Origin of the sequence: Nonomuraea sp. NPDC050556 (assembly GCF_044457355.1) — a bacterium.
GTDB lineage: Bacteria > Actinomycetota > Actinomycetes > Streptosporangiales > Streptosporangiaceae > Nonomuraea.
Genome location: NZ_JBITGU010000002.1, coordinates 1533154 through 1757992 on the forward strand (window position 1 = coordinate 1533154; position 224839 = coordinate 1757992).

Annotated in this window: 214 protein-coding genes, 2 tRNA genes and 1 pseudogene (2 of these 217 running past the window's edge); 102 read left to right on the forward strand and 115 right to left on the reverse strand. The window is 69.9% G+C overall.

What is annotated here, in order from left to right; translation table 11 throughout:
* The 3 genes from ACIBG8_RS25285 to ACIBG8_RS25295 all read right to left on the reverse strand — a co-directional run.
* Positions 1-181 carry the 5' portion of a hypothetical protein gene (locus tag ACIBG8_RS25285; protein ID WP_397345387.1) on the reverse strand. Its footprint begins 1106 nt before the window's first position, so 181 of the gene's 1287 nt are visible here — the first part of the coding sequence; it begins with the start codon at positions 179-181; the stop codon falls past the left edge of the window.
* A 149-nt stretch (positions 182-330) separates the two neighbouring features.
* A complete protein-coding gene (locus tag ACIBG8_RS25290; RefSeq protein WP_397345388.1) occupies positions 331-1110 on the reverse strand; it encodes a class F sortase in 780 nt (259 codons plus the stop codon).
* Positions 1107-2522 (reverse strand): hypothetical protein, encoded by a 1416-nt coding sequence (locus ACIBG8_RS25295; protein ID WP_397345389.1) that lies wholly within the window; start codon positions 2520-2522, stop codon positions 1107-1109. Before ACIBG8_RS25295 ends, ACIBG8_RS25290 begins: the two co-directional genes overlap by 4 nt.
* A 182-nt stretch (positions 2523-2704) precedes the next feature.
* Here ACIBG8_RS25295 and ACIBG8_RS25300 point away from each other — a divergent pair, with 182 nt between their 5' ends.
* Both ACIBG8_RS25300 and ACIBG8_RS25305 read left to right on the forward strand, forming a co-directional pair.
* Positions 2705-3850, forward strand: coding sequence for an acyl-CoA dehydrogenase family protein (locus tag ACIBG8_RS25300; RefSeq protein WP_397345390.1), 1146 nt, complete (start codon positions 2705-2707; stop codon positions 3848-3850).
* Positions 3851-3865: 15 nt separating this feature from the next.
* Positions 3866-4027, forward strand: a complete 162-nt coding sequence (locus ACIBG8_RS25305; protein WP_397345391.1) for a hypothetical protein — start codon at positions 3866-3868, stop codon at positions 4025-4027.
* Here ACIBG8_RS25305 and ACIBG8_RS25310 read toward each other — a convergent pair.
* The 7 genes from ACIBG8_RS25310 to pdxH form a co-directional block, all read right to left on the reverse strand.
* Positions 4002-5408 (reverse strand): hypothetical protein, encoded by a 1407-nt coding sequence (locus tag ACIBG8_RS25310; protein ID WP_397345392.1) that lies wholly within the window; start codon positions 5406-5408, stop codon positions 4002-4004. The two genes, ACIBG8_RS25305 and ACIBG8_RS25310, sit on opposite strands and share 26 nt — an antisense overlap.
* Positions 5395-7056 (reverse strand): hypothetical protein, encoded by a 1662-nt coding sequence (locus tag ACIBG8_RS25315; RefSeq protein WP_397345393.1) that lies wholly within the window; start codon positions 7054-7056, stop codon positions 5395-5397. Before ACIBG8_RS25315 ends, ACIBG8_RS25310 begins: the two co-directional genes overlap by 14 nt.
* A gap of 157 nt (positions 7057-7213) precedes the next feature.
* On the reverse strand, positions 7214-7990 hold the full coding sequence (locus ACIBG8_RS25320; RefSeq protein WP_397345394.1) for an alpha/beta fold hydrolase: 777 nt from the start codon (positions 7988-7990) through the stop codon (positions 7214-7216).
* 17 nt (positions 7991-8007) lie between these two features.
* Positions 8008-10236 (reverse strand): SpoIIE family protein phosphatase, encoded by a 2229-nt coding sequence (locus tag ACIBG8_RS25325; protein WP_397345395.1) that lies wholly within the window; start codon positions 10234-10236, stop codon positions 8008-8010.
* 123 nt (positions 10237-10359) lie between these two features.
* A complete protein-coding gene (locus tag ACIBG8_RS25330) occupies positions 10360-11061 on the reverse strand; it encodes a metal-dependent transcriptional regulator (RefSeq protein WP_397345396.1) in 702 nt (233 codons plus the stop codon).
* A gap of 69 nt (positions 11062-11130) precedes the next feature.
* Positions 11131-12363, reverse strand: coding sequence for an MFS transporter (locus tag ACIBG8_RS25335; RefSeq protein ID WP_397345397.1), 1233 nt, complete (start codon positions 12361-12363; stop codon positions 11131-11133).
* 28 nt (positions 12364-12391) lie between these two features.
* Positions 12392-13033, reverse strand: a complete 642-nt coding sequence (gene pdxH / locus ACIBG8_RS25340; protein WP_397345398.1) for a pyridoxamine 5'-phosphate oxidase — start codon at positions 13031-13033, stop codon at positions 12392-12394.
* A 203-nt stretch (positions 13034-13236) separates the two neighbouring features.
* On the opposite strand from pdxH, the gene ACIBG8_RS25345 reads away from it, so the two are divergent.
* Both ACIBG8_RS25345 and serC read left to right on the forward strand, forming a co-directional pair.
* Positions 13237-14343: a citrate synthase 2 gene (locus tag ACIBG8_RS25345; protein ID WP_397345399.1), complete on the forward strand. Its 1107-nt coding sequence runs from the start codon at positions 13237-13239 to the stop codon at positions 14341-14343.
* Positions 14344-14656: 313 nt separating this feature from the next.
* Entirely contained in the window at positions 14657-15766 is a 1110-nt protein-coding gene (gene serC, locus ACIBG8_RS25350; RefSeq protein ID WP_397345400.1) for a phosphoserine transaminase, read from the forward strand.
* On the opposite strand, the gene ACIBG8_RS25355 is transcribed toward serC, so the two are convergent.
* Positions 15729-16124: a BlaI/MecI/CopY family transcriptional regulator gene (locus ACIBG8_RS25355; RefSeq protein ID WP_397345401.1), complete on the reverse strand. Its 396-nt coding sequence runs from the start codon at positions 16122-16124 to the stop codon at positions 15729-15731. The genes serC and ACIBG8_RS25355 overlap by 38 nt on opposite strands.
* A 94-nt stretch (positions 16125-16218) precedes the next feature.
* On the opposite strand from ACIBG8_RS25355, the gene ACIBG8_RS25360 reads away from it, so the two are divergent.
* Positions 16219-16767 (forward strand): TIGR00645 family protein, encoded by a 549-nt coding sequence (locus ACIBG8_RS25360; RefSeq protein ID WP_397345402.1) that lies wholly within the window; start codon positions 16219-16221, stop codon positions 16765-16767.
* Here the strand turns inward: ACIBG8_RS25360 and ACIBG8_RS25365 are convergent.
* From ACIBG8_RS25365 to ACIBG8_RS25380, 4 genes are all read right to left on the reverse strand, one after another.
* A complete protein-coding gene (locus tag ACIBG8_RS25365) occupies positions 16732-17361 on the reverse strand; it encodes a rhomboid family intramembrane serine protease (RefSeq protein WP_397345403.1) in 630 nt (209 codons plus the stop codon). The two genes, ACIBG8_RS25360 and ACIBG8_RS25365, sit on opposite strands and share 36 nt — an antisense overlap.
* Positions 17362-17667: 306 nt before the next feature.
* Complete coding sequence (locus ACIBG8_RS25370; protein ID WP_397345404.1) at positions 17668-18432, reverse strand: crotonase/enoyl-CoA hydratase family protein; 765 nt, start codon at positions 18430-18432, stop codon at positions 17668-17670.
* Positions 18433-18757: 325 nt separating this feature from the next.
* On the reverse strand, positions 18758-19531 hold the full coding sequence (locus ACIBG8_RS25375; protein WP_397345405.1) for an SDR family NAD(P)-dependent oxidoreductase: 774 nt from the start codon (positions 19529-19531) through the stop codon (positions 18758-18760).
* A gap of 49 nt (positions 19532-19580) precedes the next feature.
* Positions 19581-19919 carry an anti-sigma factor antagonist gene (locus tag ACIBG8_RS25380; protein WP_397345406.1) on the reverse strand — a complete coding sequence of 113 codons (339 nt, stop codon included), beginning with the start codon at positions 19917-19919 and terminating at the stop codon, positions 19581-19583.
* A gap of 78 nt (positions 19920-19997) precedes the next feature.
* Between ACIBG8_RS25380 and ACIBG8_RS25385 the strand changes: the two genes are divergently transcribed.
* Positions 19998-20999: a potassium channel family protein gene (locus ACIBG8_RS25385; protein WP_397345407.1), complete on the forward strand. Its 1002-nt coding sequence runs from the start codon at positions 19998-20000 to the stop codon at positions 20997-20999.
* On the opposite strand, the gene ACIBG8_RS25390 is transcribed toward ACIBG8_RS25385, so the two are convergent.
* From ACIBG8_RS25390 to ACIBG8_RS25405, 4 genes are read right to left on the reverse strand one after another with little or no spacing between them, the layout of a single operon-like run.
* Positions 20947-21720 (reverse strand): energy-coupling factor ABC transporter ATP-binding protein, encoded by a 774-nt coding sequence (locus ACIBG8_RS25390; protein ID WP_397346185.1) that lies wholly within the window; start codon positions 21718-21720, stop codon positions 20947-20949. The two genes, ACIBG8_RS25385 and ACIBG8_RS25390, sit on opposite strands and share 53 nt — an antisense overlap.
* Complete coding sequence (gene cbiQ, locus ACIBG8_RS25395) at positions 21714-22469, reverse strand: cobalt ECF transporter T component CbiQ (protein ID WP_397345408.1); 756 nt, start codon at positions 22467-22469, stop codon at positions 21714-21716. Before cbiQ ends, ACIBG8_RS25390 begins: the two co-directional genes overlap by 7 nt.
* On the reverse strand, positions 22466-23494 hold the full coding sequence (locus ACIBG8_RS25400) for an energy-coupling factor ABC transporter permease (protein WP_397345409.1): 1029 nt from the start codon (positions 23492-23494) through the stop codon (positions 22466-22468). Before ACIBG8_RS25400 ends, cbiQ begins: the two co-directional genes overlap by 4 nt.
* Before the next feature lie 45 nt (positions 23495-23539).
* Positions 23540-25360, reverse strand: coding sequence for a glycosyltransferase family 2 protein (locus tag ACIBG8_RS25405; RefSeq protein WP_397345410.1), 1821 nt, complete (start codon positions 25358-25360; stop codon positions 23540-23542).
* A gap of 651 nt (positions 25361-26011) precedes the next feature.
* Here ACIBG8_RS25405 and ACIBG8_RS25410 point away from each other — a divergent pair.
* Positions 26012-26146, forward strand: a pseudogene (locus ACIBG8_RS25410) (ClpX C4-type zinc finger protein); the annotation flags it as partial.
* Positions 26147-26569: 423 nt separating this feature from the next.
* Here ACIBG8_RS25410 and ACIBG8_RS25415 read toward each other — a convergent pair.
* Complete coding sequence (locus ACIBG8_RS25415; RefSeq protein ID WP_397345411.1) at positions 26570-27115, reverse strand: CHRD domain-containing protein; 546 nt, start codon at positions 27113-27115, stop codon at positions 26570-26572.
* A 104-nt stretch (positions 27116-27219) separates the two neighbouring features.
* Positions 27220-32625 carry a carboxyl transferase domain-containing protein gene (locus tag ACIBG8_RS25420; protein ID WP_397345412.1) on the reverse strand — a complete coding sequence of 1802 codons (5406 nt, stop codon included), beginning with the start codon at positions 32623-32625 and terminating at the stop codon, positions 27220-27222.
* 183 nt (positions 32626-32808) lie between these two features.
* Between ACIBG8_RS25420 and ACIBG8_RS25425 the strand changes: the two genes are divergently transcribed.
* From ACIBG8_RS25425 to ACIBG8_RS25435, 3 genes are all read left to right on the forward strand, one after another.
* Positions 32809-33165: a hypothetical protein gene (locus ACIBG8_RS25425; protein ID WP_397345413.1), complete on the forward strand. Its 357-nt coding sequence runs from the start codon at positions 32809-32811 to the stop codon at positions 33163-33165.
* Positions 33166-33571: 406 nt separating this feature from the next.
* Positions 33572-34981 (forward strand): WGR domain-containing protein, encoded by a 1410-nt coding sequence (locus ACIBG8_RS25430; RefSeq protein ID WP_397345414.1) that lies wholly within the window; start codon positions 33572-33574, stop codon positions 34979-34981.
* A 49-nt stretch (positions 34982-35030) separates the two neighbouring features.
* Positions 35031-35795, forward strand: coding sequence for a hypothetical protein (locus ACIBG8_RS25435; RefSeq protein ID WP_397345415.1), 765 nt, complete (start codon positions 35031-35033; stop codon positions 35793-35795).
* 147 nt (positions 35796-35942) lie between these two features.
* Here the strand turns inward: ACIBG8_RS25435 and ACIBG8_RS25440 are convergent, their stop codons facing one another.
* From ACIBG8_RS25440 to ACIBG8_RS25460, 5 genes are all read right to left on the reverse strand, one after another.
* Complete coding sequence (locus tag ACIBG8_RS25440) at positions 35943-36521, reverse strand: hypothetical protein (protein WP_397345416.1); 579 nt, start codon at positions 36519-36521, stop codon at positions 35943-35945.
* 102 nt (positions 36522-36623) lie between these two features.
* Positions 36624-36696: transfer RNA gene (locus ACIBG8_RS25445), tRNA-Thr, on the reverse strand.
* 21 nt (positions 36697-36717) lie between these two features.
* On the reverse strand, positions 36718-37683 hold the full coding sequence (gene rlmB, locus ACIBG8_RS25450) for a 23S rRNA (guanosine(2251)-2'-O)-methyltransferase RlmB (protein ID WP_397345417.1): 966 nt from the start codon (positions 37681-37683) through the stop codon (positions 36718-36720).
* Between the two features lie 120 nt (positions 37684-37803).
* Positions 37804-39195, reverse strand: coding sequence for a cysteine--tRNA ligase (gene cysS / locus ACIBG8_RS25455; protein WP_397345418.1), 1392 nt, complete (start codon positions 39193-39195; stop codon positions 37804-37806).
* A gap of 18 nt (positions 39196-39213) precedes the next feature.
* Positions 39214-39600, reverse strand: a complete 387-nt coding sequence (locus ACIBG8_RS25460; protein WP_397345419.1) for a PPOX class F420-dependent oxidoreductase — start codon at positions 39598-39600, stop codon at positions 39214-39216.
* Between the two features lie 54 nt (positions 39601-39654).
* On the opposite strand from ACIBG8_RS25460, the gene ACIBG8_RS25465 reads away from it, so the two are divergent.
* Together ACIBG8_RS25465 and ACIBG8_RS25470 are read left to right on the forward strand one after the other, a co-directional pair.
* A complete protein-coding gene (locus ACIBG8_RS25465) occupies positions 39655-40548 on the forward strand; it encodes a DUF2637 domain-containing protein (RefSeq protein WP_397345420.1) in 894 nt (297 codons plus the stop codon).
* A gap of 54 nt (positions 40549-40602) precedes the next feature.
* The gene (locus ACIBG8_RS25470) at positions 40603-41781 is read left to right on the forward strand and encodes a fumarylacetoacetate hydrolase family protein (protein WP_397345421.1); all 1179 of its coding nucleotides are present in this window, start codon (positions 40603-40605) and stop codon (positions 41779-41781) included.
* On the opposite strand, the gene ACIBG8_RS25475 is transcribed toward ACIBG8_RS25470, so the two are convergent.
* From ACIBG8_RS25475 to ACIBG8_RS25490, 4 genes are all read right to left on the reverse strand, one after another.
* Complete coding sequence (locus tag ACIBG8_RS25475; protein ID WP_397345422.1) at positions 41778-42053, reverse strand: GlsB/YeaQ/YmgE family stress response membrane protein; 276 nt, start codon at positions 42051-42053, stop codon at positions 41778-41780. The genes ACIBG8_RS25470 and ACIBG8_RS25475 overlap by 4 nt on opposite strands.
* A 92-nt stretch (positions 42054-42145) precedes the next feature.
* Complete coding sequence (locus tag ACIBG8_RS25480; RefSeq protein ID WP_397345423.1) at positions 42146-42415, reverse strand: GlsB/YeaQ/YmgE family stress response membrane protein; 270 nt, start codon at positions 42413-42415, stop codon at positions 42146-42148.
* A gap of 171 nt (positions 42416-42586) precedes the next feature.
* Positions 42587-43048 (reverse strand): 2-C-methyl-D-erythritol 2,4-cyclodiphosphate synthase, encoded by a 462-nt coding sequence (ispF, locus tag ACIBG8_RS25485; protein ID WP_397345424.1) that lies wholly within the window; start codon positions 43046-43048, stop codon positions 42587-42589.
* A gap of 17 nt (positions 43049-43065) precedes the next feature.
* Entirely contained in the window at positions 43066-43548 is a 483-nt protein-coding gene (locus ACIBG8_RS25490) for a CarD family transcriptional regulator (protein WP_181615762.1), read from the reverse strand.
* 241 nt (positions 43549-43789) lie between these two features.
* Between ACIBG8_RS25490 and ACIBG8_RS25495 the strand changes: the two genes are divergently transcribed.
* Entirely contained in the window at positions 43790-44365 is a 576-nt protein-coding gene (locus ACIBG8_RS25495) for a copper chaperone PCu(A)C (protein WP_397345425.1), read from the forward strand.
* A 191-nt stretch (positions 44366-44556) separates the two neighbouring features.
* On the opposite strand, the gene ACIBG8_RS25500 is transcribed toward ACIBG8_RS25495, so the two are convergent.
* Both ACIBG8_RS25500 and ACIBG8_RS25505 read right to left on the reverse strand, forming a co-directional pair.
* A complete protein-coding gene (locus ACIBG8_RS25500) occupies positions 44557-45246 on the reverse strand; it encodes a winged helix-turn-helix domain-containing protein (RefSeq protein WP_397345426.1) in 690 nt (229 codons plus the stop codon).
* Positions 45243-46412 carry a sensor histidine kinase gene (locus tag ACIBG8_RS25505; RefSeq protein WP_397346186.1) on the reverse strand — a complete coding sequence of 390 codons (1170 nt, stop codon included), beginning with the start codon at positions 46410-46412 and terminating at the stop codon, positions 45243-45245. The genes ACIBG8_RS25500 and ACIBG8_RS25505 overlap by 4 nt, the downstream gene beginning before the upstream one ends.
* A gap of 165 nt (positions 46413-46577) precedes the next feature.
* On the opposite strand from ACIBG8_RS25505, the gene phoU reads away from it, so the two are divergent.
* Positions 46578-47231 (forward strand): phosphate signaling complex protein PhoU, encoded by a 654-nt coding sequence (phoU, locus tag ACIBG8_RS25510; protein WP_397345427.1) that lies wholly within the window; start codon positions 46578-46580, stop codon positions 47229-47231.
* Here the strand turns inward: phoU and ACIBG8_RS25515 are convergent.
* Positions 47228-47965: a phosphoglyceromutase gene (locus ACIBG8_RS25515; RefSeq protein ID WP_397345428.1), complete on the reverse strand. Its 738-nt coding sequence runs from the start codon at positions 47963-47965 to the stop codon at positions 47228-47230. The two genes, phoU and ACIBG8_RS25515, sit on opposite strands and share 4 nt — an antisense overlap.
* A gap of 52 nt (positions 47966-48017) precedes the next feature.
* Here ACIBG8_RS25515 and ACIBG8_RS25520 point away from each other — a divergent pair, with 52 nt between their 5' ends.
* Complete coding sequence (locus tag ACIBG8_RS25520; RefSeq protein WP_397345429.1) at positions 48018-49331, forward strand: MFS transporter; 1314 nt, start codon at positions 48018-48020, stop codon at positions 49329-49331.
* On the opposite strand, the gene ACIBG8_RS25525 is transcribed toward ACIBG8_RS25520, so the two are convergent.
* Positions 49258-49746, reverse strand: coding sequence for a YbjN domain-containing protein (locus tag ACIBG8_RS25525; RefSeq protein WP_397345430.1), 489 nt, complete (start codon positions 49744-49746; stop codon positions 49258-49260). The two genes, ACIBG8_RS25520 and ACIBG8_RS25525, sit on opposite strands and share 74 nt — an antisense overlap.
* A gap of 10 nt (positions 49747-49756) precedes the next feature.
* Entirely contained in the window at positions 49757-50995 is a 1239-nt protein-coding gene (gene mshA / locus ACIBG8_RS25530) for a D-inositol-3-phosphate glycosyltransferase (protein ID WP_397346187.1), read from the reverse strand.
* A gap of 131 nt (positions 50996-51126) precedes the next feature.
* Here mshA and ACIBG8_RS25535 point away from each other — a divergent pair, with 131 nt between their 5' ends.
* Together ACIBG8_RS25535 and ACIBG8_RS25540 are read left to right on the forward strand one after the other, a co-directional pair.
* The gene (locus ACIBG8_RS25535) at positions 51127-51870 is read left to right on the forward strand and encodes an SDR family NAD(P)-dependent oxidoreductase (RefSeq protein ID WP_397345431.1); all 744 of its coding nucleotides are present in this window, start codon (positions 51127-51129) and stop codon (positions 51868-51870) included.
* Positions 51871-51918: 48 nt separating this feature from the next.
* Positions 51919-52704, forward strand: a complete 786-nt coding sequence (locus ACIBG8_RS25540) for a class I SAM-dependent methyltransferase (RefSeq protein ID WP_397345432.1) — start codon at positions 51919-51921, stop codon at positions 52702-52704.
* Here the strand turns inward: ACIBG8_RS25540 and ACIBG8_RS25545 are convergent.
* Entirely contained in the window at positions 52670-53194 is a 525-nt protein-coding gene (locus tag ACIBG8_RS25545) for an O-acetyl-ADP-ribose deacetylase (RefSeq protein WP_397345433.1), read from the reverse strand. The two genes, ACIBG8_RS25540 and ACIBG8_RS25545, sit on opposite strands and share 35 nt — an antisense overlap.
* Complete coding sequence (locus tag ACIBG8_RS25550) at positions 53194-54300, reverse strand: MFS transporter (protein ID WP_397345434.1); 1107 nt, start codon at positions 54298-54300, stop codon at positions 53194-53196. Before ACIBG8_RS25550 ends, ACIBG8_RS25545 begins: the two co-directional genes overlap by 1 nt.
* Positions 54301-54351: 51 nt before the next feature.
* Between ACIBG8_RS25550 and ACIBG8_RS25555 the strand changes: the two genes are divergently transcribed.
* The 6 genes from ACIBG8_RS25555 to ACIBG8_RS25580 all read left to right on the forward strand — a co-directional run bounded on the left by ACIBG8_RS25555 (position 54352) and on the right by ACIBG8_RS25580 (position 58144).
* Positions 54352-55110 (forward strand): AraC family transcriptional regulator, encoded by a 759-nt coding sequence (locus tag ACIBG8_RS25555; protein ID WP_397345435.1) that lies wholly within the window; start codon positions 54352-54354, stop codon positions 55108-55110.
* Between the two features lie 5 nt (positions 55111-55115).
* Positions 55116-55472 (forward strand): BlaI/MecI/CopY family transcriptional regulator, encoded by a 357-nt coding sequence (locus ACIBG8_RS25560; RefSeq protein ID WP_397345436.1) that lies wholly within the window; start codon positions 55116-55118, stop codon positions 55470-55472.
* Positions 55469-56371 (forward strand): M56 family metallopeptidase, encoded by a 903-nt coding sequence (locus ACIBG8_RS25565; protein WP_397345437.1) that lies wholly within the window; start codon positions 55469-55471, stop codon positions 56369-56371. Before ACIBG8_RS25560 ends, ACIBG8_RS25565 begins: the two co-directional genes overlap by 4 nt.
* A gap of 62 nt (positions 56372-56433) precedes the next feature.
* Complete coding sequence (locus tag ACIBG8_RS25570; RefSeq protein ID WP_397345438.1) at positions 56434-56892, forward strand: helix-turn-helix domain-containing protein; 459 nt, start codon at positions 56434-56436, stop codon at positions 56890-56892.
* Positions 56893-56895: 3 nt separating this feature from the next.
* Positions 56896-57312, forward strand: coding sequence for a hypothetical protein (locus ACIBG8_RS25575; RefSeq protein WP_397345439.1), 417 nt, complete (start codon positions 56896-56898; stop codon positions 57310-57312).
* Positions 57313-57748: 436 nt separating this feature from the next.
* The gene (locus tag ACIBG8_RS25580) at positions 57749-58144 is read left to right on the forward strand and encodes a DUF2516 family protein (RefSeq protein ID WP_397345440.1); all 396 of its coding nucleotides are present in this window, start codon (positions 57749-57751) and stop codon (positions 58142-58144) included.
* Here ACIBG8_RS25580 and ACIBG8_RS25585 read toward each other — a convergent pair whose 3' ends face one another.
* The gene (locus ACIBG8_RS25585; protein ID WP_397345441.1) at positions 58145-58576 is read right to left on the reverse strand and encodes a hypothetical protein; all 432 of its coding nucleotides are present in this window, start codon (positions 58574-58576) and stop codon (positions 58145-58147) included.
* A 69-nt stretch (positions 58577-58645) separates the two neighbouring features.
* Here ACIBG8_RS25585 and ACIBG8_RS25590 point away from each other — a divergent pair, with 69 nt between their 5' ends.
* The gene (locus tag ACIBG8_RS25590; protein ID WP_397345442.1) at positions 58646-59131 is read left to right on the forward strand and encodes a MarR family winged helix-turn-helix transcriptional regulator; all 486 of its coding nucleotides are present in this window, start codon (positions 58646-58648) and stop codon (positions 59129-59131) included.
* Positions 59132-59246: 115 nt separating this feature from the next.
* Here the strand turns inward: ACIBG8_RS25590 and ACIBG8_RS25595 are convergent, their stop codons facing one another.
* On the reverse strand, positions 59247-59825 hold the full coding sequence (locus ACIBG8_RS25595; RefSeq protein ID WP_397345443.1) for an SGNH/GDSL hydrolase family protein: 579 nt from the start codon (positions 59823-59825) through the stop codon (positions 59247-59249).
* 140 nt (positions 59826-59965) lie between these two features.
* Here ACIBG8_RS25595 and ACIBG8_RS25600 point away from each other — a divergent pair, with 140 nt between their 5' ends.
* Both ACIBG8_RS25600 and ACIBG8_RS25605 read left to right on the forward strand, forming a co-directional pair.
* On the forward strand, positions 59966-60697 hold the full coding sequence (locus tag ACIBG8_RS25600) for an alanyl-tRNA editing protein (protein ID WP_397345444.1): 732 nt from the start codon (positions 59966-59968) through the stop codon (positions 60695-60697).
* A gap of 200 nt (positions 60698-60897) precedes the next feature.
* Positions 60898-62295: an MFS transporter gene (locus ACIBG8_RS25605; RefSeq protein WP_397345445.1), complete on the forward strand. Its 1398-nt coding sequence runs from the start codon at positions 60898-60900 to the stop codon at positions 62293-62295.
* Here ACIBG8_RS25605 and ACIBG8_RS25610 read toward each other — a convergent pair.
* The 3 genes from ACIBG8_RS25610 to ACIBG8_RS25620 are packed head-to-tail and all read right to left on the reverse strand — an operon-like array spanning position 62267 to position 64735.
* Positions 62267-63487 carry an RNA polymerase sigma factor gene (locus ACIBG8_RS25610; protein ID WP_397345446.1) on the reverse strand — a complete coding sequence of 407 codons (1221 nt, stop codon included), beginning with the start codon at positions 63485-63487 and terminating at the stop codon, positions 62267-62269. The two genes, ACIBG8_RS25605 and ACIBG8_RS25610, sit on opposite strands and share 29 nt — an antisense overlap.
* A gap of 10 nt (positions 63488-63497) precedes the next feature.
* Positions 63498-63839, reverse strand: a complete 342-nt coding sequence (locus ACIBG8_RS25615; protein WP_397345447.1) for a YciI family protein — start codon at positions 63837-63839, stop codon at positions 63498-63500.
* 56 nt (positions 63840-63895) lie between these two features.
* Positions 63896-64735, reverse strand: a complete 840-nt coding sequence (locus tag ACIBG8_RS25620) for a neutral zinc metallopeptidase (RefSeq protein WP_397345448.1) — start codon at positions 64733-64735, stop codon at positions 63896-63898.
* Between the two features lie 68 nt (positions 64736-64803).
* Here ACIBG8_RS25620 and ACIBG8_RS25625 point away from each other — a divergent pair, with 68 nt between their 5' ends.
* The 3 genes from ACIBG8_RS25625 to ACIBG8_RS25635 are packed head-to-tail and all read left to right on the forward strand — an operon-like array spanning position 64804 to position 68413.
* Positions 64804-66399, forward strand: a complete 1596-nt coding sequence (locus tag ACIBG8_RS25625; protein ID WP_397345449.1) for a DUF2207 domain-containing protein — start codon at positions 64804-64806, stop codon at positions 66397-66399.
* A complete protein-coding gene (locus ACIBG8_RS25630) occupies positions 66396-67328 on the forward strand; it encodes an RNA polymerase subunit sigma-70 (protein ID WP_397345450.1) in 933 nt (310 codons plus the stop codon). The genes ACIBG8_RS25625 and ACIBG8_RS25630 overlap by 4 nt, the downstream gene beginning before the upstream one ends.
* A 5-nt stretch (positions 67329-67333) precedes the next feature.
* Positions 67334-68413, forward strand: coding sequence for a serine hydrolase domain-containing protein (locus ACIBG8_RS25635; RefSeq protein ID WP_397345451.1), 1080 nt, complete (start codon positions 67334-67336; stop codon positions 68411-68413).
* Here the strand turns inward: ACIBG8_RS25635 and ACIBG8_RS25640 are convergent.
* Both ACIBG8_RS25640 and ACIBG8_RS25645 read right to left on the reverse strand, forming a co-directional pair.
* A complete protein-coding gene (locus ACIBG8_RS25640) occupies positions 68410-69033 on the reverse strand; it encodes a response regulator (RefSeq protein ID WP_397345452.1) in 624 nt (207 codons plus the stop codon). The two genes, ACIBG8_RS25635 and ACIBG8_RS25640, sit on opposite strands and share 4 nt — an antisense overlap.
* The gene (locus ACIBG8_RS25645) at positions 69030-70064 is read right to left on the reverse strand and encodes a sensor histidine kinase (protein ID WP_397345453.1); all 1035 of its coding nucleotides are present in this window, start codon (positions 70062-70064) and stop codon (positions 69030-69032) included. Before ACIBG8_RS25645 ends, ACIBG8_RS25640 begins: the two co-directional genes overlap by 4 nt.
* Positions 70065-70195: 131 nt before the next feature.
* On the opposite strand from ACIBG8_RS25645, the gene ACIBG8_RS25650 reads away from it, so the two are divergent.
* The 5 genes from ACIBG8_RS25650 (at position 70196) to ACIBG8_RS25670 (ending at position 74066) form a co-directional block, all read left to right on the forward strand.
* Positions 70196-70678: a heme-binding protein gene (locus ACIBG8_RS25650; RefSeq protein ID WP_397345454.1), complete on the forward strand. Its 483-nt coding sequence runs from the start codon at positions 70196-70198 to the stop codon at positions 70676-70678.
* A gap of 113 nt (positions 70679-70791) precedes the next feature.
* Positions 70792-71391: an ankyrin repeat domain-containing protein gene (locus ACIBG8_RS25655; RefSeq protein ID WP_397345455.1), complete on the forward strand. Its 600-nt coding sequence runs from the start codon at positions 70792-70794 to the stop codon at positions 71389-71391.
* 46 nt (positions 71392-71437) lie between these two features.
* Positions 71438-72484 (forward strand): sensor histidine kinase, encoded by a 1047-nt coding sequence (locus ACIBG8_RS25660; RefSeq protein ID WP_397345457.1) that lies wholly within the window; start codon positions 71438-71440, stop codon positions 72482-72484.
* The gene (locus ACIBG8_RS25665; RefSeq protein WP_397345458.1) at positions 72481-73074 is read left to right on the forward strand and encodes a response regulator transcription factor; all 594 of its coding nucleotides are present in this window, start codon (positions 72481-72483) and stop codon (positions 73072-73074) included. The genes ACIBG8_RS25660 and ACIBG8_RS25665 overlap by 4 nt, the downstream gene beginning before the upstream one ends.
* 47 nt (positions 73075-73121) lie before the next feature.
* The gene (locus ACIBG8_RS25670; protein WP_397345459.1) at positions 73122-74066 is read left to right on the forward strand and encodes a hypothetical protein; all 945 of its coding nucleotides are present in this window, start codon (positions 73122-73124) and stop codon (positions 74064-74066) included.
* Here ACIBG8_RS25670 and ACIBG8_RS25675 read toward each other — a convergent pair.
* Positions 74050-74952, reverse strand: a complete 903-nt coding sequence (locus tag ACIBG8_RS25675; protein ID WP_397345460.1) for an asparaginase — start codon at positions 74950-74952, stop codon at positions 74050-74052. The genes ACIBG8_RS25670 and ACIBG8_RS25675 overlap by 17 nt on opposite strands.
* A gap of 45 nt (positions 74953-74997) precedes the next feature.
* Here ACIBG8_RS25675 and dtd point away from each other — a divergent pair, with 45 nt between their 5' ends.
* From dtd to ACIBG8_RS25695, 4 genes are all read left to right on the forward strand, one after another.
* Positions 74998-75423: a D-aminoacyl-tRNA deacylase gene (gene dtd, locus ACIBG8_RS25680; RefSeq protein ID WP_397345461.1), complete on the forward strand. Its 426-nt coding sequence runs from the start codon at positions 74998-75000 to the stop codon at positions 75421-75423.
* A 79-nt stretch (positions 75424-75502) separates the two neighbouring features.
* The gene (locus ACIBG8_RS25685; RefSeq protein WP_397345463.1) at positions 75503-76366 is read left to right on the forward strand and encodes a DUF6923 family protein; all 864 of its coding nucleotides are present in this window, start codon (positions 75503-75505) and stop codon (positions 76364-76366) included.
* A gap of 104 nt (positions 76367-76470) precedes the next feature.
* Complete coding sequence (locus tag ACIBG8_RS25690) at positions 76471-76887, forward strand: MarR family winged helix-turn-helix transcriptional regulator (RefSeq protein ID WP_397345465.1); 417 nt, start codon at positions 76471-76473, stop codon at positions 76885-76887.
* Positions 76884-77705: a DNA-3-methyladenine glycosylase family protein gene (locus ACIBG8_RS25695; RefSeq protein WP_397345466.1), complete on the forward strand. Its 822-nt coding sequence runs from the start codon at positions 76884-76886 to the stop codon at positions 77703-77705. Before ACIBG8_RS25690 ends, ACIBG8_RS25695 begins: the two co-directional genes overlap by 4 nt.
* A 388-nt stretch (positions 77706-78093) precedes the next feature.
* Here the strand turns inward: ACIBG8_RS25695 and ACIBG8_RS25700 are convergent, their stop codons facing one another.
* Positions 78094-79023, reverse strand: coding sequence for a YgfZ/GcvT domain-containing protein (locus tag ACIBG8_RS25700; protein WP_397345467.1), 930 nt, complete (start codon positions 79021-79023; stop codon positions 78094-78096).
* Between the two features lie 41 nt (positions 79024-79064).
* Positions 79065-79478, reverse strand: coding sequence for a Fur family transcriptional regulator (locus ACIBG8_RS25705; RefSeq protein WP_397345468.1), 414 nt, complete (start codon positions 79476-79478; stop codon positions 79065-79067).
* Positions 79479-79858: 380 nt separating this feature from the next.
* On the opposite strand from ACIBG8_RS25705, the gene ACIBG8_RS25710 reads away from it, so the two are divergent.
* Positions 79859-81751 (forward strand): potassium transporter TrkA, encoded by a 1893-nt coding sequence (locus ACIBG8_RS25710; RefSeq protein ID WP_397345469.1) that lies wholly within the window; start codon positions 79859-79861, stop codon positions 81749-81751.
* On the opposite strand, the gene ACIBG8_RS25715 is transcribed toward ACIBG8_RS25710, so the two are convergent.
* Together ACIBG8_RS25715 and ACIBG8_RS25720 are read right to left on the reverse strand one after the other, a co-directional pair.
* Positions 81752-82048, reverse strand: a complete 297-nt coding sequence (locus ACIBG8_RS25715; RefSeq protein ID WP_397345470.1) for a DUF2470 domain-containing protein — start codon at positions 82046-82048, stop codon at positions 81752-81754. It abuts the gene before it with no gap.
* 6 nt (positions 82049-82054) lie between these two features.
* Complete coding sequence (locus tag ACIBG8_RS25720) at positions 82055-82543, reverse strand: FABP family protein (RefSeq protein ID WP_397345471.1); 489 nt, start codon at positions 82541-82543, stop codon at positions 82055-82057.
* A gap of 146 nt (positions 82544-82689) precedes the next feature.
* Here ACIBG8_RS25720 and ACIBG8_RS25725 point away from each other — a divergent pair, with 146 nt between their 5' ends.
* Positions 82690-83052, forward strand: a complete 363-nt coding sequence (locus ACIBG8_RS25725) for a DsrE family protein (protein ID WP_397345472.1) — start codon at positions 82690-82692, stop codon at positions 83050-83052.
* 334 nt (positions 83053-83386) lie between these two features.
* Here ACIBG8_RS25725 and ACIBG8_RS25730 read toward each other — a convergent pair whose 3' ends face one another.
* From ACIBG8_RS25730 to ACIBG8_RS25755, 6 genes are all read right to left on the reverse strand, one after another.
* A complete protein-coding gene (locus tag ACIBG8_RS25730; protein ID WP_397345473.1) occupies positions 83387-83890 on the reverse strand; it encodes a hypothetical protein in 504 nt (167 codons plus the stop codon).
* Between the two features lie 135 nt (positions 83891-84025).
* Complete coding sequence (locus ACIBG8_RS25735) at positions 84026-84742, reverse strand: type 1 glutamine amidotransferase (RefSeq protein ID WP_397345474.1); 717 nt, start codon at positions 84740-84742, stop codon at positions 84026-84028.
* Positions 84732-85961: a MurT ligase domain-containing protein gene (locus ACIBG8_RS25740; RefSeq protein WP_397345475.1), complete on the reverse strand. Its 1230-nt coding sequence runs from the start codon at positions 85959-85961 to the stop codon at positions 84732-84734. Before ACIBG8_RS25740 ends, ACIBG8_RS25735 begins: the two co-directional genes overlap by 11 nt.
* 162 nt (positions 85962-86123) lie before the next feature.
* Entirely contained in the window at positions 86124-86765 is a 642-nt protein-coding gene (locus ACIBG8_RS25745) for a thermonuclease family protein (protein ID WP_397345476.1), read from the reverse strand.
* 10 nt (positions 86766-86775) lie between these two features.
* Positions 86776-89688, reverse strand: a complete 2913-nt coding sequence (locus tag ACIBG8_RS25750; protein ID WP_397345477.1) for an ATP-binding protein — start codon at positions 89686-89688, stop codon at positions 86776-86778.
* Positions 89689-89767: 79 nt separating this feature from the next.
* Positions 89768-91684 (reverse strand): hypothetical protein, encoded by a 1917-nt coding sequence (locus ACIBG8_RS25755; RefSeq protein ID WP_397345478.1) that lies wholly within the window; start codon positions 91682-91684, stop codon positions 89768-89770.
* Positions 91685-91829: 145 nt separating this feature from the next.
* Here ACIBG8_RS25755 and ACIBG8_RS25760 point away from each other — a divergent pair, with 145 nt between their 5' ends.
* The 3 genes from ACIBG8_RS25760 to ACIBG8_RS25770 all read left to right on the forward strand — a co-directional run bounded on the left by ACIBG8_RS25760 (position 91830) and on the right by ACIBG8_RS25770 (position 94863).
* Entirely contained in the window at positions 91830-92549 is a 720-nt protein-coding gene (locus ACIBG8_RS25760) for a hypothetical protein (RefSeq protein WP_397345479.1), read from the forward strand.
* On the forward strand, positions 92546-93190 hold the full coding sequence (locus ACIBG8_RS25765; protein ID WP_397345480.1) for a hypothetical protein: 645 nt from the start codon (positions 92546-92548) through the stop codon (positions 93188-93190). The genes ACIBG8_RS25760 and ACIBG8_RS25765 overlap by 4 nt, the downstream gene beginning before the upstream one ends.
* A gap of 962 nt (positions 93191-94152) precedes the next feature.
* A complete protein-coding gene (locus ACIBG8_RS25770; protein ID WP_397345481.1) occupies positions 94153-94863 on the forward strand; it encodes a hypothetical protein in 711 nt (236 codons plus the stop codon).
* On the opposite strand, the gene ACIBG8_RS25775 is transcribed toward ACIBG8_RS25770, so the two are convergent.
* Positions 94853-96166 (reverse strand): hypothetical protein, encoded by a 1314-nt coding sequence (locus tag ACIBG8_RS25775; RefSeq protein ID WP_397345482.1) that lies wholly within the window; start codon positions 96164-96166, stop codon positions 94853-94855. The two genes, ACIBG8_RS25770 and ACIBG8_RS25775, sit on opposite strands and share 11 nt — an antisense overlap.
* 68 nt (positions 96167-96234) lie before the next feature.
* Between ACIBG8_RS25775 and ACIBG8_RS25780 the strand changes: the two genes are divergently transcribed.
* Entirely contained in the window at positions 96235-96594 is a 360-nt protein-coding gene (locus ACIBG8_RS25780; protein WP_397345483.1) for a tetratricopeptide repeat protein, read from the forward strand.
* Positions 96595-96754: 160 nt separating this feature from the next.
* Here the strand turns inward: ACIBG8_RS25780 and ACIBG8_RS25785 are convergent, their stop codons facing one another.
* The 3 genes from ACIBG8_RS25785 to ACIBG8_RS25795 are packed head-to-tail and all read right to left on the reverse strand — an operon-like array spanning position 96755 to position 99277.
* The gene (locus ACIBG8_RS25785; RefSeq protein ID WP_397345484.1) at positions 96755-97558 is read right to left on the reverse strand and encodes an MBL fold metallo-hydrolase; all 804 of its coding nucleotides are present in this window, start codon (positions 97556-97558) and stop codon (positions 96755-96757) included.
* Positions 97555-98112, reverse strand: coding sequence for a TetR/AcrR family transcriptional regulator (locus ACIBG8_RS25790; RefSeq protein WP_397345485.1), 558 nt, complete (start codon positions 98110-98112; stop codon positions 97555-97557). The genes ACIBG8_RS25785 and ACIBG8_RS25790 overlap by 4 nt, the downstream gene beginning before the upstream one ends.
* On the reverse strand, positions 98087-99277 hold the full coding sequence (locus ACIBG8_RS25795) for a benzoate/H(+) symporter BenE family transporter (RefSeq protein WP_397345486.1): 1191 nt from the start codon (positions 99275-99277) through the stop codon (positions 98087-98089). Before ACIBG8_RS25795 ends, ACIBG8_RS25790 begins: the two co-directional genes overlap by 26 nt.
* A 23-nt stretch (positions 99278-99300) precedes the next feature.
* Between ACIBG8_RS25795 and ACIBG8_RS25800 the strand changes: the two genes are divergently transcribed.
* Positions 99301-99861, forward strand: a complete 561-nt coding sequence (locus ACIBG8_RS25800; protein ID WP_397345487.1) for a helix-turn-helix domain-containing protein — start codon at positions 99301-99303, stop codon at positions 99859-99861.
* A gap of 28 nt (positions 99862-99889) precedes the next feature.
* On the opposite strand, the gene ACIBG8_RS25805 is transcribed toward ACIBG8_RS25800, so the two are convergent.
* The 9 genes from ACIBG8_RS25805 to ACIBG8_RS25845 form a co-directional block, all read right to left on the reverse strand.
* Complete coding sequence (locus tag ACIBG8_RS25805) at positions 99890-100195, reverse strand: DUF1416 domain-containing protein (RefSeq protein WP_397345488.1); 306 nt, start codon at positions 100193-100195, stop codon at positions 99890-99892.
* A complete protein-coding gene (locus ACIBG8_RS25810; protein WP_397345489.1) occupies positions 100195-101034 on the reverse strand; it encodes a sulfurtransferase in 840 nt (279 codons plus the stop codon). The genes ACIBG8_RS25805 and ACIBG8_RS25810 overlap by 1 nt, the downstream gene beginning before the upstream one ends.
* Positions 101031-101432 (reverse strand): DUF4395 domain-containing protein, encoded by a 402-nt coding sequence (locus tag ACIBG8_RS25815; protein WP_397345490.1) that lies wholly within the window; start codon positions 101430-101432, stop codon positions 101031-101033. Before ACIBG8_RS25815 ends, ACIBG8_RS25810 begins: the two co-directional genes overlap by 4 nt.
* 58 nt (positions 101433-101490) lie before the next feature.
* Entirely contained in the window at positions 101491-101574 is an 84-nt protein-coding gene (locus ACIBG8_RS25820) for a putative leader peptide (RefSeq protein WP_357918323.1), read from the reverse strand.
* Between the two features lie 32 nt (positions 101575-101606).
* Entirely contained in the window at positions 101607-101966 is a 360-nt protein-coding gene (locus ACIBG8_RS25825; RefSeq protein WP_397346188.1) for a TlpA family protein disulfide reductase, read from the reverse strand.
* A 90-nt stretch (positions 101967-102056) separates the two neighbouring features.
* Entirely contained in the window at positions 102057-102851 is a 795-nt protein-coding gene (locus tag ACIBG8_RS25830; protein WP_397345491.1) for an anti-sigma factor family protein, read from the reverse strand.
* Complete coding sequence (locus ACIBG8_RS25835) at positions 102848-103360, reverse strand: sigma-70 family RNA polymerase sigma factor (protein ID WP_397345492.1); 513 nt, start codon at positions 103358-103360, stop codon at positions 102848-102850. Before ACIBG8_RS25835 ends, ACIBG8_RS25830 begins: the two co-directional genes overlap by 4 nt.
* Positions 103361-103391: 31 nt before the next feature.
* A complete protein-coding gene (locus ACIBG8_RS25840; protein WP_397345493.1) occupies positions 103392-104063 on the reverse strand; it encodes a DUF2993 domain-containing protein in 672 nt (223 codons plus the stop codon).
* A 61-nt stretch (positions 104064-104124) separates the two neighbouring features.
* A complete protein-coding gene (locus ACIBG8_RS25845; RefSeq protein WP_397345494.1) occupies positions 104125-104376 on the reverse strand; it encodes a MoaD/ThiS family protein in 252 nt (83 codons plus the stop codon).
* Positions 104377-104519: 143 nt separating this feature from the next.
* On the opposite strand from ACIBG8_RS25845, the gene ACIBG8_RS25850 reads away from it, so the two are divergent.
* The 3 genes from ACIBG8_RS25850 to ACIBG8_RS25860 all read left to right on the forward strand — a co-directional run bounded on the left by ACIBG8_RS25850 (position 104520) and on the right by ACIBG8_RS25860 (position 109081).
* Positions 104520-105230, forward strand: a complete 711-nt coding sequence (locus ACIBG8_RS25850) for a winged-helix domain-containing protein (protein WP_397345495.1) — start codon at positions 104520-104522, stop codon at positions 105228-105230.
* Positions 105231-105239: 9 nt separating this feature from the next.
* On the forward strand, positions 105240-108644 hold the full coding sequence (locus ACIBG8_RS25855; protein WP_397345496.1) for a tetratricopeptide repeat protein: 3405 nt from the start codon (positions 105240-105242) through the stop codon (positions 108642-108644).
* An 80-nt stretch (positions 108645-108724) separates the two neighbouring features.
* The gene (locus ACIBG8_RS25860; RefSeq protein ID WP_397345497.1) at positions 108725-109081 is read left to right on the forward strand and encodes a hypothetical protein; all 357 of its coding nucleotides are present in this window, start codon (positions 108725-108727) and stop codon (positions 109079-109081) included.
* Between the two features lie 158 nt (positions 109082-109239).
* Here the strand turns inward: ACIBG8_RS25860 and ACIBG8_RS25865 are convergent, their stop codons facing one another.
* Positions 109240-111027, reverse strand: a complete 1788-nt coding sequence (locus ACIBG8_RS25865; protein ID WP_397345498.1) for a bifunctional metallophosphatase/5'-nucleotidase — start codon at positions 111025-111027, stop codon at positions 109240-109242.
* A gap of 107 nt (positions 111028-111134) precedes the next feature.
* Here ACIBG8_RS25865 and mshD point away from each other — a divergent pair, with 107 nt between their 5' ends.
* Entirely contained in the window at positions 111135-112055 is a 921-nt protein-coding gene (mshD, locus tag ACIBG8_RS25870; RefSeq protein ID WP_397345499.1) for a mycothiol synthase, read from the forward strand.
* Here mshD and ACIBG8_RS25875 read toward each other — a convergent pair.
* The 3 genes from ACIBG8_RS25875 to dcd all read right to left on the reverse strand — a co-directional run bounded on the left by ACIBG8_RS25875 (position 112033) and on the right by dcd (position 114390).
* The gene (locus ACIBG8_RS25875) at positions 112033-113031 is read right to left on the reverse strand and encodes an anion permease (RefSeq protein WP_397345500.1); all 999 of its coding nucleotides are present in this window, start codon (positions 113029-113031) and stop codon (positions 112033-112035) included. The genes mshD and ACIBG8_RS25875 overlap by 23 nt on opposite strands.
* Positions 113032-113649: a DUF47 domain-containing protein gene (locus ACIBG8_RS25880; RefSeq protein ID WP_397345501.1), complete on the reverse strand. Its 618-nt coding sequence runs from the start codon at positions 113647-113649 to the stop codon at positions 113032-113034.
* Between the two features lie 165 nt (positions 113650-113814).
* Positions 113815-114390 (reverse strand): dCTP deaminase, encoded by a 576-nt coding sequence (dcd, locus tag ACIBG8_RS25885; protein ID WP_397345502.1) that lies wholly within the window; start codon positions 114388-114390, stop codon positions 113815-113817.
* A gap of 87 nt (positions 114391-114477) precedes the next feature.
* On the opposite strand from dcd, the gene ACIBG8_RS25890 reads away from it, so the two are divergent.
* From ACIBG8_RS25890 to ACIBG8_RS25900, 3 genes are all read left to right on the forward strand, one after another.
* A tRNA-Gly gene (locus ACIBG8_RS25890) sits at positions 114478-114551 on the forward strand.
* A 133-nt stretch (positions 114552-114684) separates the two neighbouring features.
* Positions 114685-115932: a tyrosine-type recombinase/integrase gene (locus ACIBG8_RS25895; RefSeq protein ID WP_397345503.1), complete on the forward strand. Its 1248-nt coding sequence runs from the start codon at positions 114685-114687 to the stop codon at positions 115930-115932.
* A gap of 23 nt (positions 115933-115955) precedes the next feature.
* Positions 115956-116618 carry a hypothetical protein gene (locus ACIBG8_RS25900; RefSeq protein ID WP_397345504.1) on the forward strand — a complete coding sequence of 221 codons (663 nt, stop codon included), beginning with the start codon at positions 115956-115958 and terminating at the stop codon, positions 116616-116618.
* 115 nt (positions 116619-116733) lie between these two features.
* Here the strand turns inward: ACIBG8_RS25900 and ACIBG8_RS25905 are convergent, their stop codons facing one another.
* Both ACIBG8_RS25905 and ACIBG8_RS25910 read right to left on the reverse strand, forming a co-directional pair.
* Positions 116734-116931, reverse strand: coding sequence for a helix-turn-helix domain-containing protein (locus tag ACIBG8_RS25905; RefSeq protein ID WP_397345505.1), 198 nt, complete (start codon positions 116929-116931; stop codon positions 116734-116736).
* Positions 116928-117149 (reverse strand): WhiB family transcriptional regulator, encoded by a 222-nt coding sequence (locus tag ACIBG8_RS25910; protein ID WP_397345506.1) that lies wholly within the window; start codon positions 117147-117149, stop codon positions 116928-116930. Before ACIBG8_RS25910 ends, ACIBG8_RS25905 begins: the two co-directional genes overlap by 4 nt.
* Before the next feature lie 297 nt (positions 117150-117446).
* Between ACIBG8_RS25910 and ACIBG8_RS25915 the strand changes: the two genes are divergently transcribed.
* Together ACIBG8_RS25915 and ACIBG8_RS25920 are read left to right on the forward strand one after the other, a co-directional pair.
* Complete coding sequence (locus ACIBG8_RS25915; RefSeq protein WP_397345507.1) at positions 117447-118280, forward strand: replication-relaxation family protein; 834 nt, start codon at positions 117447-117449, stop codon at positions 118278-118280.
* A 552-nt stretch (positions 118281-118832) separates the two neighbouring features.
* Positions 118833-119063: a GntR family transcriptional regulator gene (locus ACIBG8_RS25920; RefSeq protein WP_397345508.1), complete on the forward strand. Its 231-nt coding sequence runs from the start codon at positions 118833-118835 to the stop codon at positions 119061-119063.
* Positions 119064-119131: 68 nt separating this feature from the next.
* Here the strand turns inward: ACIBG8_RS25920 and ACIBG8_RS25925 are convergent, their stop codons facing one another.
* Positions 119132-119962, reverse strand: coding sequence for an enoyl-CoA hydratase-related protein (locus tag ACIBG8_RS25925; RefSeq protein ID WP_397345509.1), 831 nt, complete (start codon positions 119960-119962; stop codon positions 119132-119134).
* 72 nt (positions 119963-120034) lie between these two features.
* Here ACIBG8_RS25925 and ACIBG8_RS25930 point away from each other — a divergent pair, with 72 nt between their 5' ends.
* Genes ACIBG8_RS25930 through ACIBG8_RS25950 form a run of 5 tightly spaced genes read left to right on the forward strand, consistent with a single transcriptional unit; the run spans position 120035 to position 125158 of the window.
* Positions 120035-120805: a crotonase/enoyl-CoA hydratase family protein gene (locus tag ACIBG8_RS25930; protein ID WP_397345511.1), complete on the forward strand. Its 771-nt coding sequence runs from the start codon at positions 120035-120037 to the stop codon at positions 120803-120805.
* A gap of 4 nt (positions 120806-120809) precedes the next feature.
* Positions 120810-121961, forward strand: coding sequence for a thiolase family protein (locus ACIBG8_RS25935; protein ID WP_397345512.1), 1152 nt, complete (start codon positions 120810-120812; stop codon positions 121959-121961).
* Entirely contained in the window at positions 121958-122350 is a 393-nt protein-coding gene (locus ACIBG8_RS25940; RefSeq protein ID WP_397345513.1) for a Zn-ribbon domain-containing OB-fold protein, read from the forward strand. The genes ACIBG8_RS25935 and ACIBG8_RS25940 overlap by 4 nt, the downstream gene beginning before the upstream one ends.
* Before the next feature lie 16 nt (positions 122351-122366).
* Positions 122367-123944, forward strand: a complete 1578-nt coding sequence (locus tag ACIBG8_RS25945; protein ID WP_397345514.1) for an AMP-binding protein — start codon at positions 122367-122369, stop codon at positions 123942-123944.
* Positions 123941-125158: a cytochrome P450 gene (locus tag ACIBG8_RS25950; RefSeq protein WP_397345515.1), complete on the forward strand. Its 1218-nt coding sequence runs from the start codon at positions 123941-123943 to the stop codon at positions 125156-125158. The genes ACIBG8_RS25945 and ACIBG8_RS25950 overlap by 4 nt, the downstream gene beginning before the upstream one ends.
* Here ACIBG8_RS25950 and ACIBG8_RS25955 read toward each other — a convergent pair.
* Positions 125144-125884, reverse strand: a complete 741-nt coding sequence (locus tag ACIBG8_RS25955) for an SDR family NAD(P)-dependent oxidoreductase (protein WP_397345516.1) — start codon at positions 125882-125884, stop codon at positions 125144-125146. The genes ACIBG8_RS25950 and ACIBG8_RS25955 overlap by 15 nt on opposite strands.
* The gene (locus ACIBG8_RS25960; protein WP_397345517.1) at positions 125881-126891 is read right to left on the reverse strand and encodes a phosphotransferase family protein; all 1011 of its coding nucleotides are present in this window, start codon (positions 126889-126891) and stop codon (positions 125881-125883) included. Before ACIBG8_RS25960 ends, ACIBG8_RS25955 begins: the two co-directional genes overlap by 4 nt.
* 105 nt (positions 126892-126996) lie before the next feature.
* Between ACIBG8_RS25960 and ACIBG8_RS25965 the strand changes: the two genes are divergently transcribed.
* Together ACIBG8_RS25965 and ACIBG8_RS25970 are read left to right on the forward strand one after the other, a co-directional pair.
* The gene (locus ACIBG8_RS25965; RefSeq protein ID WP_397345518.1) at positions 126997-128190 is read left to right on the forward strand and encodes a thiolase family protein; all 1194 of its coding nucleotides are present in this window, start codon (positions 126997-126999) and stop codon (positions 128188-128190) included.
* Positions 128191-128219: 29 nt separating this feature from the next.
* Complete coding sequence (locus tag ACIBG8_RS25970; protein ID WP_397345519.1) at positions 128220-128870, forward strand: TetR/AcrR family transcriptional regulator; 651 nt, start codon at positions 128220-128222, stop codon at positions 128868-128870.
* A 2-nt stretch (positions 128871-128872) separates the two neighbouring features.
* Here the strand turns inward: ACIBG8_RS25970 and ACIBG8_RS25975 are convergent, their stop codons facing one another.
* Complete coding sequence (locus tag ACIBG8_RS25975) at positions 128873-129838, reverse strand: esterase/lipase family protein (protein ID WP_397345520.1); 966 nt, start codon at positions 129836-129838, stop codon at positions 128873-128875.
* A gap of 105 nt (positions 129839-129943) precedes the next feature.
* Between ACIBG8_RS25975 and ACIBG8_RS25980 the strand changes: the two genes are divergently transcribed.
* Genes ACIBG8_RS25980 through ACIBG8_RS26000 form a run of 5 tightly spaced genes read left to right on the forward strand, consistent with a single transcriptional unit; the run spans position 129944 to position 134587 of the window.
* Complete coding sequence (locus tag ACIBG8_RS25980) at positions 129944-131032, forward strand: NAD(P)-dependent alcohol dehydrogenase (protein ID WP_397345521.1); 1089 nt, start codon at positions 129944-129946, stop codon at positions 131030-131032.
* Position 131033: 1 nt separating this feature from the next.
* Positions 131034-132467: an aldehyde dehydrogenase gene (locus tag ACIBG8_RS25985; RefSeq protein ID WP_397345522.1), complete on the forward strand. Its 1434-nt coding sequence runs from the start codon at positions 131034-131036 to the stop codon at positions 132465-132467.
* Between the two features lie 4 nt (positions 132468-132471).
* Positions 132472-132663, forward strand: coding sequence for a ferredoxin (locus ACIBG8_RS25990; protein WP_397345523.1), 192 nt, complete (start codon positions 132472-132474; stop codon positions 132661-132663).
* A complete protein-coding gene (locus ACIBG8_RS25995) occupies positions 132660-133871 on the forward strand; it encodes an NAD(P)/FAD-dependent oxidoreductase (RefSeq protein ID WP_397345524.1) in 1212 nt (403 codons plus the stop codon). Before ACIBG8_RS25990 ends, ACIBG8_RS25995 begins: the two co-directional genes overlap by 4 nt.
* 47 nt (positions 133872-133918) lie before the next feature.
* Positions 133919-134587: a TetR/AcrR family transcriptional regulator gene (locus ACIBG8_RS26000; RefSeq protein WP_397345525.1), complete on the forward strand. Its 669-nt coding sequence runs from the start codon at positions 133919-133921 to the stop codon at positions 134585-134587.
* Here the strand turns inward: ACIBG8_RS26000 and ACIBG8_RS26005 are convergent.
* The 4 genes from ACIBG8_RS26005 to ACIBG8_RS26020 are packed head-to-tail and all read right to left on the reverse strand — an operon-like array spanning position 134584 to position 138498.
* On the reverse strand, positions 134584-135753 hold the full coding sequence (locus ACIBG8_RS26005; protein WP_397345526.1) for an acyl-CoA dehydrogenase family protein: 1170 nt from the start codon (positions 135751-135753) through the stop codon (positions 134584-134586). The two genes, ACIBG8_RS26000 and ACIBG8_RS26005, sit on opposite strands and share 4 nt — an antisense overlap.
* On the reverse strand, positions 135750-137396 hold the full coding sequence (locus tag ACIBG8_RS26010) for an AMP-binding protein (protein WP_397345528.1): 1647 nt from the start codon (positions 137394-137396) through the stop codon (positions 135750-135752). Before ACIBG8_RS26010 ends, ACIBG8_RS26005 begins: the two co-directional genes overlap by 4 nt.
* A gap of 16 nt (positions 137397-137412) precedes the next feature.
* Positions 137413-137829 carry an aldehyde dehydrogenase family protein gene (locus ACIBG8_RS26015; protein WP_397345529.1) on the reverse strand — a complete coding sequence of 139 codons (417 nt, stop codon included), beginning with the start codon at positions 137827-137829 and terminating at the stop codon, positions 137413-137415.
* A 6-nt stretch (positions 137830-137835) separates the two neighbouring features.
* Entirely contained in the window at positions 137836-138498 is a 663-nt protein-coding gene (locus tag ACIBG8_RS26020; RefSeq protein WP_397345530.1) for a TetR/AcrR family transcriptional regulator, read from the reverse strand.
* Positions 138499-138656: 158 nt separating this feature from the next.
* On the opposite strand from ACIBG8_RS26020, the gene ACIBG8_RS26025 reads away from it, so the two are divergent.
* Entirely contained in the window at positions 138657-141047 is a 2391-nt protein-coding gene (locus ACIBG8_RS26025) for an ATP-binding protein (protein WP_397345531.1), read from the forward strand.
* Between the two features lie 63 nt (positions 141048-141110).
* Entirely contained in the window at positions 141111-141776 is a 666-nt protein-coding gene (locus tag ACIBG8_RS26030) for an AMP-binding protein (RefSeq protein WP_397345532.1), read from the forward strand.
* Positions 141777-142496: 720 nt separating this feature from the next.
* On the opposite strand, the gene proS is transcribed toward ACIBG8_RS26030, so the two are convergent.
* From proS to ACIBG8_RS26050, 4 genes are all read right to left on the reverse strand, one after another.
* Positions 142497-143906, reverse strand: coding sequence for a proline--tRNA ligase (proS, locus tag ACIBG8_RS26035; RefSeq protein WP_397345533.1), 1410 nt, complete (start codon positions 143904-143906; stop codon positions 142497-142499).
* Positions 143907-144279: 373 nt separating this feature from the next.
* Positions 144280-145002, reverse strand: a complete 723-nt coding sequence (locus ACIBG8_RS26040; RefSeq protein ID WP_397345534.1) for a hypothetical protein — start codon at positions 145000-145002, stop codon at positions 144280-144282.
* Positions 145003-145156: 154 nt separating this feature from the next.
* Positions 145157-146086 (reverse strand): DUF2199 domain-containing protein, encoded by a 930-nt coding sequence (locus ACIBG8_RS26045; protein ID WP_397345535.1) that lies wholly within the window; start codon positions 146084-146086, stop codon positions 145157-145159.
* Between the two features lie 386 nt (positions 146087-146472).
* Positions 146473-146781, reverse strand: coding sequence for a hypothetical protein (locus tag ACIBG8_RS26050; protein ID WP_397345536.1), 309 nt, complete (start codon positions 146779-146781; stop codon positions 146473-146475).
* A gap of 123 nt (positions 146782-146904) precedes the next feature.
* On the opposite strand from ACIBG8_RS26050, the gene ACIBG8_RS26055 reads away from it, so the two are divergent.
* Entirely contained in the window at positions 146905-147168 is a 264-nt protein-coding gene (locus tag ACIBG8_RS26055; RefSeq protein ID WP_397345537.1) for a hypothetical protein, read from the forward strand.
* Here the strand turns inward: ACIBG8_RS26055 and ACIBG8_RS26060 are convergent.
* The 6 genes from ACIBG8_RS26060 to ACIBG8_RS26085 are packed head-to-tail and all read right to left on the reverse strand — an operon-like array spanning position 147159 to position 153696.
* Positions 147159-148079 (reverse strand): N-acetylglucosamine kinase, encoded by a 921-nt coding sequence (locus ACIBG8_RS26060; protein ID WP_397345538.1) that lies wholly within the window; start codon positions 148077-148079, stop codon positions 147159-147161. The genes ACIBG8_RS26055 and ACIBG8_RS26060 overlap by 10 nt on opposite strands.
* Positions 148076-149119 carry an SIS domain-containing protein gene (locus ACIBG8_RS26065; protein ID WP_397345539.1) on the reverse strand — a complete coding sequence of 348 codons (1044 nt, stop codon included), beginning with the start codon at positions 149117-149119 and terminating at the stop codon, positions 148076-148078. Before ACIBG8_RS26065 ends, ACIBG8_RS26060 begins: the two co-directional genes overlap by 4 nt.
* 14 nt (positions 149120-149133) lie before the next feature.
* Positions 149134-150747 carry a glycoside hydrolase family 9 protein gene (locus ACIBG8_RS26070; protein WP_397345540.1) on the reverse strand — a complete coding sequence of 538 codons (1614 nt, stop codon included), beginning with the start codon at positions 150745-150747 and terminating at the stop codon, positions 149134-149136.
* A 7-nt stretch (positions 150748-150754) separates the two neighbouring features.
* Complete coding sequence (locus ACIBG8_RS26075; RefSeq protein WP_397345541.1) at positions 150755-151591, reverse strand: carbohydrate ABC transporter permease; 837 nt, start codon at positions 151589-151591, stop codon at positions 150755-150757.
* 6 nt (positions 151592-151597) lie between these two features.
* Positions 151598-152443, reverse strand: a complete 846-nt coding sequence (locus ACIBG8_RS26080; RefSeq protein WP_397345542.1) for a carbohydrate ABC transporter permease — start codon at positions 152441-152443, stop codon at positions 151598-151600.
* The gene (locus tag ACIBG8_RS26085; RefSeq protein ID WP_397345543.1) at positions 152440-153696 is read right to left on the reverse strand and encodes an ABC transporter substrate-binding protein; all 1257 of its coding nucleotides are present in this window, start codon (positions 153694-153696) and stop codon (positions 152440-152442) included. The genes ACIBG8_RS26080 and ACIBG8_RS26085 overlap by 4 nt, the downstream gene beginning before the upstream one ends.
* A 120-nt stretch (positions 153697-153816) precedes the next feature.
* Between ACIBG8_RS26085 and ACIBG8_RS26090 the strand changes: the two genes are divergently transcribed.
* Positions 153817-154551 (forward strand): GntR family transcriptional regulator, encoded by a 735-nt coding sequence (locus tag ACIBG8_RS26090; protein WP_397345544.1) that lies wholly within the window; start codon positions 153817-153819, stop codon positions 154549-154551.
* Here the strand turns inward: ACIBG8_RS26090 and ACIBG8_RS26095 are convergent.
* The 4 genes from ACIBG8_RS26095 to ACIBG8_RS26110 form a co-directional block, all read right to left on the reverse strand.
* Positions 154548-155489: an FUSC family protein gene (locus ACIBG8_RS26095; protein WP_397345545.1), complete on the reverse strand. Its 942-nt coding sequence runs from the start codon at positions 155487-155489 to the stop codon at positions 154548-154550. The two genes, ACIBG8_RS26090 and ACIBG8_RS26095, sit on opposite strands and share 4 nt — an antisense overlap.
* Before the next feature lie 46 nt (positions 155490-155535).
* On the reverse strand, positions 155536-156156 hold the full coding sequence (locus ACIBG8_RS26100; RefSeq protein WP_397346189.1) for a GPP34 family phosphoprotein: 621 nt from the start codon (positions 156154-156156) through the stop codon (positions 155536-155538).
* Positions 156156-157541, reverse strand: coding sequence for an APC family permease (locus tag ACIBG8_RS26105; RefSeq protein ID WP_397345546.1), 1386 nt, complete (start codon positions 157539-157541; stop codon positions 156156-156158). Before ACIBG8_RS26105 ends, ACIBG8_RS26100 begins: the two co-directional genes overlap by 1 nt.
* An 83-nt stretch (positions 157542-157624) precedes the next feature.
* Positions 157625-158179, reverse strand: a complete 555-nt coding sequence (locus tag ACIBG8_RS26110) for a WHG domain-containing protein (RefSeq protein ID WP_397345547.1) — start codon at positions 158177-158179, stop codon at positions 157625-157627.
* 66 nt (positions 158180-158245) lie between these two features.
* Here ACIBG8_RS26110 and ACIBG8_RS26115 point away from each other — a divergent pair, with 66 nt between their 5' ends.
* The 12 genes from ACIBG8_RS26115 (at position 158246) to ACIBG8_RS26170 (ending at position 172641) form a co-directional block, all read left to right on the forward strand.
* On the forward strand, positions 158246-158746 hold the full coding sequence (locus tag ACIBG8_RS26115; protein WP_397345548.1) for an FBP domain-containing protein: 501 nt from the start codon (positions 158246-158248) through the stop codon (positions 158744-158746).
* Between the two features lie 4 nt (positions 158747-158750).
* A complete protein-coding gene (locus ACIBG8_RS26120) occupies positions 158751-158999 on the forward strand; it encodes a hypothetical protein (protein WP_397345549.1) in 249 nt (82 codons plus the stop codon).
* Between the two features lie 33 nt (positions 159000-159032).
* Entirely contained in the window at positions 159033-160529 is a 1497-nt protein-coding gene (locus ACIBG8_RS26125) for an alpha/beta fold hydrolase (protein WP_397345550.1), read from the forward strand.
* A 174-nt stretch (positions 160530-160703) separates the two neighbouring features.
* Positions 160704-161426, forward strand: coding sequence for a hypothetical protein (locus tag ACIBG8_RS26130; RefSeq protein WP_397345551.1), 723 nt, complete (start codon positions 160704-160706; stop codon positions 161424-161426).
* The gene (locus ACIBG8_RS26135; RefSeq protein WP_397345552.1) at positions 161423-161905 is read left to right on the forward strand and encodes a hypothetical protein; all 483 of its coding nucleotides are present in this window, start codon (positions 161423-161425) and stop codon (positions 161903-161905) included. Before ACIBG8_RS26130 ends, ACIBG8_RS26135 begins: the two co-directional genes overlap by 4 nt.
* Positions 161895-162416, forward strand: a complete 522-nt coding sequence (locus tag ACIBG8_RS26140) for a hypothetical protein (protein ID WP_397345553.1) — start codon at positions 161895-161897, stop codon at positions 162414-162416. The genes ACIBG8_RS26135 and ACIBG8_RS26140 overlap by 11 nt, the downstream gene beginning before the upstream one ends.
* Positions 162416-162562: a hypothetical protein gene (locus tag ACIBG8_RS26145; RefSeq protein WP_397345554.1), complete on the forward strand. Its 147-nt coding sequence runs from the start codon at positions 162416-162418 to the stop codon at positions 162560-162562. The genes ACIBG8_RS26140 and ACIBG8_RS26145 overlap by 1 nt, the downstream gene beginning before the upstream one ends.
* Before the next feature lie 138 nt (positions 162563-162700).
* Positions 162701-163126 (forward strand): hypothetical protein, encoded by a 426-nt coding sequence (locus tag ACIBG8_RS26150; protein ID WP_397345555.1) that lies wholly within the window; start codon positions 162701-162703, stop codon positions 163124-163126.
* A gap of 128 nt (positions 163127-163254) precedes the next feature.
* A complete protein-coding gene (locus ACIBG8_RS26155; RefSeq protein ID WP_397345556.1) occupies positions 163255-169113 on the forward strand; it encodes an amino acid adenylation domain-containing protein in 5859 nt (1952 codons plus the stop codon).
* Entirely contained in the window at positions 169110-169346 is a 237-nt protein-coding gene (locus tag ACIBG8_RS26160; RefSeq protein WP_397345557.1) for an acyl carrier protein, read from the forward strand. Before ACIBG8_RS26155 ends, ACIBG8_RS26160 begins: the two co-directional genes overlap by 4 nt.
* Entirely contained in the window at positions 169343-170602 is a 1260-nt protein-coding gene (locus ACIBG8_RS26165; RefSeq protein WP_397345558.1) for a condensation domain-containing protein, read from the forward strand. Before ACIBG8_RS26160 ends, ACIBG8_RS26165 begins: the two co-directional genes overlap by 4 nt.
* Positions 170599-172641, forward strand: a complete 2043-nt coding sequence (locus tag ACIBG8_RS26170; protein WP_397345559.1) for a N,N-dimethylformamidase beta subunit family domain-containing protein — start codon at positions 170599-170601, stop codon at positions 172639-172641. The genes ACIBG8_RS26165 and ACIBG8_RS26170 overlap by 4 nt, the downstream gene beginning before the upstream one ends.
* Here the strand turns inward: ACIBG8_RS26170 and ACIBG8_RS26175 are convergent.
* From ACIBG8_RS26175 to ACIBG8_RS26200, 6 genes are read right to left on the reverse strand one after another with little or no spacing between them, the layout of a single operon-like run.
* Positions 172571-177868, reverse strand: coding sequence for an amino acid adenylation domain-containing protein (locus tag ACIBG8_RS26175; protein ID WP_397345560.1), 5298 nt, complete (start codon positions 177866-177868; stop codon positions 172571-172573). The genes ACIBG8_RS26170 and ACIBG8_RS26175 overlap by 71 nt on opposite strands.
* Positions 177865-178914: a 2-oxo acid dehydrogenase subunit E2 gene (locus ACIBG8_RS26180; protein ID WP_397345561.1), complete on the reverse strand. Its 1050-nt coding sequence runs from the start codon at positions 178912-178914 to the stop codon at positions 177865-177867. Before ACIBG8_RS26180 ends, ACIBG8_RS26175 begins: the two co-directional genes overlap by 4 nt.
* The gene (locus ACIBG8_RS26185) at positions 178907-179881 is read right to left on the reverse strand and encodes an alpha-ketoacid dehydrogenase subunit beta (protein ID WP_397345562.1); all 975 of its coding nucleotides are present in this window, start codon (positions 179879-179881) and stop codon (positions 178907-178909) included. The genes ACIBG8_RS26180 and ACIBG8_RS26185 overlap by 8 nt, the downstream gene beginning before the upstream one ends.
* Positions 179872-180777: a thiamine pyrophosphate-dependent dehydrogenase E1 component subunit alpha gene (locus tag ACIBG8_RS26190; RefSeq protein WP_397345563.1), complete on the reverse strand. Its 906-nt coding sequence runs from the start codon at positions 180775-180777 to the stop codon at positions 179872-179874. The genes ACIBG8_RS26185 and ACIBG8_RS26190 overlap by 10 nt, the downstream gene beginning before the upstream one ends.
* Complete coding sequence (locus ACIBG8_RS26195) at positions 180770-182155, reverse strand: condensation domain-containing protein (RefSeq protein WP_397345564.1); 1386 nt, start codon at positions 182153-182155, stop codon at positions 180770-180772. Before ACIBG8_RS26195 ends, ACIBG8_RS26190 begins: the two co-directional genes overlap by 8 nt.
* Positions 182155-183576: a class I adenylate-forming enzyme family protein gene (locus ACIBG8_RS26200; protein ID WP_397345565.1), complete on the reverse strand. Its 1422-nt coding sequence runs from the start codon at positions 183574-183576 to the stop codon at positions 182155-182157. The genes ACIBG8_RS26195 and ACIBG8_RS26200 overlap by 1 nt, the downstream gene beginning before the upstream one ends.
* A gap of 537 nt (positions 183577-184113) precedes the next feature.
* On the opposite strand from ACIBG8_RS26200, the gene ACIBG8_RS26205 reads away from it, so the two are divergent.
* From ACIBG8_RS26205 to ACIBG8_RS26235, 7 genes are all read left to right on the forward strand, one after another.
* Complete coding sequence (locus ACIBG8_RS26205; protein WP_397345566.1) at positions 184114-187410, forward strand: S8 family serine peptidase; 3297 nt, start codon at positions 184114-184116, stop codon at positions 187408-187410.
* Between the two features lie 111 nt (positions 187411-187521).
* Positions 187522-188436, forward strand: a complete 915-nt coding sequence (locus ACIBG8_RS26210) for a glutaminase (protein WP_397345567.1) — start codon at positions 187522-187524, stop codon at positions 188434-188436.
* Entirely contained in the window at positions 188421-191084 is a 2664-nt protein-coding gene (locus ACIBG8_RS26215) for a LuxR C-terminal-related transcriptional regulator (protein ID WP_397345568.1), read from the forward strand. The genes ACIBG8_RS26210 and ACIBG8_RS26215 overlap by 16 nt, the downstream gene beginning before the upstream one ends.
* 49 nt (positions 191085-191133) lie before the next feature.
* Positions 191134-192774 (forward strand): putative Ig domain-containing protein, encoded by a 1641-nt coding sequence (locus ACIBG8_RS26220; protein WP_397345569.1) that lies wholly within the window; start codon positions 191134-191136, stop codon positions 192772-192774.
* 80 nt (positions 192775-192854) lie between these two features.
* A complete protein-coding gene (locus ACIBG8_RS26225; RefSeq protein WP_397345570.1) occupies positions 192855-195623 on the forward strand; it encodes a hypothetical protein in 2769 nt (922 codons plus the stop codon).
* Between the two features lie 22 nt (positions 195624-195645).
* On the forward strand, positions 195646-196392 hold the full coding sequence (locus tag ACIBG8_RS26230; protein ID WP_397345571.1) for a LuxR C-terminal-related transcriptional regulator: 747 nt from the start codon (positions 195646-195648) through the stop codon (positions 196390-196392).
* A gap of 70 nt (positions 196393-196462) precedes the next feature.
* Positions 196463-197005 carry a hypothetical protein gene (locus ACIBG8_RS26235; RefSeq protein ID WP_397345572.1) on the forward strand — a complete coding sequence of 181 codons (543 nt, stop codon included), beginning with the start codon at positions 196463-196465 and terminating at the stop codon, positions 197003-197005.
* Here the strand turns inward: ACIBG8_RS26235 and ACIBG8_RS26240 are convergent.
* The gene (locus ACIBG8_RS26240) at positions 196995-197699 is read right to left on the reverse strand and encodes a phytanoyl-CoA dioxygenase family protein (RefSeq protein WP_397345573.1); all 705 of its coding nucleotides are present in this window, start codon (positions 197697-197699) and stop codon (positions 196995-196997) included. The two genes, ACIBG8_RS26235 and ACIBG8_RS26240, sit on opposite strands and share 11 nt — an antisense overlap.
* A 10-nt stretch (positions 197700-197709) precedes the next feature.
* Positions 197710-198429 carry a helix-turn-helix domain-containing protein gene (locus tag ACIBG8_RS26245; protein ID WP_397345574.1) on the reverse strand — a complete coding sequence of 240 codons (720 nt, stop codon included), beginning with the start codon at positions 198427-198429 and terminating at the stop codon, positions 197710-197712.
* Positions 198430-198511: 82 nt separating this feature from the next.
* On the opposite strand from ACIBG8_RS26245, the gene ACIBG8_RS26250 reads away from it, so the two are divergent.
* A complete protein-coding gene (locus ACIBG8_RS26250) occupies positions 198512-199657 on the forward strand; it encodes a cytochrome P450 (RefSeq protein WP_397345575.1) in 1146 nt (381 codons plus the stop codon).
* A 3-nt stretch (positions 199658-199660) separates the two neighbouring features.
* Positions 199661-200470, forward strand: coding sequence for an oxidoreductase (locus ACIBG8_RS26255; RefSeq protein ID WP_397345576.1), 810 nt, complete (start codon positions 199661-199663; stop codon positions 200468-200470).
* Positions 200471-200557: 87 nt separating this feature from the next.
* Here the strand turns inward: ACIBG8_RS26255 and ACIBG8_RS26260 are convergent, their stop codons facing one another.
* Positions 200558-201355, reverse strand: coding sequence for an oxaloacetate decarboxylase (locus tag ACIBG8_RS26260; RefSeq protein ID WP_397345577.1), 798 nt, complete (start codon positions 201353-201355; stop codon positions 200558-200560).
* 70 nt (positions 201356-201425) lie between these two features.
* Between ACIBG8_RS26260 and ACIBG8_RS26265 the strand changes: the two genes are divergently transcribed.
* Both ACIBG8_RS26265 and ACIBG8_RS26270 read left to right on the forward strand, forming a co-directional pair.
* A complete protein-coding gene (locus tag ACIBG8_RS26265; RefSeq protein WP_397345578.1) occupies positions 201426-202316 on the forward strand; it encodes a LysR family transcriptional regulator in 891 nt (296 codons plus the stop codon).
* Positions 202316-205633 carry a protein kinase gene (locus ACIBG8_RS26270; RefSeq protein WP_397345580.1) on the forward strand — a complete coding sequence of 1106 codons (3318 nt, stop codon included), beginning with the start codon at positions 202316-202318 and terminating at the stop codon, positions 205631-205633. The genes ACIBG8_RS26265 and ACIBG8_RS26270 overlap by 1 nt, the downstream gene beginning before the upstream one ends.
* Here ACIBG8_RS26270 and ACIBG8_RS26275 read toward each other — a convergent pair.
* Positions 205630-206595, reverse strand: a complete 966-nt coding sequence (locus ACIBG8_RS26275; RefSeq protein WP_397345582.1) for an NAD(P)-dependent alcohol dehydrogenase — start codon at positions 206593-206595, stop codon at positions 205630-205632. The two genes, ACIBG8_RS26270 and ACIBG8_RS26275, sit on opposite strands and share 4 nt — an antisense overlap.
* A gap of 78 nt (positions 206596-206673) precedes the next feature.
* Between ACIBG8_RS26275 and ACIBG8_RS26280 the strand changes: the two genes are divergently transcribed.
* The 3 genes from ACIBG8_RS26280 to ACIBG8_RS26290 are packed head-to-tail and all read left to right on the forward strand — an operon-like array spanning position 206674 to position 208691.
* Positions 206674-207312 (forward strand): TetR/AcrR family transcriptional regulator C-terminal domain-containing protein, encoded by a 639-nt coding sequence (locus ACIBG8_RS26280; RefSeq protein WP_397345583.1) that lies wholly within the window; start codon positions 206674-206676, stop codon positions 207310-207312.
* On the forward strand, positions 207309-208079 hold the full coding sequence (locus ACIBG8_RS26285; protein WP_397345584.1) for a TIGR02452 family protein: 771 nt from the start codon (positions 207309-207311) through the stop codon (positions 208077-208079). Before ACIBG8_RS26280 ends, ACIBG8_RS26285 begins: the two co-directional genes overlap by 4 nt.
* A gap of 3 nt (positions 208080-208082) precedes the next feature.
* Positions 208083-208691, forward strand: a complete 609-nt coding sequence (locus ACIBG8_RS26290; protein WP_397345586.1) for an HNH endonuclease family protein — start codon at positions 208083-208085, stop codon at positions 208689-208691.
* Here the strand turns inward: ACIBG8_RS26290 and ACIBG8_RS26295 are convergent.
* Complete coding sequence (locus ACIBG8_RS26295; RefSeq protein ID WP_397345587.1) at positions 208688-211255, reverse strand: LuxR C-terminal-related transcriptional regulator; 2568 nt, start codon at positions 211253-211255, stop codon at positions 208688-208690. The genes ACIBG8_RS26290 and ACIBG8_RS26295 overlap by 4 nt on opposite strands.
* Before the next feature lie 68 nt (positions 211256-211323).
* Between ACIBG8_RS26295 and ACIBG8_RS26300 the strand changes: the two genes are divergently transcribed.
* The gene (locus tag ACIBG8_RS26300; protein ID WP_397345589.1) at positions 211324-212424 is read left to right on the forward strand and encodes an epoxide hydrolase family protein; all 1101 of its coding nucleotides are present in this window, start codon (positions 211324-211326) and stop codon (positions 212422-212424) included.
* On the opposite strand, the gene ACIBG8_RS26305 is transcribed toward ACIBG8_RS26300, so the two are convergent.
* Genes ACIBG8_RS26305 through ACIBG8_RS26315 form a run of 3 tightly spaced genes read right to left on the reverse strand, consistent with a single transcriptional unit; the run spans position 212396 to position 215469 of the window.
* Complete coding sequence (locus tag ACIBG8_RS26305) at positions 212396-213064, reverse strand: TetR/AcrR family transcriptional regulator (RefSeq protein ID WP_397345590.1); 669 nt, start codon at positions 213062-213064, stop codon at positions 212396-212398. The two genes, ACIBG8_RS26300 and ACIBG8_RS26305, sit on opposite strands and share 29 nt — an antisense overlap.
* A gap of 9 nt (positions 213065-213073) precedes the next feature.
* A complete protein-coding gene (locus ACIBG8_RS26310; RefSeq protein ID WP_397345591.1) occupies positions 213074-214669 on the reverse strand; it encodes a TIM barrel protein in 1596 nt (531 codons plus the stop codon).
* Positions 214639-215469, reverse strand: coding sequence for a shikimate dehydrogenase (locus ACIBG8_RS26315; protein WP_397345592.1), 831 nt, complete (start codon positions 215467-215469; stop codon positions 214639-214641). Before ACIBG8_RS26315 ends, ACIBG8_RS26310 begins: the two co-directional genes overlap by 31 nt.
* A 118-nt stretch (positions 215470-215587) precedes the next feature.
* On the opposite strand from ACIBG8_RS26315, the gene ACIBG8_RS26320 reads away from it, so the two are divergent.
* Positions 215588-216937: an MFS transporter gene (locus tag ACIBG8_RS26320; protein WP_397345593.1), complete on the forward strand. Its 1350-nt coding sequence runs from the start codon at positions 215588-215590 to the stop codon at positions 216935-216937.
* A gap of 5 nt (positions 216938-216942) precedes the next feature.
* Positions 216943-217836 (forward strand): SDR family oxidoreductase, encoded by an 894-nt coding sequence (locus tag ACIBG8_RS26325; protein WP_397345594.1) that lies wholly within the window; start codon positions 216943-216945, stop codon positions 217834-217836.
* On the opposite strand, the gene ACIBG8_RS26330 is transcribed toward ACIBG8_RS26325, so the two are convergent.
* On the reverse strand, positions 217827-218765 hold the full coding sequence (locus ACIBG8_RS26330) for a helix-turn-helix transcriptional regulator (RefSeq protein WP_397345595.1): 939 nt from the start codon (positions 218763-218765) through the stop codon (positions 217827-217829). The two genes, ACIBG8_RS26325 and ACIBG8_RS26330, sit on opposite strands and share 10 nt — an antisense overlap.
* 127 nt (positions 218766-218892) lie before the next feature.
* Here ACIBG8_RS26330 and ACIBG8_RS26335 point away from each other — a divergent pair, with 127 nt between their 5' ends.
* A complete protein-coding gene (locus ACIBG8_RS26335) occupies positions 218893-219474 on the forward strand; it encodes a class I SAM-dependent methyltransferase (RefSeq protein ID WP_397345596.1) in 582 nt (193 codons plus the stop codon).
* 405 nt (positions 219475-219879) lie between these two features.
* Positions 219880-220281: a hypothetical protein gene (locus ACIBG8_RS26340; protein ID WP_397345597.1), complete on the forward strand. Its 402-nt coding sequence runs from the start codon at positions 219880-219882 to the stop codon at positions 220279-220281.
* A gap of 13 nt (positions 220282-220294) precedes the next feature.
* Here the strand turns inward: ACIBG8_RS26340 and ACIBG8_RS26345 are convergent, their stop codons facing one another.
* Entirely contained in the window at positions 220295-220615 is a 321-nt protein-coding gene (locus ACIBG8_RS26345) for a chorismate mutase (protein WP_397345598.1), read from the reverse strand.
* A 122-nt stretch (positions 220616-220737) separates the two neighbouring features.
* Here ACIBG8_RS26345 and ACIBG8_RS26350 point away from each other — a divergent pair, with 122 nt between their 5' ends.
* Positions 220738-221898: a cytochrome bc complex cytochrome b subunit gene (locus ACIBG8_RS26350; RefSeq protein ID WP_397345599.1), complete on the forward strand. Its 1161-nt coding sequence runs from the start codon at positions 220738-220740 to the stop codon at positions 221896-221898.
* Here the strand turns inward: ACIBG8_RS26350 and ACIBG8_RS26355 are convergent.
* The 3 genes from ACIBG8_RS26355 to ACIBG8_RS26365 all read right to left on the reverse strand — a co-directional run.
* Positions 221895-223778 carry an amino acid transporter gene (locus tag ACIBG8_RS26355; RefSeq protein ID WP_397345600.1) on the reverse strand — a complete coding sequence of 628 codons (1884 nt, stop codon included), beginning with the start codon at positions 223776-223778 and terminating at the stop codon, positions 221895-221897. The two genes, ACIBG8_RS26350 and ACIBG8_RS26355, sit on opposite strands and share 4 nt — an antisense overlap.
* A gap of 47 nt (positions 223779-223825) precedes the next feature.
* Positions 223826-224236, reverse strand: a complete 411-nt coding sequence (locus ACIBG8_RS26360; protein WP_397345601.1) for a DoxX family protein — start codon at positions 224234-224236, stop codon at positions 223826-223828.
* A gap of 64 nt (positions 224237-224300) precedes the next feature.
* Positions 224301-224839 carry the 3' portion of a hypothetical protein gene (locus ACIBG8_RS26365; protein ID WP_397345602.1) on the reverse strand. 364 nt of this gene lie beyond the right edge of the window, so only the last 539 of its 903 coding nucleotides appear in the window; the start codon falls outside the window, past its right edge; its stop codon occupies positions 224301-224303.

Consider the following 224839-nt stretch of genomic DNA (forward strand, 5'->3'; position numbering starts at 1 on the left):
CCACCGAGATCGAGGTGTTCGTGAACGGCCCGCCGGAACACGTGTAGGCGAACTGCTTCGTAGCCGCGTGGGCGGGGGAAGTGGTCAGGGTGGCGCCGACGAAGAGGACAAGCGTGCTTGCGATGCCCAAGGCCGAGCTCTTCTTGGCGAGGCGTTGGCGCCACACCTTGGACGTCAGCACTGTCTATCTCCGTTTCAGCGCAGGTGACCAGTTCAACAGGCGACCAGACTTCCAGCCGTTGGTCTCAGTTAGGTTGCGATCATACGAACTGACCCTGAGAATCGCCTGCAAACCGCAAAAACTGTCACAAATTTCCCTGACCTAACCTCTCACACCTTCTTCTTCGACAGCGTCGCGTACACCACGATGTTGTCCGAGTACGAGTGGTCCGCCTTGTTGTAGACCCCACCACACGTGATCAGCCGCAACTGCGCGTCCGACGTGTTCCCATACACCCGGGACGTCGGGAACGCCGACTTGCTGACCTGCTCGATCCCGCTCACCGTGAATCGGGTGATCTTGCCGTCCGACCGGTAGACGTAGATCTTGTCGCCCTTGGAAAGCTCCGACAGCCGGTTGAATACGGCCGCGCCCTTACGCGTGTTCACGTGACCGTTGATCACCGCGGGACCGACCTCGCCGGGAACGGGGCTGAAGCGGTACCACCCGGTCAGGTTCGGCTTGGTCAGTGGCGGTGTGCCGAGCACGCCCTGCAGGTCGACGGAGACCGACCCGATGGGCGCGTTGACCTTGATGTCCGGGATCCGGATCCGCGTCGGCCGCGCCTTCGCGTCCTTCGCGGGCGGGATCGCCGGGATCACCGACTCGGCGGCCGGCGGCGGAGGCGCGTCCAGCACGGCGGGCGTCAGCGGCACACCCTGCCCACCAGGCCCGACGGTCGGCGGCAGGACGAACGCGCCGGCGGCGTTCTTGGCGTCCAGGACGACGCCCGGACGCGGCTCGCCTGCGGCGACCGTACCGCTCGACCCGTCGTCCACCTGCGGCGCCAGCGACAGCAGCCCCACCATGACCGCGCCGACCCCGGCCAGCGATCCGGCGATCAGCAGTCCGGGCAGCGCCCTGTTCAGCAGCGTCTTCTGCTCGCTCATGCGTCCGCCCCTCCGGCGTGCTGTGCCCTGCGTCGTCGTAGCAGCAACCCGCCACCGGCGGCGCTGCCGACGAGCAGCAGCGAGCCTCCGGCCATCAGCGCGTACGGCTCACGCCCGGGCTCGGGCGCCTCCCCGGTGTCGACGCCGCCCTTGGGCGTCTTGGCGACCTGCGCCTTGACGTACCGGGTGGCGGTGGGCCCGGCCGAGGTCGCGGTGGTCACGGGTACGGCGGTGCTGGGCGTGCCCTTGATGACCACGCTCACGTGCCGCGGATCGGTGCCCGGGGTGACCTGGCTGTGCGGCGGGGTGGTCGAGGTGCTGGTGGAGGTGGCCGTCGACGTCGCGGTCGAGGTCGAGGTCGCCGTGGTGGTCGTCGTCGGCGTGGCCGTGGGGGTGGTGCCCGGCTTCGGCTTGACGGTGACCTCGATGGAGACCGGGCCACCTTCCATCTGGCACTTGGCGCTGTGGTAGCCGGTGGGGACCTTGTTGGTGTTGGTGACCACGTTGAAGGCGTCGAGCCACATGGGCTTCGTCGAGGTGTTCTGCACCTTGATCGTGTGCTGGCCGTACTCCAGCTCGGGCGACTTCCACAGGGTGAAGCCGCCGTCGAGGTCGTCGTTCACGACCTGCCCGTCGTCGTTGCGTGACGGGTCGACGGTCGCGCGCTTGGTGCCGTCGATGTAGACGTCGACGGGGCCGGCGTCCTTGTCGTGCGGGCCGATGTACTCGATGCCCGTGCCGACGAAGGTCATCGACGCGCTCGCGTTCAGCGCCGAGGTCTCGTGGAGGTCGTTGTGGACGTGGTGCTCGGAGGCGGGCCGGTCGTCGAGCGAGGTCCACGCGCCGTTGTAGGCGACCTGGAGGTCGATGGGGTTGTCGGTCTCGTTGCCGTCGTTCGCCGCGACAGTTCCGTCCGGCGGGGTGAAGTCGACCTCGATGTCCTTCGGGGTGATCCTGATCGTGCCGACCTTGTCCATCAGGCCGGGGTCGGTCAGCGCGGTGGGCAGCGTGAGGTTGCTGTCCGGGCGCAGCTTCGTGGTCTGCGCCGCGAACCCCTTGGGCTGCAGGATGCCCTGCCAGCTGCTGACCATCTGCACGTTGCCGACCATGTGGACCTGGGCGTTGGCGCCGAAGTAGTTGGGCGACTGGAGCCGGCCGGAGTCGGCGTAGGCGAGCTTCCAGGTGAAGTTCAGCGGGTCGCCGACGAAGAGGTCGGTGGCGAAGTTCAGCCGCGTGGTCAGCTTGACCGGGCCGTGCCGGACGATGCTGTCCGGGCCGCTGGCCGTACAGATGTAGTTGACGACCAGGTCAGCCGGGGCCGCCGAGGCCGGTGTATGCGAAAGGGCCGTCAGTCCGACCGCCGACGCCAGACCGACGGTGGAGACGATCACCACCTTGCGCCATCGACTCACGGCACTCTCCGATCACACAGTAAACCGGAGGTAGATCCTAGAGTCGAAACAGCCGCAACAGTGGGGAAAAAGCGCCACTTGCGTCACTTGTGATGAACCCGTGTCGTTCCGCGAAAGCGGGTACACCGATCAGTAACAGAATCGTATTCTGTTGAGCAGCAACCCCATCATGGAGGCAACAGATGCAGCGAGACCTCTTCGAAGAAGAGCACCTGCTCTTCCGGGACACCGTGCGCGAGTTCATGGCCCGCGAGGTCGCCCCGCACCACGACCAGTGGGAGAAGGACGGCATCGTCCCCCGCGAGGTGTGGAAGAAGGCCGGCGAGGTCGGGATGTTCGGTTTCTCCGTCCCCGAGGAGTACGGCGGCGCGGGCATCAGCGACTTCCGCTACAACGCCGTCATCACCGAGGAGATCATCAGGACCGGCGCGAGCGGGCTCGGCTGGGGGCTGCACAACGACGTCTGCGCGCCGTACATGGTGGACCTGACCAACGACGAGCAGAAGCAGCGCTGGCTGCCCGGGTTCGTCACCGGCGAGCTGATCACGGCGATCGCGATGACCGAGCCGGGAGCGGGCAGCGACCTGCAGGGGATCAAGACGACGGCCATCAGGGACGGCGACCACTACGTCGTCAACGGGCAGAAGACGTTCATCACCAACGGCATCAACTCCGACCTCGTCGTCGTGGTGGCCAAGACCGACCCTGAGGCCGGGGCGCGGGGCACGACGCTGCTGGTGGTCGAGCGCGGCATGGACGGGTTCCAGCGCGGGCGCAACCTGGAGAAGATCGGGCTCAAGGCGCAGGACACGGCCGAGCTGTTCTTCGACAACGTGCGCGTCCCGGTGGCCAACCGGCTGGGGGCGAACGAGGGCGAGGGGTTCATCCAGCTGATGAACAACCTGCCGCAGGAGCGGTTGTCCATCGCGGTGGTGGCGGTGGCAGCGGCGGAAGCCGTCCTGGACATGACGATCGAGTACTGCAAGACCCGACAGGCTTTCGGCCGCAATATCGGGAAATTTCAGAACACGAGGTTCGTGCTCGCCGAGCTCGCCACCGAGGTCGAGATCGCCCGTCACTACGTCGACAAGTGCGTCGTCGCCCTCAACGCCAAACAGCTCACCGTCGTGGACGCCGCCAAGGCCAAGTGGTGGACCACCGAGCTCCAGACCAAGGTCATCGACCGCTGCCTCCAGCTCCACGGCGGCTACGGCTACATGATGGAGTACCCGGTCGCCAAGGCGTGGCTGGACAGCCGCGTCCAGACCATTTACGGCGGTACGACCGAGATCATGAAGGAGATCATCGGCCGCTCCTTCGACTTCTGAGCAATACTGGACAACATGGACAGCGGCCTGATCCTCCTGGTTTTCCTGGCGTTGCTGTTCGCCTGGGGACTCAACCGCGTGCGCCGGGCACTCAGGCTCAGCCCGGTCGGCTACGTCGGCATCGTGATCGTCTTCGTGCTGGTCATGCTGCTCATCTGGGGGCAGACACTTCGGTGAGCTTCGGCCACCCCGTCGAGGTGGCCTTGCCGTCCGGATGCAGCTCCAGCACAGGGATGCGCTTGTCGATCGGGTTGCCGTCGGCGTTGATGTTGATGTGCCCGCTGGCGCCGTCGAAGTCGGCGGTCCCGCTGCGCAGCATGGCTGCGACCTCGGCGGGTCCGGGCAGTCCCAGTTGACCCGCATATTTGTCGACCGCCCTGATCGCTGTGAGAAGCGCGTCGTGATGCATGATCGCCTGACCGTCGTCCAGCCGTTCGCGCGGGAAGAGACGCAGGAAGCCGTTCTGGTCGACATCACCGAACCGGTCCTTGAACGCCTTCACCGTGGCCGCCTGGTCCGCCGGGTGAGCGAGGGCGGTGTAGTAGAGCTGGATGCGACCGCCGCCGTCCTGCCATAAAGCGCTCGGCGACGCGCGGTTCAGCTCGCTGGCGTCGTCGCCGGTGATGACCGCGATCCCCCGCGCGACGCACCTGCTGAACCTGGCCAGCCCGCTGAGCAGCTCGGGCAGGTTGTCCCCGCGCCCGGTGTAGTAGACCGTCCTGGCGTCGGAGTTGCAGATCGACTCGGCCACGTTGCTGAGTACGGTGCCCGGATTCTTCGCCGCCGAGTCGAACGACAGCACGGTCACCGGGGCCAGCGCGCCGGTGAACGCCTCGGTGAGCGTCCTGGTGTAGCTGTCGTCGGCGTTGCTGTCCTTGACCACCACGCTCGGCAGCGGCCCGAGCCGCTCCCTGGCGAACCGCAGCGCCGCGGCCGCCTCCTCGCTGTTGAGCGGCGCGATCCTGACCAGGCCGGGCTTGCGCTGCAGGTCGTCGGAGGTGATCACCGCGCCGACCATGGCGAAGGAGTCCGTCCCGAGCTGGTCGATGGCGCTCGCTGTCGCGGCCGTGCTGGCGCCCATCCCGGCCGCGGCCACGATGTGCTCGCCCTGCTGCCGGTCCCTGATCGCCGCCACGGTGGCGTCCACGTCGGCCGGTCCCGTGCTCCCCACCAGCAACCTGACGTACGGCGGAGCCGCCCTGTCCTTGTTGCGCCACACCTGCGCCACGTGGGACCCCTCCAGCGCATGCCGTAAGGTCTCGCGGCTCATCGCGATCTCCGGCTGCGTGCCGGTCATGGGCAGCAGCACGACGATGGTCACGTAGTCGTCGGGGTGGTCGCGCAGGACCCGCTCGTTCTCCTTCCTGATGCGCTCCATCACCGGGTCGAGGTCGGCGCCGAACACGCCGGACGCGTCGGTGAGGGCCGGCGGCCTGGTCGCCGTGTAGAACACCGCGCCGCCCACGACCAGGACGAAGGCCGTCAGGACGCTCAGGACGATCCGCCACCGGCGCCGACGACGCTGACGTTCCGGATAAATCGGCCTATCGACGGGCATATCGCTTGGCCTCTTCCTTGAAGATCGACCGTTCGCTCCTGGCGTGCCTGGACAGCTCCCTGAGCCCGTCGGCGAGGTCGTCCGAGCGCACCCTCGACGGATCGAGCAGCGGATCGCACCAGAACCACCGGTCCACGGTCAGCGCCCTGATCGTGGCCAGCCGGTCGCCCCGCACCCCGACCAGCGCCTCGTGCAGCCGGTCCGGCCGCTGGTCGAGCGGCAACCGGTTGGGCGCCGAGGTCACCCGGTCGAACAGGTCGAGCCAGCCGCGCGAGTCGAGCACGTCGAACTGCTCGTCCAGGAATCCGGCCACTTCGTCCAGGTGCCCGGCCTCGTCGGGCACGACCACGCGGGCCAGCCGGTGGTAGGCGACCGCCCCGGGGTCGCGGGAAAGGTAGGAATACTGCAGCCGCTCGTGCACCTCGTCCCAGCGGCACTCCCCCGCCAGCCGCCAGAGCAGGAGCCTGCGCAGCCACGGGTGCAGCGCGTCGCCCACCAGCCACAGCTGCTCGGCCAGCTCCCCGCGCAGGTCGTCGGCCCTGGCCCTGGACATCTGCGGCGAGTCCTCGGCGTCCGTGACGCTCATGGAGGCCGACCACTCGACGAGCTGGTGCAGGTGCGGCAGCCCCTCGGGCAACTGGCCGTCCATGATCCCGCTGCGCAGGACGGCCAGCCGGAACTCCTGGTCGTTCATCGCCTCCCGCGTCGCCGCAGTGAGCAGCGCGGTCGGCCGGGGCAGCCCGCCGGTCATCCGGTGCACGGCAGCGCCGTACGGCCCGCCGTCGTCCTCGGGCGCCAGCACGGGCATGGCCACCGGGTAGCACCACGGCTCCTCGCTCTTCTCCCGTACGGCGAGCCAGCCGGCGTGGCTCGCCCGGTCGAGCGTCGTGACGGGCGGGCTGCGCCACGTCCGCGAGGTGGCCACCACCAGGAGCGGGTCCGGCCCGGACTTGGCCGCCGTGAGCGCTCCCACGAGCGCCTGGCCGGCCGGGGTGTCCACGTCGTCGAGCAGGAGCAGGCAGTTGCAGGCGAAGCGCCGGTCCGACCACTTGTCCGCCAGGTCGGCCAGCAGCGCCGAGCAGAGGATCTTCTCGACGCGTTCGCGGTGCCCGAGCTGGTAGCGCGTCAGGTCCATGATGTTGCGCGTCGGGATCCTGTCCTCCAGCCAGCCGCGCCCCTTGCCGGTCAGCAGCGCGGTGACGCTGCCGCTCCCGGCCAGTTGCTCGGCGGCCGACAGCGCGAACGAGGCCCAGGGGCCAACTTCGGGGACGGGCGCGAGAAGTTCGCGGAGTTTGGCCAGTCGCGCGGGAAGAATGCTTTTCCCTTTGACGAAATTGTCGAGTTGTTTCTCGAGTTCGCCGTCCGAGGGTTCTGCCGGGTCGAGTGCGAGCACGAGGAGCGCGAATACCACGCGCGGGGTCCTGACACGCCGAAATCTCATCAGGTCATGCGCAATGCGCTCAACCATCCGGACAACCGTGAGGTTCGGGTCGTCATGGAGGTCGAGGCGCGCCATGGGAGCGGCCGACTTCTTCTTGGTGACCGCGCTCATCACCCGGCCGAGCAGGCCGGGGTTGTCCTGCATGTCGGCGCCGAGCCGGTCGAGCAGCTCGGTCTTTCCCGTGCCCTGCTGACCCAGCAGGACCACGATCGGCAGTTCCTCGAGAATGAGACATTCCCGAAGAACGCGATACCAGGGACTATTTGTCGGAGCTCGCATTCCAGACCTACCGCGGGGGATGGTTAGTCAACCTTCGACCACTCTAATTCACGGTAAGTCAGAAAGAATGCTAAAAGGGCGTCATCTAGGAGACAGTGGCATCAAGGAGAACCTTCGCCACCAGTTCGGGATCGTCGCTCATCGGCACGTGCCCGCAGCCACGCAGCAGCTTCACCCGCCGCCCCGACCATTTCGCCGCGCGTACGGCCTGGCGGCGCAGCAGCAGGCGGTCGTGCTCGCCCCACGCGATCGTGATCGGCGCCTTCGGCGGCGCCGGCGGCATGACGCTGCCGAACGACTCCAGCGTTTCGTCGAACCCGGACGACATCGCCAGCGCCTGCGACCCGGCCAGCAGGGCCGTCGGCGACAGCCGCGACGGGTGCGCGACCAGCAGCCCGCACGACAACGCGTGCAGCACCGGGTTCTGCGCCATCAGCTCGGCCTGCGCCGGCGACATCGACTGGGCCGTGGCGCGCAGCGAACGCAGCACCGACTGCGCCCACACCAGCTCCGACCGCGACCAGAACCCGGCCGGGGACAGGGCGGTAGCCGTACGGACAACCCCTCGGGAAGCCAGCTCGAGAGCCAGGTAGCCACCGAGGGAGTTGCCCGCCACGTGCGGATCGCGCACTCCGAGCATCGCGCAGAACGACTCGACCGCGTCGGCCAGCGACTCGGCCGTGTACGGCACGCCGTCAGGCAACCCCGGCGACACCCCGAACCCCGGCAGGTCGATCGCGATCACGTCGTGCGCGGCCGCCAGGCGGTCCATCACCGGCAGCCACGCCTGCCAGTGATGGCCGATGCCGTGAATGAGGATCAGCGGTGTGCCCGCGCCGCGACGCTCGAAGGCCAGCTCCATGGGGATGAGTGAACCACTCACCTGCCGCGCGTGGGAATCTCGAACCAGACCGCTTTGCCTTCCCTGGTCGGACGCGAGCCCCAGCGCTTGGCCAACTGGTCGACGAGGTAAAGCCCGCGGCCGCCCTCGTCGTTCTCGCCCGCGCTCCTTATGCGCGGCAGCCGGAGGTCCTGGTCGAACACCTCGACCCAGACGGACTCGTCGCCCCTCCTGATCCGCAGGGTGAACTCCTTGTCCCCGGCGATGTCGTCCTCGAAGCCCGGAACGTCCCAGGACTCCTCGAACGGCAGCGGCGGCCCTTCGACGACCAGCTCCCTGCGCGGGATGCTGGCGCTCGCGGCGTGCAGCACCACGTTGGTGACGACCTCGGAGACCAGCAGGCAGGCCAGCTCGGCGCGCTCCTCGGGCACGTTCCAGCCGGTGAAGGCCTCCGCGGCCATGCGCCGCGCCTCCCCCACCATGATCGGCTGGGCCGGGAACGTGCGTTCCTCCACGTCGAGGTCGTGGTCGGTGCTGCGCACCACCAGGATGGCCATGTCGTCGTCGATCTCGCCGGGCACCGCGACGGTCGCCGCGTCGGCGATGCGCTCGACAGGCGCGTCGGCGATCTTCGCGAGCTTCTCGCACAGGACGCCGAGGGTCTCCTCGTCGCTCGGCATGAGCCCGCCTGACTCGCGGGTGGGGCGCCGGTCGACCAGGCCGTCGGTGTAGAGGAGCAGAGCGGCGCCCGGTGGGAGCGTGCGCGTTTCCTCCTTGTAGACCAGGTCGGCGTGCATGCCCTTGGCGCGCACCCCGAGCGGCTGGCCGACCTCCTCTATGTCGAGTTCCGTACACTGCCCGTCGACCAGCAGCAGCGGCGGCGCGTGGCCCGCGTTGGCGAAGGAGAGCTGCCGCGACCAGGCGTCGTAGACGAGGTACTGGCAGGTCACGATGGGCGGGACGCTGATCTCCTCGCCCGTCTCGTCCTGCTCGGGGGTGGCGATGATGCGCGTCCACTCGTCGAGCCTGGCCAGGATGTCGGCCGGTGGCTTGTCGTCCTGGGCGAAGGCGCGCAGCGCGGCGCGGAGCTGGCCCATGATGGCCGCCGCCTTGGCGCCGCGTCCCTCGACGTCGCCGATGACGATGCCGACCCGCCCTGCCGACAGCGGGATCACGTCGTACCAGTCGCCGCCGACCTGGGTCTGGATGCCCTGCCCGTGACTCGCCAGAGGCGCGGCCGGGTAGTAGCGGACCGCGATGTCGAGCCCGTCGAGCTGCGGCAGCGCGCGCGGCAGCAGGTGCTTCTGGAACGACTCCGCCGTGTGCCGCTCCTCCTCGAACAGCAGCGCGTTGTCCACAGCCAGCGCGACGCGGGTGGAGATCGCTCCCACGAAGTCGCGGTCGAAGGCGTCGTAGTGCGGATTGCGGCGGTCGGTGAGGTTGGACAGCCCGAGGTACATGAGCCCGAGCGTCTCTCCGCGCACGCACAGCGGCGCCACGATCGCGGAGGTCATGCCGATCTCGCCGCAGAGCCTGGCGCTGCCCTCGTGCGGGTTGGGGAAGCTGTTGGCGGCGAAGTCCTCCACCAGGATCGTCTCCTGGCGGCGCATCGCGGTCTCCGCGTAGTGACCGGCCGGGTAGCGGATCTCGGCGCCGATCGGCTTCCAGGTGCCGGGCGGCGGCGTCCAGCCCTGCACGTGCTGGGAGACCCGCCGGTAGAGCCGGTCGCCCTCCATGAGCTCGATGAAGCAGTGGTCGGCGAACTGCGGCACGAGCATCTCGGCGACGCGCTTGAGCGTTTCCTCGACGTACAGCGAGCCGGCGAGGCGCTCACCGATGCGCTCGAGCAGGCCGAAGCGGTCCTTCTCCCGCTCGTTGCTGCGCATGGCCTCGCGGGCCGTGATGACGATGCCCGTCACCGATCCGGACGAATGACGCAGAGGTACGGCTTGCGCACGGACGTAGATCATCGTGCCGTCGCCGCGCTTGACGTCGAAGGTGCCCTCCCAGACACCGCCCTTGAGCACGTGTTTGGCCAGCTCGACGGCCAGCGGATGGTCCTTCTCCATGATGCCGAGGGAGAGGACGGAGGCGTCACGCGACGCCGGCTTTCCCGGACGGCCGAACAGCTTCTCCGCGAAGGGGTTCCAGTAGAGCAGGTTGCTGAATCGGTCCGTCACGACGATGGCCATCTCGGCGTGATCGAGAACTGCGGCCGCCGACAGGTGGTCGGCGGAATCCTGGGAAACATCCCCCCATCGCTTCATAGGGAGACCACTCCTCGGGGAGAGATGCGCGAAAAGCGAACCACGGGCGCTCCTGCAACAGTCTTGACCGGAGGGGAGTGGAGGGTCTCCCGTGTGGGATTCAACCAAGCAGAAGCGCGGCGGTCATCGCCTGGAGACGAAAACGTGCGCGGCGACCTCACGCGGAAGCTCCGCGGGAGAATTCTTCGCCTCGTCGTCACCTGTCACCCGCACACCGTCGTCGCTCGCCGCGAGCGTCACCTCGCGTCCGGGTTGTATCCCAACTTGCTTGAGTTTAAGCATCACAGCGGGATCGCTTTGCACTTGTTCGCTAATTCGCCGGACGACAACGGGTATATCTCTGGGTCCCGCGACGTCCGACATGGACGGCAAAGGCTTGTCGTCGTCAACCGCGCCTGACGCGCCGAGCTCGGCGAGGCCCGGGATCGGGTTGCCGTGCGGGTCGTGCGTCGGGTTGTCGAGGAGCGTCACCAGGCGGGTTTCCACCGACTCCGACATGACGTGTTCCCACCGGCAGGCCTCGATGTGCACCTCCTCCCACGGCAGGCCGATCACCTGCGTGAGCAGGCACTCCGCGAGGCGGTGCTTGCGCATGACCCTGGTGGCCAGGGTGCGGCCCAGGTCCGTCATGGAAAGGTGCCTGTCGCCCTCCACCCTGACGAGGCCGTCACGTTCCATACGTGCGACGGTCTGGCTCACGGTCGGTCCACTCTGCTGGAGCCGCTCCGCGATGCGGGCGCGCAGGGGAACGATCCCCTCTTCCTCGAGCTCGTAGATCGTCCGGAGGTACATCTCCGTCGTGTCGATGAGGCCGTGTGCGGTCAAGGCGCCTCCCATCTGAATGCAGGGGTTTCACTAGAACCCTATGGCAAAGGTTCGCAACACCGGAGCCACTCAGTTCCTTCCCTGCGGCTCTGGCCGGTAGTTCCTGAATGCCGGGACGGCCAGCCCCACCAGGAGTACGGCCAGCGCACACGCCAACCCGCCGCCCACCCACGCCCCGGTGAGCCCGAACGCCGTCGCCGTCGCCCCGGCGCGCAGGTCCCCCAGCCTGGGCCCACCCGCGACGACGACCATGAACACGCCCTGCATGCGGCCGCGCATCTCGTCGGGCGCGTGGAGCTGCAGGATCGACTGCCGCCACACCGAGGAGATCACGTCGGCGGCCCCGCCCACGGCCATGAACGCCACGACGAGCCACAGCGCCTGCGACAGCCCGGCCGCGGCCACGGCCAGCCCCCAGACGGCGATGGTGAAGACCAGCGCGAGCCCCTGCTTCCTCACCCTGGTCACCCAGCCGGAGAACAGCGCGCCCAGGACGGATCCGATCGCCATCCCCGAGTTCAGCCAGCCGAGAGCGATCTCCGAGCCGCCGAACCGCACGTCGGCCAGCTCGGGGTACAGCGCGCGTGGCAGCGCGAAGACCATGGCGATGATGTCGACGACGAACGACATCAGCAGCACCTTGCTGGTGGCGATGTAGCGCAGCCCCTCCCACACCGCACGCGCGCCGGGCCTGGTCACCAGGCCTACCGGCGGCAGCGAGGGCAGGCGCCAGGCCGCGTAGAGACTGGCGGCGAAGAGCAGCGCGTCGAGGGCGTAGGCGGCGGTGAAGCCGCTGTATGCCAGCACCACGCCGCCGACCATGGGACCGCCGACGGCGCCGATGCTGTAGACGAGGGAGTTGAGCGCGTTCGCCGAGGGCACCAGTTCTGGCCCGACCAGCCTCGGGATGAGCGCGCCCCTGGTCGACGAGGTGACCGCGAAGCCCCCGCCGCTCACGGCGACGGCGAGGAGGACGATGGCGACGTTGTTCAGCCCGAGCAGCGCCTGGAGGAACAGCAGGACAGTGCCCAGCCAGGCCACCACCGAGCCGACCATCAGCAGCTTGCGCCGGTCGACCGCGTCGGCGACCGCCCCTCCCCACAGGCCGAAGACCACCAGGGGAATCAGGTTGGCCAGGCCCAGCATGCCCACCCAGAAGGAGGAGTGGGTCAGGTCCCAGACCTGCTTGCTCACGGCGACGACGGTGACGGCCAGGCCGACGTGAGAGACGGCCTGGCCGAACCAGAGTCTGCGGTAGGCGGGGATTCCCAGCGGTCGGGTGTCTACAAGATGCCGCCTCACAAAATCCCCGATTGCCACACAAAGCACCCTAGGGTGCGAGGCGTTCCAGGACCCATCCGGGGTGAACGCGCCGGTAACGCAGGCGGTCGTGCATCCGATCCGTCTGCCCCTGCCAGAACTCCACCTCCGACGGGACGACGCGGAAACCGCCCCAGAAGTCTGGAACCGGCGGATTCTCCGGCCATCGGGCGGCCAGCTCGGCATAACGCTCGTCCAGCTGCTCGCGCGAACGGACCACGGCGGACTGGCGCGAGGCCCAGGCGCCGATGCGGGAGCCGTACGGGCGGGAGTTGAAGTATTCGGCGGAGTCGTCGTGCGACAGCCGTACGACAGCGCCTTCTATCCGCACCTGGCGGCGTATGGGGTGCCAGGGGAACAGCAGCGAGGCCCTGGCGTTCTCCGACAGGTCGCGGCCTTTGCGCGACTCGTAGTTGGTGAAGAAGACGAACCCGCGCTCGTCGAAGCCCTTGAGCAGGACCGTGCGGGCACTGGGACGGCCGCCGGCCGAGGCGGTGGCGATGACCATGGCGTTCGGCTCGGGCAGGCCGGCTTCTACGGCCTCCTCGAACCAGAGCGTGAACTGGGAGATGGGGTCGGCGGCGACGGTGGTTTCGAGCAAGGGCTCGCCTTCGTACGAACGACGCAGCCCAGGGAGCGATGTGGCATCCACAAGAGGGTATTCTTGCGCGCTCGCCCACCGGTCCGGACCAGCGGCGATGGCGTTTCGGCGTGCCCGGAGGCAGAGCATCCGCCGGGAGGGGGTTAAATTGACCCGCCGGTATCTCGACATCAACATACGCGGAAGAGCTACGACGCCCGGCCGCGACCAGAGAGCAGCATTGCCCACAAGGCAAGAAAGGGAGGCGGCCGAGAATGTCCGACTTCAAACCCGGCCTCGAAGGCGTAGTAGCCTTCGAGACCGAGATCGCGGAACCGGACAAAGAGGGGGGCGCCCTCAGGTATCGGGGCGTCGACATCGAGGAGCTGGTCGGCCGCGTCCCGTTCGGGGCGGTTTGGGGCCTGCTGGTCGACAACACGTTCAGGCCGGGGCTTCCCCCCGCTGAGCCGTACCCCATCCCTGTCCACTCCGGGGACATCCGCGTAGACGTGCAGAGCGCGCTGGCCATGCTGGCTCCGGCCTACGGCTTCAAGCCCCTGCTCGACATCAGTGACGAGGAGGCCCGCGACCAGCTCGCGCGCGCCTCGGTGATGGCCCTGTCGTTCGTCGCGCAGTCCGCGCGCGGGCTCGGCCTGCCGATGGTGCCGCAGACGAAGGTCGATGAGGCGTCGTCGATCGTCGAACGGTTCATGGTCCGCTGGCGCGGCGAGCCCGACCCGCGCCACGTCAAGGCGATCGACGCCTACTGGACCTCCGCCGCAGAGCACGGCATGAACGCCTCCACGTTCACCGCCCGTGTCATCGCCTCCACCGGCGCCGACGTGGCAGCCGCGCTGTCCGGCGCGGTCGGCGCGATGTCCGGTCCGCTGCACGGCGGCGCTCCGGCGCGCGTGCTGCACATGATCGAGGGCGTCGAGCAGCTGGGCGACGCGAAGAAGTACGTCCAGCGCGAGCTCGACAGCGGGCAGCGCCTGATGGGCTTCGGCCACCGCGTCTACCGTGCCGAGGACCCGCGTGCGCGCGTGCTCCGCCGTACGGCCCGCGAGCTGAACGCGCCTCGGTACGAGGTCGCGGCGGCGCTGGAGCAGGCGGCGCTGGAGGAGCTGCACGCGCGCAAGCCCGACCGCGTGCTCGCCACCAACGTGGAGTACTGGGCGGCTGTGGTCCTCGACTTCGCCGAGGTTCCCTCGCACATGTTCACGTCGATGTTCACCTGTGCCCGTACGGCGGGCTGGGCGGCGCACATCCTGGAGCAGAAGCGCACGGGCAGGCTCGTCCGCCCCAGCGCGAACTACATCGGCCCCGCCTCGCGCCCCCTCAGCGACGTCCCCGGCGCCTCGGACGTCACCGGCACCATCTGAGGCAGCAGCACAGCGCATGGCAGCCCGGGTCCCTCGGACCCGGGCTTCCGTCATTCCAAAAGACCTTCATCCTTAAAGAGACCCTCGCCCCCTGGGGACCCTCATCCCTCACCCCACGAAGTCCCCGCGCCTAAGGGACCCTCACCCAAAGAAGCCCCGTAGAAGGGCGACCTCCAGAGGGGCGGGCCCTCGCCTCCTTGGCGTCCTCACCCGCCCTGGGGTTCTCAAGAGGGTGGTGATCCCCAAGGAACGTGGGGTCTCAAATGGCGGACCCGGGCTCAGTCATTTCCTCGGGCTCAGTACCCTTGGGCAGGTGGCTGACATCGTGATTCCCGCTGACATCAAGCCCGCCGACGGCCGTTTCGGCTGCGGGCCCTCGAAGGTTCGACCCGAGCAGCTGGCGGCGCTCGCCTCCTCCGGCGCCGCGGTCATGGGCACCTCCCACCGGCAGAAGCCCGTCAAGAACCTGGTCGGCCGCGTGCGCTCCGGCCTCGCCGACCTGTTCGACCTCCCCGAGGGCTACGAGGTCGTGCTCGGCAACGGCGGCACCACCGCGTTCTGGGACATCGCCGCCTTCGGCCTGGTCCGCCAGAAGTCGCAGCACCTCAACTTCGGCGAGTTCTCCTCGAAGTTCGGCGCCGTGGTGAAGAAGGCCCCGTGGCTCGGCGACCCGACGATCATCTCGTCCGAGGTCGGCACCCACCCGGTCGCGGTGGACGAGGACGGCGTCGACGTCTACGCGCTCACCCACAACGAGACCTCGACCGGCGTCGCCATGCCGATCTCCCGCGTCGGCGGCGACGACTCGCTGGTCCTGGTCGACGCGACCTCCGGCGCGGGCGGCCTGCCCGTCTCCATCGCCGAGACCGACGTCTACTACTTCGCGCCCCAGAAGAGCTTCGCCTCGGACGGCGGCCTGTGGATCGCCATTATGTCGCCCCGCGCCCTGGCCCGCGTCTCCGAGATCGCGGCATCCGGCCGCTACATCCCCGAGTTCTTCAGCCTGCCCATCGCGGTGGACAACTCCGCCAAGGACCAGACCTACAACACGCCGGCCGTGGCGACGCTGTTCCTGCTGGCCGAGCAGCTCGACTGGATGAACGCCGGCGGCGGCCTGTCCTTCACGACCGGCCGCACGGCCGACTCCGCCTCGCGCCTGTACGGCTGGGCCGAGAAGTCCGCCTACGCCACGCCGTTCGCGGCCCCCGAGTTCCGCTCGCAGGTCGTCGGCACCATCGACTTCGCCGACGAGGTCGACGCGGCCGAGGTGGCGAAGGTGCTGCGCGCCAACGGCATCGTGGACACCGAGCCCTACCGCAAGCTGGGACGCAACCAGCTGCGCATCGCGATGTTCCCGTCGATCGACCCGGCCGACATCTCCGCGCTCACCGAATGCGTCGACTACGTGGTGGAGCGTCTCTAGCCGTCCTGCGGTTCAGCTCGTCGAGCAGGGCGAGGGCGTCTTCAAGCGCCACGCTCTGCGCGAACCTCGCCAGCACCGGCGTCCTGTCGGTGCTGGCTTCGAGCGCTTCGAGCATGAGCTGGGAGACGTGCTCGTCGCGCGTGCGGGCGGCTGAGTAGCGGAAGGCGTTCCTGTACGGCTTGCGCGTGAGCAGGCCCTTCTTCAGCAGGCGCTCAGCGACCGTCTGGACGGTGGTGTAGGCGAGGGCCTTGTCCAGGTGCCCGTTGAGCTCCACGAGGAGCTCACGGACGAGCAGGGGGCCTTTGGCGTCCCATAACACGTCCATGATCGCGCGTTCCAGGGAGCCTAGATTGCCCATGTAAACATTCTTGCCTATAAGCCCCAGGGCGTCCAAGGCCGGCGACGGTCCGTAAAGTGGTGCACGGACGATCACTGGGACAGGAGTTACACGCGTGAGCACGACCTCGGGGGCGAGGCCGAAGGGCCTTGGGTATCTAATTTTCGCGAGCCGCTGGCTGCAGGTGCCGCTCTATCTAGGGCTCATCGTCGCTCAGGGCGTCTATGTGTGGCAGTTCATGGTCGAGCTGTGGCACCTCGTGGAGTCGTTGATCGCCGGTGGTGGGCCGTCGACGGAAGTCACCGTCATGCTGGGTGTCCTCGGCCTCATCGACGTGGTGATGATCTCCAACCTGCTCATCATGGTCATTGTTGGCGGCTACGAGACCTTCGTGTCGAGGATCAACCTCAACGACCATCCTGACGAGCCCGAGTGGCTGTCGCACGTCAACGCCAACGTGCTGAAGGTGAAGCTGGCGACCGCGATCATCGGTATCTCTTCGGTCCACCTGCTGCAGACCTTCATCAGAGCTTCAAGCGTGCCGAACGACAAGATGATGTGGCAGACGATCATCCACCTGGCGTTCGTCGTCTCCGCGATCGGCCTCGCGTGGATCGACCGGTTGCTGTCACACTCCCCCGCCGAGCGCACGACCGTCCACTGACGTCACGCGCTTACGGCGGAGCACCCACGCGGCCACCACCCCGCCCACGAGCCCGAACAGGTGCCCCTGCCAGGAGATCCCCTCCTGGTTGGGCAGCAGCCCCCACAGCAGCGAGTAGTACGCCACCGCGACCCCGATCCCGATGACGAGGTCCAGGACGCGCCGGTCGAAGATCCCGCGCGCCATGACGTACCCGAAGTAGCCGAACACCAGCCCGCTGGCCCCCAGCACCGTCACGCCTGGCGTCGTCGTCAGCCAGGCGCCTACGCCGCCGACCACGATGATGATCAGGCTCGCCCACAGGAACCGCCCGATCCCCCGCACGGCCGCCAGGAACCCCAGGATGATCAGCGGAACCGAGTTGGCCATCAGGTGCGCGAACCCGACGTGGAGGAACGGCGCGAAGAAGATGCCGATCAGCCCCTCGGGGTCCCACGCTCTGATCCCGAACTGGTCGAGCGCGCCGCCGAGCACGAAGTCGACGATCTCCAGCACCCACATGACGGCCAGGAGGCCGAGGATGACGAGTCCCGCGCCGATGGCGCCGGAGGCGAGGGCACGCCAGCCGGTCGGTTCCGGCCTGTGGTCGCTCATGGGCTTCTCCCGGTGGACGGCTCCCCTTTACGTTACGCAGAAACGGTTACGCTCGCGCTAAAGTGCCCCCACCGACCTGCGCGCCCCTCGTGAAGGCTCAGAAGTCTTTGGGGTACGCGCCCTTTGTGATCCGCAGCCACACAGCACTGCGCTGGCGAGGAGACCTCACGCGGTCGGGCCGCAAACCCATGGACCGCAAGCCCCGTGTGCCGTGCGGGCCGTAAAAGCCCGTGGACCGTGAGGGCCGAGCGGGCCGAAAGGACCCCGTGACCGGGTGGGTCGCGGGGTCCTGGTGGGGTGGAAAGGCTACTCGCCCTTCCACTGGGGGGCGCGCTTCTCGGCGAAGGCCGCCGCGCCCTCCATCGCGTCCTTCGACCCGAACACCGGGTTGATGATCGCGCCCTGCTTCTTCCACATCTCGTCGATCGTCCAGTCCTGCGACTCGACCACGATTCTCTTGGTCGCCGCCAGCGCCAGCGGCGCGTTGGCGGCAATCTTGCGGGCGAGCTCCAACGCCCCCGCCAATGCCTCCCCAGGCTCGGTGACCCGGTTGACCAGCCCGAGCTCGTAAAGCCGCGCAGCCGGGTAGTGGTCACCGGTCAGGGCGATCTCCATGGCGACGTGGTACGGGATCCTGCGCGGCAGCCGCATGATGCCGCCGGCCCCGGCGACGAGCCCGCGCTTGGGCTCGGGCAGCCCGAACTTCGACTCCGACGACGCCACCACGAGGTCGCACGACAGCGCCAGCTCGAACCCGCCCGCGAGCGCGTAACCCTCGACGGCGGCGATGAGCGGCTTGGCGGGCGGCTTCTCCGCGATGCCGCCGAACCCGCGCCCCTCGATGTGCGGGAAGTCGCCGGTCAGGAACCCCTTGAGGTCCATGCCGGCGCAGAACGTCCCGCCCGCGCCCGTCAGGACGTACGCCGAAATTTCGGGACGCGTCTCCAGCGAGTCGAGCGCCGCCGCGATCCCCCTGGCCACCGCGCCGTTGACCGCGTTGCGCGCCTGGGGCCTGTTGATGGTGATGACGGCGACCGCGCCGTCCTCCTCGACGAGAACTTCGTCAGACACGGGACTCCTCAAAGGACAGATGTCTACGACGTACGAACAGACGACCCTGACCCTCTCTTGAGGGTCAGAGCCCTTTCAGGCAGGTGACGGGCCACCACCCCACGGGCCGTCCTCCCCGGAAGGCAGGCCTCCCATGAGGGGTCACCCTCCCGAGGAGCCTGCAGCTCTCCCGATGGAGACCAAAGGCGGAGGGCCTGGGACAGTGGCCACTCGGAGAGGTCGCCCTCCCCAGGAGAGCCCGGCCCCTCTCATGAGGAGCGTGAGGCAGGGAGTGGCCCCGCCCTGACAGCGACTGCCCAAGGCGGAGCGACCCAGAAGAAGGGTGTTACTTGGGCTGGAAGCGGATGCCGCCGTCGAAGCGGATCGTCTCCGCGTTCATGTAGTCGTTCTCCACCAGCGACCGCACCAGGTGCGCGAACTCCGACGCCTGCCCCATCCGCTTCGGGAACACCACCGGCGCCACCAGCTTCGCCTTGAACTCCGCCGCGTTCTCGTTGAACCCGTAGATCGGCGTGTCGATGATCCCCGGGCAGATCGTGTTGACCCGTACCCCGATCGCCGCCAGGTCACGAGCCGCGGGAACGGTCATCCCCACGATGCCCCCCTTGGAGGCCGAGTAAGCGATCTGCCCCGTCTGCCCCTCAAGGGCAGCCACGGAGGCGGTGTTGATGACCACGCCCCGGTGACCGTCCTCGGAGACCGGGTCGGTCTTGGCGATCGCGGCGGCGGCCAGGCGCATCAGGTTGAAGGTCCCGATCAGGTTGACCTCGATGACCTTCTTGTAGCGCCCCAGGTCGTGCGGCGCGCCGTCGCGGTTGAGCGTGCGCTCGGCCCAGCCGATCCCGGCGCTGTTGACGACCACCCTGAGCGGCTTGCCGGTCGCGACGGCCGCGTCCACGGCCGCCTGCACCTGCTCCTCGTCCGACACGTCCGTCTTGACGAAGACGCCGCCGAGCTCGTCGGCCAGGGCCTTGCCCTTCTCCTCGTTCAGGTCGGCGATGACCACGGTCGCGCCGACCCTGGCCAGCTCGCGAGCCGTGGCCTCGCCGAGGCCGCTCGCACCGCCGGAGACAATCGCTGCTGCACCATTCACGTCCATGGACAGCGAGTCTATGGCGGGAACCGAATGAAGTTCTACTCGGGGTGGGTTAAATCTCACCCACGGCGCTGTCCACATCCGCATAGACCTTGATGCGCCGGTCGAGCCCCGTGGTGCGCAGGATCCTGGCCACCGGGGCCTGCGGCGCGGCGAGCGACACGCAGCCGCCCTCGCCGGTCGCCAGCCGCCACGCCTCGATGAGCACGGACAGCCCGCTGGAGTCCATGAACGACAGCGCCTGCAGGTCGAGCACCAGCCTGGCGCCGTCCTGCTTGATCGCGTCGCGGACCTCGTCGCGGAGGAAAGGTGCGGTGAACAGATCGAGTTCGCCCTCGACCGCCACGATCACGGCATCACCCATGGCATGCCGTGCAAGGCGCAGCTTCATTGTTCGGCCCCTCCTCCGATGAGCCACTGTACTTCGACATCCCCGAATACCGAGCACGCACAATCTACGATCAAGGACATGGAGGTACGGCTGCCGCACGCGAACGTGAGCCCGGTCAAGGCGGTGATGCGCCGGGTCGTGTGGGCGGGCGCGGCGTTGCTGGCGGTGTTTCTCCTGGTAGCGGTGGATCTGGGCGGGTATCGCGACAGCTATGACGGCTCGGTCAACCTGCTCGACGCCCTCTACTACGCCACGGTGACGGTCTCGACGACGGGGTACGGCGACATCACCCCGGTGTCGCCCCTCGCCAGGGCGGTCAACATCTTCGCCGTCACCCCGCTGCGCATCGTCTTCCTCGTCATTCTCGTCGGCACGACGCTCGAGGTGCTGACCCAGCGCACCCGCGACCACATCATGATCGGACGCTGGAGGTCCAGGTTGCACGACCACACGGTGATCGTCGGCTACGGCACCAAGGGCCGGGCGGCCACCCGCACGCTCCTGGAGAACGAGCGGTCCAAGGAGTCCATCGTGATCGTGGACCCGCGCCCCGAGGCGATCGAGGAGGCCAACGCGGACGGCTTCACCGGCGTCGTTGGCGACGCGACCCGCAGCGACGTGCTCCAGCGCGCCGGGCTCCGCACGGCCAAGGAGGTCATCATCGCCACCCAGCGCGACGACACGACCGCCCTGGTCACCCTGACCAGCCGCCAGCTCAACGCCACCGCCACCATCGTGGCCGCGGTCAGGGAGGCGGAGAACGACCCGCTGGTACGGCAGAGCGGCGCGAACGTCGTCATCACCTCCTCCGATGCGGCGGGCCGCATGCTCGGCGTGGCGACGCAGAGCCCGGCGGTCAGCGCCCTCATCGAGGACTTCCTGGTGTACGGCAGCGGCCTCGACCTCTACGAGCGCGACGTGGAGGCCGACGAGGTCGGCAGGGGCGTGCGCGAGTGCGGCGAGGTCGTGGTGGCCGTGGTGCGCGACGGTGAGGTCATGACGTACGCCGATCCCCGGATCACCAGCCTCAGGAGGGGAGACCGGGTGGTCGTGATCCACGTCCCCCAGCCTCAGGTATAGCGAAGCCGTACGGGAGCTCCAGCCTGTGCCTGGACAGCAGCTCAGGGTCGGCGAGAAGCGAGCGGGTCGGGCCGTCGGCCGCGATGACGCCGTCGGAGAGGATCAGCGACCGCTCGCACAGCTCCAGCGCGTAGGGCAGGTCGTGGGTGACCATCAGCACGGTCACGTCGAGCGAGCGCAGGATCTCGGCCAGCTCCCTGCGCGCCGCCGGGTCGAGGTTGGAGGAGGGCTCGTCGAGCACGAGGATCTCCGGCTCCATCACCAGCACGGTCGCGACGGCGACGCGCCTGCGCTGGCCGAACGACAGGTGGTGCGGCGGCCGGTCGGCGAACTCCAGCATGCCGACGCGGTCGAGCGCGTCCTTGACCCGGCGCTCCAGCTCCTCGCCCCTGACGCCGGAGTTGGCCGGGCCGAAGGCGACGTCGTCGCGCACGGTCGGCATGAACAGCTGGTCGTCCGGGTCCTGGAAGACGAGGCCGACGCGCTGCCTGATCTCCTTGAGCGTGTCCTTGCGCACGGGCGTCCCGGCGACGGACACCGTTCCGTGCCCGGCGGTGAGGATGCCGTTGAGGTGCATGACCAGGGTCGTCTTCCCGGCGCCGTTGGGGCCGAGCAACGCGACCCGCTCGCCCCTGCCGATCGACAGGTCCACGCCGAACAGCGCCTGCGTCCCGTCGGGGTAGGCGTAGGCGAGGTCGCTGACCTCGAGAGACTTCACCAGACCACTCCTAGTACGGCCAGCGCCAGGACGGGCAGCGCCCCGGCGGTCGCCCACTGCTTGGCGGACGCCGATATCTCTCCCATTATCGGCATCTGCCCGGAGTAGCCGCGGCTGAGCATCGCCAGATGCACCCGCTCGCCCCGCTCGTAGGAGCGGATGAACAGCGCGCCGGCCGACCGCGCGATGACCGGTGCCTGGCGCAGGTCGCGGGCGACGAAGCCGCGCGACTCCCTGGCCACCCGCATGCGGCGCATCTCGTCCACGATCACGTCCATGTAGCGCAGCATGAACGTGGCGATCTGCACCAGCAGCGCGGGCAGCCGCAGCCGCTGCGCGCCGAGCAGCATGGCCCTGGGCTCGGTCGTCGAGGCCAGCAGGATCGAGGCGATGACGCCCAGGGTGGCCTTGGCCAGGATGTTCCACCCGGCCCAGAGCCCGGCCACGCTGAGCGACACCCCGAGGAACTCCGTGCGCTCCCCCAGCCCGATGAACGGGATCACCAGCGCGAAGACCACGAACGGCAGCTCGATCACCATGCGCCGGAGGATCCCGGCGAGAGGCACCCGGGCCAGGATGGCAACACATCCAAGAATCGCCAGATACGCGCCGAACGCCCAGAACGCCGCGCGAGGCGTGGCCACCACCACGATGGCGAACGCGGCCACCGCCACCAGCTTGCACTGCGGCGGCAGCCGGTGGACGACGGTGTCGCCCGGCTGGAAGAGCCTGTGGTGGTGGCCCGCGCTCACGCCGTCACCCGGCTGTCGCCTTTGCGCCGCCGTACGAGAAGGAACAGGCCGCCGCCGACGCCCAGCGTCACGCCGACGCCGATGAGACCGGCCAGACCGCCGGACAGCCGCTCGTCGGACACGCCCTTGACGCCGTAGTCGGCCAGCGGCGAGTCGGCGGTGACCGAGTCCTGCGCCACGTGGCTGAAGCCGTGCGTCTCGGCGACCGCCTCCAGACCGTCGGGGTTGGACGAGGCGTAGAAGCTGACGAACCCGGCCAGCAGGGCGGCGACCACGATGCCGCCGAGCACGAACTTGCCGGGACGGGCGGGGGCAGGAGCCTCCTGCGACGGCTCGACCAGGCGCTCGCCGTCCGCGCCGCGGAGCACGAGCCGGCGCTTCAGCCCGCGCGCGCCGTACACGAGGTCGGGACGGACGGCCAGCACCGTGCTGACGGTCACGGCCGTGATGAGCGCCTCGCCGATGCCGATCAGCACGTGCACGCCGCCCATGGCGGCCGCGACGGTCGCCGGGTCGATGGGCGCGGTGCCGCCGGCCCAGAACAGCACCGAGAAGATGACCGCGCAGGCCGGGACCGACACGACCGCGCCGACGAAGGCCGAGGCGGCGATGCCGAAGCTGGTCTTGGGCAGCACCTTCGAGAGAGCCTTGAACAGCGCCCAGCCGACCACGACCGTGACGATGCCCATCAGCGAGATGTTGATGCCCAGCGCCGTGATGCCGCCGTCGGCGAAGAAGAACGCCTGGACGAGCAGCACCACGGCCATGCAGAGGATCGCCGTATAAGGCCCGACGAGGACCGCGGCGAGCGTGCCGCCGAGCAGGTGGCCGCTGGTCCCTGCGGCGACGGGGAAGTTGAGCATCTGGACCGCGAAGATGAACGCGGCGACGAGCCCGGCCATGGGAGCCGTGCGGTCGTCCAGTTCCCTGCGGGCGCCGCGGAGGGAGACGGCGACGCCTGCGGCTGCGACGACGCCCATGGAAGCGGATACGGCGACGTTGAAGAAGCCATCAGGTACATGCACACACATACCTTAGGACATGAGATTGCACCTGCAAATAGGTGGCAATTAGCGAAGGAGCCGTCGAAGCACCCCGCGCGGGGTCAGTCGCCGCACCACGGTACTCAACCGTCCCTTGCCCGCCGTCGCGTAGGGGCGCACGCTCCGCAGCATCGCGCCCTGCCACCACTTGCGCGGCGCGGCCACGGTGTCGGAGTCCGCCTCGACCCTGAAGCGCGCGGGCGGGCCGCCCAGCTCCAGCTCCAGGTAGGCGTCCCAGGTGCCGGGCGCGAAGCGGCCGACCGCTGGACGCGCGACGAAGACGCCGCCGGGCAGCGACACGACCCGCTCGGCGCGCTCGCTGCCGGAGTTGCGCTCCCGCCAGACCAGCCTGCGCACCGAAGCGGCCGCGGGAATCGCCCCGCCGACCGTGATCTCGCCGTCGATGACCAGGCGCTGCCCGATCGCCCACCGCGTCCTGGTCAGCCGTACGGTGCCCGGCACGCTCAGCACGTGCCCGCCCAGGTCGAGGCTGAGGTTGCCGCCCGACCTGGTGAAGTACGGCAGGGCCACCACGGTGCCGATGAGCCGCGGCGCCGGCCTGGTGATGCCGCCGTCGCGGTCGGCGCCGAGCCTGCCCAGCCGGGTGACGCCCTCGAAGTCGATCGACACGTGCATGTCCCACACGCCCGAGACCAGCTCGGGCACCTCGACGCGGGCGGTGAACCGCTCCCCCTGGCAGTCCGCCGGTACGACGTGCTCCAGGGCCGCGTCGTGCCTGGCCCGCAGGACGATGGAGACGCCCTGGTGGTCGTCCATGCCTTCGAGCGAGGCGACGCCGGTGACCAGCAGGTCGTCGCCGTCCCAGCGCAGGCCGGTCAGCCTGCGGTGCACGGTGGCCGCCTCGATGTCGGCCAGCCGTACGAGCCTCTCGACGTCGCCGAGGGCGGCCAGGCGCTGCCGGTCGGTCGTGGTGAGGCGCTCGCGCACGCCGGGGGTCAGCCACTCGTCGCACAGCGCGGCGACCTCGGCCGCGATGTCCTTGCGCTGGACCTCGTCGGCCTCCAGGAACGGCTGGCCGAGCTGGGCGAACGCGTCGAGCCTGAAATGGCGCCGGAGCAGGTGGTCGCGGAGCGGGCCAGGCTCGACGTGCTCGGCCATCAGCGCGATCGGCTCCCTGATCATGGTGAGCCAGGCGATGGGGTCGCGGCTGCCCTGCTGCTGCATGATGCTGCTGCCGTCCGGCCTGGCGACCAGGTGGTAGCAGTCGTAGTCGGCCATGACCGAGATCGTGCGCGCGTGGCAGTAGGCGTGCACGCTGAACAGGATGTCCTCGCCGATCGGGCGCTCGGTGCCGAACCTGATCGCGTGCCGTTCCAGCATCTCCCTGCGGTAGAGCTTGAAGCAGCTCAGGCTGTTGTAGACGGCGCTGTCGCCCAGGGAGACGCGGTCGGCGCTGCGCTGGAACATCGACAGCGGCGCCCGGCGCCCGTGCCCCACGATCTTGCCGAGCACGATGTCGGACTCGTTGCGGTCGGCCATGGCGACCATACGTTCGAGCGCTTCCGCCCCGAGGTAGTCGTCGGCGTCGCAGAAGAAGACGTAACGCCCCGTAGCGTGCTCCAGGCCGATGTTACGCGGAGTGCCCGCGCCGCCCGAGTGCTCGGTGTGGACGACCTTGACAACGCCCCTGTGGTAGTCGGCGTAGAGGTCGAGCAGCTCCGAGCTGCCGTCGGTCGAGCCGTCGTCGACGACGACGATCTCTTTTTTGACACGTTGGATGAGCCCTGATGTCAGGCTTCTGTCAAGATACGGCTTGCAGTTGTGGACAGGTATGACGACGCTGACGTCGACAGCGTCGTCGTCGCGCCCCGTTGTCGATCCAGCCACAGCCGCGCCCCTCAGCCGTCACGTTCCGCTTGCATTCCGTTTCAGTATGTGACGACCGCGCTCCGTAATGTGGCCGATCCGAAGTCTTGGTGTCAGCCTTTTCAACCAGACCGAGATAGCCCGAAATATCATCCTTCCTGGAGCAATGACCGAGTTGTCAGGCACCGAATCCCGTTCAGGGATCGTGTTTTCCCACCCGGGGGAGAAGAACCAACCCGCAGGGGACAGTGCCCTACCCCCGCGCCTCCTACGTGATCCGACCGAGAGGGCCACGCGTCTACACTCAGCAAACCTTGACCGGGGAGGTGGGCGGAAAATGGGTACTGATCTCCGTCGGCAGTGGGCCGTGCTCTCTGCCGAGTCCATCGTGACCTCAGCGCGCCTTCTGGAGCTCCGCGAGTGCTCCGCACTGCTCCGCCGTACGCGGATGAGAGCTGAGGAAATCGTGGCCGATGCCCGCGCCATGCTGGCCGAGGCGGAGAGGGACGGTGACGACGCCCGTGTGCTGGCGCTCAACACGCAACTCGGCGAGGCGACGTCCGCCTACAGGAAGATCCTTCTGGCGTACGTCACGATCGTCCGCAAAATCAACGAGGAGCGGCGGTCGATCCTCTCTTGTCAGGGTAAGCCTGACGGACCTATTGTCAGGTCATGCCTGACAACCTCCGCTGTTCCTTCTGCGCAAAGGCGAGCGACGACGTAGCCAAGCTCATCGCCGGGCCCGGCGTGTTCATCTGCAACGAATGCGTCGGCCTGTGCGCCGAGATCCTCGAGTCCCAGCTCGCGGCGCCGCGCGTGCCGATCCGCGACTCCATGACCGACGAGCAGATCCTCGAGCACCTGCCGCGGGTCACAGCCGTCCAGAAGCAGGTCGACGACGACCTCCACGAGTGGGTGGCCGCCCTGCGCACCCGCGACGTCAGCTGGGAGCGCATCGGCGCCGCCCTGGGGATGACCCGCCAGTCAGCCTGGGAAAGGTTCAAGTAGGGCGGCCCGCGGAGTAAACCAGTGTGACGGTTGAGGCGTCTCCTTCGGCAGGGAGGCCCACGATGACCGTCTTAGATGGGCTCACAGCGCCCGATCTCGTCGAGCTCCAGATGGAGCTCCTCCTGGTCGCCACGCTGCATGAGGAGGCGGAACGGCTAGCCGCCGAGTGAAGTCGGGCTCCAGCTCCCAGGCCGCACCTGGGAGCTGGAGCAGGGGGACGGCTCAGTAACCGCCGCCCGGGTCGTACGGGTCGCCGCCCGGGTTGTAGGGGTCAGTCGTCATGGAGTGGCTCCTGGCGAGCTGCCCGCGGATGGCGCCGTTGGGGTACTTGTCGTTGTGAACGTTCGCGTAGTACCGAGCGGGGTGCCGCGCGATGCCCCGCAGCTCCGCCCAGGTAAGCGTGGTCATGGCGTTGTCTGCCGTCTGGTGACGAACGGCCTTGATGCAGCCGCTGGCCCGCCCGTGCGTGGGCGCCTTCAACGCGATGACGATCGGACCGGCCACCCCGGCCGGCCCCTTGTGGATGTGCGCCGCCGTGGCGGGTTCGATGCGCTTGGCGGTGATGACGTAGCAGAGGTGCCACCTGCTGACCTTCCAGGTGAACCAGCCCCGCCCGTCAGGGTCGCCGGGGCCGGGCACTTCCTGCGCCCCGGTCATCTTGATGGTCCTGGCGTGAGGGTGGTTCGCCGTCGGGGCGGCCGAGGCCGCACCGGCGCCGAACACGACCGCCGCTGCCGCTACAGCCGCGACGGCCAGGGGTCTGCGCATGGGACTCTTTCCTTTCCCATCGACACTGTGCCTCCCCCACGCACGGATCCCGGCGCCCGGCTGGTTCACCCCGATAGGTGATCCGCACTCTCCGGTAAGCCGTCTTACCGGTCGAGCCCCTTCTCCACGGCGGCGATGATCTGGGGACGCAGCTCGGCGCAGCTGATGATCGCGTCCACCGAGCCGACGTCGACGGCGCGCTGGATGCTGTGCACCCGGTCGAACTCGGTGGCCACCTCGGTCAGCTTCTCCGCCCGTACGGACGACCGCAGCTCGGCCATCTCGGCGGCCAGCGCCCCGCGCCGGGCGGCGGGCGCCTCGGCGAGGCGCGCGGCGAGCTCGCGCACCCGCGGGTCGTTGCCTGTCCGCTTGTCGACGTCGCGGGCGAAGACAGCGGCGGCCGCAGGAGCCCCGCCGAGCACCGAGGCGAACGACCCCTCGACGGCGAGCACCGTCATGTTCGGGTTGAGCGCCTTGGAGAACACCACGAACGCGCCGCCGTGGTAGCGCGAGATCACGCAGAACACGATGGGCCCGTCGAAGTTCACCACGGCGCGCCCGATCTCCGCACCGTACTCCAGCTGCAGCTTGCGCATCGACTCCGGCGACCCGTCGAACCCCGACAGATTGGCCAGCACCACCAGCGGCCGGTTCCCGCTGGCCGCGTTGATCGCCCGCGCCGCCTTCTTCGACGACCGCGGGAACAGGGTGCCCGCGGTGTAGGTGTCCGGGCCGTCGGTGGGCGGGAACCCGCGCCGCGGCACGGATCGCGACTCGATGCCCAGCAGGCACACGGGCCGCCCGCCGAGGTGCACGTCCTGGACCACGGCGGTGTCCGCGTCGGCCATGGCCGCCCAGCGCTCCAGCACCGGGTGGTCCTGGTCGGACACGGCGCGCATGACCGTCCGGATGTCGAACGGCTTCTTGCGGTCCGGGTTGAACTCGGCGGAGAAGATCTGGCCGACGTTCGTGAAGTCGCTGTCCGGCGCCGAGTGCGGGAACACCGACACGTCCCGGTCCACGGGGTCGCCGGTGACCGACTTGCGCGGCCTGCTCTCCCCCGGCGCGATGTAGGTGTGGTCGTAGTGCGACATCAGGACTTCCCGCGCCCCGCGCAGGTCAGGCGCCCAGTACTGCGCCTGGCCGTTCGGTCCCATGATCCGGTCGTAGCCGCCGATGCCGTGGTTGTCCTCGGCCGACACGCCGCCGGAGAAGTCGAGCGCCTGCTTGCCGGTCAGCACCATCGCCGAGTCCGGCGTCATCACCAGGATGCCCTTGGTGTGCATGAGCATCGTGGCCTCGGCGTTCCAGTACGGCTGCGCGCCGACGTTGATGCCGGCCACCACGATGTTGATCTCGCCGCCGCCCTGGGTGAAGGTCACGATGCGCTTCAGCGCGGCGGCCACCCAGTCCATGTTCTCCGTACCGGACGACATGGACACGCGGGCGCCCGCCGAGATCGCGAACCACTCCAGCGGCACCCGCATCTCCTCGGCCAGGTCGAGCGCGGCGATCACCCGCGCGCACTCCGGCTCTGACAGCGCGCCCAGCGCCTTCGTCGGGTCGCCGAGCAGCACGACGCGCGTCATGCCGTCGGGGTGGCGCGGCGTGGGCGTGCTGACCACGCCGGCGACCAGCGCCGCGGTGTTGCGCCCCTTGGGCCGCTCCACCGGCGCCAGCTTGCCGCCCTCGTCCAGGTCGTACTCGGTGAACGAGCCGGACGGCCCGGCCAGCATGCCGGTCAGCTCGTACGGGTAGTGCGTGCCGCGGCTCTGCGCGCGCAGCACCTCCTGGCGGTAGTCGTCCAGCGGCTCGACGGGCTCGGTCGGCGGCGCCACGATGGACAGCTGCATCCCGGTGCCCGCGTCGTAGCCGATGCGGACGGCGATGTCCATGAGCTCGCCCGTGGCCGGGTCGCGCCGCCTGCCGAGGAAGAGCACCTCCTCCAGGCCCGCGCCCGCCGTCGTCGGCAGCACGCGCTTCACCACCGTGTTCAGGTCGGCCGACCCGAGGTCGGTCGGCGGCCACACGTAGATGACGATCCGGTTGGTGGCCGACGTCTTCGCGCCGGGCTGCTTGGCCCTGCGGATCGCGTCGAGGCAGGTGGACAGGATGTCCTCGGCGGCGGGCAGCGCCACGAGCCTGCCCTCGTCGTCGCGCAGTGGCGTCAGGTCGCGCACCTGGCCGAGCGCGACGAGCCGCTCGTCCGACGGGTTCTGCCTGGCCGTGGCGCGGAAGAGGTAGACCTCCTCGTCCGGCGCGGGCAGCCGGGTGAGGTCGAAGTCGCGCAGCCGTTCGAGCTGCATCCGCTCCGCGATGCGGGGGTGCAGGCCGCGCAGCAGGCGCTCCTCGGTGAAGCCGTCCGGCGTGTGGCGGAAGGTGAAGTGGTGGTGCATCACGGCGCCGCTCTTACCTGCGACGGTCGTGGTGATGCGGCTGATCCGGTGCGACGGCTGCTGCGCTGCCAGGACCTCGCGCAGGCTCGCGGCCATCTCGTCCGGGTCGCTCGGGGCGTCCGCCCAGGTCAGGTAGACGTCGGCGACCAGCTCGCCGTCGCCGGCGAACCCGTCGACGGCCTTGACGGCCCCGGCCAGCATGGGGAAGTCGAGCGTCGTGGCCACCACCCGGCCGGAACCGGACTCCGCCACGACGAACGTGCTGCCCTCCGACCTGATCACCCGGATGTCGCCCAGGGCGCGGTTGCCGTAGTAGCGGCGGCTGAGCACCTCCAGCAGCGGCGCGGGGTCCGCGCCTTCGAGGCCGACCCGCTGGCCGACCAGCCGCACGAGCGGCTCGGGGCTGGCGACCATGGCGGAGATCCGCTCGGCGCGGTCCGGCGCGTCCGGGTGCTGGTCGAGGTGGCGCAGGTGCTTGCGCACGGTCGCGTAGACGTTGGCCCGGGTACGGCGGAGCAACGGCTGGGCGAACCACGCGAAGACGACGCCGCGCGCCAGGTCGGCCACGGCGGGGAACCGTACCTGGGTGGCGGAGACCAGGTGCTCCAGCGCGAGGCCGACCGTCACGCGGTCCGCCTCGGCGGGCGGCGCCTCCTTGACCCACTGGCGCAGCAGCGTCGAGACCACGGTCACGTCGCTGGAGGCGCGCTGCTGGGCGAGGAAGATGCGGAAGACCGCGTCCTCCAGCTCCGCCGTACGGTCCAGGCTCTCCACTCCGTAGCGGGACAGCACGTGCTTGAGCCGCTGCTGGAAGCTCTCCGGCAGCCCGGCCCGCTCCGGGTCGAGGAACTGCAGGTAGGTGTGGAAATACTCGCGCGGGCTGCGCACCGAGGAGGTCTCCTCCTCGCCAGCCGGCCTGTTGCGGCTCAGCTCGCTCAGGTCGGCGAAGACCTGCAGCAGCTCGACCTCCTCGATGAGCGGGGCGCGATCCGCGAGGTAGGCCGCCAGCAGGCGCTTCTCGTCCTGCGCGTCGACGTCGAAGCCCAGGAGGAGGCTGCGCAGGTCCTGCAGACCCCGGACCGGAGGCTCGGGGCCCAGGTCGAGCTCGACTTCCTTCGCCTCGTCAGCGGGACCTGCCGCCTCGTCGCCGTCGCCCAGCGGCTCCAGGCGCAGCAGGCGGGCGCCCGCCTCGACCTGGCTGCCGACCGACACGGCCAGCTCCCGCACGCGGCCGCGGAACGGCGCGCGCAGCACGGTCTCCATCTTCATGCTCTCGACCACGAGCAGCGGCGCGCCCGCCTCGACCTCGTCGCCCACCTGCAGCGGCGTGGCCACCACGAGCGCGGGGACGGGTGAGCGCACGACGCCGCCCTCGTCGCGGCTGATGCGGTGGGTGATGCCGTCGACCTCGACCAGGTGGATCGGGCCGTGCGTGCTCGTGACGACCTTGAAGCGCACGCCGTTCACGGTGAGCTGGCCGCTGTGCTCGTCGAACTGCTCGATGTCGACGTCGGCGCTCTGCTCGCCGACGCTGATGCGGAAGCGGTGTCCCCCGGTGCGGGCGACCTGGACGCGGTAACCGACGTCGCGGAGCTTGAGCTCCAGCGCCCGTCCGCTCTCGTGCTGCGACTGCGGGCGGCCACCGTGCGCGGCGGTCAGGAACCGCTGGCGGGTCACGGCCTCCTCGTCCTCGTAGGCCTCGATGGCCGCGGCGATCAGCGCGATCGCGGAGTGCTGGTGCGAGGTGAGAGCGCCCTCGGCGCGCACCCGGTCGATCCAGCCGGTGTCGGCCGAACCGTCGATGACCGCCGGCTCGTCGAGCAGGAGGCGGATGAAGCTCTTGTTCGTCACGCCGCCCTCGATGATGACGGTCGTCTGCGCCATCGCGCGGCGCAGGCGGGCCAGCGCCTCCGCGCGGTCGCGGCCGTGCGCGATGATCTTGGCGATCATCGAGTCGAAGTCGGCGGGGATCGTGTCGCCCTCGCTGAACCCGGTGTCCACCCGGATGCCCGGCCCACTCGGCAGCGCCAGCCGCGCGATCCGGCCGGGCGAGGGGGCGAAGTCACGGTCGGGGTCCTCGGCGTTGAGCCGCGCCTCGACGGCGTGCCCCCACTCCTCCGGGGCCTCGCCGTCCAGCTTGCCGCCCGCCGCGACGTGCAGCTGGGCCTTCACCAGGTCGACGCCCGTGGTGATCTCGGTGATCGGGTGCTCGACCTGGAGGCGGGTGTTGACCTCCAGGAACGCGAACAGCCGCTCCTGCGGGTGGTAGAGGAACTCGACCGTGCCCGCGCCCTTGTAGTCGACGGCGAGCACGAGCCGCTCGGCGGCCGCCTTCAGCTCGGCAACCTGCTTGGGGTCGAGGACCGGGGAGGCGGACTCCTCGATGATCTTCTGGTTGCGCCGCTGGACGGAGCAGTCGCGCACGCCCAGCGCCCACGCGGTGCCCTGGCCGTCCGCGATGACCTGCACCTCGACGTGCCTGGCGCCGGTCACGAGGCGCTCCAGGAACACCACGCCGCTGCCGAACGCGCGCTGGGCCTCCCTGCGGGTCAGCTCGTACGCCTGGGCCAGCTCGTCGGCGTTGGAGATCATCCGGATGCCCCGGCCGCCGCCGCCCGCCGTCGCCTTCAGCATCAGCGGGTAGCCGATCCTTTCGGCCGCCGCCAGCGCCTCCTCCAGCGTCTCCACCGGGCCGCGGCTCCACGGCGCGACCGGGACGCCGACCTCCTCCGCGATCAGCTTCGAGCCGATCTTGTCGCCGAGCTTGCGCATCGCCTCGGAGCTGGGGCCGACGAACGTCACGCCGATCTCGGCGCACAGGTCGGCGAACGCCGGATCCTCGGCCACGAAGCCCCAGCCGACCCAGGCGGCGTCGGCTCCGGTCTCCAGCAGCGCCTTCCTGAGGACGGCGTGGTCAAGGTAGGGGCGGTCGGCGGCGAGCCCGAGATCGTAGGCGAGGTCCGCCTCGCGCACGAACGTGGCCGTGCGGTCGGAGTCCGTGTAGAGCGCCACGGTCTCGATCCGCGTTCCGGTCTCTGCGGCTAGATCCCGGACGGCGTTGATGAGCCGCATGGCGGCTTCGCCACGGTTGACGACGGCGACACGACTGAACACTTAGCGGGCCTCTCAGAAGACGGTGACACGGCGATCGTTCCCGATACTTCCGGCTGCGCGGCGGGTACCGTAATGGCGCTGACTCAGCGTGCTTCGCGGCCAAGGTTGTGGGGATCGCACAAAACACGGTACTCAACAGATCCTCAACACGGTCTCAGCAACCCTCTCCTTAGCGTCCATCGTATGAACGATGCTTTGGGGCGCCTGCTCTCCGAATGGTCCGCCGCGACCGGGACGACCGTGGAGACCTGGGCTCTGCCCCGCCATGACCTGGCGCCGGAGGCGGCAGAGACGATCATGGCTACGCTGCGCCAGGTGCTGGCGGACATTTCCTTGTACGGCGGGGCGGAGCGGGTGTCCGTGGCGATCACCTCTGATGTGCGGGGGGTGCATGTGACGTTGAGCACGCAGAGCGCGGGGGCGATCCGGCACGACACGGAGCGATTACGCGCCCGGTTCACCCGGTTGGGCGGCGCCATGTCGATGAACCACGTGAACGGCGAAGGCATCACCCTCTCCGCCACCCTCCCCGCCCACTGACCCCTCCACGGCTGGAGTGCCTGGGGAGACACCCGCTCGACCCGTAAGGCTTGTCCCCCGCGCGGCGATGATCCCGTCCGCAGACGCCACCGGAGTTCTGGGGCGAGGCTTGTCCCCCGCGCGGGGGTGATCCGGTCACCTCGCGCCAAACCTCGATGACCTCCCCAACGGGGTGACGTGCGCCCGGCCCGCCCGGCTCTCTGACCCGTCGCGCGGGGGGGTGATGTCCTCCCTCGTCGGGGGTCGCAGCACATCAGAGCGCCCACATCACCCCTCCGCGTGCTTGGAAGCCGGGCTCTCCGGAGAGCAGGGGCCTCCGGAGGGCCCGGTTCCCCGTTTCTGTCGCCGCAGTGCTCTAGTGTCCCGTGCAATTGATCAAGCCCGGCAAATCTGGAGATGCGCGGACATGACCTACCTCGAGCTGTCTGAGGACGGCGGCGGATCGCACAAGTTCTACGAGGTGACCGTAGCGGGCACGCAGGTCACGATCACCTACGGACGCATCGGCGAGACCGGCCAGACCAAGGTCACCGCCTTCCCCACCGAGGCGAAAGCCCAAGCAGCCGCCACCAAGAAGCTCGCCGAGAAAAGCCGCAAAGGCTACGCCCCCGCCGTACGAGGAGTGCGCGCCCGCAGGGCCGTCACCCACAGAACCATCGCCAGCACCCGCTCCACCGCACAACAGGCCCCCGTCCTGTGGCGCTTCGACAGCGGCGCCGCCGCGTTCGGCATCTTCGTGGACGGCGAGCGCTGCTGGGTCGGCAACCAGCGCGGCGACGTCTACACCGTCTCCCACTCAGGCACCGTGACCAGCCGCTTCCGCCTCCCCGACGGCGTCAAGTGCATCGTCGCCGACGACTTCTGGATCTACGCGGGCTGCGACGACGGCCGCGTGTACGACCTGAGCGGCAAGATCCCCAGGTCCGCCTACGAGATCGCCGCAGACGTGGACATCTACTGGCTCGACATCCACGACGGCGTCCTCGGCGTCTCCGACCGCGCGGGCCGGATCACCACGATCGACTACGAGGACGAGTTCCAGTGGGCTCGCACCGGCGCCGGGGACTCCGCCTGGATGGTCAGGTGCGACGAGGACGCGATCTACCACGGCCACTCCGGCGGCGTCGCCCGCTACTCCCTGGACGGCACGCCCGTCTGGGAGAACAAGGTCGCCGGCGACGTGCTGTTCGGGTGGCAGGAGGAGCATTCCGTCTATGCCGGTACGGCCCGCCGTACCGTGCACCGCCTCGCCAAGGGCGACGGCCGCGTGGAAGCGGTCTACCAGTGCGACGGCGCCGTCTACTCCTGCGCCACCTCGCCCGGCGGCCGCCACGTCTTCGCCGGCGACAACCACTCGTCCGTCTACTGCTTCGACGCCTCGGGCGAGCGGCTGTGGAAGTTGTCGACCGGTTGCGGCTCGGCGTTCTCCATGCAGTTCCTGGACGACCGCCTCTACATCGTCACCACGGACGGCTCGCTGGCCTGCATCGACGCCAGCGAGGCGGCCATCGCCGCAGCGCGCGCGGGCACCGTACCCCAGCGTATGGACGTCAAGGCAGCCGCCTCCCTGGAGGTGATCGAGCCGTCCACGACGCTGGAAACCGTGGTCGAGACGGGCGACGGCGTCGTGGTGGAGTGCGTGCGCGAGGGCGAACGGCTGCGCGTGCGCGTGGTGACGCCGGGCTACGAGTCCTGGAACGTCCAGTTCCCGAAGGGCGTGCGCGAGGCGGGCGCCCGCTACGTGGTCGAGGGCGTCCGCTCGGCGGGCCGCGGCGGCTTCTACCGCGCCTATGGCGAGATCCGACGCCTCCTCTAGGTATATCCACGCATAGCCGACATGGCGGTCATCAACGATCGTGAGCCCCATGAGACTGCTGATCGCCACCGTGCTCGGTCTTGCGTTCTTCCTGGTCGGTTTACCGGCCTCAGCCCAGGCGGCCGAGGCCTACGGCCCTTACCGATCGGAGGGCGCCCGTAATTACGCCGAGGTGTCCGGCGAGAGCGAAGCCAGCGGCAACCGCGTCATGGCCACCGCAGTAGCCGGCTATACCGGCGACAAGACGTACTGCGGCCTGGCCCGCCTCCGAGTGACGAACTGGTCGACCAAGAACCAGGACATCATGTACGCGACAACCTGCGACAGGATGCTGAACCCGGGCAGCGACAACTGGATGCCCGAAGTCACCTCGATCTCGATGATCGACGTCGGCCGGGTAGAGGTGAGCGCCTGCCTGGTCCCGGTGCGGCGCATCCTGACCGTCAAGGCGGCCACCAGCTGCGGCGCCTGGGAAGACATATACGTCAGAACCATGAGGCCCTGGGGCCCACTCCGCTCAGGCTCAGTAGACGACCAGTTCAGCACAGCCGAAGGCACAGTCCAGCTGGAAAACGGCCAACTCTCCCTGACCATCACCATGCACAGCCGAGTCCCCGAGAACTGCGTATCCGTCCAGATCCGCACAACAAACTCACGCGGCGTCCGAACCACCCAAACCGGAACCTGCTCCGACCCTCGTACCGACAAGCATTACGAGAACCAGGTCGAGGCGGTCTCCCTCCGCGTCTGCCTCTTCGACGGCCCCAGCACCTCACAACTCTTCCGCTGCGGCCCCTGGACCAAGATCGCCTAACCCCCCGTCGGCAGGGCTGACCAGCGAAGAGCTTGCACCCGTTGCGATTCGCATCCAAGGGCGGGGACGCCAACCGAGATATCCATCCGCAGCGACGTCCCCGCTGTCGCGCTCGCCAAGCGCCTTGATCAGGATGCCGAGACCGGTCTAATTCACACGACCAAGAATGACCGCCATCTGCTCACCCTCCAGCCATTCGAGATCCAAGTACGCTCCACTCTCCATTTCGATGATCGCCATAGCGGTCGCCTTGGAGAGCAGGGTGTACGCGTCCGGAAGGAGATGGAGCACATGGTCCAGTGCATGCGGGTCGATTCCATATGCCAAATCCCGGTCCAAGGCCGGTACTTCGGTGAGAACGCGGCCATCAACCGCATAGACCAGGCGACTGCCCCCGTTGACGTGCCAGCAGACATTCCACAGCCGAGCACCGACGCTCAGCCGATCCATGATTCCAGGCACCCACGAGACGACCTCTGCGATGTGGTCGAGCAACATGATCGACGGCCCGCAGTCAGCGATGTGCACCGCCGGGTCGACGAGCGGCCCCTCCGCCACGTCCAACAAGCGAACCTCCGCACCGGGACCGGCGACCCGCTCAGCGACGTCCGCGACGCTCATGGGCTCGCCAAGGGACTGGATGACGGTCCACGACATCCCGACCTCAAGCCACTGAGCTGTATCCAGTAGTCGCTGATAGTCCTGCACGAGTTCGTTGATGGACACAGCGCACATGATCGCACCACAGTTGGCAGGCTCGCGAGATTGTCCTGACAAAGGAAGAAGCCCCTGAAGGCGTAACGCCTTTTCAGGGGCTTCCCAGATGCGAGCCGACGAGGGGAATCGAACCCCTGACCTTCTGTTTACAAGACAGATGCTCTGCCGATTGAGCTACGTCGGCACCGACCCAACAGTCTAGATCCTACCGACTCCGGTGACGAGCGACTTCATACAGCGCCACCCCCGCCGCCACCCCAGCGTTCAGCGACTCCGCCGCCCCCCGCATCGGGATCCGGGCCACCGCGTCGCACTGTTCGCGGACCAACCGGGACAAACCCTTGCCCTCCGAGCCGATCACCACTACCAACGGGTCTTCCAGGAGTGAGACGTCGCCGATGTCCACCTGGCCCTCGCCGTCGAGGCCTACTACGAAAAGGCCTGCTTCGCGGTACTCGCGCAGTGCTGCCGTCAGGTTGGCGGCGCGGGCTACTCGCAGGGAGGCCAGCGTGCCTGCTGAGGTCTTCCAGGCGCCTCCCGTTACGCCGGCCGTACGGCGGGACGGGATCAGGAGGCCGTGGGCGCCGAAGGCCGTTGCCGAGCGGGCAATGGCGCCCAGGTTGCGTGGGTCCGTGACGCCGTCGAGGGCCACCACGAGCGGGACCTCGGCTCCGTCGCGGGCGATCTCGACGAGGTCGGACGGGTGCGCGTAGTCGTAGGCCGGGATCTGCAGCGCCACGCCCTGGTGCACGGCGCCCTCGGTGAGGCGGTCGAGCTTCTCCCTGCTGACCTCGAGCAACGCGATGCCGCGCTCGGCGGCCGCCTTCATGGAGGCGCGGACGCGGTCGTCGTTCTCCACGCGCTGCGCCACGTAGAGGGCGGTCGCGGGGACGCCTGCAAGGAGGGCTTCGAGGACGGGGTTGCGTCCGCCGATGTACTCGGGGGCGTCGTCCGACTTCTTGGTTCGTACGGGGGTCCGGCGCGGGGACGCTCCGCCGGACTCCTCCCTGGCGATGCGTTCCGTTCGCGCCTTGTCCTTGTACCAGTGACGCATGTGCGCAGGCGGAGTCGCGCCCTTGCCTTCAAGGGAACGGCGGACGTTTCCACCGGTCCCCTTGGCCGGCCCCTTCTTCTTGGAGGGCCTGCCCGACGCTCTTCCACCTGCTGCCATGTCACCAAGGGTACTAGCGGCCCAACTGCGACAGAGCCGCTCCCGGGAGAACCCGACCTCAGGCCCGGACTGAGCGGGCCTGAGGTGAGCGGGCCCGCTCAGCAAAGGGGCCGAGAGGGGTCAGCGGGTCAGTTCCCAGCGGGCGCCGTGCGGAGTGTCCTCGACGGTGATGCCCGCCGCCGTCAGCTGGTCGCGGATCGCGTCCGCCGCCGCGTAGTCCTTACGCGCCCGCGCCGCCTTCCGCTGCTCCAACGCCACAGCCACCAGCGCGTCCACCACGGGCCCCAGGTCGGACCCGGAGGAACGCCACTGCGCTGACCGCGGGTCGAGGCCCAGAACGTCGAGCATGTTCTGCGTCTCAGCCAGCAGCCGCGCCACCGCCTCCTTGTTGCCCTGGGACAGCGCCACGTTGCCCTCGCGCACCACCTCGTGCACGACGGCCAGCGCCTGCGGCGTCCCCAGGTCGTCGTTCAACGCGTCCACGAACGCCTGCGGCAGCGGCGCCACCGCGTCCACGTCGTGGATGACCTCGGCCGCCCGCGTGACGAACCCCTCAATACGCTGGTACGCAGTAGCCGCCTCCAGCAGCGACTCCTCCGAGTAGTCGATCGAGGAGCGGTAGTGCGCAGCCGCCAGGTAGTAGCGCAGCTCGACCGGACGGACCTTCTGCACCACGTCGGGGATCAGCAGCGAGTTGCCGAGCGACTTGGCCATCTTCTCCGCGCCGATCTTCACCAGACCGTTGTGCATCCAGTAGCGGGCGAAGCCGTCCCCGGCCGCCTGGGACTGGGCGATCTCGTTCTCGTGGTGCGGGAAGATCAGGTCCAGCCCGCCGCCGTGGATGTCGAACGTCGGCCCGAGGTACTTGGTCGCCATCGCCGAGCACTCCAGGTGCCAGCCAGGACGCCCGGGACCCCACGGAGTCGGCCAGGTGGGCTCGCCCGGCTTCTCGCCCTTCCACAGCGCGAAGTCGCGAGGGTCGCGCTTGAGCGACTCGTCGTCGCAGTCGGCGGCGGCCCGCATGTTCTCCACCTTCTGGTTGGAGAGCGAGCCGTAGCGATCCGCGTAGGACATGACGTCGAAGTAGACGTCGCCGCCCGCCGCATAGGCGTGTCCCAGGGAGATGAGACGCTCCATCAGCATGATCATCTCGGGCACGTGCCCGGTCGCCCGCGGCTCGACGGTCGGCGGGAGGCAGCCGAGCGTGTCGTACGCCCAGGTGAAGGCGCGCTGGTTGCGCTCGGCGACCTCGAACCACCGCGACCCCTCGGTCGCCGCCACTCGGATGATCTTGTCGTCGATGTCGGTGACGTTCCTGCAGAACGCGACTTCGTACCCGGTGCGGGTCATCCATCGCCTGAGCACGTCGAAGTTGACACCGGAGCGGATGTGACCGATGTGGGGCGGAGCCTGCACGGTAGCCCCACACAGGTAAATCGACGCCCGGCCGGCTTCGACCGGAACGAATTCTCGAATGGCGCGCGTGCTGGTGTCGTATAGGTGCAGGCTCACAAGGGAAAGGCTAACGCCTCACCCACGCAGCGTGACCTTGTCGGGCGAAATACGCACGATGAGCCGCTCCGCGCCCGGGTGCTCCTTCCAGGGGTCTCCGGTGTATTTGCGAGAAAGCTCCTGGATCAGGGAGCCGGACGGGTCGTCGACCATGGTCACCGTCCCGCGCACCTCCGCGTAGCGGAAGGGGTTCTCCGGGTCGATGACCAGGATGCTGGTACGGGGGTCGCGCGAGTAGTTGAGCGGCTTGCGCCTGCCCTTGACCGTGGAGAACAGCACGTCGTCGCCGTCGGTGCGCACCCACACGACGGTCGACTGCGGCGTGCCGTCCGGATTGATGCTCGTGACGGTCGCGTAGTTGGCAGCGTCGAACAGTTTGCGCACGCCATCTGACAGCTCGGCCATGAATCCTCCTTGATCGGTTTCCCTCCCCCATTCTTCGCTAGGCTCGAAACCGCCATGGACGTGACTCCCCCCTCCACGCTGCGCCGCCTGGGCATCGCCCTTGCCGGACTCGCCGTCGCCGCCCTGACCGGGGCTGCGTTCGCGCTCTCCTTCGACGACCTCAGGGAGCTGGCCGTGCGTGGCCAGGCCCGGGCCGACCTCGCCTTCCTCTATCCGGCCGGTTTCGACGCGCTGCTGCTCGTCGCGCTGGTCGGGGTGCTCCTGCTGAGCGCGGGCCGCGCGCTCGTGCGGGCGCAGGCCACCGTGGTGCTGGTGGTGCTGATCCTGGCCGCCGCCGCAGCCAACCTCGCCAAGCCGCTGCAGTTCCAGCCCGACGTACGGCAGGCCGCCCTGGGCGTGGCCGTCGCGCCGTGGGTGATGCTGGCGATCGGGCTGTGGCTGTGGCTCCTGATGATCAAGCACGTGCAGGCAGGGCGGCCGACAGGAGACGACGAGGGTACGGCGGAGCCGGACATCGTGCCCTTCACCGGCGACGCGACCCCTGACCGGGCGGTCGGACAGGAGGTCACCCGCTGGTCCGCGGAGCCGGAAGCCAAGCCCGACCCAGAACCCGACCCAGAGCCTGACCCAGAACCCGAGCCTGAGCCAGAGCCGGAAGAAGAGCCTGTGGAAGAGCCCGAGGAAGAGCCGGTGGCAAAGCCGCCCGTGCGGTGGGGAGACCGGGTCCAGCCGCCAAGCACCGACGTCCTGGTCCACCCCAAGCAGGTCTCGGACCGCGACGCGGACACCCAGCCGGTACGCGTCATCAAGGAGGAGCACGTGAACCCCGACCCAGGACACGGCCCCGAGGCAGCAGACGCCACGGAGCCGCTCCTCCACCCGGAAGAAGCCCCGTCGGGACGCAAGCGCAGCACCCCGCTGCCGCCCGACCCCGACTCGGAGGAATGAAAGCTTGACCGGCTCCCCATGGCGAGCTGACCCGATCAGGGGAATCAGCCGGTCATGTCCTGGGTCCCGGTGCCAGAGGGAAGCGATTTCCCGCTGAACAATCTCCCCTTCGGCGTGTTCTCCAGGAGGGGAGAGCTGCCACGCGTCGGCGTGGCCATCGGCGACCACGTCCTCGACCTGCACCTGCTGACGTCCGCAGGAGCGCTCCCCGAGGCGTACTGGTTCGCCTCAGGCAGCCTCAACTCCTTCCTGGCGGCGGGGCCACGCGCCTGGCACGGCGTCCGTGCGGATCTGACCCGGTTGCTCACTGACGAGGCGAACCGGCCGACCGTGCTGCCGTGCCTGCTCCCGCTGGCCGAGGTGCGGCTGCACCTGCCGTTCAACGTGGCCGACCTGGTGCTGTTCCAGACCTCGATCGAGCACGCCATGAACCAGGGCAAGATGTTCCTCCCGCCCGGCCGCGACCCGCTCCCGCCGACCTGGCGCCGCCTCCCGATCGGCCAGTACGGCAGGGCCGCCGCGGTCAGCGTGTCCGGCGCGCCGGTCGTCAGGCCGTCGGGACAGCACAGCGGGGGCACGGTGGCGCCGGCCACGAAGCTCGACCTGTCGGCGGAGCTGGGCTACGTGCTCGGCGTTCCCTCGGCTCCGCCGTACCCCCTGAGCACGCGCGACTTCCCCGACCACGTCTTCGGCGTCGTGCTGATGAACGTCTGGCGCGCCTGGGACCTGATGGCCTGGGAGTCGCGCCCGCTGGGCCCGTTCCTCGGCCAGGCGTTCGCGGTGAGCGTGTCCCCCTGGGTGGTCCCGCTGTCCGCGGTCAACCACGCGCGGGTGGCGCAGCCGGAGCAGGACCCCGCGCCCGACGGGTATCTCGCGGTCGCGGACGAGTCGGGGCTCGACATCACCCTGTCCGTGGAGCTGAACGGCACGCTGATCGCCGAACCGGGCTATGCCGGTCAGTACTGGACGGGGCCGCAGCTGCTGGCTCAGGCGGGCATTACGGGCGCGCCGCTGCGCACCGGCGATCTGCTGGCTTCCGGCCCCGTGGCGGGCGCGGCGACGCTGCTTGACCTCACCTGGGGCGGAAGAGACCCGCTCAGCCTGCCTGACGGCGCCGAGCGGGTCTTCCTGGAAGACGGCGACACCGTACGGATCACCGCCAGGGTCCCCGCGCCCGATGGCCTGCACCTGGGGTTCGGCGAGGTCACGGGGACCGTATATCCGGCTGTCTAGATGCGGGTACCCCGGCTGCGCTGGAGTCCGGCCACCAGGCCCACGCCAACGACCGCCAGGACGACCTGCAGGCCGATCTCGATCCAGTCGATGCCTCCCGTGTTCGCCACGCCGATGGCCTTGGCGATGGCAGAACCGATGAGAGCTGCCACGATCCCCACGACGATCGTGAGGATCCAGCCGATGGCCTGCTTGCCGGGAATGAGCAGCCGGCCGAGTGCGCCGACGACGGCGCCGATCACGATGGCGCCGAGTATGGACTCAATGGTCATGAGAACCTCCCCGTGAGGGTGAGACGTTCACTCTCACGGGGATGGGCTACCCGCCCACGCCGGACTAATCGCGGAACAACCGAACGGGCAGGTCAGGTCGTGGACTTGCCGCTCTGCACGCGGACCACGACGAGCACGCCGACGACGGCGAGCGCCAGTTGGATGATGTGCTCGAGCCAGTCGATGCCCTTGGTGTCCGCCCAGCCGAACATCTGGGCGATGAGCGTTCCGACGAGCGCCGCCACGATGCCGACGACCAGCGTCAGCCCCATGGACATGTTCTGCTTGCCAGGAACCAGCAGCCTGCCGAGTGCGCCGACGATGGCTCCGATGACGACAGCGGAAACAATCGCTCCGATCATGTGAATCCCCCCTTAACGGGAGGGTGTACCCGGCTTCACCAGGCACTAAGCGCACAAGGGCGGCGGCCCGTACCGCGCCAGTGACGGGCCGCCACCCCAGTGTGCTCGGCGGGCTTTGGCACCACCCGCCGGAGATACCCTCAACGCATCCCGATAGGAGACGCGGGGCGGTCAGGAATGGTTGACCACGAGCGCGGTCGCGATTGCGGCGATTCCCTCGCCCCGGCCAGTGAGGCCGAGCCCGTCCGTGGTGGTGGCGCTGACGCTCACGGGCGCGCCGACAGCCGCGCCGAGGGCTTTTTCCGCCTCCGCGCGGCGTGGGGCCAGTTTGGGCCGGTTGCCGATCACCTGGATGGCGACGTTGCCGATGTCGAAACCGGCCTCGCGCACCTTGCGCGCGGCCTCTTCGAGCAGCGTGACGCCTGAGGCCCCGGCCCAGCGCGGGTCCGAGGTGCCGAACAGGCCGCCGAGGTCTCCGAGACCGGCGGCGGACAGCAGGGCGTCGCAGGCCGCGTGCGCGGCGGCGTCGCCGTCGGAATGACCGTCGAGCCCGGTTTCACCCGGCCAGTGGAGGCCGGCGAGGTTGAGCTCGCGTCCCGATGCGAACGGGTGGACATCGACACCGACGCCCACCCGCGGAAAAATCGTGTTCAGGAGTTCAGAACCTCGTCGAGCAGGGCCTCGGCCTTGTCCTCATTGGTCTTCTCTGCGAGGGCCAGCTCGCTGACCAGTATTTGCCTGGCCTTGGCGAGCATGCGCTTCTCGCCCGCGGACAGACCGCGCTCACGGTCCCTCCGCCAAAGGTCCCGAACAACCTCGGCGACCTTGTTGACATCGCCGGACGCGAGCTTCTCAAGGTTGGCCTTGTACCGGCGAGACCAGTTGGTGGGCTCTTCGGTGTGTGGCATACGAAGGACATCGAATACGCGCTCAAGGCCTTCCTGGCCCACAACGTCGCGCACTCCGACGAGTTCAGCGTTTTCTGCTGGAACCTGGACGGTAAGGTCGCCCTTGTCGACCTTCAGCACCAGGTAGGTCTTCTCCACACCCTTGATGGTCCGGGTCGTGATTTCTTCGATCCTGGCAGCCCCATGGTGGGGGTAGACGACAGTGTCGCCGACCTGGAAAGTCATGTGACAAGTACCCCTTCCGCTGTACTCCAGGGTACCACGCGTCCACAGCCTCCCGGAACAGTGAAATCACCATAACTGCAGGTCAAAGCGGCATATTAGGGGTTGACATCCGTTCAACTCTATGAATCACAAATGCTGACATACCGAATGACCTGCGGGGGCGCGGATATGACCATGGAATCGTGTGGATATGGTAGGCGCTGCCCATCACACATGCGCAGCATCTAAGGAGAACCCGCTCGTGAACAGCCGTGTCTGGACATTCGCCGCCGCCGCGCTGATCGCCGCCCCGGTGCTGTCCGGCTGTGCCGTTGGCGCAGATGCGAACACCAACAAGCCTTATGCGCCCAATGAGGCCGCGGCACTGATTCACGATGGCGCGTACGGTACGCGCGGTATCAAGATCCCGCAGGCTTTCGTCCTCGGGCCTGACGCGGGCGCGCAGCTCGCCAAGGGCGGTTCCGCGCCCGTGTACATCCAGGTGATCAACACCAACGGCGCTCCTGACACGCTGCAGGCGGTCGTGGCCGAGGGGGCGGGGACGGCCAAGCTGGCCGCGCCGATCGCGCTGCCGCGGGACACGGCGGTCAACACGGGCAAGCCGTCGCCGCAGATCCTCATCGAGGGGCTGACGGCGCCGTTGAGCGGGGGCGAGAGCATCCGGCTCCACCTGCAGTTCCAGAACGCGGGCGCGGTCACCATCAACGCTCCGGTGATCACCCGCAGCCGCGAGTTCAAGGACCTCCCCGCCGCTCCCGGCGCCACCCCCGCGCCGATCGTCGCGACCCCGTCCCCGTCGGCGACCCCCACCCACTAAGGGGTACGGCGGAGCCAAGGGACGCCCACCCGCCGTACGGGGCTGAGGGCCTTCCAGGGAGACGGTCAGCGGCGGTGACACATCCCCGCCGCAACGCCGCCAGGAAGCCCCCTGGAGCCCTCAGAAACCCGAAAACGCCGCCCTGAGAGCCCCAGAGGCTCTACAGGACGGCGTTTCGCCGTACAGACGGGTTATTCGACCGGGTCGAACTTGTACCCCAGGCCTCGCACCGTGAGGATGCAGCGCGGATTGGACGGGTCGGCCTCGACCTTGGCGCGCAGGCGCTTCACGTGGACGTCCAGGGTCTTGGTGTCACCCACGTAGTCCGCCCCCCACACCCGGTCGATGAGCTGACCGCGGGTCAGCACCCGCCCAGCGTTGCGCAGCAGCACCTCGAGAAGCTCGAACTCCTTCAGCGGCAACTGCACCTGCTCCCCGCGCACCGCCACGATGTGCCGGTCCACGTCCATCCGCACCGGCCCGGCAGCCAGGACCGACGACTCCAGCTCCTCAGGCGCGTCCCCCTGCCGCCGCAGCACCGCGCGGATGCGCGCCACCAGCTCACGCGACGAGAACGGCTTCGTGACGTAGTCGTCAGCCCCGAGCTCCAGCCCCACGACCTTGTCGATCTCGCTGTCCTTGGCGGTCAGCATGATCACCGGCACCTTGGACCGCTGGCGCAAAGACCTGCACACCTCGGTGCCCGGCAGACCGGGCAGCATCAGGTCGAGCAGCACCAGGTCGGCGCCGCTGCGGTCGAACGTGTCCAGCGCCTCGGGCCCGGTCGCCGCGACGGAGACCTCGAACCCCTCCTTGCGCAACATGTAGGACAGAGCGTCGGAGAACGACTCCTCGTCCTCGACAACAAGTACTCGCGTCATGACGCAGTCTCCAGGGGAATCGAGTTCGGTACGGCCAGCGCGGTGCCCCCGAAGGCGGGCAGGCGCAGCGTGAAGGTCGAACCGGAGCCTTCCTTGCTCCAGACGGACACCTCGCCCGCGTGCGCGACGGCGACGTGCTTGACGATGGCCAGGCCGAGCCCCGTGCCGCCGGTGGCGCGGGATCGGGCGGCGTCGACGCGGAAGAACCGCTCGAAGATGCGCTCCAAGGACTCTTCCGGTATGCCGATGCCCTGGTCGCTGACGCTGATCTCGACGGACTCCCCCGCCGGTCTGGCGCTGACGACGACCCTGGTGTGCTCGGGGCTGTAGGCGACGGCGTTGTCGATGAGGTTGCGCAGCGCGGTGACGAGCAGCTCGTCGTCGCCCCAGATGCGCAGTCCCTCGGTGCCGCCGGCCACCAGCGTGATGTCCTTGGCCAGCGCCTTGGTGTTGCAGTGGTCGATGGCGTCGTGCACGGCCTCGTCGATCACGACCTGTCCCGGCGTGGGGATGGGCTCGGCGCCCTGGATGCGCGACAGGGTGATGAGGTCCTGCACGAGGTAGGTGAGCCTGGCCGCCTCGTGCTGCATGCGGCCGGCGAATCGGGTGACTGCCTCGGGGTCGTCCGCGGCGTCCTGGATGGTCTCGGCCAGCAGGCTGAGCGCGCCCACGGGCGTCTTCAGCTCGTGGCTGACGTTGGCGACGAAGTCGCGGCGCACGGCCTCGACCCTGCGGCGCTCCGTCTGGTCCTCGGCGAGCACCAGCACCTGGCCGTAGGAGCCGAGCGGCGCCACGCGGACGGCGAAGTTGGTGGTCTCCTGGCCGAACTTGTGACCGGCGACGTCGATCTCGCTCTCGCGGATCTCGCCGTCGCGCCTGACCTGCCTGGCCAGCGCCAGCAGCTCGGCCGCCATCAGCCGGTCGCCTTTGACGAGGCCGAAGGCGCGAGCGGCCGAGCTCGCCCTGAGCACGCGGTCGTGCCCGTCGAGCACCACGGCGGACGAGGGCAGGACAGCGAGGACGGAGGCCACGCCCTGCGGCAGCGCCGCGGTCTCGGTCTCCGCCGGGGTGTCGTCCTTGGGCCGCGTCTCTATCTGGTTGCGATAGAAGAGCACGGCGACGGCACCCACCACGAACCCAGCCAAAGCCGCGAAGCTCATGGCCATTTCCCCCATGCTTCCTCCCCGGCAAAGCACGCTGCTGTCACGCCTCGATGGTAGGTGGCCTTTTCGACGTTACAGACCCCTCACCAGGGCACGGACGCACCCTTTCCCGCAAAGTTCATCTACCGGTCGAAGTTCGTTCACAGATAGGGACGTACGGTTTGTGGCATGCGTGACGCCTACCATGAAGAACTCGACGCCCTGACGGAACGGCTGGTCGAAATGACCAGCCTGACCCGCTCGGCCATCTCGCGAGCCACCACCGCCCTGCTCGACGCCGACCTGCAGATGGCCGAGAGCGTCATTTCGCGCGACGCGGAGGTCAACGCGATCTTCGCGGAGATCGAGGCGTCCATTTTCGAGCTGATGGCCCGCCAGCAGCCCGTCGCCGTCGACCTCCGCATGGTCATCACCGCCCTTCGCATGGGCACCGACCTGGAGCGCATGGGCGACCTCGCCAAGCACGTCGCGAAGGTGGCGCGACTGCGCCACCCGGAGTCGGCCATTCCGAACGAGGTGCGCTCGACCATCCTGGAGATGGGCCAGATCGCCGAGAACCTGGTCACGAAGGCGGGCGCGGTCGTCGCCACCCGCGACGTGGACACCGCTCTCGAGCTCGGGGCCGACGACGACGCCATGAACAAGCTGCACAGGCGGCTGTTCAAGGTCATTCTGAGCAAGGACTGGGCACACGGTGTCGAGCCCGCCATCGACATCACGCTGATCGGCCGCTACTACGAGCGTTACGCCGACCACGCCGTGCGCGTCGCGCACGACGTGGTCTACCTGGTGACGGGGGCTCGCCCCGACAAGAAGGACTAACGACCCTGGTTGGCGACCGCCGCGATGGCGGCCTCAGCCGCGTCCGGGTCGAGGTACTGGCTCTTGATCGCCTTGCAGTCGTCGTCGAGCTCGTAGACCAGCGGGATGCCGGTCGGGATGTTGAGCTCGGCGATGTCGGCGTCCGAGATGCCGTCGAGGTGCTTGACCAGCGCGCGCAGCGAGTTGCCGTGCGCGGCCACCAGCACCGTGCGCCCGGCGGCGAGGTCGGGCACGATCTCGTCGTACCAGTAGGGCAGCATGCGCTCCACGACGTCCTTGAGGCACTCGGTGCGCGGCATCAGCTCACTCGGCAGTAGCGCGTAACGCGCGTCGCCCACCTGGGAGAACTCGTCGTCGTCGGCGATCGGCGGCGGCGGCACGTCGTAGGAGCGGCGCCACAGCATGAACTGCTCGTCGCCGAACTCCTCGCGCGTCTGCGCCTTGTTCTTGCCCTGCAGCGCGCCGTAGTGGCGCTCGTTGAGCCGCCACGACCGCTTCACCGGCAGCCACGCCAGGTCGGCGGCGCCGAGCGCCAGGTTCGCCGTCTGGATCGCCCGCGTCATCAGGCTCGTGTGCAGGACGTCCGGCCTGATGCCCGCCTCGGCCAGCAGCCTGCCGCCCCGCCTGGCCTCGTCCTCGCCCTTGGCCGAGAGGCTGACGTCCACCCACCCGGTGAACAGCCCCTTAGCGTTCCAGTCACTCTCGCCGTGCCGCAGCAGCACCAAAGTCGCCATGAGCCCAATCCTAGGGTTTCCCGGCGAACCCTCAGGTGTCATGATCACGCACATGCGCGTTCTCGGCGTCGACGTCGCCCCCGGGTTCACCAGAACGAACATGATCGCCTGCTGGGTCCTCGGCTTCGTGGCCACGATGGTCATCACCTTCATGCCCACGGCGCAGCCCCACCTCCTGTCCGGCGTGCTCGGCGTGGCGCCAGGCGCGCAGGGGCGGCTGGTCGGCCTGCTGGGGTTCGTCGCGGAGCTGACGATGATCGTCAGCCTCCTCTGGTACGGCGCGCTGGCCGACCGCGTCGGGCGGCGGCCGATCGTCGTGGCCGGGTTCGCGCTGTGCGCGCTGGGGACGGCGCTGGCGCCCTTCGCCGGGAGCGCGGCCGTCCTGGTGGCACTGCGGGTGGTGTTTTCTCTGGGTACGGCGGCGCTGGGCGGGATGTTCGCCACGCTCGCCATCGACTACGCGGCGGAGCGCTCGCGCGGCAAGTCCTACGGCGTGCTCGGCGTGACCAGCGGGCTGGGCGCGATGTTCGCGGTGTTCACCCTGGCCAGGCTGCCAGAACGGCTGGAGCGCGGCGGCATGGACGCGGCGGCTGCCACGCGGGTGTCGTTCCTGATCGTGGCCGCGGCGCTGCTGGTGGCCGGGGTGGTCATGCGGTTCACGCTGTCGGCGGGCAAACCGGCGGAGACCCACATCCCCCTTCCACGGCTCATCACGGAAGGGGTCAGGCTGGCCCGCGACCCTGGGGTCGCGCTGTCGTACGCGGCGGCGTTCGTGGCCCGCGCCGACCTAGCCGTCGTATCCGGATTTATGTCGTTATGGATAGTGAACTACGGCGTCGCCCACGGCATGTCCAGCGCTCAGGCGCTGGCCAGGGCCGGGATGGTGGTCGGCATCGCGCACGGCATGTCCCTGATCGCCTCTCCCCTGCTCGGCTGGCTGGGCGACCGGGTCAGGCGGCACAACCTGGTCATCGGCGCGCAACTGACGGCAGGGCTGGCCTACCTGTCCACGCTGCTGGTCGACGACCCGCTCGGGCCAGGGATGATCATCGTGGCGGTGTTCGTCGGCGTCGGGGAGATCGCCGGGATCAACACGGCGGGGCCGCTGCTCGGCACGCACGCGCCCGCCGCGATCCGCGGGTCGGCGTTCGGCGTGCAGGCCCTGTGCGGGGCGCTGGGCATCCTGCTGGTGTCGGCGATCGGCGGCGTTCTCTACGACGGGTGGCGTCCCGCCGCGCCGTTCGTGGTCTCCGGGCTGCTCGGGCTCGGGGTGGCCGCCTTCGGGCTGTCGGTCAGGCGGAGGATCGATCGGGATCGGCGAAGTGGGCGAACGCCTGAAGGTTCTTCAGCGACTCGCCCCGCTTGACCCGCCAGGCCCACTCCTTCTTGATCGTCGAGGAGAAGCCCAGCTCCAGCGCGCTGTTGAACCAGTCGTCCGAGTAGGTGAGCACACAGCCGAGCAGCCGGTCGACCTCGTCGGCCGAGATCGCCGACAGCGGGATCCTGCCGACGAGGTAGACGTCGCCGACCGGGTCGAGCGCGAAGTGCACGCCGTACATCGAGCCGTTCTTGCCCAGGAGGAAGCGGTAGAACTCGGCGTGGTTCTCGTCCGGCTGGCGGCAGAAGAACGCCTCGACGAGCAGTGCCTGGTCGCCGAGGATGAGCCAGGTCACCGTGGCCAGCTTGCGCTGGCCGGGCAGCGTGACGAGGAACGACCCCGGGTGCGGCTCCTCGAAGGGAACGTCCGCCGCCTTGAGTGCCGCCTCGATCACTTCGCGCATGCCGTACAGCCTACGAGTTCACCGCGACCGGCACCCGGTGCAGGTTCGACAGCGCCTGCGCGTAGACGTCCATGAGCCGCGCGGCGGTCGCCGACCAGCCGAAGGCCGCCGCGTGCGCGCGTGCGCCAGAGGACAGGCCGTCGCGCCAGCGCGGCATGGTGACGAACCTGGTGAGCACGCGCGCCCAGGTGTCCGGGTCGTGGTTGTCGACGAGCACCCCGGACACGCCGTCACGTACGGCGGTGCGCAGCCCGCCCACGGACGCGGCGGCGACGGGCGTGCCGCAGGCCTGCGACTCCAGGGCGACCAGGCCGAACGACTCGCTGTAGGACGGCACCACGGTCACGTCGGCCGCGCGGTACCAGTCGGCCAGCTCGTCCTGCGGAGCCGGCGGCACCAGCCGTACGACGTCGGAGATGCCCAGCTCGGCGGCGAGGTCGGTGAGGATGGACGGCCTGGCCAGGCCGTTCCCCGAAGGACCGCCCACGCAGGCCACGACGAGCCTGTCGCGCAGCGACGGGTCCTCGATGAGCATGCGGGCGGCGGCGCGCAGCAGCACGTCCGGCGCTTTGAGCGGCTGGATGCGGCCGACGAACAGCAGCACGTGGGCGTTCTGCGGCAGGCCGAGCCTGCGGCGCGCCGCGCCCTGGGAGGCGGGTTGGAAGACGGTGAGGTTCACACCGGGGTTGACGACGGCGACCCGGTCGGACGGCGCGCCGTACAGGTCGATGAGCTCGCGCGCCTCGGCGTCGGTGTTGGCCACGAGGCGGTCGGCGATCTCCACGACCTGCTCCTCACCGCACACGCGCGCCTGGGGCTCCGGCTTGTCGCCCTCGGCGAGCAGCAGGTTCTTGACCTTGGCCATGGTGTGCATGGTGTGCACGAGCGGGACGCCCCAGCGCTCCTTGGCCAGCCATCCGACCTGGCCGGACAGCCAGTAGTGGGAGTGGATGACGTCGTAGCGGCCCGGGTCGTACATGGCCTCGGTGCGCAGCACGCCGGACAGGAACGCGCACATCTGGCTGGGCAGGTCGGCGCGGTCGAGCTCCTCGTAGGGTCCCGCGCTGACGTGGCGGACGGTGATCCCCGGGGCGAGCTCGGCCACCGGGGGCAGGTCGCGTGACGTCTTCCTGGTGAAGATCTCCACCTCGACGCCCAGTTGGACAAGACGCTTCGCGGTTTCGACGATGTACACGTTCATCCCGCCCGCGTCACCGGTGCCCGGCTGGTCGAGCGGGGATGTGTGCATGCTGATCGTCGCGACCCGGTTGACCCGCCGTCGCCTCACCAGAGACCACCTCCGAACGAACTACAACTATTCGAGTCTTTCCGACATTCCCGACAGCAGGTCACGGCGGGGGTGTCATTAAGGTGTGGGCCATGAAGAAGACGGCGGTGGTGACCGGGGCAAGCAGCGGGATCGGCGAGGCGACCGCGCGGCGGCTCGCGGCGGAGGGGTACGACGTGGTCGCGGCCGCCAGGCGGCGTGAGCGGCTCGACAAGCTGGCGGCCGAGGTGCCGTCGATCACGCCGGTGACGCTCGACGTCACGTCCCAGGAGTCCGTCGACGCGCTGGCCGCTTCGCTCTCGCGGTGCGACGTGCTGGTGAACAACGCGGGCGGGGCGGTCGGGCTGGAGCCGGTGTCCGGGGCGCTGGTCGAGGACTGGCAGCGGATGTACGACATCAACGTGCTGGGGTCGCTGCGGATGACCCAGGCGCTCCTGCCGTCGCTGATCGCCTCGGGGGACGGGGTGCTGGTGATGCTGACCTCGACGGCCGGGCTGGTGTCTTACGAGGGTGGCGGGGGGTATTGCGCGGCCAAGCACGCGCAGACGGCGATGGTGGAGACGCTGCGGTTGGAGCTGGTGGGCGAACCGGTGCGGATCATCGAGATCGCTCCGGGGATGGTGCAGTCGGAGGGCTTCGCCGTCAACCGCTTCAGGGGCGACGCCGAGGCCGCTGCGAAGGTCTACGCAGGCGTACCCGGGCCGCTGACGGCTGACGATGTGGCCGATGCCATCGCCTGGACGGTCACCCGCCCCGCACACGTCAACGTCGACCGCCTCGTCCTGCGCCCCCGCGCCCAGGCCGCCCAGCACAAGGTGCACCGCGTCACCTCCTGACCAGGGGTTGAGGTCCCTTGAGGGGTTGAGGTGTTTAGGGGGTGGAGCGTGGCCAAGCCCGTCGGGGCGATCACCAGGGGGACCACTGGGTACAACCGGCTGCGCAGGGCCGACCGGTGGGTTGTCGGCGTGCATCGGCGGGTCCTGGATGGTGATCCGCTGGTGGTCGACCTTGGCTATGGGGCGTCGCACACGACGACGCTGGAGCTGTTCACCCGGCTGCGGGCGGTCAACCCGGCTGTCGAGGTGGTGGGGATCGAGATCGATCCGGCGCGGGTCGCCCTCGCGAAGCCGTACGAGAGAGACGGGTTGCGGTTCGCGCTCGGTGGGTTCGAGCTGCCCGTCCCTCGGCCGCCCGCGCTGGTGCGGGCGTTCAACGTGCTCAGGCAGTACGGCGAGGCCGAGGCGTGGCGGCACTGGGAGGCGCTGTGCGGCAGGCTCGCCCCCGGCGGCCTTCTGGTGGAGGGCACGTGCTCGGAGAATGGACGGCGAGCCGTCTGGGTGGGGCTCTCGCAGCAGGGGCCTGAGACGGTGACGTTCTCGGCGCGGTTCGACGCCTTCGACAAGCCGTCCGATCTGGCCGACCGGCTGCCCAAGACGCTGATCCACCGCAATGTGCCCGGCGAGCGCATCCATGCGTTCTTGCGGGACTTCGACCATGCCTGGGCGGTGGCCGCGCCGTACGGGGTGCACGGGCTGCGTCAGCGGTGGTTGCGCACGGTCGGGTCGCTGGCCGGGCAGTGGCCGATTCCCCAGCACCCGCCCTTCGGTGGGAAGGCGCGCTGGCGGCTCGGGGAGCTCACCCTTCCGTGGTCGGCGCTCGCCCCGCTCTGACCCACAGGGCGTACGCATCGGGCTCGAACAGCACGAAGCGCACCTCGGCCACCTGCGTGTCGGCCTGCCGTACGGCGTGCCAGGCGATGCGGGCGGCGTCGTCCATGTGCCAGCCGAAGATGCCGGTCGAGATCGCCGGGAAGGCGACCGTGGCCGCGCCCAGCGAGTCCGCGACCTTCAGCGACTCCCGGTAGCAGGAGGCGAGCAGCGCCGACCGGTCCTCGTCGCGCGAGTAGACCGGCCCGACCGTGTGGATCACCCAACGCGCCTTGAGCCGCCCTGCCGTCGTCGCCACCGCCTGGCCGGTCGCCAGCCCCTTGCCGTAGTGGGACGCCCGGAGCGCGCGGCAGGCCTCCAGGATCTCCGGCCCTCCGCGACGGTGGATCGCGCCGTCCACACCTCCGCCACCGAGCAGCGACGAGTTGGCCGCGTTCACGATCGCGTCGGCGTCCTGCTCCGTCAGATCGCCGAGAACCAGCGTGATGTCCATCAACGCAGCTTGGCAGACACCAGCAGAGCGAGCCCAGGCAGCACCGCCAGAACGGCGAGCGACCACACCGGCCCGCTCGTGTCCGCCAGCCACCCGAACAGCGGCGCGAACGCCCCTCCAGCAGACACCGCCAGCCCCAGCGTCACCCCAGAGGCCGTGCCGATCCTGTTGGGCAGGTAGTCCTGCCCCAGCGACGTCTGCACCGCGAACGGCAGGTAGACGCCGACCCCCGCCCCGACCATGGCCACCGCGACCAGCCACGGCGACGGCGCGGCCACCAGCAAAGCCAGCGCGGGCAACGCGACCGCATAGCCGAGGCGCACCGCGGTCAGCTTGCCCCAGCGGTCCGCGATCCACCCGCCGAGGATCGTGGCCGCGGCCCCCACCCCGAGGAAGGTGGTGAGCAGGAGCGAAGCCGTCCCAGGCGACAGCCCGAAGCGCGCGATCACGTAGAGGCCGAGCAGCGACGTCACCCCGAAATACACGATCGAACGGACCACGACCAGCCCGGTGAGCCACCAGAAGGACCGCCAGTCGTCCCTGCGCACCACCTCGCGCGTGCTCCTGGCCGCTGTCGTGCGACGTAGGCCCAGGAGCACGGCAGCCATCAACACCGCTGGTACGGCCAGCAGCGGCGTGCCGAGCAGCCCGTAGGCCAGCAGGACGGGCGTGGCCAGCACGGGACCGAGGGCGAGCCCCACGTTGCCGCCGACCGCGAACCAGCTCATCCCCTGCGCGGACGGCCCGGCGATCGCCCGCGTCGCGGAGGCGGCAGCCGGATGGTAGGCCGCGACGCCGAGCCCGGACAGCGCGACGGCGCACCACGTCCACGCGTACGACTCCCCCACGCCGGACAGGCCGATGCCGATCCCGGCCACGAGCAGGCCTACCGGGGTGAGCCAGAGCATCCTGCCCCGGTCGGCGAGCGCGCCGAACACCGGCTGCGCGACCGACGAGATCACGGTCGCGGCCAGGGTGATGCCGGTGGCCGCCGAGTAGCTGTAGCCGCGTTCGAGGGTGAGGAAGGGCAGGATCGCGGGCACCGCGCCCTGGTACATGTCGTCAACCAGATGGCTGAAGGAGAGGAGGCCGAGCGATTTCTTCACCCTGCCGATCCTCCGACATGGGGAAATTTCCTGCTTTCGATAAAGTGCCAGATGATGTCGGAAAGCCGCCACGAGAAGCGTCCGGCCACCGCGACGCGCATGCTCAGCGCCGGGGCGGGCGTCGACGCGCACTGGCACGACGAGCACCAGATCGTCTACGCGGGCCGCGGCGTGCTCGCCGTCACCACCGAGTCGGGCAGCTGGATCGCCCCGGCGACCAGGGCGATCTGGATCCCCGCCGGGACCGTGCACGAGCACCGCGCCTACGGGCGCACCGACCTGCACGCGCTGGGGCTGGCGGGCAACCCGCTGGGGCTGGAACGGCCCGCCGTACTGCTGGTCGAGCCTCTGCTGCGGGAGCTGATCATCGCCTGCACCTCCGTCTCCGATCCGCCGGAGGAGCGGGACAGGATGCTCGCCGTCCTCATGGACCGGCTCAGGCACTCGCCGCAGCAGCCCATGCACCTTCCGTCGGCGCGCGATCCCAGGCTTGCCGCGCTGTGCGTGCTGCTCGACCTCGACCCCGCCTCCGGCAGCACGCTGGAGGAGCTCGGGCGGCGGGTGGGAGCCAGCGGGCGCACGTTGTCGCGGTTGTTCCGCACCGAGTTCGGCATGACGTTCCCGCAGTGGCGCACGCAACTGCGGCTGCATCACGCGTTGCGGCTGCTGGCCGAGGACGTTCCGGTGACGGCAGTGGCGCACCGGTGCGGATGGGCGTCGGCCAGCGCGTTCATCGAGGTTTTCCGGCGTGCTTTCGGTCACACACCGGGAGCCCGGAAACATGCTCGACAACCTGTAGTACTACGCTAGAGCGTGTGAAGGGTCTTGGCGAGCTCGAACGCAGCATCATGGACATCCTCTGGGCGGAGAACAGCCCGCTGACGGCCCGCGAGGTCGGCAGGCTCATCGCGGAACGCGACCTGGCCCCGACGACGGTGATGACCGTCCTCGATCGACTCACCCGCAAGGGTTTCCTGCTCAGGACCCGTGACGGGCGCGCGTGGCGGTACGAACCGGCAGAAAGCCGTGACAGCTACGTCGCCGAGCTTATGCTTGAGGCTCTCGACATGACGGGTGACCGTTCGGCCGCCCTGACCCGCTTCGCCAAGACCGTGTCTGGCACCGAGGCGGAGATCCTGCTCAAGGCCCTCACGGAGCTGGAGGAAGAGTGATCACGGCGGCGGCGTTGGCGGCGCTCGCCACGGCGTGCGCGTTCGGCGCCTGGCGCTTCACGACCGCTCAGTGGACCTCCCGCGCCCCCAGGCTGGCCATCATCCTCTGGCAGGCGCTCGGCGTCGCCTGGGGCCTGGCCAGCAGCGGCGCGCTGCTCGCCTATGCCGTCATGCCGTACGACGCCGGTGTCCTGCACGGCCTGATCGCCTTCGCCAGCGCCCAGCCCGCTGCCGGCGAGTGGGACCTGCCGCACATCCTCGCCATGGTCGGCGGGCTGACGCTGCTCGCCGTACTCGTGGTCGTCACGATCACCGCGATGATCCAGACGCTGCGCGCGCGCAGCCGCCACCGGGTGCTGCTCTCGCTGGTCGCCCGCGAGGACCCGGTCGTGCCCGGCGTGCGCGTCGTCGACCACCCGGGCCCCGCCGCCTACTGCGTGCCCGGCTGGAACTCCCAGGTCGTGGTCAGCGCCGGCGCGATGGAGCTGCTGTCACAGGACGAGCTGACCGCCGTGCTCGCCCACGAGGCGGCGCACGTGCGCGAGCGGCACGACCTGGTGCTGCTGCCGTTCGCCGCGCTGCGCAGGGCGCTGCCCTGGGCCAAGGTCGTGCGCGACGCGCAGGCCCAGGTCGAGCTGCTCGTCGAGATGGCGGCCGACGACCGCGCCCGCCGCTACTGCTCCCCGCGCAGGCTCGCCACCGCCCTTCTCAGGTTCGGTACGGCGGGCAGCATGCCCACCCCGCACGGCATGCTCGGCCTCCACTCCCAGGTCATGGCCAGGGTCGACCGGCTGATCAAGCCCGCGCCCGAGCTGTCGAGGAGCTTCCGCTACAGCTTGCTGGTGCTTGCTGTGACGTTGACCACATCGGCGCCCCTTCTGTGGGTTATCCCTGCTTGAGCGCTTACAGGTGCTAGCTAGCCCGTTTGCAATTGCAAGCACTCGCGGTGCAGACTAGGGGCATGGCACTACCCAAGGTCGGCTCGATCGGCGAGTACATCCGCGAGCAGCGCACGCAGGCGAAGATCTCGCTGCGGCAGCTCGCGGCGCAGGCGGGGGTCTCCAACCCCTACCTCAGCCAGATCGAGCGTGGCCTGCGCAAGCCGAGCGCGGAGATTCTCAACCAGATCGCCAAGGGGTTGCACATCTCGGCGCAGGCGCTCTACGTGCAGGCCGGCCTCATCGAAGACCGCGAACCGCCCAGCGACGTGGAAACGGCGATCAGGGCGGACACGCACATCACCGAGCGGCAACGCCAGGTGCTGATCGATATCTACGAGTCGTTCCGCAAGGAAAACCGCGTTGAGGACGAGCAGACCTCCCAGAATGCCCGCCCTCAGGACGACCTGCCCGAGGACTTCCTAGCCGCCCTCGAGCCGTTCGCGGTGTCACCTGTCACCCAGGAAACCAAGGAAGGTTAACCCATGACGCTGGCCACCGAGGTCAAGAAGCTCACCGAGTCCAAGCCGTTCTACGCCGTCGCCGGTGCCGGTGACTTCGCCGTTGAGAAGCTGCGTGAGCTGCCCGAGCAGCTGCAGAAGCTGACGTCGCGGCGGTCCGAGATCGCCAAGGATCTGCCGGAGAAGGCGCGGGAGTACCGCACCAAGGCGGAGGCCGTGGCGAAGGACTTCCCGGAGAAGGCGCGCGAGTACGCCGACCAGCTGTCCCACAAGGCCACTGAGGTCTACGAGGAGTTCGCCAGCCGCGGGCGCAAGGTCGTCAGCCAGGCTAGCGGGCAGGCGGCGCTGGAGCTGGAGGAGGTCTCCGAGGCCGCCGAGCCGGCGGTCGCCACGCCGGTCAAGAAGACCACCACCCGCAAGACCCCCACGCCGAAGGCCTGACCTCCCCTCACGGGTGAGCTCACCTTCACGGGTGCGCTCACCTGATGGTGGCTTCATCTGACGGGTGGCTTCACCTCATGGGTGACTTCACCCCACCTCGCGGGTGACCTCAGCCTCATCGGACGGATGGCCCTCTGGGGGAGGATCTACATCTCCTCATGTGGCTGGCCTCCCTTAGGAGCAAGGGATCACCTGCGGTGATCATCCCGTGGGGGCCACTCCGTGCGGGTCACCCCGTGAGGTGGTCGCCCTCCCGGGCGGTCACCCCGTGAGATGGTCACCCCGAGAGTGGGCGCTCCGTGAGGTAGTCACCCTCTGAGGTGGTCAACCCCGTGAGGTGGTCACCCCCGTGAGGTGGTCAACCCTGTGGGGAAACACGAAGGCCCGTCCCCATGAGGACGGGCCTTTCTCGTTTGTCGGCGATTCCCATTAGGCTGTGGCCGACGACCTGGGCGGAGTGGATATGAACCTGATCAACGGCGGCCTCAACCTCCTGTTCCTCGCGCTCGCCGGCATCATCTTCGCGATGTCGGTATACGCGCTGGTCCACGCCCTACGGGTGCCCGCCAACGCGTTCGCCGCAGCGGGCAAGCTGCAGAAGAACCTCTGGCTGGTCATCCTCGTCCTCGCCACCCTGTTCTCAGCCGCAGGCGCCTGGTCCTACTTCCAGGCCTTCCTCTACATCGGCGGAGCGGCGTTCGCGGGGATCGGTCTGGGCTTCTTCTCGATCCTGTCCGTCATCGCCGCCGCCGTCTACATCGTGGACGTCAAGCCGGCCGTGAAGGGCATGGGCGGCAGGGGCGGCAACAACGGCCCCTACGGCCCCTGGTAGTCACACCGCCACGGGGTCGTGCACCGTGGGCGCGTCGCCGTCGCGGTGGGCGCGCCTGCAGTCCTCGACGAACTCCCTGGTGAGCATGGCGCTCAGTACGGCGACGCCGCCCCTGTTCACGCGCACCTCACCCTTCCTGACCTCGCCGACGAGCCTGATGCGCGGGCCGTCCTGCGTCTGCGGGCGCTCGTAGTCGGTGACCTTGCTGCGGCCGGTGAGCCGCAGGTCCCACTGGTCGACGGTCGCGTTGTCCGGCACGAGCAGCTTCAGCGAGCTGCGCTCGATGTCGACGCGGACCTCGACGTCGCCCTCGGGCAGGGCCCGCAGGTCGAGCACGATGCTCCCGCTGTGGCCGCGGACCTCGAAGTCGCGCGACTCGGTCCAGCGGCCGAGCTTCCTGGTGTTGGTGCGGAAACCTTCGATGCGCTCCATGACTTTCTCCTTGATGTTCGTGTATCTTGATGTTCGAGATACCTTTATCTTGAACTCCAAGAGGCTTGAATGTCAAGAGAAAAAATCGAAGAGGTCGTGTCGAACGAGATGCAGCTCATGCAGGCGGCCGTCAACGACTACGACGAGGCCGTAGCCAGGGCGCTCGGCATCAACCGCACCGACCTGCGCTGCCTGGAGATCCTCACCGGCAGGGAGTCTGCGACGCCGAGCGTGCTCGGTCCCGCGCTCGGGCTGACCACCGGGAGCGTGACCGCCATGCTCGACCGGCTGGAGAAGCTCGGCTACCTCACCCGCTCCCCCGACCCCGACGACCGGCGCAAGGTCGTGGTACGGATCACCGAGGAGGTGCGGGAGGACACGTGGGGGTTCTACAAGGCGTTCGCCGAGGAGGGCGCGGCGCTGATGGGAGGGCTGTCGGAGGCGGAGCTGGAGCTGGTGGGGCGTTTCCTGCGGGGGGCGCGCGAGATGTACGACAGGCAGCTCGACCACGTCCGCACCCTGCCCGCCGTACGCACCAGAAAAGCCCGCAAATAGCCCCACCTCTCACCCCGCGGATAACCCCACCGCATCCCTCTGGGTGGTCGGTCAGTGGTGGGGAGTGCCTGGTCCTTGGATGGTCCAGGGGGCAACGCGCGATCGGGGTTCGGCGTCAGGCGGCGGAGCGGAGGGCGCTGACCAGCCAGCGGGCTATGCGCAGATGTCCGGAGAAGGTGGGATGGATGCCGTCGGGCAGGACGGTCTCCGCGCGTTTGCCCGTCACCCACCGCTGCTCCATCGGGTCGATGAAGGTGATCTGCTCGCGTCCGGCCACGTCCTTCAGGGCGTCGCGGACCGCGTAGGCCTTGCGGGGAGCGCGGTCGAGCCAGAGCGGCCCCACCAGCACGATCTTGGTGGCGGGCCAGTAGCCGCGGGCCGTCCAGACGAGCCTCGCCGCCGCCTGCCGTACCCGCAGGGTCGTCCACCGGCGGTCGTTGTGACCCCCCGAGATGACCAGCACGTCAGGAGCGGGCCGCCAGGCCAGCTCCGCCTCGAACGACTCCTGGAAGTTGCGCCCCACGCGCCCCCTGTTGACGAACCCCGTGCCACCCGCCCCCGCGATCACCGGCTGCCACCGCAGCAACCGCGCCGTCTCCGTCGCGTAACTGCGCCACGTGGGCACCGGCCCCGACCCGACGGTGAAGCTGTCGCCGACGAACATCATGACCGGGGTGACCGCCTTCTGCGCCACCGGCCTTACGGGAGCCGCCGCCTCGGCGCCACTGCATCCCGAAATTGCCGAACATATCGCCAGAAGTGCGGCGGCCGGTGCGGTCGGCGGGCGATCCAGCAGGCCGCGCATTCTCACCTCGAGGGCTCTAGGCTGCCGACATGAGCATCGATCTCCACGGGCGTACGCTACGGCTCGAGCTGGCAGACCAGAACCTGCGCTCCTTCGAGGCCGTCGTCCTGGACTCGACGCCCGAGGGGATCGTCTTGAGCAGGTCGGCATTCTACCCAGGTGGCGGCGGCCAGCCGGCGGATCAGGGAACTCTGCTCTGGCAAGGGGTGGAAACCAGGATCGCCGGCGTACGCAAAGGCGACGATCTCTACCTGATCCCCTTGGAGGGCGACCCGGTGCCCCCGGTCGGCACGGTGGTCCAGGCGGCTGTGGCCGACGAGCGGCGCTCGGCTCTGATGCGTACCCACTCGGGGTTGCACGTGCTCTGCGGCGTCGTCTTCCGCGACTACGGCTCGCTCGTCACGGGCGGCAACATGGAGCCTGGAACCGCACGCATGGACTTCAACCTGCCCGAGGTGCCCCAGGGGTTCAAGGAGGCGGTGGAGGCGGCGTGCAACGCCGAGATCCTCGCCGACCGGCGCATCGACGTGCGGGTGCTGCCCAGGCAGGAGGCGTTCGCGATCCCGGACATCATCCGCACGGCCACCAACCTGGTGCCCGAGGAGGTCGAGGACGTGCGCATCGTCGACATCGTCGGCCTGGACACCCAGGCCGACGGCGGCACCCACGTGGCCTCGACCAAGCAGATCGGCGAGATCCGGGTCACCAAGATCGAGAGCAAGGGGCGCGGGTTCCGCCGCCTGCGCATCGCCATCGTCTGACGACCGCGGCTGTCTTAGGGCTCCTAACAGCATGACCCCTCGTCCCGAGAGCGCCCACGGCCCTCCGGAGGGGAGACCATTCGTGCGGGAGGCCCTTCTGTTGGAAGCTCTTAGGGCTGGGCTTCCCCGGGGGGCGGGGTATGCCGGGGTTTGTCTTGGGGTGGGGTTATCTGTGGTGGAACCCGGGGCACGGGCGGGACATGAAGGTGGAGACGGGGCAGCGGCGCTGGCAGGCGTTGTCGATCTGCCTGGTCGTGGCGTTCATGACCCTGCTCGACGTCAGCATCGTCAACGTGGCCCTGCCCTCCATCCAGGAAGGCCTGCACGCCTCGGAAGGCGCCCTGCAGTGGATCCTGTCGGGCTACGCGCTCACCTTCGGGCTGGCGCTCGTCCCGGCGGGCAGGCTGGGGGACGCGCGGAGTCGCCGGGCCGTGTTCATGTGGGGGCTCGCCGGGTTCACCCTGGCCAGTGCGGTCTGCGGTCTCGCGCCCTCCATCGAGTGGCTCATCGTCGCCAGGCTGCTCCAGGGCGTCGCGGGCGGGGTGCTGAACCCGCAGGTGGCCGGGCTGATCCAGCAGCAGTTCCAGGGGGCGGACAGAGGCAAGGCGTTCGGGGCGCTGGGGGCGACCATCGGGATCGCCACCGCCGTCGGGCCGCTCCTCGGTGGGGTGCTGATCGCGCTGGCGGGCAGTGAGGAGGGCTGGCGCTGGGTGTTCTATGTGAACGTCCCCGTCGGGGTCATCGCGTTGCCCCTGGCGTACAAACTGCTGCCTCCACCCATCTACGGCGAGCAGAAGGGGATGGACCCGCTCGGCGTCCTCCTGCTCGGGCTCGGCGTGGTCGCGATCATGCTGCCCTTCCTCGAGGCGCAGGAGTGGGAGGGCGCGGCCAAGTGGGCGCTCATCCCGGTGGGTGCGGTGCTGCTCGCGGTGTTCACCTGGTGGGAACGCCGGTGCAAGGGGCCGCTGGTCAACTTCAGCCTCTTCCGGCTGCGTTCCTACGCGCTCGGCTCCCTGCTGGGCCTGCTGTACTTCTCCGGCTTCACCGCGATCTTCTTCATCTTCACCGTCTACCTGCAGAACGGGCTCGGGTCCTCGGCGCTGGAGGCCGGGCTCGCGGTCACGCCGTTCGCCGTGGGCTCGGCGGTCGCCGCGTTCGTCGGCGGGCGGCTCGTGTCACGTTACGGCCGGGCGCTGATCGTGTTCGGGCTGGTCGTGGTGATCGTCGGGCTGCTCGGCGCGTGGCTGGCCGTGGAGTTGTGGCCGGGCAAGGGGGTCGGGTACGCCACGGCGCTCCCCCTGCTGGTCGCCGGGCTCGGCAGCGGCCTGGTGATCTCGCCCAACCAGACGATCGCGCTGTCCGAGGTGCCCTTCCAGGAGGGCGGGACCGCGGCCGGAGTGCTGCAGACCGGGCAGCGCATCGGCAACGCGGTCGGCATCGCCGCCGTCGGGTCGGCGTTCTTCGCCGCCGTCGCGGGCAACCACGGCGACTGGGGCGCGGCCTTCCGCCTGGGCCTGCTCGTCATCCTGGCCTTCGTCCTGGCCGCCCTGGCGGTGGGCTTCTACGACCTCAAGGCAGGCCATCAGCCCGCTCGATGAGCAGCCTGCGCTCGCGCTCGTTCCTTGTCAGCGCCGCCGCCTTGAGGAACTCCTCCCGAGCCTCCCGTGTACGGCCCAGCCGAGCGAGCAGGTCGCCGCGCACGCTCGGCAGCAGGTGGTAGTCGGGCAGCGCGTCACCGAGCTGGTCGAGCAGCTCCAGCCCGACGGCAGGGCCGTACGCCATCGAGAGCGCGACCGCCCGGTTGAGCTCCACCACCGGCGAAGGTGCCAGCGAGGCCAGCTCCTCGTAAAGGGCCGAGATGCGCACCCAGTCGGTCTCCGAAGGGGTGAGCGCGCGGGCGTGGCAGGCGGCGATCTCGGCCTGCAGCACGTAGGGGCCGACCGCCTCCGCGCGCTTCAGCGCGGTCAGGCCGCGGCCGATGAGCATCCGGTCCCAGCGCGTCCTGTCCTGGTCGAGCAGGAGGACGGGCTCGCCGTCCGGCCCGGTGCGCGCGGCCGTACGCGAGGCCTGGATCTCCATCAGCGCGACCAGGCCGTGCACCTCCGGCTCCTTGGGCATGAGCTCGGCCAGGATGCGGCCCAGGCGCAGCGCGTCCTGGCAGAGCGCGGGCCGCATCCAGTCGTCGCCCGCCGTGGCCGTGTAGCCCTCGTTGAAGACCAGGTAGATGACCTCGAGCACGGAGGCCAGCCGCTCGACGAGCTCGGCGCCCTGCGGCACCTCGAACGGCACCTGTTCCTTGGCCAGCGTCTTCTTCGCCCTGACGATGCGCTGGGCGACGGTCGGCTCGGGCACCAGGAAGGCGCGCGCGATCTCGTCGGTGGTCAGCCCGCCGAGCAGCCGCAGCGTGAGCGCCACCCTGGCCTGCGTGGACAGGACCGGGTGGCAGGCGACGAAGACCAGGCGGAGCAGGTCGTCCTCGATCTCCTCCAGGTCGAACTCGTCCTCGGCGACGTCGGTCTGGAGCCTGCCGACCTCCTCCAGCTTGCGGCCGTAGGTCTGCTCTCTGCGGATCAGGTCGATGGCCCGCCGCTTGGAGATCGCCATGAGCCACGCGCCGGGATTGCGCGGAACGCCCTCGCGCGGCCACTGTTCCAGTGCCGCGAGGAGGGCGTCCTGCGCGAGCTCTTCCGCGATGCCGACGTCGCGCACGATGCGGGCGAGTCCGGCGATGACCCGCGCCGACTCGATGCGCCACACCGCGTCGATCGCGCGATGGGTGTCAGAGACCACCCACCGGAGTCTAGACCTCGTACACCCGGCGAAGCTCTACCTCGGATCCCTCCTGTCCCGGCATGCGGGAGGCCCACTCCACGGCCTCCTCCTTCGACTTGACCTCGATGATCCAGAACCCGGCGATGAGCTCCTTGGACTCGGTGAACGGCCCGTCCACCACGGTCGACCTGCCGCCGGAGAACTTCAGCCGGACCCCTTCGGAGCTGGGGTAGAGGCCCTCACCGGCGAGCATCACGCCCGCCTTGACGAGCTCGGCGTTGTAGGTGCGCATCTGGGCGACGATGTCGCTGCTCGGCGTGAAGTCGGCGCCGCCCTCGGGGTCGCCCTTGACGATCATCATGTAGCGCATGATGTTCTCCCTTCTCTCAGCCACGCGTCGAACGGGGGACGCGGGAATCGACGTTCTCAGGAAACTTCCGCCGAGGAAACCGTCCACGTGTCACAGGCGGACGGCGTGCCCGTCGTGAAGCCGCGGTCCAGCCAGCCCGCGTAGCTCGCGCCGCTGCCGTGGTTGCGCTCCTCCTCGGGCTTGGCGTCCTCGCCCCTGGCCCTGGAGTCCTCCAGCGCCGACTCCCACAGCTCGGCGCTGAGCGGCGGGGCCAGCCGTACGGCGTGGAAGTAGACGCCGGCCAGGCACTGGGCCTGCAGTTCCGCGCGGCGGGTCAGTTCGTTGGCGCGCGCGGCGTCGGCACTGGCGCGCAGTTGCCAGGCGGCGGTCAGGATGCCCGCCGCGTTCTGCACGTGGTGGGCGTACTCGTGGGCCAGCACCCGGCCGTAGATCGAGAACTGCCAGACCGGCGCGTAGCCGGACGCCTTCACCACGTCGGCCGTGCCGATGTACATGCCCTGGTTGGTCGGGCAGTAGAACGCCGAGGCTCCGGAGGCGGGGAAGTCGCCGCACGGGCTCCTGCCAGGGCTGTCCCAGAACACCCGGTCCGGCCGCGTGAACGCGCCGCCGAGCGTGGCCCGCCACGTCGTGTCCAGGCAGTCGGTCAGCGTGCCCATGAAGGCGGCCATGGACGCCGGGTCGCCCTCCTCGATGGCCGGTACGGCACAGCCGTACCTGGGCAGCGAGGCGGGAAGGCTGACGAACCCCCGCACCTCGGTGTCAGCCAGCGATGGCGTGGACGTAGGCCCGGCGACCGTCGGGCGCGACCCGGCCAGCAGCGAGCAGACGACCACGGTCAGCACGATGGCCGCGGCGCACGCACCCAGCGGCGCGGCCCACGACGTAGACCGCCGCATGAACATATCCCCCCAGGTCAACAACGTACCCAGACCCAGCAGGGCGTATCCCGATAAGCTGCCCTGCCATGACGTTCTTGCGCATGGCTGTCGCGGCCCTCTTCGCGGCGGCGCTCCTCGGCGGCGGCACCGCGCACGCGGCGGCCGGCAAGGTGGCCGACGAGGCGGTCGATCTGGAGCTCAAGCCGGGTGGCGTCCTGCACGTCAAGGAAACGATCACTGTAGAGGGCGGGCCGGTCGCGCGCACGCTTCTCACCAGGGTCAGCGCGGGAGACGTCAACGACCGGCTCTTCCGGATCTCCGGGTTCAAGGGCGACGGCAAGCTGACCGGCGACACGATCACCGTCAATCCCGGCAAGGCCGTCTTCGAGTACGACGTGGCCGGCGCGGTCGCGCCGATCACCGGCGGCGAGGAGCTGAACTGGTTCGCGGCCGGCGGCTGGGACGGGCCGGTCGCCAAGGCCTCGGTCCACGTCAAGGGGCCTGGCGGGGTGCAGAGCCTGTCGTGCTTCGCCGGCGACCTGTCCTCGCGGATCGGCTGCACCGAGGCGTCGATGGACCACACCGGCGTCGACGCCGACTTCGGCCAGCAGGGCCTCGGCCCCGGCCAGGTGCTGACCGTGGTGGTGGGCTTCCCCGCCGGGGCCAGCGGTGGCAAGCCGATCCTGGAGAAGCGCTTCTCGCTGGCCGGCGCGTTCACCCTCGACACGGTCACCGGCGGCGCGCTGGCCGGGCTGCTGGTACTGCTGCTCGGCGGCATCGGGCTGCTCTACTGGACGCGCGGTCGCGACGCCCGCGTGTCGAGCAGCGCGGTCAACCCGGTGGAGAACGGCCATTTCTCCCCGCCGGACGGGGTGCGTCCCGGCCAGATCGGCACGCTGGTCGACGAGCAGGCCGACGTCGTCGACGTGACGGCCACGATCGTGGACCTGGCGGTGCGCGGCTACCTGCGGATCGACGAGCAGCCCAGGCAGGCCTACGACGCCCCCGACTGGATGCTGGTCAAGAACCTGAACGCGCCCGTGCGCTCGCTGCTCCCCTACGAGCTCGCCCTCTACGAGGCGATCTTCGAGGGGCGCGACCACGTGCTGCTGTCGCAGCTCACCGGGTCGTTCGCCAAGCACCTGGGCAAGGTGCGCGACGCCCTCTACGCCGACGTGGTCGAGCAGGGCTGGTTCGCCCGCCGTCCCGACACCGAGCGCACCCGCTGGACCACGATCGGCCTGATCCTGTGCGGGCTCGGCGTGGTGGCGACCGTGGCGCTGGCCTGGTTCACGACGTACGGCCTGCTGGGCCTCGCGCTGATCATCGCCGGGGCCGCGCTGACCGTGGGCGGGCAGTACATGCCGGCCAAGACCGCCAAGGGCGCGGCCGCGCTCGCGCACACGCTGGGCTTCCGCGACTACCTGTTCTCCGGCGACGTGAAGAACGGCGACGTGGAGCTGTTCTCCCGCTACCTGCCCTACGCGGTGATCTTCGACGGGGTGGACCACTGGTCGCGGGTGGTGGCCTCGGTGACCGGCAACGGGAGCCAGGCGGACAACCTGTACTGGTACCACGGCCCGGCCGAGTGGGACCTGTCGAAGTTCGCCGGTTCCATGCGGACCTTCACGACCACGACGTCAGGTGCGATCTCGGCGTCCCGGCAGCTCCGCTCCCTGTGACTCCGGAACAGCTCGAGGCGCATCGCCGCGAGCTGCACGTGCACTGCTACCGGATGCTCGGCTCCTACGACGAGGCTGAGGATCTGGTGCAGGAGACGTTCCTAAGGGCGTGGCGCAACCGCGGCACGCCGCCGGAGAACCTGCGCGCCTGGCTCTACAAGATCGCCACCAACGCCTGCCTGGACTTCCTCAAGGCGACTCCACGCACGCCGGTGCCCAGGGAAGCCCCCATCGTCGCCGACTCGTGGCTGGAGTGGCCGACGACGACGTCCGTGCCGTGGCTGCAGCCGTACCCGGACACCCTTCTCGACGCGGTGATCGAGCGGGAGACGATCGAGCTGGCCTTCCTGGCCGCCGTCCAGCACCTCCCGGCGCGGCAGCGCGCCGTGCTCATCCTGCGCGACGTGCTCGGCTGGTCGGCGCAGGAGACGGCCGAGGCGCTGGAGATGACCGTGGCGGCGATCAAGAGCGCGCTGCAGCGGGCCAGGCCGGTGATGCGCGAGCAGCTTCCAGCGCAGCGGATGAACACCGCTTCGGCCGAGGAGATGGCCGTCGTGCAGCGCTACATCATGGCGCTGGAGCAGGCCGACCCCTCGTTGCTGCCGTCGCTGCTGCGCGCCGACGTCTACCAGACCATGCCGCCCTCGCCGATGTGGATCCTGGGCCGCGAGGCGTTCGTGGGCGCCTGGGGCCCCCAGCTTGTCGGGCCGGACTCGTGGGGCGACTGGAAGGTCCTGCCCACCCGGGTCAACCGGCAGCCCGCGATCGCCGCCTACCTGCGCGCACCGGCCGACGACACGTACCGCGCCTACTGGCTGGGCGTCTTCCGCATGGAGGACGGTCTGATCTGCCAGATCAGCACCTTCGGCCATGCCCTTTTCCCGGAACTCGGTCTCCCCGATTCCTTTTCCGCCGCTCCCTCGTCATAGGGGGCATGACAACACTCCAGAAGAACGTCCAGGCCGCGATCGACGAGCTCGTCGGCTCAGGGGCGGAGCGCGGCGTGCAGGTGGCCGTGTGCAGGAACGGCGAGCTGCTCGTCGACGCGGTCGCCGGGGTGGCCGACCCGGCGACGGGCCGGGCGATGACCTCGGACACGCCTGTCTACGTCACCTCGACCGGCAAGGGCGTGATCGCCACCGTCGCCCACGTGCTGGCCGAGCGGGGCGCCCTCGCCTACGACGCGCCGATCGTGGAGTACTGGCCCGAGTTCGGCGCCCACGGCAAGGACAAGGCGACGGTACGGCAGGCGCTGTCGTTCTCCGTCGGCGTGCCTGGGGTGCCCGTCGACTCCACGCCTGAGAACCTCGCCGACTGGGACGGCATGTGCGCCACCATCGCGGCGGCCAAGCCGTGGTGGGAGCCGGGCACGCAGATCGGCTACCACCCGCAGACGTTCATGTTCATCGTGGGCGAGATCGTCCGCAGGGCCAGCGGGAAGCGCATCTCGCAGGTGCTGCTCGACGAGGTCGCCGGGCCGCTCGGCCTGGCCGACGAGCTGTACCTCGCGGTGCCTGAGGCGGAGCTGCCGCGGCTGGCGGTGATCGAGGACTCCGGCCCGGCGATGGAGCTGCCGCCGGAGATGCTGGAGTCGATGCCGTTCTTCCGCGTCGTCGACGGGTTCACCGCCGCGCCGCTGCGCGCCCTGCCGGACGCCGCCTACAGCAACAGGGCCGACATCCTGACCTCGGACTCCGGAGCCTCGATGAGCGCCAGGGCGATCGCCAGGACCTACGACGCGCTGCAGAACGGCCTCATCTCCCCCGAGCGCCTGGCCGAGGTCACGTCGGTCGCCGCGTCCGGGGACGACGTGGTGTCGGGGATGCCCGCCGCCTACGGGCTGGGGTTCGCGCTGCGGCTGCTGGACAGGGAGACGACCTTCGGGTGGTTCGGCAGCGGCGGCACGGCCGGGTTCGCCGACCTGGCGACCGGCACCTCCGTGGGCATCACCAAGAACGTGGCCGCAGCGGGCGAGTTCTCCACCGTGCAGCACATCGCGTCGATCGTGCTCTAGGTGCGGCGGATGTAGCCGCGTTCCACGGCCGTGCTGACCGCGGCGGTGCGGGTGTCCACGCCGAGCTTGCCGTACACGTGGTTGAGGTGGGTCTTGACGGTGGCCTCGGTGATGAACAGGGCCTTGGCGATCTCCCTGTTGCCCGCGCCCTTGGCCAGCAGTTCCAGGATCTCGATCTCCCTGGCGGTCAGGGCCGGGCCGGGGTCGCGCATGCGGCGCATCATGCGGGCGGCCACCTTGGGCGACAGCGCGCTCTCGCCCCTGGCCGCCGCCCTGATCGCCTGGAAGAGCTCGTCCGGCGGGCAGGCCTTGAGCACGTAGCCGGTGGCGCCCGCGTCGATGGCGCGCACGATGTCCGCGTCGGTCTCGTAGGTGGTGAGCACCAGCACCTGCGGGGCCACGGGCAGCGCCCGCACCTTCTTCGTCGTCTCCACCCCGTCGGGGCCGTCGCCGAGCTGCAGGTCCATGAGGACGACGTCGGGCTCGCGCAGCGCGATGCCCCTGACGGCGTCCTCGGCGTTCTCGGCCTCGCCGACGATCTCCATGTCGTCCTCGCCGCTGATCAGCGCGGCGATGCCCGCACGCACCACGGGATGGTCGTCGACCAGGAACAACTTCATACCGGCACCCTCGCAGCGATGGCGGTGCCCTCGCCGGGCACGCTCTCCACGACAAGGGTGCCACCCACCTGGGCCAATCTGTCGCTCATGGCGCGCAGGCCGTAGCCGCGTCCCGGTTCGCTCTCCGCCACGGCGAAGCCCTTGCCGTCGTCGAACACGTCCAGCGTCACCTCGCCGTCGAGGTACGCCAGGGTGACGACGGCGCGGGTGGCGCCGGCGTGCTCGCGGACGTTGGCCAGCGCGCCCTGGGCCACTCTCAGCAGGGCCGCCTGGACCTTGGCGTCGAGGGGATACTCCTCGCCTTCCAGGCGGAACTCGGCGTCGAGCGCCTTGAGTGCCTCAGGCAGCGTTCCCCTGTCGAGGTCCTTGGGGCCGAGGTCCCTGACGAACCTGCGTGCCTCTTCGAGGTTCTCGCCCGCTGCCTGGGCGGCCTGCCGTACGAGCTCGCGCGCCTTATCCGGATTTGTCGCCCACAGGCGGTCGGCGGCCTGGAGCAGCATGCGCTGGCTGGTCAGGCCCTGGGCCAGGGTGTCGTGGATCTCCCTGCTCAGCCGCTCGCGCTCCTGCAGCATGCCGGCCCTGCGCAGCTCCCAGAAGATCACCACGGTCATGGCGGCGACCGCGATGGGGGCCAGGACCAGGCTGGGGTCGAAGCGGTCGGACAGGTTGATCTGGGCGACGATCGTCGCCACGGTGAGGACGGCTGCCGCCACGATCGTCGTGCGCAGCGTCAGCAGGCGCAGGCAGACGAACAGCAGCGGGATCGCGCACCACGAGAACGACGGCGCCATCTCCACCAGCACCAGCCAGGCCGCCAGCACGACACCCAGCCACACGAGCCTGCCGCGGTGCCCGAGCCTGGCCCAGAGGGCGACGCCGAGCGCGTAGACGACGCCCAGCGCGAGCGCCACCGCCAGGGAGACGAGGGTCTGGGTGTCGAGCGAGTGCCTGACGACCAGGCGCGCGGCCGAAGCGGCGAGCAGCAGGAAGAAACCCGCGTGCATCGCCCTGTTCAGCCAGACGCTGTCCATTCCGCATCAACCAATCGATTGACTCCGCTCTCATCCGATTCTCCCCCAAGGGTCGATCCGGTGTCCGATGGCGCGGCGGCTTCCAGACGGCATTGTTGAGTCTGTTACCGCAACTGACCTGGAGGAACACCATGAAGCTTCGCCTTGCAGCCGCTGCCCTCGCCGGACTCGCCATCGTCGGCGGCGTCACCACGAGCGCCCAGGCCGCCGCGCCCAAGGACACCGTGCAGACCAACGTGCTCTCCACGGACGCGCTGCTGAAGGTCGCCGACGCCGCGCAGAAGGAGGCCACCAAGCAGAACCAGAAGGTCACCATCGCCATCGTGGACCGCTCGGGCGCCACGCGGCTGATCGTCAAGGGTGACGGCGCCGGGCCGCAGACGGAGGAGTCGGCCAAGCGCAAGGCGTTCACCGCCGTGTCCTTCGGCAAGGCCACGAGCGAGCTGGCCAAGAACCAGGCGCTGGCTGCCATCCCCGGCACCCTGCTGCTCGGCGGCGGCGTCCCGGTGGCGGCCGGCGGCGCCCCGATCGCGGGCATCGGCGTCGGCGGCGCCCCGGGCGGCGACATCGACGAGGCCATCGCCCAGGCCGGCCTCAAGGCCATCGGCGGCTGACCACGACCATGACGGCACTCACGAAGCTGGGCTGCGCCCCGAAGCGCAGCCCGCTCTGGGTCCTTCTGGTGGCCGTGCTTTTGCTGGGCGGTTGTGCCGCGCAAGGAGCCCCCGTGAAAGGATCTACCACCGTGCTCAACGAACAACTGCTCACGGCCGCGGCCTCTGGGGATGCCGCCGCCGTGCGTGAGGCGGTCACCGAAGGCGCCGACCTCGAGACGCGGGACGCCCAGCGGCGCACCGCGCTCCTCCTGGCCGCGGCGGCCGATCATGTCGAGGTGGCGCAGATCCTGGTGGCCGCAGGCGCCGATCCCGACGCGCTCGACTTCCAGCACGACACGCCCTGGCTGGTCACCGGCGTGACCGGCAGCGTCGCGATGCTCAAGGCGCTCCTGCCCGCCAACCCCGACCTCACGATCAGGAACCGCTACGGCGGCGTCTCGCTCATCCCCGCCTGCGAGCGCGGCCACGTCGCCTACGTGCGCGAGGTGCTCAAGACCGGCATCGACGTCAACCACGTCAACGACCTCGGCTGGACCGGCCTGCTGGAGGCGGTCATCCTGGGCAACGGCTCGAAGCCGTACCAGGAGATCGTGACGCTCCTGCTGGACGCCGGAGCCGACCGCGACCTGGCCGACCGCGACGGCGTCACGGCACTGCAGCACGCGGTCAAGAACGGCCAGCGCGAGATCGCGGCCCTCCTGCGAAAGTGACATCCGTCAGGTCCGCCGGAGCACCCTCAGGGGCGACAATGCGGATATGAGGGGGCGTTTCTGGACCAGCATCTACCTGGTCTTCCTGGGGTGGCCGATTCCGGTCTACCTGGAGGAGGGCGGGAATCCGGTACCGGTCCTGCTGGGGGTGGCGGTCTTCGCCGCCCTCTACCTCAGGGTCGTCTGGACCGCGATGTGCCGCCTGCGCGGCAACGCCACGCCCTGGTCGCTGGCCCTGCTGATCGTCACCGCCGCGCTGCTGGTGCCGCCCCTGGGCCAGCTGTGGATGTTCGTGTCGCTCTTCTTCGTCGTCACCGCCCTCGGGTGCTCGCTCCCGCGCAGATGGCTCCCCTTCGCGGTGGTCGCCGTGGTCGCGGCGGTCGTCCTCTCCCTGGGCAGCGACCTGGCCGCCTTCTGGTGGATCCCGGCCCAGGGGCTGCTCTTCACCGGCGCCATCGACGCCTTCGTCAGGGCCGGCGAGGCCAACACCGCGCTCGCCATAGAGCGGGCCCGCGCCGAACGCCTGGCCGTGGACAACGAGCGGCTGCGGTTCTCCAGGGACATGCACGACATCCTCGGGCACAGCCTGTCGGTGATGACGCTCAAGAGCCAGCTCGCCGGCCGCCTGGTCGAGTCCGACCCGCCGCGCGCCCGCGCCGAGATCGGCGAGGTGGAGGAGCTGTCCAGGCAGGCGCTCGCCGAGGTGCGCGAGGCCGTGTCCGGCTACCGGACGCTGTCCATGCCCGACGAGCTCGACAACGCCAGGCGCGTCCTGGCCGCGGCGGGCGTGGGGCTGGAGGTCTCCTCGGCGCCCATCCCGGCCGACGCGGAGTCGCTGCTGGCGTGGGTGGTCCGCGAGGGCACGACCAACGTCGTAAGGCACAGCCGGGCCGTACGCTGCGAGATCAGGCTCGGCGTCGAGGACTCCGAGGCCTACGTCGAGGTGGCGGACGACGGGCGCGGACCGGGCGCGCAGGAGCCGGGCACGGGCCTGCTCGGCCTGTCCGAGCGCCTGCAAGCCATGGGCGGCACCCTGCGCAGCGACCGCGCCCCAGCGGGCGGCTACCTGCTGAGCGCGCGGCTGCCCGTATGATCCGCGTCCTGCTGGCCGACGACCAGCACCTCGTACGGCAGGCCATGGCGGCGCTGCTCAGCTTCGAGCCGGACATCGAGGTCGTCGGCGAGGTCGGCAGGGGCGACGAGGTGCCGGAGGCGGTCGCCGAGCACCGGCCCGACATCGTGCTCCTCGACATCGAGATGCCCGGCCGCGACGGCCTGGACGTGGCAGCCGAGCTCACCGGCGTCGGCGTCATCATCCTGACCACGTTCGGCCGCCCCGGCTACCTGAGCAGGGCGATGAAGGCGGGCGCCGCCGGGTTCGTGGTCAAGGACGCGCGCGCCGAGGAGCTGGCCGACGCCATCCGCCGGGTGCACGCGGGCGAGCAGGTCGTGGACCGCAGGCTGGCGGCGGCCAGCAGGTCGCTCGGCGCCAGCCCGCTGACCGCGCGCGAGTGCGACGTGCTGCGCGCGGCCGCGCGGGGCGGGACGATCTCCGACATCGCGGCGAGCCTGTTCCTGTCGGACGGGACGGCGCGCAACTACCTGTCGAGCGCCATCGGCAAGACCGGCGCGCGCAACCGCGCCGAGGCGGCCCGCATCGCCGAGGCCAAGGGCTGGCTGTAGGACGTTCGTCACTACTCACGGCCTTTCCTACCGAGAATCCTCTTCGTATGGCCAAATACGCCTTCGGGCTGATGTTGCTGTCTCCCCTCGTCGCCGAGTTCCTGCTCGGCAACATCCCGATCACCATGCTGGTCGCCCTCGTCGCGCTGGTCCCCCTCTACGGCGGCGGCGCGCTGCTGATCAGGGAGGTCGCCAGGCGCAGGGGGCTGGGGTGGCCGGGGATCGTGCTGCTCGCCCTCGCCTACGCGGTGCTGGAGGAGGGGCTGGTCACGCAGTCGCTGTTCAACCCCTCGTGGGCGGGGCTGAGAATGCTCGACTACGGCTGGGTGCCCGCGCTGGGCATGGGCGCGTGGTGGACGGTGTTCGTGCTCGCCATCCACAGCGTGTGGAGCATCTGCGTGCCGATCGCACTCATGGAGTCGCTGGCGCGGTCGGACAGGCCTTGGCTGGGCAAGGTGGGGCTGACCGTGGTCTCGCTGGTCTTCGTGCTCGGCATCGCGCTGTCGGCGGTGTTCATGAACGCCACGCCGTACCTGCCGTCGGTTCCGCAGCTCGTCGGCACCGGGGTCGTCATCGTCGGGCTCGTCGCCGCGGCCCTGCTCTGGCGGCCTGCCGGGAGGCCGCTGGCCGCGCGGGCACCGTCCCCGTGGGTGGTCCTGGGGCTGACGCTGGTGGCCGGGGTGCTGTTCTGGGCGCCCGCACTGGTCTACGCGGGCGTGCCCGCCTGGGTGAGCGTGGCCTGGTACCTGGTGCTGTACGGCACGGCAGCCGTCCTCATCGCCCGGTGGTCGCGGAGCGCCGGGTGGGGCGGGCGGCACACGCTGGCCCTGGCGGGCGGCGGGCTGCTCACCTACGCGTGGCACGGCTTCGCGCAGCCGCCGGCGGTGCCCGCCCCCGCCGCCGTCGACCTGGCGGGCAACGCCTTCTTCGTCCTGGCGGCCGTGGCCCTGCTCCTCCTCGCCGCCAGGCGTACGGCTAGCGCCGTACTCTGATCTCGCCCACCGGGCGCCCGCCGCCGAGCAGCGGCGTGGCCGCCAGGGTGTCGAGCTCGGGGGCGTCCAGGCCCATCGCGCGCAGGGCGGCCACGGTGACCGGGGTGCGGGCGCGCTGGCCACCGTCCTCGATCTTCACCGTGCCGGCCCGGCCGTCGGAGAAGACGAACGCCTCGAACGCGTCGGCACCAGCCTTCAGCATCAGGCCGGGGAGGGCGCGCATGAGCTTGGCCTCGGGCCGGTGCGTCCCCGACGTCCATTCCGGATATTTCGTCATCGCCTGGAAGATGCCCTGACCCTCCTCGGTCAGCGGGAAGGCACGGAACGCGCGGGTGACGCCGACCATCGAGACGAAGAAGAGGGGCGCGCCGCAGCCGTCCACCCCGGTCGCGGCCACCCGCTCGCCGGTCAGCTCCTCGACCGTCGCCCTGATGGCGCGCTGGAGCGGGTGCGTCGGCTCCAGGTAGCTCTCCAGCGGCCAGCCATTGATCACGCAGGTGGCGAGCATGGCCGAGTGCTTGCCCGAGCAGTTCATGAAGACGCGGCCCTTGGTGGTGACCGTACGGTCCTCCGGGTAGTCCTCGGGGCACAGCAGCGCGGTCTCGTCGAGCCCGGCTCCGGCGAGGATCTTCCTGACCCCGTCGACGTGGAACGGCTCGCCCGCATGCGAGGCGCAGGCCAGCGCGAGCAGCTCGCCGTCGAGCTGGAGGCCGCTGCGCAGCATGCCGAGCGCCTGGAGGGGCTTCATCGACGAGCGCGGCGAGGCTATGGCGTCGACCGGGCCGTGCGTCTCGATGGGACGGCCGTCGGCGTCCACGACCAGCATCCTGGCGTGGTGGACGGACTCCACGAAACCAGAACGGACAACCTCTACCAGAAGCGACATGCCACGAGTCTACGGAGCCCTTTCCTTAGGCCAGAATGGGATCCCATGCGAGCTGTTGTGCAGCGGGTGAGCCACGCGTCCGTAGTGGTGGACGGCAGGACGGTCGGGGCGATCGACGAGCCCGGACTGATGGTGCTCGTGGGCGTCACGCACAGTGACACGGCCGCCGAGGCGCGCAAGCTGGCCGCGAAGTTGTGGGGGCTGCGCATCCTGCACGGCGAGAAGTCGTGCTCCGACGTCGGGGCGCCGCTGCTGGTGATCAGCCAGTTCACCCTCTACGCGGAGACGAAGAAGGGCAGGCGGCCCACCTGGCAGGCTGCCGCGCCTGGGCCGGTCGCCGAGCCGCTGGTGGAGGCGGTGGTGGCCGAGCTGCGGGCGCTGGGCGCGCACGTGGAGACGGGCAGCTTCGGCGCGGACATGAAGGTCTCGCTGCTCAACGACGGCCCGATCACGCTGGTGCTCGACCTCTGAGCTTTGTCCAAACGGGCGATTGCCGATGACCGCCCGCGGAGATTTCAACACGGACAGAACATACTCACGGGGAGTAACCGTGTTCTCATCTTCAAGAACCATCGCATTCCTGGCCTGCCTCGCCACGGCGGGGTCCGTCGGGGTGGCCTACGCCGGGGAGCAGGCGCCCGGTACGTGCGCGTACGCGGGATATCTCGGCCACAACTCGCCGACGAAGCTGCTCGGCTACGCGGCCGACGGAACGCTGACGACGATCGGGCAGAGCGACAAGACCTACAACGCCATGGGCCACAACCGGCTCGACGGCAAGATCTACGCCATGAGCAGCACCGGCGACGCGGTCTACAAGATCGACCCGGCGACCGGGGCGGTGGCCGAGACCGTGAAGGTCAAGCCGGGGGCGGGCGGCACGCTGCCGGTCGCGCCGTACTACCAGGGGGACATCTCGCCCGACGGGAAGCACTGGTACGTCCGGGCCTACAACGCGTTCCAGGTCATCAACGTCGATCCCGGGTCGCCGGAGTACCTGACGTACGAGAAGGCGCTCACCGCGCCCGTTCCCGATATTTACGACATCTCCTTCCATCCGGTGGACGGCAAGATCTACATCGCGTCCGGGAGCAAGGTCGTCAGGCTCGACCCGGCCAACGGGGCCGTCAGCCCGGTCGGCAACCTTCCGTGGAGCGGCACCTGGGGCGGGCAGTTCTTCGACCCTGCGGGCAACCTTTACCTGTCGGGCAACGCGGGCTGGCTGGCCAAGGCGGACCTCACGCGGGTGGAGGGCGGGCTGGCCCAGCTCGGCGCGGTCGTGAAGATCGGCCAGGGCGCGGCGACGGCCAACAACGACGGCGCGCCCTGCATCCCGGCGCCGGTGGTCGTCCCACCGAACCCTTACCAGCCGCCGAACCCGTACGTACCCGACCCGTACGCCACACCGAACTAGCCCATCTCTGGGGGTTTTGGGCGCCCACGAGGTGGCGGCCACCGGGCCTGTTGGGCGCTGTGGCGGTGGACAATTAGTCTGCGCGCAGATAATCTGTGCGTACTATGTCGCTCACACCTGATGACAGCCCGGGCTTCCTGCTGTGGCGCACGACGTTGCGCTGGCAGCGGGAGATGGCCGCCGTGCTGACCCCGCTCGACCTGACCCACGTGCAGTTCGTCCTGCTGGCGACCACCTGGTGGCTCAACCGGCAGGGCGAACACCCCAACCAGCTCAGCATCGCCACCCAGGCCGACACCGACGTCAAGATGACCTCCCAGGTCCTGCGCAAACTGGAGGACAAGGGCCTCCTGGAACGCGTCGTCGACCAGGCCGACACCAGGGCCAAGCGGGTCAGGCTCACTCCGCGCGGCGAGGAGCTCGCGGTGCGCGCGCTGGCGGTGGTCGAGCGGGCCGACGCCGACTTCTTCCACAACGTCCCCGACGCCCTGACCGTCCTGCGCTCCTTGGCGGCGAGATGATCATCGACCTTCCTGCGGCAGCGCCGTTCGACTTCGGCCACTCGCTGCGCTTCCTGGGCGTCTTCCGGCCCACGTCCGGCGACCAGACGATCGCCGACCTGACGCTCACCAAGGCGTTCCGGGTCGCGGGCCAGACCGTCGCCGTCCGGCTCACACCTCACGACGGCGGGCTGCGCGCCGAGGTGCTCTCCGGGGCCGCACCGGCCGGCGAGCTGGCCGACCGGATCTCCTTCTACCTCAGCCTGGGGGACGACCTCACCGAGTTCTACGCCATCGGCCGGCAGGACCCGGCCTTCACGCAGGTGATCGACAGGTTGTACGGATATCACCAGGTCAAGTTCCCTACGCCGCTGGAGAACCTGGTCTGGGCGATCCTGTCCCAGCGCACACCGCTGTCGGTGGCGGCGCGGGCGAAGCGGGCGTTGTTCGTCGACGATGTCTTCCCGGACCTCGACCAGTTGCTGGCCGTACCGGAGGAACGGCTGAGCGAGCTGGTGGGCAACGTGCGCAAGGGCGAGCGGCTTTACCGGGCGCTGCGCGGGTGGGCGGAGACCGACGAGACGTTCCTGCGCGAGGGGCCGTACGACGAGGTCAAGGCGTTTCTGCTCGGGCTGCCCGGGGTGGGGGCTTGGTCGGCCAACTTCGTCCTGATCCGGGGGCTGGGTCGTATGGACGAGTCCCCGGTCGAGCGCGAGCTCCTCAAGGCGGCTGCGCGGGCGTACGGGAGGGCTGTCTCGGAGGAGGACATCCGCGAGCTGGCCAAGCCTTACGGACCCTGGCAGGGCTACTGGGCCCACTACCTGCGAGCGGGCGCCTAGGCACAGGGGCTTCCTGACGCCGTTCCGGGGGCGCCCAGTCCCCAGGTCTCACCTCCGCGCCTCCCCTCGCGAGGGGAGGCGCGGGATGTCACCATGCTGGCGCTCTTGCCGGATGCGTCAGCGCAGGGCCAAGGGGCCTGCCCGCGCGAGGTTGGTCCACAGGGCGGCCAGAGCTCTCCGCGGCACGCCCGCCCAGGGCTGGGACTCTCGGCACGAGGCCAGGGCCTTTCGGACGGCGCCGGGGCCATCGGCGCGGGGCAGGGCGATGGGCGACGCGCCCCGCAGAAGCGGGGCTCTTGAGGCCATGCCCTCGCAGGAGCGGGGTTCTTGAGGCCGCGCCCTCGCGGGAGCGGGGCTCTTGAGGGCGTGTCTGCGGGGCAGGGCGCTTTTAGCGGATGCGGCGGCGGAGGGCGGGGTCGATCTCGACGTTGCGGCCCGCGTCCGGGGGGACGATGACCTCCTGGTTGGCTGCGACGCCACCGGCCAGGAGGGTCGCGTCGACCGGGACCGTGCGCTTGACGATCGCCAGCGCGATCGGGCCCAGCTCGTGGTGGCGGGCGGCTGACCCGACCACGCCCACCTCCTGCCCGTCGAGCGTCACCGGCGCGCCGTGCGGTGGCAGGGTGTCGACGCTGCCGTCGAGGTGCAGGAACACCAGCCGCCGCGGCGGGTGGCCGAGGTTGTGCACCCTCGCCACCGTCTCCTGCCCCCGGTAGCACCCCTTGCCGAGCGCCACGGCCGTGCCGATCCACCCCACCTCGTGCGGGATCGTCTTGCGGTCGGTCTCGAAGCCGGCGCGCGGCCGGTGGTCCTCGATGCGCAGCGCCTCGTAGGCCCAGAGCCCGGCCAGCGGCTTGCCCTGGTGGTCGCCGCGCGGCACCAGGAAGTCTTCCGTCGCGCTCGACAGCACCACGAGGTCCTCGACCAGCGAGACCTCGACCCGCAGCATGAAGCGCATCCGGTCGAGGTAGTCGATCAGCGCGGCAGACGAGCCCGGCTCCACGTGTGCCATGACCGCCTCGCCGTCGTCGACGAGCGTCAGGTGGTGCTCCACCCGGCCCTGCGCGTCGAGGATCAGCGCCTGCGTCCACACGCCTGGCTGCAGCGTGTCGAGCTTCTGCGAGGTGAGGTCGTTCAGCCATTTCAGCCGGTCCACGCCGGAGATCCGGACGACCTCCCTGTTGCTGCGGTCGACGACCGCTTCGCCCTTGAGGAGGGCGCGCTGCTCGGCGAACAGGTCGCCGTAGTGGCCCGCGACGTCGGAGTCAGGACCGTCGGCCGCGACAGCGCCGGGGAGATCGAGCAGAGGGCTACGCATGCCTCCAGGCTATCCGCACCGGGCGCGCGACCCGGCCCCGGCTATCGGCATTTCGCGCAGAGCCCGAAGATGGTCAGGTGGTGGACGTCGGCGGCGAAGCCGAGCTCGTCGTCCAGCCCCTTGACCAGGCCGTCGGCCAGCGCCGGCCGTACCTCTGAGACCTCTCCGCACCCGCGGCAGACCAGGTGCACGTGGTCGGCGTGCGCCGCCAGGTGGTAGGTGGGGGCGCCGTGGCTGAGGTGGGTGTGGTTGACCATGCCGAGCTCTTCGAGGAGCTCCAACGTGCGGTAGACGGTCGAGATGTTGACGCCGCGCGCCGTCTCGCGGACCTTGGCGCAGATCTCCTCCGGGGTGGCGTGCTCAAGATCCTTGACCGCCTCCAGGACGAGCTGCCGCTGGGGGGTGACGCGGTACCCCTTGGCCCGCAACTCCTCGTGCCACGCCTGCTCCGTCATGCCATGAGAATAATCGCTTGCCGCTCTTGCAACGCCTCACATAGGTTCGAGGTACGCCGAAAGGAGGTGATCCGACTAATGGTTTCTCATAGTTGGACTAGCGAGGTGGCCGTCCGCTAAATGGCGGACTCCGGGCCAAGCTTGGACGTCTCAGCCTTTGGCGAATACGAGACTGCCACCGGGTCCTCGGGCAGCTGGAGGGCGGGAACTCATACCCGTCTGTGGTCCATCCAGCCCGTCTGCCAGACAGACGGAGTACGCCCGAGGATCTCTTTTGTCCCGATATATCACTCTCTGTAGTCATCACGTAGCTTTGCGTGCATGAATAGGCATCACCCAGGGCAGGTATGCACCATTGCCGGTTTCTATCGGGGGGTGTCATGCGGCAGGTCACGCTACGCCAGCGATTGCGCTACTGGTTCGACAACACCATGGCTCGAGGCACGCCTGCCCTGATCGGCTGGCTCGCCGCGATCTCCCTGGTCGTGGTGGTGGTGATCAGCGCGCTCATCGTCATCGCCACTCCGAACACGGAGAAGCAGACGTCGCTCAACGAGACCGTCAAAGAGATCTGGCGCAACACCGTCGACACCTTCAACCTGGGCTCCGGCACCGAGACCAGGCCGATGCTGATCGTGCTGACCATCCTGCTCGCCGCCGTCGGCATCTTCTTCGCCAGCACGCTCATCGGTCTGCTCACCTCGGGCGTCACCAGCAAGATCATGGACCTGCGCAAGGGCAGGTCGCTCGTGCTCGAAGAGGGGCACTCGGTGGTCCTCGGCTGGTCGGACGAGGTCTACACGGTCATCTCCGAGCTGTTCGAGGCCAATGAGAGCCGCGGCGACAAGACCGCCATCGCGATCCTGGCCCCCAGGGACCGCGCCGACATGGAGGACGAGATCCGCGACAAGCTCGGCCGCAACCGCAGGACCCGCGTCATCTGCAGGACGGGCGACCCGCAGGATCCCACGGACGTCAACATCGTCAACCCGCAGACCGCGCGGTCGATCATCGTGCTCAGCCCGCCAGGACCCAACCCCGACCAGCAGGTCATCAAGACGCTGCTCGCGGTGACCAACGCACCGGACCGGCGGCAGGGGCCGTACCACATCGTGACGTCGGTGCAGGACACCAAGAACTACGCCGCCGCGGTGCTTGCAGGGGACGGCGAGGCCGAGGTCGTCAACGCCGACGACATCGCGTCCAGGGTGATCGTGCAGACGTGCCGCCAGTCGGGGCTGTCGGTGGTGCTGACCGACCTGCTCGACTTCGGCGGTGACGAGATCTACATGACGAAGGCGCCGCAGCTGACGGGGATGACGTTCGGCGAGGCGCTGCGGATGTTCGGCAAGACGGCGCTGATCGGGATCCAGCGCTCCGACGGCACCGTCGAGCTCAAGCCGCCGATGATGTCCCAGTTCGGCCCGTCCGACCAGGCGATCGTCATCGCCGAGGACGACGACAAGATCGACTTTCTCGAGGCGGCCGTGCCGTACGACGAGGACGCCATCGCGCCGCTGACGGTCACCCAGCCGGTGGCCGAGTCGGCGCTCGTGCTGAGCTGGAACCGGCGGGCGCCGTCGATCCTGCGCGAGTTCGACTCCTACGTCGCGCCGGGCTCCACGGTGGACGTGGTGGCGCACGGCGCCGAGCACGGCGAGATCGTCGCGGCGATCTCCGCCGAGGCGCGCAACATCGAGCTCCGCTTCACCCAGGGCGACAGCACGGACAGGAGCGTTCTCGACGGGCTCAAGCCGTCGCTGTACGACCACATCATCGTGCTGTCGGCCGACGACATGTCGGGGCAGGAAGCCGACGCGCGCACCCTGGTGACGCTGCTGCACCTGCGCGACATGCAGTCGCAGCGCGGCGAGCGCTACCCCATCGTCAGCGAGATGGTCGACGACAGGAACCGCAGGCTCGCCCAGGTCACCAAGGCCGACGACTTCATCGTCAGCAACAAGCTGATCAGCCTGCTGAAGACGCAGCTCTCGGAGAACAGGCACCTGCAGGACGTGTTCACCGACCTGTTCGACCCCGACGGCGCGGAGATCTACCTCAAGCCCGCCATGGACTACGTGGCGCTGGGCCGCGAGATCAACTTCGCCACGGTGGTCGAGGCGGGCGAGCGGCGCGAGGAGGTGGCGATCGGCTACCGCATCGCCGCCCAGTCGACGCAGGCGCCGAACTACGGCGTGGTGCTCAACCCGGCCAAGGACACCACGATCACCTTCACCGCCACCGACAAGATCATCATGCTCGCCGAAGAATGATCAGTGCTCGCCCCTGGCGGTGACGCCGAGCTTGTCGCACGCCTCGCGGTAGAGGCGCACGACGGCCAGCCGTACCTGGGCGCGCTCGGTCAGCGTCTCCCCCCACGGCACCCTCACGGTGTCGCCGCCGTCGACGGCGAACTCGATGGCCTCGCCGTCCACGTCGCTGGTGGTCGCCGACGTCGCCTCCGGGCGGCCGCCGAGGCCTCTGACGATCAGCAGGGCGTCGTCGGTGTGGTCGTCGTTCATGTGCCGCTTGATGGCTTCGATCACGTCGGGCGTGAAGGGTGTCGTCATAGCCTCTTAGGCTACTTTCTTTAGCTCTGCCGACATATGGGACGTGAGCGGCTGGCCTTCCGCGGCCATGTCGTAGGCCCACATGAGGTTGCCGTTCACGAGGCCGTAGAGGCGGTGGCCCGCCGTGTACTCCTTCGCGCTCGCCGTGCGCGCGACCACGTCGGTCTGCAACTCGATCTTGTGGAAGACGACCTCGCCGACGTAGATCTCCACGATGCCGGTCGGGTGGGCGAGCAGCAGCTCGATCTGGCGCTCGGGCTGGATGCGCCAGAAGCCGGTCTCGGTGGCGAGCGGCCTGACCCGGTTGCCGTCGGCGTCGAGCAGCCAGGCACGGCTGGTGTAGGTGAGGAACGGCTTGCCGTTGTGCCCGAACTCGATCTCCTGGCCGAAGTTGAAGCTCTCGATCGTCGGGTAGCCCCCGACTCCGGCCCCCTCCCACCTGCCCAGCAGGAAGGCGATCGGCTCCAGGTCAGGGTGAACCTCAGGTGTTTCCATACCCCCCAACCCTAATACGCGCGCTGTTGTCGAGGTTGTACGGCTGCGCCAAGGAATCGCCACCCGCCGACCGTGGCCGGGCCCTGTCCTTCATGGCACTCCAGGCCCGAGTGGCTGGGCGCCGTCACTGGTCTAGGGTGGCGTCTATGGCACGATCACTGGTGATCAAGGTGACCGCAGGGGCCGACGCCCCGGAGCGCTGCAACCAGGCGTTCACGGTCGCAGCCGCCGCGCTCGCGAGCGGTGTTCCCGTATCTCTCTGGCTGACCGGTGAGGCGTCGTGGTTCGCGCTGCCCGGGCGGGCCAAGGAGTTCAGCCTTCCGCACGCGGCGGCGCTCAGCGACCTGCTGGACGCGGTGCTGGCCGGTGGCCGGGTGACCGTGTGCACCCAGTGCGCCGCCCGCCGGGACATCACGGTCGACGACCTCATCGCGGGCGTCCGCATCGCCGGCGCGCCCGCCTTCGTCGAGGAGGCCGTCACCGAGGGCGCCCAGGCCCTCGTCTACTGACCCCTCGGGAGCGCCCAGAACCCCCAGGAGGACCCCTCCCTCTCTTCATGAGGGGAGATGTCTCCGTCGTGGAGGGAGATCCCCCATGAAGGGAGAGATCCCCTCACGGAGAGGGGGCCCTCACAGAGAGGGGGTCCTCTCGCGGAGAGGGGTGTCGCGCTGGGTGGGGTGTCGCGCTGGGTGGGGTCGTCGGGGGAGAAACCGGTGGGGTCCCCTCGTGGAGAAGGGTGGCTCCCCGTGAGGGGAGGGCGTGTGGGAGGTCGTGGGGCACGCGAATGGCCACCCGCGACGGCGAGTGGCCATTCGACGGCGTGCCGTACCCCCTAAAGGGCCTTTAGTACTCGCCGTTGGACCCCGTGCCGGGCTCCGGGCCGGGCGTGGGCGCGTCGTTGGGAGCGCAGTCGTACTTCGGCGTCACCAGGAAGGTGCGCTTGCCGAAGTCGATGTTGTCCTCGTCGACGACGACCGGACCCTTGGGACCCAGCCACACGTAGCCGGGGCCGCTAGCACCCTTGACCGTCACCAGCGGGTACTTGTCGATCTTGACGATCAGCGGGTGGACGTAGGCGTTGAGGTCCGTCGGGGTGACCGGCGTGGCGCCGTAGTCGCCGTCGCCGGTGGGCGTGCTCTGCCCGAGGAAGCCGCCGGACAGGCCGCCCAGCAGCTGGGCCTTGGCCTTCCACTTGGTGGCGCAGAAGTCGTCGATGACGCCGATTCCCGTCGGGAACAGGCACTTGGCGGCCTGCGCGTCCTGCTCGGCGGTTGTGGCGTTGGCGGCCGCCGGGGCCAGCAGAGCTGTCCCGACGAGGGCCGACGAAATGAGGAGACGACGAAGCATCTCATATCTCCGTTCCAGGCCCGCGCACTCACGCGCAGGGCCCAAGGACTAAACAGCGATCTCACAGTGCGCACGAGCGCACACGGAGAGTTATTGCTGGTTTTGCCCCTGTTTAGTCCCTGCGGATGTCAAAGCTCAGGCGGGGGCGACCGCCTTGAGGCGTTCCTGGCGGAGAAGGTTGGACCACGTGTCGTCGATCGGCGGCAGCGTCTCGCCCACAGCCCAGCCGAGCAGGAGGTCGGCCAGCGCCGGGTTGCGCGCCAGCGCGGGCCCGTGCAGGTAGGTGCCGATCACGTGCCCGGCGAAGCAGCCCTCGAAACCGTTGCCGTTCCCCGTCCCCACGACCGTGCGGGACAGCGGCTTGACGCCGGGGCCCAGCGCGGTGACGCCCATGTGGTTCTCGAACCCGGTCAGCGTCGGCAGGTTGAGCGAGGCGTCGACCTCGGCCACCAGCTCGCCCACGGCCCTGGCCGGGCCGCGCGAGCTGGAGATGTCGAGCAGGCCGATGCCGTCGACCGGCTGGCCCTCCTCGCCGCCGAACGTGCTGCCCATGATCTGGTAGCCCGCGCACACCGCGAGCATGGCGGCGCCGCGCGCGATGGCGCGGTGCAGCCCGCCGTCCCTGCGCAGGCGCTGGGCGGCGAGGATCTGCGGGCGGTCCTCACCGCCGCCGATGAGGTAGATGTCGCCGGTTTCCGGCACGGGGTCGGCTGAGCGCACGTGAACGACCTCCGCCTCGATGCCGCGCCGCTTGGCGCGCTGTTCGAGGACGAGCGCGTTGCCCTGGTCGCCGTAGGTGCTCAGCAGGTCAGGGTAGATCCACACGATGCGCAGGGCGCTGTCAGACGGCACGACCGAACTCCGATCGGATCTGCTGGAAAGCGGTGTAGTTGGCGATCACGTCGACCCGGCCTGGCGGCTGGGCGGCCAGCGCGCCGGTGAAGGAGTCGGCCAGCTGGAACGGCACCTCGGCGACGTCGAGCCGCAGCGCCAGGTCGAGCCTGCGCTCGCCGGTCACGAAGACGGGACGGCCGCGCAGGATGCGGTAGTCGACGTCCCACAACCACGAGGTGTCGCGGCCGTCGGGACCCTGGGCATTGACCGACAGGATGATCGGCAGCGCCGGGTCGGAGACGTCGAACGCCTCCAGCCAGCCCGCCGGGTTCTTGGCCAGCAGCAGCCGCGCGTCGCGGCCCTCGCGGGAGACGGTGGTGTAGCGCCCGGCGACGGAGGTGACCTCGCGCAGCCTGGGCAGCGCCCGTTCCACCGACAGGCCGAACGCCTCGCCGACCGCCAGCGCCATCGCCGCGTTGGAGCGGTTGGCCAGGCCGGGCAGCTGGATGTCGAGCACCCAGCGCTGGCCGCGCGGGTCGATCACCGCGTCGTCGTCGAGCACCCACTGCGGCTCGGGCCGGTGGAAGGTGCACTCGCGGCAGGCCCAGTCGTTGTTCTTGCGATCCAGCGGGCCGCCGCACTCGGGGCAGCACCAGGAGTCTTCCTTCCACCGCTGCCCGCCGGAGACCCAGGTGACCTTGGCGGCCGTGGAGGCGCCCCAGGTGACCAGCGGGTCGTCGCAGTTGGCGATGACATGGGTGGGCTTGCCGGACAGGGCGCGGCGCCACTTCTGGGCCAGCAGCCAGATCTCGGCCGCGCGGTCCATCTGGTCGCGGCTGAGGTTCATCAGGCAGACGACCCCGGCGCCGGTGGTGTCGAGGACCTCGGGGAGATATTTCTCGTCCACTTCCAGCACGCCGTACGGCGCCGCCTTGTTCGACGACAGCGCCGACACGTGGCCGGCGGGCATGTTGGCGCCGAAGGCGTTGGTGGCGACCTCGCCGAGCTCCAGCAGGGCGTTGGTGATGAGGCGGGTCGTGGTGGTCTTGCCGTTGGTGGCGCTGACCAGAGCCAGCCTGCGATCCTGCGCGAGCTGGCGCAGCAGGTCGGGTTCGAGCAGCAGCCCGACGCGTCCGCCGATCACGGACCCGTCACCGCGCCCGGTGACCCTCGACAGGGTGGCGGCAGTGCGCCCCAGGGCACTCGCGAGCTGAGCACGCAGCGGAAGCTGGGTCATAGCAAGGGATCCTAGCCGCGGTTTCAAGTGACACCCCGCAAGCAAGACCTTTCAGGGGTACGGCAAGCCGAGGGATCGCCACCCGCCGCCGCGGGTTTCCGTCCGTGCGTCACGGCACTCGGCCGGACGTGGTCTCCCGCCGCTACGTCGCCCGTGAAGCGGCTAGTCGGCTGGGTTGCCCGTGTGGACCGGGGGTTGGGGGTCCTTGCACGCGCCCCAGAGGCCCTTCTTCTGCGCCTTGGCCTGGTCGGCCAACGCCTTGAACTCCTTGTCGTAGGCCACGTTGGGCCAGATGCGCAGGTAGAAGCCGTTGCCCTCGCGGAGCTGCTCGGCGTTGACCAGCTGTCCCGCCGCATTCCAGACGTAGCGAAGCTGCCGCTTGTAGTCATCAAATTTCCGGAAATCGAAGGCGATCGTCACCGTCGAGCCCCGCGGCACCATCTTCAGCAGCGCGGCCGTCGACTCCTTGGCCCAGCACTGCGGCGTCGGGTGCATCTCCGGCGCGTCCAGCCCGATCAGCCTGATGCGCTGCTCGTGCCCCGCGTACGCCCCCTCGACCGGCTGGATCACGATGGTGTCCCCGTCGCTGACCCACACCACCTTCGCCTTCTCCTTCCCCGCCTCCGGCACCCGCCCGGCGTCGGGCGTGGCGGGTGCGGGGACCTCACCCCCCGCCTGCGAGGGTGCAGGGGACGGCGAGGCCGCGATCGGAACCTCGACGGATTCCGAGCGCAGCAGGTAGAACGTCGTCCCGGCCACGGTGATCACCGCGATGAACGCCAGCAACGTCACGATCGATCGCACACCGTAAGCATTACCCGGGCTCGGCAAAGGTGATCTCTGGCGCTCCCCCATTGTCGAAGGGCAGCACGAACCTTCTGGGCCAGGAAAGCACCCCTTCCAGCCAACCCGCCCCCATGCTCTGCCCCACGTGCCTGATCCGCGCGCCCGGCTCCATGCCCACCGCCACGGTCGTCACGTCCCGCTGCACGGACTCGTTCTCGTCGTCGCCGAGGATGACCCGCCACGCCAGCGCCCTGTTGTGCGAGACCTCCATCGACAGCGGGTGGTGGCGCAGCGCCTTGGCCCGATGGCCGAGCAGCTCGGTGCGGGCCAGGTCGGTGGAGGTCGCGGCGCCGAACAGCGCGTAGTCCATGGGCGGCGCCGGGCTGCGCAGGTCGGGCGCCGGGTAACCGTACGGGAAGAGCCTGTCGACCTCGTGCAGCCACCGCACCTGCGGGATCACCCACGAGGCCCCTGGACGCTCGCCGCCGCTGTCGACGGACCCCAGCAGCCGCCCTGCCGTCTCCGCCGCCTTCTCGGTGAGCAGCGCCGGGTCGAACCAGCTGCGCAACGACCACGCGCGCCGCGCCACGGCCCGCTCGATCAGCGTGGCCAGCAGGCACTCGCGCCGGCGGGCGGGCAGGTCGCCCCAGATCCCGGCCAGCACGCGCGGCACCCCGGGCAGCGGCCGGTTGCTGACGAACGCCAGCACGACCGTGTCGCACCACACGCGCAACCACGCCCACTCGGGCGCGTCGGCGAGCACGTCGGCCTCGCGCAACTCCAGGAGCGTGCAGGCCTGCCCGGTACGGCACTGCCCCCCGCAGGCCGCCGAGCGCCTCCCCCTGATGGGCGGCGGCGGCCCAGGCATGACGCGCTCGCGGTTCTCACCGAGCGGCACCTGGATGCGCAGCGGCCGGTCCATCCCGTCGGTGAAGACCGCGGCCGCCCCCGGCTGCAGCGACACGACCTGGCGTGACTGCTCGTCGCTGAGGTTCATCGCCGCGCCGACCAGCGACCGGTCGTCGAGCGCCGGGAGCCGGTGCACGACCTTCAGAGCCGTGTTCTTCACGACGTCGGAGACGAGCTTGGTGGGAATCTGTTCGGCCACCACCAGGCCCTCGCCGTACGCGCGGATCTCGGCCAGCATCCCGGCCAGCAGCTCGACCGCGTGCGTCGAGGCGCGGCCGGCGCCGCGGTCGCGGAGCAGCCGGTGCGCCTCCTCGATCACGATCACGTGCCGCAGGTCGCGGATCTTCTCCTGGCGCGCCCGCATCCGCAGGTGCTCGACGATCCTGATGATCAGCGTGCCCATGAGGAACGCCTTGTCCTCGTCGTTGGTCACGTCCTCGATCGCCAGCACCACGTTGCGCTGCAGCAGCCCGCCGATGTCGGCAGGGTGCCCGCCCTCGAAGAAGCGGCCCGCCGAGCCGACGCGCAGCGAGCGCAGCCGCAGCGAGATGAACCCCTCAACGTCCGCCTGCACCTCGCGGCCGTAGCCGATCTCCTTGATCACGTCCATGGCGTGCTGCTGGAGCTGTTCCAGCGTCGGGATCGACGGCGGCACCTTCGAGCCGGGCATGGCCCCGCCGGTCACGACGTCCCAGCCGGTCGCCTCGTAGACGCGTTGCAGCGCCAGCGACATGATCTGCGGGAACGGCTCCTCGGCGTCGAAGGCGGCCATGAACAGCGCCCTGACCATGTCGATGTGCGCCTGCACCGGATAGCCGGGCTCCGGTTCGAGCGGGTTGATGCTGAACGGCACGGAGTCGGGCGCCGACGGGTTGATCACCGTGACTTTGCCGCCGACCCGCCCGGCCATGGCGGCGTACTCCGACTTGGCCGGTTCGATCGCCAGCCACGGGATGCCTGCGCCGCTGAGCTGTTCCAGCAGGTGCCGCACGGTCTGCGACTTGCCGGAGCCGGTCGCGCCGGTGACGAAGGCGTGCCTGTTCAGCGTGGCGAGCGGCACCTTGAACGTGCCCACCCCGCGGTCCTGCCCGTCGAGGATCGAGCCCAGTTCGAGCTCGCCGGCGTGCGTCTCCGACGTCACGTCGAAGTGCCCGGCGTCGAGCACCCGCACCCCGGGCACCTCGCGCCTGGGAAGCCCGGCGAGCGCGGCCAGCGCCCCCGCCGTGGCCGCGAACGGCACGGCGGCGCCGTCCGCCGGGTCCTGGGCGGAGATCGCCAGCGCCTCGGGCAGCGAGTGGACGGCGGACAGCGCGCTGCGCAGGCGGTAGGGGTGGTGGCTCAGGTCGACCGAGCCCACCAGGACGGGGGCGAGCTGGCGCAGCTCGTCGGCCGTGGCCGCGCCCGCCAGCACCCGCACGTTCCACAGGCCAGCCTCGCGGAAGGCGTCGAGCTCCTGCATGCGCCGCTCGGCCCGCTCCGCGTCGAAGCGCGAGCGCTCCGAGGCGTCGCCGTACTGCCTGAGCACGTTGAGCTGGGTACGCAGATGGGCGACCTCCGCGTCGAGCAGGTCGGTCGGCTCCGCCACGACCAGCCAGGCGAACGGCCGCGACATCAGCGTCACCAGCGTCGACTCGAAGAGCGTGGACTCGTCCTGCCGGTCGCGCCCGCCCAGCGGCGGCGCCTGACGCCCGGGGCAGGGCGTCCAGACCAGGTCGGCGAGGTCGGCCAGGCACTCCTCCCCCAGCTCCGCCCCGCGCGCCCCTCCAGGGAACAGCAGCGGCTGCGACCCCTGCAGGGTGTCCTGCTGCTCCGGCGACCTGCGCGGCTGGCGCGCCGCGGTCAGCGGCCCGGCGTTGGTGATGAGCTCCAGCGGCGCCCCTGAACCTCGCGACAGCCAGCCGATGACGAACGGCCTGCCCCGCTGCGCCGCGGACAGCACGGCGGGCAGCACGGTCACGAAGTCCCACTCGGCCGACGAGCTACGCGAAGGCGCCGCTATCGACTGGATGCGATACCACGGTCCACTCAGCATCTGATCCCCCCACGGACGGCTCTTAGTAAAGTCCGCCGACGATCAAGACACCACCCCGGAGTTGACCATCTCATGGACGCTACTTGCGCCAGTCGAGACGCGGGGGCGGCGGGCCGAGGTTCGGCGGCGGGGAGTCGTCCTCTTCGATGGCGAGTACGGCTTCGCGCATCTCCTCCAGCTCGCCCAGCGTGGTCTTCGGGAAGGTGAGGATCGCCGGGTTGGCGTCGGCCAGCCGTACCCGCCGACCCTCGGCCGTCGCGTCGGTGACGATCACCGAGGTGGTGGGGAGCTGCTGGAGCTGGTGCGGCTCGACGAGGAACTCGCGGGAGCGGTGCAGCACCCGCTCCTTCTCGCCGATCTTGTTGGCCGTCCTGCCCCACTCGGTCGACTCGGTGATGTCCTCGGCGAGGCCGGTACGGCTCTCCTCGCGCTCCTCGATGCCCTCCTCGGCCTGGGAGATGGTCGAGGTGTAGTTGCCGTTGAGCGCGGCGACTGAGGCGCCGATGGTCTCGGTGAGCTGGGCCAGCTCCAGCCGGTGCTCGGTGCCGACGTGCTCGCTGGCCACCCTGGCGTCCTCGGCGTTGCCCAGGCGCATGAACGCGACCGCCGCGTGCCCTCGTCCGAGGCGCTCGCGGACCGTGGGGGTCAGGGAGCGATAAGTCAGGACGAGGCCGGTCCTGGACGTCTCGCAGGCGTCCATCAGGCGGTCGAGCACGTCGCCGCGCAGCTTGTCCGCGCCCGCGACGATGATCGTGTGGTACCAGGGCCGGTCGGAGGCGGGCGACTGGCGCAGGATGTGGGTGAGCGCGGTCGCGATGTAGGTGCCGAGCACCCGGTTGCCGAAGACGCCCGCCTGCCGGTCCATGCTGACCACGCGCAGGCGCGCGGGCGGCAGCCGTACCGCCTCGGTCCCCAGAGCTTCGAGCTTGCGCAGCTGCGACTCCAGCGCCCACGCGCGCTCGATCACCACCCGGTCGCTGACGCCGCGGCCGAACAGCGTGCCGATGCGCTCCAGCTGCGTCGCGGTGATCAGCCCGAACCTCAGGTCGTCGCGCGGGTCGCCCACCTGGGCCAGCGCGCGGAGCGCCGCCGTCACCTGGCGGATCGTCGCGTTCTCGCCGAGCACCTCCAGGACCCGCTCCAGGATCGCGTTGTCGAAGCTGAGGTCGCGCGTGCTGCGGTGTTCCTCGCTGACGCTCACCACGTGTGCCAGGACGTCGGCGAACGCCTCAGGCTTCAACGTGGCGCCCAGGTCGAGCTTGGGCAGGTCGACGGGGAGCACCCAGACCAGCGGGTCGTCGCCGCCCCTGCGGGCCAGCTCGATCAGGTCCTTGGCGATCGCGCCCTCGGACAGGTCGAGCACGGTCAGGTGCCCGCCGCTGTAGAGCCGGGTCGCGCCGAGCAACGTGATCAGCGCGGACCAGCCCGGCAGCGTGCCGCCCGCGACGTCGATGCGGTCGAGCTCGTCGGGTACGGCTACCGCGTACCAGCTGAGCTGGCGGTCGTGGCGGTCCTTGGTCTCCTGCCACTGCCGGTAGCGCTCGGCGTGGTCCTCCTGCGCGCGGAACAGCTCCTTGTCGCGCTCCTGGCGCTGCCTGTCGTCGCGCAGCTGGGCCTCGTGCACCCGGTACTTCACCGCGCGGTCGCCCTGGAGGATCGCGTAGCTGCAGATGCCCGCCACACCGCCGGCCGCGACCAGGCCGATGAGGGCGAAGGACCAGTCGAGGTATCCGGCGATGGCCGCGACCAGGATGACGGCGGTGAGGATGGCCATGAAGGTGCGGAAGATCTTCACCGGCCGGTTGAGCAGGTCTTCCTGCATGCGCTCGCGCCGCACCAGCTCGGGGTCCGGCTCCTTCGGCGGCGCCGGCTCCTCCTCGACGGGTGAGGGCCGTTTGGGCGGCGGGCCAGGGTCGGGGTGCAGCAGGACATACTGCCAGCCCAGGTAGATGCGGTCCGCCTGGAGCTGCGCATGCTCGGGACGCACGTCCGCCACGTGACCCTCCGTGCCGCCCTATGCCGTTTAGGGCCCCAGCGTATGAGCTTCATCCCCTGCAGGGGCAGGGTTCACGGCAAATCCATCGCGGAGATCGGACCATTGAGTCAGATGGGACAACCGTGACCTATTACCATCCTTACCCATGACGGAACCCTCCGGTGGCAACAGCAGGCCCAAACGCCCCGTGGTGGTGCCCGCCTTGGCCCTCGTAGCGGCCACAGGTCTCGGCATCACCGCGTTGCTGGGCGGTTTGGACCAGGCGCCGGAGCAGGGACCCGAGCAGCTGGCCGTGGGCAAACTGCTCGACCAGGGCCAGTTCGACACCAAGGTCGTCGAGTCGAAGGTCACGCTGGTCAAGGCGGAGAACAAGTTCTCCAAGGACAAGAGGTTCCTCGACATCGTCTTCAACGTGACCAACAAGAGCGACTCGACCGCCATCGTCGGCGCGCCGCCGACCAAGACGAGCACTCTCGGGTACGGCTTCGCCGGCACGCTGCGCAAGATCGACCCGCAGATCGAGTCGCAGTTCGGGCCCACCGTGTTCGTCCAGTCCAAGGGCTCGGCCACGAGCAGCCAGCTGCAGCCTGGCATCCCGTCGACCGTGGTGCTGCGCTACGAGCTCGAGGGCGCGGTCAAGGTGCCGGACAAGGTGACGCTCGACCTCGGCGGCATGGTCGAAGGGGCCAGCCCGCTGACCGAGCTCACCGGGTGGAGCCTGGACACCGACCTCAAGGTCGAACCCAACCCGCTCAGCTGGGAAGGGCTCACCGCGCCGCTCGTCGGCGAGGGACGGCCGCAGATGAAGCACCCGCCGAAGGTCATCGCGACGATCTCGCTGCCGGTGAAGCAGGAGGACGCATGACAGCCACCCAGACGCGTACGGAAACCCCGCGCAGGCGCCAGGCCGCCCGGCGCAGGGGCGGTTCCAAGCTGCTCAACGCCGTGCTCGGGCTCGCCTTCGCCGGAGGCGCGGTCGGCATCCAGACGCTGGCGCTGACCGCGGACGACAAGGGGAGCCCGCTCACGTACGTCGGGGACAAGGGGCAGGAGGTCTCCGCCGGGCGGTTCTCCGTACGGGTGAAGACCATCGAGTCGGCCAAGGCGATCAGGGCGAAGGACGAGCTGGTGGAGACGGACCAGCTGTTCCTGGTGCTGGGCGTGGAGGCGTCGGCGCCGAGCGAGCCGCTGCACCTCAAGCCGCCGACGCTGCTGACGCCTGACGGGACGCGGTACACGGCGACGGACCGGGTGGACAAGTCGGTCACGCTGGCCAATCCGTGGATCCAGCCTGGGTGGTGGTCCACCGGGAGCTTCGTGTTCGAGGTGCCTGCTTCCGCGCTGGTTGGCGCGCGGGCGGTTTTCCTGGAGGAGAAGGGGTTGGGCGGGGCGTTGTACGGCGATCCCGTGCTGCCTGAGGCCGAGGTCGACCTTGGCATCGACGAGGGGGTGGCGGGGCAGCTGGCCTCGGCGCCCAAGGACGTCTATCCGCTGGGTGAGAAGTAGTGACTAACGAAGAACGCGACTGGTTCTCCCCGCGCACCACCCCCGAGGACCCGCCTCAGGGTTCTGGTGGCGCGACCCCACCAGAAGGCTTCCCCGCCGCACGGGAGGGCTTCCCCGCGCCGCAGCCCTCCTCTGGGGCGCCGCAGAGCGGACAGCATCCCGCTCCGGGCGCTCCCGGAGGCCCAGGCCTCCCCCGACGCAACCCTGGCGCATCTGGCGGCCAGGAAGGCCTTGGCTCCCCCGGAGGCCCTGCCGCCGCGGGAGGCCCAGGGGCACCTGGCCATCCGGGAGGCCATGGCGGGCCCGGCGCTCCTGGCGTTTCTGGAGGCCCTGGCGTTCCTGGAGGGCCTGGCGTTTCCGGGGGGCCTGGTGCGTACGGTGGGCAGCAGGGGGTGCAGCGGCCAGGACAGCCGCCGCAGCGCTCGCCGCGCCCGCAGCCCGCGTTCGGCCGCACCCCACAGCCGATCCACCGGCCAGCTCCTGGGAACCGTCCTGACCAGCAGGTCTGGCCACCCGCGCAGAGCGAACCCGTGGGCAGCTCCACCCAACCCCTGCCCGCCATCCCCAGCGCAGGCCCCCTCCCCCAGACCCCCGCCCCGGGAACCCCGCCCTTCGGAAGCCCCAGCACAGGAGCACCCCACACCGGAGGACCCCACACCGGAGGACCCCACACCGGAGGACCCCACGCAGGAGGACCCAGCGCCGGATCTGGGGCGCCGGGCTTTGGAGCCCCCGTCGCAGGCGCGCCTTCCGCAGGAGCGTTCGGCGCAGACGCGATGGGCGGAGGAGCCCGTGGCGCCGCAGGGGCACTCGGCGCGGGAGCTGCTGCCGGAGGAGCGCTTGGCGCGGCCGGTTTCGGGGCGTTCGGCGCGGAAGGACCCAGCGCGGGAGGACCCCCCTCAGCTGGTGGGCCCAGCGCGGGCCAGCCCAACGTAGGTGGGCCCAGCGCGGGCCAGCCCAACATGGGTGGACCCAACGTGGGGCAGCCCGGCGTGGGGCAGCCCGGCGGGGGTGGCGGGCCGTACGAGCAGGCCTTTGGGGAGCACTCCGGGGGCGGGACGCCGCCGGAAGGGCCGCCGTCGTCCGGGGCCAGGAGGCAGCCGCCGCGCAAGCGGTCCACCGTGCTCATGGGCGTCGGCGCCGTCGCCGCGCTGGTACTCGCCGTCGGCGCCCCCACAGCCGACCGCTACCTCTTCTACAAGAGCGGCCGCCCCACCCCCACCCTCCAGGTGGTCCAGCCCGGCCAGGCGGGCACGCTGGAGCACGTCTCCTGGAAGGCCGCGATCGAGAACATGGCGCCACCCCAGGGCACCAAGCACAACACCCCCGACAAGCAGTGGCTGAAGATCACCGTCACCAGGACGGCGAACGACCAGGAGGGCTCGCTGCTCACCGCCAAGCCCGAGCTGTCCCTGCACGACGCCAAGGACCGGTCCTGGCACGTCGAGGTGTACGAGGACAACACGCCGACCGACCCGCACAAGGTCGGCCAGCCGTACACGCTGGTGGCCCTGGCCGTCGTCCCAGCGGACGTCGCCCCGCAGGTGGAGCTCCACCTGCAGCCGGACGTCCTCTACAAGATGAACACCCCGACCAAGGACCTCATGAAGCCACTCACCGAGGAGGAGAAGGCCAAGACGGCCCGCCAGGACACCTTCGTGTTCAGGCGGTGATGTCCTCGCCGCGCATCCGCGCCCGGGTCGCCGCGATGTCGAAGGCCCCGGCGAGCACGCAGAACGACAGCGTGGTGAGCAGCAGGTCGTGCACGAAGTCCAGCGGGTACGAGATGACGAGCCACAGGAAGGGGACGTCGGCGCCGACCAGCGTCATGACGCCCCTGTCTGCGTAGTCGAGCCCGACCCGCAGCCCGACGTACAGCAGGCACATCATCCCGAAGAGCGGCAGCCCGCCCTTGACGGTGACCTTGAAGGCGTTCACGACGGGGATCCAGCGCTCCTGGAACCCGCCGATCACCCGGTCGGTGGAGCGCTTGGTGACCTCGTGGGCGTCTTCGAGCCTGCCGATGCCCTCTTCGAGCCTGGTGCCGCGCAGGGCGCGCCTGGTGTCGTCGACGGCTCCGCCGTACACGAGGACGGCGATGGCCAGCCAGGTGAGCGGCATGATGAGCGCGTCCACGACGTACGGCCAGATGTCGCCCACCCAGCCCCAGAACGCCTCCCAGCCGGGGACGTTGGCCTTGGCGTGCTCCCAGGCGTCCTTGGTGCCGGTGACGACGACGCGCTCCTGCGCCCAGTCGCCGCGCAGCTTGGCGAGGGTGAGCACGGCGTTGAGGCCGCAGAACATGAAGGAGAACTCGGCGAAGGCCGCCATGACGCCGGAGTATCTGCCCGAGCCGCTCTCGACCATCTTGCCGAACAGCACGCGCAGGCCGAACGTCACGGCCATCGCCATCAGCGAGATGCGCCAGTCGAGGTCGACGAGGCCCATCCCGTAGGTGGTCTCCTCGTTCTTGCCGGTGGCGATGTTGTTGAAGATGACGTTGTAGAAGTTGTCGTCCAGGTTGTGGAGCTGGTCCATGCTCAGGTAGTCGCGGAAGTCGGCGACGAACAGGCTCCAGCTCAGGTAGATCACGGCGAAGCCCGGGGCGACGCGGTTGAGGACGTTCCTGAACGCCTCTGGCTCTTCGCCGTCGCGTTCGCGGGCGTTCATCTCCCAGAGGGCGCCGCGCAGCGAGTTGAACATGCCGGTGGTGATCGTCATGGACGCCATGACGATCAGCGTCATGATGACGATGGTGGCCACCAGGCGGGCCTGGCGGAAGTCGCCGTGCGAGATCTCGGTGCCCAGGTAGAGGAGCCCCCATCTGACCAGCTGGCCGACGGAGAACCACATGATCAACGGCAGCGCGCACTTCCCTGCGAGGCGGAGCGCGTGCAGGGGGAGGGAGAACGCTGACGGCATCCGATGCGCCGAAGGAGGCACAGGGGGAGCCATCACGCCTGACAAACCGGACATCTGCAGAATCGTATCGGTACGTCCAACACGGTGGAACAAGAAACAAGTAGTTGAGTGTTCAAGCAGCCATGGACATCATCGAGCGTTATCGCTTCTCCGAGCGGCTGCTCGCGCAGCGCGACCCGCTCGGGGCCCTGCAAATGCTGGAGCCGCTGCTCGCCGAGCACGCGGACGACCACGGGGTGCAGTTGCTGGCGGCTCGGGCGTATTTTCACTCGGCGCAGCTCGGGCGGGCCCGGGAGGCGTTGACCGCGCTGCTGGATCGGGACCCTAGTGATCATTACGCGCGGTTCTTGCTGGGGAGGACGTTGGAGCGGTCGCGCCGGTACGACGAGGCGCTTCCTCACCTGCGGATGGCGGCGGCAATGCATCAGGACCCGGACTACGCGGACTCCGTTTCGCGCGTGTCCGACCGTCTCACCGCCTGACCTCAACCCCCTTAAGGGCCCCCAGCCACCCCCCGACCTCAGCACCGTCCGTAAGGGAGCTGAGGTCGGGGGGTGGCTGGGGGCCTTTTAGGAGAGGGGGCTGTGGTGTGGACCACGAGGGCGACACCCCTCGAGGGATGTGCCCCGAGAGGTGGGTGGGTTAGGAGTGGCGGGCGAATTCCCAGGGGTCGTGGGCGGAGATGACGTCGACCTCGTCGCCGTGGAGTCGCACCAACTCCCGCATCCGTGCGTGGTTCCCAAGCCGCAGTTGACGGTCGACCTCGCCGCCCACCTGCACCATGTCCAGGAGAGGATGTGAGCGCGGCCGGTCAGGGTCCACCTCGCCGTGGTAGAAATACGCGTCCCCCGCGTGGAACAACCACTTGGACCCGTTGTGTACGGCTACCGCCACATGCCCAGCCGTATGCCCCCCGAGCGGCACCATCAGGATCTCCTCCGGCAACCCTTCAAGCGCCCGCACCGCGTCGAACCCGAACCACCCCTCCCCCTGCGCGGAGGCGTAGGTGGCCCACCGAGGCCCGTGCGCGAGCTGCGCCTTCCGGTACCGCGGCGCCGTAGCCGCCATCGCCTCCCGATGCTCAGCCTCGTGCACGTGGACCAGCGCATGCGGGAAGTCCGACAACCCACCGGCATGGTCCCGGTCCAGATGCGTCAACACGATGTGCCGTACATCCTCAGCCGCATACCCCAGCGCCCTGACCTGGTGCAACGCCGTCTCAGCCGGATCGAGCACCGGCCCTGCGACGGCCACCCACTCGTCACCCAACCGCTCACCCGGGTGCGCGATGTCCGCCGTCCCCAAACCGGACTCCACCAGCACGAGCCCGGAGGACTCCGTCTCCACCAGCAACGTGTGCGCGACCGCCCGCGCCGCGGGCAACGACGGATCGTCCACAGGCTGCAGCTCCACCATGGACGCGGTGTTCAGATGACGCACCTTCATACGAGCCTCCCCAACTGTTCCATGCATGTACGGATGACCGAAGCGTCCCGCCGCACCCTGGCCAGCACGAGCGCCCCCTGCAACGACGACAGGACGACGGCCGCAAGCGCCTCGGGCTCGGCGACCCCCCACCGCCCCAGCGCGGCGGCCAGGCCGCCCTGCCAGGCGGCGTAGGCGCCGTCGCAGGCTGCCCTGATCGGCTCGCTGTCGGCGGCGGCCTCCAGCGCGGTGGTGGCGACGGGACACCCCTTGCGAAACTCCGACTCCTCGAGCGTCCGCGCGAAGAACTCCCCCAGCGCCGCGAGCCCCGACACCGCGTCGGGAGCCGCCCTGACCACCTCGCCGAGCCGTTCCCCGAGCGACGCCCCGGACAGCGCGACCGCCTCGGCGCCCAGCTGCTCCTTGCCTCCGGGGAAGTGGAAGTACATGGACCCCTTGGGTGCCCGTCCCACGCTCAGAACCTGGTTGAGCCCGGTCGCGCTGTAGCCCTGCTCCTGGAAGAGTCCGGCAGCCGTCTGCAGCAGCCGGTCACGCGTTTCGCTCCTTGGTGCCATGATCAAGAGAATAGACCGACCGGTCTACATAGTCAATCAGCAGCCACACGACCCCACCCGCGACCAGCCCCCAGAACGCCGACCCCACCCCGAAGAACGACACCCCCGAGAACGTGACCACGAACGTCACCGCGGCCGACTCCCTGCCGCGCACGGCCGTGAACGCCGACTGCAGCGCCCCCGACATGGCCCCCAGCAGAGCCAGCCCGGCGACCGCCTCGACGAGCACGGGCGGCGAGAGCGCCACGAACGTCGTCACGAGCCCGGCGGCGAGCCCCAGCAGGATCATCGAGGCCCCAGCGGTCGTCGAGGCGATCCAGCGGCGCCCCGGGTCCTTGGCCCCCTCGGGACTGGCCGCCAGGGCGGCGGTGATGGCCGCCAGGTTGATCGCGTGCGCGCCGAAGAACGCGCCGCCCGCCGAGCCGAGCCCGGTGGCCAGCAGCGCCTTGCCCAGCGGGGGGCGGAAGCCGTACCCGGAGAGGACGGCCATGCCGGGGACGTTCTGGGCCGCCATCGTGACCAGGAACAGCGGCAGCGCCAGCCCGACGGCGGCGGCCGGACTCCACGACGGGGCCACGAACTCGATCACCGGCAGCGGGCGCACCCGCGCGGCCCAGCCGTCCGGCGCGCTCAGCACGATCGCCGCGACTGCCGCGACCAGCGCGCCGGGAACCGCCCACGGGCGGGCGAAGCGGTAGAGGAGCAGCCAGACGATGATCACGGGTACGGCCATCAGGGGCACCTCGACGACCGCGTTCACCGGGGCGAGGCAGAGTTTCAGCAGCACCCCGGCCAGCATCGCGCTGGCGATGGGCGCGGGGATGGCTGCGATCAACCGGCCGAGCGCGGGCACCAGCCCGGCCGCCATGATCGCCACCGCGCACAGGAGGAACGCGCCGACCGCGACGGCGAAGTCGTCGCCGCCCGTGGTGAGCAGGAGCGCGGCTCCGGGGGTCGACCAGGCGATGGTGATCGGCATGCGCAGCCGTACGGACAGGATGATCGCGACGACGCCGACGGACACGCAGAGGGCGAGGAGGCCGGACGCGGCCTGGTCCTGGGTGGCGCCGACCGCGCGTAATCCCGCCAGGACCACGGTGAACGAGCTGGCGAAGCCGACCAGGGCGGTGACCACACCGGCGATGAGGGGTTGGGTGCGTTCCATAAACGGAACGCTAACATGACCCCATGACCCGCCCCGCTCTCGACCTCGACCCCGTGGCGATCGGCAGGAAGATCCGCGTGCTCAGGGAGGAGCGCGGGATCTCGCTGAGCGAGCTGGCCAGGCGGGCGGAGGTGGGCAAGGCGACGCTGTCGGGGTTGGAGACGGGCACCAGGAACCCGACGCTGGAGACGTTGTGGGCGATCACCGCGCAGCTCGGCGTCCCCTTCGCCGCGATCCTCGACTCCCCCTCCCCCCAGACCACCGTCCACGGCGAGGCGGTGGAGGCACGGCTCCTGCAGGTCTTCGAGGACGAGGGCGCGACCTACGAGCTGTACCGCCTGCACATCCCGGCAGGCTCACAGCAGATCTCCCCGGGACACCCGGAGGGCACGACGGAACACATCACCGTCTTCGCCGGGATCCTCAGCGCAGGCCCGGTGGGCGCACACGCGCAGGCGGGCCCGGGCGGCTACCTGACCTGGGTCTCCGACGTGCAACACAGTTACACGGTCATAGGGCTGGAGGACGTCCACGCCAGCCTCCTGATCCGCTACCCCGCGCAAGGGAAAGGCCCGCGCTCCTGAGGAACGCGGGCCTTTCGGAAAAGCAGGGTCAGACGGCGACGGCGAGCTGGGCCACCTCGCCGAGCTTGGCCTGGACGCTGACGTCGCGGGTGACGCCGCCGCCCGCGATGATGCGGACGGTCCAGTCGCCCGGTGCGGCGAAGAAGCGGAAGATGCCCTCGTCGGACACGACGACCTCGCCGGTGAACTCACCGGTGTGGTCGAGCAGCCGCGCGTAGGCGGTGCCCGCGCCGGTCACGACGCCCTGGATGACGGCCTGCTGGGAAAGGTCGATCCCGGCGGGCAGCTCTACGGTCTGTTCGGGTGCTGCGCACCCCGGTGCCACGGTGGTCATTAGCGGGCCTCTCCCAACTCGATCGGCACGCCCACGAGCGAGCCGTACTCGGTCCACGAACCGTCGTAGTTCTTCACGTTGGCCTGGTCGAGGATCTCGTGCAGCACGAACCACGTGTGCGCGGACCGCTCGCCGATGCGGCAGTAGGCGATGGTGTCCTTGCCGAAGTCGACGCCCGCGCCCTGGTAGAGCTCGGACAGGTCGGCGTCGGACTTGAACGTGCCGTCGTCGTTGGCGGCCTTGGACCACGGGATGTTCCGCGCGGTCGGGATGTGGCCGGCGCGCTGGGCCTGCTCCTGCGGGAGGTGCGCGGGAGCGAGCAGCTTGCCGGTGAACTCGTCGGGCGACCGGACGTCGACCAGGTTGAGCTTGCCGATCGCGGCGACGGCGTCGTCGCGGAAGGCGCGGATCGAGGTGTCCTGGTCCTGGGCGACGTAGGACGTCTTGGCGCGCTCCACGGAGTCGGGCGAGAGCTCGCGGGAGTCGAGCTCCCACTTCTTGCGCCCGCCGTCGAGGAGCTTGACGTCCTGGTGACCGTACAGCTTGAAGTACCAGTAGGCGTAGGCGGCGAACCAGTTGTTGTTGCCGCCGTAGAGCACGACGGTGTCGTCGTTGCCGATGCCCCGGGCGGACAGCAGGGCCTCGAAGCCCGCCTTGTCCACGAAGTCGCGGCGGACCGGGTCCTGGAGGTCCTTCTTCCAGTCGATCTTCACGGCGCCACGGATGTGGCCCTTGTCGTAGGCACTGGCGTCTTCGTCAACTTCGACGAGGACGACGCCGGGGGTGTCGAGGTTGGCTTCGACCCAGTCGGCATCCACCAGGACGGCGGAGCGGCTCATGAGACTCTCCCAGGTTGTAGTCGGCGAATCATCAGATACATCTCGCAGCCGAGGCAGAATCCAAAAGCTGCGTTGAGGAAGGCGGCGAGGAGAGCCGCTGCCGTCGCCCCGAGGGCGAGCGGTGTGATCCCGGTGATAAATCCGACCAGCCCGGCGACCGCGAAGACCAGTCCGACCACCTGAGCGAAGCGCGGGGGGCGGGAGTCTTCGGTTTCCTTCGGAGCGCTCTTGACGAACGCCTTGAAAAGCATCGTGTACGGCGAAGCCTGGGCAACGCCGAGCGCGAAGACCACAGCCTGGGCGGCGAGCAGCCACCCGCTCCCCGTCACGAGGACGAGGGCGAGAACCAGGGTGGTGAGAGCCGCTGCGAAGCGCAGCGCTCTAGGGTCGGCACGCATCGTGGGATGCTCCTGAAGGGTCGATTGGGGCGGATCTTCAGTCCGCTCGAGACCGTCCTCAGGCAGCGCGACAGAGCGCGGTGGCCACGCGGCAGAAATCTACCGCGCGCCGCTTCGTCAGCAGCTCTGTCGTGGGGTTCATGGCGATGACACTACCTGGCGTCTCGCCATCTGTCACATCTCGTCCGGGTCTTGAGATACAGCCGTGCCCAACGCCGCGATGACGTCGACTTTCCTGGGCTGCCCAGCCGCCCTTTTGATGATTTTTCCTGAACTGTTGAGGATCAGTGTGGTCGGAGTGCGCATGATGTCGAGCTCCCGCACCAGGTCCAGCCGCGACTCCGCGTCGATCTCCACGTGGGTGACGCCGGGCACGATCGCGGCCACCTCGCCGAGCACGCGGCGCGTCGCGCGGCACGGCTGGCAGAACGCGCTGGAGAACTGGACGAGCGTCGCCCGCTCCCCCAGAGGCACGCCCAGCACCGCTTCAGACAGGCTGTCCTGCAGCTTGCCGTCGTTGCGCAGCCGTACCAACCCGATCACCGTCCCCAGCGCCAGCGTGCCGAGCACGATCCACAGTCCGGTCACCTCAGGTGCAACCGGCGTGGCCTCCCGCTTCTTCCCTCAGCCGTTGACGGGTTTGGCGGTGAGCAGCGTCCTGCCCTCAGAGGTGACGAGGTCGAAGCGCGCGATGTCCTGCACCGCGAAGGACGTCTTGCCGGGGAAGGCGGTCTCGCGCTCGTAGTCCTCGGCGGTGATGGTCCAGACCTTCACCGCGGTCTCCCGGGCGCCCGACTTGCTCACCACGGTCAGGCTGCACTGGGTGCCGACGGGCACGCCGGTCACGACCACGGTGACGCCGGTGCCGCTCTGGCCCGAGGTCGCGGTCACGAGCGCGCGCACCTTGCCCGACCTGCCCTTGAAGGTCAGGCCCGGCATCATGTCGCGCGCGTCGGGCGACGCCTCCGCCTTGGTCAGCGCGGGCGACTCAGGCGTAGGCGTGGCCGCCGCCCCGAACGGCTGCGCGTCGGCCTCCTGGCTTTCCGCGGCCTTGGGCGCCGAGGCGGCCGTGCTGCCGCCGCCGCTGTTCTGCTGCGCGACCACCGTGGACACCACCGTGCCGCCCACCGCGAGCACCGCGACGGAAGCGGCAGCGACCAGCATCAGCCGCCCGCGCCTGTGCCGCTTGGCGCGGTCGTTGAGCAACCGGTCAAGCACCTGGCGAGGAGGGCGGGTCACCAGCTCCACGTCCCGCTCGGACACCTTGGCCAGGAAGTGGGTCAGCCCGGACAGCTCGGTGAACTCCGTCAGGCACGCGTCGCAGGTCGCCAGATGGTTGTCCATCTCCAGCGCCTCTTCCGGCTCCAGCGCGCCGAGCGCGTGCGCGCCCAGCGACAGCCGTACGTCTTCGCAGTTCACGGTGCCAGCCCCCGCTCTTCCAGAGCGAGCTTGAGCGCGCGCAACGCGTAGTAGGTGCGGGACTTGACCGTACCCGCGGGAATGCCGAGCGTCGCAGACGCCTCCTTCACCGATCTCCCCCGGTAGTAGACCTCCATGAGCACCTCGCGGTGCTCGGGCCGCAAGGCGGCCAGCGCCTCTGCCACGGCCCACGACTCCACCGCGTGCTCCAGCTCGTCATCGGCGGGCAGCACGGCCAGGGCGTCGTCCGTCGTCTCCTGTGGCCTGGCTTTACGCGCCCTGTGCTGGTCGACGACCAGGTTCCGGGCGACTGTGAACAACCAGGCCCTGATCGGACGGCCGGAGAGCGCGTCAGGATGCCGCCAGGCTCTCAGCAGCGTCTCCTGCACCACATCCTCCGCTCGGCCGGAATCCCCGGTCAGTCGCAGTACGTAACCGTAAAGCGGCCCAGCGTGCTCGTCGAAGAGCGTCCGTACGAGTTCCTCGTCGGCGGTTCCAGCTGGACTCACACCCTCACGACGTACGGCGTGACCACCTGGTTCAACCTCGTCCATTGAGAGGTACGTCACTTCCCTCTGCGGTGAACTCCAGGCCCTGTGCCACCGGCTTGACGCTGGTCACCTTCGCGTTGAACGGCATCTTGCCCTTCATCGGGATCGTGTAGGTCACCAGCCTGGCGAGCGCGTCCGGCACGCCCTGGATCTTGGTGGCGACGAGCCTGAGCCCGCCCTCGCCCACCTCGACGGCCATCTCGGCGGTGAACTTCACCTTCTGCAGGCCGACGGGCACCTCGCCGGTGGCGACGAGCCCGCGGCCGTTCCCGGTGATCTTTATGCCCTTGGGCGCGAACCTGTCGATGGTCGCGCTGCTGACCGTGCCGTGCACGACCAGGCGCTCCGCCCTGATGTCCGCGGTGTTCTGGATCACGTCCGTCAGCGGCGCGGTCACGTTGTAGGCGACGCCGTTCAGGTTCTTGATCGGCACCCCGGTCAGGTTGAGCGTGCCCAGGTCGAAGCGGACCTCGGGGTAGCGTCCCGCGAGCGCCTGGGTGAGGAACGGGATGCCTTGTATGGTCACCGTCGGCGTGCCCGAGAGGTCGGCCGCGGCGGAGATCCGGTTGGAAAGGTCGCGCTGCACACCTGCGACGGCGACCCTGTCGACCACGGCGAGGAGGACGACCAGCACGATCAGAAAGACGATCAGCTTGCGCATCGGGCTCCCAGTCTCGGGCGGGGACATGAGCCTATCGATTACCCCGGGAAAAGGGGATCGATCATCCTCCGGCAAATGGCGGCAAAACCTCCACAGTCGCGCCGTCGGCCAGGATGACGCCGTTGTGGTCCCGCTTTCCCACGGGATTTCCGTCGACGAGGAAGGACGACCTGCTCACGACCCTGGCCAGCTCGGCCCGGTCGAGTGTGATTTTCGTCATGAGCTCGGCGAGCGTCTCCGCCTCGAAATCCTCCTCAGAAGTGCCCGCAGCGTCCTTTGCGGCCGCCCAATATCTGACCTTTGCTGTCGCCATGCCTGTCCTCACAGTTGCTCTCTGACGATTGTGCGTGTTCACCAGATGGACGCACAGTGGACGCCACATTCTCGTTGGGTATCCTCACCTACGGGACCTGGGCGACGTAGCCCCCGGGTCCCTGCGTGTTTGAGGAGGCCGAAATGAGCCAATTGCTCCTGCTGACCAATGCCCTCGAGCCATCTGCCGAGGTGTTGCCGGCGCTGGGGTTGTTGCTGCACTCGGTCAGGGTCGCGCCCGCCGAGGCCTCCGCGCTCATCAACCAACCACCCGCCGACGCCGTACTCGTCGACGCGCGCCGCGAGCTGGTGCAGGCCAAGTCGCTCTGCCGCCTGCTGCGTACCACCGGCATCGACTGCCCGCTGCTCGTCATCGTGACCGAGGGCGGGCTGGCCGCCATGACCGCCGAGTGGGGCGTCGACGACGTGCTGCTCTCCGACGCGGGACCGGCCGAGGTCGAGGCGCGCCTGCGGATGGCGACCGGCCGCATCTCGATGGCGTCGACCGACGAGGCTCCCGACGAGATCCGCAGCGGCGAGCTGTCCATCGACGAGGCCACCTACACGGCGCGGCTGCGCGGCCGGGCGCTCGACCTCACGTTCAAGGAGTTCGAACTCCTCAAGTACCTCGCCCAGCACCCCGGCCGGGTCTTCACCCGCGCCCAGCTGCTGCAGGAGGTGTGGGGCTACGACTACTTCGGCGGCACGAGGACCGTGGACGTGCACGTCAGGCGCCTGCGCGCCAAGCTCGGCCCCGAGTACGAAGCGCTGATCGGCACCGTGCGCAACGTCGGCTACCGGTTCGTGCCCGACCGCGGCCAGGAGCTCAACGACAGATCACCCGCGCACGTCTAGGCTCACTGTGTGGGTGGCTTCCTCTCGCTGGTCGAAGAGGCTGCCCGGCTGCGCGTGTTACGCCGCGGCGAGTTCCTGTGCTCGCCCTCGCTGCCGTCCAACCGGATCTTCGTGCTCGACAGCGGCTACGCCAAGGAGTTCACGCCGGTCGGTGGCAGGTATGTCATCCACGACCTGCGCGGGCCCGGTGACCTGGTCGGCGAGCTGGCCTTCTGGGACGCCGGCGAGCTGCCGTGGGTGGAGGCCCTCACCGAGGTGCGCGCGTGGCCGCTCGACGTCCGCATGCTCAGGGAGCACCCGTCCGCGCTCCCGCTGCTGCACAACGAGCTGTTCGCCAGGAGCGTGCTGGCCAGGCGGCACGAGGTCCTGGCCCGCGCGCCCGTCGCGACCAGGCTCGCGGTGTGGCTGCTGACCCTGGAGCAGAGGTACGGCCTGGCGGCCGAGTCCGCCCCTCCCCTGTCCCAGGAGACGCTCGCCGACCTGGTCGGCAGCTCGCCCGACGTGGTCCAGCGCCAGCTCACCCAGTGGGTGGACGAGGGCGTGCTGGTACGGCCGCGCTACCGGCGCCTGCGCATCACCGACACGCACGCGTTACGCGAGATCGCCGGAGCCTGGGAGCACCTGGCCACGCCGTGGGACGGAACGGTGCTCCCGCCCACGGGCGAGGCCTACGCCCTGCCGTCCACCCAGGTGCCCAGACCGGCGCAGCTGCCCGCCGACCTGCCCGACTTCACCGGGCGGCAGCAGAGCCTCGACCTGCTGACCTCGTGGCTCGACCGCGCCCGCCGTACGAACACCATGGTCATCCAGGGGTTGCCGGGGGTCGGGAAGACGGCGCTGGCCACGCACTGGGGGCATCTGAACGCCGGCCGCTTCCCCGACGGGCAGATCGTGATCGACCTGCGCGGGCACTCGCCGAGCCAGCCGCCGATGACCACGGCCGAGGCGCTCGGGCAGATCCTGCGCTCGCTGGGCGTCGGCAGGCAGATGCCCGCCTCGGACGAGGCCGAGCTGATGTTGCTCTACCGGAGCAGGCTCGCCAACAGGAAGCTCCTGCTGATCCTCGACAACGCGGCCGACCCCGCGCAGGTCAGGGCGCTGCTGCCGGGCAGCAGGGACTGCGTCGTGCTGGTGACCAGCAGGACCAGGATGGCGCCGCTGCGGGCCACGGGCGACGCGGAGCTCCTGGACCTCGACGTGCTCGACCCGGGCAACGCGGTGGCGCTGCTGGTGACGATCCTGGGCGACGGCTACGACCGCGACTCGCTGGCCTCGCTGGCGCGGGTGTGCTCCTACCACCCGTTCGCGCTGCGCATCTCGGCGGCGAAGCTGACGGAGAACCCGGGGCTGAGCGTCGAGTCGCGGGTGGAGGAGCTGCGCAGGCCCGACCGCTCGCTGACCGGGGACCCGGAGGAGGCGTTCCGCTCGGCGCTCGACCTGGCCTACGAGTCGCTCGGGCACATGCACCGCCGCGCCTTCCGCCACATCGGGCTGCTCCCCGGTCGTGACTTCACCCCCGCCGTGCTCGCGGCGGCGCTGGGCTCGCCCGTCTCCGAGGTGCTGTCGGCGCTGGAGGCGCTGCACCGCGCCTACCTGATCGAGCCGCAGGCCGGGTCGCGCTACCGGATTCACGACCTGGTCAAGCGGCTGGCCAGGGAGCTGGGCAGGCACGCGGAGGCCGGGGTGCGCGAGGCGCGCGTGCGGCTGCTCGACCACTACCTGGCCATGGCCTCGACGGCCGACGCGCAGTGGTTCGAGGCCGAGCGCCGCTCGCTCGTCTCCGTCGTACGGCTGGCCGAGGAGACCGGCAACCACGGGATCGCCTGGCAGCTCGCCGCCGCCGTCTACGAGCCGTTCACCAGGCTGCGCTACTACGAGAACAACCTGGAGATCCAGCAGACCGGCCTGGCCTCCGCGCAGAGCATCGGCAACCGTCCCGCGATCGCGCTCATGAACGGCCACCTCGGCTCCATCCACCGCGTCGTCGGCCCGTCCACCACGGCCGCCCGCCACATCCGCGCCGCGCTCGACCTCTTCGGCGAGCTCGGCGACCGCGACGGCCGGGCCCGCGCGCTCAACGACCTGGCCGAGGTGTACGGCATAGCCGGGCGCTACGAGGAGGCGCTCGACCGCGCGGGCGCGGCGCTCGACCTCTTCAACGAGCTCGGCGACCTGGCCGGGGTCGGCGACAGCCTGCACACGATCTCCCGGCTGCACCTGTCGCGCGAGCAGCACGAGCTGGCGCTGCTGCACGCGGGGCAGGCCCTGGAGGTGCGCGAGCAGCTCGGCGACCGGGCCGGGGAGGCGCAGAGCCTGATCATCCTGGCGCGGGTGCAGCAGCACCTGGGCGAGTCGAACGCGGCGCTGTCGGAGGGGCTGGAGGCGCTGTCGATCTGCGACGAGCTGGGCGAGGAGCACGCACGCGCCGAGACGCTGCTCTGCCTGGCCGAGATCTACGACTCGCTGCGCCTGCCCCAGGACGCGCAGCGCGACGCCGCCCTGGCCCTGGCCGGTTACACGGCGACGGGCGACCAGCACGGCTCTGGGCGGGCGCTCTCGGCGCTGGGGCGCATCGCGCGCAACAGCTCGTTGTACGGCGAGGCGCTGGAGCACTACACGAAGGCGCTGGCCGTACAGCAGGAGCTCAGGCACCGGCAGGGCGAGGCTGAGACGCTCGGCGACATCGGGCTGGTGCACTGGCGGCTGGCCGACTACCTGCGCGCCGACGACTACCTGCGCCAGGCGCTGGCGATCAGCAGGGAGATCGGCGACCGGCCGGTCGAGGCCAGGATGCTGAACCGGCTGGCGCGGGTGCGGCGGCGCCAGGGGCAGCCGCAGGTCGCGTTCGTGTTCGCGCTTGAGGCGCTGGACATCGTGCAGGACACCGGCAACAGGCGGGTCGAGGCGGACGTGCAGGAGACGCTGGCGCACACCTACGTGTCGCTGGAGCGGGTCAAGGACGCCCTGCGGGCGGCGCGCGCGGCGCTGGCGATCAGGGAGGAGTTGCGCGACAACAAGGCGAGCGCGCTGCTGTCGATCGCGCAGGCGCTGCACGCTTTGGGACGGCCCGCCGAGGCGCTGGCGCCGGCCAGGGAGTCGGCGGAGTTGCAGTACGAGACGGGGACGCGCGATCGGTGGGCGGCGGCGCAGACGACGCTGGCGATGGTGTTGCTGGACCTCGACCGGGCCGGGGAGGCGGCGGTGTACGCCGAGCAGGCGCGGGAGGTGCACGCGCGGTGCGGGACGCGGCGGGACCTGGGGTGCGCGTTGCGCGCGCTGGGGTTGATCGCGCGGCGGCTGGGCCAGGTGGAGGAGGCGGTTTCTTACCACGCTGAGGCGGCGCGGGTGCTGGAGGAGGTGGGGGATGTGAACGAACTCCGCCGTGTCCGCGCAGAATTACGCGAAATGTCGTGATTTTACGTCGCAGATCTTCGTGAGGGTCGTGTCGTTAGCTGGTATCCCAGCTACTCGTATCTCCGTCGGAGGTGACCACGATGCTCAAGAACCAACTGCGCAGGGACCTGCGGTGGCTCAAGCGCCAGGCACGCCGGGACCGCCGGATCGCGGTCTCCCTCCTGACCGCCGTCCTGGCCGTGTGGACGCGGCAGCTTCCCGGGGGCTCGATGGGCACCGGCGTGGTGCTGGCGATCTCCAGCGGTCTGCTGGCCGCGTCGGGGGCGGCGTGGCTCGCGTCGGCGTATTTCCTGGTGCGCGCCGGGCGCGTGCAGGCGGAGCCGGTGGAGGCACTGCGGTGGGTGTCACGGGTGCAGCGCGGGAAGGAGTGGGCGTTCTGCTCACTGGCGGCGTATGTGGCCTGGCACGCCCTGATGTTCATGGACGCACTGCTGTAGTGCACGGGCGGTCGTTTCGGCGGCGCGTTTGCCCGCTCGTCGGCCGTGTCCCTGGAAGGAGCCCGGCCACCTACGGCGACTGGGCGTCCCACGGCCTGCCGTACCCCCTGGTTATGGGGAGAGCCCCGCGCGGAGAGTTCTCCGCGCGGGGCTCCTGGTCAGTCAGTAACGGTGATGCGGTTGGTGGCCGGAGGGGCGATCGGGTTGTTCTTGCCGAGGTGGTCGACGAAGGCGTCGATGTCGAGCGGGCCGCTCCACAGGTTGGTGCCGTCCTTGAAGCCGGCGAACGCGTCGCCGCCGCCCACGAGGAAGTTGTTGGCAGCCACCCTGATCGACTGCGTGTCCGTCACCGGGGTGCCGTCGATCTTGATGTTGGACACCTTCGTGCCCCACGCGGCGCTCTTGCTGTAGGTGTACGACAGGTTCGCCGACGGCTGAAGGATCTTCTGGAACGGCTGGTTGTTCGGGCCGCCCGTGAACTGCTGCTCCAGGATCGTCTTCAGCTGCGCCCCGGTCAGCGTCACGACCTGCATGAGGTTGTTGAACGGCTGCACCGTGAACGCCTCGCCGTACGTCACGACGCCGTCGCCCTCACCGGCGGGAGAGCCGGCGAACGTCAGCGGCGCGCGCACGCCGCCCGGGTTCATCAGCGCGATCTGCGCCTCACCGCCCGTCTTCGTGGCGGCGAGCTGCCCGTCGGCGATCAGGTCGCCCAGCGGGGTCTCGCCGGACGGGGCCGCGGTGGTGGTGATGTCCGCGGTGATCCTGCCGACGACCTTGTTCGCCACTGCGGCGACGTCGGCCTTGCGGGCCGCGACCCACGTGGCGATCTCCGGGTCCGGGGTGACCGTACGGGTGACGACGTGGTTGTCGGCGGCGACGGTGCTCCGTACGACGTCACGGGTGCGCGTGTCCACCTGGAAGTCGACCGAGGTGATCACGCGGCCGAACGAGCCGCCCTGGGAGTAGAGGCGGTCGTTGCCCGCTGGGTCCTTGACGTTGCACAGGTAGGCCTGGTGCGAGTGGCCGGACAGGACCATGTCGATCTCGGGGTCGACCTGCGTCGCGATGCGGTTGCCCGCGCCGGGGATGGCGCTGCAGGCGTCCGGCGACTGGCCGACGTTGACCTGGTCGCCCTCGTGCACGAGCACGACCTGGGCCTTGATGCCGAACAGCTTGAGGATCTTGGAGGCCAGGTTGGCCGCCTTGACCTCGTCGACGAACTTCAGGTCCTTGATGCCGTCCGCGGTGACGATGTTCGGCGTGGTCTGGGTGACCAGGCCGATGAAGCCGATCGGCACGCCGTTCATCCACTTGACGCTGACCGGCGGCAGGGCGGGGACGCCCCAGTCGGACATCATCTTCGTCACCTGGGAGTTGCTCCCGAGCGCCTTGAGCGCGTCAGGGTTCCGCTCCCCCGGGTTCTTGAGCAGCACGTTCGCGCCGACGTAGTCGTACGTCGCGCCCTTCCACGGGCCTGAGGGCGAGCAGCCGTCCACCGGGTGGCAGCCGCCGTTCATGATGCGCTTGAGCTCGGCGTATCCCTCGTCGAACTCGTGGTTGCCGACGGCGGAGACCTGGACGCCGAGCTTGCCGAGCAGCTCGACGGAGGGCTCGTCGTGGTAGGCGGCGGAGATCAGCGGCGTGGCGCCGATCAGGTCGCCCTGGGCGACGCCGATCGTGTTCTGGTCCGCCAGCTGCTTCATGTGGGTCGCGAGGTAGACCGCGCCGCCTGCCTCGACGGTCTGGCCGTTCTCGTCGACCATGCGTCCTGACGAGCCGGTCGGGGGCTCGATGTTGCCGTGGAAGTCGTTGAGGGCCAGCAGCCGGACTGGAACGGTCCTGGCCGGCTTGGCCACGGCGGTGGCTGGACCGACCGCGAGGGCTAACCCGCCTGCGGCCACGGTTCCGGCCAGCACGAGGCGGAGGAGGGAACGAGACGTCATGGCCGAGACGTTACGGGGCTTATCTATGCATCAAATGTCTCAAAGGTAACGATTCATGGGGGCAGCAGATGGCGGTATTTGCCAGTGGGACGCCTAGAGTTCGAGCTGTGACGGTTCGCGTGGATGTCAAGGAACGGTTGGATGACCAGGAAGTCGGCGAGGTTCTGGGCGTCGTCGAGGCGGCCACGGAGGCGGACGGCGTCAGGCCGCTCAACGAGCACGTGATGCTGCACATGCGTTATGGCGGGGACGAGCGGGCCAGGTCACTGCTGCTGTACGACGGGTCCTCGCTGGCCGGGTACGCGCACGTGGACCCGACGGACGAGGTCGAGGGGCCGAGCGGGGAGCTGGTGATCCATCCCGCCTTCCGTCGCCGCGGCCATGGCGGGACGCTGCTGCGCGCCGTACTCGATCTTGCGGGGGGACGGCTGCGCCTGTGGGCGCACGGGGGCGGGTCCGGGGCTGCCGGGCTGGCCGCATCGATGGGGTTCGAGCGGGTCCGGTCGTTGTGGCAGATGCGGCGGTCGCTCTTCGCGCCGGTGCCTTCTTACGAGCTGCCGGACGGGGTCCAGGTTCGGGCCTTCGTGCCCGGGCAGGACGAGGAGGCGTGGCTCAAGGTCAACGCCGCGGCCTTCGCGCATCACCCGGAGCAGGGCTCGTGGACGCTCGAGGATCTGCAGTTGCGCGAGCGGGAGTCATGGTTCGACCCCGCCGGATTTTTCCTAGCTTTTCGTGATTCGCGGCTGGTCGGGTTCCACTGGACGAAGGTCCACGGTTCCACCGACCACGGGCACGATCCGGTCGGCGAGGTCTACGTCGTCGGCATCGACCCCTCCCAGCAGGGGACGGGCCTGGGCAAGGCGCTGACCCTCGCCGGGCTGCACCATCTCCGCTCGCGCGGCCTCGCCCAGGTGATGCTCTACGTGGACGAGGCCAACGCCGCGGCGATCCGGCTGTACACCGGGCTCGGGTTCAGCCAGTGGGACGTCGACGTGATGTACGCGGCTACACCACCAGCCAGTGGATGATGTAGAACGCGATGGCCGCCACCAGTGCGGCCGCCGGGATGGTGAGGACCCACGCGGTCACGATGTTGCCCGCGATCCCCCACCGGACGGCGGACAACCGCTTCGTCGCGCCGACACCCATGATCGCGCTCGTCACGACGTGCGTGGTGGAGATCGGTGCGCCGAAGCCGATGGCCGCGACGTAGAGCACGCTGGAGGCCGCCGTCTCGGCCGCGAAGCCCTGCGGCGGGTCCAGCGCGATGATGCGCCGGCCCAGCGTGCGCATGATGCGCCAGCCGCCCGCCCAGGTGCCCAGCGAGATGGCCGTCGCGGCGGAGAGGATGACCCACTGCGGGATCTCCTCTCCAGGCTGGGCGTAACCGCCCACGGTGAGCGCGAGGAAGATCACGCCCATCGTCTTCTGCGCGTCCTGGAGACCGTGGCCCAGCGCCATGCCGGCGGCCGAGACCGTCTGCGCGTAGCGGAAGCCCCGATTGGTCTTGCCGGGTTGCGCGTGACGGAAGATCCAGTAGATTGCCACCATGATCATCGCGCCGAGGGTGAAGCCCACCAGCGGTGAGATGACCATGGGGATGACCACCTTGTTGACGACGCCGTCCCAGTGGACGGTCGCCGAAGCGGCCAGCGCGGAGCCGACCAGCCCGCCGATCAGCGCGTGGCTGGAGGAGGAGGGCAGGCCGAAGTACCAGGTGATCAGGTTCCAGACGATGGCCCCGATGAGGCCGGCGCCCACGATGACCAGACCGCTGACGCCCTGCGGCGGATCGATGATGCCGCTGCCGACCGTCTTGGCCACCTGCTCGCCCAGGTGCGCGCCGAGGAAATTCATCGCGGCCGCCATGAACAGCGCGGCCTTGGGGGTCAGGGCGCGAGTCGAGACCGAGGTCGCGATCGCGTTGGCGGCGTCATGGAAGCCGTTGGTGTAGTCGAACACCAAGGCGACCACGACGACGCCGATGATGAGTGCGAGCTCCACTTAGCTTTCCTTGACCGCGATCGATTCGACCGTGTTGGCCACGTGCTCGAATGCGTCTGCGGCCTCCTCCAGCCTGTCGATGACTTCCTTCATCTTCATGACGGTGAGGGCGTCGTACTCGCCGCTGAAAAGCTTGGCGAGCAGGCGGCGGTAGACCTGGTCGCCCTGGTTCTCCAGGCGGTTGACCTCGATCCAGTACTCGTTGAGGTTCTTCATCGAGCGAAGCCGGGGCATCGCTTCCGCGGTGAGTTCTGCGGCCCGCTCAAGGACCTCCACCTGCCTGACCACGTCCTTGGGGAGGTGGTCGATCTGGTAGAGGACGATGAGGTCTGAGGCCTCTTCCATGAAGTCCATGACGTCGTCGAGGTTCGACGCGAGGCGGTAGATGTCCTCGCGGTCGAAGGGCGTGATGAAGCTCTCGTTGAGCCGGTTCATGATCGCGTGGGTGCGCTCGTCACCGGCGTGCTCGCAAGCACGCATCTTCTCGGCCAGGGCTTCCCTGTCCGAGCCGTCACTGATGATCTCAACCAGCAGGCGGGATGCTGTGACCAGATTGTTCGCCGAGTCGGCGAACAGGTCGTAGTAGCTGTCCTCACGAGGCGTGAGACGCAGGCGCACGTCGTTCTCCAGATGTGCGGGGATGGTCCGTGGAAGAGGGTACGGCTTACCAGCGGAAATGCGAACTTCACGTACTGGCTACCCTCTGTTAGGCGCGCAATACCGCTGTAGGCGGTACTTTGAGCGCCTTTTTGCCCATCACGTTACGGCCCCCGCGTTTTCTGGCTAGATGCGGGTGCGGTGAAAGTTCAGGAAAGATCGGGACGGGGTGGGTCCGCGCTGGCCCTGGTACCGCGAGCCGTACTTCTCCGAGCCGTACGGATGCTCGGCGGGGGAGCTCAGCCGGAACACGCACAGCTGGCCGATCTTCATGCCCGGCCACAGCTTGATCGGCAGAGTGGCGACGTTGGACAGCTCCAGCGTGACGTGGCCGCTGAACCCCGGGTCGATGAACCCGGCCGTGGAGTGCGTCAGCAGCCCCAGCCTGCCGAGACTCGACTTCCCTTCCAGCCGGGAAGCCAGATCCTCGGGGAGGGTGATCACCTCATAGGTACTGGCGAGGACGAACTCTCCGGGGTGCAGGATGAATGGATCATCACCTTCCGGCTCGACTTCCCGGGTGAGGTCAGGCTGCTCGATCGCTGGATCGATGTGCGGATATTTATGGTTTTCGAAGACACGGAAGAAACGATCGAGGCGGACGTCGATGCTGGACGGTTGGATCATGTCCTTGTCGAAGGGGTCGAGCATGAGGCGCCCGAGCTCGATCTCGGCCAGGATGTCGCGGTCGGAGAGCAGCACATCGAGCAACCTACCGTGGTTGGGGGTTGCGGCTTGCCGAAGTGCGGCTGGTTTCCGCTACAGTAGTGGCGCGGCTCCGGTCGTTTCGCGGGTGTAGTTCAATGGCAGAACATCAGCTTCCCAAGCTGACAGCGCGGGTTCGATTCCCGTCACCCGCTCCACTCCTTTGTCAGCCCTGACCAGGCGATCCCTTGATCGCAGGTCGGGGCTTTTGATCGTTTGGGCACATCTTGGGCACATCCGGGTTCTCTCGATTCCCTTTGGGATGGCCTCTGGCCTGCAGAAACTTGCTGTGTGGCGAGTATCGAGAAGCGCCCGGGCAAGGGCAAGAAGATCAGCTACCGGGTTCGCTGGCGGCTCGGCGGCAGCGCGGACGGAGCGTGGCAGTCCGAGACGTTCGACCAGAAGGCCAGTGCGGTCACCTTCAAGCTGGCGGTCGAGGCATGCGGGCACTACTGGCCGGACAACTGGGTCAAGGGCTTCGGCTGGGCCCCTGAGGGCCCGGCGGAGGCGGAGCCTGATCCGCCTGTGCCCTTCGGGCAGTACGCGCAGCGCTTGGTGGCGAGCTTGTCGGGGATCGAGGACCGTACCCGGAGCGACTACCTGCGCGACCTCAAGAACCACATTCTGCCGGTCTTCGGCGAACTCGATCTACGAGACGAGAGCCAGGTCTTCGATCGGGTCACTGTCTCCACCTGGGTGAACCAGCTCCACCGAGGCATTCCGGACCCTGTCGAACCGCGCCAGTGGCTCCGGCGACCTCTGGCGCCCAAGACCATCCAGAACCTGCACGGGCTGCTCTACACGATCCTGCAGAGTGCCGTGGAGGCCATCCCGCCGATTCGCAGCTCGAACCCGGCCGCACGCACCCGCCTGCCTCGGCTGGACGACGGCGAGGGGGACGACGAGATGGTCTTCCTCACCGAGCAGGACTTCAGCCTGTTGCGCTCCTGTGCCAAGGCGGATGTCCGCGACATGCTCACCGTGTTCGTCGGCACGGGGCTGCGCTATGCCGAGCTCGCAGCCTTGCAGGTGCGTGACATCGAGCCGTTCGCCAAGCCGGTGCCGACTTTGCGCGTACGGCGGGCGTGGAAGAGGCAGGCGGACAACACCTTCAAGCTGGGCCCGCCCAAGACCAAACAGTCCCGGCGGACCATCGCCCTGTCGCCGATGGTCTTGGACGCGATCCTGCCGCACATCGCCGGCAAGTATCCGGAGGAGTTCGTCTTCAAGTCGCCGACCGGGTCGTGGTGGCGGCACTCGTCCTTCTACGACCGCCGCTGGATCCCGGCGGTCGACGACGCGATCTCCCGCGGGCTGACCAAGCGTCCACGCATCCATGATCTTCGTCACACGCACGTGGCATGGCTGATCTCCGACAACATCCCGATGGCTGCCATCCAGCGCCGCATGGGCCACAAGTCGATCACCACGACCATCGACCGCTACGGTCACCTGCTGCCCTACGTCGACCAGGACCTCATCGAATCCATCGATCGCGCCCTCGGCGGTGGCCTCCGCGCCGTCCGGTCGGTCGCCTGATCCGGAAGGGGAGGAGAGTGGGGATGCAGACCCCGAGTCCGGACTCGGACTCACCCGCACGGCGGGTCAGCAGCTCGGAGGAGGCGTTCACCCGGCGGATCGTCACGGCCACGATGCTGACCATCGCGGCCCTGACCTTTGCCTTCTCCTTCGGTAACGTGTGGTCGCTGGGGTTGAGGCTCGGTGTTGCGCCCTGGCTCGCGCCGTTGATTGGTCCCGCGGTCGATCTGTCGGTGATCGGGCTGATCGTGGGAGTCCGTCATCTGGCGCTGTGTGGGGTGCGGGCCGCCGAACTACGTCCGGCACGGCTGTTGCTGGCCTTTTCGGGTCTGGCGACGTTGGCGTTGAACATCGCCGAACCCATAGCCGGAGGCTTGTACGGCAAAGCTGCCTTCGACGCCGTCGCGCCGCTGCTGCTGATCGGCTGGAGCGAGGTGGGACCCGGTCTCCTCGGACGCCTGCAGCAATTCCGGCACAGCGCTGAGCCGGCGAGTCCGCGTCCGGACCCGCATGCCGCACCGGTAGACCTGCAGTCCGATCATGACCTGGTCGAGGAAGCGCTCCGGATCGACGCCGAGCACCGTGCCCGCACTGCAGGGCGGCCGGTCTCGGCTGAGACTCTCCGCCGTGAGCTTCGGATCAGTTCGGCTCGCGCTCGCCTGCTCGCGAAGAGTGTGCGTCAGTAGGTCTACAGGTCCGAGTCGATGTCGGTTCTGGCCAGGCGGCGGGACGGGACGGCGTACCAGCCCAAAGGCGAACTGGCGCCCTTGATGGACCTCTACGGCGCTGAGGCCGTGCCTCTCATGGTTGCCTCCCAGCCGGGATCGCCGGTTGGCGGGCGGCGCGAAGGATCTCCTCCAGGTCGTCCTCGGTGAACCGGACGTGCTTGCCCAGGCGGGTGTGCGGGATCTGGCGTTTGGCGACCTTCTCACGGAGCCAAGACTCGGGCACGTTGAGGCGCTCGGCGGCCTGTTTGAAGGTGAGGGGCGGATGGGTCATGCGGCCTTCCTCATCCGCCGCCGCTCGTCTTCAGTCGTGCCGCCCCAGATTCCATAGACCTCGCCGTATGCCAGGCCATAGGCCAGGCAATTGACCCGGATCGGGCACGAGGTGCAGATCCGCTTGGCCTCGCGGACCGAGCCACCTTGAGGCGGATAGAACAGAGCCGGGTCCATACCGACGCATGCGGCCAGACCCCACCACGCCGCCTTCAGCACGCCTGATCGTGAGCTCGTCACGGCCCCGCCCACGTGATCCTCGTTCCTCCGCAAGGGAACGAGTGAAGTCGCCGCATGGCTACGGCTCCACAACGCGTCACTGTCATGGCAAATTGGGGCAATTCCTCAGATCCGCACACTGCGCCTGGAATCAATTCCAGAAAGTAGTGCATTCTTAGATTAAGCCGGGAACCTCTGGCATGTCTATGGCAAGTGCTCTGGCAGAAATGTTCGCCAAAGGTCCGCCAGAGGTGTGTGCTATAAAGCCCACCCTTCATTGGAAGAGAGGAAACCTGATTGCGCCGACACTCTCCCCAATCGCTCGTTCGGCTGGCAGCACGACTCACCGACCGGGATCGTCAACTGCTCCACATCATCCAGGAGCAGCGAGTCCTCACCCTGGCTCAGCTCGCCCTGATGTTCTTCGACAACGAGGACCTCGCCCGTAAGCGCCTCCGCACCCTGCACGACCTCGGGCTTCTGGAGCGTTTCCGTCCTCGCCTGCCCATGGGGATGGGCACCGCTCCCTACCACTACGTGATCGGGCCTGCGGGCGCAGCCGTGCTCTCGGCCCAGAACGAGGGCGCTCTGTCCACCGCCGACTACCAGGCGGCTCAGACTCTCGCGATCTCCCAAAGTCAGCGCCTGGCCCACACGATCGGCGTCAACGGTTTCGGCGCGGCACTGCGCGGGCTCGCCCGCAGGTCGACGACCGCTGAGCTGCTGCAATGGTGGCCAGAAAGCCGTTGCCGTCCGATGTGGGGCGACATCGTCCGCCCGGACGCCTATGGGCGCTGGCGCGAGAACGGCCTGACCTTCGACTTCTTCCTCGAATACGACACCGGCAGCGAGTCGTTGGGGCGCGTCGCTGGCAAGCTCGCCGATTATCAGGCGCTGGCCGAGTCCACGGGGCTCACCACGGTTGTGCTGTTCTCGCTGCACAGCAGGCAGCGTGAGGCCAACCTTCGGCGCAAACTGACAGACCCGCCTGTCCCAGTGGCCACAGGTGTCCGTGGTGTCGTGGATGACAGCCCGGCAGGGGAGGAATGGCTTCCAGCCGATACGAAAGGCACTCGCATGAGGCTGTCCCAGTTGGCCACGCACTGGCCTCATCTAAGAATAGGGAAGTAATGCCTATATGAGTCGGGGCGACCAGCGTGCCTCCAAATGGCGGTTCCACCAGCGCATCCGCCCTTGCATGCCCCTCCCACTCTAAATTGGAAGGGTAATCGGCAGGCTAATGCGCTGGCTATTGGCGGCCCGAAGGATCAGCGCGCTTCACCGGCGATGAGTCGCCGCCAGAGCTCCTCCGCATCCCGCGCTCGCGTCCACACGGATTCGCACATCTCGGGCCGGCCGTTCCTCCTGTCGATGCGGCGGACGAACATCAGCCCACCGGCTGCGCACATCTCGTACACCGTCGGCAGGCACTCGCAGGTGTGGGCGCGCACGCGCACCCGATCGGTTCGCGGTACGCACGGCGACCAGTCCACACGCTCGCATGTACTGCGCGCAGGAGCGGGATGGATGCCGTGGTAGGGGTTCGGGTCAGCCATGGCAACGGGATCTCTTGCATGTGGGGGCTCTGGCCCGAGCGTAAGTCAACCTGTCTTAACCTGTCTACACCATTCCTAGGAATACCTGTTCTATGCCTGCATCACCCTGCCTACCTAGAGTCATCTTGTGATCGAATGGGACCCCAGGCTCTACAAGTGGGAGCAGATAGCAGGCGTCGTCGCCGAGCGGATCAAGGACGGCACCTACCCGCCCCTGGCGCTCATCTCTGAGGTGAAACTCCAGGAGGAGTTCGACGTCGCCCGGGTCACGGTTCGCAAGGCGATGGAATCCCTTCGCGAGCAAGGGCTGATCACTACCAAGCCGGGCAAGGGGTCGATCGTCAATCCCGCCGAGTAGGCGAAGCAAGCTCGGCCCATTCGCTCATTGGACCGGCTCCCTTACCCGCTCAAGGCGTAAGGGTCTGCCTACGTCCAGGGCAGGTACTCCGGCAGGTCCGAACTGACCCTGCCCGGGAAGTTCGGCGAGCGCCGCTCCAGGAATGACGCGATGCCCTCCATCGCGTCCGGCGTCGCCATGGCGCCCGCGATCAGCCGGGAGTCCAGGCGGTGAGCAGCCTCAGGGGAGTCCTTGCCGCTGAGCCGGTAGAGCATCTGCCGAGTGATCGCCACAGCGACAGGCGCGGTCTTCGAAGCAAGCTCCTCGGCAAGCGAGTAGGCCCGTCGAAGCAGCTCCTCGCGGGGGCGCACCTCGGACACCATCCCGGCGGCCAGCGCTTCGTCGGCTCCGAACACCCGGCCGCTGACCATCCAGTCCAGGGCTTTGCCCATGCCCACAAGCCGCGGCAGGAACCAGGCCGAGGCGCCTTCCGGGACGATGCCGCGACGGGTGAAGACGAAGCCGAAGCGGGCGTCCGGGGAGGCGAGGCGGAAGTCGCAGGGCAGAACGATCGTCGAGCCGGCGCCCACGGCAGCGCCCTGGATCACGGCAATCACCGGCTTGCGCAGGGCGAAGATGCGCATGGAGCAGCGCCCGGCGGGTTCGTCCCACGTCTCGTCGTCCTCGGCGCCAAGGTCGAACGCGCCTCCTGACAGGTCGGCGCCCACGCAGAAGTCGTCGCCTTCTGCCTGGAGGACCACCACCCGGACCTCGTCGTCGGCGTCGGCGCGGTCGAGGGCGTCGGCGAGTTCGTCGGCCATGGTGACGGTGTAGCTGTTGCGGGCGTGGGGGCGGGCCAGGTAGATCGACGCGATGCCGCTGGAAACGTGATACCCGACCTGCTCGTAATCGACGGACACAACCGCTCCCGAGAGTTGACCAACCGTACGTACGGTCAATATTGTGACAGCAACCCACCTTGAGGAGCAACGATGAGCGAAGACCCCCCGGCGGTCATGCGACGGGTGGGCCACGTCGCGGTGATCACTCTGAACCGCCCGCACGCGATGAACGCCATCAACGCCGCCATGTCCGTCGCGGTCGAAGAAGGCATCGACGAACTGATCGCCGATCCGGAGCTGCGGGTCGGCGTGCTCACCGGAGCCGGGCGCGCGTTCAGCGCCGGCGCGGATCTGAAGGAACTGGCCGCCGGCCGTCCACTCATCACCCGCGAGCAGCGGGAACGGGGCTTCGGCGGCTTCGTCCAGCGACGCGTCGCCAAGCCCCTCATCGCCGCCGTCAACGGCTACGCGCTCGGCGGCGGCACCGAGTTGATGCTCGCCTGCGACCTGGCCGTCATGAGCGAGAAGGCGACCCTGGGCCTGCCGGAGGTCCGGCGGGGCATCATCGCCGCGGGCGGCGGGCTCTTGCGGTTGGCCCGGCGGATCCCGCTCGCCATCGCGCTGGAGGCGATCCTCACCGGTGCTCCGATCACAGCGGAGGAGGCCCTTCGCTTGGGGCTGGTGAACCGGGTCGTGCCCGAGGCCGACGTTCTCGACACGGCTTTGGAGCTCGCCAATCTGATTGCGCAGAACGCACCGCTTGCCGTACAGGCCAGCAAGCATGTGGTCTACGAGGACTTGACGCCCGAAGCCTGGGCGGTCAGCAACCAGGCGATCCGCGAGGTCCTCAAGAGCGAGGACGCCAAGGAAGGCCCTCGGGCGTTCGCGGAGAAGCGTGAGCCCAGCTGGAAGGGCCGGTGACGGCGTGAGCAGGGCATCCATCGCCGGGCTCGGGCTCACCGAGGTCGGCAAGGTGTACGACCGCAGCGCGACCGACCTCGCCGCCCAGGCCGTACGGCTGGCCGCCGCCGACGCGGGACTCGACCTCACCGCCCTGGACGGGCTGCTGGTGACCGCCGGAACCCGAGGTGCGCCGAAGCTCTCGCTCCAGAAGGTGCTCGGCCTGCGGGATCTGCGGTTGCTGGCCGAGATCGGAGCGCTCGGCGCCAGCCCCGGAGTGATGATCGCCTACGCGGCGTACGCCGTCAGGACGGGCGCGGCCTCGGCCGTGGCCTGCGTCTTCGCCGACACCCCCCTGCGCCCCAAGGGGTCGGGACGGGACGCCTTCGGAGCGACGGGAAGTGCCGGATTCGCCGGCTACCTCGCCGGATCCGGTGCGGTGTCGCCGAACCTCTTCTACGCCCTCGCCGCACGACGCCACTTCGAGACGTACGGCACGAGCAGCGAGCAGCTCGGCGCCATCGCGGTAGCCCAGCGTCAGTGGGCCTCGATGAACCCGGTGGCGCAGTTCCGGACTCCCATCTCGCTGGCCGAGCACCAGGAATCCCCGCTGATCGCCGATCCGCTGCATCTGCTCGACTGCTGCCTGGTCTCCAACGGCGCCGCCGCGGTGATCGTCACCACGGCGGAACGGGCTCGCGACCTGGCCCAGCCACCCGTCGACATCCTCGGCTGGTCCCAGGCCCATCCGGGACGGGTGATGCACCGGGACTCGCAATTCGGACTGCGCACCGGCGCCGCGGACGCCGGACCGGCCGCGCTGCGGATGGCCGGAGTCACGATCGACGATGTCGACCTGCTCCAGCTGTACGACTGCTACACCTACACGGTCATGGTGACGCTGGAGGACTACGGCTTCTGTCCCAAGGGGCAGGGCGGCGCCTTCGCCGCCGAAGGCCACCTCGCTCCCGGTGGGCGCCTGCCCTGCAACACCGGCGGCGGTCAGCTGTCGGGTTTCTACCTCACCGGGTTCACGCCCGTGGTCGAGGCCGTCATCCAGGGGCGCGGCCAGGCGGGGGAACGCCAGGTCGACCGGCGCGAGATCATCATGGTCAGCGGCAACGGCGGCATTCTCGAACACCACGCGACCCTGGTGCTGAACGGAGCGGGCCGATGACCACCTGGCCGTTGATCCAGCGGGACGACAAGAGCGCGCCCTTCTTCGACGCGGCAGCCCGTGAAGTCCTCGTCATCAGGCGATGCGAGAGCTGCGGCCAGGCGTTGCCGCCTGAGGCGGCCGTCTGCACGACCTGCGGCGCGACCGGGCCCGCCTGGTGCGACGTGGCGGGGACCGGACGGCTCGTGTCGTGGACCGTGGTGCACCGCGCGCCGAACCGCGCCTACACCGACCTGGTGCCCTACACCGTCGCGATCGTCGAACTCGACGAGGGCCCGTGGCTCCACGCCCGCCTGGAGACGGACTCCCCGTCCGCCGGCATGGCGTTGCGCGCCGTCTTCCGCCACCCGCAGGGCAGCGAGAGCTACCCGGTGTTCACCACCGTCTGAAACCAGGAGTCTGCCCGTGGCCGTCACTCAATCCGACCTCGCCACCCTGCACGAGGCGATCGCCGAGGAGCTCGCCGACCAGCCCTGTGTGATCGCGGAACGCACCTTCACCTGGCGGGAAACGACCGAACGCACCCGGCGGCTGGCCGCTGTCCTCCGCGCGCACGGCCTGGGCCGCCGGCGTCCCGGCGCGGCCACTCCCGCCTGGGAGACCGGGCAGGACCACCTCGGTGTGTACCTGCACAACGGCTCGGAGTACCTGGAGAGCGTGCTCGGCGCGCACAAGGCGTCGCTGGCCCCCTTCAACATCAATTACCGGTACACCTCCGACGAGCTGGCATATCTGCTGCGTGACGCCCGCGCCGACGCCCTGGTTTACGGCGAGCGGTTCACGCCGGTGCTCGCGGAGGCTCTCACCGGACTCGACCACCGTCCCCTCCTGCTGTGTGTCGCTGACGGCAGCGGTCATCCCCTGCTCGACGGCGCCATCGACTACGAGGTGGCGCTGGCCGCGGCCGACCCTGCCGACGGCGTGCCGGAAACAAGTGCGGACGACCGCCATCTCCTCTACACCGGCGGCACCACCGGGATGCCTCGGGGCGTCATCTGGCGCGTGGGCGACATGCTCAGCGGTCCGATGGGGGTCCGAGAAGGTCGGCTGAGCCGCGGCCGGGCGCTTCCCGCACCTCCGTTGATGCACGGAGCGGGGATCGGCTTCGCGTTCGGCGGCTGGCTGGGTGGCGCCACCGTCGTGATCCAGCCGAATCCGGAACGGTTCGACGCCGCCACGCTCTGGGAGACCGTCGAGCGCCAGGGAGTCACCTCGCTGATGATCGTAGGCGACGCCTTCGGCACCCCTCTGGTGGAGGACCTGGAGAGGTCGGCCAGGAAGCTGCCTGAGCTGCGTCTCATCGTGAACAGTGGCGCGGTGCTGCGCGAGGAGACCAAAGCCCGGCTCCGGGAACTGCTGCCGCACGTCCGCCTCGCCGACGTGCTGGGCTCCTCCGAGACCGGCCTGCACGCGCGGCGCGGCAGCGGCGGCGGCAACCGGTTCGAGAGCCGGGGCAACGCGATCGTCCTCGACGAGACGCGGACCCGCCTCCTGGTGCCCGGCGAGCCGGAGGTCGGCTGGCTGGCCCAGGGCGGCTCGATCCCGCTGGGCTACCTCGGTGACCCGGAGAAGACCGCCGCCACCTTCGTCACCGTCGACGGCCGGCGCTTCTCCGTGCCAGGAGAGCGGGCCCGGCTGCTGGCCGATGGCATCGAGTTCCTCGGCCGGGACGCGACCACGATCAACACCGGCGGTGAGAAGGTCTTCGCCGAGGAGGTCGAAGCCGTCCTCCGGGCGGTGCCCGGCGTGCTGGATGCGCTCGTGGTGGGCCGCCCGAGCGAGCGCTGGGGGCAGGAGATCGTCGCGCTCTATCACCCCTCCGAAGAGGGAGTGGCCGCGGCGGAGCTGGCCCGCGGCTGCCGGGAGGTGCTGGCCGGATACAAGGTGCCCAAGGCCTTCGTTCGCGTCGATGAGGTGCGCAGGCAGGCCAACGGCAAGGTCGACTACGCATGGGCGCGCCAAATGATCAAGGAGACAGAGTGACCATCCCCGACCTCGGCAACCCCGATACCTATCTGAACGGGTTCCCCCATGAGGTTTTCGCACGTCTGCGGCGGGACGATCCGGTGGCCTGGTGCCCGGAACCCGCCTCCGCGGACTTCGGCGGTGGTCCCGGGTTCTGGGTGGTCACCCGGCATGCCGACGTCACCACCGCTGGCCGGCTTCCCGATGTGTTCAGTTCGCATGTGGGCGCCACCGTGGTCCGTGATGTCAGCCCTCGCGACCTTCGCGTCCAGCAATTGATGATGCTGAACATCGACCCGCCGGAGCACTCCGCGATGCGGCGCATCGTGAGCAAGGCGTTCACCCCTCGCATCGTCCAGCAGCTGCAGGACTCCTTCGTCAGGCACGCCCACGACGTCGTGGACGCGCTCGGCGACGGCGGCGAGATGGACCTGGTGCCTGCCGTCTCGGCCGAGATGCCGCTGCTGGTGCTGGCCGACATCCTGGGCATTCCCCGGTCGGAGCGGCATCTGCTGTTCGACTGGACGAACCGGATGGTCGGGTTCGACGATCCGCAGGCCGTGGACCGCACCTCCTACATCACCGCCTTCGGCGAACTGTTCGCCTACGCCCGCGAACTGACCCGCCACAAGCGCGCCAAGCCCACCGGCGACGTGTGGAGCCTGGTCGTCAACGCCGAGATCGACGGCGAGCGGCTCAGTGACGACGAGCTCGACCGCTTCTTCCAGCTCCTGGTGATCGCCGGGAACGAGACCACGCGCAACCTGCTCACCGGCACCATCCTCACCCTGGCGCAGCACCCCGACCAGTGGCTCCTGCTGCGCCGGCAGCCCGAGCTGCTGCCGCAGGCCATCGAGGAGGTCCTCCGTTTCCACAGCCCGGTCATGCAGTTCCGCCGTACGGCTGTCGCCGACTTCGAGCTGGGCGGAAGCAAGATCCGCGCGGGTGACAAGGTCGTGCTCTGCTACGCCTCCGCCAACCGCGACGAGAACGTCTTCCCCGACCCGCAGCGTTTCGACATCACCCGCACCGACAATCCGCACCTGGCCTTCGGTTCCGGCCCGCACTTCTGCCTCGGCAACTCCGTGGCCCGCCTGGAAGCCCGCGTCCTGTTGAAGATCCTGTTCGAGCGCTTCCCGAGGATCGAGGTCACCGGTCCGCCGGTACGGTTGCGCTCCAACTTCATCAACGGCATCAGCGAGCTTCCCGTACGGATGTCAGCCGCGCCATAGTTCGGCCCCCGGCCTGAGGACGGGCAGGTGGGGAACGACCGCCCGGCGGCTCAGGCGGGTGATCGCCAGGGCCAGCTCGGCGACATCGGCGGCGGAGATCATCTCCTCCGCCGGGATCCGGTCATGGATCCAGGCGCTCATGTCGGTGTCGACGTAGCCGGGGCAGATGGCCGTGGCTGATACGCCCGCCGAGGATTCCTCCGTGTTGACCGCCGCACACAGGGCGACGAGCGCGGCCTTGGTGGCGGCATAGGCGGCCAGTCCCGGCTCGGGGGCGAAGGCGGCGAGCGACGACACTGCGATGATCTTCGTTCCGGTCGCCGGCTCCAGCTCGGCGGTGGCGCGGAGGAGGTGAAGCAGCTCGCCGATCAGCAGGAACGGGGATCGGACGTTCACGGAGACCTGCTTGTCGAACCGCTGGATCGGATACTCGGCCAGCCGCCCGGCCGATCCCACTCCGGCACTGATCACCAGAGCGTCCAGGCGCCCGAACCGCGCGGTGTGCATGGCGGCGATCCTGCGAACGTCCTCCTCGGCCGCCATGTCGCCCGGCTCCGCTTCGACCCGTGCCCCCAGGGCGCTCAGCCGTACCGCCTCCTTTCGCAGGGCATCGGACTCACGGGCGGTGAGGGTCAGGTCGTAGCCCTCCTCGGCGAGCCTGCGGGCGATCTCCAGGCCGATGCCTCGAGAGCCGCCGGTGACCAGGGCTGTCCGGCGCGGCCTCACAGCTGCTCCAGCCCGTTCTGGACCAGGGTGGGCACGCTCTTGCCGATCGCGTCGAAGCCCCGGCCGACTGTCGCTCCCTGAAGGTGGCGGGCGTGGATGCCCTCGGCGATTACCGCGATCTTGAAGTAGGCGAGCGCCAGGTAGAACGGCAGCTCGGACAGGTCGCGACCGCTTCGCGCGGCGTACCGCTCCGCCAGCGCCGTCCGGTCGGGGAAGCGCGTGCTGGAGGTCGCGGTCGGCTCACCGAGCAGCGCGTCAACGACCGGGTCGCGGTAGGCGAGAAACGTGCCGAGATCGGCGAGTGGATCGCCGAGCGCCGAGAGCTCCCAGTCGACGACCGCCAGGACACGACCGAGGTCGTCGGGGGCCAGGATCGTGTTGTCCACACGGAAGTCGCCGTGCACGATCGAGGCCGCGCTCTCGGCCGGGGTCGTTGACTCCAGGAGGTGGTGGAGCCGGTGCAGGTCCGGAAGGTCGCGGGTCGCGACCAGATCCCACTGGCCGCGCCAGCGCTTGACCTGCCGGGCGAGATAGCCCTCCGGCCTGCCGAAGTCCGCCAGGCCGATCTCTTGGTACGGCACCGCGTGCAGGGCGGCCAGCTGGTTCACCAGCCCGTCGGCGCACGCGTCCAGCTGTGCGGGGGTGAGGTCGTCGAGTTCCTCCTGCGTGCGCAGGACTCGCCCCGTCACGTAGGCGACCACGCTGAACGGCGCTCCGATCACCTCCGCGTCCTCGCACATGGCCACTGTGCGAGGGACCGCCACCGCGGTGTCCTGCAGCGCCGACATCACCCGGAACTCGCGGCCCATGTCATGGGCGGAGGGGGTCAGCGGGCCCAGGGGCGGTCGTCGCACGATCCAGCGCGCCTGGCCGTCGGTGACGAGGTAGGTCAGGTTGGACCGGCCGCCGTGAATGAGCTCGGCCTCCAGCGGCCCGGCGCACTCGGGCACGTGTTCGCCGAAATATCTCTGGAGCGCGGCCAGCTCGAGTCCAGGGATCCCCATCATCTATCTCCCTACTTATCGTACGCTAAGCACTAATGCAGCCTATCTTGACGTCCTTCCGGGCAAAAGGCTAACTTTTGCTTAGCGAGCGATAAGTAAGGACTGTTGATGAACGAAGCCGTGATCGTCGACGTGGTGCGGACCCCCTCCGGAAAGGGCAAGCCGGGCGGCGCGCTGTCCGGCGTCCACCCGGTCGACCTGCTCGCCACCGTGCTGGAAGCCCTCATGCAGCGCAACGACCTGGATCCCGCGCTCGTCGACGACGTCATCGCCGGCTGCGTCACGCAGAGCGGCGAGCAGTCGATCAACGTGGCCCGCCACGCCCTGCTGGCGGCAGGTCTGCCCGAGTCCGTCCCGGGCACCACCGTCGACCGGCAGTGCGGCTCGAGCCAGCAGGCGATGCACTTCGCGGCCCAGGGCGTGATGGCCGGGGCGTACGACATCGTCATCGCGGCCGGAGTCGAGTCGATGAGCCGGGCCCCGATGGGCTCCAACACGCTGGACCGGGACTTCCGGGGCCCGTGGCTGCATCGCCGCTACCCCGAGGGCCTGATCCCGCAGGGCGTCTCCGCCGAACTGATCGCCGCCAGGTGGAAGCTCGATCGCGAGACGCTCGACGAATACGCGGCGCGCTCCCACGCTCGGGCCGCCGCCACGGCCGCGGCGGGCGGATTCGACCGGGAGATCGTGCCGGTCGAGGTCATCGGCCCGGACGGAGCGATCCACTCACACACGACCGACGAGACCGTTCGCGCGCAGACCACTGCCGAGAGCCTCGCCGCGCTGCGCCCGGCCTTCCGCCATGAGCCGTCCGCCGCGCGGTTCCCCGAGATCGGGTGGGGCATCACGCCCGGCAACTCCTCACCACTCACCGACGGCGCCTCCGCCGCGCTGATCATGAGTGCGGACATGGCCGAGCGCCTCGGCCTGCGCCCGCGAGCACGCTTCCACGCCTTCTCCGTCACCGGCTCCGACCCGCTGCTCATGCTCACCGGCGTCATCCCTGCGACCCAGAAGATCCTGGCGCGCAGCTGGCTGAGCATCGAGGACATCGACGCCTACGAGGTGAACGAGGCCTTCGCCCCCGTGCCGTTGGTCTGGCAGCAGGAGATCGGCGCCGACCCCGAGCGGCTGAACCCGCGCGGCGGCGCGATCGCGCTCGGCCACCCGCTCGGCGCCTCCGGGACTCGCCTGCTGGCCACGCTGCTCAATCACCTGGAAGACACCGGTGGACGCTACGGCCTGCAGACGATGTGCGAAGGCGGCGGCATGGCCAACGCCACTATCATCGAACGACTCTGACGTTCATGGCCGATCGGCGAGGAGTCCGCGTGAGCACGGCGAGCTGGCGCGACTTCGCACCCCTGGAGCTGCACCCCGTCCTTCAGGGGGCGCTGGCGGCCTTCGACGAGCACGGCTACCACGGCACCACCGTCCGCGACATCGCCCGGCGCGTCGGGGTGACCGTGCCCGCGCTGTACTACCACTACGAGAACAAGCAGGCCTTCCTCGTCGCGCTGCTCGAAGCGTCCATGCACGACGTGCTCGACCGCTGCCGCGCGGCGCTCGCGGAAGCGGGCGACGGCCCGGTGGAGCGTTTCTCCGCGATGGTCGAGTGCCTGGTGCTCTACACCGCCAACCGCCGCGACCTGGCCTTCCTGGATGCCGAGCTCCGCAGTCTGGAGCCGCAGAACCGGGCCAGGTACGTGGCGCTGCGCGACTATCTCGAACACCTGCTGCTCGACACGGTCCGTGCCGGGACCGAGGACGGAATCTTCCGGACGGCGCATCCGGCCGACGCCACGCGTGCCGTACTGACGATGTGCCTGGGAGTGGCGACGTGGTACCGCCCCGACGGCCCGCTGCAGCCCCAGACCATCGCCGAGCGCTATGTCGGCTTCTGCCTGGGCACAGTCGGGTTCGCCGGGGATCTGCCGGTGGCCGTTCGACGGCGCCGGCGGGCGGCGCCGTCGAACGGCTGACCTCAGAGCATCGAGCCGTACGGCTCGGCGTAGGAGGGCAGCGGCGGTTCGGCTGAGACGGACGGCTGGCCGCCCGCCAGTCCGGCGAGCGCCGCGGCGATGGTCTCCAGCGCGGCGGGTCCGGGAAGGACCGAGTCCGCCATGAAGGGGAACAGGCACAGGCTGAGCCGGTTGCCGATGCGGCTCGGAACGGCCGGTCCGCTGTGCGTGAGCGCGTCCATCGTCAGAGCGAACCCGACCGAGTCCGCGAGCATGGTGACGTGGTCGGCGACGCGGAGCGGGCAGATGCTCTGGACGGCGACGTTGACCGCCCCTGGCAGGGTGCTCGCCCTGCGGGCCGGGGCCACGACCTCGTCGGTCAGCGAGTAGGCCGAGGTGTAGGAGGGACCGGCGGGCAGCGGGGCGCTCTGCAGGGCGTTCATGAAGTGGGAACCGAACGAGGCCCGCCAGGCGACCGGTGGACACCACGACCCGGCACACAGGACGTTGCCCGCCGCGACTCCGGCCATCGCGCCGGCCAGCGAGATCACGTCGTCGGTGTGGGCGGCGACATCCGGCCAGAACTTCGTGGCCCACACGATGAGCGAGCCGCCCTGGCTGTGCCCGATCATCGAGATCTTCTGGCCTGACTGCTGGTAAGCGTGGCGCGCGGCGTGGACCACGTACTCGACGGAGATGACGGGGTCGACGAGGGCCCGACCTGGAAGGGTGACCGTGCACACGCCGTACCCGGCGCGCGGTAGGGCACGCATGTAGTTCCAGTCCCAGTAGCCCTCCACGGCACCGCCGGTGCCGTGGACCAGCAGAACCGTTCGCTTGCCCTGCACTGAGGGGTCACACCAGACCGCCTGCTGGAGGGTGGCTGTCGGGGTGGTCAGCGGCGGTCCTGAATCCTCTGCCTGCGCGGCGGCCGGTGCCGAGAGCAGCGCCGACACGAGAACGCTCACTACGAGAGCCAGACGTTTCATGTGAGATTCCTCACTTGTGGGGGGTGACCACAACGTAATAGTGACCGTTCGTACGGTCAATAGGTGGTATATTGACCGTACGTACAGTCAGACAGTGGAGGCTGCGTGAAGATCGAAGCTGCGGTTCTGCGTGACCCCGGCGGTCTCTACACGATCGAGCACGTTGATCTGGCGGACCCGGGACCGGGGCAGATCCTGGTCCGGATCGCCGGCACAGGCTTCTGCCACACCGACGTGCTCCCCAGGGTTCCCGGCTATCCGGCCGCGCCGCCGATCATCACCGGTCATGAAGGAGCGGGAGTGGTCGAGGCAGTCGGGCCGGGAGTGAGCGGAATCGCTCCGGGTGCCCACGTCGTGCTCTCCTTCGACTCGTGCGGGCGCTGCGACAACTGTCTCGGCGGGCATCCGGCCTACTGCGCGCACATGTTCCGGTTGAATCTCACCGGCGGCAGGAGCCCAGTGAGCGATGAGGAGGGCAAGCCGCTGGCCGCGCGCTGGTTCGGCCAGTCCTCCTTCGCCACGCACTCGCTCGCCACCGCGCGCAACGTGGTCGAGGTCGACCGGGACCTGCCGCTGGAGCTGCTCGGCCCGCTCGGCTGCGGAATCCAGACAGGCGCGGCCACCGTCCTGGTCGCGTTGCGTGCACGGGCGGGGTCGAGCGTCGTGGTGTTCGGCGCGGGCGGGGTGGGACTGTCCGCGGTGATGGCCGCACGGGTCGCCGGAGCGGCGACGATCATCGCCGTCGATCTGCACGACAACCGGCTTGACCTCGCCCGCGAGCTGGGCGCGACCGCGACCCTGCCCGGCGCGGACCCCGATCTGGTCCGGCAGATCCACCGGCTGACCGGTGGCGGCGGCGCCCAGTACGCGGTCGAGACCACCGGATCACCCAAGGTGATCGAGAAGGCGGTTGACGCACTGCGGCCCACCGGCACGGTGGCTCTGCTCGGAGTGCAGAGCGGGCCGCTGGTCCTGCCCCCAACGGCGCTGGCTCAGGGCAAGAACATCATGGGCGTCATCGAAGGTGACGCGGTTCCCCAGAGCTTCATCCCGCGACTGGTGGAGCTGTGGCGGCAGGAGAGGTTCCCTTTCGACCGGCTGATCAGGACCTACCCGCTCAGCGCGATCAACGACGCGGAGCGGGACTCGGCCTCCGGCGTGACCATCAAGCCCGTTCTCCTTCCAGGGAGCTGACATGAAGCACCTCTTCATCGGTGGCGAATGGCGGCTCCCCACGGGCTCCGAGACCATCACTGTCGTCTCGCCGTCCACCGAAGAGCCGGTCGGGCAGGCCCCGCTGAGCGCCCGCGAGGACGTCGACGCCGCCGTGGCCGCCGCCAACGCAGCCCTGACCAGCGGTGACTGGTCCACCTGGAGTGCCGGGGAACGCGCCGAGGCGATGGAACGGTTCGCCGACGCGCTGGAGTCCCGCGCCACCGAGACCGCGCGCCTGGTGACGGCGGAGAACGGCATGCCGATCGCGGTCTCGGGCCCCGTCGAGGGGCTCGGCCCGGCGGGCGTCCTGCGCTACTTCGCCCGGCTCGCTCGCGACACCGCGTGGGAGCAGCCTCGTCCGGCGGCGTCGGGACGCGGCACCACCGTGGTGCGCCGCGAGCCGGTAGGGGTCGTGGCCGCGGTGCTGCCGTGGAACTTCCCGCAGTCGCTGGCCATGTTCAAACTGGCCCCCGCTCTGGCCGCCGGATGCGCCGTCGTGCTCAAGCCCGCCCCGGAGACCAGTCTGGACGCCTTCCAGTTCGCCGAGGCGGCCCAGGAGGCGGGGCTTCCCGCGGGCGTGCTGAACGTGGTGACCGGCGGCCCGGAGACCGGCGCCTACTTGGTCGCGCACCCCGGCGTGCACAAGGTCGCCTTCACCGGGTCGACCGAGGCCGGCCGTACCATCGCCGAGATCTGCGGGCGGCTGCTCCGGCCGGTCACCCTCGAACTCGGCGGGAAGAGCGCCGCGATCGTGCTCAACGACGCGGATCTCGCCGCCACCGTCCGTGGCCTGGCCTGGGCGTCGCTGCTCAACTCCGGGCAGACCTGCTACGTCAGCTCACGCATCCTCGCGCCCCGCACCCGCTATGACGAGGTGGTGGAGGCCGTCGCGGAGCTGGCGCGCTCCCTGCCGGTCGGCGACCCCGCCGACCCCGCGACCAGGGTCGGTCCGCTGGTGTCGGCCAGGCAGCGTGAGCGCGTCGAGACGGCGATCGCCAAGGGGCGGGCGCAGGGCGCGCGGATCGCGACCGGCGGAGGACGGCCCGCGGGTCTGACGCGGGGCTGGTTCGTCGAGCCGACCGTCTTCGCCGAAGTAGACAACAGTTTCGCCCTCGCGCAGGAGGAGATCTTCGGGCCGGTGCTGGCCGTGATCCCCTACGACGACGAGAGCCACGCCGTGGGGATCGCCAACGACTCGCCGTTCGGACTCGCGGGGACCGTCTGGACCTCGGACGAGGAACGCGGCCTGGACCTCGCCCGGCGGATGCGCACCGGTTCGGTCGGAGTGAACTTCTACGCCATCGACCTCGGTGCGCCATTCGGCGGGGTCAAGGCCAGCGGGCTCGGCCGTGAGCTGGGACCGGAGGGCCTGGAGGCGTACGTGTCCTATAAATCGGTCTACCTAAGGAAGTGACGACATGAAGATCACCCTTGACCAGGCCAAGTGCACCGGCCTCGGTATCTGTGAGTCCCTCTCTCCGGACGTATTCGAGGTCGACGACGACGGGACGCTGGTGGTCAAGCGACCCGACGTCGACGCCGGCCTCCTGGCCGAGGTGCGCGCGGCGGTGGACAGCTGCCCGACCGAGGCCCTGCGTCTGACCTCATGAAGGGACTGGTGGTGGTCGGAGCCTCCCTCGCCGGTCTGCGGGCCGTAGAGGCGGCCAGGAGGTACGGCTTCGCCGGACCCATCACCCTGGTCGGAGCCGAGCGGCACCTTCCCTACGACCGGCCTCCGCTGTCCAAAGCCTGCCTGGACCTCGACGGCCCGCCGGACACCACGTTCAGGACCGAGCAGCTTCTGCGCTCCGAACTGGGTGTCGAGCTGGCGCTGGGCGAGGCGGCGACCGGGCTGGACACCGTCGGCAGGAAAGTGCTGGTCGGCGGGCGCGAGATCGGCTACGACGCCCTGGTCATCGCCACCGGCGCGACGGCCCGGACTCTGCCGGGCACCGACGGGTTGCCCGGAGTGCACACGTTGCGGACCCTGGACGACGCGACAGCGGTCCGCGCCGCCCTGGATCGGGGAGCACGCACGGTGGTCGTGGGTTCCGGCTTCATCGGCTCCGAGGTCGCCTCGGCCGCCCGCAAGCGCGGACTCCCCGTCACCGTGATCGAGGCCGCCGTGCCGCTGCAACGCTCGCTCGGCGACGACATGGGCCGGCTCGTCGCGGACCTGCACCACCGGGCGGGGACCGATCTGCGCTGCGGGAGCGGTGTCCAGGAGATCGTTCACGACGGTCACGAGCTGCGCGTCCGCCTGACCAATGGCGACGAGGTCGCTTGTGACACGGTCGTGGTCGGGATCGGCTCGGCTCCGGCGACCTCCTGGCTCGCGGGGTCGGGCGTGCCGATCGGCGACGGCGTGCTCTGCGACGAGAGGCTGTGGACGGGGGTTCCCGGTGTCTACGCCGCAGGGGACGTCGCGTGCTGGCACAATCCACTCTTCGGCGAGCACATGCGGCTGGAGCACTGGACCAGCGCCGCCGAACAGGGCGCGACCGCCGCTCGCAACGCACTGGCCGGGGAGCCCGCGGCGTACTCGACCGTCCCCTACTTCTGGTCCGACTGGTACGACATCCGGATCCAGTTCGTGGGCGTGCCCCGAGCAGGCGAGATCAGGATCGTGTCCGGCGATCCGGCGGAGGGCCGGTTCGTCGCGCTCTACCGCGACGGTGACCGGTTGGTCGGCGCTCTGGCCCTGAACCATCCCACTCACATCATGAAATACCGAGTGATGATCGGGCGTGGCGCGAGCTGGAGCGAGGCCCTGGAGTTCGCCCGGGCCCGCAACGATCAAGCCGCCGCCGCACCCTGAGTATGCTGAACCGACACCTAGTCGATGTTCGGAACGAGGAGTGAGCGGTGGCCACCAAACGCAGCGGGATCCCTGCTGCCGGCAAGTCGGTGCAGATCCTCGAATCGTTCACCCGGCACGTCGCCCAGTCCGGCTACGAGCGCACCAACTTCAGCGACATCGCCAATGAGCTGGAGATCTCCAAGGGCACGATCGTGCACCACTACGGCACCAAGGAACGCCTGCTCGCCGTGCTGCACGAGTCCTACATGCAGCGGCGGCTGGCCGAGGCGCGGCTGATCGTCGAGCGGCTGCAGTCACCGGCCGAGCGGTTGGCGGGTCTGCTGTTCGCCTTCGTCCTCTACCAGGTGCACGACCGCAACGCGACGGTCGCCTTCCAGCGCGAGAGCGTACGGCTGGGCGGCGGCGAGATGCACGCCGAGGGGGATCGGCTACGCAACGAGTACCTGGCGCTGGTCCGTGAGGTGATGCGCGAGGGCGCGGCTTCCGGCGTGTTCCGGGAGGGCGACGTCCCGGTCCAGAGCTTGCTGATCTTCGGGTCCGCGCACTGGGCCTGGACCTGGTTCGATCCGGCGGGGAAGGAGACGGTCGAGGAGATCGGTTCGGCGTACGTCGATCTCGTTCTCGGCAGTCTGCTCCTGCGGCGTGAGGGGCTGGAGCGCCTGGCCGACCCTGACGGGGAGATCGTCAGGGTCGTCCGCACCTGCCTGGTCTAGTACGACCGGGGCAGGCCCAGCGTGTGGTGGGCGACGTGGTTGAGGATCATCTCCCGGCTGACCGGGGCGACCCGCGCGAGCCGGGCCAGGAACCACAGATCCGAGACCCCGTACTCCAGGGTGAGCCCGTTACCCCCGTGCGTCTGGATCGCCTGGTCGATCGCCTGGAGAGCGGCCTCGGCCGCGGCGTACTTGGCGATGTTGGCGGCGTCGCCCGCCTCTGCGGCCCCGGCGTCCTGCAACGCCGCGGCCTTCTGGGTCATCAGCTTCGCCAGGTCCAGCGAGATCTTCGCCGCAGCCAGCGGGTGCGCGATGCCCTGGTGCGCTCCGATCGGCACCCCCCACACGGCCCGTTCCCGGGCATAGGCCGCGGCACGGTCGATGGCGCGGCGGGCCAGCCCGCACGCCATCGCCGCCCCGATGATCCGCTCGGGGTTGAGACCGTCGAACAGGGCGCGAAGACCGCCGTTCTCCCCGCCGATCAGCCGGTCGGCGCCGACATCCATGTCGTCGAAGAACAGTTGCCACTGCTGTTCCGGCCCGATGTACTGCATGGCGATGGGCTGACGGGTGAAGCCGGGCGCGTCCACGTCTACGACCACGAGCGTGGGCTTGCCCAGGGAGCCGTCCTGGCTCCGCATGCGGGCGACGACGAGGACCGCGTCGGCATCCTCCACACCGGAGATGAAGACCTTCTGTCCGCTCAGCCGGTAGCCGTCGCCGTCGCGGCGCAACTCGGTGCGCAATTCGTGCGAATTGGAACCGGCGTCCGGCTCGGTGAGGGCGAAGGCCATCTTCGTCGTGCCCGCGGCGATTCCCCGCAGCCAGCGCTCCTTCTGCTCCGCCGAGCCGTGCGCGCTGAGCAGCGGGCCGGCGATCGCCGCGCTGACCACCAGCATCACCGGCAGGGTTCCGGTGGCGGCGGCCACCTCCTCGACGACCATGGCCAGCTCGGTGACTCCGGCCCCGCCGCCTCCCCACTCCTCGGGCACGCGGATGCCGATGTAACCCGCGGCGGACAGTTCCTGCCAGAGTTCGGTTGGCGGCTCGCCCGCCGCGTGCTTGCGCCGGGCGTAGCCGTCGTCGAACTTCGCGCAGATAGCGCGCACGGCGTCGCGGATCTCCCTCTCCTCGTCGGAGGGCAGCAGCGGCAGCAAGGGGTTCATGACTTCTCCAGGTACAGCGACTCGATTTCCGCGGCGTACTTGGCCAGGACCGGCCGCCTGCGCAGCTTCATCGAGGGGGTGAGCTCCTCACTGCCCGGCTCCCAGAAGACCGGCAGGATGGTGAAGCGCTTGATCTGCTCCACCCGCGACAGCCGGGCGTTCCCCGCGTCGACTCCTTCCTGTACGGCCTGCCGTAGCCGCTCGTCCTTGGCCAAGACCGCCGGGTCGGGGTCGAGCCCGAGGCGTGCGGCGAACACCGGGACGGCATCGGGGGCGAGCGTGATCAGAGCCACGTTGTACGGGCGGTTGTCGCCGATCACCATGACCGTGCCGATCAGCGGGGAGCCGGAGATGACGGCGTTCTCGATGTTGCTGGGCGACATGTTCTTGCCGGCCGCATTGATGATCAGTTCTTTCTTGCGGTCCACGATGGTCAGGTAGCCCTCGTCGTCCATGGTGGCGATGTCGCCGGTGTGCAGCCAGCCCTCGGCGTCGATCGCTTCGGCGGTGCGGACGGGGTCGTTACGGTAGCCGGCCATGACCCCCGGACCGCGGACCAGCAGTTCGCCGTCCTCGGCCAACCGGCCCTCCCAGCCGGGCAGCAGCGGTCCCACCGTGCCGGGCTTGGCCTTGTCGGGCGCGGCTGCGGAGGCCATGCCGATCTCGGACATGCCCCACACTTCGCTGACCGGAATGCCGAGCTTGACGAGGAAGGCGTAGACGTCCGGGGCGATGGCCGATGCGCCGGTCAGCGCCCAGCGGACCCGGGAAAGTCCCAGTTTGGTGCGGACCGCTTCCAGCACCTGGGGAGCTCCCGCCTCGAATCCGGCGGCGAGCTGGGGGTTGGCCTGGAGCTGGAGGTCGACGGCGAGCTTGAGCTTCTCCCAGACCCGGGGAACCGCGGCGAAGATCGTGGGCTGCAGCTCGGCGAGCGCGCCGGGAAGGTCGGAGAGCTCAGCCACGCAGGTCACCTCTGGGCCGCTGGCCTGCGCGAGGTAGTGGTTGAGCACGCGGTCGGCGACGTTCGCGGCCGGGAGGTAGGACAGGGCCTGGTCGGTGGGGCGGGTGTCGAAGACGGAGCCCATCGCCTCCATGATCGCGAGCATCGAGCGGTGGGTGTGCTGGACCCCCTTGGGGTCGCCGGTCGCGCCGGAGGTGTAGATCAGGCAGAGCACGTCATCGGGGCTCACCGCCCGCCAGGCCGCCTCGAAGTCGAAGTCGTCGGCGGGCTCCAGCCGGTCGAGGTCGCCGTCCTCGACTACCAGGAGGTGCTCGACCGGCCCACCGGCCTGCCGTACCTTGTCGGCGAACTGCCGCTCGGTGATCACGACGCGGGTGGCGGCGTTGGTGAGCAGGAAGGTGATCTGCTCCACGGCGCTGGTGTTGTAGATGGAGTAGGAGGTCGCGCCCAGATGCTCGGCGGCCGTGGCGGCCAGGTGGAACTCCGGGCGGTTGGTCAGCATGACGGCGACGGTGTCGCCGCGCCGTACGCCTAGGCTGGCCAGGCCGCCGGCGATGCGGCGGACCGCCTCGTCGTACTGGGCCCAGGTCAGACGTACGGCATCGCCCGGCGTGCGCAGCGCGACGGTGTCGGGACGCTGGCGGCAGGCGTGCTGGAAGGCCTCGGGCAGGGTGTGGAACATTGCGGACTCCTCGTGCTCAGCTGGGAGGTGTGCTGAAGAGCAACCCGTACGCCTTGCCTTCCACCCCGCCGGACAGGTCGAAGGAGACGAACTTCTGCTCGGTGTACTCGTCCAGGGCTCCGGGGCCGCCTTCGCGGCCGATGCCGCTCTGCTTGACGCCGCCGAAGGGGCACTGCGGTGGGGCCAGGTGCCAGTCGTTGATCCAGACCATGCCCGCCTCCAGGGCCTCGGCGACGTCGAAGGCGGTTTGCGCGTCGCGCGTCCACACTCCCGCCGACAGGCGGTAGTCGGAGTCGTCGGCGATCGCGATGGCCTGCTCGACCGTGTCGTACCGGATGACCGACAGGACCGGGCCGAAGGTCGAAGTACGCCATGGTGCTCCTCGCAGGGTGTGATGTGCGCAACTATGGCAACTGACCGCACGTACAGTCAATAGACGTTAGTCGACGAGGCCCATGCATTCGCGCACCACAGCGTTGACGTGGCCGCGCGGATCAGCCAGAGAGGCGAGCGCATCGCGCTCCACGAGCAGCCCCCCGAGAAAGACGTCCACATAGGTGCCGCCGACCTCCCCGGTGCCGCGCTCGCCGTCGGGGTCGAACCAGGTCCACATCCACTGCGCGGACCCGAAGATCTGCGACGCGACGACGGTCGCGTCCACCGGCCGGAACAGGCTCGCCCGGACGCCTCGCTCCAACTCGGCACGCAGCAGGCCGAGCAGCTCCCGGCGCAGGCCGCGGATCTCCAGCATCGCGGGGTCGCCGGCGAGCTGCACCACCTCCCGCTGTGCGGCGACGGTGGCATCGCGGTCGGACACCTGAAGGTGGACCGCCGCATAGATGAGCGCGGCGACCCGCTCGGCCGGACCTGGCAATCGCCCCCACATCGCGCGCACCTCGGTCAGATGTCGCCGCATGTAGATCTCCTCCAGCTCCCTCAGCATCTGCGCCTTGGTGCCGAAGTGGTGCACGATCGTGCCCTTGGACATGCCCAGCTCGCCCGCCACGTCACCAAGGTTGGCCTGCTCGTAGCCACGTTCGGCCACATGGCGGATGAAGGTGGCCAGGATCTCGTCCCGCTTGCCCGCTCTTGTCACACTCACAGCATATTGACCGTACGTACGGTTTTGTTGCCAGGTTCCCTATATGGAAGACGGGATCCGTAGCCGATGACAAACTCGGTGTAGTCGGCTACGTGACCCTGGAGCGTGAATTGCTCACGCACAACCTTCCCCTCGCCCGCAGCCCGCTTGTCGGGCGCGTGCGTGACACGAGCGACCTTCGCCGGCTGCTCGACGTCAGCCGAGCCGTAACGCTGTGCGGCGCCGGCGGGGTGGGCAAGACCCGCCTGGCCATCCAGGTCGCCCGCGACAGCTCGCGCGACTACAACGATGTCCGCTTCGTGGAACTCGCCGACGCCGACCGCGCCGACCAACTGGTCCCCAGGCTCGCCGTCGTCGCGGACATCAGGCCCGAACCAGGCCACCCGCTGGAGCAGACCGTCCTCGCCGCGCTGGCCGAGCAACGGATACTCCTCGTGCTCGACAACTGCGAGCATCTGATCGCCGAATGCGCCCGCCTCGCCGATCTTCTGCTCGGTACCTGCCCCCGTCTCACGCTGCTGGCGACCTCCCGCGAGCCGCTACGCGTCCCCGGCGAGCTGGTGTGGCGGGTGCCTCCGCTCGCCGTACCCGATCCGGACGTACGGGACCCGGCCCAGATACGTGGCTACGAGGCGGTGGCACTGTTCGAGCAGCGGGCCGCGGCCACCCGGCCCGGATTCCAGGTGACCGCGGAGAACGCGGCCGCGGTCGCGGACGTGTGCCGCGCTGTGGACGGCATCCCGTTGGCACTGGAGCTGTCAGCGGCCCGGGTCGGCATGATGTCGGTCGCCCAGATCCTCGACCGGCTCTCCGATCGCTTCCACGTGCTGACCGCGGGAGACCGCACCGCGCCCGAACGCCAGAGGACGCTCCGCGCAACCATCGACTGGAGCTACCGCCTGCTCGACGAGCGGGAAAGAGTGCTCCTGCGGCGGCTGGCGATCTTCCAGAACGGCTGGACGCTGCCGATGGCCGAACAGGTCTGTGCCGACCCCGAAGTCCCGGTGAGCCGGTTCCTCGACGCGTTCGCCGGGCTGATCGACAAATCGTTCGTGGTGCCCAAGGAAGAGCGCGGCGGCGCGATGCGCTACCGGATGATGGAGTCGATCCGTGACTACGCGCTGGAACACCTCACGACGTGTGGTGAGGCGTCAGCGCTGCGGGCCGCAATGGGCGACTACCTGCTCGGCCTCGCCGAACGCTGGGACGACCAGTTCACGCATGCGAGCGGCAGTTGGGAGCAACGGCTGGAGGCCTGTCATGAGCTGGCGGCCGAGCACGAGAACCTGCTGGCCGTCCTCGCCTGGACCGTCGAGGCCGGCCAGACAGAGCGAGGTCTGCGACTGTCTGGAGCACTGCGCGCACATTGGGCGCACCGCGACGACAAGGCGGAGGGCGCGTCCTGGACGAAATCCCTCCTCGACCGTGCGGACGCGACGACGGATCAGCGGGTTCTGGCCCGAGCCCTGAGCGCCTACGCCACGATCTGCTATCCCTTGGGAGAGTTCACCGAAGCCGCCGAAGCCGGACGTTCGGCCATGGCTCTCGGCCGCGCGCTCGACGAACCGGGCCTGAAGGCCCAGGCTGCCATACCTCTCGGCGCCGCCCTATGGCAGTCCGGGGAGGAAGCCCGTGGTCTGGAGGTGCTCCTCGACGCTGTCCGCCTTTCCCAGGTCAGCGGCGATCGGGTGAACGAGGCACTGTCATACGCCGCGCTTGGTACTGTCACCGGCCAGCAGGGACAGCTCAAGCAGGCGCAGCGACACCTGGAGCAGGCAACCGCCCTAATGCGGCAACTCGACCACCGCTGGGGTGTGGCAACCAGCCTGCTCGGACTGGCCACGCTCGCGGAACATCGTGCCGACCACGGCACTGCGGCCCGTCTCTACTGCGAAGCGCTGACCGCCGCCGAGGGCATGGATATGGCGCAGGAGCGGCTCCGCGGCATGATCGGCTATGGGCGCTGCCTGGCGGCGCAGGCCAACCACGCCGCCGCCCGAGAAGTGCTGCTGGACGCCCTTCACCACAGCCGAGCGGCGGGCCAGCGCCTGCACGTCGCCAGGATCCTGGAGATCTTCGCCTCGATGGCGCTGCGGAACGCGGCCCCCGCTCGGGCAGTGCAGTTGATGGCCGCCGCGCAGGCGATCCGGGATCCCCTGAAGCGAGTGCGTGCCGCTGGTTCCGGCGCCCAGCTGGACAACCTCCGCAGCCGGGCTGAGCTGATGATCGGCGCTACCACGGTCTCCCGGCTCTGGGCGGAAGGAAGCGCCCTGACGTTGGACGAGGCCTTCGCCCTCGCTGTGGATACCTCGGCGGAACTGCCGGCGGACGACATCCGCCCCGCCGCTGACGCCTCCCCGGTCGGCAGCGTGCTCACCGCACGGGAACGGGAGATCGCCGCACTGCTCACCAGGGGATTGACCAACCGGGCCATCGCCGCTGAGCTGGTGATCAGCGAGGCCACCGTCGCCCGGCACGTCGCCAACATCCTGACCAAACTCGGTTTCACCTCACGGACGCAGGTCGCCGCCTGGTTCATGCAGCACTGATACACATCTCTTCTACACAGATCTGCGCATGTGGTGGAGACGGTTCCCCCGTAGCTTTCCCTCATGGATGCTTCGCCATGGCCGCTGCTGGACATCGCCGCAGAGCGGGGCGATGCGGTCGCCTTCTATGACCCGTCGACGGGTAGCCAGATCAGCTACGGCGAGCTCGTCGCGCTGACCCGCGACGCCGGAGCCGGGCTGTGCAGGCGGGGTGTGCTTCCGGGGGACGTCATCGGGGTCTGCGCCGATGACGTCGTCTCCTGTGTGGTCCTGTCCGGGGCTGTCTGGACGGCAGGTGGCGTGGTGGCCCCCATCCCGAGCCAAGCTGAACGCGACAGCGTCGTCCGCTGGCTGGTCGGCAAGGACATCAGGCTGCTACTCACGGACGAGGGCTGCGTCACCACAGCCGCGACCGCGGCTGAGATCTCCAGGGTCCGCGAGGTGGTCGTCCTGGGGGCAGCGATACCGGGCACGACCCCGTTCGCCCTAGTCGAAGCCAGCGGGAAGGGGCTGGCCTTCGGCATCAGGAACACCTTGGAAGAGCGTACGGCGCTACTGCCTTTCCTCGGGAAGCCGATGTCCTGCTCGGAACTGGCGAAGTATGTGCTGACCATGCCATCGGACGAGCCTCTTGTACGGGCGCTTGGAACCTTGCTGCATGGCCGTACGGTGACCTCGCCTATTCCAGTTGCTCTTCGCCCCGTTATGCCAGCCGAAGGCGAGCTTTGACACTCGCGGAGGTCTCGCCGGCTCAGAGCGGCCTTGAGTCGAGGTCGCGGTGTGCCCACGTGGGCACACCGGCCCAATAACAGGCGCTCGAACCCCGCGGAACCTGACGCAACCACGCCACCGTGAGTAGCGGAACACCCGAACTCGCAGGTGAGAACCCTGTTACCCGTCCGGTTCGATTCCCGTCACCCGCTCCACTGTTAAGGCCCATGGTCCCAACCGGGGCCTTGATCTTTGTGGAGCCGCCTTCGCTCCCGTGCCAGATCTGATGATCTTTCCTGTCCCGCCGACTGGCGCGACCACTCCATTGCGCTTGGGCCTGAGAGCGTCCTTGACGATCTCCTTGAACGATGCTCCGGATGTGATGGAGATCATGGAAGTGAATTGCCGGAGCGTCGTTTTCCAGATCTTGGTGAAGCCGCTGCGGCGGAGTTGCCCCCTTCTCCCGACGCGAACGAGGCCGTCAGGTCCTCCTTGACCAGCTCTCTGGCGAGCAGGACCAGGGCGCGGAAGCGCGGGGGTACGGCTCTCCGCGCCGCCGCACGCCCGCCGTCCAAGCGGCGACGGGACTCAGGGCCGCCCGCCCCCGCCGTATACAGTGCCCGCCGCACCATGCCTCACTCGCCGACCAGGGACGCGCCGGCGCCCAAATGCAGCACTACGATCGCCTGGCTGCGTACCGGGGTCGGGGGCGATCGCCGAGCCGCGTGGTAGTCGTGATCAGTAAGCCCGCCCGAAGATGACACGCTTGCCGTACGCAGATGCTTCACCGCAATGCACGCACGATCCGGTCTCTGCAGCACCATCGAGCGGAATACAGCGCGGAGTTGCTGCGACCTTGGCCTTGATTTCGTTCTCACACGCGGGACTGCCGCAGTGCAACACCAACGCCCATCCCGACGCTACGGCCTCCGTGAAGGAGTCCCAGGTGTCCACTCTCTTGGTGTGACTGTCGCGGTATTCGGTAGCCCGCTGAAGGAGGAAGGCTTGGAAGTCCTCCAGTACGCCAGGGATGAGCTCCGGCGCAGAAGACAGCGAGATGCTCTGTTTGCCCTCGTCGCCGAGTCTCTTGACCATCACCACAGTGCCGGACTCAATATCACGCGGGCCGAGTTCCAGCCGGATGGGAACGCCGCGCAGCTCCCAGTCATTGAACCGGAAGCCAGGCGAAAGCTGTGCGCGATCATCGACATGGGTGCGTATACCGGCCGCCTTAAGCCGCCCTGCGAGCTCCAGCGCCGCGGCCGAGGTCCGCGCGCCCTGATCGCCACGTCCGATCGGCACGATTACCACTTGATAGGGAGCAAGTCTGGGCGGGAGGACCAGGCCTTTGTCATCTCCGTGGGTCATGATGACCCCGCCGATCATCCTCGTGGACATGCCCCATGAGGTGGTGTGACACAGTTCGAGACGACCAGCTTCGGAGGTGTACTGAATGTCGAAGGCTTTGGCGAAATTCGTGCCCATGTAGTGGGAGGTTCCGGATTGGAGGGCCTTGCCGTCCCTCATCATGCCCTCGATGGTGAAGGTACGGACGGCGCCGGCGAACCGCTCCCCGGCTGTCTTCTCGCCAGGTACTACGGGGATCGCCGCGATGTCCCGCGCGACCTCTGTGTAGAGATCGAGCGCCAGCATCGTCTCGCGCATCGCGTCCGCCTCGTCGGCGTGTGCTGTGTGACCCTCTTGCCAGAGGAATTCCGTCGTGCGCAGGAACATGCGGGGTCGCAATTCCCAGCGCACGACGTTGGCCCACTGATTCAGCAGGAGCGGAAGGTCTCGATGGGATGAGACCCACTTGGCCATCATCTCACCGATGATCGTCTCCGAGGTGGGCCGAACGATCAGCGGCTCTTCAAGCTCCTTACCGCCAGCGTGAGTGACAACGGCGAGCTCGGGCGAGAACCCCTCGACATGATCGGCCTCTCGCCGGAGGTAGCTCTCCGGGATCAGCAGGGGGAAGTAAGCGTTCTCATGACCGGTGTCCTTGATCCGGCGATCAAGTTCTCCCTGGATGAGCTCCCACAGGCGATAGCCGTACGGTCGGATGACCATGGTGCCCTTGGCGGGTCCCCTGTCAACGAGCTGAGCCTTTGCAACCAGCTCGTTGTACCAGGCCGAGAAAGTCCTCATTCTGAGGAGTCACACCACGTTCATCACGTCCCATGCAGGGAGATTATCGCTCATGGCATGCCCTCGCGGGTCATCGAGGAAGGCCTCGCGACAGTGCCCTGAGGGGACGAATGACAGTCATAGGTTCTGTGACGCCCAATACATCAACCTGGTCTCATGCACTCATGAGTGCACACGGGCAACTCCATGGAGTGAATGCTCAGCTCGGATCCCCTTCGGGCAGTAGGGGCTCTCAGCGGTCACGTACTGCAACAGAGGCACACGACCACTCACGCAGCGCCGCTCATCAGGCGCGACGGGAATGCGCTCTGTCCAGAAACGTCAGATTTAGGGCTGATCAGTGTCGCTGCGCTCATGTGCGGACAACCGTGGATCAAAGGGGCGGCTCCTCGCCGAACTCCCCTGACGCCCGGGGCGCATTCCCTAGATCTGCATGGTCAACCAGCGACATAGCCTCTTCGCCCCATGCACCGAGGCCGTCTGCCGCGATGGACCGGTAGACCCGGTTCGAACTGGTGGCGAGGATACTGCGTACGAGTGGAGCGAGGTCGGCTTGATGGTGGGCGAGTTCTGGGGCGTCCAAGAGCGGAACAGCAGCAGCGAGAGCCGCTTCCCGGACAGTGAGGTCAGTGTCTTGAAAGAACGCGGACACAGCGTGAAAGAGGACCTCGCGGATGGCGTGGAGCTCCGTGAATGCCGGATATTCTTCCGGTGAGAAACCCAGGCTCAGCAGCGTCGCTTCGGCATCATTGCCGACTTCGTCCGCTATGGCTCCCAGCCAGTCCAGCAATGACTGACGTAGCGGATGCCGCTGCCCCTTTTCCCCCACGGGCACCAAGGCGGCTGTGCGCGGATCACTGAGGATTGCGGCAACATACAGGGCCGCTGGGGCTGTCGCCGAATATAGGGAGTTCTGATGGTGCACCAGGTCGTTGAGGTGACGTACAGCTTTGGCTTGGGCTTCTGGAGTACCGAGGAGCAGGTCAGCCAGCGCGGCAGGGGTGTCCCGGGCTGACCCTGAAGCGTGCTCGAGCGAAGCCCAGTCGGTCTGCTTGATCAGCGCAAGTACATCTGGCGGGGGGCCGGCCATATTCATGGTTGCCACTGTTGCAGAGTGGTGCGATCACAACCGTTGACAATGATTCGTGTGCCCGTTGGCAGGGCGATCGACAGGGACCAACATACGCCCAGGTCATCCGATGAATTCGGAACCTGGGCTTGATCTTGTTAGAGCTTGCTGATGCCAGGCACTAGGCCGATCGTTCGGCGACAGGTTCAGATGGGTCTGAAGCGTGGGTGACGGATCGCCACACATGCTGCGCCCAAGAAAGGTCTTCCGGGTCGTCATAGACGCACGCCAGGGCGACGGCCGTGTCACGGTGGATCGCGTAGCCGTAGAACTCGTACTGCGTGCGGTCCTGGCTCGTGGAGGTGAGCCAGAAAGCGTGCCGCAGGCCATTCGAGTATTCCTCGGTGAGCTGGTGAGCCGCATCGACGCCAGGTGCTCCCTTGGTCAGGGCAGCCAAGAACTCCATCGGCGTCCAACCGCTGTGCAAGGCATTTCGCAGCTTGACGTGGGCGGCTCGGCCGAGGCCGGTGAATTGTGCGGCCCCGTCGACAACCCGCGCCGACATACCCGCGCTGCGTTCGATGCTCCACCGCTCGTCCAACCAGGTACGGACCGACACAGGTAGGGCGTGACCGAAGCAGCGCAAGACGTCATCCCGGTTCCAGACGGTGTGCATGACCTGGGAGAGCAGCGGGTTATTGCTGGCGTCCGCGTAGGGGATCTCGTCTTCGTTGCGAACCACGGCGGTGAGGTCGGCGCCCAACAGCTCCTCCCCCCACGGCTCGATGGCGTTGGCCAACGTGCCGCTGAGGACCAGATCGGCATAGGCGGGCTCGTCCCATACCGCGTGAGTACGTTCCAGGTCATCGGCGCCGATCCGCATCCAGGTGCCCAGCATCAATGTCAGCTCGCCCGATAGATGCACCGGCAACAGGCACCTGATGAAACAGCCGTGACCGTCCACGCGAAGCAGGCTGGAATTCACCGAATGCCGGGCCGTATCCGGAAGCGCCAAGGCGACATCTGGCAGCCCGAACCGGACATCGATCTGATCGGTGTCAGGCAACGGCGCACCGCAGCACGAACACGACACAACGGCATTAATAGTCATGGCGCAGAGCCTAGCCAGCTTGGATTGATGATCAACACTGCCGACCGAGACCGACACCAAGGCAGGCGACCAGCCGTGCGGCATCTGGCGAAAGGAAGATCTGAAAGTGATATCGGGGCTCGCCGCCTCGCACGTAGCCAAGGAGCACCCGATCGAACTCGCAGGCTTCGAGCTGCGCAACCGCGTCGGCGAAACCCACGGACACGGTCCCCTTGGCCCGTGTCCGGCGTTCCCGACCTCGATAGATTGCGGCCAAGCCGGCCACGGAGACGCCGTCGTCCTCCCAAACCCGGAATTCTCCGCCCATGAGCAGCGCTCTTCTGCACGCTGACGCCGCCTGCCCGCCGTTCTTCAGGAGAACGGCTAGCGCCATGCGATCCACAGCGTTACCGCTGCACCAGGGGGTCGTGCACGCGCGCAACGGGCTCCGGGTGCTCGCGACACCAGTCCACGACCCGGTGGGTCAACCGGTCAAATACCTCATCACCCGTGGCGGGGCTCTCGAAGGTCGCCAACCGATCGAGATCACTCATCAGACCCGTCGCCACCTCGCCAGAGAACAACCCTGACTCCACCGATGTCTGACGCACGAAGGCCAGCAACCGCTCATAACTGGTATCCCAATTGACGTTGCCGCGACGCGGCACGTATGACTGCCAAATATGGCGGGCGTCGGCAACGTACTGCTGATCCACGACGGTCACGCTACAACAAGGGCCTCCAGGGCGATCGGGGATGCAGACCAATCCGGGTGGAATGTCGGTTTCGAATGGGGTTGGCCGGGATCTTCCGGTGTCTTGACCAACACAGGAGCAGACATGCACCCTGAAACACCCCGCCCCACCCGGCGCTGGGTTCGGCTGCTGGCGTCCCTCGCTGTCGCCGCCGCCAGCCTCACCGCCACCGTGGCCGTAGTCTCGGCGGCACCCGCCAGCGCCTGCTGCATCCAGCCCCGGCACCCCGACGAAGAGGGCTACAGGGTCATCCCACGCGACGGGTTCGGTAACTACGACTACGTCTACGACAGCGGTCGAGTCCGGGAATATCGTGACTTCAGGTTCTACCGCGAGTACTACCGCTGACCACTAGCGTCCGTTCCCGCTGACCGCTGGTCGGCGGGGACGGGCGCTGTCCCCGATCGACGGGCCAGGGCTATCGCGCCAGCGACCGGTGGGTGGGGCAGGAGGGTTGGTCTGACCTCTGCGAGGCGTTCACTGAGGAGGGCGCGGAACTTCGCCCAATACGTGGGGACGTTGGTGATCAGGCCGCCTGCCACGACCACGTCGCGGGTGGTCACGCCTCGCCGTACCAAGGTCTCGACCAAGGTGACGAGCGCCCGCGCGCCCTCGTCGAGCACCTGCCGCGCGTCCGACGACGACCCGGCCGCCGCGACCACCGCAGGTGCGTGGCGGCCCCAGTGCTCCGGGCCGTCTCCCCAGCTCAGCGTATGTGCCAGCGCGGCAACAGTCGGCACCCCCACCGACCGCAGCAACGCGTGGCCGAGGGCGTCGGGTGGGTCGCCGCGGTCGGTGCGGGCCAGTACGGCGCGGGCCGCCTGCCTGACCAGCGCGGAAGCGCTGCCGTCGTCGCCCAGGACCCAGCCCCAGCCGCCCGCCCTGAGCATGCGATCGCCTGAATGGACGGCTATCGCGCCGGTACCGGCCACCAGCGCGATGCCGTCGGTGAGGCCGGCGGCGGGGACGAGGAGTTCGGCGTCGTTGACCACGAGGGCGGGGATCCCTAGCCGGTCTTCGAGCGCCGTACGCAGCAGGGCGCACGATGAGCGTTCCTCGCAACCCTGCGCGCCCACGGCCACGAAGGAAACCGGGCGTGGCAGCAGCGCGGCCAGCCAGTCCGCCGCCTCGTCGACGGGGGTCGCCGACCAGCCGGTAGAGGGAACCACCTGATCGTGCAGCACCGTGGATCCGGCGACGACGCGCACGTGCGTCTTGGTGCCGCCGACGTCGATCCCGGCCAGGAGCGGCGCCGTCATCGGCGCTGCGAGGAGATGGCGAAGTCGGCCGGATCGACGCCGCCCTCCTTGGTGTCGTCGTTGGCGAAGACGAACGACTCGATCGCGATGCCCCGCTCGTCGGCCAGGCTCCCGGCCAGTTCCTGCGCCACGACGGTCTCCAGCACCACGCGGGCGCTCGGCGCTGCCTCGGGCAGCCGCACCACGGCCAGGTCGGGGCCGGAGTCCACCTGCTGGGTGGTGACGAGGAGCGTCAGGTGCCCGGCCGCGGACAGGGTGCGCGCCAGCGCGAGCTCCCTGCCGTCGCCGAAGACGACGTGCAGCGTCTGACCTGCGGACTCCATCTCGCCGTGCAGGTAGTTGCGGGTGACCGAGGCGGCTGCGGGCATGCGGGCCACCTCCCGCAGCAGCAGGGCGGCCTCTTCTGAAGAGGTACGCGACGTGCCGGAGGCGACGACGTCGGCGGCCACGCATCGGGCCGCGCGGGCCTGGACGGTGGCGAGCGCGAAAAGCGTTCGATCCCGTACGGCGAGCGCCTGCGCGGAGATCTGCGCCCACGGATCGCCGTGCGAGGCGCCCGAGATCAGCGAGGCGATCAGGTCGAGGGCGACGACGGTCCCGGTGAACCCGATCGTGGAGGCGTAGGAGTCCGGCTGGTTGCCCAGGTCGACGGTGTGGTCGGCCAGCGAGCTCAGCGGTGAGGGCGTCACGTTGAGCACGGCGACCCGCGGCACGTCGCGGAGTTGTGAGAAGGCCGCGAGGGTCTCGGTGCTCCGCCCGCCCTGGGAGACCCCGATCACCACGTCGGCCTCGAACCCGCGGGCGTCCTGCCCGATCTCCGAGGACAGGACGCGCTGGGTGACGACCCCGCGCGTCCTGAGCAGGTCGACGGGTACGGCCAGCGCCGCGTGGGAAGCGCCGATGCCGGTGAAGAGCGGGCGGGCGGCCCCGCGCAGGTGGGCGAGGTCGGGTTCCGCCAGGCGCCGCCGTACATGTGAGGCGATGGTGTGAAGCGCGCGCGGCTGCTCGGCTTGTCCCTCGCGGAAGGTGATGCGTGACACGGTGAGCGGTCCTTTCAGGAGCGGGCGGAGGCGACGGCCAGCAGGAACCAACCGGCGTGCGGGATCCACTGCTCGGCCCAGCGCCAGGATTCGCCGGGCGGCGCGTCAGCGGGGAGGAAGGCGATGTCGTCCTCGTCGCTCCAGCCGGAGGTGATCCCGTTGACGATCCCGCCGGGCAGGTTGGGGAAGTCCGAGGCGTAGTCCACGTTGTTGCGTCCGCGGCCCTGGATCATGCAGGTGTCGAAGGGGTTGCGCCCGGTGATCCAGGCGAGCTGGTCGTCGGCGAAGGCGTCCAGGCGACGCCGGTCGGCCTCCCCGACCTCGTCCAGCCGGGCGCAGGCGGAGGCGGCGGCCGACAGCGAGGCGATCGTGGCGTTCTCGCCCTGCCACCAGTAGCCGGTCTCGTTGTCGTGCGGGTAGAAGAACGCCTCGCGCTGGCGCGGGTAGCCGAAGGGGTTGGCGACGCTGCGGGAGCGTTCCAGGAGGTCGAGCATGACGCGCACGGCCACCGGCCTGGCCTGACAAGCGAGGAGCGAGTCGGGCAGGACGTCGGCGAACCTGAGCAACGCCAGCACGGGGAGTCCCGCCTCCACCGCGTGGACGAACCACTCGTGGCGGCCGATGAGGGAGCGGGCCCGGCGCTCGGCGGCGGCGACGGCGTCCACGCCCGCCGCGACCAGTTCCGTGGCGGCCATGAGCGCCGTGTAGTCGTCCACGATGGATTCGACGCCGTCGTGGAGATAGTCGAGGTTGTGCTCTTCGAGGTGGTCGAAGCCCTGCCGCGCGGCGGCCAGGTAGTCGGCGCGGCTGAAGTCGCCGTCGTCGTCCAGGGTGGCGGCGCGGGCGAGCGCGGCGATGGCCATGCCGCCACCCTGCCGGTAGGCGGCCTGGTAGCGGTCGGTGCGCACGCATTCCGGCAGCGGCGCGGTGACGACCCGCTCGTCCAGGCGCTTGGTCAGCGCGTCGAAGATGCCGGTGTAGAAGTAGCCCTCGTCCGAGCGGAACCGGACCAGGAAGTCGGCGCCCCACAGCGCCTCGTCGCGCAGGCGGGCGCCCAGCGACCGGGTCAGTGCCGGATGCGTCTGGGCGATCTCGTCCGCGGCGGCCATCATCGCCCACGCGCACAGCGGGATCTGCTGCGGGCTCATCTCGCGCGTGTAGGTCAGGTGGCTGAGGAACTTGCTGGTGTCGCCGCTGGCGTCCAGCCAGCCGCCGCGCGCGTCGACGGTCGCGCCCGACTCGTCCCCCCAGAACGCCGCCCGGCGGTCCTTGCGGTCGATCTCGCCGCTGGAGCGCATCGCCCTGAAGTAGGCGAGGACGTCGGACATGGTCTGCCGCTGCAGGCGGTCGGGCTCGACGGTGAAGGGCTCGCACGCGCCGCTCCGCCCGTCCGCCGTGGTCGCTCGTACGGCGTAGCGGCCAGGTGCCAGCTCGCCGGGCAGCTCCACCCGGCTGAACGGCCCGATGCTCCACCCGGCCACCTCCTCCACCGGCCCGGGGCTCAGCTCGACCGGCTGGCTCCCGTCCTGCGGCAGCAGCAGCACCTGGCGCAGCGCCGACCCGGCGGGCAACCGTACGACGACTGCCTTCGAAGCGCCCAGCGAGTAGCCGAGGTGTGCGGCCAGCACGACGGGTTCATCCCTTGAGAGCACCTGCGAGCACCGCCCTTTCCATCTTGTCGGCGAAGAACACGTAGAGGACGTAGACCGGGACGAGGGTGATCACGATTCCGGCGGCCAGCACGCCGTACTGCGAGGCGTTGGCCATCGACAGCGTCGGCAGCGCGACCTGCGCGGTCCGCACCGCCGTGTCGGGACCGGTGATCACGAGCGCGAAGAAATACTCGTTCCAGAACGACAGGAAGTTCAGGATCAGCACCACGGTCAGCGTCGGGACCGACAGCGGGAAGTAGACCGAGCGCAGCAGCTGCCAGGCGCCCGCGCCGTCCAGCACCGCCGACTCCTCCAGGTCCCTGGGGATGGCCCGCATGGCCTGGGTGAGCAGGATGACCGACAGCGGCAGCGCGCTGGCGGGCAGGAACACGATGAGGAACTCCCGCATGTGGAACAACCCCATCATGATCGACAACATCACGGTCGGGACCAGGGCCGCGAAGCCCGGCACGAGGAACCCGAGCGCGAAGACCCGCTCGATCACGGCCCCGACGCGTCCTCTGGTCCGCGCGAGCGCGAAGGCGGCGGGTACGGCGAGCGCGAGGGTCAGCGCGTTGGCCGCCACCGTGACGTAGGCCTGGTTGACCAGCCCGGGGCCGAGCGAGGCGTTGCTCATGGCCTTGCCGAAGTTGCCCAGCTCCAGCCCCGTGAAGGGCGAGAAGGGAGCCGACAGGATGCCGACGTTGTTCTTGAAGGCGGACACGACCAGGTAGTAGATCGGCACGAGCAGGAGCAGGACGTAGAACCACACCGCGGCGTGGGCGAGGTACATGAGCGGGCCGGAGCGTCGCACGGTCATCCTTTCTCAGTAGCTCTGCCGGAACAGCCGGCGGATGCCGAGCAGCCCGAACACGCCGACGACGAACAGCATCACCGCGATGGCCTGGCTGTACCCGACCTTCGACTGGTTGAAGGCGTAGTCGTAGACCAGGAAGGACAGGTTCACCGTCGAGGTGCCGGGCCCGCCGCGGGTGAGCAGCAGCACCACGGCCGCGGAGGAGAACAGCGTCCACAGGAACTGCAGCATCGTCACCACACCGACGAAGTCGCGGCAGATGGGCCAGGCGATCGTCCACATGCGCCGCCAGTGCCCGCAACCGTCCAGGCCCGCCGCCTCGAACAGCTCGGCCGGCACGTTGTTCAGCCGGGCGGCCAGCATCACCGCGGACACCGACATCGACGACCACACGATGACCACCATGATCGCGATCGAGGCCGTGGAGTCGCTCGCCAGCCACGGCCTGCCGCTGAGGCCGATGCTCTCCAGGAGGCCGTTGACCAGCCCGGAGGGGGCGAAGACGCCCACGAAGACCATCGCGAGCGCGGGCGCGGACAGCAGCACCGGGGTGAAGAGCACCGCCCGGACGAACCGGTGCCCGCGCGGCTTCAGCGACAGGTAGTAGGCGATCATGAAGGCGCCGGCGACCACGATGGGCAGCGAGATCACGAGCTGGCTCAGCGTGTTGAGCACCGCCTGGTGGAAGACGGGGTCGCCGACCAGCCGCCGGAAGTTCTCCAGGCCCACGAAGGTGCGCGGGGCGATCAGCCCGCGCCAGTCGGTGAGGGAGAAGTAGAACAGGCTGGCCAGCGGCCCGACCGTGAAGACCAGGAACCAGCCCAGCGCCGGCAGCGTGAAGCCGATCTTTCTCACTTGGCTGCCCGGTACACGGCGTCGACCGCGGCGCAGATCTTCTTGGCGTCGTTGCCCTTGGTGAAGGCGACCGAGGTGGCCCGGTACAGGGGGTTGCCCACGTTCGCCGGCACGTACAGGTCGGGCATGACCGCGAAGTCCACGGCCTTGGGCAGCTCGGTGAACGACTGCGCGAGCAGGCTGTTGCCGGACGTGGCGTTGCCGTTGGTCGCCATGGTGATGCCGCCGTCGGCGACCATCGACTGCAGCACCTCCGGCTGGTACATGTACTGGATCAGCTGCTTGACCGCGTCGAGCTTCTTCTTGCCGTTGGGGCTGATCCACCAGCCGGCCGAGGTCGAACCGCGGAAGGCGTTCGGCTTGGCGTAGGTGCCGCTGGTGGACACGGGCATACCGCCCAGGACGGTGCTCTCGGCCAGCGGGGCCGCGTCCGTGGACAGGTAGGACCACGAACCGATGGGCGCGATCGCCGCCTTGCCGCTGAAGTACAGCGCCGAGGCCTGGTCGGCGGTCAGCCCCTCGACGCCGTCGACGAACACGCCGGCGTCGCGCAGCTTCACGAACAGCTCGACGCCCTTCATCGCGCCGGGGTTGGCGCAGATGCCGCCCTCGGCGAACACCTTCCTGGCCGCCTCGGCGTCGAGGTAGGTCTCCAGTACCTGCAGGAAGACCTTCTGCCCCGACCAGTCGTTGCCGCCGATCGCGACCGGCCCGACCCCGGCGGCCCGCAGCTTCGCCGCCGCGGCCACGAGGTCGTCGACGGTCTTGGGGAGGGGGATGCCGTGCTTGTCGAACAGCGCCTTGTTGTACCACCAGGGCCAGGTGAAGCCGGCGTACGGCAGGCCGCGCAGGTGCCCGTCGGCGTCCTTCCAGTCGGCCAGCGCCTCGGCGGGCAGTTCCTCGGTGAGCCCCCAGGCGCCCACGTACTCCTCGGCCGGGACGACCGCGCCGTTCTTCACCCAGTCGAGCTGCTTCTCCAGCAGCCCGACGAGCAGCACGTCGGCCTCCTCCCCCGCCAGGAGGGCGGTCTCGTAGACCTGGTTGAGGTCGTCGCCGTTCTCCAGCACCTTGACCTGGACGCCGGTCTTCTGGGTGAAGGCGGCCAGCGCCTTCTTCAGCGGGACGCTCTCCTGGCCGCCGGTGGTCCAGTTGGTCTGCAGGGTGAGCGTGGTCGGCTCGGTCTGGGCTCCTTGAGCGCTGCACGCGGTGACCAGAGCCAGGGCCAGAGCACCCGCGACGCCGAGTCTGAGCATGAGTGGATCCTCCTGTGACCTGGGGGCGTTTCGGGTAAAGGTATGCAGTGGTAGCCGATTGGTCAATAGTGGTCTTATGTGGTTTGTTCAGAGGGTCGGGCGGTGGTAAATTCGGCGCTCATGCAACCGCAGCGCGACACCAGCCCCGAGCCTCTGTGGTCGCAGACCGCCGACCTGATCCTCGAGGAGATCGAGCGTCGCGGCCTGGGTCCGGGGGCCAAGCTCCCTCCGGAGCGGGAGCTGTGCGCGCACCTCGACATCTCCCGCGTCACGCTCCGCAAGGCGCTGACGCATCTGGTCGAGCGTGGGATCGTGACGGCCTCGCACGGGCGCGGCTGGTTCGTGGCGGCGCCGGTGTCGGCGCGCGAGTGGCCCAAGGACCTGGAGTCCTTTACGGCGACGGCCCATCGCAAGCACATGCGCCCCGGTTCCGTCGTGCTCGTTCACGAGGTACGGCCGGCGTCCCTGGACGAGGCCGACCGCCTGGCCGTACCAGCGGGCAGCCCGATCCTGGACCTGCAGCGCATCCGGCTGCTCAACGACGTGCGGATCGCCGTCGACCGCACGGTGGCCGTCGCCTCGCTCGCCCCGGGCCTGGAACAGGTGGACTTCACGTCGGCTTCCCTCTTCGCCGAGCTGCGCGAGCGGGGGGTCGCGCTGGACCGCTCAGAAGCGATCATCGAGGCCCGCAGCGCCGACGACGCGCTCGCCGGGCACCTGGGAATCGAGCCGCGCGCCTCGGTCCTGGTCCTGGACCAGACGATCTACACCCGCGAGCAGCGGCCCGTGCTGCTGTCCACCGTGGAGTACAGCGGCGACCGGTACCGCCTGCGCACCACCTTCCGCCCCCATTAGGGGAGGAACCTCACGGCGAGCAGGCCTGCCAGCAGGGCGATCGCGATCGTCACGAGGACGCGGTCCATCACGAGAGTGGCGACGGAGCCCGCGCCGGCCAGGAGGAGCGCGCCTGGGGTGGTCCAGAAGACGGAGTTCCGGTAAGGGACGTCGTCCTTCAGTGACCACGCGACGCTCAGGATGATGCAGGCCAGGCCCAGCGCCACCACCACGCCTCGGTTGGGGATCGTCAGGAGCACGATCGCCGATGCGGCGCCGCCCGAGATGGTGGCGATGATCCGGTCCACTGCTCGGCGCCGGCTCTGGTCCGGGTGGGGGACGAAGACCAGGCAGAGGGTCAGGATCAGCCACAACCCGTGGACGAAACGGGTCTCCAAGGCGATCCAGGTGAGTACGGCGCAGCAGGCGGTCAGCAGCAGCGCGTGGCGCAGCGCGGTGACGCGGTCGAGCGGTTTCGGGGAGCCGTGGACCTTGGCCAGCTTGAAGATCAGCAACGCCAGGGCGGCGCCCGCTGCCGCCCACAGGGCCGCGGGGAGGACGGGCTGGCCCGCGGGCGCGCTTGCCAGGACGAACACGGTGACGGGCAACATCGAGGCGGCGGCCACGGTCCGGCGGTTGAAGAAATACTGGAGGAGCGCGGCGAGAGAAACCACGGTTACCGACCAGCCGGTGTGGCCCGCTGCCAGCAGCCCGCCCACGCAGCCCGCCACCGCGGTCAGGCTCACCAGCACGTAGTCCGGCCACACGGGCAGGGACATGGCCGCGCCCACGACCGAGAGGAACACGAAGACCAGCGCCAGGGCGGCCACGGTCCCGGAGGTCAGGTACGCGGCGACCAGGCCGGTGGCCACGGGGATGAGGAGGACGACGGCGGTCATCGTCAGGCGCCAGGGCGGCACCACCACCCCGAACCAGTGACGTACCCGGGCAACCCACACCGGGGGTTCATACCCGCCCGTCGCACAGGAAAGGGCAAGGGCAGGGTCAGCGGTATACAGCGACCGCCGCGTCGCCCACCAGCGTGTCGACCAGCGCGACCAGGTCCTTCACCAGCGGCGAGTGGCCGTCGGCCACCCCGCGCAGGGTGGTGCCGAGCTGTCCTGGCGGCTGGTTGATGTACAGCTCGGTGTGCACCTGCAGCACCACCACCAGCCCGCACAGCGCCGCGCACCTGGCGTCCGCCTCGCGCCACCCGCCGGCCACGGAGCGCAGGTCGGCCGAGGCCCGCACGATGGAGGCCATCTCGGCCCGATAGCTCGTGTACGGCAGCAGCCCGAGCCGCCTGCTCGACACGGCCTTGAGTACGCCGGAGGCCACGAGCTGCTGCTGCGTACGGTCATAGACGGTCGCGGCGACCTTCTTGGCCCACACCCGGGCGTCCTCGGTGGGGAGGGCTGCGGACGCGTCGAGGATCGGGTCGCCGGTCGGGGTGGCGTCGGTCACCGCGATCCGCCCCTGGGTGAGGGCCAGGCGGGCGGCCAGGGCCAGGTCGATGAGCACCGCCCCGGCCAGGCCGAGTGAGATGGAGGAACGGTGGATGATCGGCTTGCCGTTCTCGTGATGGCAGACCAGGAACAGGTCCTGGTAGAGCGGCAGCTGATCCATCACGCCCGTTCTTTCGACAGGTCGCGCCCCTGCAGGGTCGGCGGGCGGCCGACGGCGTAGAGGAGGCCGAGGACCAGTGCGCCCACGGCGAACCAGATCAGGCCCACGATCTGCGCCATCACGTTGGCGTTGATCACCACAAAGAAGAGGATGCCCATCCCGATGAGCGGCGCGATCAGGTGGGACCACGCGTCCTTGGACCTGGCGCGCACCGCGTAGTGCACGATCACGGTGATGTGCAGCACGATGAAGGCGACCAGCGCGCCCATGTTGATCAGGCTGCTGAGGAAGTCGATGCCGTCGGCCCTGGTGGACATCCACAGGCCGAGCGCGATGGAGAGCCCGGAGATGAGCAGGATGGCGTTGGCGGGCACCGAGTTCCTCACCGAGATCTTGGCGAGGAAGGACGGGAGCTGCCGGTCGCGGGCCATGGCGTACAACAGTCTGGAGACGGCGACCTGGGCCACCAGCGTGTTGGCGACGCCCCAGGAGATCGCGGTGGCCATCGAGGTGAGCTGCCTGAGCCACTCCCCGCCCGCAACGGCGGCGGCGTCGTAGAAGGCGGTGCCGCTGCCGCTCGTCAGGAGGCCCGCCGGGTCGGGCACCAGGAGGGCGGCCACCCACACCTGCACGATGAACAGCGCTCCGGCCAGGAGCAGCGCGATGCGCATGGCCCTGCCGACCTGCGCCGAGCCGCCGGTGGACTCCTCGACGAGCATGCTGATCCCGTCGAAGCCGAGGAACGACAGCACGGCGACGGAGACGGCGGCGAAGACGACCGGCCAGGAGAAGGTGTCCGCGTTGAACAGCGGCGTGAGGCTGAACCCGTGCCCGCGCCCCTGCAGCAGCGCCCAGACCCCGACCACGAGGAACAGCGCCAGGACGACCAGCTCGGCGATGATCATCACCTTGGTGAGCTTCATCGTCATGCGGATGCCGCGCAGGTTGATCGCGGTGTTGAGGACCACGAAGAAGATCAGCCACGCCCAGATCGGGACCTGCGGGATGCTGTCGTGCATGGCGACGGCGGCGACGAGGTAGAGCAGGGTGGGGACGAGCAGGTAGTCGAGGAGGATCGCCCACCCGGTCATGAACCCGACCGGCGGCGCGATGCCCCGCCCCGCGTAGTTGTAGACGGACCCGGACAGCGGGAACGCCTTGACCATCTGGGCGTAGGACATGGCGGTGAACAGCAGCGCCACCACGCCGATGAGGTACGCGAGGACCGGCATACCGCCTGAACGCGAGTAAACCAGCCCAAAGATCGCAAAAGGAGCGATCGGCACCATGAAGATGAGGCCGTAATACACCAGATCAGTCAGCCCAACGCCACGGCGTAACTCCTGGCGGTAACCGAACTGATCGACGCTCTCCTGAGGGCTCACAATTGAGTGATCCTTCCGTAGCGCTGGGTGGCACGGCAAGACGTATCGGACGAATTGACGATCGCCACGCGCCGGGGAGGATCTCATCGTGGCCAGTTTCTGAGAACGATGTCCAGGGCGTCCAAGGTTCTGGACCAGGACGCGTCGGTGTCGCGCGGGCTGTGGGCGAAGCGGTCGGCCGCCTCCAAAGTCGTGAAACCGTGGAAAGTGCTGTGCAGGAGCCGTACCGCGTCCGTCTGGTCGGGCTCCGCCAGCTGGTAGCCGTGCAGGATCGCCCGCGTCATCGCCGCGTGCCGCGGGGCGGCGCTGGCGGTGGCCACGGCCGGGTCCAGGTCGATCTGCATCGCGGCATAACGGCCCGGGTGCTGCTTCGCGTAGCTCCGGTAGGCGTTGGCGAACGCCATCAGCGCGTCCTTGCCCGAACGGCCGGCCATCGCGGCCGCCACCAGGTCGGCGAGCTCGGCGAAGGCGAGCAGCGCCACCCTCACCCGCAGCTCCTGCGCGTTCTTCGCGCGCGGGTACAGGTTCGGCTCCTTGATGCCGAGCCTGCGGGCGAGCGCGGGCACGGTCAGGTTCTCCAGGCCGACCTCGTCGGCGAGGAGGGCCGCAGCTTCTGCGAGCTGCTTCTCGGCGAGCATCCTAGGACTCCTAGGTAAATCGATAATTATTTGCAGAGCGTTCCTTGGAAGTATAGCTTTGTGGACATGGAAGCCATCACTGAGCGCGACATCCGCGCGTCCTTCGTCAACTGCAGCAAGGGCGAGGCCAAGCGCCTGGGCCTGCCCAAGGACTTCGCCGAGCTGCCATGGCCTGACCTCGACTTCCTAGGCTGGCGAGATCCGGGTGCGCCGGAACGCGCCTACCTGGTCAGCCAAGGAGAAGGCGGCCTGGTCGGGATCGCACTGGGATCCGGGAACGGCGGCAGGTCGGGGAACTTCACCCAGCGGAGCATGTGCTCGCTGTGCCTGAGCACGCACACCGCTGGCGGGGTGGCCCTGATGACGGCGCGGCGGGCCGGGGAGGCCGGGCGTCAGGGGAACACCGTCGGGGCGTACATCTGTGCGGATCTGGCCTGTTCGCTCTACCTGCGGGGCAAGAAGCAGGCCATGGCGGACGGCCCGGAGGAGTCGCTCACCACGGAGGAGAAGGCGGCCAGGACCATGGTCAATCTGGCGGGATTCCTGGACAAGGTGCTGACATCCTAGGCAGATGACTCAGCAACCCGCAGTCCGGCGTACCCCTCTCGACTCCGACGAGCGAGCCAGAGCGGAAGCGAACTTCGTCCCGCTGGTCGTCGAGTCGCTGACCACGCACGGCAAGTTCCGGGTGTCCGCGGACACGCCGGAGATGGTCGAGCTCTTCCAGACGGTCGCGCACACCGTCGGCGAGCGGCTCCAGCGGCCCGTGGTCAGCTACGCCAACGGCAGGTACATCGTGATCGAATTGACCGATTTGTGAGATCTATCCGGATCCGCCTGGGATGATCAAGGGATGCGAAGAAGATTGGCCACCGCTTTTCTGATGGTGGCAGCGTTCTTGTCCGCCCCCAGCGTCGCCACAGCACAGAGTGGCGGCCTCGCCTGGGCTCCCTGCGAAGAAGAGCCGTCCGCCGAGTGCGCGACGCTTGCCGTACCCATTGACTGGTCCCGCCCGCGTGGACCCAAGGTCGACATCGCCCTCGCCCGGCGCAAGGCCACCGACCCGTCGGCCAGGATCGGCTCGCTCCTGATCAACCCGGGCGGCCCCGGCGGCTCCGGCGTTGAGGCCGCGTACGGCGCGCCCGGGTTCTTCACCGAGGACATCCAGCGCCGCTTCGACATCGTCGGCTTCGACCCCAGAGGCGTGGCGCGCAGCCACCCGGTGGTCTGCTCGGCGTCGCTGTACAACCAGATGCCGTACGTCGTGATGAAGAACCAGGCCGACTTCGACAGGTGGGACGCCTACAGCAGGAAGCTGCGCCAGGACTGCCGTGCCCGCACCGGCCCCCTGTACGACCACGTCGACTCGGCCAGCGTCGCCCGCGACATGGACGCCATCCGCGCGGCCCTCGGCGAGGAGAAGCTGACCTACTACGGCATCTCGTACGGCACGCTGATGGGCCAGATGTACGCCGAGCTGTTCCCGAACCGGATCAGGGCGCTCGCCCTCGACAGCAACATGGACCACAGCCTCGGCGTCAAGGGCTTCCTCGACTCCGAGAGCGTCGGCGCGGAGGACGCGTTCGACCAGTTCGTCGGCTGGTGCGACGCGGACGAGAGCTGCGCGCTGCACGGCCGCGACGTCCGGGCGGTGTGGGAGGACCTGCTGGCCAAGGCGCGCCGTGGCGAGCTGCTCTACCCCGGCACCAAGGACCTCAAGATGACCGAACTGCAGGTCATCTACCAGGGCGTGCTCGGCACGGAAGGGCCCGACTGGCGGCTGCTGAGCGAGATGCTCAACGCCATGGCCGGCGGTCCGCCGCCGTCCGACATCCCGCCGCCGCCCGGCCGCGGGCCGGTGCAGGGCGAGCTGGCCCAGCTGCCGACCGCGGTCCTGTGCCAGGACTACAACCTCAGGGTGCGTAACTACCACGAGTACGCGGCGCTCATGCGCAGTTCGGCCCGCCTCGCGCCGGACATGCGGTTCAACCCCATGCCGACCGAGGACCTGCCGATCTGCATGAACCACCCCACCGCCAACCCGCAGCACCCGCTGCGTTACCGGGGCACCGCGCCGTTGCTGCTCGGCAACTCGCTGCACGACCCGGCCACGCCGATCGCGTGGGCCACGAACGCCGCGCGGCAGCTCGGGCCCAAGGCCGTGCTGCTCACGTACGAGGGCTGGGGGCACCGCATCTACGGTAAGGACGAGTGCAGCACGCTGGCGTTCGACGCTTACCTGATCTCGCTCAAGGTGCCGGCGCCCGGGACGCGCTGCGCCGTGACACTAGCCAAGACCACGCTCAAGGACCAGCCGAGGCAGTGGCCGACCAACGGCCTGCACTGGTAGAACCCACGAAATCCCCGAAAAAGCCGCCCCGCACCCACCCAGGTGCGGGGCGGCTTTCGCGTCGTACCTCAACATCCCGGGCACGCCTCACGCAATACCGCAGGCGGAATCGACAGCGGGCGAGAAGTCGATCAACACTTCTCCCGTAGAAGCCCACGTCCCGAAGAGGTTCCTGTGGTTGCGACTCCCCCCATTGCCCGCCTCGCCCCCGACGGCTCCCGCGTCACCGTCACCCTCCCCGTGGAAGCGGGCAAGGTCCCCTGGTACGGCCACACCCGGTTCGCCGGTCCCGCCCTCGTGAGGCCGTTCGACCTGGCCCCGGCCGGACAGCATCACGTGATCCCCAGGAGGCTCTTCCCCGGCGCCCGCGTCGAGACCTTCCGCCGCACCGGCTTCGACCTGGTGCTCTACGAGGCTGCCGACCGGTCGCGCAGCTGCCTCGTGTACGCGGGCCCGCACCACGAGGCGGTCACCTACTTCGGCGGCCCGGCCCCGCGCAGGAGCATGCTGAACCGCCTCACCTCGAACCTGACGTTCACCGACTCCCCCGAGGGGGCCTCGCTCACCCCCGCCGCCGGAATCCAGCAACTCAACTCCACCGTCGTCGGCGCGACCCCCACGATGATGATCGTCATCAAGAGCGCGCGAGGCTTCAGGGCCGAGCTCCCCTCCTGGCAGGGTGCGGTCCGCGGGGACGCGGAGGTCTGGAAGGAGCCGCTGAACCTGGACCCGGAGCAGGCCGAGGCGTTGAAAGGCACCCCGTACGAGTGGAGGTACATCATCGCCAACGCCTCCACGGTCATCGAGGTGATGTTCTCGAAGCGCCCGGGCGAGTCGCTGAAGAGCGACGCGCCCGAGGCGGTCGTGGCGGGGCTGGCGGCGGAGTGGGCGGAATGAGCCTGGCCACGGCCCTGGCGCTGCTCGCCCTGCTCGTGTCGGTGTTCGCCATCCTGGCGGTCGGCGCTCTCTACAGCCGGCTGCGGATGATGGAGCACACGGTTCTGCGGCCGGGCTCGACCCGCCTGTCCGACGAGCCGCGCGCCGTCCCCCCGGCGTTGCGTCCGCGGCAGGGGCAGGAGGCGGCGCTCGTCCTCCTGCTGGACGGCGCCTGCTCCGTCTGCCACCTCCTCTGGGACGCGGCCAGGCCCATCCCGGGCACGCGGGTGCTCGCGCTGTTCGCCGGTGCGGAGTCGGCCGAGGCGTTCGAGGGGACGACCGAGAAGGTCGTCGACCCCGACCTGTGGAGTGCGATCTACGAGGGCTACACGCCCTGCGTCTACATGATCGACAGCGCCGGACAGCTGACCGACCGGCGGTTCGTGTACGGAGACACCGACCTGTCCGAGCTCTTCCAAGGGAGCAGCCATGCGTCTTGACGCGATCCCCTCAGCGGAGACCGCCCCGGAGGGCGCGATCCCCAGCCGGGTCAGGAGCCTGATCCCCGACGCGCCCCTCTCCCGCAGGACGCTGATGCGCGGGTTGCTCGTCGGCGCGATCGCCGCGACCCTCGTCCCGTTCGAGTGGATGCTGTCGCGCAGAGCCGCCAACGCGGGTCCGACCTCGGAGTGGACCGCCTCCAACTGCCGCGACGCCTACCCCGGCGGTTACGACGAGGAGCCCAACAATTGGTGGTGGGGTGGACCGGCGGCCTGTTTCGGCGGCTACCGCATTGGAAGCTACCCCTGCTCCGGCGGGTACCACTTCGAGGGCTGGCGCGGGTACGACGACGAGGGTTACACCTCCAACCGCGCCACCACCTGCAGCAACCGCAACGCCTGGCGCTGGACGGCAGGATCCACCTACCGCTGCTCGGACGCGCACACCTATACGGCCTGGAACAACGGTGACAACCTGTACGGCGTCACGATCGCCGTGTGCTACGTCTGATGATCAGGCGGTTGCTCCACCCCGTGGTGCTGGCGGTGCCGATCGTGCTCGGCGCCGCCGTACCGTGGGCGTTGAAGGGGCCGGCGGTGCTCTTCTTCCTGCTGGCCGGGCTGAACGCCGGATATGCCAACTCCGGCAGCACTTGAAGTCATAATTCGGCATTCCTGCTGAGCGCGTCGGTCTGGCGCGGTTCTGGTGCTCTGGCTTACTTCGGGGTCGGCCTCCTGCTCGGCGCGTCGAGCGTCGCCCTGGTCGCCTCCGCGGTCGGCGGGGTGGTCCAGGCGTTGCTGCCCTGGAGTCTCCGTATCGGCCTGCTCGCGCTCGTCGCCGTGGCCGTCGTGCTCCGCGAGGCGGGGCTGATCGCGCTGCCCGTCCCGGAGAACGCGCGGCTCGTGCCGGAGAGCGTGCTGGGGCGCGGGCGGGCGCTCGGAGGCGTGCAGTTCGGGTTCGAGATGGGCACCGGCATGCGTACCTACTCCCCTTCGTCGCTGCCGCACCTGGTGTTGCTCGCGATGCTGCTGGCCGTGCCGTTCTCCGGCGCCATGGCGGCCGCCGTGGGCTTCGCGGCCGCGCGCTGGATCATGGCGGCGGCGAGCATCACGCACAGCGACGACGGATCGTGGTCCGACCTGTGGTCGTCACACGCGCGGCTCCTGGCGGTCATGACGGCCGTCGGCACGACAGCCGCTCTGGCGCTGGGGCTGATGTAACCCCCTTGTGGCGCTGCGCATCGCCGGTTCGGCCTTCGCGGCTGTGAAGACCCTTGTGGGGTCCCCAAGATCATGGAATACTTCCAAAACGAATAGGAAACTTTCCTAAAGGAAACTCCGGGGGCGCCGTGAAGTCCGGCCCACTCTCCTATGGCCAGGAGCGTCTGTGGTTCCTGAACCGGCTTGATCCGGATGACCCGTCGCACAACTGCTCCTACGTCTACCGCCTGCGCGGTGAGATCGACCTCACAGCGCTGGAGTCGGCGTTCACCCGGGTGGCAGCGCGCCACGAAGCGCTGCGCACGCGGTTCGTGGAGGAGGACGGGCGTCCGCTGGCCGTCGTCGAGCGCCCGGCGCCGGTCGAGATCGAGCGGCTCGACGCCCGGTCCGAGGAGCACGCGAAAGAGCTCGTCAGCGCCCGCACCAACACGATCTTCGACCTGACCAAACGCCCGCCGTTCCAGGTCACCCTGATCAGGCTCGGCCCGCAGGACCACGTCCTGTGCGTGGTCCTGCACCACATCAACGGCGACGGCTGGTCGCTCAACGTGCTGCGCGAAGAGGTCGCCGCGCTCTACGCGGGCGGCGAACCCGCCGTGAAGGAGCCCCCGCAGTACCTCGACCACGCGGTGGCCCAGCGCGCCGCGCCCATGGACCTGGGCTGGTGGATCGACCGGCTGGCCGGAACCCCCGTGCTCGACCTCCCCACCGACCGCCCCCGACCGGCCCAGCGCGGTACGGCGGGCGGCAAGCTGGAGTTCCGCCTGCCCGCCGCGCTCGTCACCGAGATCGCCGAGCTCGCCAGGAACGCGCGGGCCACGCCGTTCATGGTCCTGCTGGCCGCCTACCAGGTGCTGCTGGCCCGCCACAGCGGGCAGGACGACTTCTGCGTCGGCGTCCCCGCCTCCGGCAGGACGAGCACCGAGCTGGAGCAGCTCATCGGCTACCTGTCGACCACGATGGTCCTGCGGTGCGACCTGTCGTCCGGGCCGATCTTCCACGAGCTGCTCAAGAGCACCAGGAAGAGCGTGATCGGCGCGCTGGCGCACCAGGACGTGCCGGTCGACCGCCTGGTGAGCGAGCTGGGCGTGGAGCGCGACCTGAGCAGGACGCCGCTGTTCCAGACGATGTTCGCGCTGCACACGCACGGCGACCTCGCCGAGCCGCTGCCCGGCCTCGAAGCGGGCCCGTTCCCGCACGGCTGGCACCCGGCGCGGCACGACCTGTCGCTCGACCTGTACCCCGAGGACGACGGGAGCCTGCTCGGGGTCGCCATCTACAGCGAGGACCTGTTCGACCGGGCGACCGCCGAGCGCATGGCGCGCCGGTTCGAGACGCTCCTGCGCTCGATCGTCGCCGAACCGGCCGCGCCGGTCGCGAGCCTGGACCTGATGCCGGAGGACGAGCGGGCCCAGCTCGCCAGGTGGAACGACACGTACGAAGAGCTGCCGGAGAGGACGCTCGTCGACCTGGTGCTCGCGCAGGCCGAGGCGACACCTGACGCCCTTGCCGTCGACGACCTGACCTACCGCGAGGTCGTGGCCAGAGCCTCGGGCCTGGCCGGGTGGTTGCGCGAGAAGGGGATCGGCGCGGGCGACCTGGTGGCCGTACGGCTGTCGCGGGGCCCGTCGATGGTGGTCGCGCTGCTCGGGGTCGCCCTGTCGGGAGCCGCCTACCTGCCGGTCGACCCGGACTACCCCGAGGCCAGGGTCGAGTACGTGATCGAGGACTCGGGCGCCGCGCTGGTGCTGACCGACGACGACCTCGACGTCCCACCTGCCGATCCGCCTGAGGAAAGGCCTGCGCCCGGCGACACCGTCTACGTGCTCTACACCTCGGGCTCGACCGGCCGTCCCAAGGGTGTGGTCGTGCCGCACGGCGCGCTCACCAACTTCCTGCTCGCGATGCGCACCCTGGTCGGCTCCACGGACCGGGACGTCTGGCTGGCGCTCACCTCGCTGTCCTTCGACATCTCCGCGCTGGAGTTGTACCTGCCGCTGATCACCGGCGGCCGCCTGGTCGTCGCGGACGCGGACACCGCGCGCGACGGCGCGGCCCTGTCCAGGCTGATCGCGGACGGCGGCGTGACGCACGTGCAGGCCACGCCGTCCGGCTGGCGGGTGCTCCTGACCGGCGAGCTGCCGCCGGTCGTGGCGCTGGCCGGTGGCGAGCCGCTGCCGCTCAAGCTCGCCGCCGACCTGCGCGCCCGCGTCGGCAGGCTGATCAACATGTACGGCCCGACCGAGACGACCATCTGGTCCACGGCGTGGGAGGTGCCGCAGGACCCCGCGCTGGTCACGATCGGCCACCCCATCGCCAACACGACGGTGTACGTCCTGGACCGGACCGGTGCCGAGGTCCCCGTCGGCGTCGCGGGCGAGCTGCTGATCGGCGGCGCGGGCGTGGCGACCGGCTATCTGGGCCGCCCCGAGCTGACCGCCGAGCGGTTCGTCACCCACGCGGGCGAGCGCGTCTACCGCACCGGCGACCTGGTGCGCAGGCTGCCCGACGGTTCGCTGGAGTTCCTCGGCAGGACCGACAACCAGGTCAAGCTGCGCGGTCACCGGGTGGAGCTGGGCGAGATCGAGGCCGTCCTGGAAACCCACCCCGAGGTGCGGCAGGCCGTCGCCGCGGTGCAGGAGGACCTGCTCGTCGCCTACGTGGTCGGCGCGGATCCCGACGTCGTCAGGGCGCACGCGTCCGGGCTGCTGCCCGCGTACATGACGCCCTCGATGATCGTCTCGCTTGACCGCCTGCCGCTGACCCCGAACGGCAAGGTGGACCGCAAGGCGCTGCCGGGCATCGCCCACGTACGGCCCGCCTCCCGGCCCCCGGCCACCGTGAACGAACGCCTGGTCGCCAGCGTGTTCGCCCAGGTGCTCGGTATCGAGTCCGTCGGTGCCGAGGACGACTTCTTCGCCCTGGGCGGCCACTCGCTGCTGGCCACCACGGTGACCGGCCGCCTGCCCGGCCGTCCTCCGGTGCGCGAGCTGTTCCTGCGCCCCACGGTCGCCGCGCTGGCCCAGCTGCTGGACGACGGGGAGAGCGTCTTCACCGGACCGCTGCCCTCCAGCGGGCCGCCCGTGCTCTCGCGCGCCCAGGAACGCCTCTGGTTCCTGCAGCGCCTCGACCCCGACGACGCGTCGTACAACATGTGGATCGTGCGCCGCCTCCTCGGCCCGCTCGACCGGGTACGGCTGGGCCGCGCGGTCGACGCGCTCGCCGCCAGGCACGACAGCCTCCGCACCCGCATCACCGACCTGGACGGCGTCCCGCTGGCGGTCGTCGAGCGGCCCGGCCCGGTGCCCGTCGAGGTCGTGGCGGCGGAGGGTGTCGAGCACGCCGAGGCGCTGGTCGCTGCGCGCACCAACCTGCCGTTCGACCTGGCGGAGCGGCCCGCGCTGCGGGTGACGCTGATCGAGCTGGGCGCCGATGACCACGTGTTGTGCGTGGTCCTGCACCACGTGCTCGGCGACGGCTCGTCGCTGAACCTCATGCTGGGCGAGCTCGCCGCGCTCTACTCCGGTGAGGAGCTGCCGCCGGTCGCGCTGCAGTACGCCGACGTGGCGCGGTGGCAGCTCGAACAGGAGCCTGAGCCCGACGCGACCGGCCGGCCCGACCCGCTCGACCTGCCGACCGACCGGCCGCGCGGCCCCGAACGCCGCGCCGCCACCCACGTGCTGTCCGTTCCTGCCGGGCAGGTCGGGACGCCGCGCGGCGCGACCATGTTCATGACGCTCATGGCGGCCTACCAGGCAGTGCTGGGGGCTCATGCGGGCCGTACCGACCTGGCCGTCGCGACCGTCGTGTCCGGTCGGGACAGCACCGAGCTGGACGGGGTCGTCGGCTATCTCGCCGAGACCGTGCTCATCCCCGGCGACCTCAGTGGAGACCCCTCGTTCGGCGAGCTGGTCGACCGGACCCGCGCCGCTGTGCTCGACGCGTTCGGCCACCGGAGCGCGCCGCCCGACGAGCAGATCGAGACGATGCTCGTGCTGCACACGCAGGACTCCGGGCTGCCGGCTGCGTGGTTCGACGGGCTCGAGGTGCGGCCGTTCGCGCACGGGTTCGCGCAGGTCAAGTTCGACCTCATGCTGGAGGCCTGGCAGGACGCGCGCGAGCTGCTGATGGTCTTCTCCTACGACGCCGCCCTGTTCGACGCGGCCACCGTCGAGGCGCTCGGCGACCGGCTGCTGCGCCTGCTCCTCCAGGACCCGGACGAGCCGCCGCAGCTGGTCTCCGCCGACGAGGCGGCCGAGCTGGAGCGGCTGGGGCGCGGCCCCGAGCTGCGGCGCGCCGTCGAGGTGCCCGACCTGCTGGCGGCAGCCGTGCCAGAGCGGGCGGCGATCGGTGAGCTGACGTACGGCGAGCTGGACGCGCGGGTGACCGAGCTGGCCGGGATCCTCCAGGCCGGTGGGGTGACGACCGGCGACATCGTGGGCGTCTTCCTCGAACGGTCGGCGGACGCGATCGCGGCGCTGCTCGCGGTGTGGCGGGCCGGTGGCGCCTACCTGCCGCTCGACCCCGCCCTTCCCGGGCAGCGCCTGGCGTTCATGGTCCAGGACAGCGGCGCCCGGCTGGTGCTCACGTCCGCCGACCTGGCAGGACGCCTGCCCAACGTCGGCGTGGCCCTGGTCGACGAGCCGCCCCAGGAGTTCGTCCCCGTACGGCGGGGCGAGGCCGCCTACGTGATCTACACCTCGGGTTCGACCGGCACCCCCAAGGGCGTCGTGGTCGAGCACGCCAACCTGGCCGCCCGCGTGGCGTGGATGGTCCGCGAGTACGGCCTGGCTCCGGGTGACCGCGTGGTGCAGTTCGCCTCGCTCGGGTTCGACACCCACGCCGAGGAGATCTACCCCGCGCTCGTCGCCGGAGCCCGGCTGGAGGTGCTGCCCGAGGGCGCGGTCACCCTGCCCGAGCACCTCGACGGGGTCAGCGTGCTCGACCTGCCCACGGCGTACTGGCACCATCTGGTCGACCAGCTCGACGAGGTCGCCTGGCCGCCCGAGCTGCGGCTGGTGATCCTCGGCGGCGAGCAGGCGCACGAGGCGGCCGTCGCGCGGTGGCGCGCCAGGTTCGGGTCGCGGGTCAGGCTGGTGAACACCTACGGGCCGACCGAGGCGACGATCATCGCGACCGCCGCCGAGCTGACCGGCGACCAGGGCCGCCCGCCGATCGGCCGCCCGATCGGCGGCACCGACGTGTACGTCATGGACGCCTCAGGCAGGCCGTCACCGCTCGGCGCTGCGGGCGAGTTGTGGATCGGCGGCGCCGGAGTGGCCCGCGGGTACCTGAACGCCGAGAGCGACCGCTTCGCCACCTACCGCGGGGAGCGGGTCTACCGCACCGGCGACCGGGTGCGCTGGCGCACCGACGGGCAGCTGGAGTTCCTCGGCCGCCTGGACGACCAGGTGAAGGTGCGCGGCTACCGGATCGAACCCGGCGAGATCGAGGCGCTCCTGCTGGCACACCCCGGGGTGGGCGAGGCGGCCGTGGTGGCGGTCGGCGACGTGCTCGCCGGGTACGTCACGGGCACGGCCGACTTCGGCGACCTGGCGGCGCACCTGGGCGCGACGCTCCCGCCGTACATGGTGCCGAGCGCCTGGAAGCGGCTCGACCGGCTGCCGCTGACCGCGAACGGCAAGATCGACAGGGCCGCGCTCCCCGCGCCGGAGACCGCTGGCGGCCCCTACACCGAGCCGCGCGGCGACGCCGAGGCGCTGGTCGCCGACGTCTACGCGGAGGTGCTCGGCCTGCAGCGGGTCGGCGCGTTCGACGACTTCTTCGCCCTCGGCGGGCACTCGCTGTTCGCCGTCCGGGTGGTCGCCAGGCTGCGCGCGTCCGTCGGCCTGGACGTGCCGATCCGCGCGCTCTTCAGCACGCCCACGGTCGAAGGGCTCGCCAGGACCGTGGAGGACCTGCTCGTCGCCGAACTGGACGAGCTGTCCGACGAGGAGGCCGAGCGCCTCGCGAAGGAGTTGACATGATCAAGGAGCGACTGGCCACCCTCGTCGCCGAGGCGTCCGACAACGCGGTCACGGCCGAGGAGGCGCTGGCGGCGACCGTGCCGCTGACCGCGCTCGGGCTGACGTCCATCGGGCAGATGCGGCTGATCGACGCCATCGAATCCGAGTTCGGGGTCGAGGTGGACCTGACCGGGGACGGCCTGGCGTTACTCGACGACCTCGACGGGCTGGCCGCGAGGCTCGCCGCGCGATGATCGTGGACTTCGCCGGCCCGGGGTCCGGCACGGCGCCGCTGACCTGGGGTCAGGCGGCGATCTGGCAGGCGATCGGGAACACGGCGCCGGACGACCACTACTTCAACTTCGGCCGGGTGCTCAAGGTGCCTGGCACGAGGTCCGTCGAGGACGTCACCGCCGCCCTGCGCGCGCTGGTCGAGCGGCACGGCGCTCTCCGCACCCGGCTGGACGACCAGGGACAGCGCCTGGAAGGGTCGGGCCGGTTACCCGTGGTCATAAGCCGGGAAAAGCCTGACATCGTGCTGGACGAGCTGGCCGCCACCCGGTTCGACTACTGGGCCGAGTGGCCGATCAGGGTCGCGCTCGTCGTCGACGGATCCGCGGTCACCCACGTGGTGCTGGTCTTCTGCCATCTCGCCGCCGACGGCATCGGCGCCGAGGCCGCCATCCGCGACCTGCGCATGTTGCTGCTCAGGGGCGCGCTGACCGGCCCGCCGCCGCCCCAGGCGCTCGACCTGGCCCACTGGCAGGCGGGGCCCGAGGGCCGCGCGGTGGCGGAGCGGGCGGCCGCGCACTGGGCGGAGGAGTACGCGCGCATCCCGACCACGATGTTCGCCAAACCGGGCCCCGAGCCGTCGGACCCGCCCATCTGGCGGGCGCAGCTCAGCTCCCCCGCGCTCGACCTGGCCGTGCGGTCGCTGGCGCTGACGCACCGCGCGTCCACCTCGACGGTCCTGCTGGCGGCCGTCGCGTTCCTGGCGGCCAGGGTCGAGGGGCACGGCACCTGCGCCGTGCTGCCGATCGTGGCCAACCGGTTCAGGCGCGACACGATCGGGCTGGTCAGCACGATGTCGATGGAGGGACTGTTCACCGTCGACGTCGAGGGGACCTTCGCCGAGGTGCTCGGCCGGGCCGGGCCCGCCGCGCTGCGCGCCTATCGCAGCGCCTACCACGACCCGGCCGACCGGGACCGGATCGTGGCGCGGGAGAGCTCGGGTCGGGGTGAGCGGGTGCATCCGAACTGCTGCTTCAACGACATGCGCTTCGCCGACCCTGGACCGGCCGCGTGCGAGCCCTCCGCCCTCGAGTCGGCGCTGAAGGAGACCGCGCTGACCTGGCCGATGAGCCAGCACGAGCTGAACTGCCGCTTCTGCGTCCACGTGACGACCGAGGGCGTCTCGCTCACCGCCGACACGCGCTTCCTCTCGAAGCCGGATATCGAGCGTTATCTCATGAACCTGGAGTCCATGCTCGTGTCGGCGGTGCGGACGTGACCGTTCAGGCATACGCGAGGGCGACCTCCTGCGCGCAGGGCTCGTCGTTGCGGTTCGTCGTCTCGCGGGCCGTACCCGTGGTCGTGCGCGACACCGTGGACGACCGGGTCGTGTTCACCGGCGACGCCGTACCCGACTGGACGCTGGACGTCCCGCACGACTGGCCCAGCTCCCTCTACCGCGCCACCTTCGGCCCCGAGCAGCCGTGGCCGCGCGGCCTGCCCGGCGCGGCGCCCTGCCCCGACAACGAGGTCTACTTCGTCGTACGGCAGGCCGTACCGACCGCGCCGATCCTGGTCAGCGTGCCGTTCACCACCTGGCAGGCCTACAACCGCGCGGGCGAGGCCGGGGAGGGCCTCTACTGGACCGAGGCCCCGACCCGCGCGTCCCGCGTCACCTTCGACCGGCCCGGCGGCGGGCCGCCGCCGGAGCGCTGGGAGGAGGGGCTGATCCGCTGGCTGCGCCCGGCGGGGTACGAGGTCGCCTACTGCTCCAACCTCGACCTGCACGACGGGCTGGAGATGTTGTCCGGCCGCCGGCTGCTGGTGGTCAACGGGCACGACGAGTACTGGTCGGCGGGGATGCGCGACGCGGTGGAGGAGTTCGTACGGCGAGGCGGCAACGCGGCGTTCCTGTCGGGCAACACCTGCTGGTGGCAGATCCGGCTGGAGGACGGCGGCCGGACCATGGTGTGCCACCGAGACGCGGTCGCCGACGAGACGGCGGAGTGGACGTTCACCGGGCGGCCGGAGAACGCGCTGACCGGGGTGAGCTTCCGTGCCGGGGCCGGCACGTGGGGCGAGCACATGCCGCGCATGCTGGAGGAGCCCTATACGGCGCGGTTCGCGGGGCACTGGGTCTTCGAGGGGACGGGGCTGACCGACGGGGACAAGTTCGGTCAGGGGTGCCTGGGTTACGAGACGGACGCTGCGGAGTTCGAGGAGATCTGCGGGGTGCCGCGGGTGACCTGCCGGGACGGCACGCCGCCCTCGTTCGTCGTGCTGGCCACCGCCGACCTGCGCCACTGGGGCGCGTACGGTCAGGGCGGGATGGCCACGATGGGCGTGTTCACCAGCGGGTCGGGGACGGTGTTCACCGCTTCCACGGTCAACTGGGGGAACACGTTGCACGACCCGGTGGTGGACCGCATCACCCGCAACGTCCTCGACCGGCTGTCCACGGTTTCCTCAGGTGACTGGGAGGTCATCGGGCCCGTCGCCGACGTCCGCGCGCTGGCGGCGTGGGGACGCACGTTGTACGCGGTGGACGCGGAGGGGACGCTGCTCAGCCGCGAACTGTGCGCCCAGAACCTCCGCTGGCAACCCCTCAACCCCCAAAACACCCATGCAGGTCACCCCTCCCAAGAGGGCCACCTCTCTCGTGGGGATCACCCCTCTCTTGAGGGTGACCCCTCTCATGGGGGTGACCCCTCTCATGGGGGTGACCCCTCTCATGGGGGTGACCCTTCCGGGGAGGGTGGCCCTTCCGGGGAGGGTGGCCCTTCCGGGGAGGGTGGTCCTTCCGGGGAGGGTGGTCCTTCCGGGGAGGGTGGTCCTTCCGGGGAGGGTGGTCCTTCTCCGGAGGGTGGGCTCGGGTGGGAGGTGCGGGGGTTGGCGGTGCCGCGGGAGGCCATGAACGGGGTCGCGGTCGGGCTGCACGGTGTGACCTCGGACGGGCGGCTGCTGCTGCTCGACCAGGGCGTGTGGCGCGACCTCGGCCCGGCCCCCGCCGACGCCGTCGGCCTGGCGGTGGCCGACTGCGCGTTCTACGTGGCCACCACCGAGGGTGAGCTGTGGCGCCTGCCGTTCGGACAGAAGGTCTGGGAGCAGGCAGGTAGCTCCGCCGGAGCCACCTGCCTGGCCGGGGCGAACGGCAGGCTGTTCGCCGCCGACGCCACCGGCCGCCTGGTGACCATGGTGCCCGGCTCCCCGTGGACCGGGCACCCGCTTCAGGTGCCGAGCGAGGTCTTCACCGCCTACTCGGGCCTGCTGGTGTCCGCCGGCCGCGACTCTCCCCTGCGCTGGCGCTCCGTGCGCTGACCGTCTGCAGCCCGATCAGGTCGTCCGGCAACGCGTCTGGCACCTCGTCGTCGAACCTGGCCAGCGCCCGCACCCGCATGGCCACCAGCACGATGACGGCGATGGCCACCGAGAACAGCAGGTACATGAACCCGATCCCGCGCCCGCCCCCGGTCCCGATCACCTCGCCGACCGAGGAGGCGAGCGCCCCGCCGGGGGCGAGCAGCGGCTCGAACACCGAGCTGCCAAACGGCGCGATGAGCCCGAACCCGATCGGCAGCGTCGACCAGGCGATCAGCGTGTTCAGCGCGATCACCCGCCCGTGGAACCGCTGCGGCACCTTCACCTGGATGATCGTCGCGTAGATGCCGTTGAGCATGGTCAGCCCGAACGACATGCCGAACGCGCCGACCCCGATGACCAGGAGGTCCGGCCGCACCCCGGTCACCAGGCAGGCGACCGCCAGCGCCAGCGTGGCCAGCATGACCCCACGCATCCGCCGCCCGCGCGGCCCGCCCCACGCGGTCAGCACGAGCCCGGCCACGAAGACGCCGAGCCCTCCGGCGAAGGAGACCCGCCCCACGTCCTGCAGCGTCCCGAACCCCAGCACCAGCGGCGTGAGCAGCAGGAAAAGCGGCGACAGGAAGATGTTCAGCACCGCGAAGAACAGCAACATCGACCGGAAGCCACGGTTGCCCCACGTGTACTTCCAGCCGTTGATCATCTCGGCCACCAGCGTCTCCCTGCGCCGCCACGCCATCGCCGCCGGGAACCGCACCAGCAGCACGGTCGCGATCGCCGCCGTGTAGGAGACGACGTCGATGACCAGGATCCCGCCGAGCCCGATGAGCGACATGAGCCCGACCGCGACGAGCGGCACGACGAGCTGCGACGTGCCGGTGATCATCTGCACGATGCCGTTGGCGTGGCCGAGGTAGCGCTTGGGCACGAGCTGCGGGATGGCGGAGCCGTACGCGAGCCGTTGGAAGGTCAGCGCGACGGACAGGCAGACCAGCAGCGGGTAGATGTGCCACATCTGCAGGTTGCCGGTCCACAGCAGGACCCCGAGCGCGAGCTGGGTGGCCCCTGCGGCGACGTCTCCGGCGAGCATGACGCGGCGCCGGTCGTAGCGGTCCACGATCGCCCCGGCCAGCGGCGAGACGAGCATGCCCGGCACCAGGGCGAGTACGGAGAACAGCGCGAAGCGCACCAGCGACCCGGTCGTGGTGTAGATCCAGATCGGGATGGCGAACTCGGTCAGCGACGAGCCGATGATCGACACGAGCTGCCCGGCCGCCACGGCGGAGAACCGTTTCATGCTGGGAGCAGGGCCCTTGGGAGGCTCGGGCGTGTCCGACGTGGCGTGCAGCCACCACGTCGAGGCGTCGTCCCGTTCCAGCGCGAGGGTGTCGCCGGAGGCGAGGGCCGGGTGGGTGCGGGTGACGATCTGCGCGAGCTCCGCTGCCCGATATTTCAGGTAGAAGTGCCCCGCCTCGTCCAGCACGACCAGCGCGGTCGTCGGTGAGGCGCAGTGCCACTCGCGGAAGCGCTCCTGGTAGAACTCGGTCGCCGGGTCCCGCTCGCCCGCCACCGCGATGATCGGCGCGCGGAGCTGCGCGCCGCCCTCCTCGAAGAGCCGGGTGAAATACTCCTCCGCTTCCTTGGTGCCGCGCCGCCGGTTGTCGATGACGAGCTGCAGCTCGTCCTTGCCCAGCTCGTCCACGTCGAGCCCGGCCGCGCGCAGCGCGTTGGCCCAGTGCTGGTCGCCCTGGAGCTTCTCCATCGCCTCGGTGAGGCGGCGCATGCCGTTCCTGGGCCTGGCGAAGGGGAAGATGCCGCCCAGGTAGACGGCGTCCACGTCGCGCCCTGCCGCCTCCAGGCGCCGGGCGATCTCCACGGACAACATCACCCCGAGCCCGCAGTGACCGTAGAGGGCGATCGGGCCGGGAACGTTCCCGAGGATCTCCTCGGCGCAGCGCTCGGCCACCTCGTCCATCGGGGTGATCTGCTCGTGCATCCCCAGCTCGTGGCCCGGCACGGTCACCGCGTAGAGGGCCCGGTCCTGCGGCAGGGCATCGGCGAGTGGCTGGTAGATCGCCGCGCTCCCGCCCCCGTACGGCACGCAGACCAGCGTGGCGGTGGCCGCGCGGTCCTTGGTGAGCCGGTGCACCAGCCGCTGCGGCCCGTCCTGCGCCGACCCGGCCAGCAGGGCGAGCCCGCGCACGGTCGGGTTCTGGAACAGGTCGAGGATGCTGACCGGCCTGGGCAGCGCCTTGCGCAGTTTGGCCACCACCTGGGCGGCCAGCAGCGAGTGCCCGCCCAGGTCGAAGAAGTCGTCGACCGCGCCCACCTGCGCCAGCCCCAGCACCTTGGCCCAGACCTCGGCGATCACCGGCTCCAGCTCGCCGGACGGCTCGACGTAGCCCGCCTCCTGGTCGGGGCGCTCCTCGTCGGGCTCGGGCAGCCTGGCCCTGTCGACCTTGCCGTGCGACTTCAGCGGCAGCTCCGACAGCCACACGTACCTGGCCGGGATCATGTACTCGGGCAGCGTGCGGCCGAGCTTGAGGCGCAGCTCGCTGACGCTGAGGTGCTCGCCGACGAGGTAGCCGACGAGCCGGTCGCCGCGCAGCTCGACGACGGCCTGCTCGACCTCGGGCAGCGCGGACAGCGCCGTCTCGATCTCGCCGAGCTCGACGCGGTAGCCGCGCACCTTGACCTGGAGGTCCCGGCGGCCCAGGAAGCACAGTTCCCCGGTCGGCAGCCAGCGGCCCAGGTCGCCGGTGCGGTAGAGCCGCTCGCCCGCGTGCGTGACGAACCGATCGGCAGTGAGGTCGGGCCTGCCCAGGTACTCCCTGGCCAGCCGGTCGCCGCCGAGGTAGATCTCGCCGACCGCGCCGAGCGGGACCGGCTGCCGGTTGGCGTCCAGCACGTACACGCGGGCGCCGGGCAGCGGGCGGCCGATCGGCAGCGTCGGCTCGGTCTCCTCGCCGGTGACCAGGTGGGTGGTGATGCCGACGGTCGCCTCGGTGGGCCCGTAGTGGTTGACGACCGTGGTGTGCGCCGCCAGCCCGACCGCCCACTCCGAGCGGGACGCCTCGCCGCCGAGGATGAGCAGCTCCTGCGGCAGCACGTCGGCCGGGTCCGCGTCGGCCAGGATGCTGGCCAGGTGGGACGGGGTCATCTTGAGGTAGTCGGTCTGCCGCAGCCGCGCGGTGACGTCCTCGATCGGGGCCTGCGGGTCGAGCAGGTGCAGGGTGCCACCGGTCATCATCGACAGGTAGAAGACGGTGATGCCGAAGTCGAACGAGAGCGACTGCATCAGCGTGAACCGCGAACCCGGCTTGACCGCGAAGCGCTCGCGGACCCCGGCCAGGTAGGTGAGGATCTGCCGGTGCTGCACGGCGACGCCCTTGGGCTGTCCGGTGGTGCCGCTCGTGTAGATCACGTACGCCAGGTGGTCGGGCGTGGTGCCCGGACCCTGCTGCGGCGCGATGCCGCGCTCGGTCACCTCGACCAGGGGCGTGTCAGGCACGAGTACGGCCAGCTCAGGCGTGCTCACGACGGCCACGGCGCCGGAGTCGGCCAGCATGTAGGCCAGCCGCTCGGTCGGCTGCTTGGGGTCCAGGGGCACGTACGCGCCGCCCGCCTTGAGCACGGCCACCAGCGCCACGGCCAGGTCGACGGACTGCTCCAGCAGCACCCCGACCGTGGTGTCCGGCCCAACGCCCTTCACCCGCAGCACGGCGGCGAGTCGTTCAGCGCGCGCATCCAGCTCGGCGTAGGTCAGCTCGACGCCCGCGCACTCCACAGCCACCGTCGACGAAACGGCGACGAGCTCGTGCAGCAGCTCCACGCCGGGGTCGGCCGCCTCAGGGCCCTGGCTGAAGCTCGTCAGCAGGTCCAGCTCGCCTGGTGCGTACAGGTCGAGCTCGGAGATCGGCCGGTCGGGGTCGGCGGCGATCGACCTGAGCAGCGTCGCGAACCGGTCGACGAAACGTCGCGCGGTGTCGTCGGAGAACAGGTCGGTGCTGTAGGTGAGGCCGCCGACCAGGCCCTCGTCGGTCTCGAAGAGGTACATGCCGAGGTCGGTGCGGCTCGTGGTGGCCGGGGCGGCCAGGTGGGTGAAGCGCGGGTCTCCGACACCTCCGCCGAAGTTCTGCAGCGCGAACACCGCCTGCACCAGCGGGGTGCGGCTCACGTCGCGCGGCACGTTCAGGTGGTTGACCAGCCGCTCGAACGGCAGGTCCTGGTGCGCGTAGGCGTCGAGCGCCGCGTCCCTGGTCCTGGCGACGAACTCGGTGAACGTCGGGTCGCCGGTCAGGTCGGCCCGCATGACCAGGGTGTTCACGAACATGCCGACCACGCCGTCCAGCTCGGGCAGGCCGCGCCCGGCAATCGGGGTGCCGACCGCGAAGTCGTCCTGCCCGCTCAACCTGCCGAGCAGCACCTGGAAGGCGGCCAGCAGGGTCATGTAGGGCGTGGCGTCGAACCGCGCCAGCGCCTGCGTGGTGGCCAGGTCGATCTTCACCTGCACCCCGCGCCCGGCGTCCCCGCGTACGGCGGGCCGTGGCCGGTCGGTGGGCAGTTCGAGGGCGGGCAGCCCGTCGAGCCTGTCGCGCCAGAAGTCGAGCTCGCGCCCGTAGTCGCGGGTCGCCTCCCACAGCGCGTAGTCGCCGTAGCCGATCGGCAGCGGCTCCAGGGTCTCGCCGTCGTGCAGGGCGAGGAGGTCGCGCAGCAGGATGTCGCAGGACCAGCCGTCGACCACGATGTGGTGCGCGGCCAGCAGCAGCACGTTGTCGTCCGGCGCCAGCCGGACGAGCAGGGCGCGCAGCAAGGGGCCTTCCGCCAGGTCGAACGGGACCTTCAGCTCCTCGGCCACCAGCTCGATCGCCGCGTCGAGGTCGGGCGCCTCGGCTTGCTTCAGCTCGAAGCCGGAGGCGAACGCCAGTGTGGGGCGGCCCTCGTCGGAGGTCGGGAAGCGCATGCGGAGCGCCTCGTGCCTGGCGACGAGGGCGCCCATCGCGCCGCGCAGGGCGTCACCGTCGATCGGGCCGCGCAGCCGTACGGTCAGGGGGACGGTGTAGGCGGTCGAGCCAGGCGCGTACTCCTCCAGGAACCACAGGCGTTCCTGGGCGTGCGAGGGCGGCGGGATCGTTCCTTCCCGGCGCGGCTCGATCGTGCGTGCCTGCCTGCGGCGCAGGCGCTGGGCCAGGAGCGCCCTCTTGGCGTCGCTCAAGGTGTCGGTCACGTCGACTCCACTTCGCTCTTGAGCGCGGCCAGGAAGAGCGCGGCGTCCCTGCCGTTGATCAGCCGGTGGTCGTAGGCGAGGCCGACGTCGGCCACCATCCGCTGCACCACGGCCCCGTCGTCCAGCATCAGCTCGGGGCGCGGCGCGGTGAGGGCGAGCGCGCACACCTGGCCGGGGAAGACGAACGGGATCGCCAGCACCACGTCGGCCTCGGTGTGCAGGGTGAGCGTGATCGTGGCTCCAGCCAGGTCGGCGTCGGTGAACCCGCCCGTGGCCGCCGCCACGCGGTGCTTGATGAGCACGGTGGCGAGCTCCTTGGGCGTCAGGTTGGCGGCGTCGCGCACCACCGGCACGAACAGGCCGTCGCCCAGGTCGAAGGTCACCCCGATGTCGGGGCGCTCGGACAGCAGCGCGGCGTCGCCGTCCAGCCTGGCGAAGAACAGCGGGTGGGTGGCGTGCAGCCGGGCGATGGCGGCGACGAACAGCTCGGCCAGGCCGACGGGCCGCCGCACCTCCCTGGTCAGCTCGGCCGCCCTGGCCAGCGCGGGCCCGACGTCGAACCGTACGGCCGCGTACGCGGCGGGGATCGTCTCGTGCGAGAGGGTGACCGCCCGGCCCACGGCGCGCTGCACCCGCGAGAGCGGCTCCCGCCGCACGGTCGCGACCAGGCCCTCCACGTCGGACCTGCGGACGATCGCGACGCCGAGCGCGGCCACCTGGGCCTCGGTGACGCCGAGCTCGGCCATCAGGGCGCGGGCGGGCTCGGTGATGACCTGGCGCTCCCGCTCGACCTCCACGACGGGGGCCGCCTGGGGCTCCGTGGTGACGAGCCCCAGGACGGTGCCGGCGACGCACCAGGTCCCTGCGGGGACCAGCGGCGTGAGGTAGCCGTCCAGGCTCGCCTCCAGCTCGGAGGCCGCCTTCGAGGACTCCACCAGGGCCACAGCGTCACCCGCGCGCACCGGTTTGCCGCCCTCGACCAGCCATTCGACCAGGAGGTACTCGGTGTCGTTCGTGTTCAGCTGGGGCAGGACGATGTCACCCACGCAGGGCCTCCAGCACGGCTCGTCGGATCTCTGACTCGTTCAGGAGCGCCTCGCGCTCCAGGTGCGCGGCGGTGGGGATCGCGCCGTCGCGCGAGCACACCACCCCGACCGGACGGCGCAGCCGTCCCCAAAGGCGTTGGTGCAGCTGGTGGGCGACCTCGCTGCCCCACGTGCCGCCCGGCGAGCTCTCCTCTGCCACGATGACCGTGTCGCCCAGGTGCGGCAGCAGCGCGTCGACGTCCAGCGGGTAGAGGCGCGAGGGCACCAGGAGGCGGCAGGAGATCTCCTCCTCCAGCATCAGCGCGCGCATCGCCTGCAGCGCCCGGTGCGCGACGCCGCCCGGCGCGATGATCACGCAGTCGGGCCGGTCGTCCAGGTCGGCCCTGGCCAGGCCGTCCGAGACGGTGACGCGGAACAGCGGGTCGGCCTCGTGCATCTGCCGGGTGTAGAGGATCTTGTCCTCGAAGAACACGGCGGGCTCGGCGCGCTCCACGATCTCCTGGAGGACGTCGGCGTTGTCGCGGAAGGGCGACATCTCGTAGACGGACAGGCCGGGCATGCCGATGAAGTGTTTCTGCAGGCTCTGGCTGTGTGTGGGGCCGTAGCCCCGGCCGCCGCCGGTCGGGCAGCGGACGATCAGGCGCAGCGGCAGCCGCTTGCCGTACATCGAGACCGACTTGGCGGCGAAGTTGCAGAGCTGGTCGAAGGCCAGCGCGACGAAGTCGCCGAACATGATCTCGACGACGGCCGTGTCGCCGGTCAGCGCCAGGCCGCCGGCGACGCCGGTGACGGCGCCCTCGCTGATCGGGGTGGACAGCACCCGCTCGGGGAAGCGGGTGGACAGGCCCCTGGTGACCTTGAACGCGCCGCCGTACGGGTCGGCCACGTCCTCGCCCAGCAGGTAGGCGCGCGGTTCGCGCTCCAGCAGGCCGTGCAGTGCCTGGTTGAGGTTCTCGACTACGCGCATGGCCGGGCGGAGACCTCCTCGGTGATCGCGCGGATCATCGCCCGCGCTCCCCTGTCGAGCCGCTCGAACTGCTCGTGGTGCGCCTCGGCGTAACGGGCGTACCAGTCGTTCTTCCTGAGCAGCTCGACGACGTGGGCCGGGCGCGTGTCGTCGCCCTTGCTGTGCGGGCCGAGCCGGTGGGTGAGGAACTCCACCACCACCGGCTCGCCCGCCCTGACCATCGCCAGGACGGGGTTCAGCTCGGCGCGGATCTCGTTGACGTCGGTGGAGGTGACCAGATGGTGTCCCACGCCGAACGCGGCGGCGCGCCCGGCGATCGTCCCGGCCAGATGGCGTTCGGCCGGGGTGGACTGGGCGATGCCGTTGTTCTCCACGACGACCAGCAGCGGCAGCTTCCACAGCGACGCCAGGTTCAGCGTCTCGTAGACCGCGCCCTCGCCCCACGTGCCGTCGCCGATGTAGGCGCAGGCCAGCCGTCCCGGCTCGGTCCTCTTGAGGTGCAGGGCGGCGCCCGCCGCCAGCGGCAGGCTCTCCCCCTGGACGCCGGTGGACAGGTAGCCGGGCCGGTGCAGGTGCTGGCTGCCGCCGACGCCGCCGCAGACCGCGCCTGTCCTGCCCATGATCTCGGCCAGCAGGCCGTGGCAGTCGCGGAAGCGGGCCAGGTAGTGGCCATGTCCCCGGTGGTTGCTGAACACGTGGTCGCCCCGGTCGAGCAGCGGCTCCAGCGCGACGGGCACGTACTCCTGGCCCAGGCAGGTATGGGTGGTGCCGTTCAGCAGGCCCTTGTCGAACAGCGCGAGCAGGTTGAGCTCGAAGTGCCTGATGATGAGCATCAGTTCCAGGTCGTCGTCGGCCAGCCGCGACAGCGCGAGCGCCTCGGGGAGCAGGTCAGTCATGGGACGCCGTTCCCATCACCCCGGCGATCGTCGGGTGGTCGAAGAAGTCGTCCAGCTCCACCTTCAGGCCCAGCCGCTTCTCCATCCTGGCGATGATCTGGGTGATGCTCAGCGAGTGGCCGCCCAGGTCGAAGATGTCGTCGTCGTCGAGGATCGGCGAGACGCCGAGCACCTCCTGCCAGATCTCCCTGACCTGCTCCACCTCTGTCGTGGCTCTCGGTTGGTGGCGCGCGACGGCTGGTTCCGCGATGACCGGCCCGGAGAACGTCACCAGGTCGCCCAACCGCGTCTCCGGGTCGGCCGTGACGGCCGCCAGCAGCTCGCCCAGCTCGACCGCCAGCCGCGCGCCGTCCACGTCGGGCAGGTGGCGGACGCTGACCAGGAGGCCGTCCCTGCCGTCCACGCACTGCAGGTGGACGCTGCCGCGCACGCCGCCGTTGAAGACCGTCCAGTCGACCTCCGCCTCGACCCCGTCGAAGACCGGGTCTGGGCCGGTGCGCGCGCGGTAGCTGACCGAGACCGGGGTCAGCGCCGCGTGCGGGCGCAGGTTCGGTACGGCGGCGGCCAGCGGAACCGCCCTGAAGCGGTAGACCTCGCGCAGCCGCTCCCGCACCAGCGCCCCGAACTCGGCGAACGTCTGCTCCGGCGACGGCTTCGAGCTGATCGGGAGCTCGTTGACGAACACCCCGATCCTGTCCTCGTCGCGCGGTGACCTGGTGGACAGGTCGATCGCGGTGACCACGTCGGCCGTGCCGTACCCGGCCAGCAGCACGTGAAGGGCGGCGATCAGCGTCTCGAACCTGGTCAGGCCCGGCACCTGCGGGTCGGCGCGCAGCTCGGTCACGAGCGCGTCGCCCGCGCGCCTGACCCGCAGCGGGCTGCCGTGCACGACCGTCTCGCCCGGCTCGCGCCAGTGCTCGGCCCAGTAGGCCTTCGCCTCGGGGAGCAGGGCGGCGAAGTCCTCGTCCTCGGCTGGCTCCAGCGCGGGCAGCGTCCGGCCGTTGTAGAGGGCGGCCAGGTCGCGCACCAGCACGTCCTTGGAGTGGCCGTCGAAGACCAGGTGGTGGGCGACGAAGCTGAGCGTGCGCCCGTCCAGGGTGAACCGGGCCAGCGGGCCGCGATCCAGGTCGAAGGGCTCCTCCGTGCCCCCTATGGCAACCGGCTCGCCGGGCACCAGCTCCAGCTCGCCGTCCACCTCCCTGACCGTCATGGACAGCACCGGGTGCCGGTCGACGACCGCGGCGCACGCCTTGAGCAGCGCGCCGCCGTCCAGCCCCGCACCGAACCGTACGGCCAGCGGCACGTTGTAGGCCGTGCCCGCCCCGACCAGTCGCTCCGTCACCCACATGCCCCGCTGGGCGAAGGACACCTTGCTCATCAGAACCTCTCCAGGAGTAAGCGCTTGTCGACCTTGCCGCCCCTGTTGCGCGGCAGCGCGTCGAGCGTGATCACGTGCGTGGGGACCTCGTGCGGAGCCAGCCGGTCCTTCAGGAAGATCCGCAGGTCCTCTGCCGTGAGAGGGGCGCGGGTGACCACGGCCACCGCGATCGCCTTGCCGAGCACCGGGTGCGGCACGCCGAGCGCAGCAGCCTCGACGACCGTCTCGTGCTCGTAGACGGCCTCCTCGATCCTGATCGTGGAGACCTTGAACGCCCCGGACTTGATCAGGTCGCTCTGCCTGTCGACGAGGTAGAGGTAACCGTCCTCGTCGATCCGGCCCAGGTCGCCCATGCGGACCCAGCCGTCCTTGAAGACCTCGCTGCCCGGGTCCCCGTAGTAGGCCCGGGGCGCGGCGGGTGAGCGCATCCAGACCTCGCCGACCTCGCCCGGGGTCACCGGGCTGCCGTCGGCCGTCGCTATCCGGACTCCCCCGCCTGCCACGGCCCGCCCGACGCTGCCAGGACGCTCCGGGTCGAACATCATGATCGTCTGAGCGGGGGCGGCCTCGGTGGAGGTGTAGTAGTTGGTGATCGTGGCCTTGGGGAACGCCTGGGTGAGGCGTTGCGCCACCGAGGCGGGGAGCGGCGCGGCCGCCGAGCCGAGGAGCAGGACGCTGGACAGGTCCCGCACGCCGGCGTTGAGCAGTTCGATCGCCATGGCGGGGACCAGGAACACGGTCCCGGCGCCGTAGTGCTCGATGAGGGCGGCGAAGCGGCCGGGCGTGAAGTGCGGCAGCGTCACCACGGCCGGGTTCGCGTCGAGCGCGTTGACCAGCATGGTCTGACCGGCGTTCGTGCCGATCGGGAAGGCGTGCGCGAGGTGCTTGGAGTGGGCGAAGGGGCGGCGCCTGCCGCCGAGGCCGTAGGCCAGGTTCGCGTGGGTGGCCACGACGCCTTTGGGGCGGCCCGTCGTGCCTGAGGTGTAGAGGATCTGGGCGGGGTCACGGGGTCGGGGTAAGCCGGGTAAGTCGCCGTTTGGGCCTTCCCCGAGCCGCGCCGACCAGCAGGGTAAGTCTCCCGGCTGGTCTGCCCCGTGCAGCAGGCCCACCGCTGCGCAGTCGGCCAGCAGGGTGCGCAGGTCGGTCGCGGTGAGCCGGTCGTTGAGCGGTACGGCTACCGCCCCCGCGCGCAGCACCCCGCAGAACGCGACCGCGTAGTCGGTCCACTCGGCGGCCTGGAAGGACAGGCCGACCCGGTCGCCCGGCTTGACGCCGCGCGCGTTGAGCCCGCGCGCGACCGTTTCCGCTCCGGCGGACCAGTCGCCGAAGGTGAGCTCGCTCCGGCCGTGCACGATCATGGCGAGCCGGTCAGGCTCGCTTTCCGCGCGGGCGGAAAGTAGGTGAGGAATGGTCAGGTCCACGCCGTGAACCCCCGAAGGATCAGGCCGCGCCCGAGGTTGCAGCCCCAACTAGTAAGAAACTTTCCTATTAATTAGGGGTCAGTCTTACATGATCACCAGGTCGGCGCAAGGGGCGGACGGCCGTAGGAGATGACGGCGTTCCTGACGTCTTCGGCACTCACACGGAACGGCTTGACGACCCAGCCGGTGGAGTATTCGCGGTTGCTAGAGGTCTCGCTGCAGAAGGCAGGACATGACCGCGTTGTCTTTGTCTCACGAAATATCGGGGCGTTCGATCGCAAGATGTGCCTGAAAACCGGCGACTCTTCTGACAAGTTCATGATCTGTCCGAAGGGTTGATCGCTAGTTAGACTCCGTGTCGGAGTCGGGGGGCTGTCGCCTCTGCAGACTCGTCACCCGCCGGGGAGGGGCACGGTCTCTTCGGCGTACCCACGCGGGTGACCCCTCCAGGCGGTTGGCACGGTCCACGCAGCCTCAATGAGGGGGTTCTTCGTGTCATCCGTTCCATTCTTATCGCGCCTGCGACGATCGGCGACCGTGGTCGTCGGGTTATCCCTGACGATCGCCATCAGCCCCGTCGGCGCGTTCGCGGCGGAGACGCCAACACCGCCGCCCAGCAAGTGGAAAGCCGCCCCGATCACCGGCGGCCAGCTCGTCGAAGGCGCCAAGTCGCCCACGGGCAAGCTCGCCAAGAGCGACCCGACCCTCCTGAAGGCGACCTCTCCCGCCCCCGTCAACGTCGTCGTCAAGCTCGACTACGACTCCCTGGCCGCCTACCAGGGCGGGCTGCCCGACCTGCCGGGGACCAGCCCCTCGGTCACCGGCAAGTCGCTCGACGTCAAGAGCGCCAACGCGCAGAAGTACAGCGAGCACATCAAGGAGGTCGAGGACGCGTTCCTGGCCGCCCTGACCAAGCAGGTCCCCGGCGCCGTGGTCGGTCAGAAGATCAGGACCGTGTACGGCGGCATCGCGCTGAGGATCCCCGGCGACAAGGCAGCGGCGGTGCTGAAGCTGCCCGGGGCGGTAGCCGTACAGGCCGACAAGCCGCAGCAGCTGCTCACCGACTCCAGCGCCTCCTTCATGGGCGCCGACACCATCTACAGCCAGCTCGGCGGCAGCGACTCGTCGGGCAAGGGCGTCATCGTCGGCATCCTCGACTCCGGCGCGTGGCCGGAGCACCCCTCCTTCGCGCCCGTGGGCACGCTCCCCGCCCCTGGTCCGACCAAGGACGGCACGCCGCGCGTCTGCAACTTCGGCGACAACCCGCTGACCCCGGCGTCCGACCCGTTCGTCTGCACCAACAAGCTCATCGGCGGGCGGCCGTTCCTGGACACCTACAACGAGGTGTTCGGCGGCGAGGTCTACCCGGACAGCGCCCGCGACTCCAACGGCCACGGCACGCACACCGCGTCGACGTCAGCGGGCAGCGCGGTCGCGCACGCCAACCCGCTCGGCATCGACAGGGGCGCCATCCACGGCATCGCTCCCGCCGCGCACGTCTCCGTCTACAAGGTCTGCGGCGCCGAGGGCTGCTTCCCGTCCGACTCGGCGCAGGCCGTCGCCCGCGCCATCCTGGACGGCGTCCGCGTCATCAACTTCTCCATCTCCGGTGGCAGCGACCCGTACAGCGACCCGGTCGAGCTGGCCTTCCTCGACGCGTACGCCGCCGGCGTGCTCGTGTCGGCGTCGGCGGGCAACTCCGGTCCCGGTGCGAACACCACCGACCACCGCAGCCCGTGGGTGACCACGGTGGCCGCTTCGACGCAGAGCAGGACCTTCGAGTCGACCGTGACTCTGGCGTCCGGCGACGCGGCGATGACGATCAAGGGCGCCTCCATCACCGCGGGCGTCGCCTCGCCGCTGCCCATCGTGCGCGCCTCGGCTCCGCCGTACAACAACGCGCTGTGCACCGTCCCGGCGCCGCCTGGGATCTTCGCCGGGAAGATCGTCGCCTGTGAGCGCGGCCCCAACCGCGTACTCAAGGGCTTCAACGTACGGCAGGGCGGCGCGGCCGGCATGATCCTGTACAACTCCACGCCGCTCGACATCATGACCGACAACCACTGGTTGCCGACCGTGCACATCGACAAGCCGCAGACCGACGTGTTGCTGGGCTTCCTCTCCACCAACCCGGGCGCGACGGCTTCGTTCACGCAGGGCACCAAGACCACGTGGCAGGGCGACGTGATGACCACGTTCTCCTCGCGCGGTCCTGGCGGCGACTTCCTCAAGCCGGACGTCACGGCTCCTGGCCTGCACATCCTGGCCGGGCAGACGCCGACGCCCGAATCGCCGCTCGAAGGCCCGCCGGGCAACCTTTTCCAGGTGATCGCGGGCACCTCGATGTCCTCGCCGCACGTGGCGGGGTCGGCGGCGCTGCTGTTCGCCCTGCACCCGGACTGGACGCCTGGCCAGGTGAAGTCCGCGATGGAGACCACCGGCAAGACCTCGGTCACCAAGCAGGACCGCACCACGCCGGCCGACCCGTTCGACTTCGGCGGCGGCCGCGTGGACCTGACCAAGGCCGGCGACCCCGGGCTGACCCTGGACGAGACGGCCGCCAACTTCGTGACCTCAGCCACGAACACCCTCGACCGCATCGACCTCAACCTTCCGTCGGTGAACGCGCCGATCATGCCGGGCATCATCACCGCCAAGCGCACGGTCAAGAACGTCACCAACAAGACGCTCACGTTCACCGCCTCGGGCACGACCGTCAGCGGCGCCAACATCTCGGTGCTGCCGCCGGTCTTCATCCTGGGACCGGGCAAGACCGCCAACCTGACGGTCGTCGTCACCGCCCCCGACCTGCCCAACGGGCAGTACTTCGGCCAGGTGGACCTCAAGCAGGTCGGCGGCTCCCGCGCGCTGCACCTGCCGGTCGCCTTCTTCCGGCAGCAGGGCGCCGTGCCGATCGACCAGACGTGCGCGCCGTCCACCATTCCCAGGAACACCGGTGAGTCGACCTGCACCGTCAACGTGCGCAACGACACGCTCCAGGACACCGAAGTGACGGCGCTCAGCACCTTGGACGCCAGGCTGCGGCTGAACAGCGTGACCGGCGCCACCAAGATCGGCACCCAGATCGCCACGGCCAAGGCGACCCTGGCGGCGCGCCAGCCGGACAAGCCGGGGATCGCCCCCGGCGTCAGCCCTGCCGGGTACATCCCGCTGGACGCGTTCGGCATCACGCCGGTGCCCATCGGTGACGAGCAGGCGGTGAACTTCACCGTCCCGGCGTACACCTTCGCCGGGAAGACCTACAACAGGCTCGGCATCGTCTCCAACGGGTACAGCATCGCCGGTGGCTCGAACGGCTCCGACGACATCGCGTTCGCGCCGCAGACGCTGCCCGACCCGGCCAGGCCCAACGGCGTGCTCGCGCCGTACTGGACCGACCTGGACGGCACCGGCGCCCCCGGCGTCTACGTCGCCACGCTGACCGACGGCGTGAGCACGTGGATCGTCGTGGAGTGGCGGGTCAACCTGTTCGGCACCGGCTCCACGAAGGTGTTCCAGCAGTGGATCGGCGTCAACGGCACGGAGGACATCAGCTACACCTACGACCCGGGCAACCTGCCGGGCGATCCTCCCGCTGGCTTCGGCCTGACCGTCGGTGCCGAGAACGACGAGGGTACGGCGGGCGGCCAGATCACCGGCCCGCCCACCACGGACCTGGTCGTGCACAGCACTCCCGGCGCGCCTGGCGGGACCCTGTCGTACACGATGAAGATCAAGGGGGTGAGCGCGGGCGTGGGCAAGGTGACCACGGCCACGTCCACACCGCAGGTCAAGGGCGTCACGGTGGAGGTCGACAAGATCACCGTGCAGTGACGTCCGTCTAGGACGGGGGCCGTGGGCGGCGCGCCGCCCACGGCCCTTCCGCGTTCAGCAAGGGTTCTCCCGCTATCCGCGCCCCGCCGCCCGTTCCTAGGCTCGCCACCTGTGAACACGCGCTGTCAGGACGTCCTCGACCGGGTTCTGGCAGCCGTGGAGCCGGTGGTCGGACGCGGGCGAATCCCCGACGAGATCCCCGCTCTGGCCTCCGTCGACCTGCGGAGCTTCGGCCTCGCCCTGGCCACGGTCGACGGAGCGGTCCGCGGCGTCGGTGACTGGGAGGCGCCTTTCTCCATCCAGAGCCTGTCCAAGGTGTTCGCCCTGGCGCTCGTCCTGGGCAGGGACGGCGACAGGACGTGGACCCGGGTGGGGCGCGAACCCTCGTCCCACCCGTTCAACTCCCTGCGCGAGCTGGAGAGCTGCGGCGGGATCCCCCGGAACCCGTTCGTCAACGCGGGCGCCCTGGTCGTGGTGGACCGGCTGCTCGACCTCACCGGGGACGCGCGGCACGCGTTGCGCGACTTCCTCAGGGCGGAGAGCGGGGCGGACGTCGACTTCGACAAGGACGTCGCGCTGTCGGAGGCGGCGCACGCGCACCGCAACGCGGCCGTGGCCAACCTGCTGGCCGGGTACGGCAACCTGCGGCATCCGGGGGACGTGGTGCTGCAGCACTACATCTGGCAGTGCTCGATCGCGATGAGCTGCCGGGAGCTGGCGGTGGCCGGGGCCTTTCTGGCGCGAGCGGGGGTGCGCGGCGACGGGACGCGGCTGCTGTCGGCCTCGGATGCCCGGAGCGTCAACGCGACCATGATGACCTGCGGGACCTACGAGAGCGTCGGGGAGTTCGCGCACCGGGTGGGGTTGCCGGGCAAGAGCGGGGTCGGGGGCGGCATCCTGGCCGTGGTTCCCGGCCGGTGCGCGATCGCGGTGTGGAGCCCGGGGCTGGACCTGCACGGGACCTCGATCGCTGGGGTGGCGGCGCTGGAGGCGTTGACCGCTTTCACCGGGTGGTCCGTATTCTGAACGCCCCAGAAGGGCGGTGGGAGATGGTTCACCGGGCCGGTCTGCTGGCCTCGGTCGCGGACCACCTGGCGGCGGGGCGGCGCGTCGCCGTGCGTGGGGTCGCGGGCGTGGGCGTCACCACCCTGCTTTCTGCGTTACGGCAGAGCGCGGAACGCAGCGTGTGGGTCACCTCGCCGTCCGGGGGCTCCTATGCCGTGCTCGCCGAGGTGCTCGCTGCCTTGCCGCAGGAACACCTGAACGAACTGCCCGCCCCGCAGCGCCAGGCGGCGGAGGCGGTGCTGCGCCGGGTGGAGGGGCCACCGGACCAGGTCGCCCTCCGCTTCGCCGTCGCCACCTTGGTCGGCCGCTGGGCGGGCAACCTGGGTGGGGGTCGGGCGGGCGATCTCGCTGAGCGGGCGCTTCTGGTGGTCGACGATGCGCATCTCATCGATGCCGGTAGTGCGGACGCGCTGAAGCGTGCGCCCGTCGGCGTCGTCCTGGGCACCCGCACGGCGCTGCCGGTGCTGGCCGACGTCGAGGTGGTGGTCCCACGGCTGTCGGGGGACGAGGTGGCCGAGCTGCTGGCGGAGGCCGGTCTGCCCTGCCGCCTCGCCGGGCAGGTCCACCGGGCCAGCGGTGGCTTCCCCGGCTGGGCACTGGAGATCGGCAGGGCGATGGCCGAGGGCTCCTCGTGCGTCCCTGCCTCTACTCAGCGTCGCCTGGCCGAGCTGCCCGAGCGGACCCGCCGTACGATGCTGCTCGCCGCACTCGCCAGGACGCCGACGATCGCGCTCCTGCGCGGCGCGGGCCGCCCGGACGCCGACCAGGACCTCGCCCCCGCCCGCACAAGCGGGCTGGTGGAGGTGTCGCCGAGCGGCGAGGTGTCCTTCACCGCATCGGTATTACGCGACGCCCTCCTCCAGGAGGCCTCGTGGTCGGAGCGGTCGGATGGGCACCGCGCGCTGGCAGACGTCACCACCGACCTCCCCGAGCGCGCCCGCCACCGCGCCCTCGCCATGAGCATCGTGGACAAACCGGCGATCGCCGAGCTCACCGCAGCGGCAGCGGCCGCCCGAGCGGACGGCGACCGAGGCACCGCAGCGGAGCTGGGACTGCTCACGGCACAAGCGAGCGCCCTGGTGGCCGCCGCCAAGGATGCCGCCGCCGCCGGGCGGCTCGATCTCGCCAGGCAGGCCGAGGCCAGGCTGGAGCGGCTAGGCACAGCGGCCGAGCGGGTGCGCGCCCGCCTCGCCATCATCGAAGCACTAGGCCAGGGCATCGACGACAGCTCGGACACCTTCGCCAGAGCCTTCGCCGACGCCGCCGGCGATCCCCGCCTGGAGGCGGAGATCCACCTGTTCCTCGCGATCAAGGCGAACGTCGCCGACGGCGACCCGGGCGCCGCGAGGGAGGAGGCGATGCGCGCCGGGGAGCTGGCCGTACAGGGAGACGACCCCGATCTGCTGGCAGCCGCGCTCACCATGCAGGCCAGGATCGAGCGCATCGTCGGCGCTCCCGGCGCTGAACACACCCTGGCCAGAGCCCTGGCCGTGACCCCCACCATCGGCGACCTGATCAACATCTCGCCGCAGTTCCTGGCGGCCAGGCACGCGTTGTTCGACGACCGGCTCGCCGCCGCGCACGCCACGCTGCTGGGCCTCCTCCCCCTGGCCGAACGGTCGGGCGTGGCCTCCGACCGGGTGGACATCCTGCGCGGCCTGGCCGAGGTCGAGGTCAGGTCGGGCAGGTGCGGCCGGGCGCTGGTCCACGCCGCGCACGCGCTGAGCCTCACCGACGCGGCGCGGCTGTCCCCGGGCCCCGCCTGGTACACCGCGGCGACGGCCGAGGCGGCGGGCGGCGACATGCGCAGGGCGCAGACGTACGCGACGCTCGGGGTGCAGGCCTCGCGCGAGGACCACGACGTCATCTTCCTGGCCAGGAACCTGCACGTCCTCGGGCACGTCAGGCTCGTCGGCGGCGACGCGGAGGGCGCGGCGGAGTCGCTGTCCGAGGTCCGCGACCTGGAGCTGGCGCAGGGCGTCGTCGACCCGTCGGTCCTGCGCTGGCACGGCGACCTGGTGATCGCCCTGGCCCTCACCGGGCAGCACGGGCGCGCCCGCCGCCTGCTGGAGGAGACCAGGCCTGTCGCCGTACGGCTGGCGCGGCACGGCGTGCTGGCCGCGCTCGACCGGGCCGAGGGCGTGCTGCTGTCGACCGAGGGCGACCTCGAAGGGGCTGGCACGCTGCTCGACTCGGCGAGCGCCGGGTTCGTCGCGCTCGGGCTGGTCATGGAGCACGGCCGTACCATGCTGGACCTCGCCCACGTCGCCAGGCGGAGGCGGCGCAGGACCCGGGCCCGCGCGGCGCTCACCGAGGCGACGGCGCTGTTCGCCGCCGCCCAGGCCCGCCCGTGGAGCAGGCTGGCGCGGGACGCGGCCGAGCGGCTCGACTCGGCGCCCGCCCGCACGGCCGCGCTGACCGACACGGAGGCGCGGGTGGCCACGCTGGTCGCGGCCGGTTCGAGCAACCGCGAGGTCTCCGCGAACCTCTACCTCAGCGTCAAGACCGTCGAGGCGACGCTCACCCGCGTCTACCGCAAGCTGGGCGTGCGCTCGCGGACCCAGCTCGGGATCGCGTTGCAAGGGATTCCCCCGTTTCCCGGGGCGTGACCGGAAACCTACGTTTTCCGGAATCACCCCCGTTGAAAGGGCTCCCCCCATGCGCTTTCTCTTGGGCCTGGCCGTCGCTCTCACGGTCATCGCCTCACCCGCGTCAGCCGCCCCGCCCGATCCCGTGCTGGCGGCGATGAAACGCGACCTCGGCCTGTCCACCGCCCAGGTCCAGTCGTTGTGGTCGGCCGAGGCCGGCGCCAGGAACATCGCCCGCTCCCTCCCCTTCGACCGGTCAGCCCTGTGGTTCGAGAACGGCTCGCTGTTCGTGGCCGTCACCGACGACGCCCAGGCGGCCCAGGTCCGCGCGGCCGGCGCGCAACCGAAGCTCGTCGCCCGCGGCCCCGCCGCGCTGGCCGCCGTGGCGGCCGCGATCACCCCGGCTCCCGGCGTCAGCAGCTGGGGCGTTGACGCCGCCTCCGACAGCGTGGTCGTGACCGTCACCCCGCAGGCCACCGACCGGGTACGGCAGAGCCTGACCGCGCTGTCGCCCGCCGTGCGCCTGGTCGAGTCCGCTGCGACGCAGACCCAGCAGGGCGGCGACGTGGTCGGCGGCGAGTCCTGGAAGCCGGGCACCGAGAGCCAGTGCTCGATCGGCTTCTCCGCGACCGGTCAGGGCGGCTCCCGCCACTTCCTGACGGCGGGCCACTGCACCAACGACGCCAACCAGGCCGCCTACGGCAAGGACGGCACCCGGCTGGGCACCTCCAACGTCGGCGGCAACCACAGCGTCAACGCGGAGGAGGGCGACTTCGGCCTGGTGGACGTCACGGAGGCGAGCTGGAACCTGGCCGCCAGGGTCTCCGGCTACGGGTCCGGCGACGCCACGGTGACCGGCTCGTCCGAGCCGACGGTCGGCATGTCCATCTGCCACTCGGGCGCCAACACGCAGTGGAGGTGCGGCACCATCACGAAGGTCAACCAGCGGGTGGACTACGGGAACGTGGTCGTCGGCGGCCTGTTCATCACCAACGCCTGCTCCGGCGGCGGCGACTCTGGCGGCTCGTACGTCACAGGGCCAAAGGACAACGCGCTGGCCGTGGGCCTGCACTCGGGCGGCGGCAACCCCTGCGGGCAGAGCGACCCCAACACCAACGCGCAGCCGGTCGTGGAGGCGCTGGGCAAGTGGCAGCTGAGCCTGCTCACCTCCACGCCGCAGCCGGGGGCGCCCAGCGTGGCCAATCCGGGCAACCGTACGAGCGTGGTGAACACGCCCGTCTCCCTGGCCAACTCGGCCAGCGGCGGCAGCGCGCCGTACACCTGGACGGCGTCCGGCCTGCCCGCCGGGCTGTCGATCGACCAGGCGAGCGGCACGATCTCCGGGACCCCCACCGCCACAGGAACCTCCACGGTCACCGTCACGGCGAGCGACACCGCGGCGAAGTCCGGCTCAGCCACCTTCACCTGGACGGTCACCGGCACCGGCGGCGGCACGCCCACCCTCACGAACCCCGGCTACCAGAACGCCTACATCGGCAGGCCGTTCAGCCTCCAGCTGACCGCCACCGGCGGCACCCAGCCGTACGCGTGGACGGCCACCGGCCTCCCGCCCGGCCTGTCTCTCGGCTCGACAACCGGCGTGATCTCGGGGAAGGCCACCACCTGGGGCCTGTACAACAGCACGATCACCCTGACCGACGCGGCAGGCAGGACCGCCTCCGTGAAGGTCGGCTGGTCGATCTGGTCCTGACGGGAAGTTGAGTAGGGGGTGACTCAGGCGGATTTGTCGGGACAGGTGAAGCGTGTGGGGTGACTCGAAGAGATCCCCACATGCGCGTGATCGCCGTTCTGATCCTGTTACTGACGAGCCTGATCGTCATCCCCTCCGCGCCCGCCGCCGCCGAGGCGACGCAGCCGATCAAGGTGTCCATCACCCAGCTCAGATGCGCCTCCCCCTGCCGGAACGAGGGCCTGGAGGGTGCGGGCGAGAGCGCCCCCGACTTCTACGCGAAGATCACCATCGGCAGCCAGACGGTCACCACCCCCCGCGCGCCCGACAACCAGGACATGGTCTCCCCGAGCAACTGGTTCCTGGCCCAGGACGTCTCCACCTCGGTGGTCGACCTGCCGGTGTCGATCCTCATCATGGACTACGACGACGGCACGCCCGACGACGTGGCGGACGCCAGCCCCCGGCCGGGCGACGCCACGTTGCGCTTCACCATCAACATGATCAACGGCGTCGCCAAGGGTGACGTGACGGGGTCGCTCGGCTGCGCCACCGGCAACGGCGAGCCGGGCGGCGGCGTCTTCGGCGACGACCCCCAGCCTCCGGTCACCCTGTGCTGGCAGATCGAGCCCCAGCCCACCACGGACACCGACGGCGACGGCCTGACCGACTACGCCGAGCGCCGTGGCCTCGACTTCGACAACGACAAGGTCATCGACCTGCCGCTGTCGGACTACTCGCCCGACCCGCTGCGCCGCGACCTGTTCGTCGAGATCGACTGGATGCAGAACGACGAACCGTCCACCGCCGTCCTCAACGCGGTGGAGCAGGCCTTCAGCGCCGCGCCGATCACCAACGCGAAGACCGGCAGGACGGGCCTGTCGCTCAACCTGGTGAAGAACGAGCAGGTGCCCACGGTCGATCCGTTGATCTTCGGCGACGGCAGAGGGCCCGGCGCGCTCGACGACTTCGACGACCTGAAGGTCGGCACCAAGGCGTGCGGCGACAGCACCACCGACGCGGCGGTCGGCCACTTCGGCACCCGCAGGGAGCGCACCAGCACGGCCTGCGCGCAGATCCTCGACTTCAAGCGCCGCTGGTTCCGCTACGGCCTGTTCGCCCACAGGCAGGCGTCGGACTTCACCTCCTCCGGGGTGGCCGAGCTGGACCCGGGCACCGCCATCACGGGCAGCAACGACTTCGCCGTCACGCTCGGCGGCTGGAACGCGGCCATGATCACCAATGTCGGCGGCCGGGACAAGGCCGAGATCGGCACGCTCATGCACGAGCTCGGCCACACCTTGGGCCTGCGTCACGGCGGCGGCGACGACGTCAACTGCAAGCCCAACTACCTGAGCGTCATGAACTACCCGCTGCAGTTCGCCACCGCGACGGCCGACCCCGACCGGCCGCTGGACTACTCGACGGACGCGCTCGACCCGTTGGTTGAGGACGCCGGGCTGGACGAGCAGCGGCAGCTCTCCGTGCCGCGCGCGGGCAACCGGCGCATCGTCTACGGCGTGGGCGGCGCCGTCAGGGTCGGCCGGGCCAACCAGCCCATCGACTGGTCGGGCACGGGAGCGCCGTTCGACACGAACGCCACGGCCGACATCAACACGCTCACCAGCTACACCGGCGCGCAGGGCTGCGTGACGGCCGTGCCCAAGCAGACGCTCAACGGCTTCGACGACTGGGCCAACCTGGCCTACACCTTCACCAGCAGCCGCTTCTTCGCCGACGGCGTGCACGGAAACCTGCAGGAGATGACCGGCGAGGACGTGCTGCGCATGACCTCGGCCGACCTCAAGGCGACCAAGACCGTCGACAGAGCGGACGCCATCCCGGGCGACGAGCTCGCCTACACCGTGACCGCCACGAACAAGGGCCCGGCCACCGCCACGGAGGTGGCGATCACCGACGGCGAGGAGACCAGGGCCGTCGCCGACCTACCGGCCCAGCAGAGCGCCACCGAGCGCTTCACCGCCACGATCCCCTGCTCGACCGCCGACGGCACGAAGATCGTCAACACCGCCCGGGTCACCGGCAAGCCCGAGCAGGACGGGACGCTGGGCGACAACACCGCGACGGCGACGACCACCGTCCACGCGCCCGTGCTCACCCTGACCAAGACCGCGACCCCCTCGGCGGGCGCCGCGGAGCCCGTCACCTTCACCCTCACCTACAGCAACACCGGCTCGGCCCCGGCCACGGGCGCGACCGTCACCGACGTCCTGCCCCAGGGCCTGTACTACAGCCAGGGCTCGGCGCAGCAGGTCACCAGGAACGGCGACGGCACCACCACGCTGCGCTGGACGCCTGGCGCGGTCCCTGCGGGCGCCACCGCCACGATCACCTACACGGCCCGCACCAGCCTGCTGGCCACCGGCGGCGCGACGGTCACCAACAACGCGACCCTCGGGTACGGCGACGCGGGCGGCTGCGCGTACGCCGACGTCGCGGCGTCGGCCACGTCCACGGTCACCGAGCAGCAGCCGACCAGGAACCCGTGGCTGCCCACGCTGTGGCAGCTCCACCGGTCGCTGCGCACGCCCGAGCTGCTGGCCCGCGTCCAGGCGACCGACCAGCGCTTCGACGTCTCCCCCGCCGACGGCGTGCTGTCGCAGAGCGAGGCGGACGCGGCGCTGGCCGTGTCGGCTCTGCCGTACGGGCTGCTGCGCGCCCAGCTCATGGCCACCTACCTCAACCTGGCCGACCGCCGGATCAACGCGAGCACGAGGATCCTGTCGATCGGCTTCGACACGGTCGGCGACGCGGCACGCTACGCGCAGCGGGCCGACGACCTGGTCAAGCAGGTCAAGGCGACGACCCTGCTGAACGAGGTCAATATCGGGCTGATCGAGCGTTATTGAGAAACCCGCGACAATAGGGGGCGTGGAAGAGGAACTCGCCGCCCTGGCGGGCCGTATGGAGGGCATGCTGGCCGAGCTGCGCGGCATCACCGCCGACCAGCGTGCCGTCCAGGAGATCGAGCGGGTCGACGACCAGCAGGCCGTCGCCCGCCTGATCGCGGAAGCCGTCGAGTCGTCGTACGAGCTGCGCGCCATGCATCCGATCGGCACCGCGCGGACCGGGCGCGAGGAGCAGCGGAGCCGCCGCGACGTGCTCGACGCGCTGCGGCGCGGCATGACCATGCGGACGATCGTGCACCGGAGCGTCCTGGACCACCCGGGCAAGCTGGCCAGGCTCAGGGAGCTGCACTCCGCCGGAGACCTGCACCGGGTCATCAGCGAGCCGATCCAGCAGCTGCTGATCTTCGACCGGGCGGTGGCGTTCGTCCGCATCACGCCGGTGGACAACACCCCCGGCGCGCTGGTGATCAGGCAGCAGAGCCTCATCGCCACCTTCGTCGACCTGTTCGAGCAGACCTGGGCCAAGGCCACCGACGTGTCCGAGCCCCCGGACGCGATCCACCGGCTGACGCCGCGCGAGCTGGAGGTGCTCGCGCTGATCGCGGAGGGGCGGTCCAACGGCGGCGTGGCGCGCGCCCTGTCGATCACCGAGGCGGCCGTGGGCAAGCACGTGGCCGGGATCTTCGCCAAGCTCGACCTGCCCGCCTCGGAGGACGACAACCGGCGGGTGCTGGCGGTGCTGGCGTACCTGCGCGGCGGCGCGCGGTAGGGCCAGGCATACCCAGGGCTCGCCCCAGCACCCGCGCGAAGCGCTCTGACCTGCCGCTTGAATGGTCGGTATGAGGACAGATGTCAGGCAACGACCCGTGAACACCGGCCTGCTGATCGGTGCCGTCCTGGGCGCGGTTTTCGTCATGGTGAACGCGCAGAGCCCGTTGAACCCGGGGGTGGGGACCGCCCTCAGGGTGGTGGCCATCGCGGGGGCCGTGGCCGTACTCGCCCTGTGGTTCCTGGCACAGCGGCAGGTGCACGGCTCGCCTGCGGAAGCCCGGCAGAACATGTTCAGCAAGGGCTACTGGATCGTCGTGGCGATCGAGGCGGTGCTGTTGTTCGGCGGCACCAAGCTGCTGACCGCGTGGGGGGTGCCCACGCAGGTCAACGTGGCCTGGGTGGCGCTCGTGGTCGGGGTGCACTTCCTCGGGCTGGCGCCGATCTGGAAGAGCAGGAGCATCCTGGTGCCCGGAGCCGTCCTGACCGCGCTCGGCCTGGCCGGGTTCGCGGTGGCCGCCGCGGGCTCGGTCGAGTGGGTTCCGCTGGTCAGCGGGGTCGGGTCGGGGCTCGCCCTCGTCGCCGGATCCGTCTGGCAGAGCCTCAGGCGCTGAGCGCCCTAGACAGCGCGCTGGGCTGGCCGGGCGCCAGGGGCGTGGTGAGGAAGACCGGCGACTGGGCCATGAACCGCGGCCTGGTGCCCCGGTGCTCGTCGGCCGCGTGCACGGTCAGCGGATGCACCAGGTACATGTCGCCGGGCAGGCCCGTCGCGTAGGCCACGGGACGCCCCTCGCTCGCCGCGTCGACCAGCGGGCCAGCCACGAACGGGTCGTACACCCCGTCACCCAGCGCCTTCGCCGCGTCGCGGTGCGAGCCGACCCTGATGCGGGTGGGCGCGTCGTCCTGACCCACCTCCGAGAACAGGGTGAGCAGCAGCATGGTCTCCGGCCTGGCCGACACGCTCCACGAGCCGTCCGCGTTGGCCACGCTGGAGTCGATGTGCCAGCCCCTGTCGTCGGCGGGCGGCCGGCGGGGAAAGCGCACCGGGATGTTGCCGAGGGCGCCGAGCGGCACCCATCCGCCCTCGCCTGCCACCGCGTCGAGCGCCTCGTGCAGGCGCGGGCTGCGGAGGAACTCGCCGAACGGGCCCTTGCCCGCCATGTCGGCCGTCCACACCACCGGTTCCGTCCAGCCGTCCGGGTCGTCGGGCGACAGGCCGATCTGCTTCCACAGGATGGCCCTGGCGGCGTCGGCCACCTCCCTGCTCACGGCAGCCTCGATCTTGACGAATCCGTCGTCTACGAACATGCCTTCCACGCTAACGACGCCGTCCACCGATTTTCCGCCTCCAGTGTTCTGCCGCCTGGACCATCTCCTCGGTGAGGAGCTGGAAGAACTGGCTGGTGGTGTGCAGCCTGATACCCGCCGGGCTGCCGGCGCCGAGCAGCTCGGCGCCCTCCTGGGCGAACTCCCGCCACATCGCCATCGACCGGACGCTCGACTGCCACGTCTGGTACCAGATGTGGTCGTCGATCACGTAGCGATCGTGGCGCCCCTCCCGCTCGCGCCTGACCAGGCCGCGCGCCACCAGCCAGCCGACCGCCTTGGAGACCGAGGCGGGGCTGACCCCCAGCAGGGCGACGAGCTCGGCAGCCGTGTAACTCCCCGAGTCGCTGGTGAACAGGCGGACCAGGATCCTGGCCACGGTGGGCGGCACCCCGCTCTGGATCATCACGTCGGTGAAGCGTTCCTCGAACGCGTGCACCGCTTCAGGGTCGCGGCCGTCCGGGTCGTCGGCCACCGGCGCGGCCTGGTGCACGCCGGGTTTGCGCCTGGCCCGCCAGCCGGTCGCCTGCTGCGCCTGGTTGGCGCGGTAGTGGCCGGGCCCGCCGTTGCGCGCGACCTCGCGGCTGATCGTCGACCTGGGACGGCCCAGCTCGCGGGCGATCTCGGCGTAGCTGTGCCCGGCGGCGAGACCCGCCGCGATCCGCCTGCGGTCCTCGTAGGTGAGCCGTGGTGCATTTACCGTCAATGTCACTGCACCGATGATATCGCTTCTACCTGGGGTAATGGGAGTGACGTGTTGGCTGGTTCGCGAAACCGCTCCTAGCGTGGTCCGCATGACCACACTGCCTACGGAACGACCGGCAGGACGCCCCTTCGACCCGCCCGACGGGCTCAGGGAGCGCGGACCGCTCAGCCGCCTGACCTACCCCGACGGGCACGAGGGCTGGCTGGCGACCAGCCACGCCCTGGTGCGCGAGGTGCTCGCCGACCCGCGCTTCAGCGTCCGCCCCGACCTGCGCCACGTGCCCGTCCCCGGCGTGCCGGGCAGCGACCGGCCGGCGCCGCCCGGCATGTTCACCGCCATGGACCCGCCCGACCACACCCGCTACCGGCGCCAGCTCACCGGGCAGTTCACCGTGCGGCGCATGCGGCTGCTCACCGAGCGGGTCCAGGAGATCACCGCCGAGCACCTCGACGCCATGAAGCCAGGGGACGACCTGGTGACGGCGCTCGCGCAGCCCATCCCCGCGCAGGTGATCTGCGAGCTGCTCGGCGTGCCGTACGAGGACAGGGGCAGGTTCCAGGACGACGCGCTCGCGTTGTTCCGCCTGGGGGCCACGGCAGAGGAGCTGGGGCGGGCCTACGCGGCCGTGCACGGGTTCGTGGCCGAGCTGGTGCGGGACAAGCGGGCCAACCCCACCGACGACCTGCTCAGCGACCTGACGACGAGCGACCTCACCGACGAAGAGCTGGTCAACATCGGCTTCACGCTGCTGGGCGCCGGGCTCGACACCACGGCCAACATGCTCGCGCTCGGCGTCTACGCGCTGCTCAGCCATCCGGACCAGCTCGCGCTGCTGCGCGACAACCCCGAGCACGCCGTGGAGGAGCTGCTGCGCTATCTCAGCATCATCCCGTTCACCGTCCGGGTCGCCCTGGAGGACCTCGAGCTGGACGGCGAGCAGATCAAGGCGGGCGAGTCCGTCACCCTCTCGATCCCGGCGGCCAACCGCGACCCTGAGCACTTCGCCGACCCGGACACGCTCGACCTGCTCCGCTCGACCGCCGGGCACGTCGCCTTCGGCCACGGGATCCACCAGTGCCTCGGCCAGCAGCTCGCCCGCGTGGAACTCCAGGTGGCGCTGCCCGCCCTGTTCGAGCGGTTCCCCAGCCTGCGCCTCGCCTCGGGCGACATCGCAATGCGCACCGACATGCTCATCTACGGCGTGCACAACCTGCCCGTCACCTGGGAGGTCTGACCCATGAAGGTATGCCTCGTCACCGGAGCCTCCTCGGGCATCGGGCTGGCGACCGCGCTCGACCTCCTGCGCGCGGGCCACGTCGTGTACGGCGCCGCCAGACGGGTGCCGCTCATGGACCCGATCGTCGAAGCCGGCGGCCACGCCCTGCCCATGGACGCGACCAGCCAGGAGGACCTGGCCCGCGCCGTCAGCACCGTCGTGGAGGCGGAGGGCAGGATCGACGCGCTGGTCAACAACGCCGGAACCGTCCTGCACGGCGCGGTCGAGGACGTGCCGCTGGACCTCGCCAGGGAGCAGTTCGAGGTCAACGTGCTCGCCCCGGCCAGGCTGGTGCAGCTCGTCCTGCCGCACATGCGGGCCCAGCGGTCGGGCACGATCGTCAACGTGTCGTCCATCGGCGGCGAGATCGCGCTGCCGCTCGGCGCCTGGTACTACGCGTCGAAGCACGCGCTCGAAGCGTTCTCCGACACGCTCCGCATGGAGGTCGAGCCGTTCGGGATCCACGTGGTGGTCATCCAGCCCGGCATCATCAGGACCTCGTTCGAGGACCAGACGTCGGCGCAGCTCCGCGAGATGTCCGGCGCGGGGGCGTACGCGGAGGTGGCGGAGGCGATGGCCCAGCGCGCGGAAACAGGCCTGAGCGAGGGCTCCGACCCCGGCGTGGTCGCGACGGCCATCAGGGAGGCCATCGAGTCCGACCGCCCGGACACCCGCTACGCCGTCGGGCACCTGGCGGACAAGCTCCTGGAACTCAACAGGACGCTGCCGGACCGCGCCTTCGACGACCTCGTCACCGGCTCCATCAAGTAGGCAAGCGCTTCTTTCACCCAGTGGCCCAGACGGCCAACCAGCCCATGGATACGGAGCTTTCTGAGGTTTCTTAGGTTTTCTAGGGTTCTAATGGGTTTTTGGGTCGAACAGGGCGTTGAGGTCGCTCTGGGGGATCTGGTCGTCGGCGTAGGTGAAGGTGCCGTGCTCGGCCAGCTCGCGGGCGGCGTCCACCAGGTGGCGGTACAACGCGCGGGCGATGCTGCCGCCCACGGTGACCCGCCGGACGCCGAGCTTGCGCAGGTCGTCCAGGGACAGGTCGCCGCCGGTCAGTCCCATCACCACGTTGAGCGGCCCGTCGAGCTCCCGCACCAGCGTGCCGATGGTGGCCGCGTCGGCGGCGCCGGGGACGAACGCGCAGTCCGCGCCCGCCGCCAGGTAGGCGTTGGCCCGCCGTACCGCCTCGTCGAGCGTCCCGCCGACCAGCAGTACGTCGGTGCGGCCGACCAGGAAGAACGGGGAGCCACCGGCGGCCTCCTTCGCGGCCACCATGCGGTCGGTCGCCTCGGAGAGGTCGTACAGGGGACGGGCGCGGTCGCCGGTGAAGTCCTCGATGTTGCCGCCCGCCACGCCCGCCTCGACGGCCATCGAGATCGTGGCGGCCACGTCCGCGTAGCCGTCCTCCAGGTCGGCGCTCACCGGGACGCCGACCCCGGCGACGATCTCGCCGATCCGCTGGATCATCGTGTCCCTGTCGACCCGCCCGCCGCCGTAGTCGTGGTCGGCGCGGCCCAGGGAGAAGGCGATGCCCGCGCTCGTGGTCGCCAGCGCCGGGAACCCGGCCGCCTCCAGGACGCGGGCGCTGCCGACGTCCCACGCGTTGGGCAGGAGGAAACAACCGTCCTGGTGGAGTTCGCGGAAGTTCACAGGGTCACCGTACGAGCCAGGCCCATAAGCTGGAACCCGCCCTCTCGCGCTGACCCCATAAGGGACGGTTATGGAGAACCTCCACCGGCTGCGGGTGTTCCGCGCCGTCGCGCAGCTCGGCTCGTTCACGGCCGCGGGCCGGGCGCTGACGATGTCGCAACCCGCCGTCTCCCAGCACGTCGCGGCGCTGGAGCGCGAGCTGCGCGCCCACCTGGTCGAACGCACCACCGCAGGGGCCCGTCTGACGCCCGAGGGCGAGATCGTGCTGCGGCACGCGTTGCGGATCCTGGCCTCCTGCGACGACGCCCGGCGCGAGCTCGACCAGCTCCGCTCCGGCGACCTCGCGCCGGTCAGGGTGGCCGCGTTCCCCACAGCCTGTGGACACCTGCTGCCCCGCGCGGCCGCGCTGTGGCGGCGCCGCTACCCGGCCGTGCCGTTCACGTTCGTCGAGTGCGACGCCGACGAGGCCGTGGAACTGGCCAGGTACGGCAAGGCCGACCTCGCGCTCACCTACGACTACGCCGCCCACCCGCTCGACCTGCACCACCTGGACGCGCAGCCGCTGCCCGACGACCCGCTGCTGCTCGCCCTCCCGGCGAGCCACCCGCTCGCGAAGTCCCCGGTCGTCGACGTCGTCGCGCTGGCCGACGAGCCGTGGATCAGCGGCACCTCCTTCGCCTGCGCCGAGTCGCTGCGCGCCATCTGCGGCGTCGCCGGGTTCACCCCGCTGGTCGCACTGGACGCCAACCGCTACCCGGCCACGCTGGCCATGGTCGCCGCCGGGCACGGCCTCGCCCTGGTGCCCGCCTCCGCGCTGGTCAGCCCGCCGCTGGACGTCGCGGTCCGCCCCCTGCGTCCCGTGCCGCCGCCGCGCCGCCGCTGGGTGATCACCCAGCCGGAGCCGCACGCGACGGCCACCCATCTCGCCGACTGCGTCCTGGCTACGGCATCCTCTGTCTGATGGCTCCTCTCACCCCCGCGGACCCCCAGCGGCTGGGCCGCTACTGGCTGGCCGGGCGCCTGGGCGCGGGCGGCCAGGGCGTGGTCTACGAGGCGTACGGCGAGGCCGGCGAGCGCGTCGCGGTCAAGGTGCCGCGCCTGGACGACCGGGCCGCGCTGGGCAGGGAGGCGGCAGCCGCTCAGCGGGTGGCGTCGTTCTGCACCGCGCGGGTGATCGAGGTCGACCTCGACGTGCCGTACATCGTCAGCGAGTACGTGCCGGGGCCGAACCTGCGCCAGGTGGGCCGCTACGACGGCGACGCGTTACGCCGCCTGGCCATCGGGGTGGCCACCGCGCTGACCGCGATCCACCAGGCCGGGGTGGTGCACAGGGACCTGAAGCCGGACAACATCATCGTCGGCCCCGACGGCCCGCGGGTGATCGACTTCGGGGTGGCCCGCGAGGTGGGCCCGACCACGACCTCGCCGGTGATGGGGACGCCCAACTACATGGCGCCCGAGGTGTGGGCCGGGCGCGGGGCCACTCCGGCGGCCGACGTGTGGGCGTGGGGGCTGGTGATGTTGTTCGCCGCCTGCGGCAGGGACGCCGTGTCCGGGCAGGACCCGGCGAGCGTGCTCGACTTCGTGCCCGATCTGAGCGGGCTGCCCGACCCGCTCGAGGACCTGGTGGCGAGCGCGCTGGCGCGGGATCCGCAGGAGCGGCCGACCGCTCGGGCGCTGCTCCTGGGGTTGCTCGGCGGCAGCGACGACCCGCTCGCCGACGGCGGGGTGCAGGCGGCGAAGCTGACCGGGCCGGCCGATCCCGACCTCGGGGAGATCGCCGAGGAGCTGTTCGACGAGCTGTCGGAGGCCGAGCGGGAGCTGGCGCCCGAGGTGTTCTTACGGATGCTGGACGGCGAGGGGTCGGTGCGCCGGGTGCCGGAGGTGGAGCTGGCCGGGGCGGAGCCGGTGGTGGCGCTGTTCGAGGCGGCCGGGCTGATCGGCGCGCACGAGGGCGGCTACGTCCTGGTCCGGCCGGGGCTGGTGCAGGCGTGGCCGCGGATGCGGCGCTGGGTGGCGGACAACCGCGCCGGGTTGCCGATCCACCGGCGGCTGACCGAGGCCGCGCTGGTGTGGGACGGGCACGGGCGCAAGCCGGGCGACCTGCTGCACGGCTCGGTCCTGGACACCACGCTGCGCTGGGCGGCGACGGAGCGCCGCGACATCAGCCTGATGAACCTGGAGAAGGAGTTCCTCGACTCGGCCGCCAGGCAGACCCGTCGCCAGTCGCGGCGCAGGGGCGCGCTGGCCGCCGCGCTCGCCGTCCTGCTCGTGCTCGCGCTGGGCGGGATCGGGCTGGCCGAGTACCGGCGCGCGACCGTGGACCGGCAGCGCGACGACCTGCTCGGCAAGTCGCTCGCCCAGCGCGCGGCCGACCTGCGCGAGAGCGATCCCCGGCTGGCCATGCTGCTCAGCGCCGCTGCCTGGCGGCTGGCCCCCGCCCTGCCCGAGGCGCGGGCGGCGCTCGACGAGGCCCTCTCCCAGCGGTACGCCGACGCCTTCACCGACCCGGACCAGGGGCCTGACACGGTCTACGCCGTCAACCGGGACGGCCGCCTGCTCGCCGCCGTGGACGGCGGCCGGGTCCGGGTCTGGGACGTGCGGCAACACCGGCAGGTGGCCTCCTTCGGCGGCGTGTCCCCCACGGCGGCGCGGGCGGCGCTCACCCCTGACGGCCGCACGCTCGCCCTCATGGACGAGCGGGGCGTGCAGCTCTGGACGGTCTCGACCGGGCAGCAGGACGGCCCCAGGTTCGCCGCGGCAGCGGACGGCGACCTCGCTTTCGACGCGGCGGGGCGGCTGCTGGCCGTACCAGGACAGTGGTGGGACGTGCGGCGGCGGGTTCCGTTGCGTGCCCCGTCGGGTGCGCCGCTCGACGCCGTGAGCGGTTCTTACGGCATGGTGTCCACGACGGGCCGTGGCCGGGTGGAGCTCTGGGACCTGCGTTCCGGCAGGCGCGTCGACGCGCCCTGGCTGCCGGACAAGCAGTATCTCGACGACCTGGAGTTCGCCGGCGACGGGCGGACGATCGCCTTCGTCGAGGCCACGCCGGACAACGCCAAGCGCCGGGTGGTACTCAAACACCTGCCGGTCGGCGACGTCCGCGAGTGGACGACGCCTGGGGACGCCGGGCGCAGCCTGGCCCTCGGCGACCGGCTCTTCGCGCACTGGAGCCTCACCGGCAGGCTCGTGGTCCAGCGGCTGAGCGACGGGATGCCCGTCGTGGACCGGCAGGTGGGCGATGCGCTCAGGCAGGTCCGCTTCGACGACGCAGACCGGGCGCTCCGCATGGAGATGGACGGCGGCAGGGTCGTCACCCTCGACCTGTCCGCGGTCGCCGCCCAGCAGGTGCCCGGGTTCACCGCGCTGAGCCCGGACGGGCGCACGACGGCGACGCAGCGCCACAGCGAGGTCAGGCTCACGGACCTGGCCACCGCGCGGCAGATCGGGCCGCCCCTCCCCTCCCGCGCCCACGTCCTCGCCTTCAGCCAGGACGGACGCCGGCTGGCCCTGGGCGACGGCCCCTCGGTCACCGTGGTGGACGCGGCGACCGGGAGGGTCCTGACCTCGTTCCGCCTGGCGAACCGCGTGGACGAACTGGTGTTCGTGCCCGGCGGCGACACGCTCGCCGTCGCCTCCAGCGGGGTGGACGGGCTCCTCCCCATGCAGCTGTGGAACCTGCGCACGGGCACGGCGACCCCTGTCGACGGCGGCTCCCTCATCGCGGTCAGACCGGACGGCAGGCTCCTGGTCACCGGCGACGGCACGGCCCTGGTGGACCCGTCGACGGGCGCGAAGCGGCGCAACCCGCTCGGCAGAACCACCGGCCCGCTCGCCTTCAGCCCGGACGGGAAGTATTTCGCCGTCGCGCAGCGCGACCGCCTCTCCCTGTGGGACGCGGACCTCACCACCCGCCTGGCCGACCTCCCCGCCCCCGGCGACAGCACGCCCGTCTCCCTGGCCTGGTCGCCGGACAGCCGCACCCTGGCCGCTTACGAGTTCGGCGACCGGCTGCGCCTGTGGGACGTGCCGTCCCGCCAGTCCCTGGGCGTGGTGCTCGCCGGGCTCACCGATCCTGAGTACGGCGTGGCATCCCCCATGGCGTTCACCGCAGACGGCCGCACCCTCGTCAACGTCAGCCCCGAGGGCACGGTCCGCCGCTTCCCCCTCGACCCGGCGCAGGTGGTCGAGGCGGTCTGCCGCAGGGCCGGACGAGCGCTGACCCCAGCGGAGCGGACCGCCTACCTGCCGGAAGCGGAGCCGTTCGACCCCTGCTAGACGACGACCACGACCTTGCCGCGGGCCAGGCCGTCCTTCATGTGCTGGACGGCGGCAGCCGCCTCCTCCAGCGGGAAGGCGCGTTCCACGGCGGGCGTCACCGCGCCGGACTCGATGAGCTCCGCCAGCGCCACCAGGTCCCGCGCGTTCTCCGAGCTCACGAACGGCCGCAGCCGCTGGCTCACGAACGGCGACAGGAACGGCGCCTTGACCAGGCGGCCCAGCCCGCCGAACCACCGCCCGCCCGTCTCCGCCCCGACGATGACCAGCGTCCCGCGCGGCGTGAGGAGGCGGCGAAGGCTGGTCAGCGTCCTGTTCCCGCCGGTGTCGACGATCACGTCATAGCGGCCGGTGAGCTCCTGCCTGGTGTAGTCGATGACGTGGTCGGCGCCCATCGCCTCGACCAGGTCGGTCTTCGCGGTGCCGCACACCCCGGTGACCTCGGCGCCGTAGGACTTGGCGATCTGCACCGCGAACGTCCCCACCCCGCCGGAAGCGCCGATCACCAGCACCTTGTGCCCGGCCTTGACCTGCCCGGTGTCGCGCACCCCCTGCAGCGCGGTGAGCGCCGAGATGGGCGCGGCCGCTGCCTGCTCGAACGTGAGGTTCTTCGGCTTGGGCGCCAGCTTGGTCGCCTTGGCCGGGGCGAACTCGGCGAAGGTGCCCTCGGCGATGCCGTACACCTCGTCGCCCGGCGCGAACCCGGCGACGGCCTTCGCGCCGACCGCCTCCACCACGCCGGCCACCTCGCGCCCCCGCACTCGGCTACGCGGCCTGCGCACACCGATCGCCAGGCGCACCGGGTACGGCTCGCCCGCCATCAGGTGCCACACGCCGCGGTCCACGCCTGCCGCGCGCACCCGGACCAGCACCTCGTCGTCCTTGATGGACGGCCGGTCGATCTCGGCGAGCCGCAGGACGTCCCCGGCCTCGCCGTACGCGTCCTGGACGATGGCTCTCATCTGCCTGGCTCCCTACGTTGTAAGCTTATGTTGTAAGTCATACGCTTACAGTGTAAGTAAGTCAAGGGGAGAGCGCGCATGGCACGACTGAACCGCGACCGGGTACTGCAGGCCGCGGTCACGCTGGCCGACGCGGGCGGGATCGAGTCCGTCACCATGCGCAGGCTCGGCGAGAAGCTCGGCGTCGAGGCGATGTCCCTGTACAACCACGTGGCCAACAAGGGCGACCTGCTCGACGGCATGATCGACACCGTGTTCGCGGAGATCGACCTGCCGGAGGACGGCGACTGGCGTAAGGCGATGCGCGAGCGGGCGATCTCGACGCGCGCGGCGCTGGCCCGCCACCCCTGGGCGATCGGGCACATGGAGTCGCGGTCGACGCCGGGACACGCGACGCTGCGCCACCACGACGCCATGCTCGGCGTCCTGCGCCGGGCCGGGTTCTCTGTCGCGCTGACCGCCCACGCGGCCTCGGCACTGGACAGCTACGTCTACGGGTTCGCGCTGCAGCACCGGAGCCTGCCGCTCGATACGCCGGCGCGGATCGCGCAGCAGGTCATGGCGCGATTCGCCTCGGGTGAGTACCCTCACCTCACCGAGATCGCCGTGGACCACGTGCTGCAGCCAGGCTACGACTACGGGGACGAGTTCGAGTTCGGGCTCGACCTGCTCCTCGACGGCCTCGCCCGCGCAGCGCAGAACCCTGGGACGACATGAGAGACCACTTACGGCGGGTCGCCGCCGACACGCTGGAGATCCTCGGCCGCGGCTGGTACGTGAACGCCGCAGGCGACCGCGTCGACCTCGACCCTGACCTCGCCCGCGCGATCCTCCACCGCCCTGGAGAACCGCTCGACGCCCCCACCAGGTCGGGCAGGACGGTCGTGGAGGTGGCCGAACAGTCCACCCTGGAGGCGGCCGCGCTGCTGGACGAGCCCTGCGTGCTGAACTTCGCCTCGGCCCGCAAGCCCGGCGGCGGCTTCATGAACGGCGCCCAGGCGCAGGAGGAGAGCCTGGCCCGCGCCTCGTCCCTCTACTCCTCGCTGATCGGCGCCGAGCCGTTCTACGCCTTCCACCGGGCGAGCCCGACGCTGCTCTACAGCGACCACATGATCTACTCCCCCGACGTCCAGGTCTTCAAGGACGACCGGGGCGCCCTGCTGGCCAGGCCGTACCGGATGGCGGTGATCACCGCGGCGGCGCCGAACACCAGGCAGCTCGCGGGCGGGCAACTGGTCCAGGTGCCCGGCGTGCTGCACGACCGCGGCGGGAGGATCCTCGCCGTCGCCGCCCACCACGGGCACCGCACGCTGGTGCTCGGCGCGTGGGGCTGCGGCGTGTTCGGCAACGACCCGACGGTGGTGGCCGAGGCGTTCCGCGACCAGCTCGACGGCCCGTTCCGCGGCGTCTTCGAACGCGTCGTGTTCGCGATATTGGGCGAGCGCACGTGTGCGACATTCAGGCGGGTGCTGGGTATGGGTTGACCCATGATCTTCATGAGGATCGCCCTAGCCGCTCTTCTGATCACTCCCCTCACCGCGCAGCAGGCCACCGCCGAGAGTGGCACCGCCCAGGCCAGGCGCATGCTGGGCCAGCTCAAGGTCGCCAAAGCACTGTCGATCAGGGGGTACAGCCACCGCCGTTTCCAGCCGCGCTGGGCGCACCACCGGGGCAGGTGCGACGTGCGCGAGACCGTCCTGGCCCGCGACGGGCGCAAGGTGCGCAAGAACGCGGCCTGTCACCCGGTCAGAGGCGTGTGGTTCAGCCCCTACGACGGCAAGAAGCTGAAGAGCGAGCGCTACGTCGACGTCGACCACGTCGTGCCGCTTGCCTATGCCTGGAGGTCCGGGGCGAGCAGGTGGAGCCAGGCCAGGCGGCGCGCCTTCGCCAACGACCTCGTGCGCCCGGAGCTCATCACGGTCAGCCACTCGGCCAACATCGCCAAGGGCGGCCAGGGCCCGCAGAGCTGGCGGCCGCAGCGCCGCGCCTACTGGTGCCGCTACGCCACCTCGTGGATCGCGGTGAAGCACCACTACCGCCTGTCGGTGACGCGCAAGGAGAGGGTCGCGCTGCTCAACATGCTCCGCACCTGCTAGAGGTCGGCGAGCTCGGCCCGCGACGTGACGCCCAGCTTGGGGAAGGCCTTGTAGAGGTGCTGGCCGACCGTGCGCGGGCTGAGGAAGAGCTGGGCGGCGATCTCCTTGTTGGCCAGCCCCTGCGCGGCCAGCCTGACGATCTGCCGCTCCTGCGGCGTCAGCGCGGCCAGCGGGTCGTGCTCGTCGACGTCCGGCGTCGCCCACCCGGCCGCGTCCAGTTCCGTACGGCTGCGCTCCGCCCAGGGCCGCGCGCCCAGCCGTTCGAACGTCTGCAGCGCCGAGGCGAGCGGGGCCCGCGCGTCGGCCCTGCGCCTGGCCCGCCTGAGCCACTCTCCGTACAGCAACCGGGTGCGCGCCAGCTCGAACGGGCCCGGGTGCAGCGACAGCGCCAGCGCGAAGTGCTCCTCGCCCGGCTCGATCAGCGCCCGGCACCTGGCCACGAGCGCGTGCGCCCACGGCTGGTCCAGGATGTCCGCCCAGTCGGCGAACCGGCCGAACGGCTCGACGGCCCGCGACGGCCGCCCGCAGCGCAGCGCAGCCTCGACGAGGTCGGGCACGCACCGCATCGCGGAGATCTGGTTGCGCGCCCGCCCGTAGACGAGGTCCTCCAGCTTGAGCAGCGCTGACTCGGCCCGTCCGAGGCCCAGCTCCAGCAGCGCCTCGGCCTCCTGGTGGCCGGTGCACGCCTCGGGCACGCCCTCGATCGCGCCGAGCCTGGCCAGCAGCGATCCGGCCTGCACGGCCCACTGCGGCTGCGCGGTGTCCTCGGCGATCCGTACGGCCTCGCCCGCGTGCGCCCTGGCGTCCGCGTGCCAGCCCAGCGCCAGCTGGGTCGCGGCGAGCTGCGTCAGTGCCTGCGGCAGCAGCCCGACTCTGCTCTCCTCGCGGATGGCGGCGACAGCGGCCGTGGCCAGGTCGTGCGTGTGCCGGTCCGGCTCTGCCAGGTCGAGCGCGCCGATGAGGAGGAGGCCGCGCCGGTCCAGCCCGGCCAGCTCGCGCGCCGCCGCCACGACGCCGGACAGCGGCGGCAGCCCCTCGATGCGCTCGCGCAGCGAGAGGGCGGCGAACCAGCGGCACAGGTCGTGGACCGGGCGCGCCTCGTCGTCCTCCGGCAGCTTCAGCGCGGCGAGCTGGTCGGCCGTGCGCGCGGCCATGTCGCGGTCGCCGTCCAGCCAGATCAGGGAGGACGCGTCGAGCAGCAGCCACGCGGTCGCACTCGGGTCGTCGTCCGCGATGTGGTCGACGCCCATGGACAGGAGCGTGTGGGCGCTGGGCAGCATGCCCATGCCGTAGTCGGAGCAGGCGCGCACCCTGATGAGCCGCGAGGTCAGCGACGGGTCGACGTGCGGTCCTCCGGCGTGTTCCGCGATGGCTCGCGCATGGTCGAACCGCCCGCCGTGCTCGGCCGCCTCTGCTGCCAGGGTCAGCCTTCTGGTCCGGTTCTCCCCGTCGACACTCAGCTCGGCCGCGCGCTCGTAGGCGGCAGCGGCAGCCGCGCCACCGCCACGCTCCGCCGCCCGCTGCGCCGTGCGCTCCAGCTCCTCTGCCAGATCCTCGTCGGGCTTCGTCGCCGCCGACGCCCGGTGCCAGGCGCGCCGGTCGGCGTCGTGCGGCTCGGTCAGCACCCCGGCCAGCGCCGCGTGTACGGCCAGCTGCACGGGCTCGGGGGCCGCGCCGCGGACGGCGGCGCGCACGAGCGGGTGGCGGAAGGCCAGCCGGTCACCCTCGACGGACAGCAGCCCGCTCGCGACGGCCACGTCCAGATCGCCCGAGCCGCAGCCCAGTTCCCCTGCCGCGGCGAGGACGGTCGCGCGCTGGCCCGTGCTGTCGAGCGCCGCGACGGCCAGCAGCGTCCTGGCGCTCTCGTCCAGCGCGTTGGCCCGGTACTCGAAGGCCTCGCGCAGCCGCCCGGTCAGCGGCGACCTGGGCAGCTCGATCAGCGCGAGCGGGTTGCCCCGCGCCTCGTCCAGGACCCGGTTCCTGACCTCGGCCGGCAGCGGGCCGGCCGTCGTGTCGAGGAGCGCGGCAGAGTCGCCGGGGTCCAGCGCGCCGAGCTGGAGGCCGTCGGAACCCGGGTCGCGGGTGGCGACGACGAGGCCGACGCCCTCGGAGTCGAGCCGCCTGGCGGCGATCATCAGCGCCTCGGACGAGGCGTGGTCGAGCCAGTGCGCGTCGTCGACGAGGCAGAGCAGCCCGCGCTCCTCGGCGACCTCCGACAGCAGCGACAGGACGCCGAGCCCGACCAGGAAGCGGTCGCCCGCGGCAGGTCCGAGGCCGAACGCGCCGCGCAGGGCGTCCGCCTGGGGCGCGGGCAGGCTGGGCAGCCGGTCGAGCACCGGGTGCAGCAGGAGGTGGAGCCCGGCGAAGGGCAGGTCGCGCTCCGCCTCGACGCCCGCCCCGCGCAGGACCCGCAGGCCGTCGGCCGACGCGGCCGCGTGGTCGAGGAGCGCGGTCTTGCCGATGCCCGGATCTCCGCGCAGCACGAGGACGCCGCTGGCGCCCGTACGGACACTCTCCAGCAGCTTGGTGATCGCGACTTGTTCCCCCGAACGGCCCCACAACACGTTTCGCACTGTATTACCTATGCGATGACTCATTCGCCGGATATGGGTGTCCTTCTAGTGTCCAGGTCATGACACCATTCCAGATCGACATCCCGCAAGAAGCCATCGACGACCTGCGCGAACGGCTCAGCCGTACGCGCTGGTCACCTCAGCTCCCCGGCGCCGGATGGGACCGCGGCGTGCCCGTCGACTACCTCAAGGGGCTGGCCGACTACTGGGCCAACGACTACGACTGGCGCAAGTCCGAGGCCGAGCTGAACCAGTGGCCGCAGTACACGACCGTGATCGACGGGCAGACCGTGCACTTCAGGCACATCCGCGCCGAGCGCCCCGACGCGCTGCCGCTGCTGCTCATGCACGACAACCCCGGCGGCATCATCGGCCTGCTCGACGTGCTCACGCCGCTGTCGCGCGACTTCCACATCGTGGCGCCGACCATGCCGGGCTTCGGCTTCTCCACGCCGCTGGCCAGCACGGGCTGGACGGTCCCGCGCACCGCCGCGCTGTTCGCCCGGCTGATGTCCGAGCTCGGCTACGAGCGGTACGGCGCGCACGGCGGTGGCGGCGGCGCCAACCTGTCCATGGAGCTCGGCCGTACCGTCCCTGAGAACCTCGCCGGCATCCACGTCAACGCCTACGTCACCATCCCCAGCGGCGAGGTCGGCGAGCTCAACGAGGACGAGCAGCGGCGCATGGGCCTGATCCAGCAGTTCCTGCAGACCGGCATGGGCTTCAACGTCATCATGTCCACCCGGCCGCAGACGATCTCGCACGGCCTGCACGACTCGCCCGTGGGGCAGGCGGCGTGGATCGTGGAGAAGTTCAAGGAGTGGACGGACGCGAGCTCCGAGCTGCCCGAGGACGCCTTCTCCCGCGACCGCATCCTGACCGAGGTCAGCACGCAGTGGTTCACCGGCACCCAGGGATCGATCTCGCAGAGCTACGCCGATGTGTCGCACGACCCGAACGCGTGGGGCCCGAAGGCGCCGGTCACCGTGCCCACTGCCTTCGCGGTCGCGTCTGGCGACGTCACGGTCAGGAGCCTGGCCGAGCAGGAGGCCAACGTCCAGCGCTGGACGGAGTTCGACCGCGGCGGCGCCTACCTCGCCCTGGAGCAGCCCGACCTCCTCATCGGCGACCTCAGGGCGTTCTTCGACGGACGTCGCTAGAGCCGCGCAGGTAGGCGACGGTCATCTCGCCCACCATCCTGCGCAACCGGACGCGATGCTCGGCCGCGGTCATGTCGCGGCCGAACAGCGCGCCGAACGTGTGCTGGTTGGCCACGCGGAAGAAGCAGAACGCGCTGATCATCATGTGCACGTCGATGGCGTCGGCCTCGGTCACGAAGTCGCCGCTCGCCGTGCCGGCCGCCAGGATGCGCTCGATCAGGTCGAGAACCGGGGCGCCGAGGTTGACCAGCACGTCGGACTTGCGGATGTGCTCGGCCCGGTGGATGTTCTCGATCGCGACGAGCGTGATGAAGTCGCGGTGCGCGTCGTGGTGGTCGAAGGTCAGCTCGGCGAGCGTGCGTATCGCCTCGACGGGCGCCAGGTGGTCGACGTCGACCGTGCGCTCCACCTCACGGACCTCGGCGTACGCCTTCTCCAGCACCGCGATGAAGAGCTGCTCCTTGCTGCCGAAGTAGTAGTAGATCATGCGCTTGGTGGTGCGCATCCGCTCGGCGATCGCGTCGACCCGCGCCCCCGCGTAACCACGCGCGGCGAACTCCTGCTGGGCGACCTCGAGGATCTCGGCCTTGGTGCGGTCAGCGTCGCGCTGACGTTCCCTGGCTGCGGGTGGCGAGGTCATTGACCAATCCTAATGACGACTCAGATGCTGTACGGCAAGCCTGACCGGGGCGTTGACCGCCCCGTAGCCGCGGTAGCCGCCGACCCGCTGCACGATCTCGAAGAACACCCGCCCCACGGTCACGGTGTAGAGGTGCAGGAACTCGCCGTCCTCGTCGCGGTCGTAGAGCACGCCCAGCTCGCGCAGCGCCGGGTCGACGTTGTGCCTGGCCTCCAGGTCGTCGTAGTAGTTGCCGGGAATGGGGAGCAACAGCTCGGGGTGCTCGTCGCGTAACCTGCGCGCGACGCCCAGGACGTCGTCGCAGGCCAGGGCGACGTGCTGCCACCGTATGGTGCCCGGCGCGAGGTTGAGCACCATCCGTACGCCGCCGTCCGGCCCGCACATCGCCCTGCTGCGGAGCAGGCCGTACGGGTCGGGAACGTCGAGGCTCTCCTGGGGGACGAGGCCGAGGACCTCGCGATAGAAGAGCGCCGCCTCGTCGAAGTGGTGCACGGGTTCGGTGAGCGCGATGTGATCGATGCGGGTGATCGCGCCTGGTACGGGCTCCGCCGTACCACAGAAGACGATCTTGAGGCCGTCGGGGGCTGTTTCTGCCAGCAGCAGCTCGGCGTGCTTGGCGGCGGCCGCCGGGTCAGGGCTGTCCAGGCCGATCGAGGTGAGCTCGGGGTCCTCGCCCGCGTTGAGCAGGAGGCTGGCCCTGCCCTGCTCCCACAGGCGCGGGCCGGTGCGGGCGAAGCCGAGGGCGGCGAGCATCCCTTCCAGGCGACCGTCGTCGGTGAGCTCGGCGAAGGCGAAGCCGGTCGGTATGGAGGGCGGCCGCACGTCGAGCGCGATCAGCGAGCGCATGCCGTCGCGTGCCGTACGAACCGCGTCGGCCTGGCGGAAGTGGTCGTTGAAGACCTCCAGCGACAGCGGGCCGCGGTACCCGGCGTTGAGCACGTGCCCGACGAGTCCCGCGAGGTCGAAGTGTCCCTGGCCGGGGAAGCAGCGGTAGTGGCGGCTCCACTGCAGGACGTCCATGGCCAGCAGGGGCGCGTCGGCGAGTTGCAGGAAGAAGATCTTCTCGCCGGGGATCGCCTCGATGCCGATGGGGTCGGAGCCGCGCGACAGGATGTGGAAGCTGTCCAGGCAGACGCCGAGGCCAGGATGGTCGGCCAGGCGCACGATCCGCCAGGCGTGCAAGTACTCGTTGACGTGGCGTCCCCAGGCCAGCGCCTCGTAGGCGATCCTGACGCCGTGCGACGCCGCCCGCTCGGCGAGGAGGCGCAACTGCTCGGCTGCGAGGTCGTCGTCGTCGATCGCCTCGGGAGACACGTTGGAGCAGACGAGCAGCAGGTCGGCGCCCAGCCGCTCCATCACGCGGAACTTCCCCTCCGCGCGCCGCAGGTCGAGCGAGGGCATCGCCTCGAAGTCGCGGAACGGCTGGTAGAGGTCGATCGACAGGCCCAGGTCGGCGGCGCGCAGCCGGATCTCCTCCGGTGGCAGCGGGCAGCCCAGCAGGTCGGCCTCGAAGAGCTCCACACCGTCGAACCCGGCGGCCGCGATCGCCGCGAGCTTCTCCGTCAGAGTGCCGCTCACCGAGACGGTGGCGATGGTTCTTCGCATATCAGGTCCTTCAGGTGGGAGAGCATGCGCTCGGCGTCAGGTTCGCGGCCGGTGAACAGGCGGAAGGCGTGGGCGGCCTGGAAGACGACCATGCCGCCGCCGTCGAGCGTGCGGCAGCCGAGGGCACGCGCCCGCTCCAGCAGCTCGGTCTCCAACGGCCGGTAGACGATGTCGGCCACCCACAACCCCGGGTGGAGCAGTTCTGCGGGCAGCGGCAGGCCGGGGTGGTGGGCCATGCCGGTGGGGGTCGCGTGAACGAGCCCGTCCGCGCCCTTGAGCACGAGAGGACCTGCCTCGGCCCGCTCGCCGAGCCGCCTGGCCAGCGCCCTGGCACGGTCCTCGTCCTCGTCGACCACCAGGATGTGACCGGCCCCCATGGTGAGCAGGGCATGCGCCACGGCGGTCCCCGCACCGCCCGCGCCGAGCAACACGACGCGGTCGAGGGACGCGCCGGGCAGACCCCTGGCGAAGGACTGGGCGAACCCCTTCCAGTCCGTGTTGTGGCCGATCGCCCGGCCGTCGCGGAAGACGACCGTGTTGACGGCGCCCAGCTCGGCGGCGTCCGGCGAGAGCTCGTCGAGGTGCGGGATGACGCTCTGCTTGCACGGGTGGGTGACGTTGAGCCCGTCGAAGCCGAGGCGGGCGGCCATCGCGAGCAGGTCGCCCACGTCGTCGTCGCCCACCTCTACGAGCCGGTACACGCAGCGCAGACCGTGATGAGCCGCTTCGACCTCATGCAGCGCCGGGCTGAGCGACGGGCCGATGCCGGAGCCGATCAGCCCGGTCAGGAACGAGGCCATGAGCCACTCCTATGTACGAACTAGTGAGTTAGTTATAGCCGATCCTGCGGCTATTGACACCGGCATTTCGCCCACGTTAATTAACTATCTAGTTCGTGACGTAAGCCAGGGAGCCATCGTGACCGACGACTTATCCGGGATCCGTCCAGGCACGCCGCGCAAGGCGGCCGTCGCCGCCTGGATCGGCAGCGCGCTGGAGTACTACGACTTCTTCATCTACGGCAGCGCCGCAGCCCTGATCTTCCCCAAGGTCTTCTTCGACAAGAGCGACCCGGCCAACGCGACGCTCCTGTCGCTGGCCAGCTTCGGCGTCGCCTACGCGGCCAGGCCGGTGGGCGCGTTCATCCTCGGTCACGTCGGCGACCGGTTCGGCCGCAAGAAGATCATGGTGTTCACCCTGATCCTCATGGGCGTGTCCACATTCCTCATCGGCTGCCTGCCCTCACGCGACCAGATCGGCGGCCTGGCAGCCGTGCTGCTCGTCGCGCTGCGCATCATGCAGGGACTGTCAGCGGCGGGCGAGCAGGCCAGCGCCAACTCCATGACGCTCGAACACTCCCCCGCCGACCGGCGCGGCTACTTCACCAGCTTCACCCTCAACGGCACCCAGTTCGGGCAGATCCTGGCCACCCTCGTCTTCATCCCGGTCGCCGCACTGCCCGAGGAGCAGCTGCTGAGCTGGGGCTGGCGCCTGCCGTTCTGGCTCAGCGTCGTCGTCGCCGTCACCGGCTGGATCATCCGCCGCAAGCTGGAGGAAACGCCCGCCTTCGAGGCTGAGGTCGCCCAGGGTACGGTGCCCCGGATGCCGCTGGCCGTGCTCTTCCGCGGCCACTGGACGAGCGTGCTGCGCGTCGTGGGCGCGGCGCTCATCGCGACGGTCAGCACGATCTTCACCGTGTGGGCGCTCAACTACGCCACCTCGGACGCGGTCGGCTTGGACAAGGCGGTCATGCTCTGGGTGAGCATCGCGGCCAACACCACGGCGCTGGCCGCGATCCCGCTCTGGGCCAGGCTGTCCGACCGCATCGGGCGCAAGCCCGTCTTCCTCGTCGGCGCGATCGGCAGCCCGATCATGATCTTCCTGTACCTCGCCGCCATCAACTCCAAGAGCTACCCGCTGGTCTTCCTCGTCGGCATCCTCACCCTCGGCGTCGTCTACAGCGCGGCGAACGGCGTCTGGCCGTCGTTCTACAGCGAGATGTTCAGCACCAGGGTCCGCCTGTCCGGCATGGCGATCGGCACCCAGTTCGGCTTCGCCATCGCGGGCTTCGCCGTGGCCACGGCGGCCGGGATCGTCTCCCCTGAGGGCTGGCTCGGGCTGCAGGGCTGGGTCGGCGTCGGCGTCTTCACCGCGATCCTCTGCGCCATCAGCGCTCTTTCCGCGCTCACCGGACGCGAGACGGCCCACGTGCCGACAGAAGACCTCGGAAAACATGACACGAGGCGTCCTGTTTTCCGGGCAGAGTGAGGTTCATGATTGCTTTGGTGGCAGGAGCCACGCGCGGAACGGGCAGGGGTATCGCGGTGGAGCTCGGTGCGATCGGGGCGACGGTGTACTGCACCGGCCGGTCGACCCGAGCCTCACGCTCCGAGATGGACCGGCCGGAGACCATCGAGGAGACCGCGGAACTGGTGACCGCAGCGGGCGGCAAGGGCATCGCCGTACAGGTCGACCACCTCGACCAGGAGCAGGTCAAGGCGCTCGCCGCGCGCGTCGACAGCGAGCAGGGGCGCCTCGACGTGCTGGTCAACGACGTCTGGGGCGGCGACTGGCTGACGCAGTGGAACGTCCCCGTCTGGGAGCACGACCTCGACAACGGGCTGCGGCTCATGCGGCTGGCGATCGACACCCACATCATCACCAGCCACTACCTGCTGCCGCTGATGATCAGGAACCCCGGCGGCCTCGTCGTCGAGGTCACCGACGGCACCAAGGCCTACAACGACGACCACTACCGCCTCTCGCTCTTCTACGACCAGGCGAAGACCGCGGTGACCAGGCTCGCCTACGCGCTCTCTCACGACCTGCGCAAGCACGAGTGCGCTGCGGTCGCGCTGACGCCCGGGTTCCTGCGCTCCGAGGCGATGCTGGAGAACATGGGCGTCACCGAGGAGACCTGGCGCGACTTCATCCCGAAGAACGCCACGTGGGGCGTGTCCGAGACGCCGGCGTTCGCCGGGCGCGCCGTCGCCGCGCTGGCCCGGGACGAGGACAGGATGCGGTGGAGCGGCCAGTCGCTCGACAGCGGGCAGCTCGCCCAGGAGTACGGCTTCACCGACGTCGACGGCAGCCGCCCCGACGTGTGGCGCTACATCCGCGAGGTCGAGGAGGGCGGCAAGGAGGCCTCCCCCGACGACTACCGGTAAAGATCCGCTGTACGGCGAGCCGCCTGTTTCACGAGGTCCCGCAGCTCGGGCGGCGCCAGCACCTCGGCCTCAGGGCCGAAGCAGAGCACCTGGCTGAAGGCGACCTCCAGCGACTCGACGGCCAGCTCGACCGTCCCGTCCTCGCGCAGGGAGGCCAGCGCGTCGGCGAGGGCGGCCGGGTCGGCGACGCGGCGCAGCACGCGCAGGCCGACCTCGGTGAGCCTGAGCGTGACCGTGTCGCGCAGCAGCGACCTGGCGAACCTGGCCGACTGCTCGTCCCAGTGGGCCGCCAGGTCGAAGGCGGGGTCGCGGTCGAACACCTCCTCCAGCACCTCGACCGCCTGGACCCGGTCGACGCGGAAGGTCAGGAAGTCGCGTGCCTTCCCGACCACGTACCAGACGCCCGCCTTGAGCACGAGGCCGTAGGGGTGCAGGGTGCGCTGCCTGTCCTTGTAGGTGAGGTCGACCGCGCGGTCCGTCCAGACCGCCCTGGCCAGCGGGGCGAGCGCGGGCGGTGGCGGGCGGTCGGCGGCGAACCAGCCGGGGGCGTCCAGGTGGAAGCGCTGGGCGGCGATGTCGGGGGCGTCGCGCAAACCGGGCGACAGCGCGGCGGCCGCCTTCAGACGGGCGGTGGCGGCCACGTCCTGGAGGCCCATCTCGCGCAGGGCGCCGGGGACGCCGGACAGGAACAGCGCCTCGGCCTCGGCTCGGTCCAGGCCGGTCAGCCTGGTGCGGTAGCCCTCCAGCAGCCGGTAGCCGCCCCTGCGTCCGCGGTCGGCGTAGACGGGCACGCCCGCCTCGCTCAGCGCGAGCACGTCGCGGTGGACCGTACGCTCCGAGACCTCCAGCTCCCTGGCCAGCTCGGCCGCCGTCATGCCGCCGCGCCCTTGGAGCAGCAGGATCACCGACATCAACCTGGCCGCACGCACGATCCGACTCTAGGGCCCTGGTCCCCCATGGTGTCCTCTCGGATGAGGTCCTGCGGCTCATCGGCGGAGCTTCGGGATCGGTATCTGGCAGGAGTCGGGCGGGGTGCGGCTTCCCTAGCGTCTTTACATGCGATCTGATCTTGGCGCTTTCATGAGGGCGGCCGTGCGGCGGCCCGCGGTGATCGGCGCGTTCGCGCCTACGTCCGGGGTGCTGGCTGCTCAGCTGGCCGAGGTGGTGCCGCGGCGGGGGGCGCCTACCGTGGTGGAGCTGGGGCCTGGGACCGGGGCGGTCAGTGGGCAGATCAGGTCGCGGTTGCCTTCTGCGGCGCGGTATCTGGCGGTGGAGGCTGATCGGGGGATGGTCGATCATCTGGCTCGGACCCGGCCTTGGCTGGAGGTGCTGCACATGGACGCTGCGGAGCTCGGGACGCGGATCGGGCCTGGTGAGGTGGACGCTGTCGTTAGTGCTTTGCCTTGGACGTTGATTCCTGAGGGTACGCAGCAGCGGATCATCGGGGCTGTTGCCCGGGTGCTGGCGCCTGGGGGGAGTTTCACGACGATCGCTTATCTGACGGGGACGCCGTTCGGGCCTGGGCGGAGGTTTCGTGGGCGGTTGGGGGCGGCGTTTGACGAGGTGCTCACTACGCGGACCATCTGGCGTAATCTGCCGCCTGCGCGGACGTATGTGTGTCGTCGGCCGCACGGTTAGCCGGGGTCCGTGCACGTTGCGCCGAGCTCCGCCGTACCCCTGCTCGCCGACCCGGCGCTTTGGTGACCACCCTTTGAAAGGTCCCCAGGCCCCCGAAGGCCGCGCGCCTCCCGAAGGGCGCCTCCAGGGCTCCCACCTCAAGGGCGCGCCACCTGAAGGGCGCCACCCAAAGCGCCGTCCCAAGGGCCCCGAAGGCGCGCTCTTCGAGTGGCGACACCCGAAAAAGGACGGTCATCCCAAAGGGAGGGGCATCCAAAAAGAAGGGGCACCCCAGCAGGAGAGGCTGTTGAGGGGTTTGATGACGGTGGGCTGGTGTCCCTGAGGGAGGAGGTGGACGTAAGCTGAATCCTTCGAAGGGAGACGATCACCGTCAACGAGTCCTTTCCCCCTGACCGTCCGCGCCCCATGCGACGACGCGTGACCGAGTCGGCGATCCTGAACAAGCACCCCCAGAGCCCAGCAGACATCCTCCAGTGGACCTGCCCCCACGGCCACCACGCCGGACAGGGCTGCGTCGACTGCTACCTGGCCGCCGCAGACGCCGATCCCACGCTCCCCCTGTGGGAGGTGGCCGCCTGGTTCACCACCACCCGCCCAGTCCCCATAAGAGCGCTCCAGGACGTCCACAGGCATGGCCGCCGCTTCACCCTCGACCAGCCGTCCACCCCCCTCGTCTACCTGCTGAGCGGCCACGCCAGAGCCACCTCGGGCGCTGAGGCGGTCGCGGGCGTGGTCGGGTTCCTCCTGCAGAACGCCCACATCGTCGACGAGTTCACCGTCACCGAGATCCGCGCCGTGCACTCCTAAAGGGAGGCACGTCCTATCGGCTCATCGCCGCCGACTCGTGGTGACGGATGACCTCCTCGATGATGAACGCCAGGAACTTCTTGGCGAACTCGGGGTCGAGCTTGGCCTCGATGGCCAGTGCCTGCAGCCGCTTGATCTGCTCCGCCTCGCGGGCCGGGTCGGCGGGTGGCAGGCCGCGGTCGGCCTTCAGCTCCCCGACCTGACCGGTGAGCTTGAACCGCTCGGCGAGCAGGTGGATGAGGGCCGCGTCGATGTTGTCGATGCTGTCACGCAGGTCGCGCAGGCGCGCCTTGGCCCGTGCCTCCGCGTGCTCGTCTTCCTCGCGCCGGTCCAATGCCTGCTCCTTGCTGTGTCGATGCCCGTCCTGGCATCCTTCCACAGCCCTGTTGCAAGTCGTTTGGGCGGCGATGTCACATCTTCAAGATCCACATCGTCTGGGTCTGTCAGGAGGCGCTCATGAAAGACGACCAGCTGTCGACGCTGTTGTGGCAGGCCACGCTTTATACGTTCGTCGTGCTCGTCGTGACAGGTGGCTTCCTGACGTTCTTCTACGTGCCGGACATGACGCAGGTCACCTACCAGGGCTCCTACGGGCTGCTGCGCGGCGTCACCGTCAGCAGGGCCTTCGCCTCGTCGCTGGATCTCAGCTTCGAGGTGCGCGGCGGGCTGTTGATCAGGCAGATCCACCATTGGGCCGCGTTGTACTTCGTCGCCGCCATCTGCCTGCAGTTGCTGCGGCTCTTCTTCACCCGTGCGTTCCGCCGCCCGCGCCTGCTGGTCTGGATGGTCTGGGTGACGTTGCTGCCGCTGGGCATGGTGATGAGCCTGACCGGGTCGATCCTGCCCGACGACATGCTGTCGGGCGGCAGCCTGCGGCTGACGCAGGGCGTGGTGCAGTCGATCCCGATGGTCGGCACGTGGCTGGCCGGGGTGATCTTCGACGGGGCCTTCCCCGGTACGGAGATCATCGGCCGGGTCTACTGGCTGCACCTGGCGCTGCCGGTGCTCACCGCCGGACTCATGCTGTACGTCTGGCTGCGCCGTACGGGACGCTCGGTCGCGCCCGTCCGCGTGTTCGCCGCCACTGCCGGGCTGGTCACCGTGATGGGGGCGTTCGTGCAGATCAACGCCATCTGGCAGCTCGGCCCCTACCGGCCTGGCAGCATCACGGCCGGTGCGGTTCCCGGGTGGTACATGGGCTTCCTGGACGGGGCCGTGCGGATCATGCCGGGCTGGGAGGCCACCGTGTTCGGCCACACGCTGACGCTGGCGGTGCTGGTGCCGGCCGTCGTCGTCCCCGGGGTGTTCTTCACCGTGCTGGGCCTCTACCCGTTCGTCGAGCGGCGCTTCCCGATCAGCCCGGCGACCCACGTGGCGGTCGGCGCGGCGGGGATCGCCTTCTACGGGCTGCTCTGGGCGGCCGCCGCCAACGACCAGATCGCCTACAACTTCCACTTCTCGCTGTTCAGCGTGACCTGGTTCTTCCGCGTCGCCGTCCTCGTCGTTCCCGCGCTGGTGTTCGTGCTGGTCAGGAAGTTCGCCTTCCAGGAACGGCAGGCGGACGAGTCAGGCGTGATCATCATGACGCCCGGCGGCGGCTTCGCCGGCGAGCACTAGCCGACGTGGACGTGGGGGCGCCTGGTGATGTCGGGCTCCGCCTTGCGCAGCACCTCGCGGGTCAGCGGCGGCACGTCGCCGCCGCCGAACAGCAGGTAGCGCAGCATCGCGGCGACCGGGTTGCCCTCGGTCCAGTGGAAGTAGATGTGCGGCACCTGCCCGGTGCGCTCGCGCAGGTCCAGGAGCAGGGCGGCCAGGGCGTTGGCGACCGTGGGGCTCTGGAAGTGCAGGATCTGGTGACCGTACCGCTCCTCGCCACAGACCCGGAGCTCGCTCTCGAAGTCGGACGCGTCGACCACGGTCACCTCGACGAAGATGACCTGCTCGCTGCTGCGCAGCCGGTGGTTGAGCCACTGCTCGCGCATCTTGTCGTTGTACTCGGCCTGGTCGCGCCGGTGCGGCTCGTTGGCGATCAGGTGGATCTCGCCGCGCGCCTGGTTCACGATCTGCTGCGCGAGCGGGTCGTAGGTCACGTCGGTGATCCGCAGCTCGGTCGAGCGGGTGGCGCGTGAGATGAGCGAGGTCGCGATGATCGCCACGATGAAGAACGACGCGATCTTCACGCCGTCGGGGCGCTCGAAGACGTTGTCCACGAGCGTGTAGGCGAACACCACCGAGATCACGCCGAACGCGACCGCCGCCCGCTGGGTGCCGCGCCGCCAGGCGGACAGCGTCACCGCGACCGAGGCCGACAGGATCAGCACCAGGACACCGGTGGCATACGCGCCGCCCTGGGCGTCCACGTCCGCGTCGAAGATGACCGTGATGGCGAACCCGATGGCGCTGAAGACCAGCACCAGAGGCCGTACGGCACGGGTCCAGTCCGGGGCCATGCCGTACCGGGGAAGGTAGCGCGGCACCAGGTTGATCAGCCCGGCCATCGCCGACGCCCCGGCGAACCAGAGGATCGCGATCGTGCTGATGTCGTAGAGCGTCCCGAACCAGTCGCCCAGGAAGTCGTGCGCCAGATACGCCAGCGCCCGCCCGGCCGCCTTGCCGCCGGGCTTGAACTCGGCCGCCGGGATCAACACGGTGGTGGCGAAGCTGCTGAAGATCAGGAACACGCTCATGACGAGCGCCGCCGTCGTCAGCAGCCGCCTGGTGCCCCGGATCCTGGCCTGGATGTCGCCCTTGACCACGGGCATCACCGCCACGCCCGTCTCGAACCCGGACAGGCCCAGCGCCAGCTTCGGCATGACGAGCAACGACAGCCCGACCATGGCCATCGGGCTGGAGTAGGTGGTGGTCAGCGCGTGCCGCCAGTCGACCACCCGGTCGGGCGACTCCAGCACGTGCGCGACCGCGACGCCGACGACGACCGCGTTCAGCGTGAGGTAGACGCCCACGAGGACCACCGCGATGCCGATCGCCTCGCTGAAGCCCATGAGGAAGACGCTGCCGAGCAGCGCCAGCAGGAACAACGTGACCAGTACCCGCTGGCCTTCGAGGAAGTCGGGCGCGAACGGGTTCTCCAGGATGTGCGCCGTCGCGTCGGCCGCCGAGAGCGTCATCGTGATCACGAAGTCAGTGGCGGCGAAGCCCAGGAGCGCGAGGACGAACAGCTTGCCCCACCACTGCGGCGCCAGCTTCTCCAGCATCGCGATCGAGCCCTGGCCGTTCGGGCTCTCCCCCGCCACCCGCCGGTAGACGGGCAGTGCGCCGAACAGCGTCAGCAGGATCAGGAAGACCGTGGCCAGCGGCGACAGCGCCCCGGCCGCCAGCGCCGCGATGCCCGGCTGGTACCCCAGCGTGGAGAAGTAGTCGACACCCGTCAGGCACATGACCTGCCACCACGAGTGCTTCTTGTGCGGGCCGTGCTCGATCTGCTTGCGGTCCGTCGTCAGACCTTCGAGCAGCCACGTACGCAGCGGCCCCTCCACGCTGGCCACCGTTTCGGCCCCCCAGATCCATTGCCCCAAAAGGCAACCTACTGAGATCGCGACCGCTCACCCCGGCCCTGGAGCACCAAGAAGACGTCAAAATAGCGGACAGGCCACGTGGACAGCGCGATGATCGTCATGATCGCCAGGTGGAGGGGCGCGGACACGCTCTCGTACAGCGCGTCGTGGTTGACGATGTGCGTCGTGACCGCCCCGACCAGCACCAACATCAGCGTGCTCGCCCCGAGGAACCGGGTGCGCCGGTCGGGGTAGGCCAGGAGGATCGCGCAGGCGAGCTCGATCGCCCCGACGACGAACCTGGCGTACGACGGGTAGCCCCAGTCGGCGAACTTCACCGAGTAGGCGGGGCCGAAGAACGTGGGGCCCGGCCAGAACTTGGTGATCGCCCCGACGACGAACTCGGCGGCGAGGAACCAGTAGAAGAGGTTCTTGATCATGAGGGGCTCCTTCTGAGCGAGAGGTTCACCCCCCATGACCCGGCGCGGACGCCGGATGTGACCGTCAGATCCAGCCCTTCTCGCGCGCCATCAACGCGGCCTGGAACCGGCTGGCCGCGCCGAGGCGGGCCATCAGGTCGGCCACGTGGGCGCGGAACTTGCGGATCGAGACGTTGACGGCGCGGGCGGCCAGCTCGTCCTTGCTGAACGTGCACAACGCCTGCAGCACCTGGCGCTCCAGCGCGGTCAGCTCTGGCTCGTCCAGCGTGCGGGCGCGCGACCAGATGTGCTCGAACATGTCGACCAGCGTGGCCACCATGCCGGGCTGGCGGATCAGCAGCGCGCCCGGCTCGTGGTCGCCGGGATCGGCACGGACGAACACGCGGGCGCGGTCGAGGATGATGAACGGGGTGATCTCGTCGTCGATGACCCGGTGCAGGTCACCGAGGGCTTCCATCTCCCGCGCGTGGGCGAGCTGGGCTGGGTCGCGCAGGGAGTCGGCGTGGACGATGGTCCTGGAGCGCAGTCCCGTCACCATCTTGCGACGGAAGACGGCGTCGCTCCCCGGCCTGCGGTTGCCTGCCTTGGCTTTCCGCTTCATGG

Bases quoted from the DNA above. Each gene is read 5' to 3' on its own strand.
- ACIBG8_RS25290 (WP_397345388.1), bottom strand. From the start codon at position 1,110: ATGAGCGAGCAGAAGACGCTGCTGAACAGGGCGCTGCCCGGACTGCTG.
- ACIBG8_RS25300 (WP_397345390.1), top strand. From the start codon at position 2,705: ATGCAGCGAGACCTCTTCGAAGAAGAGCACCTGCTCTTCCGGGACACC.
- ACIBG8_RS25305 (WP_397345391.1), top strand. From the start codon at position 3,866: ATGGACAGCGGCCTGATCCTCCTGGTTTTCCTGGCGTTGCTGTTCGCC.
- ACIBG8_RS25310 (WP_397345392.1), bottom strand. From the start codon at position 5,408: ATGCCCGTCGATAGGCCGATTTATCCGGAACGTCAGCGTCGTCGGCGC.
- ACIBG8_RS25320 (WP_397345394.1), bottom strand. From the start codon at position 7,990: ATGGAGCTGGCCTTCGAGCGTCGCGGCGCGGGCACACCGCTGATCCTC.
- ACIBG8_RS25325 (WP_397345395.1), bottom strand. From the start codon at position 10,236: ATGAAGCGATGGGGGGATGTTTCCCAGGATTCCGCCGACCACCTGTCG.
- ACIBG8_RS25345 (WP_397345399.1), top strand. From the start codon at position 13,237: ATGTCCGACTTCAAACCCGGCCTCGAAGGCGTAGTAGCCTTCGAGACC.
- ACIBG8_RS25355 (WP_397345401.1), bottom strand. From the start codon at position 16,124: ATGGGCAATCTAGGCTCCCTGGAACGCGCGATCATGGACGTGTTATGG.
- ACIBG8_RS25365 (WP_397345403.1), bottom strand. From the start codon at position 17,361: ATGAGCGACCACAGGCCGGAACCGACCGGCTGGCGTGCCCTCGCCTCC.
- ACIBG8_RS25375 (WP_397345405.1), bottom strand. From the start codon at position 19,531: ATGGACGTGAATGGTGCAGCAGCGATTGTCTCCGGCGGTGCGAGCGGC.
- ACIBG8_RS25380 (WP_397345406.1), bottom strand. From the start codon at position 19,919: ATGAAGCTGCGCCTTGCACGGCATGCCATGGGTGATGCCGTGATCGTG.
- ACIBG8_RS25385 (WP_397345407.1), top strand. From the start codon at position 19,998: ATGGAGGTACGGCTGCCGCACGCGAACGTGAGCCCGGTCAAGGCGGTG.
- ACIBG8_RS25415 (WP_397345411.1), bottom strand. From the start codon at position 27,115: ATGCGCAGACCCCTGGCCGTCGCGGCTGTAGCGGCAGCGGCGGTCGTG.
- ACIBG8_RS25425 (WP_397345413.1), top strand. From the start codon at position 32,809: ATGAACGATGCTTTGGGGCGCCTGCTCTCCGAATGGTCCGCCGCGACC.
- ACIBG8_RS25430 (WP_397345414.1), top strand. From the start codon at position 33,572: ATGACCTACCTCGAGCTGTCTGAGGACGGCGGCGGATCGCACAAGTTC.
- ACIBG8_RS25435 (WP_397345415.1), top strand. From the start codon at position 35,031: ATGAGACTGCTGATCGCCACCGTGCTCGGTCTTGCGTTCTTCCTGGTC.
- rlmB (WP_397345417.1), bottom strand. From the start codon at position 37,683: ATGGCAGCAGGTGGAAGAGCGTCGGGCAGGCCCTCCAAGAAGAAGGGG.
- ACIBG8_RS25460 (WP_397345419.1), bottom strand. From the start codon at position 39,600: ATGGCCGAGCTGTCAGATGGCGTGCGCAAACTGTTCGACGCTGCCAAC.
- ACIBG8_RS25465 (WP_397345420.1), top strand. From the start codon at position 39,655: ATGGACGTGACTCCCCCCTCCACGCTGCGCCGCCTGGGCATCGCCCTT.
- ACIBG8_RS25470 (WP_397345421.1), top strand. From the start codon at position 40,603: ATGTCCTGGGTCCCGGTGCCAGAGGGAAGCGATTTCCCGCTGAACAAT.
- ACIBG8_RS25475 (WP_397345422.1), bottom strand. From the start codon at position 42,053: ATGACCATTGAGTCCATACTCGGCGCCATCGTGATCGGCGCCGTCGTC.
- ACIBG8_RS25480 (WP_397345423.1), bottom strand. From the start codon at position 42,415: ATGATCGGAGCGATTGTTTCCGCTGTCGTCATCGGAGCCATCGTCGGC.
- ACIBG8_RS25490 (WP_181615762.1), bottom strand. From the start codon at position 43,548: ATGACTTTCCAGGTCGGCGACACTGTCGTCTACCCCCACCATGGGGCT.
- ACIBG8_RS25500 (WP_397345426.1), bottom strand. From the start codon at position 45,246: ATGACGCGAGTACTTGTTGTCGAGGACGAGGAGTCGTTCTCCGACGCT.
- ACIBG8_RS25505 (WP_397346186.1), bottom strand. From the start codon at position 46,412: ATGGCCATGAGCTTCGCGGCTTTGGCTGGGTTCGTGGTGGGTGCCGTC.
- phoU (WP_397345427.1), top strand. From the start codon at position 46,578: ATGCGTGACGCCTACCATGAAGAACTCGACGCCCTGACGGAACGGCTG.
- ACIBG8_RS25515 (WP_397345428.1), bottom strand. From the start codon at position 47,965: ATGGCGACTTTGGTGCTGCTGCGGCACGGCGAGAGTGACTGGAACGCT.
- ACIBG8_RS25520 (WP_397345429.1), top strand. From the start codon at position 48,018: ATGCGCGTTCTCGGCGTCGACGTCGCCCCCGGGTTCACCAGAACGAAC.
- ACIBG8_RS25525 (WP_397345430.1), bottom strand. From the start codon at position 49,746: ATGCGCGAAGTGATCGAGGCGGCACTCAAGGCGGCGGACGTTCCCTTC.
- mshA (WP_397346187.1), bottom strand. From the start codon at position 50,995: ATGCACACATCCCCGCTCGACCAGCCGGGCACCGGTGACGCGGGCGGG.
- ACIBG8_RS25535 (WP_397345431.1), top strand. From the start codon at position 51,127: ATGAAGAAGACGGCGGTGGTGACCGGGGCAAGCAGCGGGATCGGCGAG.
- ACIBG8_RS25545 (WP_397345433.1), bottom strand. From the start codon at position 53,194: ATGGACATCACGCTGGTTCTCGGCGATCTGACGGAGCAGGACGCCGAC.
- ACIBG8_RS25555 (WP_397345435.1), top strand. From the start codon at position 54,352: ATGATGTCGGAAAGCCGCCACGAGAAGCGTCCGGCCACCGCGACGCGC.
- ACIBG8_RS25570 (WP_397345438.1), top strand. From the start codon at position 56,434: ATGGCACTACCCAAGGTCGGCTCGATCGGCGAGTACATCCGCGAGCAG.
- ACIBG8_RS25575 (WP_397345439.1), top strand. From the start codon at position 56,896: ATGACGCTGGCCACCGAGGTCAAGAAGCTCACCGAGTCCAAGCCGTTC.
- ACIBG8_RS25585 (WP_397345441.1), bottom strand. From the start codon at position 58,576: ATGGAGCGCATCGAAGGTTTCCGCACCAACACCAGGAAGCTCGGCCGC.
- ACIBG8_RS25590 (WP_397345442.1), top strand. From the start codon at position 58,646: ATGTCAAGAGAAAAAATCGAAGAGGTCGTGTCGAACGAGATGCAGCTC.
- ACIBG8_RS25600 (WP_397345444.1), top strand. From the start codon at position 59,966: ATGAGCATCGATCTCCACGGGCGTACGCTACGGCTCGAGCTGGCAGAC.
- ACIBG8_RS25605 (WP_397345445.1), top strand. From the start codon at position 60,898: ATGAAGGTGGAGACGGGGCAGCGGCGCTGGCAGGCGTTGTCGATCTGC.
- ACIBG8_RS25615 (WP_397345447.1), bottom strand. From the start codon at position 63,839: ATGCGCTACATGATGATCGTCAAGGGCGACCCCGAGGGCGGCGCCGAC.
- ACIBG8_RS25620 (WP_397345448.1), bottom strand. From the start codon at position 64,735: ATGCGGCGGTCTACGTCGTGGGCCGCGCCGCTGGGTGCGTGCGCCGCG.
- ACIBG8_RS25625 (WP_397345449.1), top strand. From the start codon at position 64,804: ATGACGTTCTTGCGCATGGCTGTCGCGGCCCTCTTCGCGGCGGCGCTC.
- ACIBG8_RS25635 (WP_397345451.1), top strand. From the start codon at position 67,334: ATGACAACACTCCAGAAGAACGTCCAGGCCGCGATCGACGAGCTCGTC.
- ACIBG8_RS25640 (WP_397345452.1), bottom strand. From the start codon at position 69,033: ATGAAGTTGTTCCTGGTCGACGACCATCCCGTGGTGCGTGCGGGCATC.
- ACIBG8_RS25645 (WP_397345453.1), bottom strand. From the start codon at position 70,064: ATGGACAGCGTCTGGCTGAACAGGGCGATGCACGCGGGTTTCTTCCTG.
- ACIBG8_RS25650 (WP_397345454.1), top strand. From the start codon at position 70,196: ATGAAGCTTCGCCTTGCAGCCGCTGCCCTCGCCGGACTCGCCATCGTC.
- ACIBG8_RS25660 (WP_397345457.1), top strand. From the start codon at position 71,438: ATGAGGGGGCGTTTCTGGACCAGCATCTACCTGGTCTTCCTGGGGTGG.
- ACIBG8_RS25665 (WP_397345458.1), top strand. From the start codon at position 72,481: ATGATCCGCGTCCTGCTGGCCGACGACCAGCACCTCGTACGGCAGGCC.
- ACIBG8_RS25670 (WP_397345459.1), top strand. From the start codon at position 73,122: ATGGCCAAATACGCCTTCGGGCTGATGTTGCTGTCTCCCCTCGTCGCC.
- ACIBG8_RS25675 (WP_397345460.1), bottom strand. From the start codon at position 74,952: ATGTCGCTTCTGGTAGAGGTTGTCCGTTCTGGTTTCGTGGAGTCCGTC.
- dtd (WP_397345461.1), top strand. From the start codon at position 74,998: ATGCGAGCTGTTGTGCAGCGGGTGAGCCACGCGTCCGTAGTGGTGGAC.
- ACIBG8_RS25690 (WP_397345465.1), top strand. From the start codon at position 76,471: ATGTCGCTCACACCTGATGACAGCCCGGGCTTCCTGCTGTGGCGCACG.
- ACIBG8_RS25695 (WP_397345466.1), top strand. From the start codon at position 76,884: ATGATCATCGACCTTCCTGCGGCAGCGCCGTTCGACTTCGGCCACTCG.
- ACIBG8_RS25700 (WP_397345467.1), bottom strand. From the start codon at position 79,023: ATGCGTAGCCCTCTGCTCGATCTCCCCGGCGCTGTCGCGGCCGACGGT.
- ACIBG8_RS25705 (WP_397345468.1), bottom strand. From the start codon at position 79,478: ATGACGGAGCAGGCGTGGCACGAGGAGTTGCGGGCCAAGGGGTACCGC.
- ACIBG8_RS25710 (WP_397345469.1), top strand. From the start codon at position 79,859: ATGCGGCAGGTCACGCTACGCCAGCGATTGCGCTACTGGTTCGACAAC.
- ACIBG8_RS25715 (WP_397345470.1), bottom strand. From the start codon at position 82,048: ATGACGACACCCTTCACGCCCGACGTGATCGAAGCCATCAAGCGGCAC.
- ACIBG8_RS25720 (WP_397345471.1), bottom strand. From the start codon at position 82,543: ATGGAAACACCTGAGGTTCACCCTGACCTGGAGCCGATCGCCTTCCTG.
- ACIBG8_RS25725 (WP_397345472.1), top strand. From the start codon at position 82,690: ATGGCACGATCACTGGTGATCAAGGTGACCGCAGGGGCCGACGCCCCG.
- ACIBG8_RS25730 (WP_397345473.1), bottom strand. From the start codon at position 83,890: ATGCTTCGTCGTCTCCTCATTTCGTCGGCCCTCGTCGGGACAGCTCTG.
- ACIBG8_RS25740 (WP_397345475.1), bottom strand. From the start codon at position 85,961: ATGACCCAGCTTCCGCTGCGTGCTCAGCTCGCGAGTGCCCTGGGGCGC.
- ACIBG8_RS25750 (WP_397345477.1), bottom strand. From the start codon at position 89,688: ATGCTGAGTGGACCGTGGTATCGCATCCAGTCGATAGCGGCGCCTTCG.
- ACIBG8_RS25760 (WP_397345479.1), top strand. From the start codon at position 91,830: ATGACGGAACCCTCCGGTGGCAACAGCAGGCCCAAACGCCCCGTGGTG.
- ACIBG8_RS25765 (WP_397345480.1), top strand. From the start codon at position 92,546: ATGACAGCCACCCAGACGCGTACGGAAACCCCGCGCAGGCGCCAGGCC.
- ACIBG8_RS25770 (WP_397345481.1), top strand. From the start codon at position 94,153: ATGGGTGGACCCAACGTGGGGCAGCCCGGCGTGGGGCAGCCCGGCGGG.
- ACIBG8_RS25775 (WP_397345482.1), bottom strand. From the start codon at position 96,166: ATGTCCGGTTTGTCAGGCGTGATGGCTCCCCCTGTGCCTCCTTCGGCG.
- ACIBG8_RS25780 (WP_397345483.1), top strand. From the start codon at position 96,235: ATGGACATCATCGAGCGTTATCGCTTCTCCGAGCGGCTGCTCGCGCAG.
- ACIBG8_RS25785 (WP_397345484.1), bottom strand. From the start codon at position 97,558: ATGAAGGTGCGTCATCTGAACACCGCGTCCATGGTGGAGCTGCAGCCT.
- ACIBG8_RS25790 (WP_397345485.1), bottom strand. From the start codon at position 98,112: ATGGCACCAAGGAGCGAAACGCGTGACCGGCTGCTGCAGACGGCTGCC.
- ACIBG8_RS25795 (WP_397345486.1), bottom strand. From the start codon at position 99,277: ATGGAACGCACCCAACCCCTCATCGCCGGTGTGGTCACCGCCCTGGTC.
- ACIBG8_RS25800 (WP_397345487.1), top strand. From the start codon at position 99,301: ATGACCCGCCCCGCTCTCGACCTCGACCCCGTGGCGATCGGCAGGAAG.
- ACIBG8_RS25805 (WP_397345488.1), bottom strand. From the start codon at position 100,195: ATGACCACCGTGGCACCGGGGTGCGCAGCACCCGAACAGACCGTAGAG.
- ACIBG8_RS25810 (WP_397345489.1), bottom strand. From the start codon at position 101,034: ATGAGCCGCTCCGCCGTCCTGGTGGATGCCGACTGGGTCGAAGCCAAC.
- ACIBG8_RS25815 (WP_397345490.1), bottom strand. From the start codon at position 101,432: ATGCGTGCCGACCCTAGAGCGCTGCGCTTCGCAGCGGCTCTCACCACC.
- ACIBG8_RS25820 (WP_357918323.1), bottom strand. From the start codon at position 101,574: ATGAACCCCACGACAGAGCTGCTGACGAAGCGGCGCGCGGTAGATTTC.
- ACIBG8_RS25840 (WP_397345493.1), bottom strand. From the start codon at position 104,063: ATGCGCAAGCTGATCGTCTTTCTGATCGTGCTGGTCGTCCTCCTCGCC.
- ACIBG8_RS25845 (WP_397345494.1), bottom strand. From the start codon at position 104,376: ATGGCGACAGCAAAGGTCAGATATTGGGCGGCCGCAAAGGACGCTGCG.
- ACIBG8_RS25850 (WP_397345495.1), top strand. From the start codon at position 104,520: ATGAGCCAATTGCTCCTGCTGACCAATGCCCTCGAGCCATCTGCCGAG.
- ACIBG8_RS25860 (WP_397345497.1), top strand. From the start codon at position 108,725: ATGCTCAAGAACCAACTGCGCAGGGACCTGCGGTGGCTCAAGCGCCAG.
- ACIBG8_RS25865 (WP_397345498.1), bottom strand. From the start codon at position 111,027: ATGACGTCTCGTTCCCTCCTCCGCCTCGTGCTGGCCGGAACCGTGGCC.
- ACIBG8_RS25900 (WP_397345504.1), top strand. From the start codon at position 115,956: ATGCAGACCCCGAGTCCGGACTCGGACTCACCCGCACGGCGGGTCAGC.
- ACIBG8_RS25905 (WP_397345505.1), bottom strand. From the start codon at position 116,931: ATGACCCATCCGCCCCTCACCTTCAAACAGGCCGCCGAGCGCCTCAAC.
- ACIBG8_RS25930 (WP_397345511.1), top strand. From the start codon at position 120,035: ATGAGCGAAGACCCCCCGGCGGTCATGCGACGGGTGGGCCACGTCGCG.
- ACIBG8_RS25940 (WP_397345513.1), top strand. From the start codon at position 121,958: ATGACCACCTGGCCGTTGATCCAGCGGGACGACAAGAGCGCGCCCTTC.
- ACIBG8_RS25960 (WP_397345517.1), bottom strand. From the start codon at position 126,891: ATGATGGGGATCCCTGGACTCGAGCTGGCCGCGCTCCAGAGATATTTC.
- ACIBG8_RS25965 (WP_397345518.1), top strand. From the start codon at position 126,997: ATGAACGAAGCCGTGATCGTCGACGTGGTGCGGACCCCCTCCGGAAAG.
- ACIBG8_RS25975 (WP_397345520.1), bottom strand. From the start codon at position 129,838: ATGAAACGTCTGGCTCTCGTAGTGAGCGTTCTCGTGTCGGCGCTGCTC.
- ACIBG8_RS25985 (WP_397345522.1), top strand. From the start codon at position 131,034: ATGAAGCACCTCTTCATCGGTGGCGAATGGCGGCTCCCCACGGGCTCC.
- ACIBG8_RS25990 (WP_397345523.1), top strand. From the start codon at position 132,472: ATGAAGATCACCCTTGACCAGGCCAAGTGCACCGGCCTCGGTATCTGT.
- ACIBG8_RS25995 (WP_397345524.1), top strand. From the start codon at position 132,660: ATGAAGGGACTGGTGGTGGTCGGAGCCTCCCTCGCCGGTCTGCGGGCC.
- ACIBG8_RS26005 (WP_397345526.1), bottom strand. From the start codon at position 135,753: ATGAACCCCTTGCTGCCGCTGCTGCCCTCCGACGAGGAGAGGGAGATC.
- ACIBG8_RS26010 (WP_397345528.1), bottom strand. From the start codon at position 137,396: ATGTTCCACACCCTGCCCGAGGCCTTCCAGCACGCCTGCCGCCAGCGT.
- ACIBG8_RS26030 (WP_397345532.1), top strand. From the start codon at position 141,111: ATGGATGCTTCGCCATGGCCGCTGCTGGACATCGCCGCAGAGCGGGGC.
- proS (WP_397345533.1), bottom strand. From the start codon at position 143,906: ATGAGGACTTTCTCGGCCTGGTACAACGAGCTGGTTGCAAAGGCTCAG.
- ACIBG8_RS26040 (WP_397345534.1), bottom strand. From the start codon at position 145,002: ATGAATATGGCCGGCCCCCCGCCAGATGTACTTGCGCTGATCAAGCAG.
- ACIBG8_RS26045 (WP_397345535.1), bottom strand. From the start codon at position 146,086: ATGACTATTAATGCCGTTGTGTCGTGTTCGTGCTGCGGTGCGCCGTTG.
- ACIBG8_RS26055 (WP_397345537.1), top strand. From the start codon at position 146,905: ATGCACCCTGAAACACCCCGCCCCACCCGGCGCTGGGTTCGGCTGCTG.
- ACIBG8_RS26060 (WP_397345538.1), bottom strand. From the start codon at position 148,079: ATGACGGCGCCGCTCCTGGCCGGGATCGACGTCGGCGGCACCAAGACG.
- ACIBG8_RS26075 (WP_397345541.1), bottom strand. From the start codon at position 151,591: ATGACCGTGCGACGCTCCGGCCCGCTCATGTACCTCGCCCACGCCGCG.
- ACIBG8_RS26085 (WP_397345543.1), bottom strand. From the start codon at position 153,696: ATGCTCAGACTCGGCGTCGCGGGTGCTCTGGCCCTGGCTCTGGTCACC.
- ACIBG8_RS26090 (WP_397345544.1), top strand. From the start codon at position 153,817: ATGCAACCGCAGCGCGACACCAGCCCCGAGCCTCTGTGGTCGCAGACC.
- ACIBG8_RS26100 (WP_397346189.1), bottom strand. From the start codon at position 156,156: ATGGATCAGCTGCCGCTCTACCAGGACCTGTTCCTGGTCTGCCATCAC.
- ACIBG8_RS26110 (WP_397345547.1), bottom strand. From the start codon at position 158,179: ATGCTCGCCGAGAAGCAGCTCGCAGAAGCTGCGGCCCTCCTCGCCGAC.
- ACIBG8_RS26115 (WP_397345548.1), top strand. From the start codon at position 158,246: ATGGAAGCCATCACTGAGCGCGACATCCGCGCGTCCTTCGTCAACTGC.
- ACIBG8_RS26120 (WP_397345549.1), top strand. From the start codon at position 158,751: ATGACTCAGCAACCCGCAGTCCGGCGTACCCCTCTCGACTCCGACGAG.
- ACIBG8_RS26125 (WP_397345550.1), top strand. From the start codon at position 159,033: ATGCGAAGAAGATTGGCCACCGCTTTTCTGATGGTGGCAGCGTTCTTG.
- ACIBG8_RS26135 (WP_397345552.1), top strand. From the start codon at position 161,423: ATGAGCCTGGCCACGGCCCTGGCGCTGCTCGCCCTGCTCGTGTCGGTG.
- ACIBG8_RS26140 (WP_397345553.1), top strand. From the start codon at position 161,895: ATGCGTCTTGACGCGATCCCCTCAGCGGAGACCGCCCCGGAGGGCGCG.
- ACIBG8_RS26145 (WP_397345554.1), top strand. From the start codon at position 162,416: ATGATCAGGCGGTTGCTCCACCCCGTGGTGCTGGCGGTGCCGATCGTG.
- ACIBG8_RS26160 (WP_397345557.1), top strand. From the start codon at position 169,110: ATGATCAAGGAGCGACTGGCCACCCTCGTCGCCGAGGCGTCCGACAAC.
- ACIBG8_RS26165 (WP_397345558.1), top strand. From the start codon at position 169,343: ATGATCGTGGACTTCGCCGGCCCGGGGTCCGGCACGGCGCCGCTGACC.
- ACIBG8_RS26185 (WP_397345562.1), bottom strand. From the start codon at position 179,881: ATGCGCGTAGTCGAGAACCTCAACCAGGCACTGCACGGCCTGCTGGAG.
- ACIBG8_RS26190 (WP_397345563.1), bottom strand. From the start codon at position 180,777: ATGACTGACCTGCTCCCCGAGGCGCTCGCGCTGTCGCGGCTGGCCGAC.
- ACIBG8_RS26195 (WP_397345564.1), bottom strand. From the start codon at position 182,155: ATGAGCAAGGTGTCCTTCGCCCAGCGGGGCATGTGGGTGACGGAGCGA.
- ACIBG8_RS26220 (WP_397345569.1), top strand. From the start codon at position 191,134: ATGCGCTTTCTCTTGGGCCTGGCCGTCGCTCTCACGGTCATCGCCTCA.
- ACIBG8_RS26225 (WP_397345570.1), top strand. From the start codon at position 192,855: ATGCGCGTGATCGCCGTTCTGATCCTGTTACTGACGAGCCTGATCGTC.
- ACIBG8_RS26235 (WP_397345572.1), top strand. From the start codon at position 196,463: ATGAGGACAGATGTCAGGCAACGACCCGTGAACACCGGCCTGCTGATC.
- ACIBG8_RS26240 (WP_397345573.1), bottom strand. From the start codon at position 197,699: ATGTTCGTAGACGACGGATTCGTCAAGATCGAGGCTGCCGTGAGCAGG.
- ACIBG8_RS26250 (WP_397345575.1), top strand. From the start codon at position 198,512: ATGACCACACTGCCTACGGAACGACCGGCAGGACGCCCCTTCGACCCG.
- ACIBG8_RS26255 (WP_397345576.1), top strand. From the start codon at position 199,661: ATGAAGGTATGCCTCGTCACCGGAGCCTCCTCGGGCATCGGGCTGGCG.
- ACIBG8_RS26265 (WP_397345578.1), top strand. From the start codon at position 201,426: ATGGAGAACCTCCACCGGCTGCGGGTGTTCCGCGCCGTCGCGCAGCTC.
- ACIBG8_RS26270 (WP_397345580.1), top strand. From the start codon at position 202,316: ATGGCTCCTCTCACCCCCGCGGACCCCCAGCGGCTGGGCCGCTACTGG.
- ACIBG8_RS26275 (WP_397345582.1), bottom strand. From the start codon at position 206,595: ATGAGAGCCATCGTCCAGGACGCGTACGGCGAGGCCGGGGACGTCCTG.
- ACIBG8_RS26280 (WP_397345583.1), top strand. From the start codon at position 206,674: ATGGCACGACTGAACCGCGACCGGGTACTGCAGGCCGCGGTCACGCTG.
- ACIBG8_RS26285 (WP_397345584.1), top strand. From the start codon at position 207,309: ATGAGAGACCACTTACGGCGGGTCGCCGCCGACACGCTGGAGATCCTC.
- ACIBG8_RS26290 (WP_397345586.1), top strand. From the start codon at position 208,083: ATGATCTTCATGAGGATCGCCCTAGCCGCTCTTCTGATCACTCCCCTC.
- ACIBG8_RS26300 (WP_397345589.1), top strand. From the start codon at position 211,324: ATGACACCATTCCAGATCGACATCCCGCAAGAAGCCATCGACGACCTG.
- ACIBG8_RS26305 (WP_397345590.1), bottom strand. From the start codon at position 213,064: ATGACCTCGCCACCCGCAGCCAGGGAACGTCAGCGCGACGCTGACCGC.
- ACIBG8_RS26310 (WP_397345591.1), bottom strand. From the start codon at position 214,669: ATGCGAAGAACCATCGCCACCGTCTCGGTGAGCGGCACTCTGACGGAG.
- ACIBG8_RS26315 (WP_397345592.1), bottom strand. From the start codon at position 215,469: ATGGCCTCGTTCCTGACCGGGCTGATCGGCTCCGGCATCGGCCCGTCG.
- ACIBG8_RS26325 (WP_397345594.1), top strand. From the start codon at position 216,943: ATGATTGCTTTGGTGGCAGGAGCCACGCGCGGAACGGGCAGGGGTATC.
- ACIBG8_RS26335 (WP_397345596.1), top strand. From the start codon at position 218,893: ATGCGATCTGATCTTGGCGCTTTCATGAGGGCGGCCGTGCGGCGGCCC.
- ACIBG8_RS26340 (WP_397345597.1), top strand. From the start codon at position 219,880: ATGCGACGACGCGTGACCGAGTCGGCGATCCTGAACAAGCACCCCCAG.
- ACIBG8_RS26350 (WP_397345599.1), top strand. From the start codon at position 220,738: ATGAAAGACGACCAGCTGTCGACGCTGTTGTGGCAGGCCACGCTTTAT.
- ACIBG8_RS26360 (WP_397345601.1), bottom strand. From the start codon at position 224,236: ATGATCAAGAACCTCTTCTACTGGTTCCTCGCCGCCGAGTTCGTCGTC.